We start from the raw sequence: 224551 nt of genomic DNA on the forward strand, positions 1-224551 counted from the left end.
CGATGGTCGCCGCGCCGCGGATCCGCATCTCCGCGATGTCGTCTGCAGTTTCGGCGACGGCCGGGGCGACGGTGACGTCGGTGTCGGGCTGATCCGAGTCCATACCCTCGAGTTGCGCCTGCCGAACCAAAAGGGAACGGGCGGGTTTTTGACGATCCAGCGAGTCGGTCCGCTATGGAACGGAGCGAACTCGCCCCGCTGATCGATCACACCGTCCTCGGCCCGGAGACGACGACCGCCGACGTCCGGACGGTGCTCGACGAGGCCGACGAGTACGGGATGAACGCCTGCATCCCGCCCTACGCCGTCGAGGAGGCAGCCGACTACGCGCCCGACGTCACGCTCGCGACGGTGATCGGCTTTCCCCAGGGCCAGAACGAACCCGAACTCAAGCGCCGCGAGGGCGTCCGCGCCTGGCAGGCCGGCGCGGACGAACTCGACGTCGTCATCAACGTCGGACGGCTCAAGGCCGGCGAAGACGACGTCGTCCGCGCCGAACTCGCCGAGATCGTCGCCGCGGTACCGATCCCCGTCAAGGTCATCATCGAGACGGCGCTGCTCTCCGACGCGGAGAAACGCCGGGCCTGCGAGGCCGCCGTCGCGGCCGACGCGGCGATGGTCAAGACGTCGACCGGCTTCGCCGACGGCGGCGCCGAACTCGAGGACGTCGAACTCATGAGCGAGTACCTCCCCGTCAAGGCCAGCGGCGGCGTCGGCAGCTACGAGGAGGCGATGGCCATGCTCGAGGCCAGCGCCGAACGGATCGGGGCCTCGAGCGGCGTGGAAATTCTCGAGGGCGCACCGGAATCGGCGACCGAGAATCGGTAGGGCGGTCGATTCCCGGCCGACTCGATTCGGTTGTCACTCGGTTCATCAAAACAACTCCGCCGAGTGAAAATGGTGGAGGATTAACCGACTATACGTACGAGAGGGTAGCATGGCCGGGGAGAAGACGACGGACGAGGTATTCGACGCACTGGCTGCCGCACAACGACGCCGACTGTTGTTCGCGTTACTGGACGATGCGCCGCAACACGTCACGGAACTGTCCGGCGTTCCGTGGTCGATTCCCAAATCCGAAGCGGACACGATCGCCGAGCACCACCGTCATCTTCCGAAACTGGACGAGTCCGGATTCATCGACTGGGACCGGGAGGAACAGGTCATCACGAAGGGACCGCGGTTCGACGAGATCGAACCGGTCCTCGAGTGTCTCAACGATCGACGCGACGAACTCCCGATCGAACTGTTGTAACCGGGTCTCGCGGGCCGCTATCGTGTGAAAATCGATCGACGAGCGTTACCGCGGGTTCGGAGAGACTCAGTTACTTGCGCCAAAACAGGCGGACGGCGGCTCCTCGCGTTCGAAACTGCCACTGAAGAGTGGCAGTCGGCGCGTCCGCGTGGTTGGGCAGTACGGACGCACCACCATCACGTAGCGAATGTAGCACCAAGAAGTTTGTGTGATTATCTGAGTGAATTAGCTCCCGGACGCGGCGATCGGTGCTGCTGGCGCCGCAGCGATCGAACGCCGCGGGAGTCACCGAAAGCCACACGCCGTGAGCGGAAGCAGGGGTTCGAAAGACACGAATCCTTTTCCACCCCGACTTCGTATTCCGCCTGTTCGGTTATCCGGACGCGTGGTTGGGCCATGACAAAGGACGATACAATAGCAGAAGCGGTTAGTTTACTCCAGGATCTCGGTCTGCAAGAGTACGAAGCACGCTGTTTTATGGCGTTAACGCAGCTCTCTTCGGGAACGGCAAAGGAGATTCACGAGATTTCCGAGGTGCCGCGGACGCGCGTCTACGACGCCGTCCGCGTGCTCGAGTCGCAGGGGCTGGTCGAAGTACAACACACCAATCCCCAGCAGTATCGCTCCGTCGGGATCGACGAGGCGACCCGAACCCTCCGGCAGAAGTACGAGGATCGGATCGATACGCTCGAGTCGTACCTCGAGCGCGTCGAGTACCGGGAGGCGGAATCGAACGAGGACGAGGTGCAGGAGGTGTGGTCGCTAACCGGGCACGAAGCGATCGAGTCGCGGATGCTCGATCTCATCGAGGACGCCGATTCCGAAATCGCGCTGCTGGTCGTCGACGAGGACCTCCTCTCGGAGCAGCTCTTTTCCGAACTCGCGGCGGCCGAGGATCGGGACGTCTCGATCCTGCTCGGCGGGCATACGGCGGCGATCACCGAGCGAATGGGCGATCAGTTCCCCAACACGCAGGTGTTCGAGACGAATCTCAACTGGCTGTACGGCGAGTCGGCAACCGACGAGATCGCGATCAGTCGAATCCTGCTCGTCGATCAGACCCGACTGCTGATCGGATCCTACTATCCGGACGCGGGCAGCGAGGACGTCGCGGAACAGGCGATCTTCGCCACCGGACTGGGCAACGGAATCGTCGTCCTGCTTCGGCGGTTGGTATCGTCGGGGCTGGCTTCCATCGACGACCCCGACAAGTGATCAATCACGGCGTTGCCGTCAGTACGGACGCGTCGGACTCGCGCTCATTCACGGCGGACCGTTAGCTCGTTGCCGTCGATCCTGATGTTGTACCGTTCGATCCGAAACGAAAGCGCGACTGCAGCGTCGTTGCTCACCAGCGAATCGAGCGCCCCGGGATCGACGTAGTTGTAGAGGACGAACTCGAGATCCATCGGATCGACGTTTTCGATGATCGCGATGACGGCGACGATGGCGGCGCTCGGCGTGGTCTGCGCCCAATCGAATCGATGGTGAATACGAACAGGGCTCACAGGACGTCCCGATGAGTGGTGCTAGCATAAGGAGTCGTTTATACTTGTTGTGAGTATTTTCGTTACAGTTCTCGTCAGAAACAAGACGGCGCAGTTCTGACCGTCATCGCCGCACCCGCCGAAGCATCAACAGTTTTCGTCGCGCACCGTGAGGCCGGAAACGAGACCGATGCTCGAGCAGTTGCGAGCACGCCTTGACGCGCTCGGACGGCGGCTGCGCCGCCTCGAGCGGCGCGAACTCGACGCCGTGTTGCGCTGGATCGAACGGACGGGGAACCTGTTGCACCTCTCGGTGCTCGTCTTCGTGCCGCTGCTCATCGGGGCCGTCACGTGGCTCTCGAACGCGACGGCGATCGTCTCCTTCCTGCTCTTTCCACCGCTAGCGTCGGGCACGTACACCCTCTTTGCCGATCCGGAAGGTCGGTACTCGGACCCGTGGACGTTCGTCGGCGGGATGACCGTCGGCGCGTGCTGTGGCTGGGTCGCGATCGCGGTCGTCAGCGGGTTAGGGCTCCACAGCGGCACCGTCAGCGCCGCCGGCGCGGCCCTGGGAATCTTCTTTACCGGTGCACTCACCTGGGCGCTGGACTTAGAGGAGCCGACGGCGTTCTCGACCGCCCTGCTCGTGCTCGTGACCGGGAACGCGCAACCGATCTACGTGCTCGGGATCGTCGTCTCGAGTTCGTTCGTCGCGGCGGCCTTCGTCGTCTGGCGCGATCGGTTCTACGAGCAGCGGGCCCGCTACCTCTACCAGACGACCAGCGGCGACGATCACGTGCTCGTGCCGATGAGCGAGCGGTGTGGGGCCGCGGGCGTGGATCCGGCGACCGTCGCCCGGTTCGCCGCCGAACTGGCGGGCGCCCACGAGGCGGGAAAGGTCGTGCTCTTCGAGACGGTCTACGAGGAGCGTGACGGCGGGGAAGCGACCGAATCCGCCGCCGACAACGACGACCTGGACGACTCCGACGAGCGCGCAGCCGATACCGTCGACGCGATCGAACGGCTCGCGGCCGACCTCGAGTCGCAGTACGACGTCCCTTGCGAGGTCATCGTCGCCAGCGACGACCGCCCCGACCCGTCGGCGCGGCTCGTCCTCCAGACCGCCAGAGCCCAGAACTGCGATCTCATCGTCACGCCCTACGCGGAAGACGACAGAGGCGGCCTCTCGTCGTTCATCCGCGGGCTGTTCGACAGCGAGATCGACGTCATCGCCTTCCGCACGAGCGACGGTCGCACCGAGTGGCGACAGGTGCTGGTGCCGGTCCGCGGGGCCGGCGACACCGCCCGCGCGATGACCGATTTCGCGCTGCGACTGGCCGGCCGCTACCGCCCAGTCAGCGTCTGTACGTGCATCAAACGCGAATCCCGACGCCGAAAAGCCGAAAACACGCTGGCGAACCTCATCGACGCCTTCGACGGCCGCTTCGAGACGCACGTGGTCACCGAACCCGTCGCGCAGTACCTCTCGCGGGTCGACTCGCAGTACGACGTGGTCTTCCTCGGCTCGAGCACCGACCGGTCGGCCGCCTCGCGGTTCGTCTCGCCGCCGACGTTCGAGAAGGTCAGCGACCTCGACGCCGACGTGGCGATCGTCCACCGGGGTCGCCACCGCTGACTACTCGTCCTCGAGAATGCGGTCGATCAACTCGGTGTCGTCGCCGCCGAGCGCCGAGCGCACCAGCAGGTGCCCGCCCAGCAGCGACGGACTGATCACCGTATCCGCGCCGGCGTGCTCGAGTTTCTTCGTGTTCTCCCGGTCCGTCGCCGCGGCGACGATGCGGGTCTCCGGCGCGAGTTGCCGCGCGGTGAGGATCGCCAGCGCGTCCTGGGCGTCCTCGTTGGTGGCGACGAGGATGCCCGCTGCGCGCTCGATCTTCGCGCGTTCGAGGGGCGCCTCGTCGCTGGGATCGCCGGCGATGACCGGCACGTCCCGCTCCGAGAGTTCGTCCGCCGCGGTGCGGTCGGTCGTTACGACGACGAACTCCCGATTGTTAGCCGCGAGTTCGTCGACGATCGGTTCCGTCAGTTCGCCGTAGCCGAGCACGAGGAGGTGGTCCTCGAGCAGCTCGAGTTGTGAGTCGGTCATGCGTCCGAGCGTCTTCGTGATGCGGGTCTGGATCGCCGGGCCGACCAGCGCCCCGATAGCGATACCGAAGCTGGCCACGCCGAGCACCAGCACGGACATCGTAAACAGCATCGCCTCGGTCGAGCCCTGGTCGGGCGTGATGTCGCCGTAGCCGACCGTGCTCGAGGTGATCAGCGTAAAGTAGAAGGCGTCGAGGATGGTCGCGACGCCCTCGAAGTCCTCCCGGAGCGCGTAGGCGCCGATGGTGCCGTAGGCCTGAACGCCCAGCAGCGCGAAGCCGGCGGCGATCTGGGTCGTCGTCAGCGACAGGGAGCCGGTAAAGCGCCTGCGGCTGAGCAGCAACACGGGGATCGCCACCAGCGAGAGCACGACCAGCGGGAACGAGTACCGGCTCGATTGGAGCAGTCCCTGCGCGGCGGTCAGCGGCAACAACAGCAGCGTCGCCCACCAGCCCGTACGCAGCCCGCGCCGGAGCGCGAGCGCGCTCCCGAGCATCAAAAAACCGGTCAGCGCACCGGTGAAGGCGGCGGCGCTTTGAATCGCCTCGGGAACGTACTCCGCGAGCGGTCCGCCGACGGCGTTCGTCTGAATGTTGACGAGGGCCGTCGCGACCGAGAGCACGGCGACGGACAGCGCGAGGACGATCGCCGCGCGAATCGAGAGGAGCCGCCGCCAGTCCTCGGGCAGACGATCACGTACCGACCCGTCGTCGACCATACCAAGCGATGAGCGTCCGCGTTAGTTAAACGTCTCCGTTCGCCGTCTCGAGCGGACGGGATTCGCGAGCGGCGCCGGTCCGAACCGACGTCGGTACTGGTTTAACCGATCCGGTTCAGATGCCACCAATGGCGCTTCCGGTCGAAATCTTACTCGGCATCTATCTCGGCCTCCTGACCGGTATCGTTCCCGCACTCGCCGCCGGTTCGCTGGGCTTTCTCGTCCGGTATTTCACCGGCGTGACGCTGCCCGGGTTCGGTGTCGTCGTGCTCTCGCTGTCGATCGCCAGCGTGCAGGGCGGGCTCATGGGACTGATCGAACCGACGATCGCCCAGTCACCCCGGTTGCTGGTCGCCGTCCTCGTCGTCCTCATGCTCTCGCTGTACGCCCACAGCCAGGGCGACAAGCTCGGCGCGAACCTCCCGCATCACCTCTCCTTTCGGTCGCTTCGCCAGCGGACGCTGTCGGCCGACGTCGTCGAACTGGTCGGCACCATGGGCCAGGTCACGATCCGGCCGACCGGCGAGATCCGCGACATGGAGGGCTACCCGCCGCTGTCGCCCGACCTCCGGGCGGCGATCAAGGACGGCTCGTGGAAACTTCCCGCCGACCTCCCGCTGTCGGAACTCGAGACCCGCCTCGAGGAGCGGCTCCGGACGGATCACGAACTCGGTGACGTCGACGTGACCCTCGACGAAAAGGCGCGAGCGACGATCGCGGCGGCGCCGCCCTCCGGCGGGCTCTCGCGGCGCGTGCCGGCGGGCCAGCGCGCGATCTCGCTGACGACGCTGGTGCCGACGGGGCTGGCGCGCGGCGACGAGGTAACCATCCGCGCGGCCGATCGGTCGACGACCGGCACGGTACTCAGCGTTCGCAGCGAGATCGACGACGAGCGAGCCGCGGCCGCTGCGGCCGCCGAGGCGGCGGACGCGGACGACCCAGCCCTCCCCGACGGCGGCGAACCGAAAAACGAGACGGTCGCGCCCGCGGCACCGAAACCGAACCGATCGACCGCCGGCGGTCCGGGCCGGGTTACCGTCGCCGTGCCGCGTCGGGACGTGAAACCGCTGCTCGAGGGCGACCGGTCGCGACTGATCGTCCGCTCGCGCGGCACGAGCCACGAGTTCGAGGCGTTCGCGCTGGTCAAGCGGGCCGGCTACGCGATTCAGCGGCTTACCGTCGACGCGGCGGAACTCGCCGAGGAGATCCACGCCAACCCCGAAGTGACGATCCTCGCAGCCCGGCGACGGGAGAGCGACACCGACGGCCGGCGCCGCGGCTGGGTGTTCGCGCCCGGCCTCGAGCGCCGCCTCGAGGTCGGCGACGAGGCGTTCGTCGTTAGCCCGGAGGGAACTATCGATGCGGTGCTCGAAAGCGGAGGTGGCGCGCGATGATCGGCTTCGCAGTCGACCTGCTCGGGGTGCAACTGCAACTGCAGTTGGTGGTGGAGTTGCAGTCCCAACTCGAGTCGCTGCTCTCCGAAGCGGTACTTGACGTTCTCGTCCGGATCCTCAGATTTAGCCTGTTAGCAGCCGGAACGGCCGCAGTGGCGGCGATCGTCTTTCGCTGGTACAGCGCCGAGGAGATCCCCGACGGGGTTGCGATCCTGCTCGCCGTCTCCCCCGTTGCGCTCCTGTTGAATACGCAATCGGCGCTGCAGGACGAGATCCTCGGTCGATCGGTGCTCGAGATCGAAACGGCGGCCGTCACGATCGGCGCCTTCGTCGCCAGCGCGATCGCCGCAGACGCCGGCCGGCGGACGGGCGATTACCTGGCCCGCGAGGTCTTTTCGACCACTGCGCCGCAGACGATCGACGACGTCGGCCAACTCCTCCGGTCGGCCGGCCGAGTCGTCAGCATCGAACTCCCCGAGGAAATCGAGGACGTCGACGGCTACGATCCGGTCGACGAGACGACGAAGGCCGAACTGGCCGGCGAAACCTTCCGCTTCCCGCGACGGCTTCCCGCCGACCAACTCCGCGATCGGCTGATCGACCGCCTCGAGCGCGATCACGGGATCGGCTACGCGGAGGTCGAACTGGGGCCTGACAAGACGGTCGAGTACCTCGCGGTCGGTAGCCGGCCGGCGGGGATCGGGCCGACGCTCGCGCCGGGAACCGTCGCCGTCGCCATCCGCAGTGATCCCGCACCGGACGCCAGTCCGGGCGATACCGTCCGCATTTGGGGCCGCGACGGCAGGACTGATGGAGACGACGGTGACGATGCCACCACCGGCGGCCCGATGAAACGGCTCGCCGAGGGCGAACTCCGCGCGACCGCCGGCGACGTGGCGACCGTCGCCGTCGACGCCGATGACGCCGCCGCCCTCGAGCCCGACGCCGACTACCGGCTCGTCACCCGGCCGGACACCCCCGGGACGGAGCGGGAACTCGTCTCCCTGCTCCGGGCGGCCAACGACACCGTGACGACGCTCGCCGTCGACGCCGACAGCGGACTCGCGGGGCGGACGGTCGGCTCGCTGCCGGTGCTGGTGGTCGCGCTCGAGCGCGTCGACGGCAACCCGGTTGCGTTGCCGGCTGCGGACGTTCGACTCGAGGCCGGCGACACCGCCTACGTACTGGGTCGGCCGGACGCGCTGCGACGCATCGCGGAGACCGAGCGGACCGACGGCGGCGATAGCGAGGGCGACGGTGACGACGACCGCGACGGGCAGGGCCGCGCTCGAGACCGATATCGCGATCAAACGACCGAGCGGCCCCGAGATTCGACCCAGTCGGACTAGCTACTCTCGCCTCGCGCGGAGCGGTAGCTACTTGCCGCCGGCACCGATACCGCCACGTATGGCCACCGAGTGGAAACTCTTCGCCGACCTCGCCGAACGGGCGGGCGACAAACACGTAACCGTCGACGCGGCGCCCGGCGACACCGTCAGGGACGCGCTCGACGCCCTCCTCACTGACCGGCCCGAACTCGAGGGCCGCGTGCTCGACGAGGAAGGGGACGGGCTCCGATCCCAGATCAACGTCCTGCGCAACGGCACGAACGTCCGCGAGGAAGAAGGCCTCGAGACGGAGCTCGAGGAGGGCGACGAACTGGCGCTGTTCCCGCCGGTCAGCGGCGGATAGCTGACCTCGTTCGTCAGGGAGTAAGATCGATGCCGAGCACGAAGTCCGGCTCTTCGGAGATGCCGACGCCGGCGTAGGGCGCGTCGGTGACGTACCGGGGCGTTTCGGGGATCAGCACGCGCGTCTTGTCCGCGCCGCAGTCGGCCGCGTCGCGAGCGATCGCGGCGAACAGCGCCCGCGCGGCGTCGACGCTGTCCCACGCGCCGACGCCGTACTCGGCCCAGGTCTCCGTTTCGGGGTCGGTGTCGGCGTCAGCGCTCGAGTCACCGTTATTCTCATCGTCGGCAGCCGAGTGGACCTCGCGGTCGTACGTTCTGGACCGGTACGCGGCGCCCGCCAGTCCGTCCTCATCCTCGACCGCGAAGACGACGCTCTCGTCTGCAAGTCGGTCGAAATCCTCGCGCGTCAGTTCGCGGACGGCCCACGATTCCTCGGGGGCGAGTCCGAGGCCGTCGAGGTGCTCGCGCGCGTCGCTGTGGGTCCAGTAGCGCCACGCGGCCGTCGGATCGCTCGAGACGCGATAGCCGTCGAGCGCCGCATCGAGGTCCGCGTCGGTTGCGGGGTCGGGCTGTGCGAACCGGAACTCGGTGAGCGGCTCGTACCCGTTGGCCCGCGTCGCGCCGAAGGAAGCCGCGTTCCACGAGAAGATCATCACCCGCGCGACGGTCGCGCCGTGTTCGCGGGCCCATTCGAAACACGCCTCGTTGAGCCGGGTGCTCACGCCCTCGCGGCGGTGCTCGGCGGCGACGCGCATCCCCTGGAACCAGGCCTCGTCCTCGGAGAGCATCACCGCCTGTACGATCCCGGCGGCCTCGCCGTCGATTTCCGCGAGGAAGGTCTTCTTGCCCTGACCGGGTTCGTCCTCGAGCCAGTCGTGGTAGATCCGCGGGATGTAGTCGCCGCCGCGGTCGGTCCAGATGTCGCCGGTGAAGTCGACGACGGCCTCGTAATCGTCGTGTGTCGCTCTGCGGATGTTCATGATTCGTCTTCGATTACGTTCGTCGGTCGCGGGAGAGCACCCACCCGAGTCGGCTGGCCGGGCGGGAACGAAAGGGGCTGGCGCGCTCGTTGTGTGAGACGACGCGAGCACCGAACGGAGCGAGGTGCGTGGTTCGAAAGGCGCTTTGCGCCTTTCGTCATCACGAGAGAGCAAAGCTCTCTCGAACGACAGCGAGTCGCAACCAGCGAGCGCGTCAGGGGCTTTCGCCGTGTTTGCTGTCGATCCGTGATTCGTCATTCGTCACTCGAGCGAGAGCGTCTCCTCGAGAGAACGATCTGGACGACGAGGCGTTACTCCCAGGGAACGGAGCGCTCCTGCAGTTCGCCGGCCAGCGACGTGCTCATCGCCTCCTCGACGTTCTCGCTGTTCGCGAGCGCCCACATCAGTTTGACCTTCGCGGTGCCCGGCAGCGTGTCGCCGGCCTCGATGACGCCGGCGTCCAGCAGGTCGCGTCCGGTGTCGTAGACGCGGTCGCAGACCCGGCCCTCGAGACACTGGCTGGTCATGACGACGGTCGTCCCGTCGTCGATCAGTTCCTCGATGCGCGGGATGAGGTCCGTGTGGACGTGCCCGAGACCGGTTCCCTCGATGATCAGGCCCGCCGATCCCTCGACGACGTCTAAGAACTGGGGATCCATGCCGGGGGTGAATTTGAGGAGTTCGACGCCTTCCTCGAGTTCGGGCTCGATCTCGAGGTCGGTTGCGCCGCGCTGCTGGTAGTCGCGGTGGAACTCGATCTCCTCGGTTTCGTAGTCGACGGTGCCCAGCGGCTCCGCGCCGACCGTCTCGAAAGCGTCGCGCCGGGAGGTGTGGTTCTTCCGGACGCGGGTTCCCCGGTGGAGCGCGCAGACGTCGTCGCTCTCGGAGCCGTGCATGCAGACCAGCACCTCGGCGCAGTCGCTCTTGGCTGCTTCGACGGCCGAAACGGCGTTCATCACGTTATCGGAGGACGGGCGGTCCGCCGAGCGCTGGGAGCCCGTGAAGACGATCGGGACCGGCGTCTCGAGCATGAAGGCGAGCGCGGCGGCGGAGTACTGCATCGTGTCGGTGCCGTGCATGACGACGACGCCGTCGGCGCCGGCCTCGATCTCCTCGTGAACCGCCTCGGCGAGTTCCTGCCAGATCGGCGGCTCCATGTTCTCCGAGAGGATGTTCGCGACGACGCGGCCGCGGTAGTTCGCGCGGCCCGCCAGATCGGGGACCGCACGCAGCACGTCCTCGGCGTCGAACTGCGCGGTGACGGCGCCGGTGCGGTAGTCGACCGTCGAGGCGATCGTCCCGCCGGTCGAGATCAGCGAGATCGTCGGTAGCTCCTCGTCGAACTCGATCTCGGAGGTTGCTTCGTCGTCCTCGTCGGCGCCCATGGAGTCGGTGCCGTCGATCTCGTAGACGTCCTCGGCGAGCACCTCGACTGCGGCCTCGTCGCGGTCGACCCCGACGTTGTAGCCGCCCTCGAGTTTCACCACGAGGTGGTCGTCCGTACTCGAGGGGAGCACGACGCCTTCGTACGTGCGATCTTCGCGGTCGACCCGAACGCGATCGCCTGGATTCATGCGCCAGTGTTGCGCGCCGTCGGACTTGAAGGCACGCTTTCCGTTCCGTTCTGTTCCGTTTCCGTCGCGGCTGGCCCGCCGAAACCGTCAGCGCGGTCGGAGCGACGCCGACGCGTGCGCCGCTGCCGACGGTACGACGATCCCGACCGCGATCAGTCCGAGGCCGGTCAGGACGAGGAGACCGACGATCAGGGCCGTCAGGAGCCGGATCGTCTCCATCGTCTCCGTCCCGAACTCGAGTCGCGGATAGAACCGCCGCGCGAGCGAGAGCACCCCCACCCCGAGCGCGATCACGAGGACGCCCAACGCGATCAGTTCGACGTTCACCCGTTTCGCTACCAGCGCAGTCGTGATAAAGTGTCATCACGTCAGCTGGGTCCGCTACTGTCGGACTGTACCGCTTTAATCGCCGGCTTCGGGGCAGTTACGCGATCGGACACGCGGGGAAAGGTCCATGACCTCGGCGGCCGTGGACTGTCGTATGAGCGACCGTTCGGACGAGGTCACCGAGAGCCGGCGGGACGAGGACGCCCGCTCGCCCGAAGACGTCCTCGCGGAGACGGAGCGACTGCTCGAGGAGACCGGAAGCGGCAGCGAGGGCGAGAGTGGAACCGGCGCGGCCGCAGACACCGGTTCCCCCTCGTCCGGACGGTCACCGTCCGAGTCACTCGAGGACTCGTTGGACGGAGGGCTCGAGTCCGATCCGCTTGCGAGCGAGTCAGCAGATGCGAGCGCAGCTGCAGGGACGGACACCGGGGCACCGACCGCCGACGCGGACTCGGGGTCGAGGCTGCCGTCGTGGATGCCGTTCGGCGGGTCGTCGAGTGCAACTGCACCCGCCGGCCGGCGCTCGTCGCTTCGCGACCGCCTCACGCCCTCCCTCTCGCCGAGTCAGTACTTCTCGCCGAAGGGGTTCCTGGCGATGCTGGCGCTCGTCGGCGCCGGTCTGCTGGTCGGCTGGACGGTGCTCCCCGTCGCCGGCCGGATGATCGGCATGTTCGCGACGGCCTTCCTCGTCGGCCTGCTGGCGTCGAAACGGCGCTACCTCGAGATGACCGCCGCCGGCGTCTCGGTCGGCGCAGTCTCGTCGCTGGTAACCCACGCCTTTTTCGCGGTTGCGGGGTCGGCCCAGGCCGTCCTCGCGGTCGGCGCGACGGTCGGGCTGGTCGCCTCGCTCGTCGGGTACTACTTCGGCCGCGACCTGCGCGACGGGCTGGCTCGCGATATCGAGTGAAAGCGTCCACCCCGTCCGGTTCTATCTGCGATTTCGCACTGCCCGCCGTCGTGAGATCCGGACCGTAGCATCGCTCCGCTACCACCGAAACCAACCCCAGACCTCACGCGTCCGTCTCGGTCGTCAACTCCCAGCCGCGTTCGGTCCGCCGGACGATCCCCTCGTCGGCCATCGACTCGAGGAGTTCCGCGACGACCTCGCGGGGAGCGTCGATCTCCTCGCTCAGGTCCCCGACCGACTTCGGTTCCGATCGAATACTCGCCAGCAGATCCGCGTAGATGCGACTCTCGGGGCCGGCGCCGACGTTTTCGGAAATCTGATCGAGCACGTCGCAGAGCCGCCCCTGCACCCACCGCTGGGCGAGCGAGAGTTCGTTCTCCAGTTGCTCGAGGTCCTCGAGCGCGCGCAGTAACTCGTCTAAGTCGTCGGTGTCGCTCCAGGAAACGTCCAGCGTGAGGTGTCGACAGGTCGTGATGTCGAAGCTACTGTTCGCGGGATAGGCGCTCTTGCTCGCGAACCCGTAGGGTGAGACGTTCACCTCGAGCCGGACGTTCCGGGCGATGTGGAAGTACTTGCGGCGCTGCTCGTCGACGTGGCTCTCGATCAGGCCCGCGTCCTCGAGCTTGCGCAGGTGTTCGATGACCGCTTTCGGACTCACTCCCAGATATTCGGATATCTCGGTTACGTAGCACGGTTTGCGAGCGAGTAACCGGAGAATTCGCCGCCGGTTTTCGTTCCCCAGTAAATCCAACAGCGCGGCGGAGTCCATCGCCGGAGCGTATGATGTCGGCGCTGAAAAGGGTGTCTGCTCGTTCCGGGGGTTACTTCAAACCGTTCGTCCGCGAGAGCCGATATCGCCGGAGAGAGTACAGCGAACGGTGCTACTAGTTCCCGCGGTTGCCGGTGGGATCTTAGCTGTCGTTGTTTCCGTTGTCGGCGCTGTTCCCGCCGTTTGCATTGTTCCCGCCATTTGCACTGTTCCCACCGTTCCCGTTGGGACTGCTCTCACCGCCGGTACCGTTGTCGCTACCGTTTCCGTTCTCCCCGCTCGTGGAGTCCGGGGTTCCAGTCCCGCCATCCGACGGTCCCGAGGAGTCGGCCGGTCCGTCGTTGTCGCTATTTTCCACCCCATTGCCGGCGTTCGACCGATCGCGCTCGTGATCGGGACCGCTCCCGTTCGCGGAGTCAGCGCCGGAGCCGTTTCCCTCGTCGTCGCTCGAGTCGCTGTTGGCCGGATCGCCACTGTTCGCATTGCCGTTGCCGGTGTTCGAGTTACCGGTGTTGGACGGCCCCCGGTCTGCATCGGGTGCCGCTCCGTTGTCAGCATCTGGCGGCCCCTGACTCCCGGCGGACGGATTACCAGCCTGTCCTGGCGTCTGATCCCCGAGTTGACCGGGCGGCGTCTGATTGCCAGCCTGCCCCGGCGGCTGGTTTCCTGTCGCCTGCTCCGACGGGCCACCGGTTCCCCCGCCCGGAGTAGCCGCGTTCGGGCCGCGGTCGGCAGGCGGTCCGCCGGGCTGGCGCTCCAGTCCGGGGATCCCCTGTGCCGTCGCCGTAACGTCATCGTCGGCGAGTGCAGACGCGTTCGACCGGAGCGTTTCGAGACGCTCGTCGTCGACGCCAGCCTCGGCAGCCCGCGACTCGGTTTGCTCGATCGATCGCTCGAGCGCCGAAATCTCGACCGCGAGCTTCGTCATCTGCGCCTGATACGCGCCGGTTCGGTTGTCGGCGGACCGGAGCCGTTCGCGTTCGGCCTCGAGCGTTTCGAGTCGCTCCTCGAGGTCGTCGACGCGGTCGGCGACGATCTCGTCGCGTTGCTCGGCGGCCGCGTTCTCGTACGTGGCTTCGAACATGCCGGACTCGATCGAATGCTCGGCGTCCGCGGCGGTCGATTGCATGAACGTCGTAACGGTCGCGTTCGGTTCGCCACCCCCTGAATCGGCGTCACCGTCGGCGACGTTCGCGAGCGCGCCGCTGGCGGCCGGCGCAACCGCGAGACCGAGGACGACGGTGACGGCGAGAAGACCGACTACCCGAGTGGAGGTCATCGACCGATCCTTACGCCGAATCCACTAAAAAGTCGAAGCTTTGTTCGGACAGTTTACGAATCGAATTGGCGGACCGAGAACCGTTTTGAGTGTTTAATCGGCGCGCAGACGCGCTCGATTGCGCTCCAGATCGATCGGTGAGTACAATCGAGAGCGGAGAAAGTCGAGGCGATTAGTCGGCCACCACGGCGCAGGTAACGCTCAGTTTTCGTTCGTCCGTAGCCAGTCAAACCGACCATTCGGTCACCGTTCTGACGGATCAGAGAGTCGGAAAGACCGTTGATAGCGATACGGTTTAAATCTGTTCGCAAATAGTTATATCTCGCCAGTCCGTGTGCCTAGTTAGCATGTTCGAAGTGTTCTCACGGAGCTACTATCTCGGTCGTCTCTACGTGACCCCGACCGATCGGGATCGCGCACTCATGCAGCGTGAGCAACACGAGCGGATCAACGAGGAGGTCTACACGAGCGGCGAGGGCCTCGAGCCGCTGGATTCGCCGCTGGTGATGAAACTCGAGTCCCAGCACTTCCCGGTCCACGGCGACGAGGGCGTGCCGGCGAACACGCTCGCGCTCCCGGAATCGCTGCTCGAGGGCACGGAGATCCGAAACCCGCCCACCCTACGGGAGGTGTTCCTGGCGCGGCGCGAGCGAGCGCGACAGTTGCTCGAGTACGCCGGCGGCTGGGAGCCGGGACCGTCGGCGGTGCCGGATACTGACGATTATCCGAGTGCTGGGACCTGAGTACCCGACCGAAGTCGGAGCTGAGCGCGGAACCGGGACCTAGAAGTACGCTCGCCTCACGCTTTCGGTCGGATGTTCGACCTCGACGCGTTGCTCGGCCGCGCCGAACTCAAGGAGCGCATCGACGAACTCGAGGACGAGACCGAACGACTGCGCGAGCGCTACGAAGCCGAGTCCGAACGCCGAGCCGATGCCGCACGAGCAAGACAGGAAGCCGAGGAGGAACTCAACCGACTCGAAGATCGGATCGCCCAACTCGAGGGCGAACTTGAACAGGTCGACGACGACGGTCCCAGCGGCGTCACGGTCCGGCGACGCGAGCGCCTCCGCGGACGGCGACTCGAGGACGTGCTGGATCGGCTCGAGACGCTCCGCACTGACGCCGAGGGCGCGCTGACGACCGTCATCGACGAGGACGCCGACCGGGACGATCTCGACGGCGACCTCACCGACCTGCTGGGCGAGCGAACCACCCTGCTCGCGGACGCCGCCCCCTGCGTCTGCTGCGTCGACGACGCCGGCCTCGTCTCGGTCGCACTCGAGCCGCCGGTCCTTCCCGACGACCGCGAACTGGGCTGGAACGACCGGTTCAGCCTCGAGCGCGAGTGGTTCCTGCCGACCGGCCGCTACGCGCTCGCGCTGGTTCGGACCGACCTCTTCGCGCTCGGGATCTACGAGGACGGCGAGCGAGTCGACTACCGCGGCTTCGAGAGCGACGTGAAGGGCAGCCACTCGAAGGGCGGCTTCTCGCAGGCCCGCTTCGAACGACTCCGCAACGAGCAGATCGACGAGCACTTAGACGAGTGTCGGGAGACGCTCGAGGCGTCCGTCGGCGCGCAAGCAGGCGACGCAGCCGTCGACCGACTCTTCCTCGTCGGCCAGCGCGGCGTCGTGGACACGCTGGTCGAGGAATCCGGGCCCGCCCTCGAGCCCGACGCCACCGCCGCAGTCGACGCGACCGGCGATCCGAAGCCAGCGCTCGAGGACGCCCATCACTCGTTCTGGACGACGGACCTGCACGTACTGTGAGCGGCCGGAAACTCCGCCGGCGGTCGTCACGCCTCGGCGCCATTGAGTCGCTTTAAGTGCCGGCTCGTCCATCTCGTCGATATGGCAATCGCGATTCTCGCCCACGAGAAGTTTCCCCACCGGGCAAAGACCGCACTCGGCGTGCTCCGATACGGCGACTACGACGTCGCCGCCGTGTTAGACCGCGACAACGCCGGCAAGCGCGTCGCCGACTTCGTTCCCGACGTGCAGGACGCGCCGATCGTGGCGGGCACCGACGACCTCGAGCGCGACGAGATCGATACCCTGCTGATCGGCATCTCCCCGATCGGCGGCGAGTTCGACGAAAGCTGGCGCGAGGACGTGGAGACGGCTCTCGAGTACGGCTGCGACATCGTTTCGGGGCTGCACTACTTCCTCGCCGAGGACGAGGAGTTCGCCCGCCTGGCCGAGGAACACGGCTGCGAACTGCGAGACGTGCGCAAGCCGCCCGAGGACCTGACGGTCAGCGAGGGCGTCGCCGGCGAGGTCGACGCCGAGGTGATCCTCACCGTCGGCACCGACTGCTCGACCGGCAAGATGACGACGACGATGGAACTGGCCCGCAACGCCCGCGACGCGGGCTACGACGCCGCCGTGATTCCGACGGGGCAGACCGGCATCATGATCGAAGGCTGGGGGAACCCGATCGACCGTGTCGTCTCGGACTTTACGGCCGGCGCCGTCGAGGAGATGATCCTCGAGAAGGGCGACGAGCACGACTACCTCTTCGTCGAGGGGCAGGGCAGCATCGTCCACCCCGCCTACTCGGCGGTCACCTGCGGCATCCTCCACGGCGCGATGCCCGACAAACTCGTCCTCTGCCATAACGCCGGCCAGGAAGCCATCCACGGCTACGAGTCGTTCGAACTGCCCGCGGTCTCGACCTACGTCGATCTCTACGAGAGCCTCTCGGCCCCCGTCAGCGACGCTGAAATCGCCGCGGGCGCGATCAACACCTCGAGTCTCGAGGACGACGACGCGGCCGCGGACGCGGTCGCCGAATACGCCGACGAACTCGACGCACCGGCGACGGACGTCATCCGCTTCGACACCGACGACGTGCTCGAGGCGCTGCTCGAGGGCTGATCCGCGATGGCAGACTCGGACCCCGCCCTCGAGACGAGCTTCGAACGGCACGCGCTCCCCCTCGAGCACCCGTTCGGCATCTCGCGCGGGACGCGATCCGAAACCGAGGCCGTGACGGTCCGCGTCGAAGACGGGGACGGGAACGTGGGAATCGGCGCCGCCGGCCCCTCCGCGCACTACGGGGAGACCGCGGCGACCGTCGAGGCGGTGCTGCCCGACCTGCTGGCGGTCGTCGAGGAGGTCGGCGACCCCCACCAGCTCGCGCGGATCGAACGCCGGATGCGCGAGACGGTCGAGCGCAATCCGGCCGCGCGGACCGCCGTGAGCATCGCCTGCCACGACCTCGTCGCGAAGCGACTCGAGGTACCGCTCTACCGGTACTGGGGCCTCGACCCCGCCGAGACGCTCGAGACTTCCTACACGATCGGCCTCGACGACCTCGAGACGATGCGCGAGAAGACCGAAACGGCGCTCGAACGCGGCTACGGCCGGCTCAAGGTCAAGCTCGGCACCGACCGCGATATCGAGATCGTCGAGACGATCCGCTCGGTCGCGCCCGAGGTCGACCTGTTCGTCGACGCCAACGAGGCCTGGACGCCCCGCGAGGCGGTCTCGCGGATCGAACGGCTCGCCGAGTACGACCTCGAGTTCGTCGAACAGCCCGTCCCCGCGGAGAACCCCGAAGGGCTGCGGTTCGTCTCCGAGCGCTCGCCGCTCCCGATCGCGGCCGACGAGTCCTGCGTCACGCTCGAGGACGTGCCGCGGATTGCGGACCGCTGTGACATCGCGAACCTGAAGCTGATGAAGTGCGGCGGGCTGCGGGAGGCCCGGCGGATGATTCACACTGCACGCGCGCACGGCCTCGAGGTCATGTTGGGCTGTATGACCGAATCGAACGCCTCGATCGCGGCGGCCTGCCACCTCGCGCCGTGTTTGGACTACGCCGACCTCGACGGCGCGCTGTTGCTCGCCGAAGACCCCTACGACGGCGTGCCGATGCCCGACGGCCGGATCGATCTCGAGGGGCTCGATCGGTCGGGAACCGGCGCGCGGCTCGAGTAGCTGCGAGTTCGACTCTACCCGCGCTTTCGGTCAACTGACCGTACTGTCGCTCCGACCGGCAACACGGTTTTACGGCGATCGGAGGTGTGCGACACGCTGCTATGGCAGACGAGAGCGACAGGTCGGCGGACGCGGACGAATCGGACGGGTCGGTACCCACGCGACGTGCCGTACTGAAAGCCTCGAGCGGTGCGCTCGCGCTTCCGGTAGTGGGGGCCGGGAACGTACAGGCTGACGACGGCGACGGCAGCGGTGGGCTGCTCGACGCCCTGCCGATCGACGGCGCCTGTCCCGACGCCACCATCGAGCCGAGCATGGGCCACTGCGAGGGCGCGACGACGGCGGGCTGCGCCGACGACCACCCGGCGACGGTCGAGCTTCGGGAGGCCGTTCGCGAGTCGCTCGAGACGCGGTATCCGACCGCGGGGACGCTCATCGACGCGGGGTACAAACCCTACTTCGACACGCTCGAGCGCGGCGACGATAGCTGGTCCCACTGGATCAATCCGGCGTTCATCGGCGACGCGACGGTACTGGATCCCGACCGGCCGGAGTCGGTGCTCGTCGACAACCAGTCCTGGCGCTCGATCGGCGTCATGTTCATCGCGACCGGAAGCGGCGAGGCGATCGAGCCCCCGCCGCCGGTCTACGACGGCGACGAGGCCGTCTGGCAGGAGCAACAGGTCGACGAATACGTCGTCGACGAACAGCAATCGGCGGGAGACACCGGGACGAGTGACGGTAGCGACGACAGCCACGACCAGCAGCCCGACCGCTGTTCTCCCTGGCACTACCACGCCGGCCTCCCCGGCCGCGCCGCGTGGTGGTACTACCAGCAGGTCTACGGGCAGGAGTACGAAGACGGGACCCTCTCGGTCCCGTGTCGAACTCCCTGCATGCTGCACGTCTGGTCGGTCGACCACCCCGAGAGCGTCTACGCCCACGACGCGCCGCCCGAGGAGTATCGAACGCAGGAGCCGGCCGACGAACCGGGGTTCGAGACCGACGCCGAACCCGGCACCGACGAACTCGGCTGGGACGTGGTTCCCGACAGTCTCGTTCCCGAACGCCCCGAAGAGCGCTCGTTCCTCGAGTTCCGTCGATAAGCGCCGTCCATTCCTTACCTCGAGACGTCGGGTTTGCTCTCGAGCCAGCCCCATTCCTCGAGTGCGATCAGAATCCGATCGACAGCTTCGGGGACGGACTGCCGGTCGGTGTCGATCGTCACCTCGGCGTCCGGCTCGTCGAACTCCCGGTAGACGACGTGGACGCCCTGCTCCGCGATCGGATCCGCCCGGGTTCGGTTGCGCTCGAGGCAGGTCTCGAGGCTCGCGGTGACGTGGACGACTCGGACCTCGGGAAGCGTTCGAAACTGCGTCTGCCACTCGCGGCGGTAGAAGGTGCCGTCGACGAGCGTGATCTCGGCGGTTGCGTCTCGGGCCCGTTCGTACAACTGGTCGTAGGTTCGACTCGAGAAGTCGTCGGAGTGGAGGGTTTCGACGGCAACGGGGACGTCGCGGGTCTCGAGTCGCTCCCGGACGCGGTTCGTCAGCGTCGTTTTACCCGCGCCCGGCGGCCCGCAGATGACGACGATCACGGTAGGCCGGTCGTAGCGCTCGCACGCACTAACAGTATGTGATCCGCGACTCGAGTTCGATCGCGACGCAGTTGCCGGCCGCGTTAGCGCCAGGTCGGCTCGCCAGCCCCCGGCGCGTCGCCCTCGCCGTCAGCGCCGGAATCCGGCCACGAATGCGTCGGCTCCCAGCCGAGCACCGCGGCCGCCTTCGCGTTCGAGAGCGCCGCCTCCTTCCCCTCGAGGGTGCAGTCGGCCGGCAAGTCGCCGCAGATCGCCTCGACGAGTTCGGCGGTCGGCCGGCCCAGGTAGTTCTCGTCCGCGACGCAGTGGAAGGCCTCGTGGCCGTCGCGGTCGGCCGCCAGCGCCGCTTCGACCAGCCGGGCCATATCGCGAACGTCGACGTAGGATCCGAAGTCGCCGCCCGACTCGACGGTCGTCAGATCGGAGTCGTCCTCCGCCGGCCGCGCCCGCGCCTTCTCGGGCGTGAAGATCGTCGCCGGTCGGATCGTCGTGATCGAGACGTCGTACCGGCGGGCCGTCGCTCGAGCGATCGCCTCCCCGCAGCGTTTCGACAGCCCGTAGGAGTCTCCGGGTCGCTGCTCGTGGGCCTCGTCGATCGGCAGGGCGTCGGGTTGCCACTCGCCGCTCGCGAACAGCGCGCCGTAGGCCGCCTGCGAGGAGCTCCAGACGACGTCGATCCCCTCGCGGCCGGCCGCCTGCAGGACGTTGTACGTGCTCGTCACGTTGTTCTCGAAAACCCGCGTCGCGGGGTTGTCCAGTGGATCCGAGATCGCAGCCAGGTGGACGACCGCGTCGGGCTCGACCTCGCAGATCGTCTCCCACGTCGGCGCCTGTTCGGTCAGGTCCACGGCCCGAAAGTCGGCGTTGGCCCGGACGCCGTCGGGCTGCTCGAGGTCGACGCCGACGACGTGCGTGCCGCGGTCGGCGAGCCGGTCGATCACCCAGGATCCCACGTCCCCCGTTGCACCCGTTACGAGGGCCGTTTCGACGTCGTGGTCGAACTCCGGCTCGAGGTCCGGTGTCGATGCCGAAACCGATGATTCGTCGGCCATACCGCCCGTCCAACGCTCGGCCACTAAACCGTGTGTCTACCTCTCGCTGGCCGTGAACGAATTCTACCGACGATAGTTCGATGAGAAAAGCCTAGGCCGGGATTTGAACCCGGGCTCTCGTCCTTACCAAGGACGCGCTTTACCGCTAAGCTACCCAGGCGCGCATTCCTTCGTTGTCCGGAGTCGACTTTATGGGTTTCGATTGCCACCGGGCGTGGGGCTCAGTACCGGGGCACGGATCACCACTCGAGAGCGAGCGCTACCGAAGCACGTACCACCAGAAAATCAAAGCACGCTCAACCGGGCGACTACGGATCCGTCGCCGACGTCGCACGGTCCGTCGGCCCGTCCTCGAGCGACCGATCGTCGAACTCGAGCGGCCGGTCGTCGAACGGCTCCTCGCTGACTGCCGGCTCGAGCGCAGTCAGACACTCCGCGGCCGGCGGGAAGGCGGTGCCGGCGCTGGCGGCGAGATCGTCCGCGAGCGCGAGCAGTCGAGTGGGGGGCGAGCGGCCGGCGGCGGCCGCGCCGGTCTCGACGGCGAGTTCGAGGATGTCCCGCTCGAGGTTGGCGTCGATCGCCGCGGGGTCGCCGCTGCCGTCCGCGGCGACCTCGTCGCGGCTGGTCTGGTCGCGGCCGAACGCCTGGACCGTTCGGACCGCCTTGTCCGCGGCGTCGGTTCGCGCGAGCAGGTAGAACCCCCGCGAGACGAGGATGTCCGCGGCCAGAATCTCGAGGTCGCTCTCGATGGCGTCCTGGTCAGGGTGAGACTGCGCGTCGTCCTCGTCGCCCTCGATCCTTCGCCAGGGCTCTTCGTGGGCCAGCGTGCGCGTGAGCCGCAGGCCTTCGTAGATGAGTTGGACGCCGGCCGCGTGCGTGACGAGGGCGTCCGCTGCGGTTTCGGCGGGGTCGCTCTCGAGGGCGGCGGCGTAGCGCTCGGCTGCGGACGAGCGGGGGCCGTCGGCGTCGGCTCCAGTTCCCGTCCCGGCTCCGGAGGCGCCGGCGGCCCCGGCACTGCTGGACGCTGCGATGGCGGCGCTCGCGACGGTGAGTGCGCCTGGAACCATCGATGCACCGTCGAGAACGGATTCGACGAGATCGTGCAACTGCGGTGGTTCGACGTCCGCAACGGCTTCGCGGGCGGCACGCCGACAGTTGTCGGCCGTTTCCATTAGCGGGGGGTTACGACGGAGGAGGCAAAGACCTTTGGAAACGCCCGGTCGTTATTCGCCCGACCGGACCGCCGTCATTTGCGGACCGACCGCACACTTGCCACCCAAATCGACGATACCACCCCTGAGTAACAGCATGTTGTGAGATACCAACCCTCGAGCACTCTCTTGTGGGGACCGAGAGAACACGAGAGTATGCCCGAGACTGTGTTTCTACCGGGAGAGCGCGTCGATCTGCGACCGATCGAGGAGGACGACCTCGAGTTCTTGCAGACGACGATCAACGATCCGCGGGTCTGGCGCGGGATCGGCCGCGCGAGACCCGTCAACGGCGCACAGGAACGCGACTTCTTCGAGAACGTCGTCTGCGACGACGACAGCATCAACCTGTTAATCGTCGCCGACGCCGAGCCGGTCGGCACGATCGGCTTCCACACGATCGAGTGGGAGGCCCGCCGGGCCGAGATCGGCTACTGGGTCGCCCCCGAGCACCACGAACAGGGGTACGGCTCGGAAGCGACGGCGTTGCTCGTCGAGTACGGGTTCGACCAGCTCGGCCTCCATCGCATCGCCGCCCGCGTCTTCGAGTTCAACGAGGCTTCGCAGGCGCTGCTCGAGTCGGTCGGGTTCACGCCGGAAGGTGTGCACCGCGACGCCGAGTTCATCGACGGGGAGTTCCAGGATACCCACTGGTACGGCCTGCTGGCGGACGAGTGGCGGGCGCAAAAACACGAGTAACGACAGCGAGAACGGGGACGGCAAGTTCTCGAGTGGCTGTCCGACTGCCGGCGACTCAGTCGAGCGGCTCCGGCGCCGGCGGTACATCGCGTTTGTGCTCGCTGCGCTCGTACATCGTCCGGACTCGCTCGACGGTCGCTTCGTCGACCTCGAGCAGGCGGGCGGTCGCGGCGACCGATAGCGGTCCGTCGACGTGGGTCGCGAGGATCGAATCGAGCGTCTCGTAGCTGATTCCCAGTTCGTCCTCGTCGGTCTGGTCGGCCCACAGCTCCGCCGTGGCCGTCTTAGCGGCCAGTTCCTCGGGGACGCCGACGTGGCGCGCGAGTTGGCGGACCTGTCCCTTGTAAAGGTTGCCGATCGGGTGGCAGTCGACGGCGCCGTCGCCGTACTTGGTGAAGTAGCCGACGGCGGCCTCGCTTCGGTTCCCGGTGCCGACGACGAGTCGGCTCTCGTGGTTGGCGACGAGGTAGTTCAGTACCGCCCGGACGCGCGCTCGCGCGTTGCCGACGGCCTCGCGATCGCCCTCGGCCTCGGGGTAAGCCGAGAGGAGTTGGTCGACGATCGGCTCGATTTCGATGACGTCGTAGGCGATATCCAGCTCCTGTGCGACCCGCTCGGCGTCGCTCATATTGCCCTCGCTGCTGACGTGGGCCGGGAGGACGAGCCCGTGGACGGTTTCGGGACCGAGCGCTTCGACGGTGAGATAGCCCGTGAGCGTGCTGTCGATGCCGCCGGAAAGTCCCAGTACTGCGCCGTCGGCCCCCGCTGCGTCGACCTGTTCGCTGATGAACTCCGTAATGTGCTCGCGCCGCTGTGCTAGTTCTGCATCCGAGAACCGAAGGTCCAGCATTTGTCAGCAATAGGGGCGGCAGCGCCAAATAGCCTCCCCTCGAGCCGAAAAAGTGGACGGGCGGTCGGTTCGGCTCGGTAGTTGATCGAGAACGCTACGTTGAAGTGGAATCGGCAGTTAGACTGGAGTAAGCGCCGGTGGTGAGCAGTTCCGTCGGAACTGCGAACTACGGCGCACAAGCGAACGAAGTGAGTGCCGTGCGCCGGTGGTCTAGTGGTAGGACATGAGCTTCCCAAGCTCATAGCCCGGGTTCAATTCCCGGTCGGCGCACTTTTCAGCTACCGAGGATCGATTCGGTGAGCGGTACGTTCGTCGATCGCTACCAGTTGACTCGAGTGACGGAGGCCTCGAGCGACAGGTATCCTGTTCCCGAACGGAAATCCGCAGACGTGGGGCGATTCACCGTACCATACGGCGATCGATTGGAAAGTCATAAGACGCCCACCGGCCAAGAAAGCAGTGTAAGCCCGGGTGGTGTAGTGGCCCATCATACGACCCTGTCACGGTCGTGACGCGGGTTCAAATCCCGCCTCGGGCGTCTTCTTCCGAATTCACATCCGCCAGCGGGGCGTCTCGTCGCCGAGCGACGCGTGAATTCGGAGACCGGTGACAAAGGGATGTGAAGGCGGGAACAGCGTCGCTGCGACCGAGGTTCACATCCCGCCTCGAGCGTTTTCTGCTCCGATCTACGTCGGATAGTCGCTCGTAACGCCCGGGTGAGAGGTCTTGGTGACGACAACGTCGACGTCACCGGCGCACAGCTTCCGCGACGAGAATGGAACGCGCTCCTCGAGTCGATCGGGTTGCTGATCGACGCCAACACCACCAATCGGTCGATCAGCCGATGTCGATGCCGCAACCGTTCGGGGCGGATTCTACGTCCGTCGGTGCGGAACAGAACCCTTAAGTCTCTCACCGGGGAACGACGTATTGCAAGCCCGGGTGGTGTAGTGGCCCATCATACGACCCTGTCACGGTCGTGACGCGGGTTCAAATCCCGCCTCGGGCGTCTTCTTCCGAATTCGTATCCGCCAGCGAGGCGTCTCGTCGCCGAGCGACGCGTGAATTCGGAGACCGGTGACGGGGGATTTGAAGGAGGGAACAGCGTTGCTGTGACTGCGGTTCAAATCCCGCCTCGGGCGCTTTTTCGAATCGATCTCACGGTGAGTCCCCACAGTGGTAGCAGCGAGATTGTACCGGCGAGTTGGGTCACGGACTGAAAGTCATCGGTACCACACCGCAGGTATTCGTCGGTTGGCGATTTCGCAGGCGAACGGCCTCGAGACGGAATTCACTGCCGAGAGCGAACCCCAGCATCGAGTCCGAGGCATCGGGCGCGACGGCGAGAGTCCGCGTCGGACCGTCTCCGTTCGGCCCGAAATATCGCCGGAAACGGGCCATCAAGCTTAATTATCGTATATGACATGGGTACGTATGCAAACTCCAGGAGACGGCTCGTCGGACGAGTCGTTACACCGACGGATATACGATCGGCTGCGGAGCCGCTACTTCTTCAAGGTCGGCGCGGCGATTCTCGTGTTGACCGTCGTCCTGCTCGGTGCGGGCTATTTCTCGTTTACGCAAGCCCAGGCGAGCGTCGAGGGGGACGCGGAAGAAACCCTCCTCAACGCCGCGGAACGCGAAGCCGATGGGATCGACAAGTTCGTTCAGGATCGGAACGACAACACCGTGGAGATCTCCAATAGTGTCAATCTCGCTAACGCGGACAAAAGCCAACTTCGGGCGTCGTTACGGACGTACCGCGAGGCGCTCCCGGACAGCGTCCACGCGATCCACTACTACAGCATGGAAAACGACGAGATCGTGGTGAGCACGCAGTTCAACGAGGAAGGCGACACGGTCGATGAAGCGACGCGTCCCTGGGCGGTCGATATAGACGCGTTCGACTCGAGCGGCGACGTGCGCTCGTTCGAGCCGTACGACGTCGACGGCGAGAAGCGGATCGGGTTCATCAGCCCGGTCGCCGGACAGGACGACCACGCGATCGTCCTCGTGATCAATCTCGGGGAGCGCAGCGAACTCCTGACGTCGCCCATCGACGGCGGCGAAATCGAGGTCGTCGCGACGGACGGTCAGATTACGCTCGCCGAAACCACAGGGACGATCCTCAACGAATCGTTCCTGATGGGAGAACTGCCACACCTGGAGGAAGGCGCGCTGCACCCCCGCGTCGATCAGGTGACGGCCGAAAACGACGTCGTCGGGGACGATCAGGTCGTCGTGGCGACGGTGCCACTCCAGGAGAAAGACTGGGCCGTGACCGTCATCGCACCCCACAACGAGGTGTTCGATACCGCCAGCGCGGTCAACCGGAACATCCTGTTGCTGATCGGGATCTCGATCGTCGGCTTCGTCGGCGTCGGCGCGGTGATCTCCCGGGACGTCAACAACTCCCTCGAGGAGATGACCGGCTACGCGGAAGCGATCGAGGATGGGGACCTCGAGGTCGACATCGAACAGTCCCGGACCGACGAGTTCGGCCAACTCGCCGGCCTGTTCGCGCGGATTCGGGACACGCTGCAGGAGCGGCTGACCGAAGTCGAACAGCAGGCCCAGGAAGCAGAACAGGCCCGCGAAGCGGCCGAGGAATCGAAGGCGGAAGCCGAGCAAGCCAAGGCCGAGGCCCAGGAAGCCAAAGCGGAAGCCGAAGCCCTGAGCCAGCACTTAGAGGAGAAGGCCGACGAGTACCGGGAGTCGATCGAAGCCGCCGCGGACGGGGACCTCACGCGCCGACTCGAGACGGCCAGCGAGAGTCAGGCGATGGCCGAGATCGGCCAGGCGTTCAACGAGATGCTCACGGACATCGAGGCGATGGTCGTGCGCATTCAAACGGTCGCCGCCCAGGTCGACGAGAAGAGCTCCGAGGTCACCGCCTCCACCGAAGAGATTCGCGCCTCGAGCGGCGAAGTCGCCGAGAGCATCGAGGAGATTTCGGCCGGCGCGGAAACCCAAAACGAGAAGCTGACCACTGCGGCGGCGGAGATGAGCGACCTCTCGGCGACCGTCGAGGAGATCGCGTCCTCCTCGAACACCGTCGCCGAACAGGCCGATCAGGCCGCCGAACGCGGCGAAGAGGGGAAGACGGCCGCGAGCGACGCCGTCGAGCAGATGGACCAGATCGAATCCAAGGCTGTCGACACCGCCGAGGAGATGGCCACCCTACAGGAGGAGGTCGAACGCATCGGCGAGGTCGTGGAACTCATCGACCAGATCGCCGAGGAGACCAACATGCTCGCGCTGAACGCCTCGATCGAGGCCGCGACCGCCGGCGAGGCCGGCGACGGATTCGCGGTCGTCGCCAACGAGGTCAAATCCCTCGCCGAGGAGACCGCCGAAGCCACGGAGGAAGTCGAAGACCTCGTCGAAACCGTCGAAGCGTCGACCGAGTCCGTCGCCGACGACATGTTCGAGATGCGCGACGGCATCGAGGACGGCCGGGAGACGATCGATCGGACCGTCGACACCCTCGAGTCGATCGTCGACTCGATCGACGACGCCAACGCGGGTATCCAGTCGATCAACGACGCGACCGACGATCAGGCCGACTCCGCACAGGAAGTCTCCTCGATGGTCGACGATATCGCGGCCGTCAGCGAACAGACCGCCGACGAGGCACAGAACGTCTCCGCGGCCGCCGAGGAGCAAACCAGCGCCATCAGCCAGATCTCCGACAGCGCCGAGTCCCTCTCGGAGCGCGCCCAGGAACTGCAGTCCCTGACCGCGCACTTCGAAACGGAGGCGGACGACGACTCGACCGAGTCGGCCGACTCGGAGACGCTCGTTGCGGTCGACGACTGACGGGCGCGGTCCGTTTCACGCGGGGCCGGTACATACCGTCGCGCACTCGAGAATGACGCGCCGGCGGCGGGATGAAACACAACCCTTAAGTCTTTCACCGGGAAACGACGTATTGCAAGCCCGGGTGGTGTAGTGGCCCATCATACGACCCTGTCACGGTCGTGACGCGGGTTCAAATCCCGCCTCGGGCGTCTTCTTCCGAATTCACATCCGCCAGCGGGGCGTCTCGCGCTGAACGATGCGTGAATTCCGAGACTGGTGACGAAGGTATTTGAATAGTGGGCGGCGTCGCTGCATCCGGCGTTCAACGCCCGTCTCGACGGTTTTCGAGGATCCGGTATCGGTCGTGAGCGGCGCTGCTCGTACTTCTACTGCCGGTTGCAGCGTTCGATCACGCACCGCCAAGATCGACGCACGGCGTCCGATCAACTTACGTACCGGTCGCGTCATCATTCGAGCGCGAATCACACGTCGCCCCCGACCGATCCTATGACGAACTCGATTACCGTCCTCGTCGTCGACAACGAGCCCGGCTTCGCGACACTCGCCAAGGAGATGCTCGAGCACGAGCGCGAGTCGATCGACGCCGTCCCGGCGACCAGCGCCGACGAGGCCCTCGAGTTGCTCGACCAGCGCGCGATCGACTGCATCGTGAGCGACTACGAGATGCCGGCGATGAGCGGTCTCGAGCTGTTAGAGCGGGTTCGCGAGGACGACCCGGATCTCCCCTTCATCCTCTTTACCGGGCGCGGTTCGGAGGAGGTCGCCAGCGAGGCGATCGCCGCGGGCGTGACCCAGTACCTCCAGAAGGGAACCGGCGACGAGCAGTACACCCTGCTGGCCAACCAGATCACGAACGCCGTGTCCCAGTACCGGGCCGAGACGGAACTCCGGGAGAGCGAACGCCGCTACGAGCGGACGCTGACGACGCTCCACGAGACGACGCGGGACCTGATGCGAGCCGAGAGCAAGACCGAAATCTACCGGTCGGCGGTCGACACCGCCGGCGACATCCTCGACGTGCCGCTGGCCGTCGCCTACGCGTTCGATCCGACCGACGGCTGCCTCGAGCGCGCGGCCGCGACCGACTCGCAGACGCTGGCCGAACCCGTGACGACGATGCAACGCGGCGAAAGCCGAGTCTGGAACGCGTTCTCGGAGGGCGACAGCGCCTACTACGAGGACCTCGAGTGCGACGACGTCCCGGAGGCTGCTCGGGACGTGGAACCGTCGCCACAGACCGACCGCGGCCGGAGCGAACTGATCGTCCCGCTCGGCACCCACGGCGTGCTGATCGCGCGGACGGAGGACGCCGACGGGTTCGACGAGATGATGACCGAACTCCTGCACATTCTGGCGGCCAACACCGAGGCCGCGCTCGACCGGGCCGAGCGGGAGCAACTGCTCCGGGATCGCGACCGGACGCTCACCCGGAAGAACGAGGAGTTGACGCGGCTCAACCACATCAACGAGATCGTTCGCGAGATCAACCACGGCGTCGCGCAGGCCGCGACGCGCGAGGAGATCGAATCGATCGTCTGCGAACGCCTCGCCGACACCGACCGCTATCGCTTCGCCTGGCTCGCGACGACCGACGACGAGCCGCCCGAACCGACCGCGTGGGCCGGCGTCGACGCCACCTACGTCGATCGAATCCGGGACGGCGGGGCGTGCGCACCCGAAATCGAACTCGTGGAGGAGACGCTCGAGGCGAACGGCGTTCGGGTCGTCGAGAACGTCCTCGAGGCCGACGCCTGGAGCCAGCGTCGAAAGGAGGCGCTGACGTACGGCTTCCAGACGGTGCTGGCGGTCCCCCTCGTCGACGACGAGCGACAGCACGGCGTGCTGGTCGTCCACGTCGGCGGCGTCGACGCGATCGGCGACGGCGAACGCGACGTGTTAGGCGAACTCGGCGAGACGATCGGCCACGCGATCCGGTCGGTCGAACGGACGCGCGCGCTGTTGACCGACAGCCGGCTCGAGCTCGAACTCCGCTGTACGGATCCGCGGCTGTTACTTAACCGACTCACCGAGCGCGTCGACGCCCCGATCGCGCTCGAGGGAGTCATCGACCGCGGCGACGAGATCGTCGCGTTCGTCAGCGCGCCGACGACGGCGGCGATCCCCGAACTCGTCGCCGACAAAGCATCGGTCACGAGCGTCTCGGCGGTCAGCGACGGCGACGACGAGTCCCTCTTCGAGGTGACGGTCGAACCGACGCCGTTCTTCGAGATCCTGCGGGGGTACGACGTCGCGTTGCGAACCGCGGTCGGCGAGAGTGGTGCGACGACGCTGACGCTCGAGGTGCCCCAGCGCGTCGAACCCCGGTCGCTCGTCGAATCGATCGCCGAGGCCTATCCGGAGACCGAACTCGAGGCGCGCCGCGAGACGACGACGCTCTCGGCCCGCCAGCTCGATACCCACCTCGAGGAGCAACTGACCGAGAAACAACTCGAGGCGCTGCAGGCGGCCCACTACAGCGGCTTCTTCGAGTGGCCCCGCGAGAGCACCGGTGAGGATCTGGCCGCGACGCTGTCGGTCTCGGCGCCGACTTACCACTACCACCTGCGAGCGGCCCAGCGGAAGCTGGTGTCGCTGGCGTTCGACGGCGACTCTAGTTAATTAGTACTCCAATCGAGAAGGTGCTAAATAGATAGAAAGTATATTTAACCCCGATCAACCCGTACGAAGAAATGGCGATCTGCGATAGGCTATCGCCACCCCCAATCCCCCACCCCCACTTGCTTCGGACGACTCGTTCTCGAGCGTAGCGGCTGCGTCGCGAGCGTGCGCGCGAACTCGTTTTGAGAGGGTACTACCGCGGCCGTGACTGCGAGTCGATCGCGTCGTCCCACTCGATCCAGTCCTGCTCCCAGCCGCGTCGCGACTCCGCGCGACGCTGGGCGTGTTCGACGTCCTCGCGGGCCGTTCGATTGCGTTCGACGGCGCCGGACTGTTCGCCGTCCACGAGCAGCGGATCGAAGGCGACGGGACCGCGCTGCTCGCGCTCCCCGTCGGCCGTCACGACCTCGAGGCGCTGGGACTGCGAGCCCCGCGGGAACACGAGGCGGCCGTCGTCCGCCAGTTGCCTGCGCAGCGCCCGCGGCGGATCGACGGCCGCGGCCTCGAGCAGGATGCGGTCGAACGGGGCGTACTCGGGGAGGCCGTCGGCGCCGTCGCGGCAGTCGACGAGGACGCCCTCGTAGCCGGCCGACGCGAGGTTGCCGCGGGCCTCGTAGACGAGCGGGCGGGCGATGTCGACGGCGTGGACGTTCGCGTCGCCGACGAGTTCGGCCGCGACGGCGGCCGTGTAGCCGACGCCGGCGCCGACGATCAGCACGGAGTGGCCGTCCTCGAGGTCGAGCGCCTGGAGCATTCGGGCGGCCGTGCTCGGCGCGAGCACGCGGGTGCCGAAGGCCTCGTGTTCGCGATCGGCGTAGGCGGCCCGCTCGTCGTCGATAAATTCGTGGCGGGGGACGTCTCGCATGGCGACGGCGACGGCCTCGTCCTGGAGGACGTCCTTGGCGGCGGACTCGAGGCCGTCGACCATGTCTTCCCGGAGTACCGCGGGGTCCATACTCGCGGTATTCGATCGGCGGTTATGAATGGCGCGCTTGCGCTACCCACCCTGGTTCGTGCAGTCGTGCGGTTTCGAGGTCGCGACCGTAGCGTTAGCCGCGCATCTGTACGAACCGAACGCCGCCGTGTTCGGTCCGCTCGAGCGACCCGTCTTCGCGCTTGTCGGCCTGCACGAGCGTCTGGTGACCGGCGCCGACGGGAGCGAGGATGCGGCCGCCGGGCCGGACCTGTTCGACGACCGGCTCCGGCAGCTCCCGCGTCGCGCAGGTGACGTAAGCTGCGTCGTATGGTGCGTGGGTCGGCCAGCCGTCGCGCCCGTCGCCGACGCGGACGGCGACCGCGTCGTAGCCCGTCTCCGCGAGTCGCTCGCGGGCCTGCTCGGCGAGGTCCTCGCCGTACTCGACGCTGTAGACGTGCTCCGCGCCGACGATCTCGGCGGTGACCGCGGCGTGGTAACCGCAGCCGGTCCCGATCTCGAGCACCTCGTCGCCGGGCTCTAGGTCGAGTCGGTCGGCCATGACCGCGACCATGTGGGGTGCGCTGATCGTCTGTCCGTCGGCGATCGGTAGCGGCCGGTCCGCGTAGGCGTTGCGCCGCCGATCCGGCGGGACAAACTCGTGGCGCGGAACCGCCTCGAGGGCCTCGAGGACCCGGTCGTCCGCGACTCTGTGAGCGACGGTTCGGGCCATTCGCTCGCGGGCGGCTTCGTACTCGCCGTCGTCGGCATCGGCGTCGCCGTCGGGACTCGAGCGGAATCGATCGAACATGCCCGAGACTAGCACGGCGCCGGCAATAGGATGTTGGGCGCGAATGCCGGCAGCGATCGAATTCCCGGCGAGACCCGTTCGGACCGTCGATACGCGAGGGGCCGATCGCCGTCGAGTGCACTCGTGCTCGCGCTCGCACTCGCCGACGCGACGCCGAGAGATGACAGCGGCCGAACGCGATCGAGCGCGGGTAAAAAGGCCTATGTGCGCCCTTTCGAATACTCGCTGCTATCGCTCGAGATATGGATTCTCTCCGGACGCTCCTTCGCTCGCAACGGTCGCTGCTCGTCGTCCTCGCCGCGACGGTCGCCGGCGTGGCGGTCCCCCACTTCGCCGCCCCGCTGCAACCGATCATCCCGCTGCTCGTCGCGGGACTGATCTTCACCTCGTTTTACGGGTTCAGCCTCGGCGAGATGACGGGCCGAAACGCCTCGCTGCCGGTCCTCGTCTCGCTGGCCGGGCTCTACCTGCTCACGCCGCTCGCGCTGTATCCGATCGCCGCCGCGGTGCTGTCCGGGGAGGCGCTGCTCGGCGTGTTGATCGTCCTCGCCGCGCCGCTGACCGCCGGTAGTTCGATCATCTGGACGCGCCTGAGCGGCGGGAACACGTTCCTGGCGACGGTGATCGCCCTCCTGTCGCTGTGTCTGTCGCCGCTCGTGATGCCCTCGATCGTCGCCGCGTTCGCCGGCTCGACGGTCGATATCGACGCGGCCGGGATCGTCGTCGAACTCGCCGCCATCGTCGCCGGCGGCGGCGTCCTCGCCCGCCTGGTCCCGAACGGCGCCGTCTCCGACGACCGGCTGGACGCGTTCTCCCTCGCGACGATGGGTGTCCTAATCTACGCGGGTGTCGGCGCCTCGAGCAGCTCCATCGACATCGTGCAGCTGGCATTCGTGAGCGGGCTCGCGGTGGCCGCACTGGGTCTCAGCGCGGGACTGGCATACGCGCTGTACGCACGCGGAGCACGCAGTGACGACTGCATCACCGTGCTCTTCTCGAGTTCGATGAAGAACCTGAGCGTGTCGGTGATGGTCGGCGCGACCGTCGGCAGCGGCGCGGTGATCGCCAGCATCACCGCGTTCCACGTGGCCCAGCAGCTCGTGAGCAGTTCGCTCGTCACCCGGCTCGCCTCGAGCGGCACAGCCCGGTCGTCGGCGACCGTGACCGCTGCTCGCGCCGACGATTAGCCGTGGAGAATCGCGGAGAAAACGAGGTTACCAGGCCGACCAGGCGCTGGTCGTCTGATCGTAGGCGTAGACGCGCTTTGCGTCCTTCGCGAGGACCGTGTCGCCCTCCATCTCGTAGCGGTCGCGGTCGTAACCGGTCGCGTCGTCGCGGACGACGAAGGCGTCGATCTCGATCTCGTCGTCGCCGAACTCCTCAACCGCGCCGACCTCGAACTCGTAGTCGCCCGGCACGTGGACCGTAATCGAGCGGCTGTCGTCGCGCCGGCCGTCCTGCGGGTGAACCGTGACGTTGACCGCGACGTTGTCGACCTCGCGGGTCCAGACCGTCGCGACCTCGTCGACCGGCGCCTCCTCGACGCGGCGGTGGCCCTCGAGTTCGACGCTGGTCACGCGGACGGTCGAGAGGACCTCCTCGGTCTCTAAGATGAACTCGTCGCCGACCTCGACGGTCTCGTCCTCGGGGGTCGTGACGTTCGCGGTGAAGGACTCGCCCTCCTGCGAGACGACGACGTCGAGAGTGACCTCGCTCTCCTGTTCGGGCTGTACCTTGTGGACGTGTCCGCACTCGCTGCAGCGAACGGTGACGGTCCCGCCGCCCTCGCTGGCGGTCAGGACCTCGTGGACCGTCTCGAGCTCCGGCGAGCACGAGGGGCAGGGCGTGGGGACCCGGTCGGGGATCTCCGATGTATCGCTCATAGCACGCTCTAGACGCCACGCATTGAAAAGGCGATTGGACCGGCCTCGCCACCGCTGGTTTCGAACCGTCTCGAGTCCGAGCGGTGCGACGCGGTCTCACTCGCCGACGTGTGCCACCCGCTGGCCCGCGTGGACGTACGTCTCCTCGCGGGTTTCGGCCGCGGTCCGCGGATGGTCGGTGCGAACGTCGCTGAACCGGATCGGGAGCCCCATCCCGAGGAAAAAGGACGACCGATCCTGCAGGTGGAAGTGAAGGTGCGGTTCGGTCGTGTTTCCGGAGTTACCACAGCGCGCAACCTGCTGCCCCCGTTCCACGCGCTCGCCGGGTTCGACGGCGACGCTGCCGCGCTGGAGGTGCGCCAGCACGCTGTACTCGCCGTTCTCGTGGTCGATCACGACGTGGTTCCCGAGAATGGAGCGCTGGAGCGGATCCATCCAGCCGTTCGTCCGGTGGTAGTCGCGGTGATTGTCCCGGGTGCTCACGACGACGCCGTCGGCCGGCGCGAGGATCGGCTCGCCGAAGCAGTAGTACTCCTCGGGCGGCCCGCGCTCGCCCGCCGTCGTGCGGCCGGCCTCGTCGGTGATCACGAAGTCGTAGGCGTACCGCTGGGTGAGCAGCCCCCACGAGTGGGAATACTCCCGATCCGGGCTGCCGTTGACGACGGTCCAGGTCCCCTCGAGCGGCAGCCGGTAGTCGACGTCGCTCTCGTAGGTCTCCGCCGACGGCAGATCGCCCCGGTAGCGGGCGACGATCGGGATGTGACCGGCCAGTTGGAGCAGTCCCGTCACGAGGAGGATCGGCTGGAACTGCAGGACGAGCATCGAAACGAGGGCGCGAGCGTTGACGGCTCGATCGCCCGAATCGATCCAGTCGGTCGGTTCCACTTCGTCGGCGGCAGCCTCGGCTTCGGCGCCGGGTTCGGTCTCGGTACCGGTCGCGTTCCTCACCGCACCGTAGACGAGCCCGCCGATTCCGGCGACCAGCGGCCACAGTCCGGCGAGGAAAAAGAGTGCGAACACCTGCAGCCCCTCGAGCGGTTCGTACAGGAACCCGGGCACCGAGAGGAAGCCGAGGGTCGCGATCAGCGTCGGGCTCGGAAAGAGCCGGCGGATACCCGACAGTCGCTCCGAGTCGTCGGCGGGTTCGGGTTCGGGATCGGGTGCGAGCGGGTGGCGCGTCTCCATGCGCTGACACTTGCACCGGCGAGCGAATCAAGCTTTGGCGAAAGGAATTTCTATAGACTGTCTGTCACTCGTCCGTTGCAGGCTGGTCGATCTCGAGGGCGACGACCTGCGCCGTCCCGTCGATCGTCGCACGCACCTGCGCCTCGCCGACGTCGACGCTCAGTCGGACGCGTTCCGGTTCGTCGTCGGCTACGAGGATCGTAATCTCCCCGTCGCCGCTGACGACCTCGAGGTCCCACCAGTACTGGCTGCGGATCGGCCGACCCTGCCGGTGATAGAGCGCATCGACTCGCGGATGGGTGAACAGGACGAAGCCGACCGGAGCGTCCCACTGGGCGCCGCAGGCGTCACAGCGTGCGGTAAATCGAACGGACCGGCCGTCGACGGCGGCAGTAGTACTGTCACCGTTGTCCGTCTCAATCCCCTCGAGGAGCCGAATCCCGGGCTCGACCGGCGAATAACACTCCGAACACGTTCCGTCCGCGACCAGTTCGTACGACTGCACGGCGAGCGTCGTCGCCAGGTCGACGATGTCCTCGAGCGAGGCGTCGGCGGCGGCGGCGTTCGGCGGAAGCGCCCAGAGAAACAACGGGTGGTCGTTCTCGCAGGTTACCTCGAGGATACCGTCCCGGTAGCTCGCGCGGGCCGTCGTCCCGCAGCGGCCGCAGGTGCTGTCGAGGGTGGCGGGGCCGCGCTGTTCCCGGTCGGTGTAGGTGCCGGCGATGATCGCGTTGATCACCTCCGAACCGGCGTACGTGAGGCGGTAGCCGCGGTCGCCGTCCGCACCCGAGGCGGTCTCGTCCGCGTCGCCCCCGTCGTCCCCGTCGCACTTCTCGATGAACTGCCCCCGAAGCTGCTCGAGATGGTATCGGAACTGCCCGGAATCCCTGATCCCGACGGTCTTTCGCAGCGTCGAGAACCGGACGACGGGCTCGGCGGTTCCCGTTTCCGCGCCCGCCTGCGCGTGCTCGAGAAACGCCCGCAGGATCTCGACGCGGATCGGATTCCCGAGCGCGGCGAAGGCGTCTGCGGGCTCGAGGTCGAGCCGCGATTCCTGGTCGTCCTCGTTCCGCGTGTCGGGCATTGAACAGGACGACGCGCTCGAGCGACTTTAACGTTCGACGGAGAATCGAAGACAGGACGTCGACGCTACCGCTCGCTCGGCGTCGGCAGGTCGATCTGTTCGCCGTCGACGAAGACCGTCGGGTCGCGGACGATGCCGTCGAGGTGCAGCGGCGCTTCCGTCTCGCCGCCGATACCGGCGTTGTCGCCGATGGCGATGTGGATCGTCCCGGCGGCCTTCTCGTCCAGCAGGACCGAGCCGACGAGGTCCGTGACGCCGACGTTCGTCCCGATCCCCAGTTCCGCGAGGTTGTATGCCGCGTCGCCGACTTCTTCGGCCGCCTCCTCGACCTGCCGGCGGATTTCGTCGTCCGAAATCTCGGTGACGAGACCGTCCTCGACGACGAACTCGAGTTCCTGGCCCTCCTCGAGCAGCCCGTGGGGGCGCATCGTCCCGTCGACGACGTAGGTGCCGTCGGCGGACTCGGGGCTGATGAACACCTCGCCGGCGGGGAGATTGGAGAAGGAACCGGGTTCGCTCACGTCGCCGGTGTCGTCGAACCAGTCGCGATCGCCCAGCGTGAACGTGATGTCGGTTCCGCGGTCGGTCGTGACCCGCACCTCGTCGGCGCCGGCGACGCGCTCGAGCATGCGCTCGCACTCCTCGCGGATGCGGTCGTAGTCGGCGTCGAGGCCGGTGAGGAACACCTCCTCGGTGATCCCCGGCAGGGTCGCGCCGCGGGCGCCGGCCTCGGTCGCCTCGGACCGGGCGCGGGTGTGGCTCAGGCTCTTCGTCGTCGGCGCGAGGAAGGCGTCGGCGCCGCGCATGGCAGCCGCGACGGGTGCCGGCGGTTCGGCGCCGTGCTGCTCGCCCGGCGGATACCGGACGATCGTCGCGTCGTCGGTGATCTCGCTTGCAACTTCGTAGAGGACGTCGCCGATAGGTTCGCGCTTGTCGTCGGTGACGACGACGCAGGACTCGTCGGCCTCGAGTTCGAGACACTGCTCGACGGCCGTCCGGGCCGCCGTTCGACGGTCGGCATCTGAGTCAGCAGAATCGGACATGCCTCAATGTGGGGCAAGCGCCGGGTTATGTCTTCCCTTCGCGGGAATTCCGTTTCCGTTTCCGTTCGCGCTCGGCGGGCTCGGTCGTTCCCTCGTCGCGCGCCTGGACGGTCCGCCGAAGCGCGTCGTGGCTCTGTCCGCGCGTCGCGCCCTTCGAGAGGCGAACCCCGTCGAACGTCGCCGTCGTCGGATCCTCGCTCGAGCCGACGGAGCCGACGTGATCCATCTGATAGGCGACGTGCGTCAGGTAGCCGAGCGCGAGCGTCAGCCCGGCGAACGACGCCCAGACGCCGATCGGCGAAAGGTCGGCTGCGCCGACGCCGATCCCGACGACGACGAAGACGAACGAATCGACGATCAGCAACACCGTGATCGTGACGAGCACGTCGTTGACCGCCGTCACCGCGGCGTTGTACTCGATCCACTCGCCGTAGCTGCGCACGAGTCGCTCGGCGAACGCGGCGTCGGAAAGCGCCGCCTCGAGTGCGTCCCGGCCGACGCCGCCGCGCAGGTTCGAGGTGGTGTAGGTGACGCCGGCGATCGCCGTCGAGACGAGCATGAGGACGGCGCCGAACGCGGTGTGGGGATTGACGAACGCGCGCACGTCGATGTCGGTCTGGCCGACGACCGACAGCCCCGTGACGAAGACCCCGATGATCAGCAGGTTCGCCTTCAGAATCTCGATCGCCTTGGCGTCGATCTCTCGCAAGCGCTCGACCTGGTAGTCGAAGGTCGTCCGCGCTTCCTCGAGGGCGAGCGCGCGGGTGTCCGGATCGACGCCGCCGGGGCCGTCGTCGCGGACGCCGTCGCCGCCGATACTGCCGCTCGAGTCCCCCGCGTCTACTGCCCGGTCGTCGGAACCGGAATTGGAATCCGAATCGCTGTCGATCTCGCTCTCGGTCGCCACTGCGAACGGATGGACGCGCTGCGACCAAGAATGTAGTGGACGATGAAATTCGAAATCGGAACGACCGCGGCCGCCTACGCCTCGCGTTGCAGCACGTCGACGCCGACGAGTCCCTCGCCGGTCAGCGCGCGGACGTAGGCACCGCCGGCGACCGAGACGTGGCCGAAGTCGTCTTCCTCGAGGCCGTACAGTTCGATCGAGCGGGAGGTGTCGCCGCCGCCGATCACGGAGAAGCAGTCGGTCTCGGCGATCGCGGAGAGCACGTCGACGGTGCCGTCGGCGAACCGTTCGTCCTCGAAGACGCCCAGTGCGCCCTTGACGAAGACGGCGTCCGACTCGCGGACGAGGTCGGCGTACTCGTCGGCGGTGTCGGAGCCGACGTCCAGGTAGGAGGTCTCCTTCTCGATGTCCGCGACCGCTTCCTCGGCGCGCTCGCCGTCGTCGTCTTCGTAGGCGAGGTCGCTCGCGAGGTGCAGGCGGTCGCCGTACTCCTCGAGAACGCGCTCGATGGTCTCCCGGTGGTCCGCCCACTGGTGGTCGAAGAACTCGGTTCCCTCGACGTCGTAGCCGAGGTCGTAGCCGTCGGCCCGGAGGAACAGTTCGCCGACGATGCCGCCCAGACAGAACCGGTCGACGGTGTCGTCGACCCGCTCGATGACGGGGATGAGGTCCTCGGCCTTCGTGCCGCCCAGCACCATCGTGACGGGGCCGTCGAACTCTCGCTCCTGGATCGCGGAGTTTGCGGTGTACTCGGCCTCCATCACGCGGCCCGCGTAGGCGTCCATCACGAGCGGGAAGCCGACCAGCGAGGCGTGCGAGCGGTGGGCCGCCGAGTAGGCGTCGTTGACGTAGGCGTCGAACTCGGGTGCGAGGGTCTGGACGAAGTCGGTTTCGGCCTTGACCTCCGGGTCCTCCTCGGGGAGTTCCTCGTCGCACATCCGTGCGTTCTCGAGCACGAGCACGTCGCCGCTTTCGAGGTCGTCGATGGCCGCGAGCGCGTCGTCGCCGAAGGTGTCGGCGACGAAGTCGACGTCCCGATCGAGGTGGTCCGCGAGGATGTCGGCGTGTTGCTCCAGCGAGACGAAGGTGTCCCGACCGGGTCGGCCCTGGTGGGCGAGGACGGCGATCGCGTGGTCGTCCTCGAGCAGTTCCGCGAGCGTCTCCGCGTGGCGGGCGAACCGGCGGTTATCCTGGACGACCCCGTCCTCGACGGGGGCGTTGATGTCGATGCGTACCAGTAGCTGCTGTCCTGCCTCGAGGTCGTCGAGCGTCTTGAACGTCGTCATGGTGTTGATCGTAGCGAAAAGAGGGCTGCGAACGGGCTTAAAAGTTCGATAGACGGGGACGGGATGGGGCGGGGTGTCGACTTACTGCGCGACCGCTTCCTCGGCGTCGACGTCGTCCGCTTCGGCGGCGACGTACGTCGCGAGGTCGAGCATGCGGTTCGAGAAGCCGAACTCGTTGTCGTACCAGGTCAGGACCTTCACGAGGCCGTCCTCGAGCACCATCGAGGCCTCCAGGTCGACGTACGAGGAGAACGGCAGGCCGATGATGTCCCGCGAGACGATCTCCTCGTCGGTGTAGCCCAGAATGCCGGCGAGTTCGTTGTCCGCGGCGTCGCGGAAGGCCTCTTCGAGTTCCTCCTTCGTGACGTCTTCCTCGAGGTCGACGGTGAAGTCCGTGATCGAGCCGTTCGGGACGGGGACGCGGATCGCCATGCCGTCGAGTTTGCCCTCGAGTTCGGGCAGGACTTCGGTGGCGGCGATCGCGGCGCCGGTCGTGGTCGGGATGATGTTCTCGGCGGCGGCGCGGCCGCGGCGGCGCTTGCTCGAGGGACCGTCGACGATGCTCTGGGTGCCGGTGTAGGCGTGGACGGTCGTCAGCAGACCGGACTCGATGCCGAACTCCTCGTCGAGCACCTTCGCGACGGGCGCGACGGAGTTGGTCGTACAGGAGGCGTTCGAGACGATATCCTCGCCGTCGTACTCGTCGTGGTTGACGCCGTAGACGAACATCGGGACCTCCTTCTCGCCCTTCGGCGGCGCGGAAATGACGACCTTGTCGGCACCGGCTTCAAGGTGCTGGGATGCGTCGTCGTAGGTACGGAACAGGCCGGTCGCCTCGAAGGCGACGTCGATGTCGAGTTCGTCCCAGGGCAGCTGGGACGGGTCGCGCTCGGAGAGCAGTTCGATCTCGCGGTCGCCGATGTGGAGCGTGTCGCCGTCGCGGGAAACCTCGTCGAGTCGCCCGTGAACCGAGTCGTACTGGAGCAGATACTCCATGTCGTCCGCGTCCATCACGTCGTTGATGGCGACGATCTCGACGTTGTCGTAGGACAGCGACGCGCGCAGGACGTTACGCCCGATTCGGCCGAAGCCGTTCAGGCCGATCCGAAGCGCACCGTCCGACCCCGCGCCACCGCTGTACGAATGTTCACTCATATCCGAGTAGTACGCGCCCCGTCGTTAAAGTTGTTGCCCCTTTCGAAACGTTGGTGAACGATCGGTATAGATCTGTCAGCATCCCGGCGGCTACCGGAAGTTTTCATACTACCACATTCCTTATATGTGGGTATCCCTTGGTGTGTACTAGTTCACACACTCCCCTATTGCGATTTGACTCGAGTAACTCAATTTCGAGTTAAGATCTATCAATTTCCTGCAAAACAGTTATGAGCGTTCGCGGTGGAGAACGATCCGTATGATACGGGTCGGAATCAACGGGTACGGAACAATCGGCAAACGCGTTGCGGACGCGGTCCGCGCACAACCAGACATGACGGTCCACGGGGTTGCGAAACGGAGTCCGGACTACGTCGCAGTCGGAGCCGCGGAGGCGGACTACGCCGTCTACGCCGCCGACGCGGACCGCGCCGACGGGTTCCGTGAAATCGGCATCGACCTGGCCGGCACGGTCGACGACCTCGTCGCGGAAAGCGACGTGATCGTCGACGCCACGCCCTCCGGCATCGGCGCCGAGAATCGCCCGCTGTACGAACGCCACGACACCCCCGCGATCTTTCAGGGCGGCGAGGACGCGACCGTCGCCGAAGTGAGCTTCAACGCTCGAGCGAACTTTGCAGAAGCCGAGGACGCCGACTACGCCCGCGTCGTCTCCTGCAATACGACTGGACTCTCCCGGTTCCTCGCACCGCTGCACGAAACCTACGGCATCGACAAGGCCCGCGTCACGCTGGTCCGGCGGGGCGGCGACCCCGACCAGACCGGCCGCGGTCCGATCAACGACACGGTTCCGGACCCGGTCTCGATCCCCTCCCACCACGGCCCCGACGTCCAGACCGTTTTCCCCGAACTCGACATCGACACCATCGGCCTGAAGGTCCCCACGACGATGATGCACGTCCACGCCGTCAACGTCAGCCTCGCGGAGGAGCCCGACGGCGTCGACGACGTTCGCGACCAGTTCCGCGCGGAGGATCGACTCCTCACGATCCCGGAGTACGCCGGCATCGACGGCGCCGGGACGCTCAAGGACTTCGCGATGGACGCCGGCCGTCCCCGCGGCGATATCTGGGAGAACTGCATCTGGGGCGAGTCGATCACGCTGCAGGGACGGGACCTGTACTGCATGCAGGCGATCCACCAGGAAGCCGACGTGGTGCCGGAAAACGTCGACGCGATCCGGGCGCTCACCGGACTGCTCGACGGTCCCGAGAGCCGATCGTTGACGAACGAGACGCTCGGCATCGATCTCGGTCGGCTCCGCGGCCGCGAGAATCCGACGACCGAGCAGCAAGCCGCAGAGCGAGTGTCGTCGGACGACTGAAACGCACACTCGCAGCCGCACCGAAGCGCGCCCGCCTCGGCAGGCACAGCGACGACCCCTCGAGCACCGGCCGCCGCTCATCGATCGAAGCGCGGGGAAAGTTTTTGCACCTTCCCTTCTTATGCACACCCATGCGCCGAGACGACCGCGACGAACCCTTCGACGACCTGTTTCGCGAAATCGAACGGATGATGAACGAGATGATGAACGGTGCCGACGGGAACGTCGACTTCAACACCTCGAGCAACGCTGACAGCGGCTTCGGCGCGGACACCCACGTCGACATCCACGAGACCGACGAGGAGATCCGCGTCGTCGCGGACCTCCCCGGCGTGGAAAAGGACAATATCGAACTCGAGTGTGACGGCAAGACCCTGACCATCTCCGCCGGCAGCGACCACCGCCAGTACGACGAGCGCGTCTCGCTGCCGACCCGCGTCAACGAACACACCGCCTCCGCAACGTACAACAACGGCGTGCTCGAGGTCGTCTTCGACCCCGCCGAGGAATCGTCCGACATCAGTCTCGAGTAAGCGGGACGTCGCGGTCACCGTCGCGGCTGTGTGCTGCTTCGTCGGCCGGACCGCGATCGCATCGTTGCGTCACGAATTCAGTTTCGGCTCCGGCGCCGACCCGCCTTCTTCGACCGGCACCCGACAGCCGCCAGCGGACCGCACGGTGCCGAGGCGCCGGGGGCCGAGTGCCTACACGTCCTCTGCAGTCGACCGAATCGCAGCCGCGAGTCGATCGTAAAAGTCCGGCTCGTACTTCGTCGCCTCGTCGATCGTCGGCCGGGCGTTCGTCTCGTTGACCACCAGCCGATCCTCGGTCTCGAGCAGATCGACGCCCAAAAACGGTATCTCGAGCTCCGCGGCGACCCGCTCGGCCAGCTCGCGGTGCTCGTCCGGTAGTTCAACTCCTGTCGCTTCCGCTCCGCGGTGAACGTTGTGCTTCCACTGTCCCTCGGACACAGCTTCGTCAGGCAGCCGTCGCTCGACCGCACCGACGTACTCGCCCTCGAGGACCATCACCCGGTAGTCGACGGCGTCGGGCAGGTACTCCTGCACCAGAAACGAGCGGTCCCCCGTCGCCTTGTAGTCGTGAACCAGCGAGAGGTAGTCGCAGATGCCCAAAAACGAGTCGAGGTCGTGGGCCTTCGCGACCCCGACGCCCCGCGTGGTCGAGTTCGGCTTGACCACCACCGGCGGCTCGAACCGCTCGAAGACGTCGGTTAGCTCGCCCTCCGAGACGTCGTTCGAGACGTACACCGACCGCGGCACCGGCAGGTCGGCCCGCTCGAGGCGCGCGAGCACCTCGGCCTTGTTCCGCGAGGTGAGCACCGTCTCGTGGTCGTTGAGCCACGGGATCTCGAGGAAGGCGTCGGCGACGCCGCCCTCCATGAGCCGCCCGGGGTAGACGAAGCCGACGTCGTACTCGTCGGGCCCCCACGGCGGCTCGGTTAGGTCCACTACGCGCTCGCTCGCGGGCACGTGATGGACCCGAATGCCGCGCTCGGCCAGCGGCTCCCCCATCCGCTGAAACGTTTCCTGATCGTTGGCGACGGCGAGATCGATCATACTCGACCCTCGGGAACAGAGGAGCAAAAAGGTGCTCGAGACGGGTCACGCAAGCGAGGGATACTGACTGGCACAAGTCACGACGTCGGCCGGGAGCGCGCCTCGAGCACCGTGAGAGCCGCGCGACTCGGGGGAGGGTAGGCTACCGCACTACTATCGACCGCGAGTGAGCGAAGCGAACGAGCGGGCCGACGCCTGATGTGAACGAGCGACTGCGGCGCTTGCGCCGCTACAGAGCGAGTGAACGGAAGGAGGAGTGCTTTTAATCGAAATTTTACCGAGCGTCGGTACGACGGACGCCAGCTATGCTGGCGTCGTCGAACCAGAGCGCAGCGTAAAATTTCGTTCTGTTTTACGCGATCAGCTTCTCTTCGCCCTTCTCGACGACGATACGGCACGGCGGCGAGATCTTGTTGTAGGCGCGGCGGAACGCGTCCTTGGCGAACTCGGCGTCGTCGACGTCACACCAGACGGTGAAGATGCGCTCGCCCTCGTCGATGCGGGCGGCGGTACCGACGATCTTCCCGAACGCCTGGCGCATCCCGTCGGAAACACGGTCTGCACCCGCACCGGTCGCCTGCTTGTTCTCCCGGATGACGTGGTGGGGGAACTTGCGCAGGATCATCTTGTAGTTGTTCTCGCCGGCGTTTTTCAGCATGTGGCGGTTCGCCGACAGGCGCGAGGCCTCGAGCGATCCGTGACGGATCTGGACCTCTTCCTCGGTAACGAGGCTGATCTGGATCGGGTAATCCTCGGGATCGGCGCTGATGTCGCCCATCTTGTGCTGTGCGATCTTCGAGCCCGGGATGCCAGTAATGTACTCGCGGCGGGTGTATGCCGGCTTACTGATCTCCCGGTACATGGAGGCAGGTTTGTCGGACATGGTGGTTACTTACGAAAACGGAGGCCTACCGTGCGGATAAAGGCTTCGAACCGTCGCGTCCAGCAGGGCGGCTACCGAGGCAAGAACGGGGATGAAGCGTGAGAAACGGTCGCATTCTGGCGGGCGCCCGAGGTCGAACCGCAGAGAGGGGGCAGATAGGTAGATCACATGCGCGCGGTCGGGCGCGGTTACGTGTCAAAGCTCAGTTCGCCGCCGCAACCGGCACGTACTCCGTCTCCGTCCGCTCGACGAGATTCTGCGCCGAGAGCGCCTCGAGCACGCTCAGGATCGCCATCTTCTGCATCCCCAGCGATCGGTGCAGGTCGGTCAGCGTCGCGCCGCCGGTCGCCTCGAGGAAGAGGTAGACGAGTTTCCCCTGCGAGGACTCGAGTTCGGCGGGTAAGGGGTCGATGTCGGCCGGTGAACGCTGTTGCGTTTCTGATAGCATACATCCACCGTCCACGAACTCCTGTATAACTCTATGGTGCAAGGTGGTTATACGGACTATTGGATAAGTATGTGATAATATATCTTGGATCGGAGATGACCGTCCACTATTCGAGAACGAATTCCGGTGAGAGACGCCGGAACAATCAGCGAAACCGTGGGTCAACGGCGTGTTTAAGGAGCAGCCGCGGCAATCATACAGCATGATGCGGAGCTTTCGGATCGGATCTCTGTTCGGGATCCCCATCAAGTTGGATTTCACGTTCCTGCTGGTGCTCCCGCTGTTCGCCTACCTCATCGGCGCCCAGATCGAGGAGGTCTCGGAGGTGCTCAACGTCGTGCTCGGCGCCGGGATTAACGTCGAGGCCGTAGCCGCGGGCGCGAACCCCTGGATCTTCGGCCTCGCTGCAGCGCTCGGCCTGTTCGTCGGCGTGATCCTCCACGAACTCGGCCACTCGCTGACCGCCCAACGGTACGGGTTTCCGATCGACTCGATCACCCTCTGGCTGTTCGGGGGCGTCGCCCAGTTCACCGAGATGCCCGAAGACTGGCGCCAGGAGTTCACCATCGCCATCGCTGGTCCGATCGTCTCCGTGCTTGTCGGAATCGTCTCCTACGGGCTCTTCGCCGTGACGCCCGCGGAGCTAAACGGCGTCCGATTCGTCCTGGGCTACCTCGCGATCCTGAACGTCGCGCTGGCAGGGTTCAACATGCTCCCCGCGTTCCCGATGGACGGCGGTCGCGTCCTCCGGGCGTTTCTCGCCCGCTCGAAGCCCTACGCCAAAGCGACCCAGCAGGCCGCGGGCATCGGGCGGTTCTTCGCGATCATCATGGGGCTGTTCGGGCTGTTCAACCTGAACATCATCCTCATCGGCGTCGCCTTCTTCGTCTACATCGCCGCCTCGAGCGAGGCCCAGCAGGTGACGATGAAAGCGGCCTTCCAGGACGTCACGGTCTCCGATATCATGACGCCGGCCGGCGACCTCCACACTGTCGAGCCGGACACCTCGATCGCGGACCTGATCCAGCGGATGTTCAGCGAGCGCCACACCGGCTATCCGGTCGTCGAGCGCGACGCGTACGACGGCGACCGGCTGATCGGGCTCGTGACGCTATCCGACGCGCGCGAGATCGAGCCGGTCGAGCGCGACGCATACACGGTCGAGGACGTGATGACGACCGATCTGCAGACGATCGCGCCGGATTCGGACGCGATGGAGGCGATCGATCGCATGCGCGCGAACGATATCGGTCGCCTGCTCGTCGTGGACGACGGCGACCTCGTCGGGCTGATCTCGCGGACGGACGTGATGACCGCCTTCGACATCGTTCAGAAGAGCGGCGCCCTGAATCCGTCGCGACCGCCACAGACCGCGGACTGATCGTGGACTGATCGATCCCCGGATCGGTTCAGGACTAACGAGAAAATCCGGCAAAACCGGCCGAAACCACCGTCTCGACGGCCGAGACCAATATTCTTAACCGCGGCCGGGGCCGACGATTCGGCGATGCCACCGGCCATCGAGACCGTCGATCTCGTGAAGGAGTACGGGGACTTGCGCGCCCTACAGGAGCTGTCGCTGACCGTCGAGGAGGGCGAGTTCTTCGGCCTGCTCGGGCCCAACGGCGCGGGCAAGACGACGTTCATCAATACGCTGGTCGGGCTGGTCCGCAAGACCGGCGGCGAGGCGCGAGTCTTCGGCTACGACGTCGAGGACGACTACCGCGAGGCCCGGGACGCGATCGGGCTCGCGCCCCAGGAGTTCAACGTCGACCGCTTCTTTCCGATCAAGGAGGTGCTGATGCACAAGGCCGGTTACCACGGAATCCCCGAGGACGAGGCCGCCGAACGTGCCGACGAGGTCCTCAAGCGCGTCGGCATCTACGACAAGCGCAACGAGCGCTTCGACTGGCTCTCCGGCGGGATGAAGCGCCGACTGCTGCTCGCCCGCGCGCTCGTCACCGACCCCGATCTGCTCATTCTGGACGAGCCCACGGCGGGCGTCGACGTTCAACTGCGTCACGACCTCTGGGAACTCGTCACCGAACTCAACGAGGAGGGGACGACGGTGCTGCTGACGACCCACTACATCGAGGAGGCCGAGCGCCTCTGCGATCGGGTTGCGATCATGAACGAGGGCCGGAAGGTGACCGTCGCGACGCCGGATGAACTCAAGGAACGCGGGACCGACACCATCTCGGTGCGCCTCGAGTCGGCTCCGTCGATGACGCCCGACGTGAGCGCCGAGTACGCCCACGAGACGACGCTCGACGGCGACCGGCTCGAGGTCCGCGTCGACGACGGCGGCTCGACCGCGCCGCGGCTGCTCAACGACCTCGAGGCGAAGGGCTACGAGATCGCCGACCTCGAGATCACGCGTACGTCGCTCGAGGAGATTTTCGTCGACCTTACCCGCAGCGAGGATCGGACGGTGACGCGGTCGTCGGCGTCGTCGGCCTCGAGCGGCGGTGACGGTGACAACGAGGACGGCGAGCGCGGTGACACGGCCGAACGCGAACAGGAGGGGGTCGCCTAATGCTGTCAGTCGGCTTCCGCGCCCTCTTCCGGCGCGAGGTCCTGCGGTTCGTCCGCCGCCCGAAGAACACGTTCATGCCGCCGGCGATCACGAACGTGCTCTACTTCGCCGTCTTCGGGCTCATCCTCGGCGGCCGGATCGACGAGATCGCGGGCTTCCCGTACATCCTCTTCATCGTCCCCGGGCTCATCGTCCTGGGAGCCATCTCGAACGCCTTCGAGAACGCCTCGTTCTCGATCTTCCACGGGCGGTGGAACGAGTACATCCACGAGACGCTGACCTCGCCGCTGTCCTACGCCGAGATGGTCGTCGCCTACGTCGCTGCCAGCGCGGTCCGGGGACTGATCGTCGGCGTCATCATCGCCGTCGTCGGCCGCCTGTTCGTCCCGATCAGCATCGAGCACGGCCTGTTCCTCGTCGCGACGATGGTCGTCATTACGGCGCTCTTTGCCGGCCTCGGAATCATCGGCGGCCTCGTCGCACGGGACTTCGACGACCTGACCGTCATGAACCAGTTCATCCTCCGGCCGCTGGTCTTCTTTGGCGCCGTGTTCTACTCGCTCGAGACGTTCGAGCAGGCCTGGCAGGTCCAAATTTCGCTGGTGAATCCGATGGTCTACATGGTCGACAGCGTCCGGTACGGGCTGCTGGGCTACTCGGATCTGATCGCGGTCGGCATCCTTCCGGCTCCCTACGGCAACCTCGCCCCGCTGTTCTCGCTGGGCGTGTTGACGACGGTCACGGCTGTCGTCCTCGCGATCGACATCTACCTGTTCAAGACCGGCTACGGATTGACAGACTGACCGAGAACCCGTCCTGCTGACTGGTTTCTACATTGTTCTCGACGAGGACTATCTCGAGACCGTGCGTCACTGCCGAACTATCAGGTCGCGATGGTAACTAGCTCCTCGCGAACCGACAACAACGTCCCAAGATGGTCGTTCTCGACGGTTCGAAACGTAACGTCCGAGCGGTCCGCGTAGACGCGCTCGACGGGCTCGAGCGGGACGTTCGAATCCGCAGTCCCGTGCCAGGCCGTCGTCTCGATAGCGGGTTCGGGGTCGGGGAGCGACCAGTCGCCGGCCAGGAATCGGGTCTCGCGGACCGCACCCGACGGCCGGCCCGCCAGTCCGGTCCGGAAATCGTGGCCGACGAGTTGTGCGGTGACGTCGTCGAGATCTCGCTCGGTAAGCTGATCGACGACGAACGGATCGCCGCGACGCTGGGCGAGCAGTCGCGAACAGCGCAACGCGATATCGAGCAGCCGGGGAAACCGGGCGAGCGACGCGAGCGGCCCCTCGCTCTCCGGCACCGGCGCGCTGACGATTCCCGCGGCGGTGACCCGGTCCGGGAACCGGTCGGCGACGGCCAGCGCCGGAGGTCCGCCGCCGGAGAAGCCGGCGACGGCGAACGACTCGAGACCCAGTTCGTCGGCGAGGTACTGGCAGTCGGCCGCCCACGTCTCGAGCGTGCCGTCGGGATGGGGATCGGAGCGGCCGTAGCCGGGGCGACTCGGTGCGATCACGCGAACGCCGCGCTGCCGAGCAGTATAGGAGAGGACCGCGCCGAGGACGCACGATCCCGGGACGCCGTGGTGAAAGACCAGCGACGTCCCGTCCTCGCGGCCGTAGGTCGCGTACGCGAGCGTGCGGCCGTCGGGGAGGTCGAGCGTCTCGACGTTCAGATCGCGATCCAGATCGAGATCGACGTCCGGCATTGAGTTCGACTGGAGTGGAAGCATCGGTAGTGGGATCGACGAACGCAGAGTGCGTCGGCGACGATGTGCGAACGTGGAAGCGGCCGGGCGAAAATAGCACCGGTTTACGAGACGGATTCGAGGCGAGACCGCGCCTCGAGCGGTCGATTACTCGCCGCGCTCTGCGACTTTGACGAGTTGCTTCCCGATGTTCTCGCCCTCGAAGAGGCCGAAGAAGGCCTCAGGCGCGTTCTCGAAGCCCTCGACGACGTTTTCACGGTAGTGCAGGTCGCCCTGCTGGATGAACTCCGAGAGGGACTCGAGGGCCTCGTTCCACCGGTGCTGGTAGTCGCCGACGAGGAAGCCTTCGACCGTCGCGCGGGACTCGATGAGCTTGCTCAGCTTGCGCGGCCCCGTTGGGACCTCGGTCGCGTTGTACAGCGAGATCTGGCCGCAGACGGCGACGCGGGCGTCGACGTTCAGCAATGGCCAGACGGCGTCCGTGATCGGACCGCCGACGTTGTCGAAGTAGGCGTCGACGCCGTCGGGGCAGGCTTCTTCCATCGCGGCCTCGAGGTCGTCGGTTTCCTTGTAGTTGATCGCGGCGTCGAACCCGAGGTCGTCGGTCAGCCACTCGATCTTCTCCTCGCTGCCGGCGGTGCCGACGACGCGGGCGCCCGAGAGCCGGGCGATCTGGCCGGCGACGGAGCCGACCGCGCCCGCCGCGGCGGAGACGACGACCGTCTCGCCGGGCGAGGGGTCGGCGACGTCGAGCATGCCGAAGTAGCCCGTGATACCGGGCATGCCCAGCACCCCGAGCGCGGTCGAGACGGGACCGAGTTCCGGATTCACGGGCCGGAGTTCGTCGGCGTCCGCGACCGCGTGCTCGGCCCACAGGAGGTTGCCGGTGACGACGTCGCCCTCGCCGAACGCGTCGGCCTCGGACGCGACGACCTCGCCGACGATGCCGGCCTGCATCGGGTCGCCGACGTCCCACGGTTCGGCGTAGGATTCCTCGTCGCGCATACGACCGCGCATGTAGGGGTCGACGGACTGGTAGAGGGTCTTCACGAGGACCTCGCCGGGGCCGGGTTCCGGACGGTCGACGGTCACGAGATCGAAGTTCTCGCGGGTCGGTTCGCCGGTCGGGCGGCTGGCGAGTCGCCACTGTCTGGTTTCTGCCATGTCGAGTCGTAGCGGTCGGCGACGGATGAAACGCGGGCTCGCGGAAGACAGTGCCGGTGCTGCGATCGACCGGCGAGCGAGCGCGCCTCGAGCGCACTCGCGGTCCACCGCCGGCCCCTCCAGCGTGGGAGCTTTTTCACTGCCGTTCGCATACGGTACCGTATGGCAACCGACAACGACGGCGACGATTCCGACGGAAGTGGCGCCGACACGAGCGCGCCGGCCGGCGATCCCGCCGCCGGGCCGGAGCACGATCACGAGGTCCTCGAGACCCTGCTCGCGGGCAACCGGCGCCACGTCGACTCGCTGCCAGAGGACTACTTCAGGGACGTCCAGACGGGCCAGCACCCGGGCGTCGTCGCGATCTGTTGCTCGGACTCGCGGGTCCCGCAGGAATACATGTGGGGGGTCGACCACCCCGGCGCGGTCTTTACGCCGAGCAACATCGGCAATCAGGTCTGGGACGAGGACGACGGCGAGCGCATCGTCGACGGCGGGATCCTCTACCCGATCCACCACACCGAGACCGCCGTCGTCGCCGTCGTCGGTCACACCGGTTGCGGCGCCGTCACCGCGGCCTACCGGGTCGCGACGGGCGGGGACACGCCCGGACCCCAGGGGGTCGACAAGTGGGTCGAGATGCTCGTCCCCGTCGTCGAGGAGGCCATAGAGAGCGGCGCCGTCGACGCCGACGCGGACGAGGAAACGGTCGTCAATCAACTCGTCGAGTACAACGTCAACCGGCAAGTAGCGTTCCTCCAAAACGCGGCGGACGTCCCGGACGATATCGCCGTCTACGGCTTCGTCTACGACTTCCAGCGGGTCTACGGTGATACGGATGGCCGCGCGTACCTGATCAACGTCGACGGCGAGACAGATCCGGCGGCGATCCGCGAGCGCGTACCGGACGGCTACGAGACGGCGGCCGCCAGCTTGCTGGCCTGACGACCACGCGAGCGCGGCCGGCCGTCGACACCGTTTTACCACTCCCGGAAAACGTATCGAGCATGCGTTCGCTCCTCGAGTCCGACGTCGGCTTCTACTACGCCGTCGGCGCGTTCGTCGCCGCGATCTTCGTCATCGGATTGACGACGCTTGCGGTGCTCTCGCCCGCCGGGATCGGCGCTCGAGAGCTCGGCGGCCTCGTCGTCGGCTTCCTGCTGTTCATGGTCGTCTACTTCATCTCGATTACGATCCACCAGCTCGAGAAGCGAGAGGAACTGTAACCGCGAGGCGACGGTGGCGGAACTGGAAGGGGAACGGAAAACCTAGTCCTGCGCCGGAGCCGAAAGCTGCCCCTGACTCTGGTCCTGCTCGCGGGCCTGAACCGCTGTCTGTGACTCGGAGGCCCACTCGAGATCGCCCTGGTAGTGGAACGCCTCGTTGTCGCGCTCCGGATCGACGACCGTCAGATCGCCGATCCAGCCGTTGTCGAGCAGTTCGGCGACGTCCTCGTGGCGGCGGAGGATCTCGGTCACGCGTTCGACGGGCGCGTGGATGACCGCCGTCAGGCGGAGCGGCTGGTGGTACGACTCCTCGTCGGAGAGTTGCAGCGACTGGAGCGGCAGGCCGGTCATCAGGTCGCCGCCGTTACCCTGGACGACGCCGACGTTGCCGAGCGCGTTCTGCGTGACCTTCGAGCCGCTGCCGTAGACGCCGTTGTCCACCGTCGCGAAGTAGTACTGGTTGTTGATCCACTGGGTGACCACCAGCGGGCCGGTCACGATCGCCTCGAGCGCCTCGCCCTCGGGGTCGGTCGTCCAGTCGTAGGAGTGGAGGAACGCGCGGCCGTCCAAGTTCTCGTCGTCGGTCAACGCGCGCGGGCCGATGACGAACGAGGCGTTACCGGCCAGCCCCCATTCGGGGCGGGTTTCCGCCCAGTCGGCGGCCTTGCGCTCGACTTCGGCGACCGCTTCTTCGGGGTCGACGTCGGTCTCGTCGGTCATCGACTCGAGGCGCTCGGCCGCCGCGCCGGCCTGGGCGCGCTCCAAGTCGGCGCGTAGCTGCTCGAGGTCCTCGCGGTGGCTCTCGGGAACCGCGCCGTCGAACAGGGTGATTTCGTCGGTCGTCGTGTTGTGCTCGCCGGCGAGGAAGACCGTGTCCTCGGGGATGTGGAAGCCGCGATCGCGGAGTTCGGCCTGCACGTCCGGATCGTTGCAGATCGTCGCGAGGACGCGGGCGTTCGGGCCGCCGGGGTTGCCGGCGCAGGCCCCGCAATCGAGACTCGAGTCGAACGGGTTGTTCGTCGTCTCGCTCGCGTGGCCGGTGAAGACTACGAGGCGGGCGAACTCCGTCCAGCCCATGAGCGCGAAGGCGTTCTCGGCGTACTCGACTTTCTCCTCGAGGCGCATGCCCTGCGGGAGGTCGTGGTCGGCGTGGCTGTGATCGCCGTGGTCGTCGTAGTCGATCGCGGGCGAACAGAACTCGTGTCGGCTCGGGACGCGCTCATCGACGGCGTTCTCGAGCGAGGCGATCGCCGAGGGGGCGAGCGTCCGCGCGGCCATCGCCGAGCCGTACGCGGCGCCGCCGCCCTCGACGAACGGGAAGGCGGCGACGACGTTGGCCTTGAGGCGCTTGAAGTGTTTGCGGGTCGCCGTCGCGAGGCCGGTCCAGCGGTCGCGTTTCGCCGTCGTCTCCGGTTCGTCGGGCTGGTCGACGACGCGGTGTTCGGGGTCGACGATCGGCGGACAGGCGTCGACGGGGGCGGCCGCGTCGTACCCCTGATACCGCATCGGGACGCCGAAGAAACCGGCGTAGCCGTGGGTCTCGTAGTTGCCCTGTCCCTCGATGTGGCGGCGGATGATCTCCGAGCGCGTGTCGATGCAGAACACCAGTTGGACGTCGGGCCGGGACGGTTCGCCCGCGTCGGCGGGGTCGGTCACCGAGCCGTCGATTTGGGCGAGCAGGCGCTCGCGGTAGCTCTTCTCCCAGGCGGTGAGCCAGATTTCGGGGAGCGGCGGGTCCTCGGCCTCGCTGTCGTCGCCGGCGTTGCTCTCGTCGTTCGCAGGCTCGAGCGGCGCGTCCAGCCGGTCCGCGAGCGTCAGCCGCACCGCGAGGTACTCGCGCAGCGTGATCGGGTACTCGGCCTGCCAGGGATCGGTCTCGTCCTCGACGCGCTGCTTGATGAAGCCGGTCCAGCCCGGCAGCGCGGCGAAGTGGTGCTCGGCGATGTCAGTCCATCGGTCGTCGGGATAGTCCTCGAGGACCGCCTCGAGCGCCTCGGTCGCCGTCTCGGGCAGGTCCGAGGGGGCGTCGCAGCCGGGCACGTCGCCGTCGTATGGCGCGACCGAGCGCCAGGCGGCGTAGAACCCCTCCTCGCGGTTCGGCATCGGCCACTTGGCCTGCCCCTCGTCGAGGAAGGCGCCGAGCCACTTCGAGAGCACGCGGTCGACGGTCTCGGTCGCGTCGTCGGCCTCGGTATCGCGCTCGGCTTCGGCCGCGGCCAGCTCCTCGAGGAGCGTCTCCGGATCGCGGTCGATGCCGTGGGCCTCGAGTTCGGCGGCGAGGACATCGGGATCGATCTGGCCGCGCTCCCAGGCCGTGCGGAAGACGTCGGGGTGCGGATACCCGCGACCGCCGAACAGGCGCTCGGCGTCGTCGACGGCCCGGTGGAACGGCTGGTCCTCGAATCCCGAGAGAGGGTTGGCCGTGACGAACGAGTACAGCGGCCAGACGGCGCCGACCCGCTCGGCCGCGCGCTCGATCGTCGCGGCGAGGGGGTCCCGATCGGCGTCAGTACCGGTCGCAGAGTGGTCCGCCTGGTCGCGTTGTTGGGGCGTCTGTTCGGCTTCCGGGTCGTTGTCGAGTTCGGATTTGGCCGTCGGCTTAGACATCTTTGTACTCCTCCTTGTTCGTGAGGACGGTCGCGGAATCCGGCTCCGAGAGGTTCAACAGCGAGACGTAGAGGCGCTCGCTCGAGCGGTGCCACCCGAATTCGGTCGCGACGTAGGCCCCGACGAACAGTGCGGCGACGAGGCCGTGGGCGATCGTCACGTCGGTGGAGGCGTGAGTCATCGCCGAGGGGACCACCGCCGAGATCGCGTTGTACAGCAGGGCGTAGCCGCCGATCGCCGTGAGGACGACCAGCGGGACGCTGACGAATCGAACCGCCCGCGGCAGGGTCGTCCGGTTGAGGATGTCCCGCGCCGCGGTCAGCGTCGTCAGGACCACGACGAGCGTCAGGATCGTCCCGCTGTCGAAGGCCAGCCCCGTCGCCTTCCCGGTGAGGGCGCCGAAGAGCACGCCGCCGCCGACCGCCGTGAGCAGGCTGACGACGGCGCTCGAGAAGCCGAACTCCGTGTGGCCGGCGTGTTTGGCCGTCGATTTCGGCGCCGCCTCCTCGACGACGGCCCCCGACGAGAGGAAGAGGTAGGCCTTGTAGAACCCGTGCAGGATGAGGTGGGCGATCGCGGCCGCGAAGAATCCGAGGCCGCACTGGAGGATCATGAATCCCATCTGGGCCATCGTCGAACTGCCGAGCTTGCGCTTGACGTTAGTCTGGACGAGCAACATCGCCTGACCCAGCAGGGCGCTGACCGCGCCGAGGACGACGACGGCCGACATAATCGCGAGGTGGTCGGCGACGAGCGGCGAGAAGCGGGTCAGCAGAACGCCGCCCGCGTTGACGAAGCCGGCGTGCATCAGCGCCGAGGCCGGCGTCGGCGCCGTCATCGAGGACAGCAGCCAGCCGTGGAACGGGAACAGCGCCGACTGGATCAGCGCCGCGAGGACGAGCCCGCCGGCGGCGACGAGGCCGATCGTCGGGGAGACCGCCTCGAGGCCGCCGAGGATGCCGGCGATCGACGTCGTTCCGCTCTCCCACGCGAGTAGGGCCAGACTGCCGGCCAGCACCGCACTGCTGGCGACGAAGTACCGACGCGCCAGCGCGCCGGCGGCCTGTGCTTGCTCCCAGTCGCGAACGTGGCCGATGAGGGCGGCCATCAGCAGGCCCATCGCGAGCCACGCCGCCGCGAACAGCGCGATATGGTCGGCCGCGGTGAGGACCATCACGACGAGCGTGAACGCAAACACGCGAGCGAAGAAGCGCTCGAGGTCGCGGTCGCCCGCCATGTAACGCCTGGAGTAGCTGTGGACGATGCCGCTGAAGAAGGTGACCACGACCCACAGCACCGCGGTTAGCCCGTCGACGACCGCGTAGTCGACGCCGGTCCACGGCTCGCCGCGCCGGATCGTCAGCGCGAGGATGCCGACGCTACAGAGGAACAGCATCCATACCAGCCGCGTCGACGCCCGGGGGACGACCGAATCGTCCGTCGTCGTCAGTTCCGAGAGTTGTGCGGCGTCGATCGAGCGTTCGTCGGTCATGCGTCGAGTGTCACCTCCGACCGGCGCGGACGGTCCCGCTTCGGGGCCGGTCCGCCCAGTCGTCGTTACCACCGCTTTGAACATCCTGGTTATTATAACCTGCTGTTCGAACAAATCGTTCGCCGAAACCCGTGTGAAAGAACATCATGGTCTCTCGCAAGAAGTGCCGTAACCCAATCTGCCGATCCGACGGCGATCGGGAGGGTCCACCGCGTTGGAATGACGGAGACGCCGCTAACGCTGCGTTATCGGCGAAATAGGGACAGTGAGAAGAGGTATAAAAAGCGAACCGAAACCGGGTGACGGCGCGATCACTCCGCGGAGAACTCGTCGAACGAGGTCGACTCGTGACTACGTACGAGCACCTCGTCGGTGATCGTCAGCCCCATGTCCGAGAGTTCCTGGGCGATCGGCGTGATACCCCGATCGTTCTTGACGACGGCCGTCACGAGGAGGTTCTCCTCGCCCGTCACCAACTCCTGCACCGAGACGACGCCGGGAATGTCCAGAATCTCCTCTATGTAGTCGCCCCGTTCGGGAATCGGCGCCGTACAGAAGAGCAGCATCCGGATCGGATAACCGGACTTCGTGTAATCGATGTTGGCGCTGTATCCCTTGATGACTCCCTCAGATTCGAGCCGCTGGATGCGCTTGCGGACCGTACTCGAGGACGCGTCGGTCCGTTCGGCGATCTCGCCGGAGGAAAGGTTCCGGGCCTCCTCCTGGAGCGCGTAGAGGATCTCCCGGTCGACCGCGTCGAGCTCGTACTCGGTCATACCGCGTCGTTTCGACCGGCGAATATAAGGGACTTCGCCTGCCTCCCGCGGGCTGGGTCCCGCGGACGGGTGCTCGCCGGTCTCGCCGAACCGGAGAAGCGCCGCGACTCGAGGGCGAACGGACGACCGCAACGAAAGGCGGAGACGGCAGCACGACGGGCGTGACACCCGGTGCGTCGGTGGTTCATGAGTCGCAGCGTTTATACGTATCCGTCCGTTCTCTTTAGAAGCAATGGCGAAAGGAACCGTTGATTTCTTCAACGACACTGGCGGCTACGGATTCATCGAGACTGAGGATGCGGATGAGGACGTCTTCTTCCACATGGAAGACATCGGCGGCCCGGATCTCGAAGAAGGGCAGGAACTCGAGTTCGACATCGAGCAGGCCCCCAAGGGCCCGCGCGCGACGAACGTCGAGCGCCTGTAAGGCGGATTCGTAACGGTATCGGCTCTTGACTGCAGTATTTTACACCGGCTAGCTGCGGCTGTCGCGTCCCGGTCGGGACGACAAGTAGTAGACTTTAGTAGCGTCGCGTCCGAGGGCTGGGTATGGCCGACTCCTCGTCGGAGCCCGAGTCCGAGCCGGACGCCGACGACGCCGCTCCTAACTCGGTGTCCCCAGACGCCGCTCCGGAGCCGCTGGTTCGGCACAGCGACGACATTTCGTACGAGTCCGTCGACGCAGCCGACGGCCTCGAGAAGGGCGTCCTGATCAGCGACGAGCACGGCGCGCCCCACTTCGCGATCCGCCGATTCGTCCTCGAGCCCGGCGCCGAAGTGCCGAAACACACCAACGACGTCGAACACGAGCAGTACGTCCTCGAGGGCGAGTACGTCGTCGGCATCGGGGACGAGGAGTACGAAGTCGCAGCCGGCGACTCCCTGCTGATCCCCGCCGGCGCGGTCCACTGGTACCGCAACGAGGGCGACGAGCCCGGCGCATTCCTCTGTGCCGTCCCGAACGGCGACGACGAGATCGAACTGCTCGAGTAGCTCCCGGCGCCGCTCGAAGGACTGGTCACGTCCAGTGAACTGATCGTCTTCCCGCCTGCTGGGTGGAATCGCAACTACTAAACACTCTTTAGGCACACCTAAATACAGATGGCAGGATCGCACTCGGCAGGGGCTCACTCGCCGGCCCGCGAGCAGGAGGGATGGTTCACCGGGACGCTCGTCCTGTTCTGTCTCGCGAGCGCGGTTATCACCGTCGTCGCGGGACTGATACAGGTGAGCTTCGGGTCCTACTCGATGACGATTGGGGAGGCGTGGCGAGCAGTCGTCGATCCGGCGGTCGTGTTCAACCGGCAGGCGTGGAACGCGTTCCTGTTCGGCGGCGAACTGCCCGAAATGACCCGGAACAACATCGTCGTCTGGAACATCCGGCTGCCGCGGGTGTTCGTCGCGATTATCGCCGGGACGACCCTCGCAGTATCGGGTGCGATCTTCCAGGCAGTGACGCGCAACGAACTGGCCAGTCCCTTCGTGCTGGGCGTGAGCTCCGGCGCCGGTTTCGCCGTGCTCGCGACGCTGGTCGTCTTCAGCGGCCTCGCGCCGTTTCTGCCGCTTATCGCCGCGCTCGGTGGGACGATCGCGTTTCTGGTCGTCTACCTGATCGCCTGGAAGGACGGGACGAGCCCCGTCCGACTCGTGCTGGCCGGCGTCATCGTCAACATGGTCTTCCAGTCGCTCCAGCAGGGGCTGTTCTTCTTCGCCGACGACATCGGCGTCGTCCAGACGGCGATCGCGTGGCTGACCGGCTCGCTGACCGGTACCGGCTGGGACGAGGTCCGCATCGCCACGATCCCGGCGATTATCGCGATCGTACTCGCGATGGCCGGCGCCCGCCAACTCAACGTCTTGCTGCTCGGCGAGCAGACCGCCCGCTCGCTCGGAATGCGCGTCGAGATGGTTCGGTTCCTCCTCTCGGGCGTGGCCATCCTGGCCGCCAGCGTCGCGATCTCCGTCGCCGGGATCGTCAGCTTCTTCGGGCTCGTCGTTCCCCACATCGTCCGCAATACCGTCGGGGGCGACTACCGGCAGCTGATGGTCGGCTGTCTTTTCGCCGGGCCGGCGCTGATGGTCGCCGCCGACGTCGGAGCGCGCCTCGCGCTCGGCGGGGTCCAGATGCCGGTCGGCGTCGTCACCGGGCTGCTCGGCGGGCCGTACTTCCTCTATCTGATGCGCAAACAGCGATCGATGGGTGAACTCTAATGACGCAACACACCGCGAACGACACGGACGTCGACGGTGAAGTCGAGGTGACGAGGGAACGCAGGGGTACGGACACGAGTACGGAGACGGACGTCGAGACCGACCAAAACGCGGCCGACGCTGCGGAGAGCCGTAACGGCGTCAGCGTCCGGAGCGCACTCGTCGGCGACGACCTCGAGTTGAGTTACCCCGGCAGCGACGAGACCATCGTCGACTGTACGCGCCTGGACGTGCCGGAAGGGGAGATCACCGCCCTCGTCGGCCCCAACGGCAGCGGGAAGAGTACGATGCTGAAGGCCCTGTCGAAGCACCTCGAGCCCGATACCGGCGTCGTTCGGCTGCGCGGCGAGGACCTCCGGTCGTTCGATCGCCCGGAACTCGCGCGCGAACTCGGCCTCCTCTCCCAGGAGAACGACTCGGTCAGCGGGATCACCGTCGAGGACCTGGTCTATCACGGTCGCTATCCACACCGCGGTTTCTTCGACGGGATCTCGCCGGAGGACCGCGAGGCGGTCGAACGCGCCCTCGAGTTGGCAGGCGTCGAGCACCTCCGGGAGGCCGAACTCGGTCAGCTCAGCGGCGGCCAGAAGCAACTCGCCTGGATCGCGATGGTGCTTGCCCAGGACACCGACATCCTCCTGCTGGACGAGCCGACGACCTTCCTCGATCTCCACCACCAGTTCCGCGTCCTCGAGACGATCCGCCAACTGAACGAGGAGAAGGGGGTCACCGTCGCAGTCGTCCTCCACGATATCTCACAGGCCGCGCGGTTCGCGGATTATCTCATCGCGATGCGGGACGGCGAACTGTACGACTGGGGGCCGCCCGAGGAGATCGTCACCGAGCAGTTGCTCGCGGACGTGTTCGAGGTCGAGGCGACCGTCGCCTACGATCCCGAACTGCAGGTGCTCCCCAAGCGAGCGCTGCAAACTGACACCGAGTAGGGGAAATACCGGAACCCTTTTCTACTTTTAGGCGAGCCTAAAGGACAATGACTGACGACAGCCACCGATCGAGACGAACGATCCTTCGAACGGGTGCGACAGTTGCCGCGGCGGGCCTCATCGCCGGGTGTACGAGCGACGGGAACGGCAGCGGGAACGGCAACGGCGACACTGAAGGCGGAAACGGCAACGGGAACGGAAACGGCAGCGGTGACAGCAGCGGTAACGGCGACAGCGACGACGGCAACGGCTCGAGCGAGAGCTACTCCGTGACGATGGAGCCGGTCGGCACCCTCGAGTTCGATTCCGTTCCGGAAACCTGGGCCGCTAACAACGGCAGCTGGGCCGACATGGGTATCGCGCTCGGCCAGCAGCCCCCCGAGGCCGTCTACCTCACGGACCGCTATCACACGCAGTATTACGACGAGATCCCCGACGTCAGCGTCGACAAGAGCGATATGACGGCGCTCTGGGCGGACGAACTCGATCCCGAGGAGTTCATCGAACTCAGCGGCGACGTCGACATGTTCGTCATGGACCCGAACTTCCTCATCAACCGCGGGGGCTGGGACCAGGGAGATATCGACCAGATCGAGTCGACGGGGACGCCCTTCTTCGGCAACAGTATCTTCTCGCAGGACTACACCTGGCACGACTACGAGTTCCTCTCGCTGTACGAGGCCTTCGAGAAGCTGGCGGAAGTCTTTCAGGAGCAGGAACGGTACGAGGCCTTCGCGTCGCTCCACGATGAGTTCCAGGACGAAGTCGACGCTATCGTCCCGCCGGAAGACGAGCGGCCGGACGTCGCGATCGTCTGGCCGGCCGGCGACGACACGTTCTACCCCTACACCATCGGCGACGGGACGGGCTACAAGCAGTGGCGCGACCTCGGCGTCGGCGACGCGCTGGGCAAGGCGGGCGTCTCGGACTTCACCAGCGACCGCGGGACGATCGACTACGAGAACCTGCTCGAGATCGATCCCGACGTGCTCCTGCTTCGCGGCCCGAGCAACGAGTCCCTGACCGCCGAGGAGTTCCAGAACCAGGTCGTCGCGGAGATGGAAAACCACGACATCGCCAGCGAACTGACGGCCGTCCAGAACGGCGACGTCTACCGCGGCGGGCCGCTCTACCAGGGACCGATCGCGAACCTCGTGCTGACCGAGCGCGCAGCCCAGGACCTCTACGGCGTCGAGGAAGAACTGTTCGACCGACAGGAAGTCAGCGACATCGTCAACGGCGACTTCTAAGCCGACGGTCCGCGACCGTCGCACGGCTCCGGTGGGCCGTCTCTTTCGCGGTTTCTCGCTTCGGTTCTCACGTCCCTACTGTAGGCACATCGCCCAGCCGAAACGACGTCACCAGCCGACGGTGACGCTCGAGAACTCGTTATTCAGACCACGTAAACGTGTTCGAGCCGTCGGGGTCCGCGTCCGAGTCCGTGTTCGAGCCCGAGTCAGAATCCGAATCCGAGTCCGAATATGAGTCGGGTTCGGCAGCCGATGTCGGCTCCTCAGAGGGACCGTCACCGTCGTCCGCGTTGGATTCGTCGGGGGCGTCGTGCTCGTCAACGGCCACCGCCGCGGACGGTGGCTGTGCCTCTACATCGATCACCGCCGCATCCGCGTCCGGTGTCGCCGCATCGTCGGCCGCGTCAGCAGCCGGCAACGGCGAGTCCGGATCCGCGATCGTATCGGGTTCGGCCGATACCTCGAACTTCCCGACCGCGTCGGCGAGTTCTCGAGCCTGCTCCGAGAGTGCGGTTGCGGTGTGTGAGACGTCGGTCAGCGACGACGTCTGTTCTTCGGCGGCCGCGGCGGCCGTCTGCGCTTCGGCGCTGGTCTCCTCGCTGATCGCCGTCACGTCGTCGGCCATCGAGACGATCTCCTGAGTTGCGGCAGCCTGTTGCTGGGTTGCCGAGGAGATCTGCTGGATACCGTCGTTGGTCTCGGCCGCGTACTCCGAGATTTCCTCGATCGACCCGATCGCGTCCTCGACCGCGCCGCGGTGGTCCCCGATCCGCGCGTCCGTCTGCCGGACCACGGTGGCGACCTGCTCGGCCTGCCGGCGTACCCGCTCGAGGCGCTCCTCGACGTCGTCGGCCGCTCCCTGGGTGTCCTCGGCGAGGGACTTGACCTCGTCGGCGACGACCGTGAATCCGGCGTCCCCGGCGTCCGCGCGTGCGGCCTCGATGTTGGCGTTCAGCGCGAGCATGTTCGTCTCCTGGGCGACCTCCCGGATGAACTCGAGCAACTCGTCGATGGCGTCGATCTCCGCCTCGAGTTGCTCGACCTCGTCGACGGCGGCCGCGGCCTCGTCCTCGATGGCGTTCATGCCGTCGATGGCGCTCGTCGCCGCCTCCCGGGCGGCCGAACCGGTCTCGGCGGTGCGCTCGGCGAGCGTGGCGACGTCGGACGCGGTCGCGGCGATCTCCTCGGTCGTCGTCGAGAGGTCGTCGATCTCGCCGCCCATCGTCGTCAGTTGGCCGCTCTGGCGGTCCGCGCCGTCGGCGATCTGCTGGACCGAGGTGGCCACCTGTTCGGAGGCCGACCGCACCTCGACGACGCCCTCGGCCGTCGAGTCGGCCGCCTCGTCGACCGCGTCGGCGAACGCCCGCGTCGCCGCGATCGTCGCCTCGATGTCGTCCATCATCGCGTTGAACTCGGCGGCGATGGTCGCCATCGCTTCGCTCTCGTCATCGGGCTCGAGCCGGCGGGTGAGGTCGCCGGCGGCGCAGGCCCGCATCGCCTCGCCGTAGTCGTCGGCGGTTTCCTCGAGGCGTCGGGAGAACGCCTCTGATTCGGAGCGTGCGCGTTCGGCTTCTTCGCGAGCCTGCTCGGCGTCTGCCAGTGCCGACTCGGCTCGCTCCCGCTCCCGTTCGGCCTCCTCGAGGCGGTCGCGCAGCGAGCGGCGCATCCGGTCGATCGAGCGGTGGAGCTCGCCGAGTTCGTCGCTGCGGTCGGATTCGACCGGCTCCGCGAGGTCGCCGTCCTCGATGGCTGCTGCCCGCTCGGAGAGGTGCCGGAGCGAGCCGGCGGTGTTTCGTCCGACGGTCGCGCCGAGCAACAGCATGCTCCCGAAGACGACGCCGATCATCAGGAGGATCTGATTCGAGATGTCCGACTGCAGCGAGTAGGCCTCGCTGGCGGGCACCCGAGTCGTCAGCGTCCAGTCCCGCTGGTCGGTCTCGAGGGTCGCGTAGCCGGCGACGGTCTCGGTGTCGCCCGCGTCGAACGACGTCGTGCCGGCGTCGCCTTCGATCGCCGTCGGATCGAGCGCGTCGTCCTGTAACAGTAACGAACGGTCTCCGGCGAGGACGACCGTCCCCGACTGGTCGACGACGACCACGTCGTCGGTCGCGTCCGTCCCGATCATGTACCGCGAGAGCGACTCGAGACCGATGACGCCGACGACCGCGTGGCCGGAGCCGCCGGGCACCTTGCTGACGACGAGCATCGCCGAGCGTCCGTCCTCGGCCTCGAACGGCTCGGAGAAGGCGACCTGCGACGACCCCTCGAGCGCGGTGGCGATCCGCTCGTCGACCGGGTCGCGTACGTTTCCGTCCTCGAGAAGCGCGTCCGTCCCGGACTGGGCGTCGACCGCGCCCGTCTCGGTATCGACGTAGTAGGCGCCGTCGAACGCCGTCCGGTCCGTCATGCGGTGGAGCGAATCGGCGACGACGATCCGGTCGTCGTTCCGAAACGCCGTCGACCGCGCGAGTGATTCGACGTATCGTTCGGTCGAGCCAAACCAGGTGTCGAGCCGCGTCGCGTCCTTCTGTGCGTCGGAAACGAGTTGGGACTCGACGTCGTCCTCGAGTTCTGCCCCCGTGTGGGCGTAGATGATGCCGCCGAAGACTCCAACGACGAGTACAACGACGACCAGTGCGGCGACGAAGCGAAGCGCGTAGCGGCGGCGAACACCCGGAACGAACTCCCACGGATTCAACGTCATCTGTCTGAGGATTCGACAGTCCCTACATGTACGTTGGTAAGAGTGTTCCGTAGTGCTATATATCGGACCGGAGACGTACCTATTCGTCCGAACGACCGTAAGACGGTCCCCAATCGGACCAGTCCGAACCGCTGAAATACCGCGCGCCCATATTCGGCTACTGTGTCGAAGCAGGTTCAGCAGGTCGAAACGATCTTCTGCCACGAGACGGGTGACGATTACCTGATCGTCGTCCAGCGCGACGGCGAGCGGCTGTTCCGGGCGAAGCTCGTCCTCTCCGAGACGTCGGCCGGTCCCCGGCCCGCCAAGTTCCGCCTCAAGCAGGGCTCGAGCGAGGAGCCCCGCCAGCCCGACGAGTTCATCGAACTCGCCCGCCGCGCCAAGCGAATCCGTATTTCCGAACAGACCTCCCCCGAGAAACGCCGCGAGTTCACCGAGATGCTCGCGGGCTACCAGCTCGAGGATAAGGCCAAGGCCGTCCGGACCTGCCGGTACTGCGCCTCCGCGGGCCGGTACTCGCCGATCACGACCGAGACCGCCGTCAAGGACGACAACGACTGGATCTGTCAGGACTGTGCGCGTCAGGAACTCGAGCGCCAGCTGTCGTTCTCGGGCGGCGGCGCGGTCACCGGCGCCGCCAAGGAGCGCCTGGAGGACCTCATGCTCGAGGTCCAGGACTTAGAGCGGATCGTCAACCTGCTCAAGGGCCAACTCGATCCCGACTTAACGAAGTTCGATACGATCTCGGCGACGACCGACGAGATCGACCCCGTGCCGGTCGACTCGCTGAACCTCCATCCGGGCCTGCAGAACCTGCTCGAGGACCGGTTCGAAACCCTGCTGCCCGTCCAGAGCCTTTCGGTCGAGAACGGCCTCTTCGACGGCGACGACCAGATGGTCGTCTCCGCGACGGCGACCGGGAAGACGCTGGTCGGCGAGATGGCCGGCATCAACCGCGTCCTGAACGGGAAGGGGAAGATGCTCTTCCTCGTCCCGCTCGTGGCGCTGGCCAACCAGAAGTACGAGGACTTCCAGGACGAGTACGGCCACCTCGTCGACGTCTCCATCCGCGTCGGCGCGAGCCGGATCGCCGACAACGGCAACCAGTTCGACCCCAACGCCGACGTCATCGTCGGCACCTACGAGGGGATCGACCACGCCCTGCGGACGGGCAAGGACATGGGCGACATCGGGACCGTCGTCATCGACGAGGTTCACACCTTAAAGGAAGAAGACCGGGGCCACCGACTCGACGGCCTCATTTCGCGGCTCAAGTACACCTGCGAGCAGCGCGCCAAGCGCCGCGACGACTACGGCGGCGCCCAGTGGATCTACCTCTCGGCGACCGTCGGCAACCCCGAACAACTCGCGGACGCCCTCGAGTCGAAACTCATCGAGTTCGAGGAGCGCCCGGTGCCGATCGAGCGCCACGTCACCTTCGCCGACGGACAGGAGAAGGTCCGTATCGAGAACAAACTCGTCAAACGCGAGTTCGACACCAAATCCTCGAAGGGGTATCGCGGCCAGACGATCATCTTCACCAACTCCCGGCGGCGGTGTCACGAGATTTCGCGCAAGTTGGAGTACTCCTCCGCGCCGTACCACGCCGGTCTGGACTACAAGCGCCGGAAGAAAGTCGAACGCCAGTTCGGCGAGCAGGAGCTGTCGGCTGTCGTCACGACCGCCGCGCTCGCGGCCGGCGTGGACTTCCCCGCCTCGCAGGTCGTCTTCGACTCGCTGGCGATGGGCATCGAGTGGCTCTCCGTCCAGGAGTTCCACCAGATGCTCGGCCGCGCGGGTCGCCCCGACTACCACGACAAGGGGAAGGTGTACGTCCTCGTCGAGCCCGACTGCGCCTACCACAACTCGATGGAGGGGACCGAGGACGAGATCGCGTTCAAGCTCCTGAAGGGGGAGATGGAGTCGGTGATGACCCACTACGACGAGGCCGCCGCCGTCGAGGAGACGCTGGCGAACATCGCCGTCGGCGGCAAGACCGCGAAGGCGTTAAACGACCGCATGCTCGGCGAGGTGCCGACGAAACACGCCATCGGCAAGCTCCTGCAGTACGACTTCATCGACGGCTTCGAGCCGACCCCGCTGGGCCAGGTCGTCACTCAACACTTCCTCGAGCCCGGCGAGGCCTTCACCCTCGTCGACGGCATCCGGAAGGACGCCCACCCCTACGACCTCGTCGCCGACATCGAGCTTCGGGACGACGATCTCTGAGCGGCGTCAGTCCTCTTCGCTCTCGTGGTTGCTCTTGCTCTCGAGTCGGTTCAATTCGGGTGACTCTTCGGGGCTCGAGGCGGCCAGCAAGTTCTGGAGGTACCGCATTCCGGTGGCGATGGCCATCACGCTGTCCATCAGCGCCTGCTGGGACGCGCCGTCGGGGTAGATCCGGTGTTCCATCTGGAGCGTCTCGGCCTCGCGCAGTTCGCAGCCCCGGCTCTCCTCGTCGAGGAACGTGTAGAAACCGGGTGTCGTCGCGAGCACCGGGCCGATCTGACTCAACAGTTCCGCGCGCTGTTCGTCGTCGCGCACGAGCCGTCTGGCCCGCTCGCTGTCGAGGCCGCTGCGGCCGACGACCCGGATCGGCCCCTTCGGCTCCTCCTTGATGAGATGGATCGGCAGGCTCGAGAGAGTCACTTGCAGGTTGAACTCCGTTTCCTCCTGCGTGTGGGCCGTTACGTCGTGGATGGCGTTTCGGTCGAGCCACCAGCGGACCTGTCGTTCGCTCACGTGGGTCGGCATGGCACGGGTACGACGCCGGAAAAATAAAGGGTTGAGCCGGCAGCAGCCGTCGTTTTGATTGTGAGCGGCTGTCTACCGGCGGAGACCACTCGCAAATCGCCCGCCGTGTGAGCGAATCAGCGCGGGCCCGCTCAGGGGACGAACGCAACCCCGAACAGCGACAGCAGGATCACCAGCAGCGAGCCGGGGAAGCCCCCGATGGCGACGATAACGAGTGCGATCGGTGTGACGGCGACGTTGAGGCCGAACACCGCCTGTGCGAGGAACAGGACGAGGAGACCGACCACCGCGTTGACGATGAAGGGCCGAGCCGTCTGGATCAAGGTGGAGGCACCCAAGACGGCCGCGAGGACGAGGACCAACAGGAGGATCTCGAGACCAGTAACCATACGCGATACTAGCGCAGGACGATACAAAACGGTTCGGAACGGAACGAAACCCTTTATGATGTCCGCCCGAAAGAGTGAGTGCGGGATCGTGGGTTAGCCTGGTATACTTCGGGCCTTGGGTGCCCGTGACCCCGGTTCAAATCCGGGCGATCCCATATTACTGCCGCGAACAAATTCGTGAGCGGCGGCTATAGAATGAGTCCGGATTTGAATCAGGAAGTGAGGCGAGAGCGGAACGACCGTGGTTCTAATCCGAGCAAAAAGGGTATTCTCGAGCTATTTCAGTCCGAATCTTCGAGCCGGGAGGGTGGCTCGCAGGTGTGCTCTGGTGGGTGCTCGCGTGGCGGGCTGACCTGCCGTTTGGGCGGCAGGCCAATTGAGTGTGAGGGTGTAACACGGGTAAGTGCTGTCCCATCTTTGTTCGGGTTACCGGGGGCAGCGACAGGAGCGGATCGAATGGACCGGCGCTGAGACGTCCTCCGCGGCGGAAATCCGCTCGAGGCGTGAGTTGCAGCCGCCACCCGTCGGCAGATGACTCTCCCGCACTTCATTCAGGAATAGTGACGAGTACTCACGCCAGAGTCTCTCTAGACCGCTTTCCGGAATTCGTTTCTGCGAGCGCAGGCCCTTTTCACGTCACGTTCCAACCGTCGCGTATGCAGGAACCAGCCGATCCGGAGACGTGTCCGACCGCGAACGGCATGCCGATGCTCGGTCTCGGCACCTGGCAGAACGAAGACCCCGACGAGTGCGCCGACAGCGTCCGTACGGCCCTCGAGACGGGCTACCGCCACATCGACACCGCCCAGGCCTACGACAACGAAGAGGCCGTCGGCGATGGCATCGCCGCGGCCGACGTCGACCGCGAGGACATCTTCCTCGCCACCAAGGTCTGGATCGACAACCTCGAACACGACGACGTCCTCGAGACGACTCGCGAGAGTCTCGACCGACTCGGCGTCGACTACGTCGACTTGCTGTACGTCCACTGGCCGTCCCGCGAGTACGACGCCGAGGAAACCCTGTCGGCCTTCGACGAACTCTACGACGAGGGCCTGATCGAACGCGTCGGCGTCAGCAACTTCCTGCCCGAGCAGGTCGAGGAGGCCGTCGAGATCTGCGACGCCCCGATCTTCGCGAACCAGGTCGAACTCCATCCGATGCTGCCCCAGGAGGAGATCCGCGACGTCTGTGAGGCCCACGACATCGAGGTCGTCGGCTACTCGCCGCTGGCCCGCGGACAGGTGTTCGACCAGCCCGAAATCCAGGAGGTCGCCGCAAAACACGACGTCAGCGAAGCGCAGGTCAGCCTGGCCTGGGCCCGCGAGAAGGGCGTCACCGTGATTCCGAAGGCGACCGGCGAGGAACACATTCAGGACAACTTCGAATCGCTGACCCTCGAGCTGGACGCGGACGACATCGAGACGATCGACGCGATCGACAAAACCGATCGGCAGATCGATCCCGATTTCGCCCCCTGGAACTGATCGCGCCCGACGCAGTCGCCGTCACCAGCACCACTTCGCCACCGCAGTTCTCACGACGGCGGCGAGACCGCCGTCGGCTCACGGCGGATTCACGTCGCCGCTCGAGAACGGCCGGACAGTTCGTTTTTCCAGGCTACGGCTACAGATACCGAACAGCGGAGACACAGGGGAACGGCCACTCAGTCCTCGGAATCGAACTCGTCTTCCGTCTCGGTAGCGGCCGGCCCACCGCCGGTCGCGTCCTCGAGTAGTTCTTCGTTGACCTTGGTGAACGTCGTACTGCCACAGCGACAGCCGTCACGTCGGCCGATCGGCAGGATCGAGCCGTCCGACAGTTCGGTCGCTGCGTAGAGTGCACCACAGTGCGTACAGGCGGCGATCATCCGATCAGGATCGTCGCGTTCGTCCATCGCTGCGACGTGAGAACAGCGATTGCAAATAGCTGCTGTAACGACGGGAGGAGTAGCAGCCGTGTTGTGAGTAGCGTAACAACGTTCTGCAATCTGGAATTTCAAGCGCGGGACGACAGTTTCCTGCAAGCCGAACGATTTCCGGGGAGAACTGACAATTAGACGATCCATGTCGGTCCCCCGGATCGGAGTGAAACGGTGGCTGCTCAACGGGATCGTAATCACGATTCCGCTGGTCGTGACGCTCGTCGTATTGCTCGTCGTCTTCGATTTCGTCCTCGGCGTGCTCTCCCCGGTTATCGAAGGCGTGCTCTACGCCTGGCCGGACGAACCGCCGCGAGCGGTCGTGCAACTGATAACGCTTGCGTCGCTGTTCGGACTCTTTCTCGTGATCGGGTTCGTCGCGGAGTATACGCCCGGGAAGTACCTCTCTCAGCGCGTTCACCAGACGATGGAGACGATTCCCGGCGTGAGTACGGTCTACGAGAGCGTCCGCCGGGCCTCGAACATTCTCGTCGACGACGATACGGACCAGTTCAAGGAGGTAAAACTCGTCGAGTTTCCCCACCAGGGCGCGTACATGCTCGGCTTCCTCACGGCGGATACGCCGGACGACATCGAACACTCCGTCGACAGCGATGACATGATAACGATCATGGTCCCGCTCGGACCGAACCCGACGACGAACGGCTTCGTGATGCACATGCCCCGCGAGAACGTCCACGACGTCGACGTCACCGTGGAAGAAGCCGTCCGCTCGATCGCGACGCTCGGCGTCGCCTCGAACGGGTTCACGGAAGACGAGTGACACAGCCTAATTATTTCAGAAAGAGATACCAAAATGAATTGGCCGTACATACATAACTGAACGAACCGTATCGACATTCGTGGCCACGTGAACGACAGGGAACCGGACAGGACACGGCGTGTGTTCCCGACAGCGGTCGGGGACGACTTGTTCGACGTGGCCCGCCCTTTCGCGGCGCCGTCGCTAGCTACCCACCAGCGGCTCGGCCCCTCCTCGACAGAACTCGAGTCCGTACGTTAACCGGACCGCACCGAACGACGGCTGCGGCGTACTCCGCGACCAGTTTCGCCCTGCTTTGCGACCATTTATACCTATTGGCGCCCGTACCACAGTGCAATGGCGCAGGCGCAAGCGGGTAACTCCGAACTCGTCGATTCCTTCGAGCAGTTCTTCCGCAACTACTACGACAACGAGATCAAGCAGCTTGCGCAGCAGTACCCCAACGAGCAGCGATCGCTCCACGTCGACTGGCAGGATCTCTACCGGTACGATCCCGACCTTGCCGACGACTTCCTAAACCAGCCCGAGCAACTCCAGCGCTACGCCGAGGAGGCGCTGCGACTCTACGACCTCCCGATCGACGTCAGCCTCGGGCAGGCTCACGTCCGGGTCCGGAACCTACCCGAGACGGAGTCGCCCGAGATTCGGGAGATCCGGTCCCCCGACATGAACACGCTGGTCGAGGTTCGGGGAATCGTCCGCAAGGCCACCGACGTCCGGCCGAAAATCGAGGACGCCGCCTTCGAGTGCCAACTCTGTGGCACCCTGACGCGCGTTCCGCAATCCAGCGGCGACTTCCAGGAACCCCACGAGTGTCAGGGCTGTGAACGCCAGGGCCCGTTTCAGGTGAACTTCGACCAGTCCGAGTTCGTCGACTCCCAAAAGCTCCGCATTCAGGAGAGCCCCGAGGGCCTCCGCGGCGGGGAGACGCCCCAGTCGCTCGACGTCCACGTCGAGGACGACATCACCGGCGAGGTCACCCCCGGCGACCACGTCTCCGCGACCGGCGTCCTCCGCCTCGAGCAGCAGGGCGACGGGCAGGACAAGTCCCCCGTCTTCGACTTCTACATGGAGGGGATGTCCGTCGAGATCGAGGAGGAGCAGTTCGAGGACATGAACATCACGGACGAGGACAAAAAGGAGATCTACAACATCTCCAACCGGGACGACGTCTACGAGCAGATGATCGGCTCGATCGCGCCCTCGATCTACGGCTACGAGCAGGAGAAGCTCGCGATGATCCTCCAGCTGTTCTCGGGGGTCACGAAGCAGTTGCCCGACGGCTCGCGGATTCGCGGCGACCTGCACATGCTCCTGATCGGGGATCCGGGTACTGGTAAGTCCCAGATGCTGGGCTACATCCAGAACATCGCGCCCCGCTCCGTCTACACCTCGGGCAAAGGTAGCAGTTCGGCCGGTCTCACCGCCGCCGCCGTCCGCGACGACTTCGGCGACGGCCAGCAGTGGACCCTCGAGGCCGGCGCGCTCGTGCTCGCCGATCAGGGGATCGCGGCGGTCGACGAACTGGACAAGATGCGTCCGGAGGACCGCTCGGCGATGCACGAGGCCCTCGAGCAGCAGAAGATTTCGGTTTCGAAGGCGGGGATCAACGCCACCCTCAAGTCCCGCTGCTCGCTGTTGGGCGCGGCGAACCCCAAGTACGGCCGGTTCGACCAGTACGAACCAATCGGCGAACAGATCGACCTCGAGCCGGCCCTTATCTCGCGATTCGACCTCATCTTCACGGTGACGGACCAGCCCGACGAGGAGAAGGACAAGAACCTCGCCGAGCACATCCTCACCACCAACTACGCCGGCGAACTGACGACCCAACGCGAGCAGATGACCTCGCTCGAGGTCAGCAACGACGAGATCGACGAGATGACCGAGCAGGTCGACCCCGAGATCGATGCCGAACTCCTCCGGAAGTACATCGCCTTCGCGAAGCAGAACTGTCACCCGCGGATGACCGAGGCAGCCCGCGAAGCGATCCGGGACTTCTACGTCGATCTGCGCTCGAAGGGAACCGACGAGGACGCACCCGTCCCCGTGACGGCCCGAAAACTCGAGGCGCTCGTCCGACTCTCAGAGGCCAGCGCCCGCGTGCGACTCTCGGATACGGTCGAAGAGTCCGACGCGAACCGGGTCATCGAGATCGTTCGCTCCTGTCTGCAGGACATCGGCGTCGACCCCGAGACGGGAGAGTTCGACGCCGACATCGTCGAGGCCGGCACCTCGAAGTCCCAGCGCGACCGGATCAAGAACCTCAAACAGCTCATCAGCGACATCGAGGAGGAGTACGACGACGGCGCGCCGGTCGATATCGTCCTCGAGCGAGCCGAAGAGGTCGGCATGGACCAGTCCAAGGCCGAACACGAGATCGACAAGCTCAAACAGAAAGGCGAGGTCTACGAGCCGAGTACGGATACGCTGCGGACGACGTAAATCGACGCGAGCGTCGGTGCTTCTCCGTCCGTTGCTCTTTTCGCTTCGACTGAACTGGCGCCGTCGCGACCCGGCCCGGCTTTCGCGCGGAGAATCGAGTTCGTTTCGAACCGGCGAGTCGAATCGAAGACGAGATACTAGCGATCGCCGAGTTCCTCGAGCGCGGTGACCGTCGAGCGGATCGTCACGGGTGCGACGTCGGCGACGTCAGCTGCTGCTGCCTGCGTAACGGTTGGCCACTCCTCGCGTTCCTGTGTCGCCTTGTAGATGCAACCGCCGGCGACGCCGCTTGGATTCCGTCCGCCGATCCGTCCCGCCTCCGAGAGTGTGCTGGCGTGCTCGTGGGCGCGGCGTTCGACCGCGGAGCCGACCTCGAGTTGCGCGGCGTATCGGGGCAGGTACTGCGTCGGGTCGATCGGCCCGGTCGGCAGCCCCAGTTCGCGGTTCAACGCGTCGTAGGCCGCCTGGAGTTCGTCAGCGTCAGCGCGAGCAACGGCGGTGATCTCGTCGATCGTGCGTGCGACCGACCGCGTTCGACACGTCGCGTAGATCGCAGCGGCGGCGAACCCCTCGAGCGAGCGGCCCTGAAAGAGACCATCGGATTGGGCCGACTCGAACAGGGCACAGGCCTGTTCGCGTACAGAATCGGGCAGGGAAAGCTGTGCGTTGACGCGTCTGATTTCGGCGAATCCGTACACTTGGTTCCGTTCCGCTTTCGAGGAGATGCGTGCACGATTGTGTTCGCGTCGGAGTCGCGCGATCTGTCGTCGCTTGCGGCCGGTCAGCCTGGTCTCGTAGCTCGAGTCGGAGCCGGATCCGTAGCCGATTTCGGTCGACAGCCCCCGATCGTGGCGCGACCGAGTGAGCGGGGCGCCGGTTCGTCGACGGTCAGTATCGTCGTCGTCGAACGACCGCCATTCGGGCCCGCGATCGACCGCGTCTTCGGTCGTGACGAGTCCGCACTCCTCACAGACCGTTTCGGTATCGGTCTCGCGCAATCGACCGTTGCACTCGGGGCAGACCAACGTCGAGTTCGAATTGGAAGTCGCCATTGTGGCCTCTGGTAATTACTGATTGCTATGCAACCGTATTTAAAGTAACGGAATCGATGAAATAAATGCGTCCGGAATCGAATCGAGACTTTCTATCGGGTTCCCAGATAGTATCGAATGTCGATACTGATCGCGACATCAATCGGATCCAACAGGCAGCGCGCTGTTTTATGCCACGTACCGGTGTAGCAAGGCGGCAACAGCACGGTCAAGATGACGGCGAACTATATAGAACCGTTTCGACGGCACGACAGCGGGGCGGCGCTGCCGACACTCCCACATCTCACCTCGATGACGTGGCGACACGGTCTGTTCGTCCACTGGCCGATCAGTCCCGACGCGCTCCGGCCGCGGATTCCGGACCCGCTCACGCTCGAGACGTGGGAGGGGGACGCCTGGATCAGCGTGCTCCCGTTCGTGCTGGTCAACGTCGGGGTGCGGGGCTCGCCGTCGACGACCAGAATCGCCGTTCCCGAGCTGAACGTGCGGACATACGTTCGGTACCGAGACGACCCCGGGCTCTTCTTCTTCAGTATCGACGTCGGCAATCCGCTCGTTGCGGCCGCAGTCGGGCAAACACGCCTTCCCGTCTACTACGCGCAGATGCACGTTAGCGGCAGCGAATCCGGGATTTCGTTCTCGAGCCGTCGGACTAACGTCAACCCCGCGACCGCGGGGGAACCGGCCCGTGAGTCGGGCTGGTTTTCCGCAACGTACCGGCCCGACGGCGACGTATTCAGGCCCGAACCGGACACGCTCGAGTACTGGCTGACGGAACGGCGACGGTTTTACGCACCGGCGAACGGCAACACCCTGACGGCCGAAGTGTCCCACGAGCCGTGGCCGCTACAGCCGGCCGAGGTGACGATTCACGAGAACACGATGTTCGAGGCCGACGGGCTTCCGGTGCCGACGGAGTCGGCGATCGCGTACTACTGCGACGAACTTCCGATGACAGGATCGATACCGCGCCGGCTATAAACCGACCGCCAGGTTTCGGATCGAGCCATCGATCGGGAACGATCGTCAAATTTACTTCGGACCGTAGTTAACTTTTACCACAGTCTACACATGCCATCACTACTGACTGGCGACGCCGCCGACGAGCGCAACTCGTTCGTCTACGTCGTGGCGGCGTTGGCCGCACTCAACGGGCTTCTGTTCGGATTCGACACCGGGGTTATCTCCGGTGCGATGTTGTACATCCGGGAGACGTTCGAACTGGCGACGGTCCTCGGGATTTCGCTGAACCCGTCGCTCATCGAGGGAGTGATCGTCAGCGGCGCGATGATCGGCGCGATCCTCGGCGCCGCGTTCGGGGGACGACTAGCCGACCGACTCGGGCGCCGCCGACTCATTCTCGTCGGCGCCGTGGTCTTCTTCGTCGGCTCGCTCATCATGGCGATCGCCCCGACCGTCGAGATCCTTATCCTCGGGCGCATCATCGACGGGATCGGCGTCGGCTTCGCTTCCGTCGTCGGGCCGCTGTATATCTCCGAGATTTCCCCGCCGAAGATCCGCGGCTCGCTGGTCTCGCTGAACCAACTCACCGTGACGACCGGCATCCTCATCGCCTACGTCGTCAACTACGCGTTCTCGGCGGGCGGCGACTGGCGCTGGATGCTCGGCCTCGGCATGCTCCCCGCAGCAGTTCTGTTCATCGGGATGCTCTTCATGCCCGCAAGCCCCCGCTGGCTCTACGAACAGGGCCGCGAGGCCGACGCCCGTGAGGTGCTGGCTCGCACCCGCGTCGACCACCAGATCGAAGACGAACTCCGCGAGATCAAAGAGACCATCCGCACCGAGTCGGGTACGCTTCGCGACCTGCTGCAGCCGTGGGTTCGGCCGATGCTGATCGTCGGCGTCGGCCTGGCCGTGTTCCAGCAGGTAACCGGCATCAACACGGTCATGTACTACGCGCCGACCATCCTCGAGTCGACCGGCTTCGAGGACACCGCGTCGATCCTCGCGACGGTCGGCATCGGCGTCGTCAACGTCGCACTGACCGTCGTCGCGGTCCTGCTGATCGACCGCACCGGCCGGCGGCCGCTCCTGTTGACGGGGCTGGGCGGCATGACCGTGATGCTCGGCGTCCTCGGCGCCGCCTTCTACCTCCCCGGCCTCTCGGGGGCTATCGGCTGGATCGCGACCGGGAGCCTGATGCTGTACGTCGCCTTCTTCGCGATCGGGCTCGGGCCGGTGTTCTGGCTGATGATCTCCGAGATCTACCCGATGGAGTTCCGCGGGACCGCGATGGGCGTCGTCACGGTCTTAAACTGGGCCGCGAACCTGCTCGTCTCGCTGACCTTCCTGCGGCTGATCGACGTCTTCGGCCAGTCCGGAACCTTCTGGCTGTACGGTGCGCTGTCGCTAGCTGCGCTGGTGTTCTGTTACCGGCTGGTCCCCGAGACGAAGGGTCGCTCGCTCGAGGAGATCGAGGCCGACCTGCGCGAGACGGCGCTGGGTACCGACGCCGGGCGTGATTCCACGGCAGCGGTCGAGGGCGACGATTAACGGCGAAAACTGAGTCCCTATTTTTCGGTGTCGCTCGAGATGTTCACTGCGAGTAGCGATTCCGAGAGCGGCCCTACCGCTGGCTCGTGTCGATCATGCCGAACGCGTAGCCGTCGTCGGCGTCGCTCGCGTTCTCGTAGACGACGCGGGCCGCCGCAACGTCCTGGATCGCGAGCCCGGTCGAGTCGAAGACGGTGACGCCCGTTTCGTCCGTACGACCGTCCTTGGCGCCGACGACGAGTTCGCCGATCTCCGCGTAGATGTCCTCGTCGGTCAGCACGCCCTCGCTGTAGGGGACGTTGATTTCGCCGGAGTGGGTACACTGCTCGTGATCGTCGATGACGATCCGGGCAGCCTGCAGCAGGTCGTCCGCGAGTTCGTGTTTGCCCGCGGCGTCGGCGCCGATCGCATTGATGTGCGTGTGCTCGCCGACGTCGTCCGGTCCCACGATCGGGTCTCGTACGGGAGTGACCGTCGAGAGGACGTCGCAGTGACCGGCCTCCGAAATCGAACCGCCGCGGACATCGAACCGGTCCTCGTAGGTTTCGACGAACCGCTGAACCCGTTCTTCGTCCTGATCGGCGACGACGACCTCCTCGATCTGCCGGACCTCGCTGATCGCCTCGAGTTGCGTGTACGACTGGACGCCGGCCCCGACGAGACCGAGGCTCGAGGCGTCCTCGACCGCGAGGTAGTCGGTGGCGACGGCCGCGGCGGCGCCGGTGCGTTTCATCGTCAGCGCGGTGCCGTCCATGATCGACAGCGGGGCGGCGGTCTCGGGATCGGAGTAGATCATCGTTCCCAGCACGGTCGGCAGGTCGTGCTCGGCGGGATTGTCGGGGTGGACGTTGACCCACTTGACGCCGGCGGCGTCCCAGTCGCCGGTGTCGAGGTAAGCGGGCATCGAGCGGAAGTCGCCGTTGTACTGGGGCAGTTCGATGTAGGACTTGGCGGGCATCTGCGTGTCGCCGCGTTCGAAGGCGCCGAAGGCCTCCTCGACGGCGTCGATGACGGCGGCCAGTTGCGCGTGCTCGTCGACGGCGTCGCTGTCTAAGAGAAGCGTATTCATACTGGCAAATATCGCGGGAAGCTACTTAGGCGTCGTGAATCGACGGCGACGGACAGCAGATACGCGGCTCGAACGGGGATCGATCCGATCGGACTCGAGAACGGGACGAGATGGGTACGAGGAGGACGGATCGGGAGCTACGACGAGTGTCGGAACGAACGGCGAAACGGCAAGAGATGGGCCGACTCGATGGCGATGCGAGCGGTAGCGTGGACGGCCTCCCGCTCCGTATCACTCGGTGAATCGTTCCTCGAGTCGATCGTCGGCGAGTGAGCGGTTCGGAGAACCCGAACGGCGCCGTTCACTGCGAGCGCCGAGGGCGCTCGCAGGCCGACGAGCGACCGGAGCGCGGCGCCATGCGCCGCGCGGCGGGAGCGAGGAGTGCTTTTGGTCCAGGTTTTACCGAGCGAACGAGCGAGCGGCGTGAGCGAGTGAGCGCAGCGTAAAAGCTGGGCTTACATCATGCCGCCCATGCCGCCGCCCATACCGCCCATGCCGCCCATGCCGCCGCCGGGGCCGCCGGGCATCTCCTCGTCGTCGTCGTTGTCCTCGACGGCGAGGTCGCCAGCGGCGATGACGTCGTCGATGCGCAGCAGCATGACGGCGGCTTCGGTGGCGGACTCGATGGCCTGGGTCTTCACGCGCAGCGGTTCGTAGACGCCTTCCTCGGCCATGTCGATGGTGTCGCCGGTGTAGGCGTCCAGGCCGGCGGACTCGTTGCCGCCGTCGTGGTCCGCGCGAAGCTCCACGAGGGAGTCGATGGGGTCCAGCCCCGCGTTCTCGGCCAGCGTGCGCGGGATGACCTCGAGCGCGTCCGCGAAGGCCTCGACGGCCAGCTGTTCGCGGCCGCCGACGGAGTCGGCGTAGTCACGCAGCGCGAGCGAGAGGTTGACTTCGGGTGCGCCGCCGCCCGCGAGGACCTTGCCGTCCTCGAGGGTGGTGCGGACGACGCCCAGCGAGTCCTCGATGGCGCGGTCGATCTCGTCGATGACGTGCTCGGTGCCGCCGCGGAGGATGAGGGTGACGGACTTGGCCTCGTCGACGTCCTCGACGAAGATGCGCTGGTCGCCGGCGATCTCCTTCTGGGCGACGGAGCCGGCGAAGCCGAGGTCGTCCTCGCTCAGGTCGTCGACGCTGGTGACGGGCGTGGCGCCGGTCGCGCGAGCCAGCTGGGTCTGGTCGCTGGACTTGACGCGGCGGACGGCGATGATGCCCTCCTGGGCGAGGTAGTGCTGGGCCATGTCGTCGATGCCGCCGTCGACGAAGACGACGTCGGCGCCGACTGCGGCGATGCCCTCGGCCATCTCCTTGAGCTGCTGTTCCTCCTGCTCGAGGAACTGCTCGAGCTGGTCGGGGTCGGTGACGTTGACCTCGGCGTCGATCTCGGTCTCCTTGATCTCGAGGTCGCCGTCGATGATCGCGACGTTGGCGTCCTCGGCGAAGTAGGGCATGCTGTCGGAGACGCGCTCCTTGTCGACGATGACGCCCTCGACGAGCTCGGAGTTCTCGACGGAGCCGCCGACGACCTTCTCGACTTTGATGTTGTCGGTGTCGACGCCGTCCTCGTCGGCGACGGACTGGACGGCCTCGACGACGAGGTCGGCCAGCAGGTCGCGGGCGTTTTCGGCGCCCTTGCCGGTCATCGCCGTGGCGGCGATCTGGTGGAGGATCTCGTCGTCGTCCTCGTCGACGTCGATGGCGATCTCCTCGAGGGCCTCGGTGGCTTCCTCGGCGGCCTGGCGGTACCCCTGCGCGAGGGTGGTCGCGTGGATGTCCTGCTCGAGGAGTTCCTCGGCCTGGCTGAGGAGTTCACCGGCGACGACGACGGCGCTGGTGGTGCCGTCGCCGACCTCGTCCTCCTGGGTCTCCGCGACTTCGACGATCATGTCGGCCGCGGGGTGGTCGATGTCCATCTCCGAGAGGAGGGTGACGCCGTCGTTCGTGACGACGACGTTGCCCGTCGAGTCGACGAGCATCTTGTCCATCCCCTTCGGACCCAGCGTGGTCCGGACGGACTCGGCTACGGCCTTCCCGGCCTGGATGTTCATCGACTGAGCGTCTTTCCCGGAGGTCCGCTGGCTGTCCTCCGAGAGGACGATAAGGGGCTGGTTGCCCATCTGCTGTTGTGCCATAGTCGTCCGAAGGATTGATTGTGATTCTATATAAACCTTTTGCACCAGCCGGCTTCGAATCGCCAGACGTGGCGCGATCGGTGTGTGACAGCGGACCAGCCCATCATTTATGATGGCTGCCGTTGTGCGAGGTCGGCAGGCTGCCGACCGTCGTTCGCAACCGGCCGTCGAGTACCGTCCACGCAGGATACGAACCGCTATACGGACGGGGTGTGCCAGGTGAGTCGGTAGTAGTCACCGTCGTCCCAGAGGTACAGTCCGTAGCCGAACATCCACTGGTCGGCCGCCTCGTCCTCCGCTGTCTCTCGGAGCAGATTGAGATACCGACTGAGTTCGTCGTACCGTTCCTCATCGTCGGCTCTGGCGGCGAACAGTCTGCCGTCGTTCGCATGGAGTTTCTCGAGTAGTTGCGGAAGAACGCGGGGCAACTCGTCTGCAGTGAGCGCGTTGCGGTCGAGCGCGTACTCGGTGAACGACTCGGGGTCGTCCGCGATCCGCTCGGCGGTAAGTCGCACGTGTTCGACCCGTGCCGTCCGTTCGTCGCCCGCCGTCAGTTCGACGTAGTCCCCCTCGACCTCGAGGTACCGCTGCGTGACGCCGTCGAGGAGCATCGAGTTCGCCTCGTGCTCGGGATCGTGATAGCCGACGACGACCGAATCGCTGAAGAAAATCAACCCCTCCGTCTCCTCGGAGAAACTGAACGCCTCGTGGAGCCGCCACTGGTCGGCCGGTGGGAGGTCCGCGAACGACAGCACCGCGTCCTCGTCGTCGGGAGAAACATCGTCGGGGAGGTTGTTGATCCGCGATACCTCGTACTCGGGCCCAGTGATCCGGCCGGCGGCTAGCACTGTCTCGTCGATTCGGTAGATCTCGCCGCCGGCTCGGTGATACACCGGGTCGTGCCGGCGGGAATCGACCACCTCGAGGTCGATCGGCTCGAGTTCGGCCTGTTCGCCGTCACGGAGGCGATAGATCAGCTCGGAAAGGTACGGGGAGGGAACGAGATCGTCATCGGTCACCGTCGCCCGATCGGTGACGTCCTCGGCGATCGCGTCGACCTCGACGGGTTCGAGCGCGATTTCGATTTCGTCGGGGTCGGGGTCGAGTCTGTCTGCACAGCCGGCGAGCGATGCGAGGACGCCAGCGGGGACGCCGGTCAGTAGTGCGCGGCGGCGCATATCCCCGATTCATGTAAGTAGTATAAACTCTTTGTGTACGACGACCGTTCGGACGCGAGAATAGTGATCGACAGCGGTTCGACACTGACCCGGTCAGGACCGAAGCAGCTCCGACAAGCGGCGATAGCAGCAAAACCGGGTCGGCGATCAGGACTGCCCGCCGGGGAACCGGTGGTACTCCATCCCCTGGTGTTTCATCTCGTTGTGTCGCTCCTCGAGGAACGAGTAGACGGCCCCGTGTGGTGCGCCGTCGAGCAGCATCTCGGCGGCGCTGCGGACGGCGTCGACCTGTTCGGGCGTGCCGATGATGCCCAGCGTCGAGCCGTAGATGACGACGTCGGCGCCGGTGAGTTCCTCCATCAGTTCGCGGGTGCGGCCCTCCTCGCCGATGAGCCGGCCCTTCTGGCGCTTCATGTCGTTTTTGTTGCGCGACGCGGCGTCGATGTCGACGACGTCGAACAGCATCATCTCGTCCTCGAGGAGCCGCATCGCGTCCTCGGGGGCGAAGCCGCGACCGATCGCGCGGACGATCTCGGGGCCCTTGAGCCCGAGCACGGGATCGCCGACGGTTTCGACGGCGACGGAGCCGTTCTCCGAGTCGATGTCGAGTCGCACCTCGGCCTCGGCCTCGATTTCGCGCATCGTCTCGCCACCCTCGCCGATGAGAACGCCGATTCGGTCCTGCGGAATCTTCACGTGTTGCATACGGTACGGTACTGGCTGGTCGAGGTTAAGACCTTGGTCCGGACGCTACGGGATGCTCCGGCGGTGACGCGGTGTGACGACACGCGACACACGGCCGGCGGTTACGCCTCGTCTTCGCCGCCGACCTCGTCCTCGAGGACCGACCGGAACCGCACCGATTCCGAGAGCGTGTCGACGATCGCGACGGTGCGGTGCTCGTCGGGGATCGTCGGGAAGTGGCCGCCGGGGTTGAGTACGGTCGTCCGGCCGTTCTCGGTCAGGTCGCGCTCGTGGTGGTGGCCGTAGCAGACGAAGTCGTACGCCTCGGCCACCGCGAGCGCCTCGACTTCCTCCTTGGACTCGCCGTGGAGCACGGCGAAGGAGAGCCCGTCGAACTCGAGGCTCGCGAACCGGCCGTGGAGTTCGCTCTCCGAGCCGAGGTCGTCGAACGCCGCGTGGAGGCCCGCGATCTCGCCGTCGTTGTTCCCGAGGACGCCGTGGACCTCGAACGCCTCGAGGGCTGGCAGCAGCGGCGGGGCGACGAAATCGCCGCAGTGGACGACGATTTCGACGCCTTCCTCCGCGAAGATCGCTGCCGCTCGTTCGGCCGCCGCGACGTTGTCGTGGGTGTCGGAGATGATGCCGACGTTCATACGCGACAGCGCGCGGGCGAACCACTAATTCGTTCGGGAGTCGCGGCTCGAGGACGAGCGCGGTCGCGGACGGACCTGAGCGGTCGTCCGCCGACCGCTCAGTACTGCGGCGACGGCACCCCGGCCCGCTCGAGCGCCTGCCGACGTTCCGTATCGGTGAGTCGGTAGGGCTCGAGTACCGATTCCAGGTCGCCCAGTTCCGACCGGCGCTGGTGGTGGTCCTCGAGGAAGTCGGTGATGCGCTCGATCGCGAGTTCCTTCAGGTCGCCGCTGAGCAACGCTCCCGAGCGATACCGCTCGGCGATATCGGCGAGCGCGTCGTCGTCCGGTTCGAAGAAGAACCGGAGGTACTGGAAGGGGACGTCGACGGTCGGATCGCCGCCCTGCTCGCGGTGCTCCTCGAGCGTCGATCGGCCGCCGGTGTAGGCGTGGTTCCGGATCGTCTCGGCGACCGTCTCGGGATCGTCGGTGAGTTCGATCGACGGGGCGTCGCCGGAGGAACTCAGCTTCCCCGGCCCCTCGAGGCTCGGGAGGAATCGCCCGAGCAGGGCGCCCGGCTTCGCTACGGGCAGGGCCTCCTTGGCCGCTACGTCGCGACAGATCCGGACGTGAGGATCCTGATCGACGGCGATGGGAACCAGCGTCGGCTGGCGGCCGTCGACGAGTTGCGGCAGCAGGAGGTGGGTCGCCTGCACGGCGGGGTAGAACTGCAGGCCGACGGTGTCCTGCTCGCCGTAGACGGCCTCGACGGTCGCGGGCGTGAGGTGCTTCGCGAGGCGAACCGCGATCGGGTATATCACGTCCGCGTCGGCGGTGTCGACCACGATCCGCGTCCGCTCGGGATCGAAACCGACTGCGAGGATATCCCGGAGGTTGTCGCGGGTATGCGTCCCGATCGATTCGAACGACTGCTCCTTCGCGAGGAACTTCTCGTCGTCCGAGAGCGGAACGTAGACCGTCGCACCCGTCGCTTGCTGGAAGCGCTTCGCGAGGTACAGCGGGAAGACGTGCCCGAGGTGCATCGGTCCCGACGGGCCGCGGCCAGTGACGATCGCGTGCGGCTCGCCGGATTCGGCGGCCTCGAGGTAGCGATCGACGTCCCGGCCAGCGTAGAACGTTCGGCGACGGAGCATCGGCTGATCGGGGAAGCGGGCGATCTGGTCGTCCGTGAGGGGGTCGGCGCCGAAGCGCTCGAGGAGTTTGTCGTAGCCGATCTCGCCCTCGACGGCGTAGGGGGTGACGGTGAACTCACCGTCGGCCCGTTCGGCTCCGTCGGCGCGTGCGGCGGACTGGTTCGAAGTCGGTTCGGCGTCGTTCGGTGTGTCGTCGGCGTCGTCGGACATTCGTCTCGAGAGAGGGGACTGCAGCGGCTGGCGAACGGTACGGACCGAAACGAACGGAGGGAGCGGTCGCCGCCGCAGTCGACGGGTTAGGCCGCGTCGCCCGCCGCGCCGATACTGTCCGCTCTCGAGGGGGCCAGCCAGCGCCACCGCCACTCGAGAGCGGCCGTCATCACTCGTCAGTTCGAACGGGATCTAATTGAACGTTGCGCCGGTAGCGGACGGGTACGGCGTCGTCCGGACCAGTCCGATCGGGAGGACCAGTCCGATCGGGAAAATAGGACAACGTAAAAACATTTCAGCAGATACATTACTCCGCTCCGGAAGAGGCCGCGTATGGCCGAGGGAGAGACTCCGGAACTCGAGCGGCGTCGACTATTGACAGCGTTGAGCGCCGTCGGGACGGCGGCGCTGGCCGGTTGCTCGAGCGAGGAGACCGAAGCGGACGAACCGAACGAGAACGAAACGGACGAGCAGGACGGCACCGAGTCGGAACAGGACGAAACCGGCGACGGTGCCGAGGAGACGACGAGTCTCCGACTCCTCCACGACACGCACTTCCACGGGAAGTTAGGCGATTCCGAAGAAGCCCTGAACGTCGCGAACTACTTCGGCCTGATCGAGAGTCTGCACGACGACGCGGACAACGCCGTCGCGGTCGGCAACGGCGACGATCTGCACATGTCCGTCGAGTCCTCCGTCTTCGACGGCGAGCACATCGCGTCGGTTCTCAACGAGAGCCCGATTTCGTACAACACGATCGGCAACCACGAGTTCGACGCCGGGCCCGAGAGCCTGCGCGAGAACATCGCCGCCAGCGAATTTACCTGGGTCACCGCGAACGTCCTCGAGGCCGGCACCGACGACGCCTTCGCCAGCGAGGCGGGCGCGACCCGATATGCGATCGAGGAAATCGGCGGCGTGCAGGTCGGCTTTACCGGCTTCGCACCCGCGGATACGCCCGACGTAACCTCGGTCGGCGACGACGTGGACGTCCTCGAGCCGACCGCTGCCGCCGAGGAGGTCGTCGCCGACCTGCGGGACGAGGGCGCCGACGTGATCGTCGTGCTCTCCCACATCGCCAGCCCCGCAGCCAGAGAACTCGCCGCCGCGGTCGACGGCATCGACGTCATCGTCGGCGACCACGCCGCGTACGTCGCGGACGAGGCCGAGGAGGTCGACGACACGATCCTCTCGTTCGTGGGCGACGAGTTCGACTACGTCGGTCAACTCGACCTCGAGGTCGCGGACGGCGACGTCACCGACTACGCGTTCGAGCGCCACGACCTCGCGGCGCTCGTGGAGGACGGCGAGGTCGAACCTCACGGGGAGATCGAATCGCTGCTAACCGACTACGAGTCGCAACTCGAGGCGGAACTCGACGAAGTGATCGGCGAGACGGCGGTCGATCTGGACACACGACGGGAAACGGTCCGACAGGGGGAATCGAATTTCGGCAACTGGCTGACCGACCTGATTCGCGAGGACGTCGACGCCGACGTCGCGATCCAAAACGGTGGCGGCATCCGGAGCGACCAGCTGTACGAGGCCGGCGAGATCACCCGCGGAATGATCGTCGACATCCTGCCGTTCCCGAACTACACGACGAAGCTCGAGGTCTCCGGCGAGGAACTGAAAGCGGCGATCGAGCACGGCGTCGGTGCGGTCGAGGAGGGGCACGGCCGCTTCCCGCAGGTCAGCGGCCTGTCGTTCGCCTACGATCCCGACGCCGAGCCGGGCGAGCGCGTGCAGGAACTGACGGTCGGCGGCGAGCCCGTCGACCTCGAGGCGACCTACGAACTCGGGACCAACGACTTCGTCGCGGGCGGCGGCGACGGCTACGAGATGTTCGCGGAAGCAGACGTACTCGTGCCGTCGGACGAAGGGACGCTGCTATCGGCGCTCGCGACTCAGACGATCGAGGACGAAGGAACGATCGCACCGGAAACAGCGGGGCGGATCGAGACGGTCTGAGGCGGTCGGTTCTGCCGGTAGTGACTGCCGTCGTCAGTCTCGAGACGGATCCGGTTCCGGACTCGTGACGAACTCCAGCAGGTCGTCGGGATCGGTCTCGAGTCCCTGCCGGGAGAAGAAGCTCGCGACGTTCTTGCAGTCCCGTTCCAGGAAGTCGCGGCTGTTGGGGTGGTGGACCGTAACGGCCTGCCCGAGGTCGATCACCACGAGTTGGCCCTCGTCGAAGACGACGTTGTACTCGCTCAGGTCGCCGTGGATCAGGCCGGCCGAGTAGAGCCGGCGCATGTACTCGCGCATGACCTCGTAGGCGGTCTCGGGGTTCTCGATATGGACCTCGCCGAGTCGCTTCGCGCGGCCCTCGGCGTTGCCGATGTACTCCATGACGAGGACGTTGCGCTCGGACGCGATCGGTTCGGGGACGCGGACGCCGGCCTTCTTCGCGCGGCGGAGGTTCGCCAGTTCCTTCTTGGTCCACGCGAGGACGACGTCTTTCTTCTTGCCGCCCAGGCCCTCGAACCGGGGGTCGCCCTCGAGGTAGTCGCGCATCTGCCGGAAGTTCGAGGCGTTGATCCGGTAGATCTTCACCGCGACCTCGCGGTCGTCGCCCAGCGCGTGGTAGACGTTCGCCTCCTTGCCGGTCGAGAGCGGGCCGCCGAAGGCCTCGACGTAGCCGTCCTGGACGAGCTTGTACAGCGCCGCGAAGGTGGCGTCGTCGAACACCGACTGCTCGACCTTGAACTGGTCGGCGTCCTTGATGCGCTCCTGAAACTGGTTGAACTCGCGGTCGCGCTTGCGGGCGATCCTGTCGGCCTCCGTATCGGAGACGTCGATCTCCTCCCACTCGTCGCCCGGCGTCTCCGCTTCCTCGAGGTCGACCAGTCCGTACTCCGTGTCCGATCCCTGTCCCATCTACCGGGGTGTAGGAGTCGCGACGGGTAAAGTGCTGGGTCCCGACGCCGACGCGCCGTTACCGGACCGATTGTGGTTCACGTGAACACGTCGAATACCGAGACGAGAATGGCGCTACTTTTGTAATCGCTGTCGCAAGCACGGGTACAGAGTAGCATGGGATTAGATTTCACACCGAAGACATACGACGAAATTCCAGCGGACAAGCGGCCGTCTCTGGGAGAAGCGCTCGTTCCGATCGCCGCGATGTTGCTGTTCCTCTCGGTCGGAATGATCTACCTCGAGATGGACCCCCAGATGCCGCTGCTGTGGGGGATCGCCTTCGCGGGGCTGTTCGGCCGGTACTACTTCGGCTACGACTGGGAGCAACTCTACGACGGGATCGGCCGGAGCATCCTGATGGGGCTGCAGGCCATCCTCATCCTGTTCGTCATCTACATGCTGATCGCGTCCTGGATCGACTCCGGGACGATCCCGTCGCTGATGTACTACGGGCTCGAGTTCCTCTCGCCGCAGATTTTCCTCCCCTTCACGATCATCATCTCGGCGGTCGTCGCCTTCGCGATCGGCTCCTCGTGGACGACGGCCGGGACGCTCGGCGTCGCGATGATCGGCATCGGGAGCGGCCTGGGGATTCCGGAGCCGATGACGGCCGGTGCCGTCCTTTCCGGTGCGTACACCGGTGACAAGAACTCGCCGCTCTCCGACACCACGAACCTCGCCGCCGCAGTGACGAACACGGACCTGATGGACCACATTCGGGCGATGCGCCCCGGTACCGCGATCGCCTTTGGGATCTCGCTGGTCCTATTCGTCCTGCTGGGGCTGAACGCGAGCGGGACGATTCCCGCCGACCGCATCGCCGAGATTCAGGGCGGGCTCTCGAGTAGCTACGCCGTCTCGCCGTTTACGTTCCTCCCGCTCGTGTTGACGTTCGCGCTCGCGTTTTACGGCCTCCCCGCGCTGCCGTCGCTCGGCGCCGGAATCTTCGCCGGCGTCGCGGTCAGCACCGTCGTCCAGGGGACGGGCTTCGCCGCCGCCTGGAGTGCCGTCCACTACGGGACCGAACCCGAGACGGGCGTCGACCTCACGAACGAACTGCTCGCGAGCGGCGGGCTCGAGGGCTCGATATGGGTCGTCTCCATCGTCGTCGCGGCGCTGGCGCTGGGCGGCATTTTGCAGGAAACCGGCGTGCTGGCGTCCATCGCGTACCACATCGGGCGGGCCATCAGCAGCGTCGCCGGTCTGACCGCCGGGACGGCCGTCGGGACCATCGCGATGAACTTCTTCTCGGCGGAACAGTACATGGCGATCGTCGTTCCCGGAATGACCCTCCAGAATCTGTACGACGAGTACGACCTCGAGAGTCGGAACCTCTCGCGGGCGGTCGAGGCCGCCGGGACGACGACCTCGGCGTTCGTGCCGTGGGGCTCCGGCGGAGTCTTCATGGCCTCGGCGCTCGGCGTGCCGGTGATCGAGTACGCACCCTACTACTTCTTCGGCATCCTCTCGCCGCTGGTGCTGATCGCGATGGGCGCGACGGGCTGGGGAATCTTCTACAAGGACAGCCCCGAACGGGACGCCCCGGTGGGAGCCGCATCGACGCCTGCCGAAGACTGACCGACGGGACGACACGCGTCTCACGTCGGCGCGGACTTTTCCCCGCTCGCGACGTACTGCGTGCATGATCGACCAGCGCGAACGCGAACGACGACTGCCGGAGGAGCGCCGATGACGGAGTACGACGTCATCCTCGAGTGGCCGGACGGCCGAACCGAAACGATCGACGCACCGGAAAACGAGTCGGTCCTCGACGCAGCCCAGCGGGCCGGCGTCCGGTTGCCGTACGACTGCCGGAAAGGGACCTGTATCACCTGCGTCGGTCGGTTGCTCGAGGTCGACGGCGACGACGCCGGAGACAACGAGGCGACGGACGAGGATTCCGACGCGGACGGCGCGGTCGGCTCCCCCAATCCCGCCGACGCGTTCGCGTACCGACGGTCGCCCGCGGCGCTTACCGAGCGCGAGCAAACCGACGGCTACGTCCTGCTGTGTATCGCCCAGCCGCGGGCCGATTGCCGCCTCGAGGTCGGTCCCCAGATCCGCGCACAGGTCGGCGACAGTCCCTGGGCGTAGTTCTCGCGGCGGCCCTCGGTCCTTCTCGGTCCCGACGGACCACCCCGGACAGACTTATCTACTGCTTCGTGGTCGGTACTAGTATGAGTGACGCTAGCACACCCGGCGACGCGGAACCGGAGCCGGAACACGACCACGAGCACCACCACGACCACGAGGGGCCCGGCTACGCGACGCCCCAGGCCGCCATCGAGGAGGGAGAGCGGGAGAAACTCGCCTACGTGATGAGCCTCTACGTCGGCACGGACGTCGACGCTTCGGACTTCGTCGCGGTCGTCGACCTCGATCCCGAGTCCGAGACGTACTGCGAGATCGTCGACCGGATCGAACTGCCCAACCGCGGCGACGAACTCCACCACTTCGGGTGGAACGCCTGCTCGTCGTCGTGTCACATGGAGGGCCTCGAGCGCCGGCACCTGATCGTGCCCGGCCAGCGCTCCTCGCGGATCCACGTGATCGACGCGGCGGACCGACGAAACCCGGAACTCGAGACGGTCATCGAACCCGAGGAGGTCTTCGAGTACGACCTCTCGGCGCCCCACACCGTCCACTGCATCCCGGACGGCGAGATCCTCATCAGCATGCTCGGGGACGCCGACGGCGACCTGCCGGGCGGGTTCCTCGAGCTGAACGACGACTTCGAGATCGAGGGACGGTGGGAGCCGCCGGGCGAGATCGAGATGAACTACGACTACTGGTACCAGCCCCGCCAGAACGTGATGGTCTCGAGCGAGTGGGCCGCGCCCAAAACCTACTACCCGGGCTTCGACCTCGAGGACGTCGAGGAGGGCAACTACGGCCACCAGCTTCACTTCTGGGACTGGGAGGACGGCACCGTCGAGCAGACGATCGACCTCGGCGAAGAAGGACTGATCCCGCTCGAAGTCCGGTTCCTCCACACGCCGGAATCGACCCACGGGTTCGTCGGGGCCGCGCTGTCGTCGAACATCTTCCACTTCTGGCGCGATCAAACGGGCGAGTACCGCGCCGAAAAGGTCATCGACTTCGAGGATCGCGAGCACCCCGACTGGGACATGCCCGTGCCCGCACTGCCGACGGACATCCTGATCTCGATGGACGACCGCTACCTGTTCGGCTCGAACTGGCTCCACGGCGACGTCTGGATGTACGACATCTCGGACCCGGCGAACCCGCGGCGGGCTGACTCGCTGTCGGTCGGCGGCACCTTCGGCGACGTGCAGGAGGTCCAGGGCCGGGAACTGTCCGCCGGACCGCAGATGATCCAGCTTTCGCTGGACGGCGAACGGCTCTACTGGACGACCTCGCTGTTCTCCTCGTGGGACGAGCAGTTCTACCCCGAGGAGGGCGAGCGGGGTTCGGTGATGCTGAAAGCCGACGTCGACCCCCGAAAGGGGACGATGGAACTCGACGAGGACTTCCTCGTCGACTGGGGCGAGTGTCCCGACGGGCCGGCTCGCGCCCACGAGATCCGGTGGCCGGACGGCGACTGCACGAGCGACGTCTGGCAGTGAGCGGATGGGCGACGAGACGCGGCGCCACGACGTCACCCTCGAGTGGCCCGACGCCGACCGCGAGCGGCGGACGATCCGGATCGGCGAGGACGAGACGGTCCTCGAGGCCGCCGAGCGCGCCGACATCGCCCTGCCGTTCGGCTGTCGGACCGGCGCCTGCGGCACCTGTACGGGGCGGTTGCTCTCGAGCAACGGTAACGGAGACGCCGACGAGGGGACGCCCGACGTCGCCGACGCCTTCGCGTACCGGCGGCCGCCGCGGGCGCTGAAGGAGCGCCACCGCGACACCGGCTACGTGCTGCTGTGTATCGCCGCGCCGCGGACCGACTGTCGAGTCGCCGTCGGCTCGAGCGTCCACGCCGAACTGGTGGAGAATCCCTGGAAGTAGCGAAACGACGGACCGACGGCGGCGTCGGCCGCTCGGTCTCGAGTCGTCACGCGACGGGCAGCGTGAACGAGAACGTCGAGCCCTCGCCGGGTTCGGAGTCGACCCAGATCTCGCCGCCGTGGCGCTCGACGATCCGCTCGCACAGCGCCAGGCCGATTCCCGTCCCGTCGTACTCCTCGCGGCTGTGCAGTCGATCGAAGACGGTGAAGACGCGATCCTGGTTCTCCGGTGCGATGCCGATCCCGTTATCCTCGACCGAGAGCACCCACTCGTCGCCGCGCCGGTCGGCGCTGACGTGTACTCGGGGTGGCTCGTCGCCGCTGTAGGTGAGCGCGTTCGAGAGCAGGTTCTGGAACACCTGCCGGAGCTGGCTCGCGTCGCCCTCGACGCGGGGCAACTGCTCCGTCACGATTTCGGCGTCGGTCTCCTCGATCCGGAACTGGAGGTCCTCGAGGGCGTCCTCGAGGACCGCGTTCAGATCGATCGGTTCGAAGGGATCGCCCTGCGTTTCGATCCGCGAGTACTCGAGCAGGGCGTCGATCATCTCGCGCATGCGCTCGGCGCCGTCGACCGCGAACTCGAGGAACTCCCGGCCGTCCGCGTCGAGTTCGTCGTCGTACCGCTTCTCGAGCAGTTGGAGGTAACTCGTGACCATCCGCAGGGGCTCTTGCAGGTCGTGGGAGGCGGCGTAGGCGAACTGTTCGAGGCGTTCGTTCGACTCCTCGAGTTTGCGCTGGTTCTCCCGCCGATCGGTGACGTCGGTGATGGTGACGACGCCGCGGACGACGTCGCCGGCGGCGTCTCGAATCGGCATCCCTTCGGCGCTGATGATCCGGCGTTCGCCGTCGGCCGCTTCGATCTCGAACACGTCCGGGTCCCGTACCTCTTCGCCCTCGAGCACGCGGGCCAGCGTCCACTCGTCGGGTTCGACCGGCTCGCCCGAGTCCGCCCACACCGCCGGGTATCGCTCGTATTCCGCGACGGACTCGGCCTCGAACAGCCGTCCGCCCCAGATCTCTTTCGCCGTCTCGTTGACCTCGACGATGCGACCGTCCGATTCGGCAACGATGACGCCGACAGGGAGCACTTCGAACAGCGTCTCGAGTTGGTCCGTGTACCGCTCGAGTCGGAGTTGCGCACGTTTGCGCTCCGTGATGTCGGTGACTGCGCCGGGGAAGCTGACCGGCCTACCCGCCTCATCGCACTCGGCGCGACCGCGAGCGACGACCCAGCGAATCTCGCCGTCGGCGTTCGTCACGCGGAACTCGGCCTCGGCCTCGCCGCCGGTTTCGACGGCCCGCTCGATTTCGGCCTCGACCCGGTCGCGATCGGCCTCGTGGATGGCGTCGAGGTACCGGTCGAGCGAGACGCCCTCCCGCGCCGCCGCCGGATCGATCCCGAACGTGCGGGCGAACGTGGCGTCGGTGGCGACCGTATCGGTCTCGATATCCCACTCCCAGGTGCCGACCGCACCGGCCTCGGTGGCGGCCTCGAGTTGCGACTTGGCGTCCGCGAGGTAGCGCTCGCGCTCCTTGCGCTCGGTGATGTCCTGGGCCATCGTCATGCCGGCGAAAACGTCGCCGCGTTCGTCGGTGATGGGGACCGCCCAGAGGCTCCACTCCCGACCCGCGTACTCGAGTTCGATCGAGCGCTCCTCGCCGTTCAGCGCGGCCTCGAACGCCGGTCGGAGCGCGTCGGCGGTCTCGTCGTCCCAGACGTCTCTGAAGTGGTTCCCCTCGAGGTCGTCGGGATCGACGGGAATGTCGTCGAACGCCCGGCCGGCCGCCAGTTCGTACCGCAGATCGTGATCGAACAGCGCGACGATCCCGTTCGGGAAGTACTCCGTGAGCGTCCGGTAGCGCTGCTCGGACCGCTCGAGCGCTCGTTGAGTTTCGACCCGCTCGGTGATGTTCTGGGACATGCCCAGCGCGGCGAAGATCTCTCCCTCGTCGTCTCGAACCGGAACGAAGTGGAATCTGTAGATTTCGTCGTCGACCGCGCTCTCGAACGCCGAGATTTCGCCGTCGAGGGCGGCCTCGTACCCGGGGATGACGACGTCACCTATCTCCTGCGGCAGCGCGTCTCGAAGCGGCGCTCCCTCGAGGTCCGCGCGGGTGACGTCCGCGTCCCCCTCCGGCGTCCCGCCGAAGGTGACGTACCGGAGATCCTCGTCGACGAGGGCGACGGCGCCGTTCGGGAAGTGCTCGACCAGCGTCCGGTAGCGCCGCTGGAACTCCTCGAGCGCCCGTTCGCGCTCCTTGCGATCGGAGATGTCGCGGAAGTAGACCGACAGGCCGGTCTCCGAGGGGTACGCGCGCACTTCGAACCAGGCGTCGAGGGGTTCGGGGTAGTACTCCTCGAACGAGACCGGCTCTTGCTCGTACATCGCGCGCTCGTACTCGGGTTTGAACCGTCGCTCGGCCGCGTCGGGAAACTCGTCCCAGATATTCGCACCGATCAGCGCCCGTCCGTCGGGGGCGATCAGTTCGCGAGCGTGCTCGTTGAGATACGTGAATCGCCACTCCTCGTCGAGCGCGAAAACGGCGTCCGAGATGCGGCCGTAGATCTCGTCGAGGTCGACCCCGTCCATCGACGACGCAGGCTCCATTCTACCGTAATCAGACGAGCGACGGATAAAACGTCACCGGGACCGTGGGACATCCAGTCACGGGCGACTCGAGCGGCGAAAGTGGCGGGAGTGGAGAGGGTGAAGAGAACTCGAATCGGCGCTAAAGGCGTTCGATCGGACCATCTCCACCCCCATTCAGTAACGTTAACCGAAACGAGCGGCTACCCACCGACGATCAATGTCCCTCGCCGACGAGGACTCCGACAACCCGTACCTCCGGGATCCGCCGACCGACTTCGCGCCGCTCGAGGACCTCTCGGCGGACGAGGCCCGCGAGCGGGTCGAGCTACTCCGGGAGGCGATCCGCGAGCACGACCGCCGGTACTACGTCGAGAACGACCCGATCATCGCCGACCGCGCCTACGACGCGCTCTTTACGCGGCTGCAGGCCCTCGAGGATGAGTTCGACCTCTCCCACCCCGACAGTCCCACCCGCAGCGTCGGCGGCGAGCCGATCGAGGAGTTCGACACCGTCGAGCACGTCGCGCCGATGCTCTCGATCGACAACAGCGGCGAGGCCGACGACGTCCGGGAGTTCGACGACCGGGTGCGCCGCGAGGTCGGGGACGTCGACTACGTCTGCGAACCGAAGTTCGACGGCGTCTCGATGGAGTTCGTCTACGAGGACGGCCGCCTCGAGCGCGCGGTCACCCGCGGGGACGGCCGCGAGGGCGACGACGTCACCCGAAACGCCCGCACCATCGGCTCCGTGCCGCAGAAGCTCCACGGCGACTACCCCGACCGGCTCGCGGTCCGAGGCGAGGTCTACATGCCCAAGGACGCCTTCCAGGCGTACAACCGCGAGCGCATCGAGCGCGGCGAGGAGCCGTTCGCCAACCCCCGGAACGCCACCGCGGGGACGATCCGCCAACTCGATCCCTCGATCGTCGCGGAGCGGCCCCTCGACGTCTTCTTCTTCGACGTGCTCGAGGCCTCTGACCTCGAGGACAGCCACCGCGACGAACTCGAGCGGTTCCCCGACTGGGGCCTGCGGGTCAACGACCGCGTCGAAGTAGTGGCCGACATCGACGAGGCCATCGACTACCGCGACCGCATGCTCGAGGTGCGGGACGACCTGAACTACGAGATCGACGGCGTCGTCATCAAGGTCGACGACCGCGACGCCCGCGAAGAGTTGGGCCGCACGGCCCGGCACGACCGCTACGCCTACGCCTACAAGTTCCCCGCCCGCGCGGAGGTGACGCCGATCGCCGACGTCGCGGTCCAGATCGGCCGCACCGGCCGCGTGACCCCCGTCGCCCTGCTCGAGCCGGTCGACGTCGGCGGCGTCACGGTCTCGCGGGCGAGCCTGCACAACCCCGAGGAGATCGAGGAGAAGAACGTCAACGTCGGCGACACGGTCCGCGTCCAGCGCGCGGGGGACGTCATCCCCTACGTCGCGGAGGTCGTCGAGAAGGAAACGGAGGGCCACTACGAACTGCCCGATCACTGTCCCGTCTGCGGCAGCGCCATCGAGCGCGACGGGCCGATCGCCTTCTGTACCGGCGGGCTGGCCTGCGACGCCCAACTCCGGCGGTCGATCCAGTACTACGCCAGCGACGACGGCCTCGACATCGAGGGGCTGGGCGAGAAGAGCGTCCGGCAACTGGTCGCGGCCGAGTTGTTGGAATCCGTCGCGGACCTCTACGAACTCGAGCGCGACGAACTGACGGAGCTCGAGGGCTGGGGCGAAACCAGCGCCGAGAACCTCATCGAAGAGATCGAGGCCAGCCGCGAGCCGCCGCTACCCGACTTCCTCTCGGCGCTCGGCATCCCCCACGTCGGGCCGACCACGGCCCGGGAACTCGCCCGCGAGTTCGGGACGTTCGAGGCGGTCCGCGAGGCCGCCGTCGACGACCCCGACCGCCTCGAGACGGTCGACGACGTGGGCGAGACCGTCGCCGCGCAGATCCACGAGTTCTTCACCAGCGAGGCCAACGCCGACGCCGTCAACGCCATCCTCGAGCACGTCTCGCCCCAAGAAACGGACGTCGAGACCGGCGACGAACTCGAGGGACTCACCTTCGTCTTCACGGGCTCGCTCGAGGGCGTCACGCGCGGCGAAGCTCAGGAGACGGTCGAGGCCCACGGCGCGAACGCCACGAGCAGCGTCTCCGGCAACACGGACTACCTCGTCGTCGGCGAGAATCCCGGACAGACGAAGCGCGACGACGCCGAGGCCAACGACGTCCCGATCGTCGACGAGAACGAGTTCCGCGAGTTGCTCGCAGAGAGGGGCGTCGACCCGGACCGCGAGTAGGATCGCCGGCCCGCGTTCGCGTGCCGATCGGTACGCCGCGGCCCGACCATCCCGAGTGAACTCGATCGTCAGCGAACGACGAACGACGGGCGCCGACCGCCCTTCTGCCACCGGTGCGGCTCGAGCGAGGGCCCACACGAATCGAAACCGATCAGAGTCGTTCCAAACAGCACCGACAGTAGCTGAACTCGGAATCGTTCGTCGCCCCGCAGTGATCGCACGTCAGGCGAGCCGTCGTCTCCGTCCGCTGTCGGGCGGACGCGCTCGAGTCGGCGTCATCCGCTTCGGTGCCGCGGTTTCGCTCCCCGGACGTCCGCTTGCGCTGGCGCTCGAGGCCGTCTCGAAAAATCTGCAGGAGAACCGGAATACAGGCCCCTAACGCAGCGAGCAAGAGGATACCGACGACAGTTACGTAGAGCTCCTCGAGCGGGACCACACGCGATCTACGTTCGACGGTCGGTTAGCTTCTGTGGTACTGGTTGTCACAACCGATTGTTCCGCCGGACCCTCGCCAGTCCACTCGCCATCACGCCCGCGATCGAAACGCTGCTGCAACCGACCGCACCGCCTCGAGCCCCTGCACCTCGCCCTCCTGTTCGGGCAGCGTGACGACCTCGAGGTCGGGGAAGGTCTCCCGAATCTCGCGGACCCGCTCTCGGTGGCGCTCGTATCGCGACCGACAGCGCGAACAATTCTCCTCGGGATCCTCGAAGACGCGATTCACGACCAGCCGGTCGACCGCCACGTCGGCTTCGCGGAGTCGCTCGACCAGCCGCTCGGATTCGGCGATGGCCATCCCCTCGGGGAGGCAGACGACCCGAAACTCGGTCCGCTCGGGATCGGTCAGGATATCGCGAGCCCGCTCGAGACGAGCGCGAAACGCCTCGAGGTCGTCCTCGCTCTCGTCGTCGCGACCGGCGAACATCGACATCGGGCCGAACATCGCCGTCCGGGCCGCGGTCCCGATCCGTCGGGCCTGTCCGCGGAGCGACTGGGTCGTCTCGAGGGCCAGTCCCATCACCTCGGGCATGTCGAACAGCCGCAGCGTGTGGCCCGTGGGCGCGGTGTCGAAGACGACGACGTCCCACTCGCCCGACTCGACGTAGTCGACGAGCAGGTCCAGTGCCGCGATCTCGTCGCTCCCCGCGGGCGCGCCGCCGGCGAAGAGCCGCTCGATCTCCGCGTCGGAGAGCCGGATGCCGGCGCTGCGGAGGTCGGCGGCGAGCGCCCGCGCCAGGGCCTCGTAGCGGTCTTTTTGAGCGTCCGGATCGATCTCGACGGCCCACAACTCTCCCTCACCGCCCTGAAGGTCGAGTTCGGTGGGGTCGGCCTCGAGGGGGACGCCCAGCGAATCCGACAGCGAGTGTGCCGGATCCGTCGACACGACGAGCGTCCGCTTCCCCGCCGTTGCCAGTCTGATCGCCGTAGCGGCCGCGCAGGTCGTCTTGCCGACGCCGCCCTTGCCGCCGTAGAGAATGCACTCCGTCATCGGATCAGCCCGTGCTCGAGTACCGGAGATCGGCACCTAAACGTCGTGTGTGACTGTGGAGAACGTGTTCGGCGACGAAACGTGTTGCAGCGTCAGGTACAGCGGACGAAGACGAACAAGCCGACCGTCCCTCAGAGGTCGACGCGATCGAACCGGAACAGTGCGATCGCGATCGGAACGACGATCCAGAGCAGCAGGATGACAAAGGAGAACCAGTTCTCGAGGTAGAACGGGAGCCCGTCCGGGAAGTAGTACTCGGGGTAGGACGTTCCCAGGTTGCTCCCGCCGGCCGAACTGAGGACGGTGATCGCGTTCTGGAAGGCGTTGCCCGGATCGATCATGTCGACGAACAGCGCCCAGTCGGGCAGCCGCTCGGCCGATATCTGCTGCGTAGAGCCGTCGGGGAGGGTGGCCTCACGCGTATAGGTGACGCCCGAGATCGTTCCCCGGTTCATCAGCAACTGCAGCGCGCTCTGAATCGCGTTCCAGACGAGGTAAAACAGCAGGAAGATGCCGGCCATGGCGGCACCAGCCAGGGTCGTCGAGCGCGTCATCGACGACAGGGACACGGCGATGCTCGTGTACGCGAGCCCGTAGATGATCGCCATCGCGAGCAGGCTCACGTAGTCGACGACGTCGAACCCGCCCAGTATCACCGCGACGACGACTGCAGCGAGCGCGAACCCGATCGCCAGCGAGATCGAGAGCACGGCCGAGCGACCCAGCAGTTTGCCGAGCAGCACGTCCTTGCGCGAGTGAGGCAGCGAGAGCAGGATCTTGATACTCCCCGTCTCGCGCTCGCCGGCGATCGACTTCCAGCCCAGCACGATCGCGATCAACGGGATGACCAGCCGCGTGATCTGACTGACGAACAAGATGAGCGCCTCCGTCGTCGCGCCGGCCTGTGCGATTTCGTCACCGAAGTACGAAATTGCGCCCGTGACCGCGACCAGCAGGGTGAAAAAGAAGATGCTGAGCCCCCAGAACATCCACGAGCGGATCGAGTCCTGGAAGTCTTTCTTCGCGATTGCGCGGACGCTCTCGAGGTTGATCGAACTCGAGGCGGTGCCGGGCGACGGTGTCCCGGCGCGCGTGTCGGTCCCCGTCCCGGCTCCGGAGCCAGTATCGGCGCTCATCGCGCTTCCACCTCCGAGCCCGTCGTGTACGAGCGGAAGACGTCCTCGAGCGAGGCTTCTCGCGTCGAGAAGTCCTGGACGTCGATGCCGCGGTCCTCGAGTTCGCCGAGAACGGCCGTTTTCGAGCCGTCGCCCTGGACCTGAACGGTGATCGTCGGCGGGTCCTCACCTTCCACCACGACGTTCGAAACGTCGGGCAGCGAGCGCACTGCCTGCAGGGCCTCGTCGTCGAGCTGGTCGACGGTAACCCGCAGCGAGGTGCCGCCGCCGACCGAGTCGCGCAGCCCCTCGACGGAGTCGACGGCGACCATCTCGCCGTCCCGGAGGATGCCGACGCGGTCGCAGACGGCTTCGACCTGCTCCATGATGTGACTCGAGAAGAAGACCGTCGCGCCGCGGGCGTTCTCCTCGCGGACGATATCGCGCATTTCGCGGGCCCCGTTCGGGTCGAGACCGGTGGAGGGTTCGTCTAAGATCAGGAGGTCCGGCTCGCCGACCAGCGCCATGGCGAGCATGAGCCGCTGGGACATCCCCTTGGAGTAGCCGCCGGCCTTCTTGTCGATCGCGTCGAGGAGGCCGACCCGCTCGAGGAGGGCTTCGGGGTCGTCGTCGGCCCCTTTGGACTCGATGGCGAACTCGAGGTGCTGGCGGGCCGTCAGGCGGTCGTAGGTCTCGACGCCCTCGGGGAGGACGCCGGTCCGCGCGCGGATCTCGCGGCTGTTGGCCTGGGCGTTCATGCCCAGCACCTCGACCCGCCCGGCGGTCGGCCGGATGAAATCGAGGATGACGTTGATCGTCGTCGACTTGCCGGCGCCGTTGGGACCGAGGAAGCCGAACACCTCGCCCTCGCGGACCTCGAAGGAGAGATCCTCGAGCGCAAGGGTTGCTCCCTCTCCCTGACCGTAGGATTTGGTCAGGGAATCGACTGTAATAGCGGGCATGGCTGAGTAGTCAGCCCGTTTGCCGAAAAGGGTTGCCACTTGCAGCGACTAATATACCGGTCGATCGGGCGCGGAAAAACCGCCAGCACGCGCCCAAACTGACGATCAGCTACTTACGTCGGTTAGATCGGATCGTCGGGATCGTACTGTTCGGCGGTCCGCTCGGCCTCCCGGGCGTAGCGCTCGCGGGTCGCCTCGTCGGTCACCGACTCGAGTTCCGATTCGGGAATCTCGGTGGCAGCGGTGATCTGCGAGCCGGTCCGCAGCGAGGTCGTCGACCGTTCCCACTGCTGGTAGCGAGCGCCGTCGCGGGTCGCGTAGACGATCGTGACGAAGTTGCGGTCGCCGAACTCGCGCTCGACGAGCCAGCACCGGACCGCGTCGTCCGCCTCGTCGCCGTTATCCGTCGACGCCGTATCGTCGCCGTCCGTCGCGTCCGTCGAATCGGTCATGCACGCCCGTTCGCCCCCCATCCTCGAGAATGTACCGCGTCCGGACGGCATTTCGCATACGGCGAATCGGCCCGGACGTACTTGGGCCTCGACCGCGCAGACGAAACCGAGACGAACACACGATGGCCTGGAGCGACCACGTCGATCAGTTGCTGTACGACGGCGAACGAAAGCAGCGCCGACTCGAGTTCGCGGACGCGACGGTCGTCGTCACGACCCACCGAGTGCTCGTGTTCGCCGAGGACGACGGCGGCGTCGCCTCGCCGTCGGCGGAGTCCGAGATGGGCGCCGCGTACCGCGCCATCGACCGGCCGAACGTCCGCGGCGTGACCGTCGAAACCGGCGGATCGACGAGCTACCTGCTTCGGGCCCTCGGGCCGGGACTGCTCGGCGGCGGCCTGGTCGCGGTCGGAACCTTCCTCGAGGCGACCGAACTCGTCCCCGGCCTCAACGGGGCCGACAGCGCGGACGGGCCGGGCGCCGCGACCGATGTCACGAACGGGGTGTTCGACGCCGTCGAAACCGTGCTCTCGGCCGTCGAACTCGCGACGGTGCTGCTCGGCGCGCTCGCGCTCGCCGCCGCCGTCTGCTACCTCGCGCTGTACCTCCGCTCGCGGTCGCGCCGGATCGCGCTCCGGATCAGCGGCGGCGAGGACGTCCAACTGCCGATCACCGACGCGGACATCGAGGCCGGCATCGTCAGCGAACTCGAGGCGGCGATTCAACCGGGGACGGACGCGGAAGACGCTGATCCCATCACCGTCCCGTCGGCCGACTCTCTCGAGGAACGGGACGCCGGCGGCCGCGGCGTCGACGGACCGGCCGATCTCGAGCCCGGCGCGCGCGAGGACGGGTTCGGACCGGGCGGCGACCCCGATGAGTCAGGCTGAAACGCGCTGACGCCCTAGGGCCGCCGATGAACGCCGAGGGGGTTCGCGACCGCGCGCGATCGCTGCCGCGAGAGCCCGGAGTCTACCAGTTTCGGGAGGACGAGACGACGCTGTACGTCGGGAAGGCCGTCGACCTCCGGAGCCGGGTCGGCTCCTACGCCGACCCGCGCAGCGCCCGCATTCGGCGGATGGTCGAGCGCGCCGACGGCATCGAGATCGCCGTCACCGACACCGAGACCCAGGCCCTGTTGCTCGAGGCGAACCTGATCAAGCGCCACCAGCCACGCTACAACGTCCGGCTGAAGGACGACAAATCGTACCCGATGGTCCAGTTGACGGACCACGAGGCCCCGCAGATCGAAATTACGCGGGACCCCGACGAGTCCGCGACCGTCTTCGGCCCCTACACGAACAAGGGGCAGGTCGAGACCGTCGTGAAGGCGCTGCGCGAGACCTACGGCGTCCGCGGCTGTTCCGACCACAAGTACAGCAACCGCGACCGACCCTGTCTCGACTACGAGATGGGGCTCTGTACCGCGCCCTGCACCCGCGAGATCGACCTCGAGAGCTACGGCGAAGACGTCACCGCCGTCGAGCGGTTCCTCGAGGGCGAGACGGGCATCCTCGCGGACCCGCTGCGCCGCGAGATGGAGGCCGCCGCCGCAGACCAGAACTTCGAGCGCGCCGCTAACCTGCGGGACCGCCTCGAGACGGTGCGGGCGTTCCACGGCGAGGGCGGCGAGGCCGTCCAGTCGGTCGGCGACGAGCGCGCGGTCGACGTGCTCGGCGTCGCCATCGAGGGCGAGGACGCGACCGTCGCCCGCCTGCGCGCCGAGGACGGGAAGCTGGTCGATCGGGAACGCCACACGCTCGAGGCGCCCGGTTCGACGGATATCGACGGGCCCGCGGATGACGGCGAGGGCGGCGTCCCCGCCGTCCTCGCGGCCTTCATCGTCCAGTACTACGCCGAGCGCCGCCTGCCCGACGCGATCTTGCTCCCCGAGCGCCACGGCGACGAGGAGGTCGCCGCCTGGCTCGAGGCCGAGGGCGTCTCGGTGCGCGTCCCCGGCGCCGGCCGCGAGGCGAAACTGGTCGACCTCGCGCTGAAGAACGCCCGCCGGAACGTCGGCCGCCGCGACGAGTGCGGGATGCTCGCGGACGCCCTCGAGATCGACTCGGCCCGCCGCATCGAGGGGTTCGACGTGAGCCACGCCCAGGGGAAATCGGCGGTCGGCAGCGACGTCACCTTCGTCGACGGCAGCGCCGAGAAGGCGGATTACAGGCGGAAGAAGCTCACCGACCAGAACGACGACTACGACAACATGCGCGCGCTGCTCGAGTGGCGCGCCAGCCGGGCCGTCGAGGACCGCGACGACCGGCCCGACCCCGACCTCCTGCTGATCGACGGCGGCCAGGGGCAACTCGAGGCCGCCCGGGACGCGCTCGCGGCGGTCGGCTGGGACGTGCCGGCGGTCGCGCTCGCGAAGGCCGAGGAGCGCGTGATTACGCCCGACCGGGAGTTCTCGTGGCCCGACGACGCACCCCACCTTCACCTCCTCCAGCGGGTCCGCGACGAGGCCCACCGCTTCGCGGTGCAGTACCACCAGACCGTCCGCGACGAGGTCAAGACCGTGCTGGACGACGTCGAAGGCGTCGGCCCCGAAACCAGAAAGCGCCTGCTGGGTCGGTTCGGCAGCGTCGAGAACGTCCGCGAGGCGAGCCTCGAGGACCTCCGGAGCGTCCCCGGCGTCGGGGAGAAGACGGCGGAGACGATCAAGTCGCGACTCGAAGGGTAGGCGACGCGACGGGTCCGAAGAGTGTCACGGTCGCGTGACGGAAATCACTTAATCCGGCTCGTTGGAAGGACGGGTATGACAGACGTGTGGAGCCGACGACACCTTCTCGCGGTCGCCGGAACGGTCGCGGCCGCCGGTTGCCTCGACGCGATCGGTTCGGGTGCATCGAGCGACGAAACGGAGAATTCGACCGACGGAACCGATGGAACTGACGGGACTGGCGGCGAGGAATCCGAGTCGACGAGCGGCGACGGCGATAGCGGCGGAAACGAATCGTCCGACGAAAACGGGACCGAAACCGACGGCGACGGCGAATCGTCCATCCACGGAGACTACGACTACGAAACGACCGAGGTGGCGGTCGTCACGCCCGAGGGCGACGAACTCGGGTCGGTGACGGCAGCGATCGCCGACACGAGCGAACTCCGCTACCTCGGGCTGAGCGACACCGAGGAGCTCCCCGAGGACCGCGGCATGCTGTTCGTCTACGAGTCCGTCGAGGAGCGCACCTTCGTCATGCGGGAGATGGACTTCGGCATCGATATCATCTACGCCGACGCCGGTGGCGAGATTACCAGCATCCACCACGCGCCCGCACCAGAACCGGGCGAAGACGGCGAGTCCGAAGCGCACCAGTATCCCGGCGAGGGACAGTACGTCCTCGAAGTCGCCTACGAGTGGACGACCGAGCGCGACGTCAGCGAGGGCGACGTGCTCGAGTTCGACCTGGACCAGTAATCGCGGCCGCCGCCCGACAGTCGGACAGTTGCGAGCGCAAGGACAGGGCTATCCGCGCGTCCGTCCCAATGTCACCGTATGTCAAACGACGACGACCTCGAGGATCTGCTCGACGAACTCGACACCCAGGGCGACCTCGAGACGTCACAACAGCAACTGCGACTCCGCACCGAGAGCCGACGCTACGACAAGCCGGTGACGATCGTCGAAGGGTTCGACCTGCCGAAGTCCGAAATCGAGGACGTCGCCTCCGACCTGAAGAGTTCGCTCGGGACGGGCGGGACGGTCACCGAAGGCCACATCGAGTTGCAGGGCGATCACCGCGACCGCGTGCCCGACCTGCTTCGCGATCGCGGATTCGACGTTCGCGAGTAGCGACCCGCGGAGTGATTCGGCGGAAGGGGAACGTATCGGCCATCCGACGGGGTGTTAGCACTTTATCGGCCGCCGGTGTAGCCCGCCGTATGACACCATCCGAGATCGAGATCCGTCCCGCGACGCTCGAAGACCGCGAGCAGATCAGGGCCGTCGCCCGCGACACCTGGCACGACACCTACGACGAACTCGACGCCGACACCGTCGACGAAACGATCGACGAGTGGTACGGCGACGACGCCCTCGAGATGGCACTCTCGAAGGCCGGGACCGCGTTCCTCGTCGCTGAAACGGACGGCGAGGTCGTGGGCTTCACCCACGGCGTCGTCACCGAAGACGAAGGTGACGTCCTCCGCATGGCCGTCCATCCAGACTACCAGAACGAAGGGATCGGGACCGCGCTGCACGAGCGACTCTGCGAAGACCTGCAGGACTTCAACATGGAGCGGATGCGCGCGATCGACCTCGCCTCGAACGAGGGCGGCCGCGAGTTCTACGAACGGCAAGGGTTCGAACGAACTGGCGAAGGGACCGTCGAGATCGGCGACGAGCAGCGACGTGAAGTCGTGTACACGCTCGAGTTGTAGGGTACGACACCGACTACGACAGGAGCGGATATATTGACCGCGATAGATGTCGGTCAAAAACAATATTATGGACCAGTTCGAACGGGGTAGACATGACAGCAGGGCAGTTATTACGCTGGCCGGTCGACGTCCTCGTCCGCCCCTCCGATTTCGTTCGGGTCGATCCGGATCAAGAACCCGCGAATAGGGTCGATGCAATCATCGACGCCGTTCGACTCGTGGCCGTGTACTTCGCGAATCTCCTCCTGTACACGGCTCCACTCGCGCTCGCCGGTTACGGTGTCCGGAACAGCACGACCGCTCCGCCGGCCGTCAGCACCGTCCTCGAACCGATCGTCGGTAACCCCGATACGGTCTGGCAGTTCGGGACGGCGCTGCTCGCGAACGGTATCTTCCTCCTGCTCGCAACGGTGCTCACGCTCGTCACGTTCCATATTGGGACGGTTCTCGCCGGGAGTTCGAACGGCATCGTTCAATCGCTGCGTGCGGTGAGCTATTCCACGGGGATCTATCTGGCAGTGATGTTCTCGATCGTCGTCTCCGTGTCGACGGAGTCAGGGTTCAAAACCGCTGAAGGACTGCTGCTCTGGCTGCAGGCGTCGTTCATCCAGTTTTTCATCGATTTCGTCGGCGCCGATCTGGTCCCACCGGTCGAGGCGAGCCGACCCGAACTGTCCGCGATCGCGACCGTCGAGCAGGCACTGCTGACGGTTCTGTTACTCTCGGGGATGTACTTCCTGTACGTGCTATACGCAGGAGCACGAACCTCGCACGACGCAACGCGAATCCAGGCCTTATGTGCGACGGCGTTCGTACTCGCTTCGCCCGCGCTGTACGTTCTCGGGGCGATCTACCTCACGATCGGCGTATGACGAACTGTAATCGCAAAGACAATTCTGAGGGAGATACCGACGATCGCGGTGGTGATGCGGTGGACGAGACCGGCGTCACCGACGGGAGCGACATCGACACTACCGAGGCCACTACCGGTGCAGAGACGGCCACCGAGGTGCAGAGAGGACTGTCAGGCGAAGCGTCGACCGACTCGAGTGCGACCCCGGACGACGAGCCGCCGACTCGAGACCGAACGGTCACGATGTCGTACGACGAAGGGACGACGACCACGCAATCGGACGCGGCTGCGGGATCAACCGGGACGATCCGCTACGAGACGACGCCGATGCTCCGGCCCGTGTTGCTGTTGCTGAGTTCGGTGTTACTGTGCGGGACGGTCGCCCTGGCGATCCCTATGTTCCGGCCGGACCTCTTCGGAGATCCAGTCATCGCCGAAATCGTCCAGTATGCGATCGCCGTGCTCGTGACGGTGACGGTCGTTCGGTTTTCGGTCCAGCTCGTCGTGCTGTGGCGAACGCGGTACGAGATCCGGGATGATGCGCTGATCCGACGGTATAACCTCGCGTACAAACGAACGGTTCGAAAGATTCCGGTTAGTAAGCTTCGCGGACACGAGTTCACGCAGAGCCGCTATCAGGCATCCCTAGGCGTTGGCACGATTCGACTGCTGACGGCAGGCACTAATCGCAGTCTCGGCTTTCTCGCCTTCGAACACCTCAGAGAACCCGAAGTCGTACAAGCGCACATTCAACGGCTTCTCGCCGAGCAAGCACAGAACCGGGACCGACTCTCGAGCGACAGCTAAACCGACACCTCAGCCGTCGTCGTCGGTGACGTCGATCTCGAGCACGGCCTCACCGTCGTCGCGGGTCGGAACGGGAGCCGTATCGATGGTGCCCCGTTCGTCGATGGAAACAGTGACGGTCGTTGTCGTCTCGAGGAGCGAGTAGCCGTGCAGTTCGAGCGTCTCGGCTTCGGCGAGTACTTCCGAATCGGGGACAGCGACGACTGTTTGCTCCTCCTCAGTGCCGAGCCATCGTCCCTGCGTGCCGTCGAACGTTTCTAATCGCGCATCAGTGATGGGCTCCGGCGGATAGGCACCGCTGATGAACGCGAGCGACGAGCCATTTCCGACTTCGTACTCCGCAATCACGGTGTCGCCGCGGCGACACTGAACGAGGAAGCAGGCATAAGCGAGGTGCCGAGTATCGGATGCACTGGCGGCGTGTGTCGCCGGGACGAACGTGGTGTCCCAATCAAGCGTCAGCGTGCGACCGAGAACAGTGAGAGTACCGGTCCAACGAGCAAGGCGCTCACCGTCCTCGTTCTCAACGACCACGGCAAGGTTGTGTTCGCCCGGCTCCGTTGGCGTGATCGTAGTCTCGATGGTCGCATTCGATTCGGCCTCGAGAGCGAGAGATTTCTGTGTAACGGGTTGGTTGTCGACAGTGACGACGGCCGAAACCTCGCGAGTGCTGGACTGCTCGTTCGCGTTGTTAATCCGCCACCGGAGGCCGACGTCATCGTGGATGGACGCTGTTGGCGGAACGTCGACCGCGTCGATTTTTGGGTCGATCGACGAGGACGTTTCGGATGCGAATCGCATACACCCGGCTGTTCCGGCCAGCAGGAGCGGTGTTCCGATCACGACCCGACGTCTGTTCCAGTCACCGCGGCCGCCCATAGATACTACTAACATTCCTAACACGATCTCTTATAACCGTTGACTCGTCCCGTCTACGTCAGTGACGATAAGGGAACGTGCCTGACCATTGAGACCGCCCGAGGTTGACCACACTCCCGATGACTACCCATAGAACATTCTTTATTTCTATAATGATTGGAGTACTAGATACACACCGAAATCGATGCCAATCCCTGAACGGTTCCCCATCCTTGCTCTCCTTCTTGTCACCGTCGTCGGTGCGGGAGTAGCGGGTCCCATCCCGGTCGATAGTGTCGCGACCGATAGCGAACCAACACTCGGCGACACCCAGAGCACAGTTGCGTCGACACAGGATATGAGAATACGATCAGCGGTTCAGGAACCAGCGATGGCGCGGGTCGAACCACAGGTGCGGTCGCCAGTGCCCGCGACCGACAAACGAATCCGGTCAACTGCTGCGTTCGGCCCTGTTAAGAACGAATCGGATGGTGAGAACGGATCGACGACCGACAGCGGAAACGAATCGTCGTTCGATAGCGAAAACGAAACGGCCACCGGTTCTGCTGAGAACGAGACGAAAACGGCTCCGACTGCGACGTTCGAGGCGCCGAAAACTGCCAGTACCGGAGAAACAGTATCGTTCAACGCTTCCGAATCCGATCCGGGCGTCGACGACGAAATCGGCGCCTACGTCTGGGAGATCAACGGCCCTGACACGCAAGACGAGGTTATCACCTGGGAGCCGACGCTCGAGTACACTTTCGACGAACCCGGGACGACAGATGTCGTCCTCGAGGTCTTGACGGAAGCGAATCACCGTGCAGAGACGACGGCGACGATCGAGATCGTCGATCGGTCCCCGACGGTTATCGGTCGACTCGCCGGTACCGACGACGAGGGACTCTCACAGACGGTACAGCTTCGCGAGGACGGGGAGGTAGTCGCAGAAAACGTAACGCGCGATGATGGCTCATTTACTCTCTCAACCGACGAGTCTGGAACGTACGAAATCGTCGCCGTGAACCCGACCCTCGTCGGGAACAGCTCCGAACCTGATAGCGGCCCCGCCGATTATGTCGATCTCTACGCTATCGATACTGTCCGATTCCACGAGAACGACGAGACCATCGACGTCGGAACGCATATCCTTCCCGACCCACACGTACTCGAGACCGTCGTCGTCGGAAATCAGTCCGAAACCGCGGCCGAAGACGCTACGGTGACGTATACGCACAGCAGCAACGGTGCGATAGTCACGTTCGAAACGACGACCGACGCGGACGGGCGTCCGATTCCGGAATCGGATCGGCCACTTACTGTCGCCGGTGACGTCGTCATCGAAGTCGAACCGCCTGACGACGGATTCGTTCCGCGGACGCAGATCGAAACGATAACCGTCGACAAGACGACGAACCACACGGTACGACTCCCCGAAGTGATCAACGTCTCGCTCGAGGCGGCGCCGGATCCCGTACCGGTCGGCGAGAACGTGACGGTAACCGTCGCTAACTCGAATCGCCCGGTCGAGTCGGTATCGTGGACAATCGGCGAACAGGAGCGAAACCACACCGCTGGCCGGCGAGAGTCTCCCTCGCTTGAGATTCCAATTACCGACCTGAAGAATCTCACTGCAAGCGCACTAGTGCGCGGGACGGCCGGCACTGAAACGAACGTCTCCACGACGATCGACGTCATCGAGCCGGATCGTACGCTCGATATCAAGCGACCGGATCGGATCCGAACTCACGAGTCGTTCGTCGTTACCGCGGTTCAGACCGCCGATAGCGACGCGAATTTACCCCGCCTTGAGACGTACGCGTGGGAACTTCGCGATAGTGATGAGACGATCGCAACAAAACGGACGAACGAGTCGACAGCCGAGTTCACGGTCGAAGCGTTAGGCGAGTACACGCTCGCGGTCGAGGCTCGAGATGAGTTTGGACTAACGGAAACAACCACAGTAGCGGTCGATGCCGACGTAACGCCCTCGTGGGCGACGAACCGATCCTCGTACTTCGAACTCGACGACGTCGAGGCCCCCGCCGACGTTGCGCCGGGCGGGACGGTGCCAGTCACTGTAACGACGACGAACACCGGCGAGGTTCCCGACCTCGTCGACGTCACCGTCGACACGGAATCCGGTGACGTCGAGCGAACGCGTCTCGAACTCGGCACCGGGGAAACCGAGTCGGTTACGCTCGAGCACGCCGCTCCGAACGCAACGGGCGAGTACAGACTCGTCGTGGCCACGGAGGACAATCGTGCGACGGTGCCCTATACCGTAAGTCGCAACGCGAGCGAGACAGCGACATCCGCACGGTCGGCGTCCGCCGCCTCGGACGAGCCGCGGGAACTCGAGCTGTTGCCGGTGCCGTCGGTGGGGACAGACGTTCACATCGGTTCAAAATCGGCAGGCTGGACGATACTCCACGACGCTGTTCTCACGAGCAGCGTTCTGGCGATTCTGCTCGGATTCGGGCTCGTTGGCTATGCGATCTATACGCAACCCGACCGGAATCGAAACGACCGCTCCGCTTCACCATTATCGGTCGATACCGCAGACAACGAGTCCAAGCCGGGCGAAGAGCGCCCGTAACGCGACCGGAATTCGGCGCACAATTCACCAGTATTACAGATAGCGATAGCTATTTACTGTGTGACGCTCAACACATTTTTAGAGATGTCTAATCCTCGGTTTAGGAGTGTAGTAATTAGAGGTGCGTCGATATGAACGATCTACTGACGGTCCTCCTCGAGTCGCTGCGGGACGGCTACGTCCAGGTGAGCGCGTTCGTCGCGGTGACGGTGCTTGCGTTCGGCCTGATTCAGTACCGGACCGACGGCGCGTTACTCGCGGCGATCGAGGACAACGAGCGGCTGCAAGTGCTGTTCGGCGGGCTGCTCGGGCTGACGCCGGGCTGTGGCGGCGCGATCATCGTCATGCCGCTGTACGTCCGCGGGACGGTCAGCTTCGGGACCGTCGTCGCGACCCTTGGGGCGACCGCGGGCGACTCCGCGTTCGTGATCCTCGCACTCGCGCCCGAAGCCGCGCTGTACGCCTACGCCATCGCCTTCGCGGCCTCGGTCGCGACCGGCTACCTCGTGGACTCGGTCGGGCTGGGCGTCTCGCGGGTCGACGCCGCCGTGGCTCGCCTCTCGCCCAATGCGACGCCCGACGGCGGCACAGTCGTCAACGGCGGCGTCGGGCCGAACCCCGCCCACGACTACTGCGGGCCGGCGCCGACCCACGCCCACGAGACCGGGCCCGATCGGCACTCTCGAGTGCTGACGCCGCTGTCTCACCTCGCACACGTCCTGTGGTGGGTCGCCGCCGTCGCGGGACTCGTCCTCGGATCGGTGTACCTGTTCCGGGGCGGTCCCGAAGTCCCGCTTACGGCCGGCCTCGGCTTCGACGGCCTGTTCACTGTCGTCGGGATCGTCGGTGCCCTGCTATCGCTCTACCTCTACGTCGTCGGCCGCCACTACGTCGGCGAAGGCGAGATCGCGCGGGCTCGAGACTCCTTCAAATCGGTCTACGACACGCTCACCCACGCGGCGATGGAGACGAGTTTCGTCACTGTCTGGGTGCTCGTGGCCTTCCTCGTCTACGAGTACGCCGTCCTCCTCACCGGGCTGAACGTCGCCGCGCTGGCCTCGACCGCTGGCGTCCTCGCGCCGATGGGCGCCGCGGTCGTCGGCCTCATTCCGGGCTGCGGCCCGCAGATTCTGCTGGCGAGCGTCTACGCCGAAGGCGGGCTCCCGTTCTCCGCGCTGACCGCCAACGCGATCGCCCAGGACGGCGACGCGCTGTTCCCGCTGCTGGCCGTCGACGCGAAGGCGGCCGTCGTCGCCTCGATCTACAACTTCCTGCCCGCGGTCGTCGTCGGCGTCGCGCTGCATCTGCTGTGGGCGCCCGTCTTCGGCATGGCTGAGTTCGGCTTCGGCGTACTCTGAATCGGCCGTTCTGCTCGGATTGTGTCGTTCTACCTTCGACGATTCGACGGCGCCGCCGATTCAACAGAAAAAGCGTCTATCGACTCCTGTCGGCGCTGGTCCTCTCGAGAGTGTCAGGGATCCTCGTCATCCGCGATCGTGATCGTTCCCTCGACAGTCTGCGCTTCGTTGAGGGCCACCTCGACTACGTACTCGCCCGGTTCGGACGGATTGTCGACGGCTGGATACTCGGCAACGATCACGTCGCCAGCCTCGAGCGCGTACTCGGCGTCGAGTTCGACGGTGAACGAGTAGTCGTTGTTGTTGACGCCGCTGACGTGGGTCTCGTTGAACTCGCGGTCGATCGACCCGTCGCCGTTCGTATCGACGCCGAGCGCGATTTCGTCGTGCTGGGCGCTTTCGACGGTGAAGTGCTCGCGCGGGTACGTCACCGACAGCGACTCCCACTCGCTTCCGGCGACCGATTCGTTCGCCTCGATTTGCACCGTCTGATTGGTGGCCGTGGCGTCGGTCGTCCGGTTCTGGGTGTCGACGGTGCCGTTACCGGCAACCTCGAGCGTTCCGTCGGCGTCGGACGACGGTGCGGCAGTCTCACCGCCGAATCCCGAACAGCCGGCGACCGATACGAGTGCCGCAAGCGCCACGACGAGTAGTAGTCGGCGCATCCGTCACCCGCTCGTGGCACCGGCGGTGAAAGTCTTCTGATCGAGTACGTTCCCGCGGTCCGCTCAGAACTCCTCGGTCGGCGGCGCGATCCCCTCGTCCTCGTCGCCGCCCTCGAGGTCGAACTCCTCGCGCACCTCGCGGATCCGGTCGCGGATGTCGGCCGCCAGTTCGAACTCGAGGTTGCTCGCGGCTTCCTGCATTTGCTGCTCGAGTTCGTCGATGTAGCGGGCGGCGTCGTCCTCGTCCTCGAGCGACTTGCCGGAGACCTCGGAGGTGTCGGTCTTGCTGCCGGGCAGGTTGGTCTCGCCGACCTCCTTCTCGATCGTGGTGGGTTCGAAGCCGTGTTCCTCGTTGAACTCCTGCTGGATCCGCCGGCGGCGGCGGGTCTCCTCGATGGCCGACTCCATGGCGTTCGAGGGGTCGTCGGCGTAGAGGACGACCTTCCCGTTGACGTTCCGCGCTGCACGACCCATCGTCTGGATCAGCGTCGTCTCGGAGCGCAGAAAGCCCTCCTGGTCGGCGTCCAATATTCCGACGAGCGAGACCTCTGGGATGTCCAGCCCCTCGCGCAGCAGGTTGATCCCCACGAGCACGTCGATCTCGCCCAGTCGCAGCGAGCGGATGATCTCGTGGCGCTCGAGGGTGTCGGTCTCGTCGTGCATGTAGGCGACGTCGACACCGGCCTCCTCGAGATACTCCGTGAGGTCCTCGGCCATGCGCTTGGTGAGGGTGGTGACCAGCGTCCGCTCGTCGCGCTCGATGCGCTCGTCGATGCGGTCCATCAGATCGTCGATCTGGCCCGTCGCGTCCGTGACCTCGATTTCGGGGTCGACGAGGTGGGTCGGTCGAACGATCTGCTCGGCGATCTGATCGCTGTGCTCGTACTCGTAGTCGCCCGGCGTCGCCGAGACGTAGAGGGTCTGATCGGTCTTCTCCTCGAACTCCTCGAAGGTGAGCGGTCGGTTGTCGTACGCGGTGGGGAGGCGGAAGCCGTTCTCCACCAGCGAGTCCTTGCGGGACTTGTCGCCGGCGTACTGGCCGCGGATCTGGGGCAGCGTCTGGTGGGACTCGTCGACCACCGTCAGGAAGTCGTCGGGGAAGTAGTCCAGCAGGGTGTAGGGTGCGTCGCCAGACTCGCGGTCCGAGAGGTAGACCGAGTAGTTCTCGATCCCCGAACAGTAGCCCGTCTCCTGCATCATCTCGAGGTCGAAGGTAGTGCGCTCCTCGATGCGCTGGGCGGCGATCATGTCGCCCTTGCGCTCGAAGTAGGAGATGCGCTTATCCAGGTCCTCGCGGATCTCGTCCATCGCCCGCTCGAGTTTCGTCTCCGGAATCGAGTAGTGCTCGGCCGGGTGGACGAGCACGGCCTGCTGGTCGCCCTTGGTTTCGCCCTCGAGAGGGTCGACCTTGACCATGCGGTCGATCTCGTCCCCCCAGAGTTCCACGCGGACGGCGTAGCGGCCGTACATCGGGTAGATCTCGACGGTGTCGCCCCGGACGCGGAAGGTGCCTTGGGTGAAGTCGACGTCGTTGCGCTCGTAGTTCAGGTCCACGAGCTGTTTCAGGAGTTCGTCGCGGCCGATCTCCTGGCCGACCTCGAGACGCAGGGACATGTCGACGTAGTTGCGCGGGTCGCCGAGGCCGTAGATGGCGGAGACGGAGGCGACGACGATGACGTCCTCGCGGGTGAGCAGCGAGCGCGTCGCGGAGTGGCGCAGGCGGTCGATCTCGTCGTTGATCGACGCGTCCTTGTCGATGTAGGTGTCGGTCTGCTCGACGTAGGCCTCGGGCTGGTAGTAGTCGTAGTAGGAGACGAAGTACTCGACGGCGTTGTTCGGAAACAGGTTCCGAAACTCCTCGTAGAGCTGGGCCGCGAGAGTTTTGTTATGTGCAATTACGAGCGTCGGCTTCTGAATCTCCTCGATCACCCACGAGACGGTGTTGGTCTTTCCCGAGCCCGTCACGCCGAGCAGGGTCTGCTTGTCCATTCCCTGCCGGAACCCGTCGGCGAGCTGTTCGATCGCTTCGGGCTGGTCGCCCGCAGGTTCGAACGGCGCGTCGACCTCGAACGGCCGGTCGACGTCGGGACGGTCCGGCTGGAGCGGGCCTCGAGACTCGGAGTCGCTCATTATCGGTGACAGGGGTTCGAGGTACTTTACGCGCTCGCATGTGGCGAACCCGGCCGTACAGCCGTCCCGTGTCGCGGCCGAGACCGTCCGCGCCGGAGCCGAAACCGTCGAAAAATCGATCGGGTCGCGAGACGTCGTCAGTCGTCGCTCGCACTCATCGCGCCGTCGACCGAAATCGCCGCCTCCAGACCGCGATCCGCGGCGTCAGCCGGCGGCTGAAGGTAGCCGATCGCGCTCGCGGTGTAGGCGGTGCCGGCCTCGACCGTCGCGTCGAACTCGGCGACGACCGTCTCCGCGTCGCCCGCCGGCCGGAGCGACAGCGAGTAGCTGCCGGCCGGCACGGCGAGGTAGTTCGTCGACTCGCCGAAGGAGAGGTTCGTAAACAGCGGTTCGCCGTCGGCGTAGACGTCCACCGCGGGTGCGTCCGGCGAGGCGTGGAATGCCCGCACCAGCGCCGAACCGGCGTCGGTGAGGACTTCGGGCCGGAACGTGCCCGCGCCGAGTTCGCCGATCGCCGCGACGGTGTAAAAGCCCGATCCGACGGTGACCTCGCCCTCGAACGCTTTCGTCTCCGGATCGCCGGCCGGCGTGATCGTCACCGTGTACGTGCCCGGCTCGACCTCGAGGTACGGCGAGATCTCGCCGTAGGGAACGTCCTCGAGGACGCGGGTCCAGTCGACGTAGACGTCGACGTTCGGCGCGTCCGGCGAGAAGTGCGCGACGCGAACCGCGGCGGCGGGGACGTCGGTCGCCTGCTCGTGCTCGTCACCGGCGGTCCCGCCTTTCTTCTGTTTCGATCGTTCGTCCGATTCGTGTTCGCCGGTCGCGAAGACTGTGCCGCTCGCTGCAGTCAATCCACCTGCGACGCCCAGCGATTTCAGGGCCGTCCGCCGTGATACTGGCATGGTGCGACCGAGTCGGAGGACCGGAGGCGAAAAGTTGTGTGTGTTAGTATCGGTGGTTGTTCCGTCGTTTCCCGCCGCCGAGCGCGGTGTAGCCTGCCGGTGACGAGCGAAGGCGAGCCGTAACTCGAGCGGTGAGACGAGAGCCCCGTTCGGTCTATCGGCGACACTGGGCGCTCCGAGCCGGTAGCGTCGTCGTATTCCGCCGTACGATACCCCTTCCGGCGGACGGCGTTCGTCACGTGGCGACTGCTCGCTCAATCGTTATGGGTCGCCTCGTAATGGGTTCAGCTATGACGGAACAACTGCAAGAAGCCCGAGACGACCTCGAGGAAGCGGCCAAATCGGCGGACGACGACGTGCGAGACGACATCCGCGAGACGACCGATGCGTTCGCCGACTACGTGATGGGCGACACCCAACCGGATCACGCGATCCTCGACGAGCGGCTCAACACGCTCCGGCAGGTCCGCGAGCGGGCCGACGGCAACACCAAGGACAAGGTCGAGTCGGCCATCGAGACCGTCGAGGACTACCGCGAACAGGTCGATCAGGCGTAGGCTTCTTTTTCTCGAGCGACGCGCTGCTCGAGTCGACTATCGACGGCTGAGACGACTGGTACGGCAAAAACGAGAGCAGACACTGAAAAGCGATCGGGAAGTCAGTACTCGCCCGGCGTCCGCTCGTTGACGTCGGCGTCCGCATCTGTCTCCGCGAGCAGTTCGCCGAACCCGTAGTGTTCGAGTTGATCGACGACCGCGGCGCGCTCGCTCTCGTCGACCGCCTCGAGGACCGTTCCGAGGACGGTCGTCGCCGCTTCTTCGCCGTGCAGTTCGGTGGTGTCCATGCGCTGGTCGATCCGGGAGACGAACTCCTCCTCGGAGAAGCGCTGGCCCGACTCGCCCTCCGTGAGGTGCTGGCTCAGATCACCTGGCAACTGCGCGGCCAAGTCCTCAGCTTCGTCCTCGCTCAGTCGCTCCCCGAGCGTCTGGAGAACCGCCCGGGTCGCGTCGTCGGCCGATTCCTCGTCCGCGTCGGCGGCGGCGCGGTCGCTCACCGTCTGGAGTAGCTCTGTTTGTTCCATGTGCGTAGCAAGGGCGACTCGGGCCCTCACGGTTCGGGCGGCAACTGCCGGGTGGCGGCCGACGAGCCTCGGCTAACTCCTGGCGCCCGGCCCGGTCTCCGGAATCGCCGCGCCGAACTCGAGTTCCTCGAGTCGCTCGCGCAGTCCCTCGGCCTCCTCGTCGCTGATGTGCTCGAGCATGGTTCCCACGACCGCCTGCGCGAGTACCTCCGGTTCGCTCGTATCGGCCCGGTCGGCGCGCTCGGTGATCCGCTCGAGGAACCCGTCGTAGTCGAGCCGCCGACCGGAGGCGCCCTCGACGAGGTGATCGCCGATCTCGGCGGGCAGTTCGCCGTCGATGCGCTGCAGGCGCGTCTCGTCTAACCGTTCGCCCAGCGCGGAGAGCACCGCCTGCGTGGCGTCGCGGGCGTCGGCTTCGTCGGCGAGGTTCGCCTCGTACTGGACGGAGCCGTAGAAGTCGTGGCGTTCCATGTCCCGGGCTTGGACGGAATCGTCCGTGGCGGTTGGGCCGGCGACTGCTGGCACGGACGAGCGGCGCCGTGCGGACCGGGTACGATTCCTCTCGAGCGATAGGGATCGCGCTCGAAATTGCGGTGGAAACGCGGGACGAAGGAGACGAGCGCGACGACCGGTCACTCGAGCCGGTTCAACACCGCGTCCTTCTCGTAGGACAGCGACAGCGACCGCGAGCGCCCGCGGCCGTCGACGTCCGTGTACTCGGCGTCGATCAGCCCCAATTGGTCGAGTTTGTTGACGATCTCCGAGTACCGCGTGTAGCCCAGATCGGTCCGCTCGTGGAACGCCTCGTAGATGTCCCCGGCCTGCTCGCCGTCGCGGTGGGCGATCACCTCGAGCAGCGCCCGCTCGGTGTCGGTCAGCCCCGAGAGGCTGCGCGCGAGGTTGATGTACTTGGACTTCTCGTAGGCTTCCTCGACGTCCTGGCGCTCGACGGTGCGGCTCGCGCGCATCTCGGCGTTCAGCCCGGCCCGACGCAGGAGGTCGATCCCGACGCGCAGGTCGCCGCTGTCGGCCGTGAGTTCGGCGACGTACTCGAGGGTGTCGCGGCCGATGACGCCGTCGTGGAACCCCCGTTTCACCCGCTCCTCGAGGATGTCGACAATTTCGGGCTGGTCGTAGACCGGGAAGTAGACGTCCTCGGGGCGGAAGACGCTCTGGACCCGCGAGTCGAGTTCGTCGATGACGTCCAAGGCGGGATCGGAGGAGACGACGACGACGCCGATCTTCGCGCCCGGGTACTCCTCGTGGGCCCGAAGCAGCGAGTACAGCGTGTCGGAGGCCTCGTTCTCGTAGAAGAGGTAGTTGACGTCGTCCAAGGCGACGACCAGCACCTTGTCCTCCTCGACGAGTTTCTCGGCGATCTGGCCGAACAGCTTCTTGAACGAGATCCCCGAGGAGGGCGGCTCGTAATCGAAGGTCCCCTCGAACAGTCTCGAGAACACCGAGTAGCGGGTCGCGTTGACCTGACAGTTGACGCGGATGGTGCGGACGTCGCTGGTCTGAGCGCCGACCTCGTCGAACAGCTTCTGGATGGCCGTCGTCTTGCCGGTGCCGGGCGGCCCGCGGACCATCACGTTCAGCGGTCGCGACCCGCGCACCGCCGGCCGGAGCGCGTACGTCAGGCTCTCGGTCTGGGCCTCGCGGTGCTTGAACGTCTCGGGGACGTAGTCGATTTCGAAGACGTGCTCGTCCCTGAACACGGATTCGTCCCACGACAACATCCCCTCCTCGGGGTCGTCTGCCATCACTTTCACCACGCTGTCGAAGCTACTTAGTTGTTCGTAGCGAAGACGCCATTACTCGCGCAGTTGCGGACGATTATCGAGTTCTGCTTCGTTCGACCGAGTCGGCTCGTTCACACAACGATGGCTTTCGAAAATCCATCAGAATAGCCAACATCTGCAAACGGATAATATTCCCTAGGTGAGTCGCACCTGTTCACGGGAAAACATTTTATTGCGTATTGTGGTTGGGAATCACTGGCACAATGCCAGAAGTAGCATTCGAGGTTGACGTCGACGCACCGCCAGACGACCAACCCGGCGCGAACCCGTTTAATCGATGGCATCCGGATATTCCCGCCGTCGTCGAGGCTGATCCCGGCGACACGATGCGACTCGAGGCGCTCGACTGGACGGGTGGCCAGATTCGGGACAACGATGACGCAAACGAGGTCCGGGATGTCGATCTATCGCAGGTCCACTACCTCGCCGGCCCGGTGGAAGTAAACGGCGCCGAGCCCGGCGATCTGCTGAAAGTCGAGTTCCTCGACATGGGGCCGCTCAACGACCGCGCGGAGTTCGGCTTCACCGGGACGTTCTCCCAGCAGAACGGCGGCGGCTTTCTGACGGATCACTTTCCGAACGCCGCCAAATCGATCTGGGACCTTGACGGCTACACCGTCTCGTCCCGGCACGTTCCCGACGTCCGCTACGAGGGCAAAATCCATCCGGGACTGGCCGGTTGCGCCCCGAGTCAGGAACTGCTCGAGGAGTGGAACGAGCGCGAACGGGAACTGATGGAGCGCCACGCGGAGGATCCCGACTCGATCCAGAACCACCCGACCGGTGAGGCGGAGCCGCCCGTAGCGAATCCGCCGACGACGGAGGGTGCACTGATGGGGGAGATGGACCCCGACGAAGCCGAGGAAGCCGCCGAAGAAGCCGCACGGACCGTCCCGCCGCGCGAACACGGCGGCAACCACGACATCAAGGATCTCTCGATCGGGTCGACGGTGTACTTCCCGGTCTACGTCGACGGCGCCAAGTTCGCCGTCGGCGACTTCCACGCCTCGCAGGGCGACGGCGAGATCACCTTCTGCGGGGCGATCGAGATGGCCGCCTACGTCGACGTGAAGTTCGACCTCGTCAAGGACGGGATGGACAAACTGGGCGTCGATCACCCGATCTTCGAGCCGGGCCACCGCGGCCCGACCTTCGAGGATTACGTCACGTTCTGCGGCTACTCGGTGACCGAGGACGGCGAGCAGCGCTACCTCGACTCCCACACGGCCTACCGGCGCGCCTCGCTGCAGGCGATCGACTACCTCAAACAGTTCGGCTACACCGGTCAGCAGGCGCTGCACATCCTCGGGACGGTCCCCGTCGAGGGACGCCAGAGCGGCGTCGTCGACGTGCCGAACGCGTGTTCGACGCTCGCGCTCCCGAAGGGCGTGTTCGACTTCGACGTCTCCCCGGAGACGCTCGGCAGCGACGAAGACCGCGGCGACGTCGTCGTCACGGACGATCCGCTCGGATGATCCGCGGAACCCGTCACTACCGACGCCACCAATGACGCGATCACCACCGAACCGGTCGACTCGAGGACCGGACTCCGTTCACGTTCCGACCGACGCGACCAGCGACCTCGAGCGCGAGACCTTCCGCGAGCAAACCGGGTCGGAAACCGACCCCGCGAGCGTTCGGCGATCGAACGTCGCCGCGGCGACGGCCGTCGCCGAGACGCTGCGGACGACGCTGGGACCGAACGGGCGACACAAGATGCTCGTCGGGCGCAACGGGCGGGTCGTCGTCACGAACGACGGCGCGAACGTCCTGAAGAGCCTGGAGATCGCCGATCCCGTCGCTCGAGCGGTCGTCGACGTCGCCGAGGCGCAGGCGGCGGCCGTCGGCGACGGGACGACGACGGCCGTGCTGCTGACCGGCGCGTTGCTCGACGCGGCCGCCTCGCTGCTCGAGGACGGACTCCATCCGACGACCGTCGTCGCCGGCTACGGAACGGCGGCCCGGGACGCTCGAGAGCGACTCGCGGAGTACGAGACTGCAGTCGACCGCGGCGACGACGAAACCCTGCGAGCCGTCGCGCGCACCGCCGCCACGAACGACTGGGACGACGCGTCGATCGATCGGTTCGCCGACCTCGCCGTGTCGGCGGCTCGAGCGGTCGATTTCGAGACGGAATCGATCGCGCGAAAATCCTACGCCGGTGCGCCGCTCGAGGCGTCGGAACTGATCGACGGCCTGGTGATCGATCTGGACGCGTCGTCGACGACGATCGAACGCGACCGCGACGGGCGGACTCGCACCGCCGATCGCTCGGTGACGGACGCCCGCATCGCACTCGTCAGTCACGAAATCGGCGTTCAGGAGGCTGACGCGGTAACGACGCCGACGATAACTACACCCGACGAGCTCGAGACACTCCGCGAGTCGGAACGCGAGGAGCGCTCGCGGGTCGTCGACCGCCTCCGGGACCGTAGCGTCGACGTCCTCGTCTGCCAGCAGTCCGTCGACGAGCGAATCCGCGAAGCCCTCGAGCGCGAGGGAATCGTCGTCGCGGAGCGGACGCGGCAGGACGAGTTCGACGCCCTCGCGGCGGCGACGGGAGCGCGAGCGGCGTACTCGATCGCGGATCTGGATCGGCAGGCGACCGGCCGCGCAGAAACGGTCGAGCGGCGCACGATCGGTTCGAATCCGGTCCTCGTCATCGCGGGCTGTCCGAGCAACGAGCATGCGTCCCTGCTGCTCCGGGGCGGCACGCCGCAGGTCGCCGATGAGACCCGACGGATCATCGACGACTGTCTCGCCGTCACCGCGTCGGTCGCTCGAGACGGGGGTGTCGTTCCCGGCGGCGGCGCAACCCCGATGGCACTGGCGCAGGACCTCTCACAGCGGGCGCGCCGGTTCGACGAGCGGGAACAACTCGCCGTCGACGCGTTCGCGACGGCGCTCGAGTCGATTCCGCGGACGCTAGCGAGAAACGCCGGCCGCGATCCGATCGACGTCGTGACCGAACTCCGAGCTGAGCACGCTTCGGGCCGGTCTGCGGCCGGGGTTGACACGAACGGCGGGGTTGCAGATATGGTGGAAACCGGCGTCCTCGAGCCGCGGGCCGTTCTGGATCGAACGCTCGCGACGGCGTTCGAAGCGACGGCCGCGATACTCCGGATCGATGCCGTCCTCGCGGAGTCGGCGCAGTCGGTAGCGGACTCCGGCCCGTCGGAAGACGGACACGACCGGGGTCACGAGCACGCGGATTCAGGCGCACGGGCGAGCACCGACGGCTATCCCTGGGCGATCGGACACTGACCACCTCGATATCGAGATCGGGTGACTTTACCACGCAGGCGGGAAACGCGGGTACATGACACTCACCGCCGGCATCGTCGGCTGCGGCACCATCGCCGACGCGTACTGCGAGGCGAACGGCCGCTTCGATAGCTACCGCATCACCGCCTGCGCCGACCTCGAGCGCGAGCGCGCCGAGGCGACGGCCGCCGAGTACGGCCTCGAGGTCCGCTCGGTCGAGGACCTGCTGGCCGATCCGGCCGTCGACATCGCGATCAACCTGACCCCGCCGACGGCCCACGCCGAGGTCATCACGCAGGCGCTGGCGGCCGACACCCACGTCTACACCGAGAAGCCGCTCGCGACCAACCTCGAGGACGCGAAGGCGATTCTCGAGACGGCCGACGAACGCGGCCTCCGCGTCGGTTCGGCGCCCGATACGGTGCTGGGCGCCGGACTTCAGACCGCCCGGGCGGTGCTCGAGGCAGGGCGCATCGGACGGCCGATCGGCGCGACGGCGCACTTGGTGTTCGGCGGCCACGAGTCGTGGCACCCGAATCCGGACCTGTACTATCAGGAAGGCGGCGGCCCGCTGTTCGACATGGGGCCGTACTACGTCGGCGCGCTGATCGCGCTGCTCGGACCGGCCACGAGCGTGACAGGGGCAACTGGACGGGCCTTCGAGGAGCGAACGATCGGGAGCGGCCCCCGAACCGGCGAGACCATCGACGTCGAGGTGCCGACCCACGAGGCCGGCGTCGTCACCTTCGAGAACGGTGCGATCGCGAACCTCCAGCTCAGCTTCGACGCGGTCGGCGGCACGTCGGGTCCGTCGCCGCTGTTCGAACTCTACGGGACCGAAGGGACGCTGCAGCTCCCCGATCCGAACGATTTCGACGGAGACGTTCGCGTCCGCGAGCGCGGCGCCGACGAATTCGAGAGCGTCCAGCACACCCACAGCTACACCGCCGGCCGGGGCGTCGGCGTCGCCGACCTCGCCCGATCGCTGCAGCACGACGACTGGACGCACCGCACCAGCGGCCGGCGTGCGTACCACGCCCTCGAGATCATGGCCGGCGTTCGGCGGGCCGCCGAACGGGAGGAACACGTCGGGCTCGAGAGCGACTGCGAGCGACCGGCGCCGCTGCCGGAGACGTTCCCGGAGTGAGCAGGCGAGATGGAGACACCCCTAGCGGATACCGTCAGGCAAGTTCGACCTGGTCGATACCGCGCTCGAGGTCGGCGCGATCGATCCGGCCGTTGTGAACCATGCGAACGTGGGCGCGAACGAGCCGTTCTACCTCGTCGGAACTGCTCGAGCGGATGCGAAACTGGCAGTTCCCCTCGGAGCACTCGAATTGGTACGGCATACCACGAAAGTGGCTACGTCGGGAGGTAGGGCTACTACTTGCATAGTACAGGGGATAGACTTCCCCGTCTCTCGTCGGCGGGTGGTCGGTCACTCGAACTTCTCGAGCAATCGATCGTAGAAGCCGGGCTCGGCGGCGTCGGCCGTCGCGCGGCCGCCGTTGGTCGCGACCGCCCCGGAATCGCCGTCGCCGGTCCCGTTCTCGGTCGCCAGCTTCTCGACGATCAGCTCCGGCGTCGACCGCGCGAGGTGGTCCTTGACCGGCGAGCGGTTCACCTCGAGTTCGCCGTCGACCAGCCCGACGGCCTCGATGCCGTCGACCGTGACGTCGAAGTCGGCCATCTCGCGGATCTCGCCCGCCAGGTGGGAGACGAAGACGGCCGTCGCGCCGTTCTCCGCTAAGGCCTCGAGGATGCCGGCGATGATCTTCGCGGAGGCGCCGGGCTCGGTGATGCTCTCGAGTTCGTCGACCAGCACGAGCGAGCCCTCGCCACCCTGTGCGAGGTCGGCGAACTCCCGCACCGTCGACTCGAAAGCGCCGGCGTCGAGCGTCCCCTGGGTCTTGGCGTGGTAGTGCAGATCGTCGAACCGGCGCAGTTCGGTGTCCTCGGCGGGGACCGGCAGGCCCATGTGGGCCAGGACGACGACGCTCGCGACCAGATCCAGCGTCGAGGTCTTCCCGCCGCTGTTGACCCCCGAGAGCAGGGCGACGCCCGAGACGTCGTAATCGACGGGGTCGATCGCCTCGAGCGGCTCGTCGAGCAGGGGCGAGCGGCCGCCTTCGATGTCGAAACCGATCTCGTCGTCGGATACGGAAGCGTCCCAGACGAACTCCGGCATCGTGCACTCGAAATCGGCCGCGAACCGGGCGACCGCGAGTTCCACGTCCAACTCGAGGGCCGTCCGGACGAGCCCGCGGGCGCCCTCGCGCTGGTCGGCCAGGTCGGCCGCGAGTTCGCGCTTGAGCCGCCCCGCACGGCGTTCCTTCGCGGCGGTGAGTTCCTCTCGCAGGCGGCTGACGGCGTCTTCGTCGCGCTCCACGGGGAACGTCGGTTCGTCGCCGAAGACGCGGCGCGCGATCTCGGCCTCGCCGGTATCGAGGTCGAGTGCATCGATCAGGTGCTCGCGAGCGGCCTCGACGGCCGCGGCGTACTCGTCGGCCAACTCCCGGGAGAGCAAGGAGTCGACGCCGGCCCCGCGCTCGACTAAGGAGAGGAGGTCCGAGCCTTCGATCGTCACGTCCTCCTCGCGGATCGCGTCCCGGAGCTGGTCGTTCGCGACGCTTTCCGCCGCGCTCGCAGCCGCGTCGAGGTCGTCGACGGCCGTCGTCAGCCGGTCGAGTTCGTCGTCGCCCGCGACGGTGCCGTCGTCCTCGAGTCGCGAGAGGCCGTCCTCGAGCGCTTCGAGGTCGCACTCGGCCTCGAGGTCGGCGGCTCGGTGAACGTCGATCGCCGCGCGCAGCCGGTCGCGGTTCCGCGCGAAGAACGACAGCGGCCGTTCGGGGACGATCTCGGCCGGGTTCTCGAGGGCGTCGGGCCGGACCTGCACGTCGCCCTCGACGGTGACGCCGGCGAACGATTCGTCCAGGGCGATGACCGTCGAGTAGCCCCGCGCGAGTTCGGCCAGTCCCTGCGCGTCCTCGACAACCTCGACGGAGAGTTCGGGAATCGCCGCTTTCGCTTCCGAATAGCGTTCGGCGTCGGTCGTCGCCAGACAGCGCTCGCGCACCCGCACGTCGCCCGGCTGTCGGAGGGGTTCGACCCCCTCGAGCGCCGCGAGCACGTCGGGGTCGGGCTCGCGCTCGAGGGCCTCGCGGGCGAACTCCCGGACCTCCTCGATGCGCGATCGGCAGGGGCTCGGATAGATCGTCTCGAGGCGCTGGGCAGCGTAGTCGGTGACCGTCCGTTGCTTGAGGAGGCCGAGGACCTCGCGGTAGATCTCTCTGGCGCGGTCGGTCGCGAGGAAGCCGCCGGGATCGTCGTGTTCGTGGCGGATCGCGCCGCGCGCGATGCGGGCGGCCCGGCCCTGGCTGATCCCGGGTGCGGTCGCGATCGTCGCGACGTCGCCCGCGCGCAACGCTCGCTCGGGATCGTCGAGTTCCGACAGCGCCCGAGCGGTCTTTTCGCCCACGCCCGGGATCGACTCGAGGTCCATTGCTTCTCGACGGTCGTATCCAACCGAAGCGAGAAAAAGTTCCCGCCCGGGTTTTACGGCGGCGGCGTGGTACCGTTCCGCATGCCGACCGACGCGCTCGAGTACCACGAGCGGACGAAACACTCGCCGCGAAGCGTCCGCGAGGGCGCGAGCGGGCTGAACTTCGACAACAAGCCGCGGCCGTACAAGGCGTATATCGACCTGCCGACGAAACCCCTCGCGGATCGCATCCGGCCGCCCCAGCAGCCGGCGCTGTCGGCGATCGCCGAGTCAACGCCGGACGGCGACCCGGTGCGCGAGAAGCCGACGCTCGAGACCGTCACCGCCCTCTGTTATTACGCGGCTGGCATCACGAAGGCCATCGAGCGCCGCGGCCGTACCCACCTGTTCCGCGCCGCGGCGACGACCGGCGCGCTCTACCACGTCGATCTGTACGTCGTCTGCGGCGACCTCGAGGATCGAGGAGACGATGCGACTCGAGTGGAATCCGGCCTCGCGGCCGGCGTCTACCACTTCGATCCGCGAACCCTGTCGCTGGACGTGCTCCGCGAGGGCGACTACCGCGGCGTGCTGGCCGCCGCGACCGAGCACGACGCCGTCGCCGACGCGCCGCTGTCCATCGTCGCCACGTCGACGTGGTGGCGCAACGCCTGGAAGTACGAGGAGCGGACCTTCCGCCACGCCTTCTGGGATTCGGGGACGACGCTCGCGAACCTGCTGGCGGTCGCCCACGCGCTGGACTACCGCGCCGAGGTCGTGACCGGGTTCGCCGACGAGCCCGTCGCCGACCTGCTCGGCGTCGATCCCGAGCGCGAGGCGCCCCTCGAGATCGTGCCGATCGGCTCGGGGTCCAGCGCCGGCGATCCGTCCGACGAGACGCCCGACCTCGAGCCGATCGATCCCGACACGGAACCACTCTCGCCGACCGAGCGGGAGTTCGCGCTGATCCACGAGGCCTGGCGCGCCGGGACGCTCGAGGACGGCGCCAGCGCCGAGCGGTGGCGCAGCGTCCGTTCGGACGGCCCGATCGGCCGCCGCGATCCGGGCAACGGCGAGCGCATTGCCCTCGAGCCGGTCGACTCTGAGACGGCCTCGAGTCGGCCGCTCCACCGGACGATCCGCCGGCGCGGCTCCTGTCGCGAGTACGCCCGCGAGTCGATCAGCTTCCGCAAGTTGTCGACCGTCCTCGATCGCGCCGTGCGGGGCGTTCCGATGGACGTTCGCCCCGCCGACGCGCCGCCGCTGTCGTTCGTCGACCCCTACCTGCTCGTCACCGCCGTCGACGGCCTCGAGCCCGGTACCTACCACTACCACCCGGCCGCGGGAGAACTCGAGCGGCTCCGGAGCGGCGAGTTCCGACGGGAAGCGAGCCACCTCGCGTTAGACCAGCGGCTGGGCGGCGACGCCGCGGTCTGTCTGTACTTTCTGACCGATCTCGAGGCGATCACCGACGCGATAGGCGATCGCGGCTACCGCGTTGCACAACTCGAGGCGTCGCTAACTGCGGGCCGGCTCTACCTCGCGACGTACGCACACCGTGATCTGGGCGGTACCGGACTCACTTTCTACGACGACGTCGTGACGGACTTCTTCGCGCCGCGGGCCGCCGGACAGACGCCGCTGTTTCTCTATACGATGGGGCACCCGGCCTGACGCCGCACCGTCGCGGGAACGTCGGTCGATTCGGCCTACGGCACCACGCTGGGCGCTGCTGGACGGAGCGAGCGAGCGGCCGGAACCGGAACCGCCGATATCTGATGCGGAATCGTACTTTTATACGTGTCGGCGTCTCCCTCTCAGACATGCAACCGACGCACGAGTCCGTGCGGGCGGACTCGAGACGACGGTGTCGACCGACGGCTGTCCGGACCGCGACCGACGCTCTCCAGGGGCGAACGCATGGGGTATGAACGACTCGACCTCGCGGTCGATCGGTTCGAACTGCTGCGCACGTACGCCTACGGGCTCTGCATGGGGACGGCGGACGCGCTCCCGGGCGTCTCCGGCGGCACCGTCGCGCTCCTGCTGGGCTTCTACGGGCGGCTGATCGCGGCCGTCACGGCGCTGACGCCGAGCCGAATCATCACCGTCCTTCGGGGGTACCACCCCGATCGGCGAACGAGCGCGCGCGAGGCGCTGCTCGAGCTCGACCTGCAGTTTCTGATCCCGCTGGGCGTCGGGATGGTCACCGCCGTCGTCCTCATCGCCGATATCGTCTCGTCGCTCGCCTCGTCGCATCCGCTCCCGATGTTCGGCTTCTTCACCGGACTGATCGCCGCCTCGGCGGTCACGCTCGGCCGCAGCCTCGAGTTCTCCTCCAGAACCCACGTCGCGGCGGCGATCGTCGGCGCCGGACTCGCGCTGCTGGTCGCCGCCGACCTGGTGTCGCTGCCCGGCAGCGGCCCGGTCGTCATCGCCATCGCCGGCGCGCTCGCCGTCAGCGCGATGATCCTGCCCGGCGTCTCCGGCTCGCTCATCCTGATCCTGCTCGGCCAGTACGTCTTCCTCTCCTCGGAGCTGAGCGCGTTCGTCCACGCCCTCGGCGACGTCGTTCTCGAGGACGGGTCGACGGCGGCCGTCGTCGAGCCCGGAACGACGGTCGTCCTGTTCGTCGTCGGCGGCGTCGTCGGCCTCGTCACGATCGCTCGCGTCGTCCGCGCCGCGCTAGCGCGGCGCCGGAACCTGACGCTCGTCTTTCTGGTGAGCCTCATCGCCGGTTCGGTTCCCGCGCCGCTGCACAACATCGGCGCGGCGCACGCGTGGACCGCCGAGACGATCGCCCTGACGATCGCGTGGGCCGCGTTTGGCGCACTCGCGCTGTTCGCACTCGAGTACCTCGTCGGCGGATTCGATCCGGAGTGATCGGGTCGAAGCGGGTAGCGTGTCGATGAGGGCGGCGAGGCCGTCACTCGAACGCTCAGTCGCCGAAGTCGGCGTCCTCGAAGTTTTCGTTCGCCAGTTCGTCGATCGTGTCCTCGATCTCGTCCCGCTTGTCGTCGTCCAGCTCGTCGACCGCGCCGACGCCGTGGCCGCCGCTTTTGGCCGTCTGCAGGGCGTTCTTGTTCAGGTTGCCGTCCGGATCGACCACGGGAAGTTTGAGGTCCGTGAAGTTCTCCGGCGGAAAGCCCGACGCCGAGAGGATGAAGTGATCAGCGACCTCGCTCAGGTCGTCGGTGTCGAAGTCCTCGAGTTGCGGCTCGTCCCACTCGTCGGTCGTCGTCCCCGAAAAGTCGGGGTCGTGCATCTCGTAGTCGGTCATACTCGACGGTTCGCCGATGCAGCGGATCGATTCCTCCCTTGCGTATTCAACGGCCTCGAGTAGGTGTCGCGGCGATCCAGACGGGGCCGGGCTCTCGACCGGTTCTCTCAGCCCGCGGTAGTAGTAAGTGAACTGACGGAGAAGGGGACCTATGCGCGAAGCGCTCTTGGGAACTGTCGTGGGGCTGTACGTGCTGTGGCTCCTGCTGGTGGTCGTCTTCGTTCTCGGCCGGTACACTCCGGTTCCCCGGTTCGCAGTCGTGCGCTCGAGCGTCGTGATCGGCGCAGCCGTGCTGACCGTCGTGGGCGCCGGAAGACTGGCTCGGACCGGCTATCGGCGACTCGCAGAGTGAAACGCGCCCGTCGCGTCCGTCGAACCGTCGATACCGTTTTTCGACTCGCGGTGCAACGACGAAGCGATGACAGAGCCGACGCTGGTCGTCGTCCGCAACGAGGTCGACTCCGCCTGCGAGTTCCACTGCGACGCCCTCGAGGGGCTCGTTCCGAACGCACAGGCGGTCGACTACCCGGCGGACGAGCGGCCCGACCTCGAGGACGCCGACGGCGTCGTGCTCACGGGCAGCACGGCAGGGGTCTACGAGACCGACGAGTACCCGTGGACCGAGGACCAGAAGCGACTCGTCCGGGAGCTGGTCGATCGCGAGATTCCGACGCTGGGCGTCTGCTTCGGCCACCAGATCGCAAACGCCGCGCTCGGCGGCACCGTCGAGGCCGCCGAGACGACCAGCCGACCGGTCGAAGTGACCTTCGAAGACGGCGACGAACCGCTGTTCGACGGCCTCTCGCCGGTCGTCCCCGCGACTCACGGCGACGTCGTCACCGAACCCGGCGACGAAATGACGGTCATCGCGTCGGCGGACTACTATCGCGCCTTCGCGACGCGCCACCGGACCGCGCCGCTGTGGACGGTTCAGTTCCACCCCGAGTACACCGCCGACCTGCGGGCGCGACTCGAGGCCGATTTCGACTGGACGGAGGACGAACGTAGCCTCGACGACGTGAACGCGACGCGGCTCGTCGAGAACTTTACAGCCATCGTCGCAGAGAGGGGTAACGGCGAGCGATCGGCACCTCTCTAGTCGACGACCTCGACCGTATCGCCCACCCGAATCGCCTCGCCGCGATCGGCCGGCGGCACGCTCGCGATGATCATCAGCGTGTAGTAGTGGTCGAAGGCGTCCGGGTCGGCCCACTCGGGGAACGTCTCCTCGCGCTTTTCGACGAACCGCCGCTGGAACTCCGCGATCGGCTCGCCGGTGTCGGGGTCGCGCTGGGGAACGACGCAGCGACCGCAGGGGGTGACGCCCTCGAGCCGAATCCCCTCGATCTCGAACGCCGGGGCTTCCTCGCCGACGAATCGATCCTCCCAGAACGCCGGGACACCGGAGATTTCGACGTTTGCACGGATACGACGGCGCGCGCCCTCGAGGGTCATCCCGTCGTCGTCGAACCAGGAGACGACTTCCCGAAGCGTGGCCGTGCTGACGACCGACGGCCCCATCTCGCGACGGTCCACGTAGCCGAGCGATCGGTCCCGCTCGAGGGTCACCTCCTCGTCGAAGAAGTCGCCGAACCACGCCTCGGCGCGCTCTCGGTCGCTCTCGGAGTCGAGGGCGAACCGCTGGCGCTCACCGTCGGGCGTCTCGAGGACGAGTTCGCGCGTCGCGGGATCGAAATCGGTCTCTACGTCGTGGACGCGGTCGGTTCGCTTGCCGTTGATGACCTCGCCCTCGTCGTCGAACAGGGCGAACTCGCGATCGTACTCGACGGTGCCGCCCTCGAGGATCGACGCCGACTCGAGATCGATGCCGTCCAGGCCCTTCACGGGGTACACCCTGAGCCGTTCGAGTTGTGCCATTATTGACGAATAGCGGAGCGATCCACGTATAGATGTTCGTTCGAGCAACGTTCAGCGGGCGACATACGACGGGTTTTCAGAAGCACCGTCGCGAATTACCGACCGCGGCCGGGGTCGGAACCAGCGATCGGACGAAGAGAACGAGCGAAATCGCCCGACGGAAGCCGGTCGTCGCTTGCAGGGTACACTACTATCCGGCCGATCCGGGTAGGACCCTTCGATGAGCCACACAGACGACGCCGACGAGGTCAGATCGCTCGAGATCGGCGCAGTTACCGAACTGTTCACCGATGCGACGTTCCCGATGACCACCGACGAGGTACTCGCGGAGTACGCTGACGTCGAGATCGCCTACCCGCGGGAGTCGGATTCGCTCCGGACGGTCCTCGAGACCTCGGGTCACGAGACCTACGAAACTCGGGACGAACTCGAGCTGGCGATCTTAAACGGCGTCAGGCGGGATGCCGTCGGCCGACCGCGGTACAGCGACCGCGGCGACAGTCCCCACGACACCGACGAGCACATGCGGATGCAGCAGTCGTTCTGAACGAGTTGCGTCTTCATCTTCCCACGATTTCACCGCTTCCACACGCATGAGTACCACACAGACCCCACGCGACGCACTGACGGCCGAACTCGAGCGGCTCTACTACATCGAGCAGGAACTCCGCGACGAACTCGAGACGCTGTCGAACGACGTCGCGATCGATACGCTGGACGACCTGCGCGAACTGGAGTGTCGCGAACAACTGCAGTATGCGATCGACAGCCACCGCGAACAGGGCGATCGCCATATCGAGCGGATCGAACAGGCTTTCGATGCGCTCGGCGAGGCTCCCGACACCCGTCGCGTCCCGGAACTCGACGGCCTGATCGCCGACAAAGAGAAGTTCAACAACGTCGTGCTGAACGACGAACTCCGGCCGCTGTTCTACATCGAGACGGTGCTGAAACTCGAGGCGATCGAGTGTACGGCCTACGAGCGGACGATGGGGCTGGCCAGCACGCTCGAGGACGACGCCGGCGACGCGGTCATCGACGCGCTCCGGAAGAATTACGACGACGAGCGGGACCTCCGGTCGGAGATCGACTCGCTGGCCGACGGCGAAGCCGTCGAAACGCTGCTCGCCGCCGGGACGGCCGCCGATCCCGCCGACCGGGCGTCGCTGGATCGCTCACTGTGATCGATGCGTCGCCCGCACTCCCGGCCGTACCGCCGTCACAGAGCCACACCACCACTGCCGCGCGACACCCACACCATCCATGAACGTCGAAACGCTCGAGGACCTGTTCGGATACCAGTTACAGCACGCCTACTACGTCGAACGCACGCACGCCGAACTGCTCGACGAGATGGCGACCGACGCGCCCAGCGACGAACTCGGCGATCGGTTCGCCGCTCACCGCGAGGAAACCGCCCGCCAGATCGAGCGCCTCGAGGACGTCTTCGCGGCGCTGGGTCGCCGGCCGCGGGCCAGCCGCGCGCGCTCGGTCGACGGGCTGGCCGACGCGAGACACCTGCGCGACGATGCCGAGGGCGAGCCGACCGTTCCCGACGACCTCGAACTCGGGCTGCTTGCCGAACGCCTCGAGATCAGGAGCTACGAGACGCTGGTGCGGCTGGCCGGCCGGCTGGCCTACGCCGACGACGTCGTCGAACCGCTCGAGACGACCCTCGCGGAGGAGCGGGCGACGCTGCAGGCGCTCGAGGAACTCGAAACGGAGCTCTCGATCGGCGAGACGATGGCGCTCGAGGAGGCGTAGCAGCCGATACCGTCACCGCCCCGAGTGCGACCCGGTGCGAGCGCGCTCCCCGCTGAACCGATCGTACTGCGCCCGGTACCCCGCACGCCGGCCGATCGGGGCGAGCGCCCCGACGAGCGCGCGCTGGACGGGCAGCGGAATCCGGCCGAAGGCGAAGGCCTCGCGGTACTCGTCGGCGAGCACCGCCAGTTGCAGCGGACCGGGCAGGCCCCAGTCGTTGGTCTTTCCCTCGCGCGCGAGCCCGAACAGCGTCTCGAAGAACGGCCGCATCTCGAGGGCGGGGCGGAGTTCGATCACCGCGTGCAGTTCGTCGGCGCCCTCGTTCCAGATCGTGTGATCCGTTCCGGGAAGCACCGAAAACCGCGTTCCCGGCGTCGCCGTCCACTCGTCGCCGTCGATGCGGACGCCGAGCCGGCCCGACTCGACCGCGATCCGTTCGGCCTGCTTCGGATGGACGTGATCGACCTTCCCGACGCCGAAGCCGCCGGGTTCCAGCCGGTAGTCGAACCGCAGCGCCGCCGGCGTCGCCTCGCGAAAGCGGATTCGTTCGCCCGTTACCGGGTTCGCGATCACGTCGGCGGGGTCGACGTCGGTGTCGCTCGAGGGAATCATGGGTGATCTGCGGGGGACTTCACCGAACCGGCGGAAAAGGGTTCGACCGGAACGTGCCGTATCGAGCCGCTCGCCCGTCTCGCGCGCACCTGCAGGCCCGGCCACTTCGGTCGGGCGGGGTGAAGCGGCAGTGAACTGCAACGACGGACCCGAGACGGCGGGTATCGCCGCCGGGTCCCGAATCGAACGACGGACGACCGCGACGCAGTCGAAATCTCGGACGCCGGATTTCGACTCGCAACCGAGATCGACACCGAGATTCCGATGATAAACACGCGCCTCGAGGCCGACTACTGGGTCGTCGATAGCGACGGCGATTTCGCGCCGGCGGGATCGATCGCCGACACAGAGGGAATCGCAGCCGAAAAACGCGCTCTCGCGTCGCTGGTCACAGTGACGACGCCATCCTGCGAGTCGAGCAGCGCGCTTCGGCAGGCGTTCGTCGCGCGACTCGAGGCGGCGTGCGAACGCGCCGCCGACGCGGAGCGGCGGCTCGTGCCGCTGGCGACGCCGATCAACGGGGATCCGGTCGTCGATCGGTCGGGCGGCGATCGCACTCGGCTGCAGCGAGTGATCGACGACGCCGCGAACGACGGTGCGGACGGCAGCGGAACGGGGCTCGGCGCCGAGCCGGGATCGAACGCCGATCGCGGCCCCTACTGCGCCGGCGCTCGAGTCTGCGTCGAACAGCGATCGGTGACCGACCAGCTCAACGCCCTGCTCGCGCTGACGCCCGCGCTTGCGCTGGTCAACACCTCGCCCTACGTCGGTGGCGACCGCGTCGCTGTCGGCGCGCGGACCCACTGTTACCGGACGCGACTCGGCGGGACTCGGACGCACAGCGACCAGCCCTGCCGGTACGTCGACTCCGCCGCTGACTGGACGCGCCGTCTCGAGGAACGATACGAGCGGGTTGCGGATCGGGCGGTGGACAACGGCGTCGATCCGGCGGCGGTGGCGGATCACCTCGAACCCGCGGCCGTCGGCTGGACGCCGGTCGCGCTCCGCGAGCGGGCCGAGCCGCCGATGCTCGAGTGGCGAGCGCCGGACACGGCCCTGCCGAGGCAACTCCTCGGACTAGCCGAGGACGTCGCGACGGTGATGGATCGGCTTCGCCGCGGCACCGTTCGCATCGGCGGCCGAGGAGAGCGCGGCGAGTCACGCGGCCGCCTCGGGCCCCGCGAAACCGAGCGCGACGGCGCGGCGCCGCCGGGTCGGGTCACGCGCAACGGCCTCGCGCTTCCGCGCTCGACGACCGTCGCCGACCTCGTCGACGCGGCGACCTACGAGGGTCTCGAGTCGACGCCGCTCGTCGCCTACCTCGAGCGGATGGGATTCGCCGTCGACGACTACCACCCGATCTCCGCGCGGATCGACGGCCGCCAGTTCGTCACCCGAGCCGACGCGCGGGAGCTCCGGCTCGAGTACGCGGGGCTGCTCGAGGCGGACGTCGCGGCGCTCGCGGAGTCGGCGGAGTCGACGGAGTCGTAACGCGATCCCGCGTCGCGGTTCCGACGAGATTCGACGGGCTACGAGCGTCCGACGGGCGGACGGACGTCGAGCGGCGGTCGGGGCGACAAAGATTACTTACCGGTTGCTGTCCTTCTCGGGAGCATGAATTCACAGTCCGATCCCAGCAACCCGCGGGACTCTCAGGCGGAGGTTGCTGACACCATCGATGCGCTGACCGTCGAGAGCGGGCTGGAAGCGCTGCAGTCGAGTCCGGCGTTCGACGGCACGGTCGAGCCGTTCGTCGGACTCGAGGATCTCGAGACCTGCGAGCACATCGCCCTCTTCTACAGCACGCACGAGGAGCGGTTCGCGACTGTCACCCCGTTCGTTCGCCAGGGGATCGAGACGGGCGAACGCGTGATGTACGTCATCGACGACTACACCGAATCCGAGATTCTCGCGGAACTCCGCGGCGGGAGCGTCGACATCGACGCCGCCCTCGAGTCGGGCCAACTGACCTTCCACTCGCTCGAGGAAACCTACCTCCGGTCCGGCCGCTTCGACGCCGACGACATGCTCGAGGTGTACGCCGAGGCCATCGAGGAAGCGAAAGCGGAGTACCCGGGCCTTCGCGTGACCGCGAGCACGAACTTCATCCTCGACGAGTACGCGACGATCGAGGAGTTCATGGCCTACGAGAGCCGCGTGAACGAACTCTTCCGGGGCGAGGACTGCATCGCGCTCTGTCACTACGACCGCGAGCGGATTCCGGCGGAGACGCTCGTCGACGTGATTCGAACGCATCCCCACCTCGTCTACGACGATACGGTCTGTCACAACTTCTACTACACGCCGCCGGAGGAGTTCTTCGAACCCGACGAGCCCGATCGGGACGTCGATCGAATGCTGCACACGCTGGTCGATCGCTCCAGGGCGCGGGCCGAACTCAACGAGACGGTCGCGGAACTGGAGGAGTCGAACGAGCGGCTCAAGCGGTTCGCCTACGTCGCCTCGCACGACCTCCAGGAGCCCCTGCGGATGATCTCGAGCTACCTGCAACTGCTCGAGTCCCGGTACGCCGACGACCTCGACGCGGACGCGGAGGAGTACATCGACTTCGCCGTCGACGGCGCCGATCGGATGCGGGAGATGGTCGACGGCCTGCTCACGTACTCGAAAATCGATCTGGACGAATCGGAGTTCGAACCGGTCGACACTGCCGACGTCGTCGAGGGCGTGCTGGACGGTTTGGAGGGCCGAATCGACGAAACCGACGCGACGGTCGCGGTCGGCGAGTTACCCGAGGTCGTCGGCGTCGGCCGGCAACTCGACCAACTCTTCTCGAATCTGCTCACGAACGCGATCAAGTACAGCGGGGACGAGCCGCCGGAAATCGAGATCGACGCCGATCGCCGGGGCGACCGCTGCGTGTTTTCGGTCGCCGATAACGGAATCGGGATCGAACCGGAGTACGTCGATCAGATCTTCGACGTTTTCAGTCGCCTCCACACGAACGACGAGTTCGAGGGGACCGGCATCGGCCTCTCGCTGTGTCGAAAGATCGTCGACCACCACGACGGCGATATCTGGGTCGACTCCGAGCCCGGGGAAGGGACGACGTTTTACTTTACGCTCCCGACGGCCACGTAAGCGTTCCGCTAGTTGCCGTCGTCGTACTCGTACTCCGTCTCGGGGTCCTCGACGCCCTCCGTGCGGGAGCCGACCCAGGCGCCCAGCGAGAGCCCGTAGACGAGATGCCCCGCGTGAAACAGCGTGAGTTCGTCGGCGTCGAGTTGGATGTCGAGCAGTTCCTTTAGCATGACCTGTGAGCCGAAGGCCGACAGCACCAGGCCGTAGATCGTGCCCCAGACGAGCCCGCGCTGCTCGGGTTCGATCGCCTGCTCGGCGTCCTGCAGTTCGAACAGGGCGCCGAACAGGGCGCCGCCCTGAATACCGTACGCGAGGTGCAAGACGAGGCCGGCGATCGGGTGCTCGTCGGGGTCGTGGTCGCGGGCGACGTACTGGGACCAGAAGTTCGCCGACGGCGGGAGCGACCGCAGGATCGGCAGCCGGAAGGCCGTCATGATCAGCGTCGCGACGAAGCCGGCCTGGACGCCGCGGGCGACCGCGCCGGCGACGTCTTTGTCTGCGGTGCGTGAGCGCTCGTCCGCGGCGGGGCGCCTTTCGGACGCGGACCCGGCGGACGGTCGCAACTGGCGGAGACGATCGGATACTGACATCGGGCGAGACGGTACCACGAGCAGCGTCTTAACGGTCCGGCGCGCTCGTGACGGCCCGGATCGACGGTTCGGGACGTCACGCGGTATCAAACTACTTGGTCGTCGACCGCGACGACCGAGATATGACGAACGCGCTACTGATCGGCGAGAATACGTTTCCGTTCCACAAGATCGACGAGAAGGGGCCGGAACTGGTCGACGCGGTCGGCGATACCGCCGACGTGACGACCACGACGGACCGCGACGAGCTCGCCGCGCTGCCCGATTCGGAGTACGACCTCCTGATCGACTACCTCACCGACAGCACGCTCACCGACGACCAGCAGGCGGGTCTGCTCGAGTTCGTCCGGGCGGGCGGGGGCTACCTCGGCGTCCACTGCGCCGCCGACCTGCAGAGTACGGAGCCGTCCGACCCCGACGCCGACGACGTTCTCGAGAAACGCGACGAACCGGTCCCCGGACTCCGCTCGCTGCTGGGCGGCCACTTCCTCGATCATCCCGAACAGGCCGAGTTCGGCGTCGATATCGTCGCCGACCATCCCGTAACCGAGGGCGTCGCGGACTTCAGCGTCCACGACGAACCGTATCAGGTGGACGCCGACGAGGGCGCGGAGAGCGATCTAACGGTTCTCGCCCGGATGGACCACCCGGATCCCGACTTCGAGGACTACCCGATCGCCTGGGTCCGAACGGAAGGGGACGGCCGAGTCTGCTACGTCTCGATCGGCCACACGGACGAGGCGCTGCAAAGCGCCGGCTTCCGCGGGCTCCTGCGGAACGCGATCGCCTGGACGACGGCCGAAGCGTGATCGAGGCTCGCGCTCGAGACTGAACCGCTCGGTCGCCGGCCCGCTACGAAGCGGATCGACCGCCCGCGACCGGATCGGGCGGTTATTTACGCCCCTTCGCGAAACGTCGTACCATGGATTTCGGCGTACTGAGTACGGCGGGCATCGCGCGGAAGGCCTTTCTCCCCGGCATCGAACCGACCGAGCACGAGGTCACGGCCGTCGCCTCTCGAGACCTCGAGCGAGCCGAGGCGTTCGCCGACGAGCACGGGATCGCAAACTGCTACGAGGGGTACGAGGCGCTCATCGAGGAGGCAGACGTCGACGCGGTCTACATCCCGCTGCCGAACGAGTTCCACGCCGAGTGGACGAAGAAGGCGGCCGACGCGGGCATCGACGTGCTCTGCGAGAAGCCCCTGACCGTCGACGCCGCGGAGGCCCGCGAGGTCGTCGCCCACTGCGAGGAGCAGGGCGTGACGCTGATGGAGGGCTTCATGTACCTTTACCATCCCCGCACCGAGCGCGCGCTCGAGCTCGCCAGCGAGGAACTCGAGGACGTCCGCTCCGTGACGGCGTCGTTCAAGTTCCCGCTGTTCGGTAACCCCGACGACATCCGCCTCTCGCCGGACTTACACGGCGGCAGCCTGATGGACGTGGGTTGCTACCCGGTCTCGCTGGTCCGACAGGTCCTCGGCGAGCCGAACAGCGTCTACACCTACACGAACGACTCCCGCGACAGCGGCGTCGACACCGAACTGGCCGGCATCTTCGAGTACGACGACGCCTCGGCCCGGATCGCCTCCGGGTTCGACACCCAGGACGTCCAGCGCTACCGCATCGAGGCCGCCAACGGCTGGATCGAGGTCGAGGGCGCCTTCAACCCCTCGAGCGACGCGTACGAACTCGAGTACTACATCGACGGCCGCCACGCCGTCGAAACCTTCGACCCGGTCGATCAGTACCGCCTCGAGATCGAGCACTTCGCCGACTGCGCCGAGACCGGTCGCCAGCCCCGCACCGACGGGAACGAAGCGATCGCCAACATGGCGGTCATCGACGCGCTCTACGAGAGCGCCGAGACGGATCGCGCCGTCGACGTCGACGAGGCCTGAGCCGGCCGCGTTCGCGACGCATCGAGGAGCGACGCCGACGACAACGCGCTTTTGCCCGTCCGGTACGAACGGGGGGCTATGACAACGGTCGAGGACGAGGTCGAGGCGAAACTCGAGGCCGCGCGCGAGGACCTCGCCGATCGCGACGGGGTGCTGATCGCCTTCTCCGGCGGGGTCGACTCGAGCGCGGTGGCCGCGATCGCCCACGACGCCCTCGGCGACGACGCGATCGCCTGCACCGCGAAAAGCGAGACGCTCCCCGAAGCCGAACTCGAGGACGCAAAGCGGGTCGCCGACGAGATCGGCATCCGCCACGAGATCGTCTCCTTCTCCGAACTCGCAAGCGACGACTTCGTCGAGAACGACGACGATCGCTGCTACCACTGTCGGACGATGCGACTCGGCGAGATGCTCGAGACGGCCCGCGAAAACGACGTCGAGACGGTCTGCGACGGGACGAACGCGGACGATCCCGGTGCGGGCCACCGCCCCGGCCTGCAGGCCGTCGAAGAACTGGACGTCCACTCGCCGCTTTTGGCTCACGACATCACGAAAGACGAGGTGCGGGCGATCGCCGAGCACTACGGCCTCTCGGTCGCCGACAAACCCTCGATGGCCTGCCTCTCCTCGCGGATCCCGACCGGCCTCGAGGTCACTGAGGAGCGTCTAACGCGGGTCGAGCAGGCCGAGGCCCTGCTGCGGCAGTGGGGCTTCGACCAGTTCCGCGTCCGCGACCACGACGGCCTCGCTCGCATCGAAGTCGCGCCCGACGAACTCGAGCGCGCGCTGACGACGGAGTTCGCCGAAACCGTCCGCGAGGAACTGTCGCGGATCGGCTTCGACCACGTCACGCTGGACCTGCACGGGTACCGGACCGGGAGCGTCAGCCCCGAGACGAACGCGGAGACCGACGAGCCGGTCGTCGAGGACGTCTTCGCGGCGGAGTCCGAAACCGACGATTGACGATCGCAGGCCGATCGTTTCAGTTCACTACAGATCGGAGACTCGATTCCAGAACTGGTATCGAAACCGATCCCAATTTCGATGTCGGTTGTTGTATTGTCCAGAACACCACCAACCTAATAGACGCTCGGTCAGAATATAATCGTATTATCGGCGGTAGATTCGTCGGTAGTGGAGTTTCTGAACTAACGTCCGGGAATATTGCGCAATGCGATACGAACGTAGCACTCGGCTTGGTATCACTAATCGATGGACGCCGACGTGCCGCCTGCGTGGAACACGGAAGAGAGTCGGTCGTACACGCCAGCCGACACCGATCGAGAGATGCAGTATCGAACCTACCGCCACGAATCCGGCGACCTCCGGCTGAAGGTCGCACCGGCGTCGCTGGACGGCGAAGACCACCCCGGCTACACGCTGACGGCGACCTCCTATCCCGGACTCGACTTCTCCGAGACCATCCGCGTCAGAACCGTACTGACCTTCGAACGGTGCAACCGGATCGCCCGCCAGTTCATGGACCTGTTCGCCGCCAACTACGACGGGCCCGGCTCGCTCGAGGACGCCGTCGACTACGCCTACGAGCGAACGCGAGAACATCGGTGACACGAAACCGATAGTCGCCGTCGTGAGCAGTGAAAATCACCGTCGACTGATAGTCAATATATCGTTCCGTTTACAATACCGACGAGCTTTTTACTCGCATTCGAGTAAGGAGTTTTGATGATGTGGCAAGACCTCGTCTTCCTCGCCGGCAGCGTCCTCTCGATCGTCTTCCTCGCCCCGACCGTCCGCGACGCAACCGCCAAGGTCCCGCTGGGCTCGAGCGTCCCGTCGATGACCATCGGCGCGGTCTACGCCTGCACCTACGCGACGATGGGGATGACCTTCTCCGCGGCCGGCTCGCTCGGCGTCGCGACGATGTGGTCGCTGATCGTCAGCTACCGCGCCCCCGTCGATCGGACCGGGCCGACCAACGCCCTGTACTTCGCTCGGAAGACGCTCGCGCGCGGCTACCGGACTGCGCTCTCGCTCGGCGGCAGCGAACAGCAGTCTCACGCGAATCACGAACCTTCCGGCGACTGAGCGCTCGAGTAGCTCCAATATCGCCGTCTTCTCCGCCGCCCCGCTTCGACAGGCGTAACAGTCGGTCGTAGGGCGTCACAAAAACAGAAACAGCAGTCGACACGACGTCTCGCGTTTCGCTCGCCATCGCTCGCCGCTCGAGAGCGCATTTGACACGATCGAACCGACAGCGACTCGAGCGGCGACGACGCGGAGAGCGATGTTTGGAGTTCGGAGCCGCGAGCGCGTCGCGGCCGCGTCGTCAGTCGTCCGACGGTGCAGCTTCCTCGGCTGCGGCGGCCGCCGACGGGCTGTCGGCGAAGGGGTACCACGACTGCTTGGCGTCGTCCATGTACGGCGCCTCGAAGTCCGTCTCCTCGGGTTCGCAGAACTCGATGAGCTGTTCCTGGGCCGTGGCCTCGACCCACTGGCGGAACGTCTGCCCCCGGACGGCTTCACCGCCCTCTCGAGACCCCTCCGGAGTCTCGCACTCCCGGTGGGCCGCGTAGGCCTCGAGCAGGTTGCGGATCGCGCCGGGGGCCTCGTCGGCCGGGACGCGCTGCTGGATCCAGTCGACGAAGGAGGGGTCCTCGCCGACGCCGCCGCCGACGCCGATGTCGAAGGCTTCGACCATCTCGCCGTCCTTGCGGGCGCGCATCCCCTGCAGGCCGATGTCGGCGGTCATCGCCTGCCCGCAGTCGGCCGTACAACCGGAGTAGTGCATCTTGATCTTCCCGACGTCGTCGGGGAGGTCGACGTTCGTGTTCAGCCAGCGCAGCATGCGGGCCATCCGCGCCTTCGTCTCGGTCAGCGCGATCGAGCAGAACTCCGTCCCCGTACAGGCCATCGCGCCGCGCTCGAACGTGCTGGGTTCGGGCGGGTACTCCTCGAGCAGCGGTTCCGCGAGCAGGGCGTCGACCTCCTCGTGGGGAACGTCGACGATGACGGGGTTCTGCCGGCGGGTCAGCCGAATCTCGCCGGAGCCGTACTCGTCGGCCAGATCGGCCAGCCCGATGGCGTCCTCGGCCGGCAGGCGGCCGACGGGGACGCTCAGGCCGACGTACTTCATGCCGTCCCCCTTCTGGTCGCCGACGCCGACGTGGTCGTGCGGGCCCTCGTCGTGGGGTCGGCCGGCGTTGTAGGTGTACTCGCCGCGGAAGTCCTCGCCGGCGGTGTGTAGCTCGAAGTCGACGTACTCCTCCTGCAGCGTCTCGCGGATTTTCTCCATGCCCCAGTCCTCGGCGAAGAACCGGGCCCGGTTCTTCGAGCGGTTCTGGCGGTTGCCGTAGTCGTGGTAGAGTTCGACGAACCCGCGGCCGACCTCGTAGGCGTTTTCGGGCCGGACGAAGACGTCCAGCGGCGTCGCGGCGCGGGGCTGGCGACCGCCGAGGCCGCCGCCGATGCAGACGTTGAAGCCACGAACTTCCTCGCCGTCGATCTCCTTCGTCGCCGGCTCGAACCCGATGTCGTTCAGCGAGTCCTGCGCGCAGCCGACCCGACAGCCCGAGACGCTGATGTTGAACTTCCGCGGCATGTTCGCCAGTTCGTCATCCCCGCGCAGTTCCTCCTCGAAGCGCTCGAGCAGCGACCCGGACTCGACGAACTCCTCGGCCTTGCCGTGGAGCGGACAGCCCGAAATGTTGCGCATCGTGTCGCCGCCCGCAGAGCGGGAGTGGACGCCGACTGCCTCGAGTTTTTCCCAGATTTCTGGGATGTCCTCGAGCTCGAGCCAGTGCAGTTGGATCGACTGGCGCGTCGTCAGATCGATCCAGCCGTTGCCGAACTCGGGGTTTTCGACGGGCCCCTTCGCGTAGTCGCGGGCGACCTCGCCGATGCGGCGCAGCTGACCCGGCTCTAAGATGCCGCTGGCGTTGGTCAGCCGCATCATGAAGTACTCCTCCTGACCGGAGCGCTGCTGGAAGACCCCCCAGAACTTGAACCGGGTGGTCCACTTGTCGACTTCGTCCTCCGGGATGGCTTCGAAGCCGCCGTTTTCCGCGAACTCCTCGATGTGCTCGCGCACCTCGTCGCCGTAGCAGTCTTCCTTCTGTTCCTCTTTCTTATGCACCATCGACGACCACCTCGTCGGACGGACGATTCGACGTAGATTCGCGGATTTCCACTCCAAACATTTCGGAATTCACGTTTCTATATCATGTACCTAAACCATATAACACTAATCGTTGACATATGCTGGAAATAGGGCGCGTTTCAGGATCAGACGTGAGATGTACAATCAGATATGATCTGTATAAGGACGTTTTCCAGCAGTCACCCCCGGGTCAATCGACAGAATTAGACTGCGGCTCGAGACATCCACGCTCTCGATAGAGAGGGATACCGACGATCGAACGGTGACCGAACGACCGCGACGCGAAGCGGAATTCTGCGATCGGTCGGAAAAAGCCAAAGCGAAAAGCGATGGCGAGTTCACTCAATCGTCGGCTGGAACCCCCGCTTCCGCCCTCGGAACGGGCTGCGTTCGATAGAGGTGGCTCGAGAGGCCGATCGCGACGAAGCCGAGGACGAGATAGACGACGAAGCCGGCCGCGTACCCGGAGACGCCACGGAGGTCGACGAACAGGCCGAGCAGCGGCGGAACGACAAAGCCGCCGAAGGCGCCGATCCCGCCGACGAGTCCGGAGGCACCGCCGACGGCGTCGGGGACGTACTTCGGGACGAGTTGGAAGACGGCCGCGCTAGCGACGCCCATCCCGGCACCGAGCAGCATCGTCGCGGCCAGTGCGAGGGCGAAATCCCGCGCGACGATCAGGATCGCTGCGGCGACGGCGATCGTGGCAAAGCTTGCAATCGCGGTTTTCTCGCCGCCGACGCGGTCGCTGAGCGCACCGCCGCCGATACGGACGGCCGCCGACAGCAGCGTAAATCCGAGCGCCGTCAGGAGGCCGGCGGTCCGCGACTCGAGCCCGTGGTACGACTGCCAGTAGGAGGGCAGCCAGGTGGTGAGCGCGAGGAAGCCGCCGAACGAGACGAAAAACAGCGCGACCAGCGACCACGTGCGCGGAATCCGCGCCGCTTCCTGAATCGACTCCAACGCGTCGCCGTTCGGGAACAACTCCTGGCCGCGTGCTTCAGCGCGGCGCTTGGCCTCGCGGTCCTCGAGGCCCTGCTTTCGGAACTGGAAGTACGGGGCATCGACGGCGTACCGGGCGTAGATGACGGTTCCGACGACGAGGAAGCAAAACCAGACGGCGTAGGTGGTCGTCAACCCGACGGCGGCGAGCGCGGCCGGAAGGACGATCGTGAAAATCGCCGGCGAGGTGTTGCCGAGACCGCCGAAGGCTGCGAGGACCGTTCCCTGTTTCGGCGACGGGTACCAGTACGACGTCTGGGCGGTGCCGACCGAGAACGTTGCGATGCCACAGCCCGACAGCGAACCGAGCAGGAAGACGAGCGGGTAGTGGGCCATCGTCAACCCGTCGGGAGCGGTCGTCACCAGCAGAACGAGCAGCCCGCCCATGCCGACGATCGACAGTCCCAACAGGGCGAGAAAGGGCATCTTCGCACCCGTTTTCTCGACCCACGCGCCGAAGGGAATTCGGAGCAACGACCCCGTGAGTTGCGGCGCGGCGACGAGCAGGCCGAGCAACAGGCCGGACAGTCCCATCGCACCCTCGAACTCGGCGGCGACGGGCCCGAAGAGGACGACGCCGGCGAAACCGACGAAGAAGCCGAAGGTTGCGGACGCGACGCCCTGGAACGGGCCGCCGCGGACCTCGAGCTCGGCGTGCGCGTCACCCGCCGCGACGTGCTCGCCTTCGGACTCGCTCATCGTGTCCCCGTCACGCGCTCACTTCCGCGACTGCGCTTACGTCCCGCTCGCGGGGCGGCTCGAGACGCACTGCGCACTGCTTGAAGTTGGGCTCCTTCGAGCGCGGATCGACGTCGGGCAGCGTGAGGTCGTTGACCGCGGGATGGTGGATCGGCAGCCAGACCACGCCGTCCGGGATCGACTCGTCGGTTTCGACGCGGACTGTGACTGAGCCGCGGCGGGAGACGACGCGGCCGTATCGGGCGTCGTCATCGCTCTGCACCGCAGCGTCGACGCGCTCGCTGCCCTCGAGTTCGTCCACGAGTGCGACGGCCGTCGCAGGGCTGACGCGAGCGGCCGGCGGTTCGCTCTCTCGAGTACGGACGCCGGTGTTGTACGCGTCGGGCCGACGGCCGGTCGTCAGCGTCAGCGGGTAGGATTCGTCGGTCTCCTCGGGCAGCGGACGAGCCTGCCCGCTCGAGAACTGCGCGCGGCCCGAGTCGGTGGGGAACGACCACGACTCACTGTCCGTGTCCGCAGCGTCGTCATCGCCCGGCCCCTCGTAGTACCGGTACCCCGCCGAGACATCGGGTCCGGGCGCGGGCCAGCGCACCGCCGCCTCCTCCGCGAGGCGCTCGTAACTGATCCCCGAGAGGTCCGCGAGCGTGCCCGCGGTCAGCGTCGCCAGTTCGTCGAAAACCGACGCGGACTCGAGCGGCGTCTCGAACAGGTCGGGCACGACGCGGTCGCCGATCGCGCCGATGAGCTCGAGGTCGGTCTTAATTCCGGAGGGCGTCTCCGTCGCGGCGCGGACGCGGGAAACGGTCCGTTCCATGTTGGTCGTCGTCCCCTCGGACTCGCCCCACGTTGCGGCGGGCAGCACGACGTCGGCGCACTCGACCGTCTCCGAGCGGAACGAATCCTGCACGACGAGGAAGGCGTCCTCGAGTTGCTCGCGAACGCGGGTTGCATTCGGCATGCCGGCGGCGGGATTGGTCGCGACGGCGTAGACGGCCTCGACGTCGTCGCCGACCGCGTCGACGATGCCGACCGGACCGGGGCCGGGATCGTCGGGCAGTCGGGACTCGGGGACGTCCCAGTGGTCGGCGACCGTGCGGCGGTGGTCGTGGTCGTCGAACGGCCGGTGGCCGGGCCAGGTCCCCTTCGAGGAGCAAACGCGGGTCCCCATCGAGTTGGCCTGCCCGGTCAGCGAGAACGGACCCGAGCCGGGGCGGAGATTGCCCGTCGCCAGACAGCAGTCGATCAGCGCGCCCGACGCCGCGGTACCGTTGACGCTCTGGTTGATGCCCATTCCCCAGTAGATGAGGGAGGGGGCCTCGAGCGCCGCGGCGATGCGGTCGACGTCGGCCATCGAGACGCCGGCGCGCTCGGCGGCCGTTTCGGCGTCGGGGAGGTCGGCGCGCAGGTCGTCGAATCCCTCGGTCGCTTCGGCGATGAACTCCTCGTCGGCGCGGCCGGTCTCGACGATCCGGGCGAGTACCGCGCGGGCCAGCGCGAGGTCGCCGCCCGGCTCGAGGGGGACGTGGAGGTCTGCGACCGCAGCGGTCTCGCTCTCGATCGGATCGACGACGATCAGTTCGGAGTCGTCCGCGTCGGCCGACTGATTGATCCACCGGAACATGACCGGGTGGGCCGCGGCGGGGTTCGCGCCCCAGACGATGTGGGTCTTCGCTTTGGGAATGTCGTCGTAGGTCGGCGGCGGCGCGTCGCTGCCGAAGGCGTCGTAGTAGGCCGTGACGGCCGAGGCCATACACAGCGTCGTGTTGGCGTCGTAGTACGGCGTGCCGAAGCCGCCGCGGGCGAGCTTCCCCAGCGCGTAGGCGGCCTCGTTGGTCTGCTGCCCGCTGCCCAGCACCGCGACACCCTCGGGACCGCTCTCGAGAGCCCCCTCGAGCCCCTCCGCGGCTCGTTCCAGGGCCGTCTCGAGGGTCGTCGGCACGAGTTCGCCGTCGCGACGAACGAGCGGGCGGGTCAGCCACTCCCCGTCGGGGTCGGCGGTTTCGCTGATTCCGCGTTGACAGGCGAGGCCGTTGTTAACCGGGTGAGAGGCATCGCCGCGGACGACGTCGAGGCCGTAACCCTGCTCGACGGGCCGCTGGACGTGGCCGCAGCCGACGGCACACCGCATGCACGTCGTCGGCACGAGATCGGTCATGCGTTGCACCTCCCGGTACGTCCGGGCCCAGTGGATCCCGATTGACAAACCGACGCCGGCCGAGTAGATTGTTCCACTAACACACAGTTATTCACGGATAGGGAGGAACGTGTGCAAGCACTAAACGATAATCGTTTACAATATCGAACTAACAGCCGATAAAATGGGCGCTTCCGCTAATATACGAACACCTCGGAACAATATAAGGCCGTAAAATCACGGGTCGGCGTACCCGGATCTGACGTCCGTCCACGAGATGCCGTGTTCAATGCTACCAGTTACCTCGGCTCAAAATCGACGATCGAACTTGACCGGTCCGAGAGGGAACGCGACGGTCATCCCAGTGCTGGCTGAGAGACAGGGCTGCTGCTCGAGGTTGACGACGCGCGGAAAAGCAGCAGGGTAGAACGGGAACGGAAGGAACTCAGACTCGAATCCGGCCCGCGGTCACTCAGTGCCGACCCATTTCAGGATCAACAGCGTCCCCTCGAACAGCGCGACCATGACGATCGCGACGAGGATCGGCGCCATCCCCGAGGGGTCGAACGTGAACATGAACGAGAGTCCGAGGAACGCGGCCCAGAAGTACAGCCGCTTCTGGGCGAGCCACCGGCGGGTCGTCACGCCCATCATGATCGCCAGCATGATGAACAGCGGAATCTGGAAGACGATCGCGAGGAAGCCGGTGAGCGTGATGATCAGGTCGAACGTATCGCCGAGCGCGTACGCGATGGCCGCGCTCCCCTCGGCGTAGTACGTGAAGTACTGGAAGAGGACGGGCAACACCAGTACGTAGGAAAAGACCATCCCGATACCCGCGAGGACGACGCTCGTCGGAACCGCCGCGAGGTAGTACTTGCGCTCGTGGGGGTACAGCCCCGGGCGCATGAACAGGTAACACTCGTAGACGAACGTCGGTAAGGCGACCATGATCCCAAGCAGCGCCGAGAGCTTGATCCGAGTCAGCCACAGCTCCAACGGATGGTAGACGTGCGGCGGCGGCACTTCCTCGGCCGCAGCGGGGAAGACGTCCGTCCAAATGTAACTGATCGCGTCGGACGCGAACAGCAGCCCGATCGCCGTCCCGGCCGTCCCGAACAGCAAGACGACCGCCAGCCGGAGGATCATCTCCTCGATGTGGTCGGCCAGCGGCATCTCCTCGTCGTCCGGCGGCGTCTCGAGCCCGCCCAGGTCCTCGTCGTCGGGATCGGGATACTCGGGGTCGGGGTAGGACTCGCCGGTACCGGCGCCGGATTCGGGGTTGACGACGCCCTCGCCGTCGGTTTCGACCGGCGGCGTCTCGTTCTCGTCGTCGTTCGTGGTCGCGGCGCTCGAGTTTGAGTCCGTGTCCGAATCCGAATCTGCGTCCGAATTCGCACTCGACTCCGAATCCGTGCCCTCGGACGGGGTCGACCCGCCGTCAGGGAGCAATCGCTCGTCGCGGCGTCTGCGAGTCCGAGCGCGGAAACCGGATGCGACGGAATCCGCGCTTCCGTCGGCTGCCGACTCGTCCGACATCTATCGGGATATAGATAGGCCGGCGGTTATAGGCCTTTTTCTTACGGCCACTTCCAGCGACCGCCGCAGACCGATCAGACCGACCCCGGTCAGCCGGCGAATTCCCGTCAATCGGCGATTTCGACTCGAGGACTCGAAAGGTTGATAACCGGATGTCAGTTACCCACGGACAATGAGTTCTGCCGTCGACGAGGACACCGCCCGAGCGATCAATAGCGGGCGCGAAACCCTCGGCGCACTGCTCTCGAGCGCCCAAACGCACCTCCAGAAGGTGTTTATCGTCTTCGTTATCGGCTTCATCGGCTCCTTCTACGCCCTGCGGGTCTTCATCTGGGATTTCCTCAAGGCGACGGCGAAGGCGGAGATGAGCCAGGAAATCGGCGAAGCGACCGATATCATCACCCGGACGCCGTTCGAGGTCATCCTCTTGCAGGCGAAGATCGGGATGCTCATCGGGGTCATCCTCGCCATTCCGGCGCTGCTGTACTTCTCTCGAGACGCGCTTCGTGAACGCGGCGTCCAGTCGGTCGTCCCCGTCTCGAAGTGGTACGTCGCCGGCCTCGGCGCCATCTCGGTGACTCTGTTCTGCGTCGGTGTCAGCTACGCTTACGGCGTCTTCTTCCCCTTCGCCTTCGATTTCCTCGCGACGATTTCCTACGAAGCCGGCGTCAATCCCCACTGGGGAATCACCGAGTTCACGCAGTTTACCGTCCTGCTGACCCTCTCCTTTGGCCTCGCGGCGCAACTGCCGCTGGCGATGAGCGCCCTCGCGTACACCGAGATCGTCTCCTACGAAACCTTCCGCGACAAGTGGCGCCACGCGATCGTCGCGATCACGGTCTTCGGCGCGATGTTCTCGCCGCCGGACCCGTTCACGCTGGTCATGTGGGCGCTGCCGCTGTTTGCCCTCTACGTCTTCAGCCTCGGCCTCTCGAAGGTCGTCACCAACATCCGCCGTCGCGGCGCGGCCGAACTCGACACCGGCGTCGGCCTCGTCAAGCGGCGCGTACTCCAGTTCGTCGGCGCGTTGGCAGTCGTCACCGTCGGCACGACTATCTTCCTCAACCAGGACGGACTCGACCGAACCGAAGCGGCGCTGTTCCCCCTGCTGCCGTCTAGATTCCGCCCCGACGGCTCGCTCACGCTCGGCTCCGGCCTCGAGTCGCTCTCGGCTGAGTACGGCCTGCTCGGCGACGCCGTCGCCGGACTGGTCATCGCGGCCGTCGTCGGACTCATCGTCCTCATCGGCTACACGATAAAGGTCCTGCAGTCGCCGGTCTACCCCCGAGAGGACGACATCCGAACCGCGGACGACCCGGACGAAGTCGACTTCGAGACGCTCGCGGCCGAGGACATCGCGGAGGTTCCGGCGCAGGTGTTCCTCTCGATGGAGGAAGAGGAAGCCCTCGAGTACTCCCGGCAGGCGATGTACGACGACAACCGGGACAAAGCCGAGGCGATTCTCAACCGGTTCGATACGCTGCAGGCACAGGCAGACGAGGAGGGCGGCAGCGACTCGAGCGACGGCGCGGCGGCCAACAGACCCGCTGCCGCCGGCGGCGGCGCCGGCGAGGACGAAGAGGAAAGCGTCGTCGCGAGCACCGCCGCGGGGATGCTCGATCCCTTCACCGAGGACGAAACGACCGAGGACGACATCGGCGGCTACGCCTACGACCTCGCCTTTATCGTCGACAGCCTCACCTCGAAGACGATCTACATCGTCGGCGTCTTCATGGCCGTCCTCGGCGGGACCTTCCTCGCGCTGTACCAGGGCGGCTTCGGCATCATCCTCGCGCAGTTCGTCGATCGGGTGCCCGACGAGGTGCTCGCGGAAGTCGCCGACGGGGAAGAAGCCTATCTGGGCGGCGAGATGACGACCCAGGCGACGATACAACTGCTCCAGGACCTCGGCTTAGTCGTCGCGCTCGAGCCCGTCGAGGTGCTGATCTTCATGGTGAAGGTGAGTACGATCCTCGGATTCGTCTCCGTGTTGCCGCTGATCTGCTACTGGGGCTGGCCGGCGGCCAAGGAACGCGGGCTCGTCACCGGCGACTCCCGGATCTTCCTCGTCTGGGGCCTCGCGCTGTTTGCCGGCTTCGGACTCGGGGTCTTCCTCGGGTTCTACTGGATCGCGCCGGCCGTGATCTCCTACCTGATCACCGACGCGCTGGCCAACGGGATGGAGGTCTCCTACCGGATCAACAGCTTCTCCTGGCTCGTGATCTACACGACGCTGGGCGTCGGCTTCCTCTTTAACGTCATCGTCACGATGGCGCTGTTCCACATCGGCGGCATCGTCAGCTACCGGACGATGCTCGAGCGCTGGCGGCCGGCCGTCGTCGGGGTCTTCGCGGTGGCTGCCTTCGCCAGCCCGAAGGGCATTCTGACGATGCTGCTGCTGGCGATCCCGATCGCACTGACTTACCTGCTCGGGCTGGCCGTCCTCTACGTGCTCACCGCGGGCGGTCGGCTCTTCGGGGGCGGTCGCGGCGGCACGCCGGCCGAGCCGGACGCCGACGCAGAGGGCGCCGTCGCCGAATAACGTCGGTCGATCAGTTCCGCTCGTCGGTAGAATCCGTCCGGTGGCTTTTCCTGTCAACATGTTGTATCGACGCTGGTGGAATCCCTATCTGATCCCGAACGTCTGCGCGACCGCGACGACGTGAGGGCTCTTGAAGAGACCCGGGTCGTCCCACAATCAGAGTTCGAGAGTGTCGTCGGAACCGTCGACAGTCACGTCGCGGTCGGCATCACCGACGACGACGGTGCGGTGCTCCTCGAGAACGACGGCACCCACGGCTGGACTCTCCCGGCCTTCGTCGTCGACGCCGACGAAGACTGGGCCGAAACTGCCCGTCGCGGAATCGACCGGCTGACCGACGGTCCCGTCGAACTCGCGGCGCCGGAACTCGTCCGTCGCGTCGAGTTCCGTCCGGGCGGGCAGGACCGAGGGGGCGCGGAACCGGAACTTCGCCTCCGCATGTACAACGTCGTCGTTCGCGCGGCGGCAGCCGATCAGGACCCCGTGACGATCGATCGCAGCCCAGAACGGGGCCTCGAGTGGTTCGGCAAAATACCAGACGAGCAAGACGGGGCGGTCGCGGACGACATTCGACTGTTTCTCGAGTGACCCCGACACGGGCAGCGGGTCTCACATCCCGCTGTCGAAGCGCGTCTCCCACGGCTTAAGGGGACCCCCTGCAAACCGTACGCATACTGATGCCAAAGATCAGCGTCGAAATTCCCCAAGAACTGCTCGACGATCTGGACGACCACGTCGGCGACGACGGGAAATTCGTTAACCGCAGCGACGCGATCCGCGCCTCGATCCGGAAGACGCTCGATATTATGGACGAGATCGACGAGCGCCACGACCGGCTCGAGACGGAGGAATAGAAACGAACCGCGTTCCGTTAATCCCGATCGATCCGCTGGGCGAACCCGAAGTTCGGTTTGACGTCGTCGACCCGCACCTCGACCGTCTCCCCTTCCTCCGTCGCGGGGACGAACAGCCGGTAGCCCTCGACGGAAGCGATGCCGTCGCCCTCGTTGCCGACGTCTTCGATCTCGACCTCGAGTTCGTCGCCCGGTCGGACGGGCGCGGTGAGCCGGCCTTTCGCGATGAAGTACACCTCCGAGGATTCGTCCCGGGAGGCCTTCGGACTGGTCGCGCGGACGTACTGGAACTCCTCCTCGACGTCGGCCCGGAAATCGTCGACGTCGGGGCCCTCGAACACCTTCACGACGAAGTCGCCGCCGGTGTCGAGCAACTCGAGGGCGGTCTCGAAGGCCTGCCGGGCGAGGTGCAGCGAGCGGGCCTGATCGAGCGAGTACTCGCCGGACATGTTGGGCGCCATGTCCGAGACGACGGCGTCGACCTTCCCGTCCGCGGCGTCGATGACGCGGTCTCGCGTGCGCTCCTCGGTCATGTCGCCGCGGATCGTCTCGATGCGGTCGTCGATATCGTCGTCGAACGACTTGATCCGCTGGAGGTCGACGCCGACGACCCGGCCTTCGGGGCCGACTTTCTCGGCGGCGACCTGCAGCCAGCCGCCGGGGGCCGCACCGAGGTCGACGACCGCGTCGCCGCGGTCGATGACGTTCTCGAGGTCGTCGAGTTGTTTGAGCTTGTAGGCCGCCCGGCTCCGGTAGCCTTCCTGTTTCGACTTGTTGTAGTAGTGGTCGCGTCCTGTCATAGTCGGGTTCGGATCCGCGCCCCTCGAGGCGGTCGAGCCGGAGTCGGCCGACGGATCGAGGGGGCGATCGTATTCGTCGATCGGTACGGGCTAGACGCGGAAAGACTTGCTGAAACGGCCTCGCGGATCGAACCGGCGGGTACGACGGCTACGAAGCCGGACGCGGCAGCTTCGTGCACACCGCTTACGGGCGGCGACCGCGACCGGTCGACCATGGAAACGCCACCCGAACTGGAAGCCGCGGCGGGACGGAAGGAGGGCGCGAAGATCACCAAGCGCGAGTACGAGGACGAGCAGGTCGTCGCCGTCGATTTCGGACCCAGCAGCGGGAAGCCGACGCTCGACGTGACCGGAACCACGGCGATCGTCGTCGTTGGAGACGACCAGTTCGAGTTCGATATTCCGTCCGACGCGACGGACGTGACGGTTAACGACGGGATTCTGACGATCCGCGGCTGACGCGAGCGAATCGCCTGCTTACGCCTTCTCGAGCGCCGCCTCGAGATCCGACTCGATCGCGTCGACTTTACTCCGATCGTACAGCGCTGCGGCGGGGTGAAACGACGGGATGACGAGCCGCCCGTCCCGCTCTCGCGGCTCGTCACCGTCGTCTCGCGGCTTCGCCGCTCGACTGTCCGCGGAACTCTGTTCCGCGCTACTCGAGGAGTCCGAGGTGCGTGGTACCTCGCGCTCGAACTCCCGTCCGTGCAGATCCGTGATCGTCTCGTCGGTATCTAGAATCTCGGCGGTCGCGAAACTTCCCATCGGGACGAGCACCGTCGGATCGACGCGCTCGATTTCCGCCTCGAGAACCGGCCACCAGGCCTCGATCTCGTCGACGTGGGGGTCGCGGTTCTCCGGCGGCCGGACCTTGACCAGGTTCGTGATGTAGCAGTCGCGGCGATCGTAGCCGATCGACTCGAGGGCGCGATCGAGCTGTTTGCCGGCCTGGCCGACGAACGGCTCGCCCTGCGTGACCTCCTGCCCGCCGGGGGCTTCGCCGACGAGCATGACGTCCGCCGAGAGCGGGCCGACGCCGGGGACGAACTGGTCGGGATCGTAGTGTTCGTCCGGGACGGCCTCGAGGACGTCGGCGAACTCCGTTTCGAACGCCCAGTCGGTCGCCTCGTCGGCGGTAGCGTCGCCGTCGCTCATGCACTGCGCTACAGCAGCCGCGGCAAACACCGTTTCCTTGCGTACGCACCGGGGACGGCGATTCACACCAGTCCCTGTGGCAATTCGGACGACGCGTGCCGCAATCGCGAGCGGACCCTTTTGTCGCCAGCCGTCGAACGGCGGGTATGGCCACGCACGTCCTCGTTCCGGTCGACGATTCGGATCCGTCCGACGCCGCCCTCGAGTTCGCGCTCGAGGACCAGCCCGACGCGACGATCACGGCGCTGCACGTCGTCGATCCGGCCGACCTACCGGGCTCGCCCACGCTCGAGGCGGAAACCGACGAGGAGTACGACGAGTTCCGACTCCAGCAACGGGAATTTTCGGAGGAGATCTTCGACGACGCACGGAAGGTGGCCGCCGAACACGGCGCGTCGATCGAGACGGATCAGGTCGTCGGCTCCGTCGCCGACGCAGTCATCGAGTACGCCGACGAGCACGCCGTCGATCGAATCGTGATCGGCAGCCACGGCCGGACGGGTGCGAGTAGAGTTCTGTTGGGGAGCGTCGCGGAAACCGTCGCGCGGCGCGCGCCGGTGCCGGTGACGATCGTCCGCTGACGCCGAGTTCTGCCCGCGAGACGGAACCTCGCGCTCGAGCCGACCGAGAGCGTGCGCATTCAGGGGCGATCGTTAGGCTCGCGGCGGCCGCAGTACCGGTATGGCCGACACACCATCCGTAAACAAGGTCGAGACCGAGGACGACTACATCCACGTCCGGTTTCGCGATCCGGACGAGTACGACGAGATCCGGACGCCCGACTGGGCGGAGGACCCTGCGGAGTCGGTCTCGGAGGGGAGCGAGGTCCGCACCGGAAAGGTCGAGGGCGAGGACGATTGGGAGGTAACCAGCGTCCTCATCGAGAAGCACGTCGGCGAGGACAAAGCCGAGGAGCAGGCCGAGCAGATCGTCGAGAAGATCGAATCCTAACGCGAACTCGCCGCTCGAGTGCGTGATTCGCGGTCGACGACTCGAGCGACGACGGCTTCCGGGCGACCCGCCGTTTCGAAACCCGGGCCAGCAGTTTTCCCGTCGAACGGCGGACGCCGAACCCTGACCGACATCACCGCGGACGAGACCGGCAAGCGCGTGGTAAACGGCAACGGCGAGGAGATCGGCGTCGTCCTCGAGGTCGACGCAGACGAGAGTACCGCCGACGTCGAACCCGACGAGCCGATCCGGCTGCGCGACGAGTACTGACTCGTTACGGCCCGAATCGTCACCGAACACCACACGCCCGCGCGTAAAGGGTGGCTTTTTATGGCAACCGTCCGTAGCCCGTCCTATATGTTCAAGGCCATCGTGAGCGCGGCAACGCTCACCAGCGCGCTCGATTCGGTGAGCGTGCTGGTCGACGAGTGCAAGATCCACCTCGAGGAAGACGGGCTCGAAATCCGGGCCGTCGATCCCGCCAACGTCGGGATGGTCGACCTCTCGCTCGACGCGGCTGCGTTCGAATCGTACGAAGCCGACGGCGGGCTGATCGGCGTCGACCTCTCGCGGCTCGAGGACATCGCGGGAATGGCTGAATCCGGCCAGCTCATCCAGCTCGAACTCGACGAAGAGACCCGCAAGCTCCACATCCAGATCGACGGGCTCGAGTACACCCTGGCGCTGATCGACCCTGACTCGATCCGCCAGGAACCCGACATTCCGGACCTCGATCTGCCCGCCGAGGTCATCCTCGAGGGCAAGGACGTCAACCGCTCGGTCACCGCAGCCGATATGGTCTCCGACCACATCGCGCTCGGCGTCGACGAGGGCGAGGAGTTCTTCTACGTCGACGCGGAGGGCGACACCGACGACGTCCACCTCGAGCTCACCCGTGAGGACCTGATCGACCTGCAGGCCGGCCCGGCCCACTCGCTGTTCTCGCTGGACTACCTGAAGGACATGAACAAGGCGATCCCCTCGGACGCCGAGGTAACGCTGCATCTGGGCGAGGAGTTCCCCGTCAAGATGTTCTTCGGCTTCGCGGAAGGGCAGGGTCAGGTCACCTACATGCTCGCGCCGCGCATCCAGAGCGACTGAATCGACGCGGTCACGGTTTCGTTCCTGTTCGCCTTCTCGTTCGCGTTCGTTCTCGAGTACTACCCGACTGCTCGGCTGCTCGGCTATTCGTTCGTTCGCCGTCCCGGACCGACTCGAGCCTGTGTTATTCGGATCGTCGGGAAATAGCGTCACAGTCGCCGCTGCGGTCCGCAGGTTCGGTTGCACGCTAACTAGCGCCCAGCGTCCAGTTCGTGAGGCGCCCTTCGGTTTTATCAATGGCATCGTCGTTGCGGTGGGTAATGGCAACGCTCGTCGAGTTCACCGTCGACGGCGACGAGTTCCCGTTGGGCGCGCTGTTCGCGTCGCTGCCGGACGTTACGATCGAACTCGAGCGGATCGTTCCGACGACGGAGTCGCTGTTTCCCTACGTCTGGATCCGCGGCGCGAGCCCGGCCGAGGTCGAGGCGGCGATCAGCGCCTCGGCGGCGGAGACGCTCACGGTGGTCGACGACCTCGGCTCGCGGGGTGTGCTCTACCGTGCGGTCTGGCGACCCGATGTCGACGGGATCGTCGACGCGATCGTCTCGTCGAACGTCACGCTGCTGTCGGCGACCGGAACGGCGAATCAGTGGACGTTCCGGCTGCGAGCCGACGACCACGAGACAGTCAGCGCGTTTCGGGAACGCTGTCGGCGCAAGGGGATTCACATCGACGTGACCCGGCTCCAGCCGCTGGCGCTGGTCGACGCCCGCGACGAGGATGGACTCACTGCAGCCCAGCTCGAGGCGCTCGAACTCGCGTACGAGCGAGGCTACTTCGACGAGCCGCGGCGGGCGACGCTCGAGGATCTCGCGGCCGAGGTCGGCATCACGCGCCAGTCGCTCGCCGGCCGACTCCGCCGCGGCCACCGGAACCTGTTGGCCGGACTGTTCGGCTTCGACCGCCCCGACGAGCGGCTCTCGGCGGGACGACACTGACGGCTCTCGAGCGGCCGCCGATCCGCGGCCGATCGCCGATACTACTTAAAAATACTACATAGTAAGGAGCACACCTACCGGGCCGGTTGGAATAGGAGGGGGTATGCCCTCCGTTGACGATTCCGACGACGCGCTACGGTGCGTTGCGACGTTCGATCCCGACGCCGGCGAACGCGCGAGCGAGACGATCGTGACCGCGGTTGCGGCCCTCGTCGACGACGATCCCGGCGCTCTCTCCCCGCTGTACGACGCCGTCGATCCGGAGGCGCTCGACTCGCTCGTCGCACACGCCCGGCGAGCCGACGACGCCGGGACGCACGAACTCCGATTCACCTACGAGGGGTTCGACATCGGCGTCCGAACGGACGGCCGGATCCAGATCGAAGACGCGAACGCGCCGGCACCCTCGAGCGCCTGAATCGCGACTCGTCTACCTGCGGGTCGACCCTACCCGGCCTTCCCGTCCCTGTTCCTCCAGAAACGCCAGCAGCGACTCGTTTACGCGGTCGTCCCGTTCGATGAAGAAACAGTGCGAGCCGCCCTCGACGTACTCGAGTTCGGCGTCGGGAATCCGCTCGGCGAGGAGCCGCGCGTTCGCGGGCGGCACGACGCGGTCGTCGTTCCCGTGCAGGATCAGCGTCGGGACGCGGATGGACCCCAGTCGATCGGCGACATCGAAACTCGAGACGGCGGCAGCCTGCGCGATCTGGGCCGGACCGCCGGCGTCCTGCTCCCGTCGCCACTCGACGATCCGGTCCATGAGGTGCGGGTTTCGGTTGGTGAACCGCTCGGAGAAGGCCGGTCGCATCGAGTCGCGAAGCCGTTTGCGGTCGCCGTCGCCGCTCGACGCGAGCAACTGCTGGCGGATCTCCTCCGGAATCGGCGCGGCGTCCGGTCCGCCGTGACTCGTAGACAGCAGCGTCAGCGACGACGCTCGCGAGTACTCGACGGCGTACTGCTGGGCGACCATCCCGCCCAAACTCGCGCCGACGATGTGGGCGCTGCGCACCCCCGCGTCCTCGAGCACGGCCTCGAGATCGGCAGCCAACCCCTCGACCGAGTAGCCGAATCGAGACAGCAGCGGCGTCCGGAGTCGACCGGGCAGCCGCGGCACCAGTGGTGGCAGGCCGGCGTCCGAACGGCCGGTGCCGCGGGTATCCGGCGCGATCACCTGATGCGTGTCGCGGAGCGCCTCGCGCTGCCAGCGCCACATCCAGCGGCCGAAGCCCAGTCCCTGCAGCAGGACGACCGGGTCGGCAGCCCCGTCGCCCCCACCTTTTTCGTGCTCGTAGTAGATCGACACATCGTCGCGCGTCGCCCGTGGCATACCCGACTCGACGTGTCGGATCCCCTTGAAATCGACCCTCGACGGCGGGGGTTCTCGAGGGTGCCCCGGCCGGACCGCACAGGGTAAGCAGCGCCTACCGGCCACCGTGTCCGATCGATCCCAGCCGTCGCGCTCGCGGCGACCGCAGCCAACGCAGCCACCCCGGCCGACCACTGCGAGGAAAACAATCAGCGGGCTTATCCCGCCCCAGTAAAATCACATTACCGATGCAGCGACTGCACGCCCGGTACCCGTTCCTCGAAGCCGCCCGCGAGACCGTGGCGACCGAAACGGTCGATTTGGCCACCGTCGTCGAACAGGACGGTGCCGTCGTCGATCGCGCCCGCCAACGCGTGATTACCGCCATCGAGGACGGAACGGTCGGCGAACCACACCGCGACGCCCGCGTCGAACTGCTCTCCTACCCCGTCGCGCGCGTCCTCGTCTCGATGGTCGACGAGCGCGTTCTCGTGCGCAAGTACGCCCGCGCCGAAGCCGCGACCGCCTACGACCGCTTTACGGCCGATCTCGAGGACACGACCGAACTCAAGAGCGTCGACTCGACCGGACTGGATCTCGAGGACCTGCTCGCGGAGTTCGACTTACAGAGCGCGGTCCGGGAGACCGCCGAGGGAAGGAACGAGTACCGGATCGACGTCGGCACGTACGTGCCGCTGGCCGAAGACCTCTGGGAGGACGGCTGGCGGCTCGTAAACCAGCCGCTCGACCGGGGCGCGGTCCCGGTCGACGAAAGCGATCTCCTGACGCTGTTGCGCGAGGCGATCCGCACCCGGATCGACGACGGTCTCCCCTTCGAGGTTCCCGATGCGATCGCCACGACGTTGGAAGAGGAGGCCGCAGCGATTCGAGACGTGCTCGCGGACCTCGATCTGACCCGCGAGATCGACACCGTCGTTCCCGACCTGTTCCCGCCCTGCATGAAGGCGCTGCTCGATCAGATCCAGAAGGGCGAACACCTGCCCCATCACTCCCGCTTCGCGATCACCGCCTTCCTGACGAGCATCGGGATGACCACCGACGAGATCGTCGAACTCTACCGCGTCAACTCGTCGTTCGGCGAGGAGATGACCCGCTACCAGACCGACCACATCCGGGGCGACACCTCGCCGACGGAGTACTCGCCGCCCTCCTGTGCGACGATGCAGTCCTACGGCGACTGCGTCAACAAGGACGACCTCTGCGAGCAGATCCCCCATCCGATGGCCTACTACGAGGAACGCATCGACGACGCGGACGACGACGACCTCGAGGACTGGCGCGAGGGCGCCGAGGAGAGCGAAGCCGCGAGCGGCGACTAGCTGTTTCTGTCCGCCGAATCCCCGCGCGTACCGTTAGGAGTTGCGCGACGGATCATCCGACCCGGCCAGTTCGTCGGCTTCGTCCTGAATCTCCTGCAGAGCTCGCGTTTGTTCGTCGCGAGCGAGCCCGCCGGATTCGACGTGTCGACCGTCGTACTGCCAGGACGGGATCGCGTTCCAGATGTTCCCGTCGTCAGCGGCGGTCTCGTCGGCGTCAGGATTGGCAGCGGCGTCAGCCTCGCCTTGCCCCGACGCTCGAGCGTCGCCCGCGGATCGACTCGACAGGCCCACGAGTGCGAGGCCGACGATCGCGAGGACGACCGACCCGATCACCGCCGTCGTCGCGTCGACGACAGCCGAGGCCCGCACGAGGACCGACGAACAGAGTAACGCGAGGACGGCGACAACCGCGAGGGTACGACCCGGCGACCGGGCTGACACGGCGTCACCGTCGGCGTCGGAGCCGCCGTCGCCGTCAGTACCGGTATCGGAACTGGCCATACCTACTGTCAGCCGGCTATAAGGAAAAGCGTGGCGTCGGATTCACCCGACGGAAATCGCTCAGATCGTGTTTTGTGGGTCGGCGTCGACCTCGTCGTCCTCGTTCTCGAGGCCGTCCTCGGGGTCGTTCAGTACGTAGGCGAGACCGATACCGACCGCCGTCATCAGGAGAATGAAACCGACGATGACGCCGACGAGGAGTTGGGCGCCGTCGGGGTTGAGCGTCCCGTTGGTACCGCCGTACGCGGTGCCGATGAAGAGCATGGCACCGAGCATCAGAAGGACAGAGGTGACGGCGGCAGCGATTTCGATCAGTTGCTCGCGCTCGGGCATTACAGGGTCGGTTTCGCCGGCCGGGCCAAAAGCGCTTCGAAGGGCGCGTCGCCGCCCCGTCTACATCGTCGCCATTTCCTGCTCGAGGGAGCGCAGTTGTTCGATGCGCTTCTCGGTCGGCGGGTGGGTGCTAAAGAGGCGGCCGACGACGCCGGACTTGATGGGGATGATGAAGAAGGCGTTCATCTCGGCCTCCTCGCGCATGTCCTCCTTGGGCACCTTGTCCATCCGCCCGGAGATCTTCATCAGCGCCGAGGCCAGCGCCGACGGGTTGCCGGTGATTGCGGCCGCGCCGCGGTCGGCCGCGTACTCGCGGTACCGCGAGAGCGCCCGGATCAGCAGGTAGCTGATGATCCAGACGAGCAGCGAGACCAGAATGGCGACGACGATGCCGCCCCCGCCCTGCCGGCCGCGGCCGTGCCCGCCGCCGAAGAACGCGCCCCAGCGGACGATCATGAACGCGATCGTCGAGAGGAACGAGGCGATCGTCATCACCATCATGTCCCGATTTTTGACGTGGGCGAGTTCGTGGGCGAGCACGCCCTCGAGTTCCTCCTCGTCCAACGTGGTCATGATGCCGGTCGTCACGCAGACGGCGGCGTTTTTCTGGTTGCGGCCGGTCGCGAAGGCGTTCGGCACCTGCGAGTCGACGACCGCGACCTTCGGCTTCGGGAGATCGGCCTGCTGCGAGAGGCGCTCGATCGTGGCGTGCAGTTGCGGGTATTCGTCCGCCGATACCGTTCGTGCCCCCATGCTGCGGAGGGTGAGCGTGTCGCTGAAGTAGTACTGGACGAGGGACATGCCGCCGAACATGAGGGCGAACACCAGTAGTCCGCCACCCATGTATGCGGCAATCGCGCCCGCGAAGACGATGTACAGCGCGAACAGCAGAAACATCGTCAGGAACATCCGGGCTCGAAGGCCCCAGTCCGCCTGCCATTGCATACTGTCAATTTCGGTCCGCAGCGGAATAAGTGTCACCGATGGGACTGTCCGAACGTATTGGATTTCGTACTACTTCGAGCGAGTGACTCACAACCCCTTCGTTTCGCATGGAGACCCCGCGACGGGACACCGTCTGACGCAGCCGAGTCGCCGAACGTCTGACGGGTGGCTGACACCGATACGCACGGCGTCAATCCGGACCCCTTCGTTTCGCGTGGACGAAACGACTAGTTAGCAGATCGACGGCTCACGTGCTCGAGCACGATCCTCGACGGCTCACAAAAGGAAACGAGAGTCGACGCGAGGACGAGCGGGACCGAGAGCGCGCCGTTTAACTCCGTGAGGGGCAAAACGGGGACAATGAGTGAATCGCGTGCGTTCTGCCCTCGCTGCGGGGATCCGGTGCCCGAGCGATCGGCGAGCGACGCAACGGACCCGCTTCGACCCGGCGCGGAGGTCGAGCTCTGTGACGCGTGTTACTTCGAGGACTTCGACTTCGTGGACGCGCCGGATCGGATCGACGTTCGCGTCTGTTCGCAGTGCGGTGCGGTCTACCAGGGGAACCGCTGGGTCGACATCGGGGCCCGCGACTACACCGACATCGCCATCGAGGAGGTCAGCGAGGCGCTGGGCGTCCACGTCGACGTCGCCGACGTCGCCTGGCAGGTCGAACCCGAGCAGGTCGACGAGAACACGATCCGAATGCATTGTTTCTTCACCGGCGTGGTCCGCGGGACGCCGGTCGAGGAGGAGGTGACCGTTCCGGTCAAAATTTCGCGCCAGACCTGCCAGCGCTGCGGCCGGATCGCCGGCGACTACTACGCCAGCACCGTCCAGATCCGGGCCGAGGACCGCACCCCGACCAGCGAGGAGACCGACCGCGCCGAGGAGATCGCCCACCAGGTCGTCGCCGACATGGAGGCGACGGGCGACCGCAACGCCTTCGTCACCGAGATCGGCGAGGTCGACGACGGCCTCAACATCAAGGTCTCGACCAACAAGATCGGCAAGAAGATCGCGAACAAGATGGTCGAGGAGTTCGGCGGCACCGTCAACGACGCCGAGACCCTCGTCACCGAAGACGAGGACGGCAACGAGGTCTACCGGGTCACCTTCGCCGTCCGCCTGCCGCCGTACACCCCCGGCGATATCATCGACCTCGCGAACGACGACGAGGGCCCCGTGCTCGTCCGCAGCGCCCACGGCAACCTCAAGGGGACTCGCGTGACCACCGGCGAGCGCTACGAGGCCAGCTACGAGGAGGGGAACTCGCCCGAGGCGCGCAAACTGGGCGAACTCGAGGACGGCGTGGAGACGACGGTCGTCACGGTCGAAGACGAGAACGCGGTGCAGGTGCTCGATCCGGAGACCTACCAGGCGAAGACCGTCTCGCGGCCGACGTACTTCGATCCCGACGCTGAGACGGTCCCCGTTCTGAAGAGCCGGGCGGGACTGCACATCCTCCCGGATCCGGACCCGGATACGGGCGACGACGGCGACGACGAGCCCTACGATCCGTACTCGCACACCGACAGTGATCCCGATACCGATGCCTGAGGACGGTCACAGCGACGGATCCGACGGCGTAGAGGAAAGCACCGTCGACACCCTCGAGCGCGCGGACGCGCCGCTGGCCGCAATCGTCGAGAAGCGGCGGGCGGAGACCGCCATCGAGTCGCTGCGCGCGGAGGGCGTCTACGACGACGACCGACGGGTGCGCGAGGCTCGAGGGCGGAGCGAAGCGAAGCCCTCGGCCGTGCGAACGGGGAGCGAAGCGACCCGTGAGCGCGACGGGCGCGAGGACGAATCCGAACCCGACAAGGTCGCACTCCCGGTCACCGAGCCGCCGACCGAGACGCGCGTGCTCGAGGTCGTTCGCCAGCTCGAGCCCGACTACCGCACGACGGATCTCGCGGACCTGCTGGCCGAGCGGGGCTGGAGCGAGAGCGAGATCGAGGCGGCGCCGAGTTCCTGGGCCGTGATCGGCTCGGTCGTGCTGGTGACGGTCCCCGAGGACTGTCCCGACGAGACGGAACTGGCGGAAGCGCTGCTCGAGCTGCACGGCGAGGCCGACAGCGTGCTCGCGGACGAGGGCGTCGCCAACGACGGGCAGGCAGGCACCTACCGCGAACCCCGGACCCGGCTGCTTGCGGGCGAGAGAGACACCGAGACGATTCACGCGGAACACGGCACGCGGTACGGACTCGACCCCGCCAAAGTGATGTTCTCGCCGGGGAATCAGGCCGAGCGCGCCCGGATGGGCGATATCAGCGGCGACGACGAGCACGTCTTCGACATGTTCGCCGGGATCGGCTACTTCACCCTCCCGATGGCTCGAGCAGGCGCGCGGGTGACCGCCACCGAGATCAACCCGACCGCCTTTCGCTACCTGCTCGAGAACGCCGTCCTCAACGAGGTCGACGACCGGGTCGAGGCCTACATGACCGACTGCCGCGACATCGCCGGCGAGATCGAGGCCGACCGCGTCGTCATGGGCTACTACGGCAGCGCGAACGGGACCGACGCGGACGGCCACGGCACCCGGGCCGACGAGGCCCACGACTTCCTCGAGCACGCGTTCGAGGCGCTGGTCCCCGGCGGCGTCGTCCACTACCACGAGGCCACGCCCGAAAATCGGCTGTGGGAACGGCCGCTCGAGCGACTCTCCGCGGCGGCCGCCGACGCGGGGCGGACGGTCGAGGTGCTCGACGAGCGTCGCGTGAAGAGCCACAGCGCGGGCGTCGTCCACGGAGTCGTCGATGCGCGGATCGACTAACGAACCGTCAACGCCGAGTACGGTTCGAGCAGCCGAACGGTCGTGAGATACATGCTACTGGAACCACAAGCGACGCGTATGAACAAACGAAACAAGATCATCGCCGTGCTGTTCGCCCTGCTGACGGCGACCTCGATGATCGCGATGCCCGCGATGGCGCTCTTCTAAGCGACTAGCAACTCTACGGACCATACCCGACGGGGCGCTACCCGTCGGTATCCCACACGTCAGCGACCGGACTCGAGGACGAGGAAGACGACGAGGACCGCCCCGAGCGTCGCGAGCGAGACCGACCGCGCCCGCCGCGGCTGTTGTTGTCGTTGGACGTCCCGGTGGAACTTCGAGTGCCCGTCGTCCCGTTGTTTCCGGATAGCGCCGCCCGCGGCTGGAACTCCGGCAGGTCCGGGGTCGACATCCGATCGACCTGTTCTTCGAACCAGTCGGGCATGTCCGTCCGCGCGCGCTCGAACAGATCCAGCAGGCTCGAGTCCGCGAGGTAGGTCGCGCCGTGGTCGTCCGGCGCGCGGACGACCCGTCCGCAGGCCTGGATGACCGTCCGGAGGGCGGTGCGGTAGTACCACGCCCACTGGCCCTCCTCCAAGCGGTGGGCGACCCTCGAGTCGCCGGTGTTGAGAAACGGCGCCTTGCACAGCACCTGCCAGCGACAGAGGTCCCCTTTGAGGTCCAGCGCCTCCTCCATCTTCACCGAGAGGAAGACGTCCGGATCGTTGCTCGCCTTCCACTCCTCTAAGGCGTCGTCCCGGCCGTCGCGGTCGTGAACGCGGATGCGCTCGCCGACGCCGAAATCCCGCAGGAGGTCGGCCAGTCGCTCCTGAATGTTGTAGGAGTGAGCGTGGATCAACCCCTTCTCGTCGGGGTGGCGTTGCATGAGCCGGACGATCGTACGGGCGATCTTCGGCGTGGTGTCGTCGCGGTGTTCGTAGGTCATCTTCCCCTGCGTCACGTCGTACAGCGGCCGGTTCTCGACGGGGAACGTGTGGCCGACGTCGACCAGGGCGACGTTCTCGGGGGTCAGACCCACCTGGCGGCAAAAGGCGTCCTTGTTGAGGATCGTCGCCGACAGCAGCGCGAACTTGTTGCCCCGATCCCAGACCGTGTGCTGGAGGTACTTTTCGGGGTTCATCGGCTTGATCGTCAGCGGACCGCCCTGCGGGTCGTCGCCGTCGTCATCCCCGCCGCTCGAGGACGAGTTCGAGGGTGATTGGTCGACCAGCCAGGTCGTCGGACTCTGGGGATCGCGGTAGTCCGAGACGAACCAGTCGAGTTCGCCGATCAGTTCCTGCAGGCGGTCGCGCTCGCGCACTTCGGCGGGCGAGAGCGAGTCCTGCGCGAGCAGGTCGTCCTTGCGCCGAGTGCAGGTCTGTTCCAAGTTCTCGGCGTAGCGGGCGGCTCGCTCGACGTTGTCGATCTCGGGGACGCGAAGGTCGTCCCAGAACGGAACGGTTCGGGGTCCGAGCTGGATCGTCGCGTACATCTCCGCCCACTCGGCGAGGCCGTGGGCTTCGTCGACCACGACCACGTCGCGCTTGCGGAAGACTTCGCTACCCGCTGTCTGCATGAAGTACGCCAGCGTCATCGCCGCGATCTCGCGGTTCGAGGCGATCGCGCGGTCCGAGAAGTACGGGCAGCGATGCTTGACCGAACAGTCGTAGCCCCGCTCGCGAACGCAGGGGGCCTGATTGACCGGCGTATTGCGCTCGTTCGGAAGAATGCAGGTGTAGTTTGACTTCCCGCGGATGACGTTGAGGTCCGCGAGCAGATCGTCGGCCGCGACGTCGTCTAACTGCGAGACCTGCGGCGTCGTGTAGTAGGCGCCGGAGGCCTCGCTGGGCTCGGCGTCCTCGACGGTGCGGGCGCAGCCGGCGACGGCCCGCGCGAGCAGGGACTTGCCGCTCCCGGTCGGCGCGCGGACGAGCACCACGTCGTTCCCGGCCGCGAAGGCGTCGCGAATGTCGCGGAGGGCCTGCTCCTGATTCCCGCGGTAACTCGGGGCGGGAAACGCGTCGAAGATCCGCTCGGGGTTCACCGTTCGACTCACTGCGCGGCCGAGCCCTAAAGGCTACGGACCGTTGCGCCGACTGAAGGCGCCGTCGTGTCGACCGACCGGAATAATCGTGACCGCTCGAGCCGCGGCAACCGGACCGATGGGTGGCGCGGAATCCGCTCGAGTCCCTCGCCTCCGGCCGGTAGGTGGCGTATACCAGGGGGTAGCGGCCTGATTACAAATACGAAATCCGCCATCGGACCGACGTGCGGAAGGGTCGCTCAGCGGTAGAGCACCGCGGTGCCCTTGGCCCGCGGCGGCGTCAAGCCTCGTGGCGTTCAAATCCCACCCCTTCCGCTTGCGGTGCGGTTGTGGTTGCAGTTGCGGTGTGGTGCGGTAATGCAGTGCGGTGCGGTTCGGTGCGGTTCGATGCGCTGCGGGCTCCCCCGCATCAGTACGGTTCCAGTGTGCCAGTGCTCACGTGTCCGTGGTCGTGGGTTCGACTGCCCCTGTCAGGTCAGTTCCCACGGTCGTCTCCACACTCTACGCTGTCCATTTTTCCCGACGCGCACGTCACGGCCTACAGCACGCGCAACTGCGACGTCTCACCGTCCTGCTCGAGGCGCTCGACGTCCGCGGCGGTCGGCTCGTCCGGCAGGGCCTCGATGCAGGGGTAACACAGCAGGTGCTCCGACCCGTCCTCGAGTTCCAGGGTCATCGCGGTCCCCTCGCTGCCGTCGCGGTCGCCGAACGTCCAGAGGTTGGGGACTCCGCCGGCGACCGAAATCCGTCGGCCGCAGCCGTCGCAGGTGTTCTTGCCCATATGTGGGGCTAGGAATCGAACGCTGAAAGCCGTTCTCCTCGGGTCGGCAAGGACGTGCTCGAACCGGCGGCTGCGGACGCGAGACCCCGTCGAACCGGCAAAACGATGCGCCGGGCGAGGCGTTATCCCGTCCGAAACGGTAGCTTCGCGTATGGAGGTGCACTGCGAAGGCTGTGCGGGCTGTTGTATGGACTGGCGACCGCTGACGGACGGCGACGCCGCGGGCGGCCGGCGCAGGGCCGCGCTCGACGACACGACGCGGGAGTCCCTCGACGGCGATCCCAACTTCGTGCCGCTCACCCGCGGCGAAGTCCGGACGTTCCTCGAGCGCGGCATGGCGGCCGCCCTGACCCCGCGGTTCTGGCACGCCGCCGACGAGGCAGAAGCGGTCGAGATCGACGGCTACGAGGTCGCGTCCGTCGCCGACCGCCCGGTCTTCTTCGTCGGCCTCCGGAAGCCGCCGAAGCCGGTCGCTCCCTTCGGCCGTGAAGGCGAATCGTGGCTTCCGACCTGCGTCTTCCTCGACCCGACGACGCTGCAGTGTCGCATCCACGACAGCGACCTCTACCCCGCCGAGTGCGGCGCCTACCCGAAACACAACCTCGCGCTCGAGCAGGAAACCGAGTGCGAGCGCGTCGAAGCGGCCTTCGGCGGCGACGGCGATCGGCTCGTCGACGATTCGGTGCCCGACGACCTCGAGGACCTCCTGCTGGGCTCGCAGGCGATCGGGGAGAAACTCTTCTGTCACCCGGTTCCCGAGCGCCTCGAGGGGATCGTCGACCGCGTCGCGACGGGCGAGCTGACTCGAGAGGACCGCGCCGAGTGTCTCGCGGTCGCCGCGGCCTCGAGTCCGGGCACCGTCGCGATTTCCGAGTACCACTACGAGTGGGGGAAAGAGCGGGCGCTCGAGGCGACGGCGGCTGACGACGCGGACGACGCCGAGTCGTGGCTCGGGCCGGCGATCCGCGAGTGGGAACGGCGCCGCGAGGGGGCCAGCGCTGCCGACGGCGGATCCGTCCCGCCGGCGAGCATCGCCGACGACATCGAAACGGAGCGCGGCGCACCGGAGACGCCCGGTTGGGACGCCCTCGAGTCGTAACGCAGTCGCTCTCGAGGGGAAACGGAACGCGGACGCCGACGAGCCGCACCGTCACTGGTACCGCGAGCTGTGAGAGTCGTACGGCTCGAGACAGCGATCGGTGCTACTTCGACTTCGTCTTGATCTGCTCGAACTGATCGAGAAGTTCCTCTGTAGACTCGCCGGAGTCGTATTCGACCTCGCCGTGGTAGATCGTCCGCTCGTCGTCGAAATCGGCATCCACCCTCGAGGATTGGTGTTCGCGTCGCTCGTGTTCATCCTCGTCATAGGCACCCATTGACATGGCAATCATGCACATGTAGTCGCGTCACACACATCAATGTAACGGTCGTTCATGTCGGGTCGGCGCGTAAAACGTATGGCCGCCCGCGGCGTAGGAATCCCGTGGCACAGCCGCTTCGCTTTCGCTACTCGCCCGAGACCTGGAGCGAGCAGCGGGTCCGACAGGACATTTTACAGCCGCTCCGGTCGAATATCGGCGCCCGCGCCGTGACGCCGCGGTTCGAGATCGGGGCCGACTGGACGACGCACCGATTCGAGATGCAAAACGGCGACCTCGCCCTATTCGCACACGGCGGCGACGGGGGCGGCGGCTACTGGATGGGGAACACGGAAACGCCGTCCTCGCTGTGGCGCACCGACAAGTTCGGCTGGACGGAGGTGCCCTACCACGTCGCCCGATGGACCCAGCGGGAACTGCTCGCGACGCTTCACGAGGAGGACCCCTGGCTCGCCGACTACCCGCACCTCTCGTGGTTCTTCTTGCCGGTCTTCATGTCCAAGGACGGCCGCGAATCGACGCGGGCGTTCTTCCGCGAGTACGCGGCCGGCTTCCCCGATGCCGACCGCCGCGAAACGACCCAATTTTTCGAAGACTTCCTTTCGACCGGCGCACTGGACGACTACCGACACGTCATGGCCGGCAAACTCGGCACCAGCAACCACGTCGACCGCGTCCGCATGAGCGCGACGATGGGGGAGTTCATCGCCGCGAAGATCCTCACCGAGGCGGGCTACGACGTCGTCCCCGAGATCGAGGTGACGACGGGTCACTCGCTGGATTTCCGCGCCGAAGACCCCGCGACGAACACGAACGTCCTCGTCGAAGTCACCCGACCGCAGCCCCCGACCAACCGCGCAGCCAGCGGCCCCGTCGCCGCCGTCCGGGATACCGCCGAAACGAAGACGAACGGCCAACTCTCCCGGCACGGCGGCGGCGCCGTCCTCTTCGTCGACTGCTCGAGTTTCCGCGACGACAGCTGGGCGGCCGTCCGCGGCGAACAGCCGGACGTGCGCCACCGGCCGGCGGTCGTCTACCGCGCCCGCCCCGACGGCCGCGTCGAAGGCTACCGGAAGGGGTCGGTGCCGCTCGAACTCGAGAACGTGATCGAGTTTCTAGACTGAGCGCTGCGGAGTAGTGCTGTTCCGTAACAGGAGGAAGTCGTGTACCGCTCGCGTAGCGAGCGGTTTCTCCGAGCGTGCCGTCGGCGCGCTCGGCACTTTTTCATCGAAGTTTTTGCGCGAGGGTTCGCCTTCGGCGAACCCGACGCGGAAAAAGTTCGCTAGAAGGACACGGCGTCGGGCGAGTAGGGGCTCCCGACCGGAGTCGGGTCCCGGTCGCTGTATCCGACGCGACCGACCGCCTTGTCGCTCACTCCAGTGTAGATGGCGAACCGCGCGTCTTCCGGCGTCTCGAAGGTTTCCGACTCGATCCGATCGAGTACGTCGCAGACCTGTTCGCTTCCGTTCGGGAGTTCGAGCGTGTGCTCGCCGCAGTCTGCGATCAGTTCCTCGGTCGTCGCGGGGTAGTCGTAGTCGTCGATGACGTCGCCGGTGCCGTTTAGCAGCATTACACCCAATCCTCAGTGAACAATGATTATAAACATTGTCCATAATTGTTTTCTAGCGAGCCAATGGAGATTATATTCCTAATATGCCACGGCGTCTCGCGGTGCGAGCGCGAAGAAACGCCTTTCCGGACGGGCCCGTTCGAGTGAGCTATGCCATACGCGGATCTGCACGTCCACACGACGCGGTCGGACGGCAGCCTCGAGCGCGCGGCGGTCCCCGAGGCCGCCCGCCGCGCCGGCGTCGAGGTCGTCGCGCTGACCGACCACGACCGCCTGCAGCCGGTCTCCGAGCCGATCGTCGAGCGCGAGGGCGTGACGATCGTCAACGGGATCGAACTCCGCGTGGAGGTCGACGCGGAAACTGCCGACCGCGGGGACGGCCGTCTCGACGGGCAGCGCGTCGACCTCCTCGGTTACGGCGTCGAGCCGACGCCGGCGCTCGAGGAACTGGTCGACGCGATCCAGACGAACCGGATCGAGCGCGGCCGGGCGATCGTCGAGCGCGTCGAGGATCGGCTGGGGATCGACCTCGACGTCCCGATCGACGAGGGATTCGGACGGCCCCACGTGGCTCGAGCGATCGACGTCCATCCCGACACCGACTACGACTACGAGGGCGCGTTCGACGACCTCATCGGCAACGGCGACCCCTGTTTCGTTCCCCGGGAGATTCCGTCCTTCGAGCGCGGGCAGCGGGTGCTCTCGGACGCGTGTTCGCTCGTCTCGCTCGCCCATCCGCTCCGGTATCCCGACCCCGAGTCCGCGCTCGCGCTGACGGCCGACCTCGACGCCGTCGAACTGTGGTACCCATACGACCGCGACGTCGACCGCGGGATCGTCGAGCGGGCGATCGACCGCCACGACCTACTCGCGACCGGCGGCAGCGACGCACACGAGGACGTACTGGGCGTCGCCGGCCTGACTCGCGACGCCTACGAGCGGCTCGGGCTGTCAGCAGAGTAACGGGAATTGCGGCCGATAGCGGAGGGTTCAATGCGGCGCAGGTCGTATACGTGTGTATGCATTGCCACTACTGCGACCGCGAAGCCGCCTTCGCAGCAGAATCCGACGGGCTGAAAGTTGGACTGTGCGAGGAGCACTTCCGGGAGCGGTTGCAGGAGCTAGCCGAAGCGGACGGGCTCGAGCAGCTCAAAGAGCAAGTCGACGTCGACCGAGCCGAGTAAGGTCGGACGCGGCGACGGGCTGCACTGCCTACTGAGACACGGCGAACGACCGATAGTTGCAGTCGCTTTTCGACCCGCGGGAGCAGGAAGGGCAGCAACGGGTGTAGAATAACGTAAGCAGCCGGAACTCGATATCTCGAGGCAGAGCGGAGAGGAGCGTCGACGCCAGACCGAACCGCGTGATCGACTCGATTAGGCCGACCGACCGGCGTCGACGTCGATCGCGTCGACCGGGCAGACGTCGACGCAGAGCATGCAGTCGATGCACTGGGCCTCGTTGGCCGGGTCGGCCTTTCGCTCGCTTTCGGGGTGGCCCGGCGTGTCGACCCACTCGAAGACGTCGACCGGGCAGTCCTCGAGACAGGCGCCGTCGGCGAGACAGATGTCGAAGTCGACCGCGACGTGCGTGCCGTGGATGCCGAGTTCCTCGGGCTCGTCGACCGGCCCCCAGACGGCGTGGCCCTCGTGCTCGTCGACCTGCTCGCGGTTTTCGTGAAACTGTGGATCGATAGCCATGTTATCCGGTGAAAACGGGCGACGCGCACTTAAACGTGCGGAATCGGGGGACGCTCGAGTGGCGAGATTTCGAGCCGAGGCATTCCTGCGGGGCGCTCTCGATGCACAAACGGATTTTACTCGCGAGCGCTCGAGCCGAGAGTATGGATCTGGACGTCCGCGAACTGACGACGGAGGCCGAGCGTCGCGAGGCGGTACCGATCCTCCGGCAACTGTGGACCGAGCGATCGCCGGAGGAGGTGCTCGCGTGGACGGCTGAGGAGGAGTATCGGTTGTTCGGCGGCTACGTCGATGGTGTGAGCGATGGGACCAGCACGGGCGAAACGGACTCTGAACCCGAGTCGGAACTGGTCGCCGTCGCCGGCGTCGTCGTCACTCACGTCCTTCACCACGCCCGGAACGCGTGGCTCTACGATCTGGTCGTCGACGAGCCGCGACGGGGGCAGGGAGACGGCACCGCGATGCTCGAGCACGTCGAATCGTGGGCCGACGAGCAGGGGTGTGAGGGCGTCGCGCTGGTCTCGCCGCGGTCGAAGGCGGCGACGCACGAGTTCTACGAGGAGCGGGGCTACGAGCGATGGGGGTACGTCATCGAGAAGGGGTGCTGACCACGGAAGGCGAGCGACGGTTACTGTCCGCGCGGGTCCTCGCCTCGAGGCGTCCCCTCGAGGTGGCCGATCCGATTGTCGAGCAGTTCGCGGATCCAGACGGCGAAGCCGTGATCGCGGCCGTACGTCCAGACGGCCATCTCCTGAACTACGTCGGGAAGGTCGCCGTCCTTGACGCCGGCCGCGACGATCGCCTGCTGGTCGACCAGGAGGAGTTGACCCGGCCACTCGTCGTACACGTCGTTGGTCGACGCGAGATCCGGTGCGACGACGATCTCGGCGTCCGGAACCTCATCGGCGTACTCCGCCTGAACGCCCTCGGACGGTACCTCGACGTACACTGTGACGCCCCGCTCGGCGGCCGAGCGCAGCGCCTCGCGGATCTGTCGGTCGACGACCGACGTCGCGGCGACGAGGTAGTGGATCGTGTCCTCGGCCTCCTCGAGGAAGGTGACGACGCGGTCCGTGACGTGTTCCTTCTGCGTGATCGACCACATCCCCTCGTCGTCCGGGGCATTTGGCTCCTCGACCTGCTGGAGCGCGTTCTCGGCGGCGTTGATCCGGGAGTCGTAGTCCTCTCGAATGCGACGACACGCCGTGTCGACCGGGACCGCCCGGTACTCGCGGGGATCGGTCTGCTGGACCTCGACCAGCCCCTTCCGGTCGAGGCGCTCGACGGTGTCGTACACCCGCGATCGCGGCACGTCCGCGACCTGACTGACCTCGCGGGCCGTCCCCTTCGAGATGCGCGTTAGTGCGACGAAGCACCGCGCCTCGTACTCCGTGAGTCCGAGCTCCTCGAGTGCACCGACGGCCTCTTCGGCATCGCTACTTGACACAGTTTTACTGACGAGAAGCCCCGAATGCGGTAAAGTTCGCACCTTTCATCGGACGGGTCGGTCGGCGAACTCGCTCGAGTGCGGAGGTCAGTACTCCAACCCGAGCGCCCAGTTGCCCGCGAGCGCGACGACGACCAGCGCGAGCAGGGCGGCGAGGACGGCGAAGGCGACGCCCCAGCCGGCTAGATCCGCCACGAGCCCGGTTCCGGCCGATCCCGTCGCGCCGACGATTCCGTAGACCGTCCGAATCAGTCCGAAGCCGACGCCCCGTTCGACGCTCGAGAGGGCGTCGATAAAGCGCGGCAACAGCGCCGCGCCCCAGCCGAGGCCGATCCCGAGCAGGACGACCGCGGTCGCGATAGCGACGATACCGGGCACGGCGATCAGCAGTCCGAATCCGGTCGCGGCCAGCACCATACAGCCCGCGGTCGCGACGTCCCGGCCGAACCGGTCCGATATCGCGCCGACGCCGACCTGCGTGACCGTCTGGACGACGAAGTAGGCCGCGAAGACGGCGCCCGCGAAGGGCGTCGACTGGCCGCGATACTCGACGAGAAAGGTCGGCAAGAAGGAGGCCGTCGCCTGCCAGACGAACGCGCCAGCGACGGCGAGACAGATCGGAAAGGCGATCGTCGGCCGAGTGAGCAACTCGGCGGCCGGCTCGAGATCGAGCCGCTCGCGCATGGGTTGGTCCGGCCGGGCCGGCGGCGTCGGCCGCACCCGCCGGGCGAACAGGTAGAAGATCGGCAGGGCGATGACGGCGCCGACGGCGACGGCGGGCCGCCAGCCGTAGCGGACGCTGATCCAGGCCGCGACCGGCGGCGCGACGAGGCCGGCGGCGGGCCCGCCGCTGTTGTGGACGCCGATCGCGGTCCCGATCTCCGCGTAGGTCTTGATCAGCAGCGTCGTCGCGACGCTGTAGTGGAGCCCGGCGACGGCCCCGAGGACGACCGTCGCGCCGACGAAAACCGCGAAGCTCGGCGCCAGCGCGAGGAAGAGGCAGGCGATTGCCGTTCCGCCGAGCGAGACGAGGATGATCGGCCGCTCGCCGTAGCGGTCCGCGAGGACGCCGCTGGGGTACTGCGAGAGGAAGTAAGCCATCCACATCCCCGAGAGGGCGAGGCCGATCGTCGCGTTCGAGACGCCGAAGTTCGCAGTTAGCTGCGGGACGACCGGACTGATCGCCACGCGTCCGGCCATCGTCCCGAAGAAGGCCAGCGTCGACAGCGCGAGCACGGTCTCCCGGTAGCGCCACCGCGTCCTCGTCGTCGTTCGTGCGCCAGAATCGTACTCCATCCGGTCGAGTTGTCCCTCGTTCCGAACGGATGAGCGTGTTGCCGGCACGGCCCAGCGGGCGATTCCGGCGCTGTGGCCGCGTCGCGAGGTCGGCCGATCGAACCGGGACTCGAGGGCGACTTATTAGGCGGCATTCGCAAGCAACGCCGGAAGATAACGGTCGCTGGCTTGAGGTACCCGGTGTGGTATGAACTACCAACTGTTCTCGAGGGTTGCTCGAGGGTGGGAGCATGATCGGTGAACAGGTTACCGATCCGGTGGTACTGACGATGATCGGCTACTTCGCGCTGACGCTGGCGGTCGGGCTGTGGTACGGTCGCGGCGCCGGCGAGGGGTACGTGGAGTTCACCCTGGCCGGGCGGGACCTGAGCCTGCCGGTCTACCTGATGACCTACTTCGCGACGTTCACGGGCGGCGGGCTCACGATGGGGATCGCCCAGCAGGCGTTCGTCGAGGGGATCAGCGCGCAGTGGTACGCGATGACCCAGGGGTTAGCGTGGATGACGATGACGCTGTTCATCGGTTTCATCTACTCGTTCGAGGTCGTCAGCGTCCCCGAACTGCTCGGCCGCGTGTACGGCGACTACACGAAGTACTTCGCCGGGCTGTTCACCGTCCTCGGACAGGTGGCCCTGACGGCCGGCCAGACGATCGGCATGGCGTCGGTCCTGTCGGTCGTCACCGGGATCGACCTCAACACCGCGTTCTGGGTGAGCGTCGCCATCTTCGTCGGGCTCACCGCCTACGGCGGGATGAATACGGTCGCGTACACCGACACGCTGCACGGGGTCGTCATCATCATCGGGATGCTCGTCGCGATTCCGCTGGCGGTGACGAACGTCGGCGGCATTGGGACCATTACGGCCTCAGTGCCGCAGGGCCACACGAACTGGATCGGCGTCGGCGTCGTTCAGATCGGCACGTGGTACCTGATGTACATCACCGTCGCCGGCGCCCAGCAGCAGATGCTCCAGCGCACGTGGTCCGCCCGGAACCGGCGGGTCGCGATGTTCGGCACCTTCCTCGCGGGCACGATCATCGTCGGCTACGGCATCCTCACCGCCACGGCGGGCATGATCGCCAACGCGCAGGGAGCCGACATCGAGTCCTCGATGGCGTTCGCCTGGACGATCACGAACATCCTGCCGGACGCCTTCGCGGGCCTGCTGCTGGCCGCGGCCGTCTCGTCGGTCATCACCGGCGCTGACTCGTTCCTGCTGGCGGGCGCGACGAGTTTCGTCAACGACCTCTACATCCCGCTGCGGGGCGGCCAAGATCAGCTCGCGGACGCTCACCTCGTCGTCGTAACCCGGTTGACCATCGTCGGCTTCGGCGTCGGCGCCGCGCTGATCGCCTTCAGCGGCATCGAGATCATCGTCATCAACACGCTCGGCATGGGCATCATGTCCGTGCTGTTCGCGGGTCTGGTGATGATGCTCTGGGACGGTACCGTCCGCGAGGCGGGGCTGCCGGGCTTCATCGTCGGCGGCCTCGTCTTCGTCGTCTGGGAGTTCGGGCTCGGCTCGCCCGAGTTCTTCGGTCAAGGGCAGGTCGAACCGGCCGTCCCCGCGACGGCCGCGGCGATCCTCACGATCTGGCTCGTCAGCGTCGCCTACGACGGCGAGCAGTTCGACAACGAGGAGATCCAGGAGCACGCGAGCCGCGACATGGATCGGCTGACCGCCGGCGACGTGACGGAGGTGGCCGACGACTGAGGCGACTCTCGGCGACTCGAGCAGCCGGTCCCGCGTCCGTCTCGGATCGCTCGAGAGAGCCGCGCCGCTTTTGACCCGGCCGTTTCTAGGGTGGATATGGACCTTACACATCGCCCCAGACGGCTCCGCCAGGACGGCGTGCGCGGGCTCGTCAGCGAGACGAGCCTCGAGCCGACCGACTTCATCGCGCCGGTGTTCGTCGACGCGACGACCGACGAACGGGTGCCGATCGAATCGATGCCCGGCCACGAGCGCGTGCCGATCGACGAGGCGGTCGCCCGCGTCGAGGAAGTCCTCGAGACCGGCGTCGAAGCGGTCATGCTGTTCGGGATTCCCGAATCGAAAGATGCCGAGGGAACCCGCGCGTGGGCCGAAGATGGTGTCATCCAGGAAGCCACGCGTCGAGTCACCGCTGAAACCGAGGCCTACGTCATCACCGACGTCTGCCTCTGCGAGTACACGACCCACGGCCACTGCGGCCCGCTCGAGGAGGAACTGCGCGGCGAGGACCACGAGCACGGCCCCGCCTGCGACCACGATCCTGACCCGACCCTAACCGTCGACAACGACGCCGCCCTCGAGTCGCTCGCCCGGACCGCCGTCTCCCACGCCGAGGCGGGCGCGGACATGGTCGCACCGAGCAGCATGATGGACGGCATGGTCGGCGCCATCCGCGCAGGCCTCGACGACGAGGGGTACGAACACGTCCCGATCATGAGCTACGCGGCGAAGTACGAGAGCGCCTTCTACGGGCCGTTCCGCGATGCGGCGGATGGTGCCCCCTCGTTCGGCGACCGCCGCCACTACCAGATGGACCCCGCCAACTCGCGCGAAGCCCTGCGGGAAGTACGTCTCGACGCCCAGGAGGGCGCCGACGTGATGATGGTCAAACCCGCACTCCCCTACCTCGATATCGTCAGCGCCGTCCGCCGGGAGTTCGACCACCCCGTCGCCGCCTACAACGTCTCCGGCGAGTACGCGATGCTCCACGCCGCCGCCGAGAAAGGCTGGCTCGACCTAGAGGAGGTCGCCCGCGAGTCGCTGCTGTCGATCAAGCGGGCCGGCGCGGATCTGATTCTCACCTACTTCGCCGAGGACGTCGCATCTGAACTGTAGATCGGAACCCGATCACCGTTCTTTGGAGTTCAGACTGGGCGGAGGACCCAAGCTATTCGGACGAACGTCCATCGGTCCTCGATACTCAGCATACAACTGGCAACATCTGCCGCGCGCGAGCCGGCAATGGCGTTTTTGGCGCCGTTTCGGCGGCGATCCGGACGAACCCCGACCTAATTTCGATTGACGAACGTCGAATATATAACCACGTCTCGAAAAACACTCGATGTTCAACGCCCTTATACACATTAAATTACCTCTAGATTTGTTCGGTTGTCCCTATTACTAGCCCATTTTGAGACAGATGTCAACGCTAATCCTTATATGGAGATGGTCCATCGGAATCAGACGTGATTCAGAAGACAACCATGAGCCCGAACGATTCAGACGTGGACATTCGTCTACAACCCAACGGACGCGCTACGGAACTGACGGAGGTGCGTGAGTGATGGAACCGACCGTCCTCCAGACCGAGGTCGAGATGCTGACCGAGGCGATCAACTACACGTGGATCCTGGTCGCCACGTTCCTGATCTTCTTCATGCACGCCGGCTTCGCCATGCTCGAGGCGGGGCAGGTACGCTCGAAGAACGTCGCGAACCAGCTGACGAAGAACCTGCTGACGTGGTCGGTCGGCGTGACGGTGTTCTTCTTGATCGGCGCCACCGTGGAGGGCCTCGTCGCCGGAAACGGACTGTCGTTCCAGTTCGAGAGCGCTGCGTCGGGCTGGATCGACTGGCTGTACGGGGCCGTCTTCGCGATGACGGCGGCGACCATCGTGTCAGGGGCCGTCGCCGGCCGCGCGAAGCTCCGCGCGTACGTCACGTACACCTTCCTGCTGGCCGCGGTGATCTACCCGGTCGTCACCGGCCTCACGTGGGCCGGCGAGCACCTCGCGTACGGCGACGTCCTGTTCCACGACTTCGCGGGCGGGATGATCGTTCACGGCATGGGCGGCATCGCCGGGCTCACCGCCGCGTGGGTGCTCGGGCCGCGCATGGACCGATACAATAGCGACGGCACGGCGAACGTCATCCCCGGCCACTCGCTGACCTTCGCCGCGCTCGGCACGCTGATCCTCGCGTTCGGCTGGTACGGCTTCAACGTCGGTACCTCGGCGATCATCGGCGAGGGCGCGTTCCTCGGCGACCAGCTCGGTCGCGTCGCCCTGACGACGACGGTCGCGATGGCCTGCGGCGCGATGGGCGCCGGACTCGTCGCCTGGCTCAAGACCGGCAAAGTCGACACGCTGTACGTCGCGAACGGACTGCTGGCCGGCCTAGCCGCGATCACCGCGATCCCCGACACCACCGCGTGGTGGGGCGCGTTCGTCGTCGGCGGTCTCGCAGGCATCCAGCTGCCGCTCGTCTTCGAGTTCGTCGAGCAGTACCTGAAGATCGACGACGTCTGTGCGGTCTTCCCCGTCCACGGCTCCGCGGGGGTCCTCGGAACGTTGCTGTTCCCGTTCGTCGCCGCGCCGGGCGTCGTCGAGAGCGTCACGAACGCGTTCGTCGCTCAGGTCATCGGCGTCGTCGTCATCACCGCCTGGACGGTCGTCGCGACCGGCCTGATCTGGTTCGTGTTCAAGGCCGCCGGCCAGGCCCGCGTCTCCCCCGAACACGAGCGCGACGGGCTCGACGTCTCCGAACACGGCGTCGACACCTACCCCGAGTTCGGTCAGCACGACGTCGACGTCGCGACCGACGGCGGCGAACTCCGTACTGACGGCGGCACGGACGAGAAGATCATCCGCACGGACGGAGGCAAACCTAACGACGGCGAACTCAAGATGATCACCGCGATCATCCGTCCCGACAAGCTCGGCGACGTCAAGAAGGCCCTCGCCGAAGTCGGCGCGCCGTCGCTGACCGTCACCAACGTCTCCGGCCGCGGCTCACAGCCCGCGAAGAAGGGCCAGTGGCGCGGCGAGGAGTACACGGTCGACCTCCACCAGAAGGTCAAAATCGAGTGCGTCGTCGCCGACATCCCGGCCCAGGACGTCGTGGAAGCGATCGGCGAAGCTGCCAACACCGGCGAGCCGGGCGACGGCAAGATCTTCGTGATCCCCGTCGAGGGCGCCTACCAGGTCCGCACCGGCAAGACCGGACAGGACGCGGTCTAAGCGCTCGGCGACTCCACGTCCCTCGCTGTTATCGCTGTCAATCGAGACGCTGTATCCGTGGCGCTGTTCGGACAGCGGGCGCGGATTTCGGTTCGATCGGCTTCGGTTCGGTCTTCATTTTGGCCTCGAGTTCGAGCGCCGGGTATCATGTTCGGGAGCGGCTGCGAGCGGACCTCGGTACTACTTTGCCGTCGCGTTTCCTAGGGCCGGATATGAACGAAGACAACTCGCGCGAGCTGTACGATCGAGCGCTGTCGGTCATGCCCGGCGGCGTTAACTCCGCCGTGCGAGCGGCGATCGAACCGTACCCGTTCTTCGTCCAGAAAGGCGACGGCGGCCACGTGATCGACGCGGACGGGAACCGCTACGTCGACTGGGTGCTGGGACTCGGCCCGCTGCTTTTGGGCCACGACCTCCCCGAGCCCGTGCAGGCCCGTATCCAGCGGAAGGCCAGCGAGGGACCGATGTACGGGACGCCGACGGAGATCGAGGTCGACCTCGCGGAGTTCGTCGTCCGCCACGTTCCGAGCGTCGAGAAGATCCGGTTCGTCAACTCCGGGACGGAGGCGACGACCTCGGCGGTCCGGCTCGCACGCGGCTACACAGGTCGCAACAAGATCGTCGTCAACCAGGGCGGCTACCACGGCGCCCAGGAGTCGACGCTGGTCGAGGGCGACGCCGAGAATCCCCGGCCCTCCTCGGCGGGCGTCCCGCAGTCCTTTGCGGAACACACGCTGCCGGTACCGTTCAACGACGAGGAAGCGGTCCGCGAGGTCTTCGAGGAACACGGCGACGACATCGCCGCGGTGCTCACCGAACCCATCCTCGGCAACTACGGCATCGTCCAGCCCGAGGACGGCTACCACGAGTTCCTCCGCGACATTACGGCAGAGCACGGCTCCCTACTGATCTTCGACGAAGTGATTACGGGCTTCCGCGTCGGCGGCCTCGGCTGCGCCCAAAGCGAGTTCGGCGTCACGCCCGACCTGACTACCTTCGGCAAGATCATCGGCGGCGGCTTCCCCGTCGGCGCCATCGGCGGTCGCGCCGAGATCGTCGAGAACTTCACCCCCTCCGGCGACGTCTTCCAGGCCGGCACCTTCTCCGGCCACCCCGTCACGATGGCCGCCGGCCTCGAGACGCTCAAATTCGCCGCCGAGAACGACGTCTACGACCACGTCAATGGCATCGGCGAGCAGCTCCGGACCGGCCTCGAGGAGATCGTCGCCGAGCAGGCGCCGGAGTACACCGTCGCCGGGACGGACTCGATGTTCAAGGTGATCTTCACCCGTGACGGTGAGGCCCCAAAGAACGCCGCCGACGTCAAGAACGCCGAGACCGACCGCTGGCGTCGCATCTTCTGGGGGAAGATGAAAGAGCAGGGCGTGTTCCTCTCGCAGAACCAGTTCGAGTGCCAGTTCGTCAGCTACGGCCACACCGAGGAAGACGTCGAGCGGACCCTCGAGGCGTACAAGGAGGCGCTGTAGGCGCCTGAGTAGCACCCGGCCGGACCGATCAGCGTCGCCGCCTTAGTTCTCGACCGCAGGCGCCGGTTTCGACTCACTGGTAGACTGGGCGGGGGTCGCTGTTGGCAGTTCGACCGCGAACGTGCTTCCGTCAGCACCGGTCTCGACGAGTTCGACCGAGCCGTCGAACTGGGTTACCAGCCGCCGGACCAGATAGAGACCGAGCCCGTGGTTGCTCCCGCGACCTTCGACCCGTTCGAAGAGGACATCGACCTCCGCGTCCGGGATTCCGGGTCCGTTGTCCGCGATTTCGATCCGGACGGTATCCGGTCCGGGTTCGACCGTCACCGAAACGCGCGGCCGCTCGGCGTCGTTGTGTTCGACCGCGTTCACGAGGAGGTTCCCGAAGACGCGAGCGACCAGTTCGTTCGCTCGGACGTGTACCGGCGAAGGGATCGACGTCTCGAGTGCAACCGGCCCCCACTTGTGCTCGAGTTTCTCGAGTTCGTCGCGCAGGACGCGGGAGACGTCGATCGGCTCGCGGGTCCACTCGCCGTCGGTCGTCCGGAGGAGCACCCTGACGTCGTCGATCACGGTCGCCATCTCGTCGGCCTCGTCCATGACGACCGTCGCCCACTGCCGCTGCTGGTCGGTCGTCGCGGCCTCCTCGCGCAGCAGCGACGCGTAGCCGTTGATAACCGTCGCGGCGTTTAACACCTCGTGGCGGAGGACGGTGTTGAGGTAGTCCAGGTAGTCCCGCTGCTCCTCGAGGTGCGCGGCCCGAAGCGCGGCCCGCTCGGCGGCCAGCGAGCGTTGGATGGCCCGCGCTTCGATGCAGCCGATCAGTAGCCCGACGCCGGCGCCGAGGGCGACGGCCCATCGGATCCACCCGACGACAATCGCCCACCAATTCGGCGGCATAACGGCAATGATCGGGACGTTGATGAGTAGAAAGGTGAACACGCTGCCGAGGATCCATCCGGCTATCCGCGGGTACCGAGACGGCGAGAGATCGGCCCCGCGAAGCCAGTACCCGCCGAACGCGATACCGGCGAGGAAGGGAAGCGTCGTAACGACGCCGATCAGAAAGACGCCGTCTGTGACAACTGTCGAACCGACGGCGAGGAGCACGCCGATTTCGGTGAGTAAAACGAGCGTCAGTAGCGCGCCGAATCCGAGTACGTACTCGGGGAGCCGATCACCGACACCGATATCGATACCGGCGAGTCGGTGCATACGCCATACTTTCCGCCGAGTTTGTTAGCAGTTCTGGCCCGGTTTGTAGCGCCGTCGTCACGACTGCACCGAAAACGGCCCGCTGCTCGAGCCGTCAGTTGTCAGTTGTCTGCCGTCAGTCGTCGTCGCTAACCGGCTCGGCCGGATCGGTCGGATCGATCGCGTCGCTGTCGCCGAAGATCCGGTCGGCGATGACGTGACTGTGCGTCTCCTCGGCGGTCGGCTTCCGCTGGAACAGCAGTTTCGCGACCACGTCCCAGGCGAAGATTCCGGCACCGGCGATCAGCAGCGTGTCGCCGGGCATGCGCAGCCAGAACAGCGTCTGGATGATACCGCTGTTGTAGAACTCGAGGCTGCGCGAGGCGGCGTAGCCCTGCGTGAACGCGGTCTCGAGTTGCAGGAAGCCGACGGGCAGCAGCGACAGGAACAGCATCAGCGCGAGCCCGACGTTGCACAGCCAGAACGACCAGGTCAGGCGCCGCTCGGACCAGTGGGACTCGCGGGTGGTCACCCGGAGGATGTAGACGGCCATCCCCATCGCGAGGAAGCCGAAGGCGCCGAACATCGCGCCGTGGGCGTGGGCGACCGTGAGGTAGGTCCCGCTCTGGAAGTAGCTGATCACCGGCAGGTTGATGAAGAAGCCGATGACGCCCGCGCCGAAGAAGTTCCAGACGCTCGAGGCGACGATGAAGTAGAAGACCATCCGGTAGGGGAAGTCCTTCGACGCCCCGTCCATGGCGCGGTACTGGCCGAGCGCCTCGTAGAGGATAAAGAGCAGCGGGATGAACTCGATGGTCGAGAAGACGCTGCCGATGGGCAGCCAGACCTCGGGGAGGCCGGCCCACCAGTAGTGGTGGGAGACGCCGATAACGCCGCTGCCCATCACCAGCGCAGCCTGGAAGATGACCGCCTTTTCGGCGGACTTCTTGCGCAGGAGGTTCATCGAGACGAGCGTCAGGGCGATGACGACGAGGATGAAGAACTCGAAGACGCCCTCGACCCACATGTGGACGACCCACCAGCGCCAGAACTCCGTGACGACGATGTTCGTCCGGGGCGTGTAGAGGAAGCCGGCCATAAAGAGCAGGCCGATCGAACCGCCCGCGTAGACGATCATGTGGGCGAGCCCGTAGCGGGGTTCGCGGTCCAGCAGCGGTTTGAAGCCGCGGGCCACGAGGGCGGTCCAGCCGAGGAAGCCGACCAGCAGACCGGCCTGCCAGACGCGCCCGATCTCTAAGTACTCGAGGCCCTCGTTACCGAGCAGCCACCACAGTTGGCCGTCGAAGAAGTTGTTGATGCCCAGCCAGATGCCCGCGAGCGCGCCGACGGCGACGACGAGCAGGGCGCCGATCAGCCCCTTGACGTACAGGGCCTGCTTGCGCGGCTCGCGGCCGGTCAGCAGCGGCGCGAGGAAGAGGCCGGCGCCGAGCCAGATCGTCGCGATCCAGAGGATGCCGAGGTCGACGTGCCAGGTGCGGGCGATCGACCAGGGCAGGATCTGCATGATGTCGATGCCGAGGAACTCGTGGAGTCCGAAGAAGTCGTCGCGTTCGACGTAGTAGTGGGCGAGTAAGCCGCCCAGTAGCGTCTGGGCGAAGAACAGGAGCGCCCCGATGAGGACGAACCGGGAACTTAACAGCTGGCTCGGCGTGAGGTCGATCTCCTTCGGATGGGGGATCGAGACGCCCTCGGCTTCGGGTTCGGGGAGTTCGACGGCCTGGTAGAGCCAGATGGCGATCCCCGCGCCGCCGACCAGCAGCACCATCGCGATGACGCTCCAGGTCATCACCGGCCCGCCGGCGTCGTTACCCGCAGCGGGCGAGTAGGGGAAGTCGTTGGTGAACGAGGCCTCGGAGCCAGGACGGTCGGTGTGGGAGATCCAGGCCGTCCACAGCGCGAAGTCGGCGAAGTCCTCCGCGGCCTCGGCGCTCTGGACCTGTTCTTCGGGGATGCCGCGCTCGCGGTCACCCTCGTAGTAGCGCTCGACGTACTCCTGGCGGACCTGCTCGTGCGCGTAGCCTTCGGCGGCTGAGTACTCGACCTGCGTGTCGTCGTAGTTGCTCGACTGCAACTCTTGGCGGACCCGCTCGTCGATCGCCGCCTGCTGCGACGCGTCGAGATCCTCGTAGGCTACGTCGTGTTCGTTTTGCGCGTAGTAAGCGCGCATGTGCTCGGTCTTCAACTCGAGCGTGTCGGCGGTGTAGTCGGTGTCGTAGTAACTGCCGCGCCCGAGTATCGACCCCTGGTTCATCAAGCCGTTCTCTTGGAAGATTTCCTTGCCGTCGCGAACGTCGTCGCTGGTCGCGACTTGCTCGCCGTCGGGTCCGACGATCGTGTCGGGGATATCCGGCGAGTTCGCGTACGAGAGCCACGCCCCACCGCCCATGACGATGAGGTTCACGACGAAAATCGTCGCGAGGAACGTGGCGAGTTGTTTCCTGGTTACTTGCATGACGGACGATACTGAGTCGTCACACCCCGTCAAATAGGCCGAGAGTTCCTACGAACTGGAAAAACGCGCGAACAGGTTCGGGGCAGCGGTTAGGGGGACCGCGGGAATAGGTGTTCCACCGTCGCCTCGAGACTCGCCGGCGAATCGCGCCGAATCGATACGGATAACTACCGATCGAGGAAGAACTGGTTCTCGCCGTTCGAAAAGTGAGTGGAGTTCTGCGCCGTCAGTTCGGAACCGTAACGATGTCGTCTCGGTAGCTCTCGATCGCCTCGAGAACGGCCTGTCGATCGTCCCTGTCGATGTCGAACTCCGCGAGGGTGTCGTCGAGGTGGGTCGCGATCGCCTTGAAGTCCGCGGGAGTGATCCCCAGGTCGTCGTGGGCGGCTTCCATCTCCTCGCCGGTGTACTCGACGGGACCGCCGGCGACGGAGCTGATGAACTGGGTCTGGTGGGCGCGCTGTTTCTGCATGTCGACGTCGTCGAAGTAGTGTGCGACCTGCTCGTCGGCCATAACGCGATCGTAGAATCGATCGACGACCTGGGCGATACCGTCCTCGCCGCCGAGTCGATCGTACAGGGTGTCTGTCATCCACTCATATGTACCCCTTTGAAGAGAAATAATTGCCGCCCCGAACACGTTCCGCAAAAACTATGTGTGGTTGTCCCACACAAGGAGCGGATCGATCCGGAACGTCGTTCTCTCGATAGAATCGCCGAAATCGGGTACCGCGTTCGCGGACCGGTGTCACGGGAGACCGTGTCCGACCGTCGGACAAGCGTGCGCTTTTCATACCCGAGGCACCCACTGGCGCCTATGAGAACGCGCGGGACGCTGCGACTGGCGACGAGGGGGTCCACACTCGCCCGGCGACAGGCCACCCTGGTGAAGGAGGCACTGGAAGACCGCCGGTACGAGGTGGAACTCGTCACGGTCGAGACGACGGGGGACCAGATCAGGGACGAACTCATCCACCAACTCGGCAAGACGGGGGCGTTCGTCCGCGAACTCGACGAGCGCGTCCTCGAGGGCGAGCTCGACGGCGCCATCCACTCGATGAAGGACATGCCGACCGAGCAGCCCGACGAGCTCGTGACCGCCGCCGTCCCCGAGCGCGGTCGGCCGGGCGACGTGCTCGTCACCCCCGACGGCTCGACCCTCGAGGAACTCCCCGAGGGCGCCACTGTCGGTACCTCGAGCCTGCGACGTCGCGCGCAACTGCTGTCCGAGCGCGACGACCTCGAGGTCGAGCCCCTGCGCGGGAACGTCGACACGCGCCTCGAGAAGTTGCTCGCGCCCGCGCTGCAGGAGGAACACCAGCAGCGCTCCGAGGCCGATAAGGAACGCAAGGCCAACACCGGCGACGAAGACTTCGAACCGGAGTACGACCGGACCGTCGACGAGTGGTTCGACGACCTCTCGGAACTCGAGCGCCAGGCCCTCGGCCGCGAGGTCGAGACCGAGTACGACGCGATCGTCCTCGCCCAGGCGGGCCTCGAGCGCAGCGGGCTGGCCCACTACGTCGACTACCGGGAGCTGCCGACGTCGACGTTCGTCCCCGCGCCGGGCCAGGGAGCGCTCGCCGTCACCGCGACCGACGGCGAGACGGCTCGGGACATCCAGTCGGCGATCGACCATCCGCGCAGCCGCGTCGAGACGACCGTCGAGCGGACGATCCTCGCGGAACTGGGCGGCGGCTGCATCGCGCCCGTGGGCATTTACGCGGTCGTGCAGGGCGAGTACGTCCACGCCGCCGTCACCGTCTTCGACCGCGACGGCGAGGAGTCGGTGACCGGCACGCGGGACCTGCCGATCGAACGCCACGCCGAGGCCGCCCGCGAGTTCGCGCGGGACCTCGCCGATCGAGGTGCCGCGGACCTGATCGAGCGGGCGCGGAAGGAAGCGGGCGCCGACGCTGACAACGACGGCGACGCGGCCGACGCCGATGACACCGATGGCGGCAGTACTGGCGGCGTTCCCTCGGAAGATAAGCCCGCGGGAAAATAGGTAGGATATACTGAGATGGACGCACGCGACATCGAGGCCGAACCCGGCACCGTCTACCTCGTCGGCAGCGGCCCCGGCGACCCCGGGCTGTTGACCGTCAGAGCGAAAGCCCTGCTCGAGGACGCCGACGTCATCCTCCACGACAGGCTGCCGGGACCGAAGATCATCGGGATGCTGCCCGACGAGCGCTGCGAATACGTCGGCAAGCACGCCCAAGGCGAGCGAACGACGCAGTCGGAGATCAACGATCGGCTGGTCGAGTACGCCCGCAACGGCAAGAAGGTGGTCCGACTCAAGGGCGGCGACTCGTTCGTCTTCGGCCGCGGCGGTGAGGAAGCGGAGTATCTGGCGAATCACGGGGTTCCCTTCGAGGTCGTCCCCGGCGTCACCTCGGCGATCGCCGCCCCCGCCGTCGTCGGGATCCCGGTTACCCACCGTGACTACGCCTCCTCGGTCTCCTTCGTCACCGGCCACGAGGACCCGTCGAAGACCGAGTCGGCGGTCGACTGGGAGGCCTTAGCCGAGGCCGGCGGCACCATCGTCGTCCTGATGGGCGTCAAGCGACTCCCCGACTACACCAGAGCGCTGCGCGAGGCCGGCATGGACCCCGAGACGCCGGTTGCGCTCGTCGAACGCGGTACCTGGCCCCAACAACAGGTCGCGACCGGCACCCTCGAGACAATCGTCGAGGCCCGCGACGAGGTCGGCATCAAGCCGCCGGCCGTGACGGTGATCGGCGACGTCGCCGCCACCCGCGAGTCGGTACTCGACGTGCTGGAAAACGAGTACGCGCCCCTCGTCGACCGCGCGGAAGCGCAGGAGGGAGGAGCGAAAGCGACGAGCGACGGCGACGCGCCGACGGTCGCGGTCTTCCGCCCCGACGACGACCGTATCACGGACGCCGTCACTCTGCTCGAGGAACTGGACGCCGAGCCCGTTCCGGACCCGATGCTGGCCGTCGAGGCAACCGGCGCGACACCCCGGAGCGACGCCGACTACGTCGTCTTCACGAGCAAGACCGGGGCGGAACTCGTCGCCGAGGCCGGCTGGGAACCCGAGGCGGAAACCGTCTGCGCGATCGGCCCCGCGACGGCCGACGCGCTGCGCGCCGAAGGGTACGCGGTCGATCTGGTCCCCGAGGAGTTCACCTCGAGCGGCCTCGTTACCGCGCTCGAAGACCGCGTCGCGGGCGCCCGCGTCGAGGTCGCCCGCAGCGACCACGGCAGTCCCGTCCTGCTCGAGGGGCTCGAGGACGCGGGCGCGTACGTCCACGAGACGGTGCTCTACCGACTCGTCCGACCCGAGAATAGCGGCCGCTCTGCCGAGTTAGCCGCCGACGGCGAGCTCGACGCCGCCTGCTTCACCTCGTCGCTGACGGTCGAGCACTTCCTCGAGGCTGCCGCCGAGCGTGAGATCCGAGAAGAGGCGCTCGCGGGCCTCGAGGCCGCCACCGTCGGCGTCATCGGCGAACCGACCCGCGAGACGGCCGCCGAGCACGACGTCACGGTCGATCTGGTCGCCAGCGAGGCCACGTTCGAGCGCCTCGCGCGCGAGACCGTCGACGCAACGCGCGAGGACTGACCGGCCGCGCGGGCGGCACCGGCGGTTCCGGCGGTGCCGAGCGCGGATCGACCGCCGCAGGGAGAGTCCGCGACTTTATCACGAAAGCCGCCCCAAGCACATCTCGATGGCTGGGCCGATTCCCGAACTCGAGGAGCGTGCGACCCGCTGTGCGCGACGGCTGTGCGAGGCCGATCGCGTCCTCCTGGCGTCGCACATCGACGCCGACGGACTGACCAGCGCCGCGATCGCCGCGCAGGCGCTCGAGCGGGCGGCGATCCCCTTCGAGACGGTCTTCGAGAAGCAACTCGACGCGGACGCCGTCGCGGATATCGCGGCGACCGACTACGATACCGTCCTCTTCACTGACTTCGGGAGCGGCCAGCTCGATATCATCGGCGACCACGAGGACGCCGGGGACTTTACGCCGGTCATCGCGGACCACCACCAGCCGGCCGACCGCGAGACCGAGTACCACCTGAACCCGCTGCTGTTCGGGATCGACGGTGCCTCGGAGCTGTCGGGTGCCGGGGCGAGCTACGTGCTCGCGCGGGCGCTCGCCGAGGAGGCCGATCAGTCAGTTGCGGCGGACGGCGGCGCCGTCGCAGTCGATTCGGGAACGCCCGCGCGCGCCGACAACCGCGACCTCGCGGCCCTCGCGGTCGTCGGCGCCGTCGGCGACATGCAGGCCTCCGGCGGCGAACTCCACGGGGCGAACGAGCGGATCGTCGCCGAGGGCGTCGAGGCCGGCGTCCTCGAGACGGGCAAGGACCTCGCGCTCTACGGGAAACAGACCCGGCCCCTCCCGAAACTGCTCGAGTACGCCACCGACGTCCGCATCCCCGGTATCTCGAACGACGAAGCGGGCGCGCTCCGGTTCCTCGAGGACCTCGATCTCGAGTTGCAACGCGAGGAGGACGGCGAGTGGCGTCGATGGGCCGACCTCGAAAACGAGGAGAAACGGACCGTCGCCAGCGCGCTCGTTAGGCGCGCCGTCTCGCGGGGCGTTCCCGCGACGAAGATCGAGAGCCTCGTCGGCACCGCCTACGTCCTGTGCGAGGAGCCCGTCGGCACCGAACTGCGCGACGCCAGCGAGTTCTCGACGCTGCTGAACGCGACCGCCCGCTACGAGCGGGCCGACGTCGGCCTCGGCGTCTGTCTCGGCGACCGCGAGGGCGCGCTCGAGCAGGCACGGACCCTACTGCGAAACCACCGGCGAAACCTCTCCGAGGGGATCGATCTGGTCACGCGGGAGGGCGTTACCCACGAGGACAACGTCCAGTGGTTCCACGCGGGCGATCGCATCCGCGAGACGATCGTCGGCATCGTCGCGGGGATGGCGATGGGTAACGAGGGGATCAGCCGCTCGAAGCCGATCATCGCCTTCGCACAGAAAAACGACGAGGAGGTCAAGGTCTCGGCGCGCGGGACTCACTCGCTCGTCCGAAAGGGGCTTGACCTCTCAGTTGTGATGGGCGAGGCCTCGCGCGCCGTCGACGGCGACGGCGGCGGCCACGACGTCGCGGCCGGCGCGACCGTCCCGATCGGTCGCGAGGAGGAGTTCATCGAGATGGCCGAGGAAATCGTCGGCGAGCAACTGTCCTGACCGACTGCGGGTACCGCGACGGTCGTTACGACGGCTGCGATTACGAACGGGACTGCGAGGACCGCTCCATCGACGCCGGCACCGTCGGCACCAGTGGCGCGTGGGAGGTTACGACGAAGGTCCCTTTTCGGACTGCCCCCTTGGCGTACTGGACGGCACTCTTGCGGATCGGCGTTCGCTTCCCGCGGATCTGGGTCCGTCCCTCGAGGATGGCCTCGACGAGTTCGTCGCCGTCGATGTCGGCGCGGGTGGGGTTCTCGGCGTCCGGCGTCACGAGGACCTCGGTGTAGGCCTTGCCGACGTTCGGCAGGTAGTGGGCGTCGCTGGCGCCGATCTCGGGATAGCCGCGCCGACGGGCGAAGGTTCGTGCGCGGCGGTTACGGTAGCCGGTAAAGAGCATCGAGTTGTAGGTCTCGATGGCGTCGACGTCGTCGACGTGGCGTTTTCGGATGCCGTGGCGACTGCGCTGGAACGGGTGGGGGACGATCGCGATCCCGCCGAGGTCGCGGACGGTCTGGACGGTCTTCCCGACGGGGCGGCCCGGCTCGGGGCGTTCCTCGACGCCGATCGCCAGCAGGTGGCCGTGTTTCGTCGAGACTTCGACCCCCGGAATACCGATCAACCCGTACTCGGGCGCCAGTTCGGCGGCCCGCAGCGACTCGCCGATCTCGTCGTGGTCCGTGATAACGACGCCGTCGAGACCGATATCCGACGCGTGCTCGAGAATGAGTTCGACGGGTTCGTGACCGTCGTAGGAGTCGTCGGAGTGGACGTGAAAATCGATGGTAAACGGGATCTGGGTCGTCATAGGGGGCGGGGAGATACGGCTAATAGCCTGTTGGACAGCATAAACGCTGTGTTGGCGATCGGATTTTAGCCCTGATTTGATATATCGATATCCGGTTTATCCTACTGCGAGTAACCTGATAGGGGACCGAGTGGCGGCCACGACTCGAAGAGAAGACCTCTACCGCGATAAGAGACCAGTATCCCGCGAAAGCGGAATTTAGAGGCCGTCAAACGGCCAGTAGTTGGATCGGCTGCGACCGACAACAGGTCTTAGGCCCACCTAAAATCCAGTAGACTTATTTACCTTTAGGTTGGCCTAAACCATGAGCAAGCCGTGATCCGCGAGCGAACCCGTCCTCGCAGGAGGCGATTTCCGCGCGGATCGCGACGAGCGGACCGAAATCCGGTTCGAACGCCGTAGGAACGAGCAACCATGGTCGGAACGACACTACGAGAAATCCGCGAGCGAATCGAACAGTTAGCGAGCGACGGCGGCGAGTACTACATCGTCTGTGGCCGATCCGGCGAGCGGCCAGTTCCCGTCGCCGGCAAGCGATTTCCGTCGCGCGAGGCTGCGGTCGACGCCGTAAAAGCAACCGAGCAGTACCGGGCTGCACTGCGCCGCTACGACCCACAGCTGCCGTTTTACGATCCCGTCGTCTGCCAGGAGGGACAGGGTTCGGCTGCCGATCCGGCGCCGCCCGCACCGAGCGCCGCCGAACCGGTCGCCGGCCGCTCGAGGTCGACGGACGCGACCGGCGGCGGACGACAGCCGCTGATCGGCTTCTGCCACGACGTCTCGGGCGCCGTCTTCGAGGCGCTCTCGGCGCGCGATCACGCTGCCGCCGAGAGCGCGATCATGGACACGTACCTCGCCGCCGCGGAGGCCGTGACCGACCCGGACGCCCTCTGTCTGGTGCTGCTCGAGAGCATGGCGACGGAGCTGGAACGCCATCTCACGCCGAGCGAACGCGTCGGGGTGCTCGAGGCGGCAGCACGGGCCCTGTCACCGGTGCAGGCGGCCGTGGCCGAGGACCCCGTCGAAGCGAGCCTCGAGCACCTGCACTCGCTTTCGCTGATCTCCGAGTACGGAGTCGTTCGCCGGCCGCTCGACGCCGACGGCGGCAACGCGTGGGTCGTCTACCTGCGCGGCTACGCGATGGAAAGCAGCGAGCGTCGGTTTCCGACGCTGCCGATCGGGATCGACCTGCTCCGTCGGACGGTCGACGAGGAAGGGAGTGTGAAAGCCGGAGCGGATGCCGGCCGCTGTGCCCCCCTCGGCGTCAGTGAGGCGAGTGCGCTCGGCGACGACGACTGGCGACTCGTGTTGACGACGGACGCGGCGGCGGACGGGCTAATCTGCGTCGAGGAGGGATCCGAATCGTGACCGGGGACGCGACCGAGACGGCATCTGCGACGGACGTCCACCGTGCGCTCGAGTGCGTCACCGAACAGCGAGCGTCGGTTGCGGATCGAATCGACGCGTTCGAATCGTTCGCCGCCTGCGTCCGTGATCTGCCGGCCGGCCCCTCCGCCACGACCGCCGGCCCGGTCGCACAGGCGACGCCGACGGTGATGACGTCCCGGGCCGCCGGTGCGGGGCCGGCGACGCCCGATCCCTGCGCCGTCGTCCGACGAACGTTCCTCGAGACGATCGTCCCGCATACCACCATCGAGATCGACGGCGAGGAATCGGTCGTACGAGCGCTCGCGGCGGAATTCTCGCGCGACATCGCCGTTGCGCTGACGACGAACTCGACCTGGACTGCGGAGTTGAAAACCGCCGTCGTCGAGGCGGCGACGACGCGACGCTTCGAGGCGGAACGGCTGCAGGCGGCGCTCGAGACCGAAGCCGAACGCCTCGAGACGCTCGTCGACGACCTCGATTCGATCGTCGCGTGGCTTCGGTCGACGGCCGCGGAATCGCTGCACCAGTGCGGATTCGACGAGTTGCGGGCGAAACACGACCGACTCGAGGAATTCTGCGATCGGCTAGGGACGGTGCTCGAGGAGCGACAGGAGCGGTTACAGGACCCGGTTCGGGACGCCGGCGACGTGCCGTATCGAACGCTCGTGGAATCGGTGTACGCGTCGTTCGATTCGCGGTATCCGGTGCTCGCGACGCTCACGCGCCTGTATCGGATCTGCCGGGAGTGCCAGCGAACGGTTCGCGACCACCTAGTCCGGCGGGCGTAACGCGGACGAGGAGACGAGCGACTCTCGATGTGGCTGTCGGCGAAAAACGGGCAGTATGGACTGTTCGGTTACGCTTCGTTGCCGCCGCGGGCACCGTCCGAGCGGCCGTCAGGAACGATCTCCGAGAGCGAGATGCGATCGAGGACCGTAGTCACGTCGAACGGATCGTCGATCGATTCGGCCCGCTCGTGGACCCGGCGCATGCTCTCGAGGAGGCCCTCGACGGCGGCGCGCCTGGTCGAGACGAGGCCGATGGCTTCCGAGATGGAACGGTCGCGAAGCGAGTACCGGTAGCGGAGCTCCCAGCAGTACCCGAGTCCGAGTCGGGGGTGAGAGTGATCGGTTGTCGTTCGATCCGCGACGAGTTCGATTGGCGGCTGCCTGTATCGGTAGGCGAACCGATCGTCGCAGAGTTCAGCGGCGCCCCATCCCGGCGGTAACGCTTCCGGCGGAATGGGTCGCTGGTCGATGGACATGTGATTCGTATTAACGGTTGAGTTCGGGGTGTTCGTTCCGCTTGCGTACGCAGCCATGTTTGTAGGCAGTCGATACCGTTTCAACCGAGCGGAGCGCTCCGGTAACAGAATCTTAACGATTGTTTTCTACAGTGTATCGCTCCGGCCGATCGTCCGACTTTTATCGTCGCTCCCGCTGCATTCCGGTATGGCCGACTTCGACCCCGAGAAATTCGAAGACAAGTACGCCAACTACTTCCCGGAGCTCCAGCAGGCGTACAAGAACGCGTTCAACCGGATGAACGACCAGTACGACTCCGAACTCGTCCACGCGATCGACCAACAGGTCCTCAACGAGAGCGAACCCTTCTACGAGGGCGACGGCGAGTTCCGCGTCGAGCTCCCCGAGGACCCGTACGGTCGGCTTTCCGGCGTTCTCGTCGAGGAGGAACGCTTCGAGACCGTCCTCGAGACGCACGTCGAGGAGATCGAGACGGAACTGCGGCGAGTGTTCGACTTCGAGTAGGTCCTCGAGACGGGACGACTCGAGTAAGGCCGGCCGCCGTGGAACTGGTCACACGCTCGTCACAGCCGTATTTTCGGCCACAGCGTGCGAAGAGCGAACAGGGAGGACGGAAGGTTTAGGGGGACTCACACCCAAGGCAGTTCTATGAGCACGGAAACCCAGAACGACGGGGACGACCTCGAAGAGCGCGTCGCGAACTTCCTGCGGCGGAACTTCCCGCAGATCCAGATGCACGGCGGCAGCGCGGCGATTCAGGACCTCGACCGCGAAACCGGCGAGGTCTCGATCGCGCTGGGCGGTGCCTGCAGCGGCTGTGGCATCTCGCCGATGACGATTCAGGCGATCAAGAGCCGCATGGTCAAGGAGATCCCGGAAATCGAGCAGGTCAACGCCCACACCGGCATGGACGGTGGCGACGACATGGGCGGCGGCATGGAGCCGTCGTTCCCCGGCGAAACCGTCGACGACGACGGCGAGTCCGACGAAGGCCCCGAAGCGCCGTTCTAAGTCGTCTCCAGCCGATATCCCGCTTTTATTGTTTCCTGCCGCGTAGCCGGCAGTTCGGCGGTCGCGTCGGCACCGAGCCGTCCCTACCGCAGTCCCCGCCCGCGCTCCCACGCTCGAACGAGCGCCGTCAACGTCCGATTCGTCGGCACCTCGAGCCCTCGTTCGTCGGCTCGGGCGGCGATATAGCCGTTGATCGCGTCGATCTCAGTTCGGCGGCCCGCGAGGACGTCCTGGCGCATCGACGACGTGTTCGCAGCCGTCTGCTCGGCGACCCGCTCCATCGCAGCGAGCGCCTCGCGATTCGATACTCGGACGTCGCAGTCTCGAGCGACGCGGGCCGTCTCCCGCGTCGCCGCTCGCGCCACGTCGTTCGCCGGCGTCTCGAGTACTGCTCCGTTTTCGGTCGCTGTCAGCGCCGTTACCGCGTTGATACCGGCGTTAACGGCGGCTTTTTCCCACAGCCGACGCGGCATGTCCGTCGCGACCGTCGCCTCGAGTCCGGCGGCGGCGAACGCCGCCCCGATTCGATCAGCGACGGGCGATTCGCCGCCCGCTCGAGCGCCGAGGGCGAGCTCGCCGAGGCCGGTGCAGGCGACGCAACCCGGCTCGCGGAGCAGTGCGCCGTAGGTCGCCGTCCCGGCGAGTACCGGCGCCTCGAGGCGATCCGCGAGCCGCTCCTCGTTTCCCAGCCCGTTCTGGAGCGAGAGCACGGCGTCGAACGAGCCCGTCGCGAGCGCGTCGGCAGCCGCCCCGGTGTCGAAGGCCTTGACCGCGACGATTGCGAGATCCGCTTCGCGGTTCCGGCCGTCGGTCGTCGCGGTCGGCCAAGTTGTCGTCGGCGTCTCGACCTCGAGGGCGCCGTCGTCGGTACTGTCCTCGAGTCGGAGTCCGGACTCGCGAATCGCTGCAACGTGGTCCTCGCGGCCGACGAGGGTAACGTCGTGCTCGCGAGCCAACAAGCCGCCGACGAGGCTCCCCAAGCTCCCGGCCCCGAAAACGAGCGTCTCCATGCCACGAGGTGGATCGAGCGCGGTAAAAACGGTTTTCGTCGGGAGTTCGGTCCGCCGACCTCGAGTTCGGTTGTAGTTCGACGAAACCTAGCCCCGAGGGTCAGTCCTCCGTCCAGTAGTACAGTTCCTCGCGTTCGGCACCGCAGTTCGGGCACGCATCCGGGACATCCTCCTCGAGACGCCCCATCTCGCCGCACTCCCAACAGCGCCACATGAGTTCGGCCTCGCCGAACTGCTGGCCCGATCGGACGTGTTCGACGCTCAGCCCCTGAATCCCGTCTCGAAGGGAGATGTAGAGGCCGTTCTCGTCGACGCCGCGAATCTGGCCGATTTCGGTGCCGTCCTCGGTGTAAACCGTCGTGCCAAGCGTGAGCTGCGGTTGTTCTGCGGCCATGTGACTCACCGCTAGAGAGCTACGTCTCGAGAGGCCATAAATCATAACCCGCTATATAGAATTCGGGCGTGCTCGGCTCGAGCGTAGAGATTGGCTCGGCGGAGACGGGCGTTCGGACCGGCCACCGCGATCGGCCTCGCGAGCGTCCTGTTCGCCGCCGTTCACGTCACGCACTGCGCGGGGGAGCAGCGGGAACGCTCGGAGCGGTGGGCGCGTTCGTCGCCCTCGCGATCGTCTTCGGGGTCACGGACGAGCGGACGCGAAACCTCGCCGTTCGGATGGTCGTCCACGGACTGTACGACGCGACGATCTTCCCGGTCGGCTACGCGGCGCTCGCGTGATGATCCGACTCGATCTCGAGACCGAAGCGTCACGACGGAGAACGGAAACGAAAACAGTCAGCGAGGTGGGCGGCACCGCGGCTCAATCTTCGGTCCAGTACATCAGGTTCTCCCGCTCGGTCCCGCAGTTCGGGCACTCGTCGGGCAGTCCGTCGTCGATATCGCCCATCTGTCCGCACTCCATGCAGCGCCACATCAGGTGTGCTTCGCCGAACTCGTGGCCCGAGCGAGCGTGTTCGACGCTCATCGCTTCGGCCCCTTCGCGGGTAGTGACGAAAAACCCGCTCTGCTCGAGCCCGCGGACGCGGCCGAGCTCGTTGCCGTCCTCGTCGTAAACCGTCTGACCCAGATTGACGTCGTGAACCTCCTCGATTGCCTCTGCCTCGCCTTCCCTCGCCGGTGTCTCGCCAGTTTCGACCATGTACGAACGTCCGCCGCCGACGCCGATAAAGACACAGCGCGCATTGTTCAGGGCCGCGAACGCGGCCGCGACTCACCCTCTACGACGCCCTGCCGCGATACCGAGTGCGGCGAGTGTAGCGACGATGCCGAACCCGGGAATCGAATCGTTCGTCGATTCAGTCGATTCCGTCGCCGACGCCGAAGTCGATGCGCTCTCGTTCGACTGCGCTTCTTCCGTTCCTTCGGTCGTATTTCCGGCATCGACGATAGCAACGGATCGCTCCTCGACGAGTTCGTCCGCCGAGTAGGCGCTGAGGGTCGCCCCGACCCCGGCGTCGACACCGTCGAGATCGAACGCGGCCTGTACGGTCCCATTTTGGTCGACCGTCGCTGTCGATTCGCGCACGAACTGCTCGGGCGAGACGAGCATCACGTCGAGTTCCGTGCCCGTTTCGGCATCAACGTCAAGCGCAACCGACGCCGACGACGCGTTCTCGAGTATCGTATCTGCATTAGTAGTCGACCGATCACCGTCTTGCCCGGCCGCAGTCACGTAGACGGGGTAGTCTTCGGAGACGTTCGCTTCGTCCCCTCGAACGGCGAACTCCGCTCGTTGCGGGGCCGAGTGATCCTCGAGGTCGAACGTCACGGTTGCGACGCCGCTTTCGTTGACCGTTGTCGACTCGGTCACGACGAAAACCCCAGGTGCCGACAGTCGGACCTCGAGTTGATCGCCTTCGGTCGCTCCGGCCGGTTCGAGTGCGATCGTTTCGGCCGAGTCATTCTCGAGGAGGATCCAGCCCCGGTCGGTCGGAGTCACGGGGTCGTCACTCGCCTCGACGGCGTTCTCGTTTCGGTCGTCCGCCGCAGCGACGACAACGTTCGTTTCGTCAATAACGGACTCACCGTCCGCATTCGACTCGAGCACTGCGAGCTCGTAACTCGCCGGATCCAGCGCCGACTCGAGTTCCGATTCACTGCTGATATCGAGCGACGCGTCGCCCGCGACCGAAATCGGCGATTCGGAGTCGGCCGTCGCATACGGATCGATCCGGATCGTTACCGTCTCCGCTTCGCCCGGATCGATCGTTCCGGTGAGTTCGTAGTTGAGCTGATCCTCGTCGCCGAATCGGACGGGAATTTCGTCCGCGTCGCCGACCGTTACGTTGACGGTCGCAGTTTCGTTCTCCTGCACTTCGACGGTATCCGAATCGAACGACGGATCATCGGCAGCGGCGGCTACACTCGCACTCGCAGAGAGGACACAGAGGGCGAGCAGTCCGATCGCGAGCAGTCGTTTCGATATCGCTACTCCTGCTATGGGGGACCAATTACCCATACGCGGGAGTAGTTACGTCGCTGTAATATATTCTTCGTTGACAATAAATGGAGCGAGTTTGGAAACTCGATACTCAGGTCAAATCCGATACCGACGAACGAAGCAGTGATATCGACCGGCCAAACACGTCACATGAAGTCCTCGATGCCTGATTGTTTGTTCTTGTCGTTCTCGAAGATGCTCTCGAGCGAGCGCTCTAAGACCTCCAACCGCTGTTTCGTGTAGTCGCGACAGTCGTACTCCTCGGCGACCTGAATCGCGGTCTGCATGTACTTGTTCACCGAACCCTGGTGGACGGTGAGGTTGACCTGGCCGCCACACTCCCGACACTCGCCGGTCAGGGGCATCCGGCGGAACTTCTCGCCGCAGTCGAGACACCGGGTTTCCTGCCGCGAGAAGGCCCGCAAGTTGCCGATCAGGTCCGGCAGGAAGTGGTACTCGATGACCCGCTCGGCGACGTCGGTCTCGTCGACGGCCTCGAGTTTCCGCGAGAGTTCCAGTTGGGCGTCCATCTTCTCCATCATCGAGCCCAGCGTCTTGTAGGCGGAGAGGTCGGGGCCCATCGCGATGTCGGTGGTGTCGTGGGTATGCTCGAAGCCGGTGTACTCGCGGTCGGTTCCGAGCGTCTCCTCGGCGATCTGGATGTCGACCTCCTCGGGGTCGGCCTGCTCGCGGGTGGCCTCGTAGAACTCGCGGGGATACTGCGAGACGATGTCCATGTTGTGGGCCTCGTCGTCGATCTCGGAGGGATCGATGCGGGAGGACATGACGAGGGGGGCGTCCATCTTGCCACCGCGCTTGTCCGGCAAGAAAGACTTACTGAAGTTGAGAAGTCCGTCGAGAAGCAGCATGACGCAGTCCTCGTCGCCGTCGCAATTGCGACGCTTCGCGGCGTGGAAGTACGGATGAGCGTACCCAACGGCTGCACTGGTGAAACCGATCACACGTCCGACAGTTGCGGCGCTCGTGTGGGGCGCCATGCCGAAGACGAGTTCGCCCACGAGGTCCTGGCGATCCTCGATCTCGTAGAACGGCTCGAGGCCGTAGTACTGCTCTAAGAGGTCGTCGATGAAATCCGCCGTTTTCATCATGTGCTCGGCGGCGCCGTCCGAGAGAACGATGTCCTGCACTTTCAGCTCGACCAGCTGGTCCTCGTGGGTCAGCGGCTCGCCGTGGATGTCCTCGTCGTAGCCGAGCGCCTGCAGTTGGCCGACGTCGACGTCGAGTTCGCTGGCCCGAACCGCCGTTACAGGGAGGTCGGTCATGTCGTAGCGGACGGTGCCGTCCTTGAACGCCGAGACGTCGTGTTTCGCCCGCAGAACGCCCTTCTCGATCGGTTCGGGGATCTTGTTCGTCGAGGAGAGCCCCTTGACGCCTTTCAGAATGTCGAAGGCGTTCTCGCGTTCACCGACCGACTCTAAGGCGCTGCGGAACTCGTCGTTGACGTCGATCTCGCGGGATTCGACGCAGGTCCCCTCGACCTCGCAGCGGTCGCACTCGACGCGACCGGCGTCGTCGGGCTCGAGCGATTGGTCGCAGTCCGGACAGCGGTAGTCGGGCTCGGTTCGGGCGTTGCAGTCCGGACAGCGGTTCTTGAACGTCTCCGCGTCGCAGTCCGGACAGCGCTGGCGGCCGACCTGCACTTCGACGACGCCCGGCGTATCGGACATCGTCTCGGCGTGTTTGGCCGCGTCGGCGACGTTGCGCTGCGTGCCGCCGGCCTCGCCGATCGGGAACAGGGTGTGGACGGCGGGACTTAGATCCCGGCTCTCGGACTTCTCCGGGCGGCCCATTCGGTTCCCGATTCGGGTGGGTGCGCGCTCGCGAACCTCGAACGGGGCGACCTCGTTGACCGCCTCGATGGCGTTGTCGCCTTCCTCGTCGTGGCCCCAGGTGCGGGCCCGCTCGGAGAGGTCGTCGTCGCTCCAGGTACGCTCGAGTTCGACGGTCGGCGCCTCGGGGTCGGGTTCGGGCTCCTCCCCGCGACCCTCCGGATCCGGCTCGAGCGCGGCCCCGTCGGCGACCGCCTGCCGGAGCTCGCAGCCGACCGTGCGAACGAACGGCCGCCAGTCGTCGATTTCGATGCGGTCCTCGCTTTCGCGCTGGCGGTGCTCGATGACGACGGTCTCGAGTGCGTCTGCGACCGCCTCGTCGTGCTCGAGGACGAGGATGCTGTCGTCCCCGTTACCGTTCACGCTGCCGTCGCCGTCCTCCTCGATTCGTCCCTCGGCGACCGCCGCCGCGAGGTCGCAGAAGGCGTCGACCGAGATGTCGTGCCAGAGGTAGGTGTACTCGGGATGGAGCGGGGCGTCGTACTCGAGGGCCCACTCGAGGGCCTCCTCGGGGTCGGGGAACTCGAGGTCGATTCGAGGGTCGTCTTTCAGGGCTTGGACGTCCACACCGGCTTCCTCGAGGTCCTGTACCCACCACTCGTAGGTGTAGGAGGCCGGCGCGAGCGGGTGGTTGTTCTCGACGAACTCGCCGTAGTTGACCAGGTACTCCCCGAGGTCCAGGATCTTCTCGACGCCGTTTCGGATTTCAAGGGCGTCCTCGGGGTCATCGATCCGGCGCACGTCGCCGTTGGCGAGTTTGACGGTCGGGCCCTCGATGGAGTCGACGGGGACGACCCCCGCCGCTTTGCCGGGCCGTTCGGTCTTGATCTGAGTCCCGGTCGCGAGGAAGTCGTCGACCAGGTGCATCGCGGCGGGGTGGACGCCGGCGGTCGCGAAGCCGTGATTGCGCGCGCGGCCGTAGCGCAGGCGGAACCCACCGTGAGCGCAGGGGTGGGAAAAGACCGGCCGGCCGGCGATCAGGTCCCGGAGGAACTTCTTCGATTTGTCGACGCGCGGGGGACCCTGCGGTTCGTCGGATTCGGAACCGTCGTCGGCGCCCTCGGCATCTGCATCGTCCCCGTCATCGGCGGATTCCTCGTCGGCGTCGTCGGCCTCGTCGTCGCTTTCCTCGTCGCCCGCATCGTCGTAGTAGGTGCCGTCGATCAGATCCTGCAGCCACGGCCAGTCGACCTCCTCGAGATTGCGGGTGTAGCGCTGGATCTTCGGGGCCTTCAGGGCGATCCCTTCGGCCATGACGAGACACATCCCGCCGCGGGCGCTGTTGGTGTCGACCCGCTCCAAGTCGCGAAAGCCCGACACCTCTTCGTCGCCCGTCGCTTCGCCGTCCAGCATGATCGGCATGTGCTTCGCGATGAACTTCGTCTCCTTGTCCTTGGGCGTGTACTGGAGACCGGTCTCCTTGTCGTAAAGGGCAATTTCCTCGGCGTAGCGCTCGATCTCGTCGTCGCGGGCCTTGTACTGGTCGATGCCCACGAGCGCGCGGGTGTAGTCCGCCACGAGCACGGAGAGGGCCTGCGCGGTACCACCCGCCGAGCGGATCGGTCCCGCGTAGTAGACGTTGACGAACTCGGTGCCGTCGTCGTTCTCGAGGATTTCGACCTTGTCGATCCCCTCGATGGGGGCGGCGACGACGCCCTCGGTCAGTAGGGCGACCGCAGTACGGACGGCGCCCTCGACCTTCCCGGCTTTGGTCTCGTAGTCGCCCACACGACCCTCGGCGAAGTCCTCGGCGAGTTCGAGCGCTGCTTCCTCGCGGGACATCTCGCCCTCGAGTTCGCGGACGCGTTCGGCGACGCCGTCGATCCCGAGGATGTTCTCGACGCGGTCGGCCATGTCCCGCGCGGTCGGAATCTCGACCTCGGGTTTCGGGTCGGCACCGCGCTGTTTGGCCGTCTCTGCCACGTCGAAGGCCTCGTCGAGGCGAGATTCGAGCGTCTGGAAGTACTGCTCGTCTTCCTCGCGCATGTCAGAGCCAGAGGTCCAGTTCGGTCGTCTCGTCGTACTCGCGCTCGAGGGGGTCCTCGAAGACGCGCATGTGAACCTCGCCGGCCCAGATCGTCGCCTCGTTCAGGTGGCCCGCGTAGGTCGTGCCCTCGTCGTCGGAGAGCACGGCGTGGGTGTGGGCGAACCGCTCGTCGTCCAGCCACGAGACGTTGCCCACGCAACTGGCCACCTCGAGCGGCTCGTCGAACTCGATCGGGTAGTACTCGCACTCGTCTTGATCGTAGAACCAGAGTTCCGCGTCCTGCACGGCGCCGAGCGCGGTAAACCACGCCGCGTCGGCCTCGACGTCGTCGGCGAGCGATTCGATCTCGGCCCGCCAGTCGGCCCCCGTCTCGAGACGGGCCACGTACTCGGCCGTCGTCTCGACCTCGCGATAATCCATACGTTCACGTCTGGTGGACGGCATCAAAAAGGTTGAGGAACCCCGTCGCGGGGGCCGCTCGACCGGCGCAGATCGACGCGGCAGCCGAGCGCGCTGAGAGGACTGTCGACAGTCTAAGTGCCTTTCTGACAACACGCAGGCGTACGAAGACGGCCTCGAGCGGACGACTACATCCGATCGAGACCGGAAACTGATACTTTGTCGCAGTCATGTTCTTCGAGTACCATTTTCGAACAGGGACGTACAGTCGAGACCGCGTAACAGGGAATTACACAACTCGGCGGCGAATATATCACCGAATACACAGTAGTTTGGTAGGAGATAACAAAGACCACTGGTACGTCTATCGTCGGGAGGATGGGATATCAGTCACCGACTTCGACTCGCCGTCGAGTACTGGCCGCCGGTGGGGCGGTCTCGGCGGCGGTCATCGCAGGGTGCATCGGTGAGGAGGACGGCGGTAACGGGAACGGTGATGGGAACAGCACCGCCGACATCAGCGACTACCAGTACGAGCGCGAGGAGCCCGACGACGAGGAGGCGGCCCGCAGCAGTTCCCTCGAGTTCCTCCAGCCCGCCGAGCGGGACGAGGACTTCGACCCCGTCGTCTCCTTCGACTCCTACAGCATGCAGGTCGCGAACCTCGTGTTCGACGGCCTCTACGAGTGGGACGACGAGATGACGCTCGAGCCGAAGATCGCCGACGGGATGCCCGAGGAGGAGGACGGCACGACCTACGTCTTCCAGATTCAGGAAGGAATCGAGTTCCACAACGGCGACGAGGTGACCGCCTCGGACGTGGCCCACTCCTTCACGGCGCCCGTCGAGGAGGAAACCCAGAACGCGGCGACGTACGCGATGATCGAGTCGGCCGAGCCGATCGACGATTACTCGCTCGAGGTGAGCCTCGAGCACGAGTACGGCCCCTTTACCATGATGACGATGGGCGTCAACGTCGTCCCGGAGGACGTCCGGACCGAGGACAGGGAGGCCTTCAACACCGATCCGATCGGCTCGGGTCCCTACCAGTTCGCGGACTTCCAGCCCGGCGAGTACGTCGAACTCGAGCGCTGGGACGACTACTGGGATGATCCCCAGCCCTACGTCCAGACGATCCGGTTCGAGGCGGCGCCGGACGACGCGAACCGCGTCGCGCAGGTGCTGGCAGGCGATACGGACGTCATCGACACGGTGCCGGCCACGGAGTGGGACGAGGTCGAGAGCGAGGACGGCGTCCGGATCCACGGGACCCGGAGTCCGTCGTACATGTACCTCGCCTTCAACTGCAACGAGGGCCAGACGACGGATCCGGACGTCAGACGGGCCGTCGCCCACTCGTTCTCGATGCAGCAGTTCGTCGAGGACCACCTCGGGGCCGCGGCCGACGCGCTCGTGAGCCCGATTCCGGAACTGACCAACGAAGCGGGCGGCTGGGAGTTCCCCACGGACGAGTGGGCGGACCAGATGCCCGAGTACGATCCCGACCAGGCCGAGCAACTGCTCAACGACGCGGGCGTCCCGGACGATTGGTCACCCCGGATCATCGCCCCCGAGGGCGGCCCGCGCGAGGCGCTTGCCGAACGGATCGGCTCCCGGCTCACCGAGGTCGGCTACGGGGCGGACGTCCAGGGCATGTCGTTCGCGACGCTCGTCGACACCTACGTGACCGGCAACGCCGACGACTACGAGATGTACCTGCTGGGCTGGACCGGCGGCCCGGACCCCGACGTCTACTACTACAACCTCTTCCACGAGAGCCAGGAGGGCGTCGGCCAGGGCCACTTCTACGAGGGGCAGGGCGAGTTCCACGACAACATCCTCGCGGCCCGCGAGAGCGCCGACAAGGAGGAGCGCCGAGACCTGTACGTTAGCGTCACCGAAGAAGTTCTCGAGTACCTGCCGGTGTTGCCGGCCTACTCGGAGCACAACACGATGGCCGCCCGCGAGCAAGTCAAGGACCTGCACGCGCACCCGGAGGTGAGCTACAACCCGCGCATTGTCTCGGACTACCAGAATACCTGGATCGACGGTTGACGCCGCCCGATCGGTGCCGTGAGCAGCCTCGTCGGCGCCGACGATCCAGTCGCAGCGAGGAGAGACGAACCGGACACCGAACACACGCCGAACCCCCCGCTTGAGAGCCACGCAATGGGACTACTCCGCTACACGACCTACCGATTCGCGCAGGCGATCCCCGTCCTGATCGGGATCTCGGTCATCACGTTCGTCCTCGCGAACATGACGCCGGGCGACCCGATCAGGCTGATGGTGCAGGGTCAGGAGGTCGACGCCGAAACGATCGCGCAACTCGAGGCCCGCTACGGCCTCGACAGGCCGCTCCACGAGCGGTACCTCGATTACATGGCCGGGCTCGTGCAGGGCGACATGGGTCACAGCTTCCACCGGAACCGCCCCGTCTCCGACCTGATCGCTCGGCGGATCGGCCCGACGCTGATGCTGGTGCTGTCGGCGTACGCGTTCGCGCTCGTCACGTCGATTCCGCTCGGCATCCTCGCGGCCAAGCGGCGAAACGAGCCGTTCGACCACGTCTCGCGGATCGTCGCGCTGATCGGCGTGAGCACGCCCTCGTTCTGGATCGGCATCATGCTGATCCTGCTGTTCGGCGTCCAACTGGGCTGGCTCCCGTCGTCGGACCTGGTCTACCCCTGGTGGCCGCCGGAGACGTACGGGCACGACGGCTACGTCGAGCACGCGGTCGAGACGCTCCGGCACCTGCTGTTGCCGATGATCGCGCTGGGGACCCTGCAGATGGCGACGCTGATGCGCGTCGAGCGCACGCAGATGATCGACTCGCTGCAGGGCGAATACGTCAAGCTCGCGCGGGCCTACGGCGTCCCCGAGGGCACGATCCTGCGCAAGCACGCGTTTCAGGTCGCCCAGTTGCCGATCATCACGATCGTCGGGCTCAACCTGTCGACGGCGCTGGGCGGCGCGGTACTGACCGAGTTCGTCTTCAACATCAACGGCCTCGGGCGACTGTTCTACGAGGCGATCGTCCAGTTAGATTACCAACTCATCATGGGTATCACGATGATCATCGCGACGATGTTCGTGATCGGCGTCATCATCACCGACATCGCCTACGCGTACATCGATCCGCGCGTCACGTACGGGGAGGCTGAATAGCATGGCGGTCGGCGAAACCCAGGTCGAGAGCGGCACCGAGCCGGCGACCAAGGAAACCGAAACCGGGTGGCGCAACACCCTCCGGAAGATCAAGCGAGACACCACCGCTCGCTGGGGTCTCTACGTCATCCTGACCGTCCTGTTGATCACGGCGTACACGCTCGTCGACGCGAACCTCTCGCGGCTCACGTTCGGCGCGCTCTCGGATTTCACGTTCGCGGAGACGCTGCCGATCTTCGAACACCCCGAGAACCTGCCGCCGCCGGGCGAAGCCCAGCCGAACGAACCGCCCGCGTTCCACGCCGGCGGGTCGCTCGAGCACCCCCTCGGGACGGATCCGAGCGGCCGGGACTACTTCACCCGGATCGTGTACGGCGCGCAGGTGTCGGTCAGCGTCGGCCTCGCCGCGACCTTCCTCGGGCTGGTCGGCGGGACGATCGTCGGCGCCGTCGCCGGCTACTACGGCGGCTGGGTCGACGACCTGCTGATGCGGATCATCGAGACGGTGTACGCGATCCCGCCGCTGATCCTGATCATCGTCTTCACGGTGTTCGTCAGCGGCGGCAGCCCGGACGTGATGTACGCCATCGTCGGCGTCGGCGTCGCCTTTATCCCGGTGTTCGCCCGGATCATCCGCAGCGAGGTGCTGTCGGTTCGCGAGATGGACTACATCGAAGCGGCCCGCGCCGCCGGTGTGAAAGACCGCAACATCATCCTGCACCACGTTATCCCGAACAGTTTCGCACCCGTGCTGGTGTACGCGACGTTGCAGATCGGCGTGACCATCCTGATCGTCGCCGGCATCTCGTTCCTCGGGTTCGGCGCGCAGCCGCCGACGCCCGACTGGGGCGAGATGCTCAACACGTCCCACAGCTACATGCACTCGAACGTCTGGCTCTCGATCTGGCCCGGCCTCGCGATCATGGTCACCATCATGGGCTTCAACCTGTTCGGCGACGGCCTGCAGGACGCCTTAGACCCCCGAATCAACGATTAATATGGCTCAGTCGGACCCACTCCTCCGCGTCGAAAACCTGAAGACACAGTTTTTCACCCAAGCAGGCACGGTACGCGCCGTCGACGGCATCTCCTTCGAGGTCCGCGAGGGCGAGATCGTCGGCCTCGTCGGCGAGAGCGGCGCCGGCAAGTCGGTCGCCTCGATGAGCCTGCTGCGACTCGTCGAGTCCCCCGGAGAGATCGTCGCCGGCGAGATCACCTACAAGGGCGAGACCATCTTCGGCCTCGAGGAGGGGCCGGACGGCGAGTTGCGGGAACGCGACGACGTGCTCTCCGACGAGGAGATCCGCACCCGCATCCGGGGTAACGAGATCGCCGTCATCTTCCAGGATCCGATGGAGTCGCTGAATCCGGTCTTCACCGTCGGCGGGCAGTTGCGGGAGTTCATCGAGTTGAACCGCGGCCTCGGTAAAGACGAGGCGCGGCAGGAGGCGGTCGACATGCTCCGCGAGGTCGGCATTCCCGATCCCGAAGAACGGTACGAGGAGTACCCTCACCAGTTCTCGGGCGGGATGCGCCAGCGCGTGCTGATCGCGATGGCCCTCGCGTGCGAACCGAGCCTCATCATCGCCGACGAGCCGACGACCGCACTGGACGTGACGGTGGAGGGCCAGATCATCGACCTCGTGGACGAACTGCAGGAGAAGTACGGAACCAGTTTCATCTGGGTGACCCACGATATGGGCGTCGTCGCCGAGATCTGCGACCGCGTGAACGTGATGTACCTCGGCGAGATCGTCGAGCAGGCGCCGGTGGACGAATTATTCCACGACACCAAGCACCCCTACACCGACGCCCTGCTGGACTCGATTCCCCGCCCCGATCGCACCGTCGAGCAACTCGAGCCGATCGAGGGCGTGATGCCCGAGGCGATCGAGCCGCCCTCGGGCTGTCGGTTCCACCCGCGCTGTCCCGACGCGCGGGAGGTCTGCCAGCGGGTGCATCCGGAGACGAAGGAAGTCGACCGCGCCGGCGACCACCCGCACCGGGCGGCCTGCGTCAAACACGACGCCTTCGACGTGGGCTACGACGAGAGCCCGCCGCTACAAACGGAACCGCAGGTGACGGCCGACACGCCGGAGAGCGCAGAGGGGCAGGGTGGCGGGAGCACCGAGACGACAGACGGCGAACGAAGCGATACCGACCGGACCGACTACAGCCGCGATGCCCGCGCCGACGGCACCGGAGGTGACGGCCGTGAGTGACGTCGGCCGCGTCACGGGTGAGACGGCGACCGACGTCGACGAGGGCGAGTCGCTGCTCGAGGTCGACGGGCTCAAGAAGTACTTCGCCCAGGAGTCGGGCCTGCTGAGCGGCGTTTCGATCGACACGAGCCAGTTCCCGCCGATCGACGTCGGCCAGGAACGGGTCAAGGCCGTCGACGACGTGAGCTTCGAGGTACGGCGGGGCGAGACGCTCGGCCTCGTCGGCGAATCGGGCTGCGGGAAGAGCACGCTCGGCCGGACGATCCTCCGGCTGCTCGAGCCGACCGACGGCACGATCGCGTTCAAGGGCGACGACCTCGCGACGTTAAGCGGCGAGGCGATCCGCGAGAAGCGCTCGGAGATGCAGATGATCTTCCAGGACCCGCAGGCGTCGCTCGATCCGCGGATGACGGTCGGCCGGATCATCGAGGAGCCGATGCGCGCCCACGGCATGTTAGACGACGAGGGGAGGGAGGCCCGCGCGAAGGAACTGCTCGAGAAGGTCGGGCTGGATCCGCACCACTACGAGCGCCATCCGCACGCGTTCTCGGGCGGCCAGCGCCAGCGGGTCAACCTCGCGCGAGCGTTGTCGGTCGATCCGGACTTCGTCGTCTGTGACGAGCCCGTGTCGGCGCTGGACGTCTCCATCCAGGCGCAGGTGCTGAACACGATGGACCAACTGCAGGACGAGTTCGGCCTGACCTACCTCTTTATCGCCCACGACCTCTCGGTCATCCGCCACATCTCCGACCGCGTGGCGGTGATGTACCTCGGCAACATCGTCGAGTTGGCCGACAAGGAGGAGTTGTTCGAAAATCCCCAGCACCCTTACACGGAGGCGCTGCTCGAGTCGATTCCCGTCCCCGATCCGCGCAAGCGAAACGCCCGCGGCGTGCTCGAGGGCGAGGTGCCGAGTCCGGTGAACCCGCCGTCGGGCTGTCGGTTCCGGACGCGGTGTCCGAAGCTGATCGCACCCGAGCGGTACGAGTTGACCGAGGAAGAGTGGGCGCACACGCGGGCGTTCATGCGCGCGGTCAAACGCCGCGGGTTCGAGCCGACGGCGGCCGCCGACCTCGAGCGGGAGTTCTTCGACGGCGAACTGCCGGGCGGCGAGGCGGGCGAGATCGTCGCGGAGGCGCTCGAGTTGATCGCGACCGATTCCGAGCGGAGTGCCGGCGGAAACGGGGCGAGCGCGGAGTCCTCGGCCGACGGCGAGGGTGCCGCCGTCGACTGGGAGACGGCCACCGAGCGCCTGCTCGAGGCCTTCGCCGAACAAAGTATCTGCGCCCGCGAGCGGCCGGCCTACGAGGTCGACCCGGCGTACGGCTCGGGGACCCATTACGCGGCCTGTCACCGCCACCGCTGAGACAAGGGCCTTACGGCGCGAGGCGACTCGAGCGCCGATCGGAACCGGCCGTGCGACCGACTGTTCTACGCATCACGGCAGTTCCGACCGACCGGACTGATCTGACCAGTTGTAATTCTTATCGGTTAGTTCGGCGACGAATACACACATCGTGCATGCTATCCACCAACGAATGAAGAACGATTAACCAACACGGTCTATCGCTGCAAAAATACTTATCCGTGTGCCCCGAGTATTTACTCGTGTATGAGTAAGATCCTCGCTCTGATGGCAACGTACACGCAGACCGGCGCAAAGATCCGACGAACGATCGAACACTCCCCCGACTTCGGCGACAACGAGTCGGCGGACGACGACAGCCCCTCGGGACGCATTCCACCGGGCGGCATGCTCACCGGATAACGGGGGCAACACGGTTGCACGGACCGCAATCCGACCGCTGCTTTTCATCCACCCGACTCGACCGCCTCGCCGGCCGGTCGACGCCGGGTTTCACTCGAGTTCGATAACAGTCGAATCGCTCGGCCGATAGCGATCCGCGTGCGTCGCGACGAACGCTTCGATTTCGTACTCGCCGGGGCCTGGAACGACTGATTCGTGCCGAGCACCCGTTCGCTCGAGTCGCCCGTTCCACGTGACGGTCGCGCGCTTTCGCTCGCCGCCGCGGAACGAGATCGAGGACGGCCGATCTCGGACGTAGCGTCGCTCGTCAGTAGCCTCGAGTTCGCCGTCGACGCGCCAGTCCCACGGTCGCTGGCGCGGCGTCGGCACCTCGACCGGGAGCGGGAGCCGATTCCGGAACGCGACGGTGATCTCGACGGGATCGCCGCGCGCGTAGACCGCGCGGTCGGTCTCGACCGCGACGTCGATCGCGCGCCGCGCGACGGCTGCGGGCACGAGCCGCTCGAGGCCGAGGCCGGCGGTGAGGGCGTACGTCGACGCAGCCTCGAGGCCGGCGTCGTGACGCGAGTGCGGGTCCGCGCCCGACTGCGCGTCTCGAGTCGTCCCGGACCGCGAGCGGAAGCGAGACTGCGAGTCCGAACGCGATCGGTCGCTTCGCGGTCGGGAATCGTCCATGAGCGGAGCCACGACGCCGAACCCAGTAAAGCTAGCCTCGAGGTGCACGTGGAGTGCGCTCACGCGTAGTGCGAGAGACGTCCGCATCCGTCGATAACGGCCGTGTTACCTGGGGAAACCGATGTCCAAGAACGGCTATTACGGTAGCGTTTCTACAGTTGGTTACACGATGTTACCAGCAATCGAATCGGTACCGTTGCAGTTCGACGGCCCGTTCGCGGCCGAACTGTTTCTCGTCGCGCGCATCCTGTTTGGCGGCACGCTCGCCTTTACGGGACTGAATCACTTCCTCGACCTCGAGAACATGGCGGGCTACGCCGAGATGAAGGGCATTCCGGCGCCGAAAGCGTCGGTCGCGCTGTCCGGTCTGGCACTCGTGTTCGGCGGCCTCGGCGTCGTCCTCGGCGTCTTCCCGGGACTTGCGGCCGCCGCGCTCGGGGTCTTCCTACTGGTCGCGACGCCGACGATGCACGACTTCTGGGCCGTCCCCGAGGAGCAGCGACAGTCGGAACTGACGAGTTTCCTGAAGAACGTCGGCCTGCTCGGCGCGTCGATCGCGCTGTTCGCGGTTGCCGCCCTCGAGTGGCCGTACGCGCTCGGATTCGGACTCGGTCCCTTCTAACGCTGCTACCGGCTATCGGTTACCGGCTAGTCCAACAGCGACTAGTAATTCGGAATCGAAAGAGTAGAGGATCCCCCAACCCCCGTTATCGCCAAGCAGTCAGCGTCGGTGCATCATCGGCCTGCATCGAAAGCCAGGCATCGTCGGCCGAAATATCGGCGATGACGTACGCGTCGCCGTCGCTCGCGTCGGTCGAATCGATCGACCCGACGATCGTCTCGTTCTCCGCCATGGCGTGGGGGTTCGTCGCCATGTATGTTACTGTCTCCCACCCACATATAAAGTCGTCGAATCGGACTGTCCGTCGGACGGACCGATCAGCCGTCGGGGTCGCCGGCGTGTGAAACACTGGGTTTATACTCATTTTCGCCGTACCGTGGTGATATGAACGTAGCCGACGCGATGACGCCCCGCGAGGACGTGGTAACCGTGGAGCTGCCGGGTACCCGGTCCGACGTCCTCGAGTACCTGCAAGAACAGCCGTTCTCGTCGGTCCCGGTCGTCAAACCGACCGACGACGGGCCGGAGTATCGGGGCCTGATCTCCCGGAACGCCCTGATCGAACAGCCCGACGAGGACCAGCTGGTTATGCTGATGGACGAGGACGTGCCGACCACCACGGCCGACACCGCGCTCGAGGACGTCGCGCGGACGATGGTCGAGCAGGGCGCGCGTCGCGTCCCGGTCGTCGACGGTGAGTTCGAGGGAATCGTCACCGTCACCGACGTCGTCCACGCGATCGCGACCGGCGACCAGCCGACCGACGACACCGTCGAGGCGTGGGCCAGCGAGAACGTGAACACGACCTACGAGGAGACGCCACTGCCGGTCGCCGAACGTGAGCTCTCCTACGCGAACGTTCCCTACGCCGTCGCGCTCGACGACGACGGCCGGATGAGCGGCATCCTCACGATCGTCGACGTGCTCGAGGTCGCTCGCATCGTCGAGGGAGAGGAGGAGACCGGCGACAACTTCGGCGACCAGGACGACGAGTGGTCCTGGGAGGGCATCAAGGCCGTCGGCAGCCGCTACCTGCCCACGCGGGACATCGAGATTCCCGCCGGCCCCGTCAGCGAGTTCATGAGCGACGACGTCGTCACGGTCTCGGCGAACACGTCGATCCAGGAGGCCGCACAGCGGATGATCAGCAACGACATCGAACAGATTCCGATGGTGACCGGCGAGCAGCTCGTCGGCATCGTCTGCGACGTCGACATCTTGGAGGCACTCTATGAGTGAACAACAACACCCCGAGGAGCGTACGGCGACGAGCGAGAAACTGGTTGAACTGGCCAAGCGACGCGGCTACTTCTTCCAGTCCTCCGGGGCGTACGGCGGCGTCGGCGGCTTCTACACCTTCGGCCCGCAGGGCGCGTCACTGAAGGGCAACGTCGAGGACGCCTGGCGCGACCGCTTCGCGGTCGCCGAGGGTAATATGGAGATCGACGCGCCGACGATCATGCCCGAACCCGTCTTCGAGGCCTCCGGACATCTGGACGGCTTCGACGACATGCTCGTCGAGTGTCCCGAGTGCGGCGAGAGCCACCGCGCGGACCACGTCGTCGAGGACAACACGGAGTACGAGGACGCCGAGAGCCTCCCGATCCCGGAGGTCGAAGAAGTCATCGCGGAGTACGAACTCGTCTGTCCCTCCTGCAGCGCCGGCCTCGCGGGCCAGGCCGTCGAGGCGTTCAACCTCATGTTCGCGACGAACATCGGTCCCGGCGACTCCGACCCGGGCTACATGCGCCCCGAAACGGCCCAGGGCATCTTCGTCGAGTTCCCGCGCCTGAAGGAGTACGCCCGGAACCAACTGCCCTTCGGCGTCACCCAGATCGGCCGCGCCTACCGCAACGAGATCAGCCCGCGGCGCTCCATCATTCGGACGCGGGAGTTCACGCAGGCCGAACTCGAGTACTTCATCGATCCCGAAACCGACAAGCCGGACCTCTCGACGGTCGAGGACGTCGAAGTGACGCTGTACCCGGCCAGCGAGCAGAACAAGGACGACGGCGAGGAGATCGAGACGACCATCGGCGCGGCCGTCGAGGAGGGCATCATCGGCGACGAGTGGGTCGCCTACTTCCTCGGCGTCGCGAAGCCGTGGTACGACGCGGTCGGCGTCGACATGGACCGATTCCGGTTCCGTCAGCACCTCTCGGGCGAGCGCGCTCACTACGCGGCGGACTGCTGGGACGCCGAGAGCGAGATCGACGGCAACTGGATCGAGATGGCCGGCTTCGCCTACCGCGGCGACTACGACCTCTCGAAGCACGGCGAGCACGCCGACGACCGCTTTACGATCTTCAAGCAGTACGACGAACCGAAGACCGTCGAGCGCGCGACGGTCGACCCCGACATGAGCTACCTCGGCCCCGAGTTCGGCGGGGACGCGCAGGCCGTCGTGCAAAAGCTCGAGGACCTCGCGGCCCGCGATCGATCCGCGTTCGAGGGCGACACCGTCGAGATCACGCTCGAGGGCGAGACCCACGAGATTCCGACCGAAAAGACCGGCTTCAGCGTCGAGGAACAGACCGAAGCGGGCGAACACATCACGCCCCACGTCGTCGAACCCTCCTTCGGCGTCGACCGACTGGTCTACACCGTCCTGCACCACGCCTACCGCGAGGACGAGGTCGACGGCGAGGAGCGGACGTACCTCGAACTCGAGCCCGAGGTCGCCCCGACTTTCGTCGGCGTCTTCCCGCTCCAGACCGACGACGAACTGGTCGAGCAAGCGCAGGATATCGTCGCCGACCTCCGCGAGGTCGGCCTCTCGGTGACCTACGACGACTCGGGCAACATCGGCCGGCGCTACCGCCGCCAGGACGAGGTCGGCACGCCGTTCTGCGTGACCGTCGACTTCGAGACCCTCGAGGAAGAGGAGACGACGGTTACGGTGCGCGAACGAGACACGACCGAGCAAAAGCGGCTGCCCGTCGACGAACTCCCCGAGACGCTGTCGGCGCTTCGCAGCGGCGACCTCGCGTTCGAGGAGCTGTAACGCTCGTACCCCACCTGCGCCCGCACCCGGACCACCGGTACGTTCGCGAACATTTCTCAACTGAATGTAACCGACGGACTGAAGGTCGTCTCCGTCGAGCGATGCAGTGATGGCCGACGAACTGAAGCGACGGCTGGTCCACGCGAGCGGCTCCGGGCTGGTCGCGCTCTACCTGCTCGCGGACGCCCTCGAGCTGGGGCTGACGTGGGCGCGCTTTCGCGTTCTGATGGTCGTCCTCGCAACCGGCGCGCTCGTCCTCGAGTTCGTTCGGCTTCGGATCGGTCTCAACTGGCGGCTCTACGACGTGCTCACCCGCGACTACGAGGAGGACAACCCCGCGGGATACGCCCTCTACCTGCTCAGCATGACCGCCGTCGTTCTCGCGTTCGAGCCGGCTATCGCCCTCCCCGCGATGTTGATGCTCGCGCTCGGCGACCCGATCAGCGGAGCCGTCTCGGACAACACGCTAAAGCGGGTCAAGGGGCCGAAGGTGCTCGCGACGATGTTCGTCGTCTCGGCGCTGCTCGCCGCGCCCTTCCTCGCCGACTCGCCGCTGGCCGTACTCGCGGCGGCACTCGGCGCGACCGTCGCCGACGGCGTTACGCTCGAGATTCGGACCTACATCATCGACGACAACCTGACGATCCCGATCTACGCCGCCGGGCTGGCGTGGCTGGCCCTCGAGTTCGGGCCCATGTAAGCGGAAGTGTGAGTTGCCGCTCTCAGTCCCCGAAGACGGACGATTCGAACGCCTCGTCGGACTCGCGCAGGAGTCGATCGGTCCCGTCGTGGGCCGCGAGTTCGCCGGGTTCCAGTTCGTCGTGGAACGTCTCGATCCTCTCCGGGACGACCTTCTCGGTGACGTCGAACGTCGTCGCAGGCTGAAAAATACCCCAGAGCGCGCCGATCGCGTGGGTCACGACGGCGACCGGCGTTAGCACGAGAACCGGCAGCCAGAGGAGCGGATGCTTCCGGTAGGCGACCAGGCCCCCGCTCATGTAGACGAAGAGGATACCCGCGAGAACGGCGGCGACCGAGCCGTACCACTCGAGGGTCGGAAGCTGTCCCGGCGCGAGGTACGCGGCGAGAGCGACGACCGGGACCAGCGGCGAGAGCCCCCAGACGATGACTCGAGTGTAGTACAGCGGCCGGTAGCGGCGCGGCAGGATGTGCCCGTCGGCGATCGTCCCGGAGATCCACCGCCGGCGCTGTCTGATCAACTGGCGCACCGACGGCGGCGCCTGGTTTCGAAATCGGGTGTCGAGCAGCCGGTAGGAGAGGTCGCCCGCGTCGGCGGCCCGCCAGATGAAGTTCGTATCCTCGGTGATGGTGCGCGCGTCCCAGGTGACCGCGTCCTCGAGCGACGCCCGGACGGCGATCCCGCCACCCCACGCGTAGAGGGGGTATCGCAGGCGGTGAAAACCGAGCTGCTCGAGTTGGTAGCCGACGCGGAACAGCTCACAGAGGTACGCGAGCCGGGAGCCGGTGTAGATCGGCTTCTCGGTGAACTGGACGACGTCGGCGTCCGGCAGGCCGTCGAAGCCGGTCATGATCGTATCCTCGTCGAGGTAGAGCACGTACTCCGACTCGCAGGGAACGTTTTGGCGAGCCCACTCGACGGCCCGTCCCTTTCTGACTGCCGTGCAGTCGAACTCGTCGGGGACGACGTGGACGGTCGCCCCGTCGATCGACAGCTCCGATTCGGCGATCACGCGAACGTCCGCGATCGCGTCGGGCACGGCGTTGACCGTCGCCTGGACGACGGGTTCGGCGTCGACGGTCAGGATCCGAACTTGTACGTCGTCCGGTCCCCACGGCCGGTCCTCGTCCGCAACGCGCCAGCCGCGGGCGAACACGAGCGTCTCGAGGAGCCACCAGCCCGCCGAGAAGCCGTACAGCCCCAATCCCACCCAGAGGACCGCGACGAGCGCGCCCGATAACGGATTCGCGAAAAAGAACTCGAGCATGTACTGTCTACTGCTACTGACTGTACCGTCAGATGACAATAAGATTGGCGACTCGGGCCGTAAGACGGTTACTGATGGCAATCGCGGCGCGTGAAATCGAAGTCGGTCCGTTCGTCAGGTGGAGTCAGCGAGGAACACAGCGCGTGCGACGATGCCACAAAGATCTATTGGAACGGCTCGAAATCGCCCGTATTGCACTCGAGCGAGAGACATTTCCACCGGCAATAGGAGTCGTGGTCGCCGAGCGGAAACGACGGTTTGAATCGACGTATAAATTCCCATTACACAGATCGACGAGGACAATCCGGCGATACGGACGGGGTCTCGGGGAGTCTGTTCGCCCGAGACATCTGCGTGTTACTCGTACGGACGGCACCGTTTCCGTACTCAAATAAGACACATATCAATGGAACTATATCTCGCGCTTAATACGCTCACCGGCGCTACTCCCTGTCGGGTCACGTACACGAGGACGGCGAGGCGTCCTGACAACGGGGCGTCCCACCGGGGCCTAGACCAGTGGCGACGCCGTCTCCCCGTACGTGCCCGGAGTGTAAAAGCATGAAGCGAACACTTGCAATCGTACTTACAATCGCAGTCGTCGGTGGCCTCCTGTTTATGGGCACAGCCGCTGCACAGGACAACCAAACCGACCAAGATGCGGATCTCGATCAAGCCGCTGCGAACGTCGCTGATCTCACGCAGGAACAGAATCAGGCGAACACGAACTCGCTCTCCGGCGAGACGGGCGACGCACCGTTGATCCAGGTCCAGCAATCGGATCAAACGAACTTCGGTGAACAAAGCGCGGATGTCGATCAAGACATCGAGCAAGACACCAGCCTCGAGCAGGAGATCCAACGAATCGTCGAGGAGGCCTTAAACGGCAATACAGGATAGACCGCCAAGCCACGGAGACGCCTCGAACGCTGGAGTGACGCTCCACACCCCGGAATAGAGAGCACGCGCGTTAGGAGTGTTCTCACGGAGGCGGCGAGCCGTCGATGCGTTGCCCACTGTTTCTCGTCCGCCGCCTCCGTTCGACGCGCGCTATCCTCACCGGCCTGAGCACGACCCGAGGCTGGCGACGTCGGCAAACCCACGCTCTGCCCCGATTCCGATCAGTGTCGCGTCGTTCGTTCCCAGGCGGCCTCCATGAACGTCGCGTGCACGTCGGTCGAGGGTTCGTCGACCCGTTTCCGACGCCGCTCGTACGACCCGTCCGGTTGCATCACCCACCGATTCCGGGTATCCTCGAGCAGCGTCTCCAGGATTTCATCGAGCCGGGACTGCAATCGCGGCTCCTCGATCGGCGTCACCGCTTCGACGCGGTTGTCGAGGTTGCGGGCCATCCAGTCCGCCGAGCCGGTGAAGTACCGCTCCTCGCCGCCCGCGCGGAAGTAGAAGATCCGCGAGTGCTCGAGGAATCGCCCGACGATACTGTGAACGGTGATGGTCTCGCTGACGTCCTCGAGTCCCGGTCGCAGCCGGCAGACGTCCCGAACGATGAGATCGATATCGACGCCGGCCATCGACGCGTTATACAGTTCCCGGACGAGCTGAGGGTCCTCGAGGCGGTTGACCTTCACGACGATTCGGGCGTCCTCGCCGTTGCGGGCGCGCTCGGCTTCCTCGCGGACGAGGTCGACGAACCGCTCGCGCATGTTCCCGGGGGCGACGAGCAGTTTCCGATACTCGCGGTGCATCGAGTGACCGGTGAAGTAGTTGAACACGCGCACGAGGTCTTGGCCGATATCGCGGTCGGCGGTGAGCAGGCCGAGGTCCTCGTACTGCTTAGCGGTCTCGGAGTGGTAGTTGCCGGTCCCGATGTGGGAGTACAGTCGGACGCCGTCGTCCTCCTCGCGGACCACCAGCGAGGTCTTCGTGTGGGTCTTGTAGCCGATCGTCCCGTAGGCGACGTGGATCCCCTCCTCCTCGAGTCGCTTGGCCCACTCGAGGTTGTTCTCCTCGTCGAAGCGGGCCTTCAGTTCGACCATGACCGCGACCTGCTTGCCGTTGCGCGCGGCCTCGATGAGCGTCTCGATAATCTGGGAGTCGCTGGCGGTCCGGTAGATCGCCGCCTTGATCGCCAGTACGTCGGGATCGTTGGCCGCCTCCTCCAAGAACCGCTGGACGGTGTCCTCGAAGGCGTGGTAGGGGTGGTGGACGAGCACGTCGCGGTCGCGAACGACGTCGAAGATCGAGCGGCCGTCCTCGCGCGACCCCAGCCGCGGATGGGGCTGTGGCGTCCAGTCGGGCAGTCGGAGTTCGGGCCGGTCCAGATCGGCCAGTTCGAAGAAGTCCCGGTAGTCGAGCGGCCCGTCCAGTTCGAACACCTCCCGGTCGTCGAGGTCGAGTTCCCGCGTGAGGATCTCGAGGATCTGTGCGGGCGGCTCCCGCTCGATCTCGAGGCGGACGACGGTCGCGAACCGGCGTTCCTCTAAGACCTCCTCGACCATCTCGATCAGGTCCTCGGCGACCTCCTCGTCGCGGCGCACCTCGGCGTTGCGCGTGACGCGGAACAGCGCCGTGTCGACGATCTCGACGTCCGGAAAGAGCAAATCGAGGTTCTCGCGGACGACCGTCTCGAGGAGGACGTACCGGTCGTCACCGTTGCCCTCGTCGTCGCCGAGTTGGATGAACCGAACCTGATTGCGCGGGATCTTCACCCGCGAGAACGTCAGGTCGTCCTCCGGGTGTTCGCGCGTGAGGACGGCCAGCGAGAGGCTCTGGTTCGAGATAAACGGGAACGGGTGGGCCGGATCGAAGGTCAGCGGGGTCAGCGTCGGCAACACCGAACTCTCGAAGTAGTCTCGGACCTCCCGGCGTTCGGCCGCCGAAAGTTCCTCGTAGTCGACGATGTCGATCCCCTCCTCGGCCAGCGCCGGTTTAATCTCGTCGCGGTAGCACGCGGCCTGACGCTCGAGGAGTTCGTGGGATTCGTCGAGGACCTCGCGCCACTGCTCGCCGGGCGTGCGCCCGTCGGGCGTTTCCTCGGTGATGCCCGCAGCGATCTGCTGTTTCAGCCCGCCGACGCGCTTGCGGATGAACTCGTCGACGTTCGTCGTAAAGATCGCGAGGAACTTCACGCGCTCGAGCAGCGGGTTCTTCTCGTCGATCGCTTCGTGAAGCACCCGCCGCTGGAAGGCGAGTTCGCTGAGTTCGCGGTTGAGGTAGTATTTGGGCGCCGAGAGGTCGACGTCGGGCGACGCCGATGGCGGTCGGCCCTCGAGGGGTGACTCTGTGTCGGTCGGCGTATCACCGGCGTCCACTTCCGCCGCGGATTCGGCTGTGGCGCTCTCGGCATCGTCGCCGGATCGTGCGTCAGTCCCGTCGGCAGCACGGTCGCCGCCGTCGTCCGTCCGGAACGCGAGGGTCGGTTCGTCGTCGGCCGACTCGTCGTCGTTCGGCGACCCCCCGTCGCTCATCGGCTGAACGGTCAGCCCGTCGCTGCGCTCCCGATTCGAGTTCGCCGTCGATTTCGAGTTCTGTCCCCCGCAGTCCGCTTCGGACGTGTCATCTCCGTTCATGCTGGGTCCCCCGTTACCGCTCCCCGACGGCGACGAACTTCTCGTCCGGCCGAGCCTCCTGTTCGGGTGTCGAGACGCTCACGAACCGCTCGCGGTGAACGTCGTACGCCGTGAGTTGCCCGCCGTAAACGCAGCCAGTGTCGAGGCCAACCGCCCACTTCCGCTCGAGGGGCTCCTCGAGCACCGTGTGGCCGAAAAACACCCGCGGGCCGTCGGCGTACTCGTCGAACCAGAACGGCCCGTCGTAGCCGTCGCCGTTCGGACTGCGCATCGTCAGCAGGTCGCCGTTCGAGTGCTCGAGAAGGGGGCGGCTCGGGTCGACACCGCCGTGGACGACGAGGTTGTCCGCCCACGAGATGGCGGTCGGGAGCGACTCGAGGTACTCGCGGTCGGCCGAATCGAGCGCCGGAAGTTCGGCGCGACCGTCGAGGAGTTTCTGTTCGTTATTTCCGCGGACGGACTGCAACTGCGGTGACGACTTGACGCGGTCGAGCACCGCCTTGCTGTCCGGTCCTTTCCGCACCAGGTCGCCGACGAAGATCGCGAGATCCTTCGCCCCGAACTCGAGCGTCGAAAGCAACCGCTCGAGGGCGTCGGGGCAGCCGTGGACGTCGCCGACGACGTAGACGTCGTCGTAGCGATCGATATCGATCCGCTGTTGAGTAAACGATGCGTCGTCGCCGGATGCGGATACAATCGTCACGAGTGCTGTGACGGAAAATTTCGGAAAATAGAAAATAAGCCGTTATATGTTACATACAGTACAGTTCATAGGGATACATAGATAACATATTAATTCAGTTTAGAGTACCAATCAGCACCGCGAAAGGTATACTGGTGTCCGTCGAGCGTCGATATATACGCTCGAATATTTCGACTATTCAAACTGTTTAATACGTATTAGTATGTACGAGTTCACATCACATGGGGAGGGAGTTGCGAATTCGAGTTAGTGACGCCCGAACACCGCCGCAAGTTGCCGATCTCGAGGGGTTCGAAGTCGGCGACGGAGAGTGGCGGCTCTCGCTCGACGCTCACCGCGACCTGCTAGTCGATCTCACCGGCGTCGAACCCGACGGCGACCTCGGGCTGCAGGACCTCGTGACGATTCGAGCGCGACTCGAGGGGTACATCGAGCGGACGAGTCGCCCGGCAAAGGGAGCAGCGGCGGAGACGGTCGACGAAGATCGGAATCGGTCGGCAGGGTGGATAGAACGCGTCCTCGAGTGGCTACGCGCCGCCATCGTGCGGACTGGCGGAGAACGAGCCGACGAGGGACGGAAAGACGACGGGGAAGTACACTACTCGGAGGAGCGAGTCCGGTGTCTCGCAGCCATCTTCCGAGCGGCGGCCGACGCTCGGCGACGCGAGATTACGGGTCCGAGCGCCGCACCGACGGGCCAAACCGCTGCGGACTGATCGACGACGGCGGCTGCGAACGATCCCGGGTACCGGTAGTATTACTTTCACCACGCTTTCTCAACCCTTAACCGCGACCGCGTCGAATCGCCGGCAATGGCAGCCCAGGACGAGGAACCGCCCGCCATCGACCACCCGCTGCTCGAGCCCGACTTCCTCGAACGCCGCCTCTACCAGCTGCGGCTCGCGGGCACGGCTGCGAACCACCACACGCTCGTCTGTCTCCCCACCGGCCTGGGGAAGACGACCGTGAGCCTGCTCGTGACGGCCCGCCGGCTCGAGGAGGTCGGCGGGAAATCGCTCATGCTCGCGCCGACGAAGCCGCTCGTCCAGCAACACGCCGATTTCTACCGCGAAGCCCTCCAGATCCCCGACGAGGAGATCGTCGTCTTCACCGGCGACGTCAGTCCGGACGACCGCGCCGAAACCTGGCAGGAGGCGACGGTCGTGATGGCGACCCCGCAGGTGATCGAGAACGACCTCGTCGGCTCGCGGATCTCGTTGGCCGACGTGACCCACATCACCTTCGACGAGTGCCACCGCGCGACCGGCGACTACGCCTACAACTACATCGCCGAGCGCTACCACGAGGACGCCCGCGAGCCGCTCGTGACCGGGATGAGCGCCTCGCCCGGCGGCGACGAGGAGGCCATCCTCGAGGTCTGCGAGAACCTCGGCTTGGAGGAGGTCGAGGTGATGACCGAGGAGGACGCCGACGTCGACGAGTTCACCCACGACACCGACGTCGAGTGGGAGCGCATCGACCTCCCCGACGAGGTGCTCGAGATCCGCGACACGTTAAACGAGGTCATCAAGGAGCGCCTCGAGAAGCTCAAAGAACTCGGCATCGCGAGTTCGACCCAGCCCGACCAGTCCCAGAAGGACCTGAACAAGATGCGCGCGGAGCTCCAACAGCTGATCAACAACGACCAGTCGGAGGGGTTCGAGGGGATGTCGATCCACGCCGAGGTGATGAAGCTCCGCCAGGCCGTGACGCTGGTCGAAACCCAGAGCGTCGAGGCCGTCCGGCGATACTTCGACCGCCAACGCAACCAGGCCCGCTCCTCGGGCGCCTCGAAGGCCAGCCAGCGGATGGTCTCGGATCCGCGAGTGCGGGAGGCCATGCGCAAGGCCGAGGACTTCGACGAGATCCACCCCAAATACCGGAAGACGCGGATGCTGCTCGCCGAAACGCTCGGCCTCGAGGGCGGCGAGCGCGTGATCGTCTTCACCGAATCGCGCGACACCGCGGAGGCGCTGACGGACTTCTTGAGCGATAGCTTCGACGCGAAGCGGTTCGTCGGGCAGGGCGACCGCGAAGGCAGCGACGGGATGACCCAGAAGGAGCAACAGGAAGTCCTCGACGAGTTCCGGGCGGGCGAGTTCGAGGTGCTCGTCTCGACCTCCGTCGCCGAGGAAGGACTGGACGTGCCCGAGGTCGACCTCGTGCTGTTCTACGAGCCCGTGCCGACGGCGATCCGCTCGATCCAGCGCAAGGGCCGAACCGGCCGCCAGTCGGAGGGGCGGGTCGTCGTCCTCATGGCCGAGGACACCCGCGACGAGGCCTACTTCTGGATCTCGCGGCGGCGCGAGCAGGAGATGGAGGACGAACTCCGCGAGCTGAAGGGGATGGCCGACGACCTCGAGGAAGAACTCGACGATTCCCAGCAGGCGCTGACCGATTTCGACGGGAGCAAGAAGCAACGCTCCTCGGACGGGGCGACCGGCGGAGCCGCGAGCCGAGGCGACGAGAGCGAAGTGAAAGTGGACGCTAGAGATGGCGACCCCGACGCCGTCCCGGATTCTTCCACTGGAAATGAGGGGGATGCGACACAGCCCGGACTGCGGGATTTCGCCGGCGAGATCGACTCGAGTTCGGCGGACGCCGGCGAAGCGGACGACGTCGAAACGCACGAACCGTCGGCCGAGGGCGACACCATCGAAATCGTCGCCGACCAGCGCGAGATGGACGCCAACATCGCGCGAGACCTCTCGAGACGCGACGAGATCGAGGTCAGCCTCGAGACGTTGGACGTCGGCGACTACGTCCTCTCGGACCGGGTCGTCGTCGAGCGCAAGTCCGTGGCTGACTTCGTCGATTCGCTGGTCGGGGGCGATCGGTCCGTCTTCGAGCAGATCGGCGCGATGGCTCGTCACTACTCCCGCCCGATCGTCGTCGTCGAGGGCGAGGGACTGTACGAACAGCGGGACATCCACCCCAACGCCATCCGCGGCGCGCTCTCGAGTCTCGCGGTCGATTTCGACGCGAGCGTCCTCCGAACGGAAAGCGAGGACGACACCACCGAACTGCTGGCGACGATCGCGGGCCGCGAGCAGGAGACGAGCGACCGCGAAGTCTCGGTCCACGGCGAGAAACAATCGAAGACGCTGGCCGAACAGCAGGAGTACGTCGTCGCTTCGATCGCCGAGATCGGGCCGGTTACCGCGCGGTCGCTGCTCGAGGAGTTCGGGACCGTCGAGGAAATGATGATCGCGACCGAGGACGAACTGCAGGAAGCTGACGGCGTCGGGCAGGTGACGGCCGAGCGGATCCGCGAAGTCGTCGGCAGCCGGTATCAGGGCCAGGGGTAACGCCGATCGTCGGTCTCGAGCAGATCAGTAGTCTCGAGGGCGAGACGTTAGAGTGCTCGAGGATATGGAATTCGGTTCTCGAGAACTCGGGTCCGATTCGAACGAAACCTGATTCGGATCGAATTACGGTTCAAACCGAATCGGGAGTCGTCAGCCCTCGTAGCCCGCGTACTCCATGACGTCCGCAAAGACGTCGGAGTCCATGGCGTCGCGATAGACGATGCCGTTGACCATTCCGCCGGGGTAGGAGTTTCCGTTCATCGCGTGATCGACCTTGTGACAGTGCATCAGGTAGATGCCGGGGTCGGCGTCGGCTTCGAACTCGATAGTGTGGCGTTCGGCGGGCGCGAGGTTCGTGATGTCCTCCTCGTGCCGGGCCGCTTCGGGGATCTGGCCGCCGTCCTTCTCGACGAGGCGGAAGCGGTGGTTGTGGGTGTGCATCGGGTGGGACATGTAACCCGCGTTGACCATGTGGAGCCGGACGGTGTCGCCGTGGTCGACGATGATCGGCGAGCCGTCTTCGGGGTGGAGCGTCCGCGGCAGGCTCTTCCCGTTGATGGTGAACACGTCCGGTTTGCGGTCGCGGGTGCTGTACTGGACGTCCTCGCCGGCGTACTGGCGGTTCAGTCGGGAGTCCCAGTCCTTCAGCGTGAAGAAGTACTCCTTGTCGGCAGGTTCGTACCCCTTCGGATCGACGCGGAAGATGCCGTACATCCCCATGTCGATGTGGCGGTGCGTCTGGTAGTGACAGTGATAGAGGTGCGTGCCGGGGACGTTCGCCGGGATCGAGTAGGTGTGCTTCTCGCCGGGGCCGACCGTGATGCCGGTCGTCGTGGGGACGCCGTCGTTCTCCCACGTCTTGCGGACGCCGTGGAAGTGGAGCGTGTGTGCGTGGTCGGCGTCCGTGTTGTCCAGCGTCACCTCGATGTCGTTGCCCTCGGTCGTTCGAATGATAGGGCCGGGAACGCTCGGCTCGCCGTCGTCGGCCTGGAACGCCCACACGCGGGGGAGTTCGACCGGACCGCCCATCGAGTCCATCGGGTGGACGGCGTGCTTGGCCGGCACCGAACGCAGCGTAACGCTGCCCCCCTGCTCGTCGACGTTGACGACTTCGGGCGGACTCGTCCAGGGAAGATCGGCACCCTCATCCTCGTCGGCCGAGGACGCATCCGCCGTCGCCGGCTGCGCCTGCGAGCCGTCCCCGCTCGAGGTACAGCCCGCGAGCGCCGTCGCCGCACCGATACCGGTCGCCGCAACGAAATCGCGTCGAGAGATACCCAATCCGGGTGCACCAATACGATCTTTCATACAGTGTTCCGTACGAAGACCCACCGTATAACGGGTTAACCCGGTTTCTGCTGATTGGGAAGTCCCGGAAACATGTTCGCCGCGAGTATATAAATGGGGACTCGACGGCGGCCGGAACGACGGCTCGAGGAGACCTCGTTCACCACGGAACCAGTCGGGCGATATCGGAACCGGACGCGGTCGGTTCGATGTCGACAGCGGGTGCAGCCGCTGCAATCGGGATCGAACCACAAACGAGCGTCTTCGAACGTACTTCTCGAGGGAGAACGGAAACCGATCGGATCGACGACGCGCTTACCGGAGCGTCGACAACGTCTCGCCGGCCTCGCGGGCGGCCTCGAGACACTCCGTCGCGTACCGGGGATCGTCCGTCGCGGCGGCCTCGCCGGCGAACTTCTCTAGGGCCTGCACGAGCGACTCGCGGGCGCGCTCGAGGTCGCCGTCGACCGGCGGCGACGCGGCTGCGCGGCGGGTCGCTCGGTCGCGACGACCGCCAGCTCGGGACTCTTCGGCAGCCGACTGCGAGTCGCGGTCGGCAGCACGGGACGGCGTCTCCGCGTCGTCGGCCTGCCGGACGCGACGGGACGGACCCGACTCGCGGCTGCGCTCGCCCGAGGCGCTCGCGCGTCGATCCCGCTCGTCCGCGCCGCTCGAGTCGGTTCGGTCCGGCTCGGCGCTGGTGTCGGTCGTCGACGCCGTCTCGGCAGCGCCAGCGTCCGGCGCTGCGTCGGCGTCGGACGGCGACGCCACGTCGATCGACTGCGCCGACGCGTCGGTCGCGGCGGACTCGTCAGTCCCGGCAGCGTCGGGGGCTTCCTCGGCCGGCTGGGCCTCGAGGTCCGTTCCCTCGACGGCGTCGGGGTTGCCGTGACAGCTCGGACAGAATGTGGTGCCGTCCTGCTTGAAGAGGGGATCGCCGCAGGTACCGCAGTGCATGTTGGTCATCGTCGCACCCTTGAGCAGCAGATCGCTCATCCGCTGGGTGGCCTCCCGTTCGGCCTTGTCGCGCTCGTACTTCTCCCGGAGTTTCTCGCGCTCGGCTTCCTTGTCGAAATCGCTCATACGCGACTAGAGGTGACGGGCCGTCGAAAAAGCTGCGACGGGACGACGGTATCGTTGCGGTGCCCGCGAGCGGTGCGGCCGACTCGGACTCACTCCGTTCGCCGGTACATCCCCTTCGAGGCGGGACGCGTCTCCTCGTACCCGAACCGCTCGTAGAAGCCGTCGACGTCCGCCAGCAGGTTCACGTACGCGTCCGACGGCGCCGTCTCCTCGAGGTAGCGCTCGAGGGCCTCCATGATCCGCGTCCCGAGCCCCTGGCCCTGATGGTCCGGATGGACGGCCATATCCGAGATCTGATAGACGGTCCCGCCGTCCCCGACGATCCGCCCCATGCCGACGACCTCGCCGGTCGGCTCGTGGACCGCGACGACGCCGAACAGCGAGTTCGGGAGGCCGCGTTCGATCCCCTCGAGCGAGCGGGGCGACATCCCGGCTGCCTCGCGCAGGTGAGCGAACGTTTCGGGCTCGGGGAGTTCCTCCCGGATCGCGTACGGATCCGACTCGTCGGTGTCAGCCATAAGGCAGTGGTCCCGCCGATCGTACAAAATTCTGCTTACAACGCCGCTCCCGGAACTCGAGACCGAGGACGGACACGCGGTGGCTCGGACCGATTCCGCTCAGACCGACTCCTCGTGCCAGAACGTCCGAATTTCGGCTGCAACCCGATCGGGCGCCGTCTGAATACCGACGTGACCGACGTCCTCGAGGTCTACGAGGCGACTCCGGGGGAGGCGCTCGTCGAGCGTCCGGACGGCGTCGCGTAGATGCGACGGCCCGCGTTCGCCCGTCAGGAGGAGCGTCGGCCGCTCGCGGTCGATCGTCGCGGGGAGGTCGTAGGTCTCGACGGCCGCGGTCTCCCGAATCACGGTCTCGAGGAGGTCGAACTGCACGTCGTCGGGCCAGATCGGTAACCGCTCGGGCGCGGGGATCCCGGCGCCTTCCCGATAGAACCGCTTCATCGCGGCTTCGCGGCCGTCGGTCGCGAAGCGTTCCTGCAGACGGTCGCTGAGACTATCCGCACGGTGGTCGCCGACGAGCAGCGACGGCTCGTAGAGGGCGAGCCGATCGATCGAACGCTCGTCGGTCGCGGCCGCGGCGAGCGCCACGAGTCCGCCGAAGGAGTGCCCGAACACCGAGACGTCGCCCTCGAGCGCGTCGACGATCGCGCGGAGGTCGTCGACTTCGCGGTCGAGCCCGTACGCCTCGGCGTCGCCGCTCTCGCCGCGACCGCGTCTGTCGGGGACGACGAGCGTGAAGTCGTCCGCGAGCTGCTGTCGGAGAGGGTACCAGGACCGGCGCGTCGCCGAACTCCCGTGGAGGAGCACCAGCGGCGGCCCGTCGCCGACCGTTTCGTAGCCGATACGCGTGCCGTCTGCCGACGTTACCGTCTGCATCGTTGGGAGTACTGCTTCGAGGCGGTTCCGGGTAGGGCTGACTCTCGATCGTCCGGCCGTTTAAAAGGAGACTCGCCGACGGACCGCCCTCACCGGTGCAGCGGCGGCCACATCGTGGCGACCGACTCCTCGAGGAGTTGCGTCTGGGCGCGGCGCAGGCGTTCGGAGGCCGACGACGTCGAAATATCGAGTTCGGCGGCGACGTCCTCGAGCGACGCGCCCCGCGGAACGTCGAAATACCCCAGTTCGTAGGCCGTCCGCAGCGCCTCGCGCTGGGGGTCGGTGAGGCCGTCGCCGGGCGGCTCGGGATCGCCGTCTCGAGTGAGCCGGCGGAGCCGGAAACAGTCGTTGCGCTGCCAGAACTCCCGAAACGCGTCGAACGCCGCGCGGTCGGCGAACCAGCCCGTCTGCGTCCATCCCTCGTCGGTCACGTCGATCCGTTCGATGATCGCGTCGGCCGTCGCGAGCGCCTTCAGCCCCTCGAGGTCGTCGAGGTGAGGGCCGAGCTGTTCCTCGAAGCTGAGCGCCGGGAGCGCCTGATAGCGTCGCGTGTCGCCCGCCCGACCCACCAGCGTCCACTCGGCGACGTCGACGGCGTCGTCGAAGGCCCGTTCGATCGCCGCCGGCGAGCCGCCGGTCACGGTGGCGAGAAACGGCGGCCGCTCGCCGTGATTGTACTGTAACTCGAGCGTCAGCGCCGCCTCCGGGACGGCCGCCGCGACGCCGACGAGCGGAAGGTGTTCGCAGGGGATGTCGAATTCGGCCACGAGACCCATGCCGGCCAGTAGCCGAATCCGGCCCTAAATCAGTTCCATTCGATCGCCGAAACCGCGGCGAGATGGACGGGATCGGTCGGCCGCCGCTCGAAACCGCCGGGCTCTCGGTCAGGAACGGCGCTCGAGTCCCGCCTCGACGGCCTCGACGGCCGCTGCGGGCGTCTCGACGGTCTCGATCTCGATCGCGAGGTCCTCGAGACTCGAAAGCTCGTGAGTCTCGAGACCGACGACGGGGCGGTCGTAGATGCCGGCGAAACCGATCTCGGTGAGAGTCCCGACGCCGCCGGACAGCGCGATGACGGCGTCGCCGTTCAGCGGGACCAGCGCGTTTCTGGCGTGACCGAGCCCGGTCGCGATCGGGACGTCGACGTAGTCGTTGGCCGCGCTCGTCGTCGCCTCGGGGAGGATGCCGATGGTCGTTCCGTCCTCGTCTTTCGCACCGCGACAGACCGCCTCCATCGTGCCGCCGCGGCCGCCGCAGACGACCGCGTGGCCCCGCGCGGCGAGTTCGCGGCCGACTGCCTCGGCGACCGCGGCTTCCTCGTCCGTGATCGTGCCGCCGCCGATGACGCTGACGCGCATACTCGAGTGGGCGGCGCCGGAGCCTATGGACGATTCGGTTGCTGCCGGCCGTCGTTCGCCGAAGGGGTTCGACAACTGTCGACCGGAAACCTCGTCGAACCGGCTGAAGCGCCCGTTTTCGACGGATTTAACGCAAGGGGTGGTAGAGTTTTACACGGTATGACGAAAGTTAGCGTGGTCGGCGCGGCCGGAACGGTCGGGGCCGCCGCTGCCTACAACATCGCGCTTCGGGACATCGCGGACGAACTGGTGCTGGTCGACATTCCGGACAAGGAAGACGACACGA

At 66.3% G+C, this 224551-nt stretch carries 210 protein-coding genes, 7 tRNA genes and 2 pseudogenes (2 of these 219 running past the window's edge); 119 read left to right on the forward strand and 100 right to left on the reverse strand.

Translation table 11 applies throughout. The features are described 5' to 3' along the window. Positions 1-103: the beginning of a ribose 1,5-bisphosphate isomerase gene (locus tag ATJ93_RS15055; RefSeq protein ID WP_120245475.1), read on the reverse strand. Its footprint begins 953 nt before the window's first position; 103 of the gene's 1056 nt are visible here — the first part of the coding sequence; the start codon lies at positions 101-103; the stop codon falls past the left edge of the window. A 71-nt stretch (positions 104-174) separates the two neighbouring features. Here ATJ93_RS15055 and deoC point away from each other — a divergent pair, with 71 nt between their 5' ends. The 3 genes from deoC (at position 175) to ATJ93_RS15070 (ending at position 2470) form a co-directional block, all read left to right on the forward strand. Continuing rightward, entirely contained in the window at positions 175-828 is a 654-nt protein-coding gene (gene deoC, locus ATJ93_RS15060) for a deoxyribose-phosphate aldolase (RefSeq protein WP_120245476.1), read from the forward strand. A 109-nt stretch (positions 829-937) separates the two neighbouring features. Next, positions 938-1255, forward strand: coding sequence for a DUF7344 domain-containing protein (locus ATJ93_RS15065; RefSeq protein ID WP_120245477.1), 318 nt, complete (start codon positions 938-940; stop codon positions 1253-1255). A gap of 396 nt (positions 1256-1651) precedes the next feature. After that, positions 1652-2470 carry a TrmB family transcriptional regulator gene (locus tag ATJ93_RS15070; protein WP_120245478.1) on the forward strand — a complete coding sequence of 273 codons (819 nt, stop codon included), beginning with the start codon at positions 1652-1654 and terminating at the stop codon, positions 2468-2470. A gap of 44 nt (positions 2471-2514) precedes the next feature. Here the strand turns inward: ATJ93_RS15070 and ATJ93_RS15075 are convergent, their stop codons facing one another. Next, the gene (locus ATJ93_RS15075; RefSeq protein WP_120245479.1) at positions 2515-2763 is read right to left on the reverse strand and encodes a HalOD1 output domain-containing protein; all 249 of its coding nucleotides are present in this window, start codon (positions 2761-2763) and stop codon (positions 2515-2517) included. A 169-nt stretch (positions 2764-2932) separates the two neighbouring features. On the opposite strand from ATJ93_RS15075, the gene ATJ93_RS15080 reads away from it, so the two are divergent. Then, positions 2933-4378: an HPP family protein gene (locus ATJ93_RS15080; protein WP_120245480.1), complete on the forward strand. Its 1446-nt coding sequence runs from the start codon at positions 2933-2935 to the stop codon at positions 4376-4378. Here ATJ93_RS15080 and ATJ93_RS15085 read toward each other — a convergent pair whose 3' ends face one another. After that, complete coding sequence (locus tag ATJ93_RS15085) at positions 4379-5566, reverse strand: NAD-binding protein (RefSeq protein ID WP_120245481.1); 1188 nt, start codon at positions 5564-5566, stop codon at positions 4379-4381. Between the two features lie 128 nt (positions 5567-5694). Between ATJ93_RS15085 and ATJ93_RS15090 the strand changes: the two genes are divergently transcribed. The 3 genes from ATJ93_RS15090 to ATJ93_RS15100 are packed head-to-tail and all read left to right on the forward strand — an operon-like array spanning position 5695 to position 8652. After that, the gene (locus tag ATJ93_RS15090; RefSeq protein WP_120245482.1) at positions 5695-6960 is read left to right on the forward strand and encodes a potassium transporter TrkA; all 1266 of its coding nucleotides are present in this window, start codon (positions 5695-5697) and stop codon (positions 6958-6960) included. Continuing rightward, complete coding sequence (locus ATJ93_RS15095) at positions 6957-8309, forward strand: cation:proton antiporter regulatory subunit (RefSeq protein ID WP_120245483.1); 1353 nt, start codon at positions 6957-6959, stop codon at positions 8307-8309. Before ATJ93_RS15090 ends, ATJ93_RS15095 begins: the two co-directional genes overlap by 4 nt. Positions 8310-8367: 58 nt before the next feature. Continuing rightward, positions 8368-8652 (forward strand): ubiquitin-like small modifier protein 1, encoded by a 285-nt coding sequence (locus tag ATJ93_RS15100; RefSeq protein ID WP_120245484.1) that lies wholly within the window; start codon positions 8368-8370, stop codon positions 8650-8652. A 13-nt stretch (positions 8653-8665) separates the two neighbouring features. Here ATJ93_RS15100 and ATJ93_RS15105 read toward each other — a convergent pair whose 3' ends face one another. The 3 genes from ATJ93_RS15105 to ATJ93_RS15115 form a co-directional block, all read right to left on the reverse strand. Continuing rightward, on the reverse strand, positions 8666-9631 hold the full coding sequence (locus ATJ93_RS15105; RefSeq protein WP_120245485.1) for a GNAT family N-acetyltransferase: 966 nt from the start codon (positions 9629-9631) through the stop codon (positions 8666-8668). A gap of 311 nt (positions 9632-9942) precedes the next feature. Beyond that, on the reverse strand, positions 9943-11205 hold the full coding sequence (gene gatD / locus ATJ93_RS15110; RefSeq protein ID WP_120245486.1) for a Glu-tRNA(Gln) amidotransferase subunit GatD: 1263 nt from the start codon (positions 11203-11205) through the stop codon (positions 9943-9945). An 87-nt stretch (positions 11206-11292) separates the two neighbouring features. Further along, positions 11293-11532 carry a hypothetical protein gene (locus ATJ93_RS15115; protein WP_120245487.1) on the reverse strand — a complete coding sequence of 80 codons (240 nt, stop codon included), beginning with the start codon at positions 11530-11532 and terminating at the stop codon, positions 11293-11295. 154 nt (positions 11533-11686) lie between these two features. Between ATJ93_RS15115 and ATJ93_RS15120 the strand changes: the two genes are divergently transcribed. Next, positions 11687-12439: a DUF456 domain-containing protein gene (locus ATJ93_RS15120; RefSeq protein ID WP_120246023.1), complete on the forward strand. Its 753-nt coding sequence runs from the start codon at positions 11687-11689 to the stop codon at positions 12437-12439. A gap of 103 nt (positions 12440-12542) precedes the next feature. Here ATJ93_RS15120 and ATJ93_RS15125 read toward each other — a convergent pair whose 3' ends face one another. Beyond that, positions 12543-13208 carry an ArsR family transcriptional regulator gene (locus ATJ93_RS15125; RefSeq protein WP_120245488.1) on the reverse strand — a complete coding sequence of 222 codons (666 nt, stop codon included), beginning with the start codon at positions 13206-13208 and terminating at the stop codon, positions 12543-12545. 142 nt (positions 13209-13350) lie between these two features. Beyond that, complete coding sequence (locus ATJ93_RS15130; RefSeq protein ID WP_120245489.1) at positions 13351-14487, reverse strand: hypothetical protein; 1137 nt, start codon at positions 14485-14487, stop codon at positions 13351-13353. A 347-nt stretch (positions 14488-14834) separates the two neighbouring features. On the opposite strand from ATJ93_RS15130, the gene ATJ93_RS15135 reads away from it, so the two are divergent. From ATJ93_RS15135 to ATJ93_RS15155, 5 genes are all read left to right on the forward strand, one after another. Then, positions 14835-15230: a DUF5802 family protein gene (locus tag ATJ93_RS15135; RefSeq protein WP_120245490.1), complete on the forward strand. Its 396-nt coding sequence runs from the start codon at positions 14835-14837 to the stop codon at positions 15228-15230. 72 nt (positions 15231-15302) lie between these two features. Beyond that, positions 15303-16259 (forward strand): Vms1/Ankzf1 family peptidyl-tRNA hydrolase, encoded by a 957-nt coding sequence (locus tag ATJ93_RS15140; protein ID WP_120245491.1) that lies wholly within the window; start codon positions 15303-15305, stop codon positions 16257-16259. Between the two features lie 81 nt (positions 16260-16340). Continuing rightward, on the forward strand, positions 16341-17366 hold the full coding sequence (locus ATJ93_RS15145) for a DUF1611 domain-containing protein (protein ID WP_120245492.1): 1026 nt from the start codon (positions 16341-16343) through the stop codon (positions 17364-17366). Between the two features lie 6 nt (positions 17367-17372). Then, complete coding sequence (locus ATJ93_RS15150) at positions 17373-18428, forward strand: dipeptide epimerase (protein WP_120245493.1); 1056 nt, start codon at positions 17373-17375, stop codon at positions 18426-18428. A gap of 101 nt (positions 18429-18529) precedes the next feature. After that, the gene (locus tag ATJ93_RS15155) at positions 18530-19534 is read left to right on the forward strand and encodes a hypothetical protein (protein ID WP_120245494.1); all 1005 of its coding nucleotides are present in this window, start codon (positions 18530-18532) and stop codon (positions 19532-19534) included. A 14-nt stretch (positions 19535-19548) separates the two neighbouring features. Here ATJ93_RS15155 and ATJ93_RS15160 read toward each other — a convergent pair whose 3' ends face one another. From ATJ93_RS15160 to ATJ93_RS15175, 4 genes are all read right to left on the reverse strand, one after another. After that, positions 19549-20025 (reverse strand): ATP-binding protein, encoded by a 477-nt coding sequence (locus ATJ93_RS15160; protein WP_120245495.1) that lies wholly within the window; start codon positions 20023-20025, stop codon positions 19549-19551. Between the two features lie 83 nt (positions 20026-20108). Further along, positions 20109-21077: an NAD-dependent epimerase/dehydratase family protein gene (locus ATJ93_RS15165; protein WP_120245496.1), complete on the reverse strand. Its 969-nt coding sequence runs from the start codon at positions 21075-21077 to the stop codon at positions 20109-20111. An 88-nt stretch (positions 21078-21165) separates the two neighbouring features. Beyond that, positions 21166-21237 (reverse strand) — tRNA-Thr (locus ATJ93_RS15170). Between the two features lie 148 nt (positions 21238-21385). Further along, positions 21386-22249 carry a DUF7114 family protein gene (locus ATJ93_RS15175; protein WP_120245497.1) on the reverse strand — a complete coding sequence of 288 codons (864 nt, stop codon included), beginning with the start codon at positions 22247-22249 and terminating at the stop codon, positions 21386-21388. A 195-nt stretch (positions 22250-22444) separates the two neighbouring features. On the opposite strand from ATJ93_RS15175, the gene ATJ93_RS15180 reads away from it, so the two are divergent. Beyond that, complete coding sequence (locus ATJ93_RS15180; protein ID WP_120245498.1) at positions 22445-22987, forward strand: GNAT family N-acetyltransferase; 543 nt, start codon at positions 22445-22447, stop codon at positions 22985-22987. Positions 22988-23042: 55 nt separating this feature from the next. Here the strand turns inward: ATJ93_RS15180 and ATJ93_RS15185 are convergent, their stop codons facing one another. Then, on the reverse strand, positions 23043-23837 hold the full coding sequence (locus tag ATJ93_RS15185; RefSeq protein ID WP_120245499.1) for an NAD+ synthase: 795 nt from the start codon (positions 23835-23837) through the stop codon (positions 23043-23045). Positions 23838-24036: 199 nt separating this feature from the next. Between ATJ93_RS15185 and ATJ93_RS15190 the strand changes: the two genes are divergently transcribed. From ATJ93_RS15190 to ATJ93_RS15215, 6 genes are all read left to right on the forward strand, one after another. Continuing rightward, positions 24037-24107, forward strand: a tRNA-Gly gene (locus tag ATJ93_RS15190). A 195-nt stretch (positions 24108-24302) separates the two neighbouring features. Then, positions 24303-24375, forward strand: a tRNA-Asp gene (locus ATJ93_RS15195). A gap of 398 nt (positions 24376-24773) precedes the next feature. Further along, a tRNA-Asp gene (locus tag ATJ93_RS15200) sits at positions 24774-24846 on the forward strand. Positions 24847-25271: 425 nt separating this feature from the next. Beyond that, positions 25272-27656 carry a methyl-accepting chemotaxis protein gene (locus tag ATJ93_RS15205; RefSeq protein WP_120245500.1) on the forward strand — a complete coding sequence of 795 codons (2385 nt, stop codon included), beginning with the start codon at positions 25272-25274 and terminating at the stop codon, positions 27654-27656. Positions 27657-27774: 118 nt separating this feature from the next. Further along, a tRNA-Asp gene (locus ATJ93_RS15210) sits at positions 27775-27847 on the forward strand. A gap of 298 nt (positions 27848-28145) precedes the next feature. Next, the gene (locus ATJ93_RS15215) at positions 28146-30278 is read left to right on the forward strand and encodes a bacterio-opsin activator domain-containing protein (protein ID WP_120245501.1); all 2133 of its coding nucleotides are present in this window, start codon (positions 28146-28148) and stop codon (positions 30276-30278) included. Between the two features lie 193 nt (positions 30279-30471). On the opposite strand, the gene ATJ93_RS15220 is transcribed toward ATJ93_RS15215, so the two are convergent. Continuing rightward, the gene (locus ATJ93_RS15220) at positions 30472-31233 is read right to left on the reverse strand and encodes a protein-L-isoaspartate O-methyltransferase family protein (protein WP_120245502.1); all 762 of its coding nucleotides are present in this window, start codon (positions 31231-31233) and stop codon (positions 30472-30474) included. Between the two features lie 94 nt (positions 31234-31327). Then, positions 31328-32002, reverse strand: a complete 675-nt coding sequence (locus tag ATJ93_RS15225) for a protein-L-isoaspartate(D-aspartate) O-methyltransferase (RefSeq protein ID WP_120245503.1) — start codon at positions 32000-32002, stop codon at positions 31328-31330. 242 nt (positions 32003-32244) lie between these two features. On the opposite strand from ATJ93_RS15225, the gene ATJ93_RS15230 reads away from it, so the two are divergent. Further along, the gene (locus ATJ93_RS15230) at positions 32245-33189 is read left to right on the forward strand and encodes a bile acid:sodium symporter family protein (protein WP_120245504.1); all 945 of its coding nucleotides are present in this window, start codon (positions 32245-32247) and stop codon (positions 33187-33189) included. A gap of 27 nt (positions 33190-33216) precedes the next feature. On the opposite strand, the gene ATJ93_RS15235 is transcribed toward ATJ93_RS15230, so the two are convergent. From ATJ93_RS15235 to gap, 7 genes are all read right to left on the reverse strand, one after another. Beyond that, positions 33217-33885 (reverse strand): HVO_0476 family zinc finger protein, encoded by a 669-nt coding sequence (locus ATJ93_RS15235; protein ID WP_120245505.1) that lies wholly within the window; start codon positions 33883-33885, stop codon positions 33217-33219. A 96-nt stretch (positions 33886-33981) separates the two neighbouring features. Beyond that, positions 33982-35070, reverse strand: coding sequence for a M23 family metallopeptidase (locus tag ATJ93_RS15240; protein ID WP_120245506.1), 1089 nt, complete (start codon positions 35068-35070; stop codon positions 33982-33984). A gap of 64 nt (positions 35071-35134) precedes the next feature. Then, positions 35135-36154: a DUF7351 domain-containing protein gene (locus ATJ93_RS15245; RefSeq protein ID WP_120245507.1), complete on the reverse strand. Its 1020-nt coding sequence runs from the start codon at positions 36152-36154 to the stop codon at positions 35135-35137. 65 nt (positions 36155-36219) lie between these two features. Next, on the reverse strand, positions 36220-37197 hold the full coding sequence (locus ATJ93_RS15250) for an aminopeptidase (protein WP_120245508.1): 978 nt from the start codon (positions 37195-37197) through the stop codon (positions 36220-36222). 25 nt (positions 37198-37222) lie between these two features. After that, complete coding sequence (locus tag ATJ93_RS15255; protein WP_245977594.1) at positions 37223-38104, reverse strand: hypothetical protein; 882 nt, start codon at positions 38102-38104, stop codon at positions 37223-37225. A gap of 74 nt (positions 38105-38178) precedes the next feature. Next, positions 38179-39390, reverse strand: coding sequence for a phosphoglycerate kinase (locus ATJ93_RS15260; protein ID WP_120245509.1), 1212 nt, complete (start codon positions 39388-39390; stop codon positions 38179-38181). A gap of 81 nt (positions 39391-39471) precedes the next feature. After that, the gene (gene gap, locus ATJ93_RS15265; RefSeq protein WP_120245510.1) at positions 39472-40545 is read right to left on the reverse strand and encodes a type I glyceraldehyde-3-phosphate dehydrogenase; all 1074 of its coding nucleotides are present in this window, start codon (positions 40543-40545) and stop codon (positions 39472-39474) included. Between the two features lie 259 nt (positions 40546-40804). Between gap and ATJ93_RS15270 the strand changes: the two genes are divergently transcribed. Beyond that, on the forward strand, positions 40805-41890 hold the full coding sequence (locus ATJ93_RS15270) for a type II glyceraldehyde-3-phosphate dehydrogenase (RefSeq protein WP_120245511.1): 1086 nt from the start codon (positions 40805-40807) through the stop codon (positions 41888-41890). 131 nt (positions 41891-42021) lie between these two features. Continuing rightward, the gene (locus tag ATJ93_RS15275) at positions 42022-42423 is read left to right on the forward strand and encodes an Hsp20/alpha crystallin family protein (protein ID WP_120245512.1); all 402 of its coding nucleotides are present in this window, start codon (positions 42022-42024) and stop codon (positions 42421-42423) included. Between the two features lie 171 nt (positions 42424-42594). Here the strand turns inward: ATJ93_RS15275 and ATJ93_RS15280 are convergent, their stop codons facing one another. The 3 genes from ATJ93_RS15280 to ATJ93_RS15290 form a co-directional block, all read right to left on the reverse strand. Then, the gene (locus ATJ93_RS15280) at positions 42595-43467 is read right to left on the reverse strand and encodes an ATP-grasp domain-containing protein (RefSeq protein WP_120245513.1); all 873 of its coding nucleotides are present in this window, start codon (positions 43465-43467) and stop codon (positions 42595-42597) included. Between the two features lie 352 nt (positions 43468-43819). Beyond that, entirely contained in the window at positions 43820-44350 is a 531-nt protein-coding gene (locus ATJ93_RS15285; protein ID WP_120245514.1) for a 50S ribosomal protein L16, read from the reverse strand. A 202-nt stretch (positions 44351-44552) separates the two neighbouring features. Continuing rightward, positions 44553-44798 (reverse strand): phenylalanine--tRNA ligase subunit alpha, encoded by a 246-nt coding sequence (locus tag ATJ93_RS15290; RefSeq protein ID WP_120245515.1) that lies wholly within the window; start codon positions 44796-44798, stop codon positions 44553-44555. Positions 44799-45000: 202 nt separating this feature from the next. Between ATJ93_RS15290 and ATJ93_RS15295 the strand changes: the two genes are divergently transcribed. The 3 genes from ATJ93_RS15295 (at position 45001) to ATJ93_RS15305 (ending at position 48137) form a co-directional block, all read left to right on the forward strand. Next, on the forward strand, positions 45001-46179 hold the full coding sequence (locus tag ATJ93_RS15295) for a CBS domain-containing protein (protein WP_120245516.1): 1179 nt from the start codon (positions 45001-45003) through the stop codon (positions 46177-46179). Between the two features lie 126 nt (positions 46180-46305). Beyond that, entirely contained in the window at positions 46306-47334 is a 1029-nt protein-coding gene (locus tag ATJ93_RS15300; RefSeq protein ID WP_120245517.1) for an ABC transporter ATP-binding protein, read from the forward strand. Beyond that, entirely contained in the window at positions 47334-48137 is an 804-nt protein-coding gene (locus ATJ93_RS15305) for an ABC transporter permease (protein WP_120245518.1), read from the forward strand. Before ATJ93_RS15300 ends, ATJ93_RS15305 begins: the two co-directional genes overlap by 1 nt. Positions 48138-48217: 80 nt before the next feature. On the opposite strand, the gene ATJ93_RS15310 is transcribed toward ATJ93_RS15305, so the two are convergent. Then, positions 48218-49051, reverse strand: a complete 834-nt coding sequence (locus ATJ93_RS15310) for an alpha/beta fold hydrolase (RefSeq protein ID WP_245977597.1) — start codon at positions 49049-49051, stop codon at positions 48218-48220. 147 nt (positions 49052-49198) lie between these two features. Beyond that, positions 49199-50215, reverse strand: a complete 1017-nt coding sequence (locus tag ATJ93_RS15315) for an NADP-dependent oxidoreductase (RefSeq protein ID WP_120245520.1) — start codon at positions 50213-50215, stop codon at positions 49199-49201. Positions 50216-50377: 162 nt separating this feature from the next. Between ATJ93_RS15315 and ATJ93_RS15320 the strand changes: the two genes are divergently transcribed. Together ATJ93_RS15320 and ATJ93_RS15325 are read left to right on the forward strand one after the other, a co-directional pair. Beyond that, on the forward strand, positions 50378-51160 hold the full coding sequence (locus ATJ93_RS15320; RefSeq protein ID WP_120245521.1) for a carbonic anhydrase: 783 nt from the start codon (positions 50378-50380) through the stop codon (positions 51158-51160). A 62-nt stretch (positions 51161-51222) separates the two neighbouring features. After that, positions 51223-51441, forward strand: a complete 219-nt coding sequence (locus ATJ93_RS15325; protein ID WP_120245522.1) for a hypothetical protein — start codon at positions 51223-51225, stop codon at positions 51439-51441. 42 nt (positions 51442-51483) lie between these two features. On the opposite strand, the gene ATJ93_RS15330 is transcribed toward ATJ93_RS15325, so the two are convergent. From ATJ93_RS15330 to ATJ93_RS15340, 3 genes are all read right to left on the reverse strand, one after another. Continuing rightward, on the reverse strand, positions 51484-54048 hold the full coding sequence (locus tag ATJ93_RS15330) for a DUF2309 domain-containing protein (protein WP_120245523.1): 2565 nt from the start codon (positions 54046-54048) through the stop codon (positions 51484-51486). Continuing rightward, positions 54041-55540: a proton-conducting transporter transmembrane domain-containing protein gene (locus tag ATJ93_RS15335; RefSeq protein ID WP_120245524.1), complete on the reverse strand. Its 1500-nt coding sequence runs from the start codon at positions 55538-55540 to the stop codon at positions 54041-54043. The genes ATJ93_RS15330 and ATJ93_RS15335 overlap by 8 nt, the downstream gene beginning before the upstream one ends. A 311-nt stretch (positions 55541-55851) precedes the next feature. Further along, positions 55852-56316: an Lrp/AsnC family transcriptional regulator gene (locus tag ATJ93_RS15340; RefSeq protein ID WP_120245525.1), complete on the reverse strand. Its 465-nt coding sequence runs from the start codon at positions 56314-56316 to the stop codon at positions 55852-55854. A 232-nt stretch (positions 56317-56548) separates the two neighbouring features. Here ATJ93_RS15340 and ATJ93_RS15345 point away from each other — a divergent pair, with 232 nt between their 5' ends. The 5 genes from ATJ93_RS15345 (at position 56549) to ATJ93_RS15365 (ending at position 60721) form a co-directional block, all read left to right on the forward strand. Beyond that, positions 56549-56743 (forward strand): cold-shock protein, encoded by a 195-nt coding sequence (locus tag ATJ93_RS15345; protein ID WP_007259363.1) that lies wholly within the window; start codon positions 56549-56551, stop codon positions 56741-56743. Between the two features lie 122 nt (positions 56744-56865). Then, on the forward strand, positions 56866-57309 hold the full coding sequence (locus tag ATJ93_RS15350) for a cupin domain-containing protein (protein WP_120245526.1): 444 nt from the start codon (positions 56866-56868) through the stop codon (positions 57307-57309). Between the two features lie 108 nt (positions 57310-57417). Further along, positions 57418-58527 (forward strand): FecCD family ABC transporter permease, encoded by a 1110-nt coding sequence (locus ATJ93_RS15355; protein ID WP_120245527.1) that lies wholly within the window; start codon positions 57418-57420, stop codon positions 58525-58527. Beyond that, positions 58527-59471, forward strand: coding sequence for an ABC transporter ATP-binding protein (locus ATJ93_RS15360; protein ID WP_120245528.1), 945 nt, complete (start codon positions 58527-58529; stop codon positions 59469-59471). Before ATJ93_RS15355 ends, ATJ93_RS15360 begins: the two co-directional genes overlap by 1 nt. Positions 59472-59518: 47 nt before the next feature. Next, positions 59519-60721: an ABC transporter substrate-binding protein gene (locus ATJ93_RS15365; protein ID WP_120245529.1), complete on the forward strand. Its 1203-nt coding sequence runs from the start codon at positions 59519-59521 to the stop codon at positions 60719-60721. A 139-nt stretch (positions 60722-60860) separates the two neighbouring features. Here ATJ93_RS15365 and ATJ93_RS15370 read toward each other — a convergent pair whose 3' ends face one another. Next, a complete protein-coding gene (locus ATJ93_RS15370) occupies positions 60861-63425 on the reverse strand; it encodes a methyl-accepting chemotaxis protein (RefSeq protein ID WP_120245530.1) in 2565 nt (854 codons plus the stop codon). Positions 63426-63587: 162 nt separating this feature from the next. On the opposite strand from ATJ93_RS15370, the gene ATJ93_RS15375 reads away from it, so the two are divergent. Next, positions 63588-65654: a DEAD/DEAH box helicase gene (locus tag ATJ93_RS15375; protein ID WP_120245531.1), complete on the forward strand. Its 2067-nt coding sequence runs from the start codon at positions 63588-63590 to the stop codon at positions 65652-65654. 6 nt (positions 65655-65660) lie between these two features. Here the strand turns inward: ATJ93_RS15375 and ATJ93_RS15380 are convergent, their stop codons facing one another. Together ATJ93_RS15380 and ATJ93_RS15385 are read right to left on the reverse strand one after the other, a co-directional pair. Next, a complete protein-coding gene (locus ATJ93_RS15380; protein ID WP_120245532.1) occupies positions 65661-66179 on the reverse strand; it encodes a hypothetical protein in 519 nt (172 codons plus the stop codon). A gap of 131 nt (positions 66180-66310) precedes the next feature. Further along, a complete protein-coding gene (locus ATJ93_RS15385; protein WP_120245533.1) occupies positions 66311-66568 on the reverse strand; it encodes a pro-sigmaK processing inhibitor BofA family protein in 258 nt (85 codons plus the stop codon). An 82-nt stretch (positions 66569-66650) separates the two neighbouring features. On the opposite strand from ATJ93_RS15385, the gene ATJ93_RS15390 reads away from it, so the two are divergent. Further along, a tRNA-Pro gene (locus ATJ93_RS15390) sits at positions 66651-66723 on the forward strand. A gap of 501 nt (positions 66724-67224) precedes the next feature. After that, complete coding sequence (locus ATJ93_RS15395; RefSeq protein ID WP_120245534.1) at positions 67225-68055, forward strand: aldo/keto reductase; 831 nt, start codon at positions 67225-67227, stop codon at positions 68053-68055. A gap of 179 nt (positions 68056-68234) precedes the next feature. Here the strand turns inward: ATJ93_RS15395 and ATJ93_RS15400 are convergent, their stop codons facing one another. Next, positions 68235-68465 (reverse strand): hypothetical protein, encoded by a 231-nt coding sequence (locus ATJ93_RS15400; RefSeq protein WP_120245535.1) that lies wholly within the window; start codon positions 68463-68465, stop codon positions 68235-68237. Positions 68466-68634: 169 nt separating this feature from the next. Here ATJ93_RS15400 and ATJ93_RS15405 point away from each other — a divergent pair, with 169 nt between their 5' ends. Next, on the forward strand, positions 68635-69273 hold the full coding sequence (locus ATJ93_RS15405) for a DUF502 domain-containing protein (RefSeq protein ID WP_120245536.1): 639 nt from the start codon (positions 68635-68637) through the stop codon (positions 69271-69273). A gap of 336 nt (positions 69274-69609) precedes the next feature. Beyond that, on the forward strand, positions 69610-71718 hold the full coding sequence (locus ATJ93_RS15410; protein WP_120245537.1) for a minichromosome maintenance protein MCM: 2109 nt from the start codon (positions 69610-69612) through the stop codon (positions 71716-71718). A gap of 137 nt (positions 71719-71855) precedes the next feature. Here the strand turns inward: ATJ93_RS15410 and ATJ93_RS15415 are convergent, their stop codons facing one another. Beyond that, positions 71856-72770, reverse strand: a complete 915-nt coding sequence (locus ATJ93_RS15415; protein WP_120245538.1) for a transcription initiation factor IIB — start codon at positions 72768-72770, stop codon at positions 71856-71858. 213 nt (positions 72771-72983) lie between these two features. Between ATJ93_RS15415 and ATJ93_RS15420 the strand changes: the two genes are divergently transcribed. Both ATJ93_RS15420 and ATJ93_RS15425 read left to right on the forward strand, forming a co-directional pair. Next, on the forward strand, positions 72984-73751 hold the full coding sequence (locus tag ATJ93_RS15420) for a YqjF family protein (RefSeq protein WP_120245539.1): 768 nt from the start codon (positions 72984-72986) through the stop codon (positions 73749-73751). A gap of 90 nt (positions 73752-73841) precedes the next feature. After that, positions 73842-75284, forward strand: coding sequence for a sugar porter family MFS transporter (locus tag ATJ93_RS15425; protein ID WP_120245540.1), 1443 nt, complete (start codon positions 73842-73844; stop codon positions 75282-75284). 73 nt (positions 75285-75357) lie between these two features. On the opposite strand, the gene ATJ93_RS15430 is transcribed toward ATJ93_RS15425, so the two are convergent. The 6 genes from ATJ93_RS15430 to ATJ93_RS15455 all read right to left on the reverse strand — a co-directional run bounded on the left by ATJ93_RS15430 (position 75358) and on the right by ATJ93_RS15455 (position 82343). Next, positions 75358-76353: an ornithine cyclodeaminase family protein gene (locus tag ATJ93_RS15430; protein ID WP_120245541.1), complete on the reverse strand. Its 996-nt coding sequence runs from the start codon at positions 76351-76353 to the stop codon at positions 75358-75360. A gap of 455 nt (positions 76354-76808) precedes the next feature. Then, positions 76809-78470 (reverse strand): thermosome subunit alpha, encoded by a 1662-nt coding sequence (gene thsA / locus ATJ93_RS15435; RefSeq protein ID WP_120245542.1) that lies wholly within the window; start codon positions 78468-78470, stop codon positions 76809-76811. 212 nt (positions 78471-78682) lie between these two features. After that, positions 78683-79663 carry a hypothetical protein gene (locus tag ATJ93_RS15440; protein ID WP_120245543.1) on the reverse strand — a complete coding sequence of 327 codons (981 nt, stop codon included), beginning with the start codon at positions 79661-79663 and terminating at the stop codon, positions 78683-78685. Between the two features lie 147 nt (positions 79664-79810). Further along, positions 79811-80368, reverse strand: coding sequence for a KH domain-containing protein (locus tag ATJ93_RS15445; RefSeq protein WP_120245544.1), 558 nt, complete (start codon positions 80366-80368; stop codon positions 79811-79813). 101 nt (positions 80369-80469) lie between these two features. After that, positions 80470-81000 (reverse strand): YfcE family phosphodiesterase, encoded by a 531-nt coding sequence (locus ATJ93_RS15450; protein WP_120245545.1) that lies wholly within the window; start codon positions 80998-81000, stop codon positions 80470-80472. 98 nt (positions 81001-81098) lie between these two features. Then, a complete protein-coding gene (locus tag ATJ93_RS15455) occupies positions 81099-82343 on the reverse strand; it encodes a tryptophan--tRNA ligase (protein ID WP_120245546.1) in 1245 nt (414 codons plus the stop codon). 333 nt (positions 82344-82676) lie between these two features. On the opposite strand from ATJ93_RS15455, the gene ATJ93_RS15460 reads away from it, so the two are divergent. Further along, the gene (locus tag ATJ93_RS15460) at positions 82677-84314 is read left to right on the forward strand and encodes a bifunctional metallophosphatase/5'-nucleotidase (protein WP_120245547.1); all 1638 of its coding nucleotides are present in this window, start codon (positions 82677-82679) and stop codon (positions 84312-84314) included. Positions 84315-84347: 33 nt separating this feature from the next. Here ATJ93_RS15460 and rio1 read toward each other — a convergent pair whose 3' ends face one another. Then, positions 84348-85223, reverse strand: coding sequence for a serine/threonine-protein kinase Rio1 (rio1, locus tag ATJ93_RS15465; RefSeq protein WP_120245548.1), 876 nt, complete (start codon positions 85221-85223; stop codon positions 84348-84350). 156 nt (positions 85224-85379) lie between these two features. Here rio1 and arcD point away from each other — a divergent pair, with 156 nt between their 5' ends. From arcD to ATJ93_RS15485, 4 genes are all read left to right on the forward strand, one after another. After that, entirely contained in the window at positions 85380-86843 is a 1464-nt protein-coding gene (arcD, locus tag ATJ93_RS15470; RefSeq protein WP_120245549.1) for an arginine/ornithine antiporter ArcD, read from the forward strand. A 111-nt stretch (positions 86844-86954) separates the two neighbouring features. After that, positions 86955-87359: a 2Fe-2S iron-sulfur cluster-binding protein gene (locus tag ATJ93_RS15475; protein WP_120245550.1), complete on the forward strand. Its 405-nt coding sequence runs from the start codon at positions 86955-86957 to the stop codon at positions 87357-87359. A gap of 83 nt (positions 87360-87442) precedes the next feature. Then, positions 87443-88852, forward strand: coding sequence for a selenium-binding protein SBP56-related protein (locus ATJ93_RS15480; RefSeq protein ID WP_120245551.1), 1410 nt, complete (start codon positions 87443-87445; stop codon positions 88850-88852). Between the two features lie 4 nt (positions 88853-88856). After that, on the forward strand, positions 88857-89240 hold the full coding sequence (locus ATJ93_RS15485) for a 2Fe-2S iron-sulfur cluster-binding protein (RefSeq protein ID WP_120245552.1): 384 nt from the start codon (positions 88857-88859) through the stop codon (positions 89238-89240). 46 nt (positions 89241-89286) lie between these two features. Here the strand turns inward: ATJ93_RS15485 and ATJ93_RS15490 are convergent, their stop codons facing one another. Next, complete coding sequence (locus ATJ93_RS15490) at positions 89287-91848, reverse strand: PAS domain-containing protein (RefSeq protein WP_120245553.1); 2562 nt, start codon at positions 91846-91848, stop codon at positions 89287-89289. A 199-nt stretch (positions 91849-92047) separates the two neighbouring features. Here ATJ93_RS15490 and ligA point away from each other — a divergent pair, with 199 nt between their 5' ends. Next, positions 92048-94129 carry an NAD-dependent DNA ligase LigA gene (ligA, locus tag ATJ93_RS15495; protein ID WP_120245554.1) on the forward strand — a complete coding sequence of 694 codons (2082 nt, stop codon included), beginning with the start codon at positions 92048-92050 and terminating at the stop codon, positions 94127-94129. A gap of 151 nt (positions 94130-94280) precedes the next feature. Here the strand turns inward: ligA and ATJ93_RS15500 are convergent, their stop codons facing one another. From ATJ93_RS15500 to ATJ93_RS15520, 5 genes are all read right to left on the reverse strand, one after another. Continuing rightward, positions 94281-94565, reverse strand: coding sequence for a DUF7577 domain-containing protein (locus ATJ93_RS15500; protein WP_120245555.1), 285 nt, complete (start codon positions 94563-94565; stop codon positions 94281-94283). Between the two features lie 90 nt (positions 94566-94655). After that, on the reverse strand, positions 94656-95618 hold the full coding sequence (locus tag ATJ93_RS15505) for an ArsA family ATPase (RefSeq protein WP_120245556.1): 963 nt from the start codon (positions 95616-95618) through the stop codon (positions 94656-94658). A gap of 131 nt (positions 95619-95749) precedes the next feature. Then, positions 95750-96754 (reverse strand): ABC transporter permease, encoded by a 1005-nt coding sequence (locus ATJ93_RS15510; protein WP_211334075.1) that lies wholly within the window; start codon positions 96752-96754, stop codon positions 95750-95752. Next, positions 96751-97695 (reverse strand): ABC transporter ATP-binding protein, encoded by a 945-nt coding sequence (locus ATJ93_RS15515; protein ID WP_120245557.1) that lies wholly within the window; start codon positions 97693-97695, stop codon positions 96751-96753. The genes ATJ93_RS15510 and ATJ93_RS15515 overlap by 4 nt, the downstream gene beginning before the upstream one ends. A 122-nt stretch (positions 97696-97817) precedes the next feature. Continuing rightward, positions 97818-98147: a hypothetical protein gene (locus ATJ93_RS15520; RefSeq protein WP_245977599.1), complete on the reverse strand. Its 330-nt coding sequence runs from the start codon at positions 98145-98147 to the stop codon at positions 97818-97820. A 122-nt stretch (positions 98148-98269) separates the two neighbouring features. Here ATJ93_RS15520 and ATJ93_RS15525 point away from each other — a divergent pair, with 122 nt between their 5' ends. The 7 genes from ATJ93_RS15525 to ATJ93_RS15555 all read left to right on the forward strand — a co-directional run bounded on the left by ATJ93_RS15525 (position 98270) and on the right by ATJ93_RS15555 (position 104193). Continuing rightward, positions 98270-99037, forward strand: coding sequence for a hypothetical protein (locus ATJ93_RS15525; RefSeq protein WP_120245559.1), 768 nt, complete (start codon positions 98270-98272; stop codon positions 99035-99037). Positions 99038-99063: 26 nt separating this feature from the next. Continuing rightward, positions 99064-100833: an excinuclease ABC subunit C gene (locus tag ATJ93_RS15530; protein WP_120245560.1), complete on the forward strand. Its 1770-nt coding sequence runs from the start codon at positions 99064-99066 to the stop codon at positions 100831-100833. 75 nt (positions 100834-100908) lie between these two features. Further along, positions 100909-101571, forward strand: coding sequence for a DUF192 domain-containing protein (locus ATJ93_RS15535; RefSeq protein WP_120245561.1), 663 nt, complete (start codon positions 100909-100911; stop codon positions 101569-101571). A 78-nt stretch (positions 101572-101649) separates the two neighbouring features. Beyond that, positions 101650-101946 (forward strand): SUI1 family translation initiation factor, encoded by a 297-nt coding sequence (locus ATJ93_RS15540; protein ID WP_120245562.1) that lies wholly within the window; start codon positions 101650-101652, stop codon positions 101944-101946. A 104-nt stretch (positions 101947-102050) separates the two neighbouring features. Then, a complete protein-coding gene (locus ATJ93_RS15545) occupies positions 102051-102533 on the forward strand; it encodes a GNAT family N-acetyltransferase (protein ID WP_120246026.1) in 483 nt (160 codons plus the stop codon). A 92-nt stretch (positions 102534-102625) separates the two neighbouring features. Continuing rightward, positions 102626-103405 carry a hypothetical protein gene (locus ATJ93_RS15550; RefSeq protein WP_120245563.1) on the forward strand — a complete coding sequence of 260 codons (780 nt, stop codon included), beginning with the start codon at positions 102626-102628 and terminating at the stop codon, positions 103403-103405. Further along, positions 103402-104193, forward strand: a complete 792-nt coding sequence (locus tag ATJ93_RS15555; RefSeq protein WP_170155590.1) for a PH domain-containing protein — start codon at positions 103402-103404, stop codon at positions 104191-104193. The genes ATJ93_RS15550 and ATJ93_RS15555 overlap by 4 nt, the downstream gene beginning before the upstream one ends. 9 nt (positions 104194-104202) lie before the next feature. Here ATJ93_RS15555 and ATJ93_RS15560 read toward each other — a convergent pair whose 3' ends face one another. After that, a complete protein-coding gene (locus ATJ93_RS15560; RefSeq protein ID WP_120245565.1) occupies positions 104203-104994 on the reverse strand; it encodes a hypothetical protein in 792 nt (263 codons plus the stop codon). Positions 104995-105409: 415 nt separating this feature from the next. On the opposite strand from ATJ93_RS15560, the gene ATJ93_RS15565 reads away from it, so the two are divergent. Further along, positions 105410-107650, forward strand: a complete 2241-nt coding sequence (locus ATJ93_RS15565) for a hypothetical protein (protein WP_147376657.1) — start codon at positions 105410-105412, stop codon at positions 107648-107650. Positions 107651-107781: 131 nt separating this feature from the next. Then, complete coding sequence (locus tag ATJ93_RS15570) at positions 107782-109008, forward strand: putative manganese transporter (protein ID WP_120245567.1); 1227 nt, start codon at positions 107782-107784, stop codon at positions 109006-109008. Between the two features lie 113 nt (positions 109009-109121). Here ATJ93_RS15570 and ATJ93_RS15575 read toward each other — a convergent pair whose 3' ends face one another. From ATJ93_RS15575 to ATJ93_RS15585, 3 genes are all read right to left on the reverse strand, one after another. After that, positions 109122-109673 carry a hypothetical protein gene (locus tag ATJ93_RS15575; RefSeq protein WP_120245568.1) on the reverse strand — a complete coding sequence of 184 codons (552 nt, stop codon included), beginning with the start codon at positions 109671-109673 and terminating at the stop codon, positions 109122-109124. 63 nt (positions 109674-109736) lie between these two features. Next, positions 109737-111803: an excinuclease ABC subunit UvrB gene (gene uvrB / locus ATJ93_RS15580; RefSeq protein WP_120245569.1), complete on the reverse strand. Its 2067-nt coding sequence runs from the start codon at positions 111801-111803 to the stop codon at positions 109737-109739. 137 nt (positions 111804-111940) lie between these two features. Beyond that, positions 111941-112708 carry a DUF4397 domain-containing protein gene (locus ATJ93_RS15585; RefSeq protein ID WP_170155591.1) on the reverse strand — a complete coding sequence of 256 codons (768 nt, stop codon included), beginning with the start codon at positions 112706-112708 and terminating at the stop codon, positions 111941-111943. Positions 112709-112998: 290 nt separating this feature from the next. On the opposite strand from ATJ93_RS15585, the gene ATJ93_RS15590 reads away from it, so the two are divergent. Further along, the gene (locus ATJ93_RS15590) at positions 112999-113265 is read left to right on the forward strand and encodes a DUF7553 family protein (protein WP_120245570.1); all 267 of its coding nucleotides are present in this window, start codon (positions 112999-113001) and stop codon (positions 113263-113265) included. 101 nt (positions 113266-113366) lie between these two features. Here ATJ93_RS15590 and ATJ93_RS15595 read toward each other — a convergent pair whose 3' ends face one another. From ATJ93_RS15595 to ATJ93_RS15605, 3 genes are all read right to left on the reverse strand, one after another. Beyond that, positions 113367-113789 carry a DUF2267 domain-containing protein gene (locus ATJ93_RS15595; protein ID WP_120245571.1) on the reverse strand — a complete coding sequence of 141 codons (423 nt, stop codon included), beginning with the start codon at positions 113787-113789 and terminating at the stop codon, positions 113367-113369. A gap of 72 nt (positions 113790-113861) precedes the next feature. After that, positions 113862-114260 carry a DUF2267 domain-containing protein gene (locus ATJ93_RS15600; RefSeq protein ID WP_120245572.1) on the reverse strand — a complete coding sequence of 133 codons (399 nt, stop codon included), beginning with the start codon at positions 114258-114260 and terminating at the stop codon, positions 113862-113864. Positions 114261-114421: 161 nt separating this feature from the next. After that, the gene (locus ATJ93_RS15605; RefSeq protein WP_120245573.1) at positions 114422-115552 is read right to left on the reverse strand and encodes an ORC1-type DNA replication protein; all 1131 of its coding nucleotides are present in this window, start codon (positions 115550-115552) and stop codon (positions 114422-114424) included. Positions 115553-115794: 242 nt separating this feature from the next. Here ATJ93_RS15605 and fmdA point away from each other — a divergent pair, with 242 nt between their 5' ends. Genes fmdA through ATJ93_RS15620 form a run of 3 tightly spaced genes read left to right on the forward strand, consistent with a single transcriptional unit; the run spans position 115795 to position 120002 of the window. Next, positions 115795-117066, forward strand: coding sequence for a formamidase (gene fmdA / locus ATJ93_RS15610; protein WP_120245574.1), 1272 nt, complete (start codon positions 115795-115797; stop codon positions 117064-117066). A 31-nt stretch (positions 117067-117097) separates the two neighbouring features. Further along, positions 117098-118855 (forward strand): thermosome subunit beta, encoded by a 1758-nt coding sequence (thsB, locus tag ATJ93_RS15615; RefSeq protein WP_120245575.1) that lies wholly within the window; start codon positions 117098-117100, stop codon positions 118853-118855. A 55-nt stretch (positions 118856-118910) separates the two neighbouring features. Continuing rightward, complete coding sequence (locus tag ATJ93_RS15620; RefSeq protein WP_120245576.1) at positions 118911-120002, forward strand: Gfo/Idh/MocA family protein; 1092 nt, start codon at positions 118911-118913, stop codon at positions 120000-120002. Between the two features lie 34 nt (positions 120003-120036). Here ATJ93_RS15620 and ATJ93_RS15625 read toward each other — a convergent pair whose 3' ends face one another. Continuing rightward, positions 120037-120204 carry a DUF1059 domain-containing protein gene (locus ATJ93_RS15625; protein ID WP_120245577.1) on the reverse strand — a complete coding sequence of 56 codons (168 nt, stop codon included), beginning with the start codon at positions 120202-120204 and terminating at the stop codon, positions 120037-120039. Between the two features lie 89 nt (positions 120205-120293). After that, positions 120294-122357, reverse strand: a complete 2064-nt coding sequence (locus tag ATJ93_RS15630) for a MutS-related protein (RefSeq protein ID WP_120245578.1) — start codon at positions 122355-122357, stop codon at positions 120294-120296. 81 nt (positions 122358-122438) lie between these two features. Here ATJ93_RS15630 and ATJ93_RS15635 point away from each other — a divergent pair, with 81 nt between their 5' ends. Continuing rightward, a complete protein-coding gene (locus tag ATJ93_RS15635; RefSeq protein WP_120246028.1) occupies positions 122439-124010 on the forward strand; it encodes a SagB/ThcOx family dehydrogenase in 1572 nt (523 codons plus the stop codon). 246 nt (positions 124011-124256) lie between these two features. Next, positions 124257-125219 carry a DUF368 domain-containing protein gene (locus ATJ93_RS15640; RefSeq protein WP_120245579.1) on the forward strand — a complete coding sequence of 321 codons (963 nt, stop codon included), beginning with the start codon at positions 124257-124259 and terminating at the stop codon, positions 125217-125219. Between the two features lie 55 nt (positions 125220-125274). On the opposite strand, the gene ATJ93_RS15645 is transcribed toward ATJ93_RS15640, so the two are convergent. After that, positions 125275-125616, reverse strand: a complete 342-nt coding sequence (locus tag ATJ93_RS15645) for a hypothetical protein (RefSeq protein WP_120245580.1) — start codon at positions 125614-125616, stop codon at positions 125275-125277. Between the two features lie 151 nt (positions 125617-125767). Here ATJ93_RS15645 and ATJ93_RS15650 point away from each other — a divergent pair, with 151 nt between their 5' ends. Together ATJ93_RS15650 and ATJ93_RS15655 are read left to right on the forward strand one after the other, a co-directional pair. Further along, positions 125768-125968, forward strand: coding sequence for a hypothetical protein (locus ATJ93_RS15650; protein WP_120245581.1), 201 nt, complete (start codon positions 125768-125770; stop codon positions 125966-125968). Positions 125969-126034: 66 nt separating this feature from the next. Then, a complete protein-coding gene (locus ATJ93_RS15655) occupies positions 126035-126715 on the forward strand; it encodes a type 1 glutamine amidotransferase (protein ID WP_120245582.1) in 681 nt (226 codons plus the stop codon). Here the strand turns inward: ATJ93_RS15655 and ATJ93_RS15660 are convergent. Beyond that, positions 126712-127494 (reverse strand): MOSC domain-containing protein, encoded by a 783-nt coding sequence (locus tag ATJ93_RS15660; protein WP_120245583.1) that lies wholly within the window; start codon positions 127492-127494, stop codon positions 126712-126714. The two genes, ATJ93_RS15655 and ATJ93_RS15660, sit on opposite strands and share 4 nt — an antisense overlap. A 220-nt stretch (positions 127495-127714) precedes the next feature. Between ATJ93_RS15660 and ATJ93_RS15665 the strand changes: the two genes are divergently transcribed. The 3 genes from ATJ93_RS15665 to ATJ93_RS15675 all read left to right on the forward strand — a co-directional run bounded on the left by ATJ93_RS15665 (position 127715) and on the right by ATJ93_RS15675 (position 129258). Continuing rightward, the gene (locus ATJ93_RS15665) at positions 127715-128041 is read left to right on the forward strand and encodes a DUF5789 family protein (RefSeq protein WP_120245584.1); all 327 of its coding nucleotides are present in this window, start codon (positions 127715-127717) and stop codon (positions 128039-128041) included. Between the two features lie 46 nt (positions 128042-128087). Then, positions 128088-128678, forward strand: coding sequence for a YciE/YciF ferroxidase family protein (locus ATJ93_RS15670; RefSeq protein ID WP_120245585.1), 591 nt, complete (start codon positions 128088-128090; stop codon positions 128676-128678). Positions 128679-128757: 79 nt separating this feature from the next. Next, positions 128758-129258 carry a YciE/YciF ferroxidase family protein gene (locus ATJ93_RS15675; protein ID WP_120245586.1) on the forward strand — a complete coding sequence of 167 codons (501 nt, stop codon included), beginning with the start codon at positions 128758-128760 and terminating at the stop codon, positions 129256-129258. A gap of 12 nt (positions 129259-129270) precedes the next feature. Here ATJ93_RS15675 and ATJ93_RS15680 read toward each other — a convergent pair whose 3' ends face one another. Then, entirely contained in the window at positions 129271-129870 is a 600-nt protein-coding gene (locus ATJ93_RS15680; RefSeq protein WP_120245587.1) for a cupin domain-containing protein, read from the reverse strand. Positions 129871-130134: 264 nt separating this feature from the next. Between ATJ93_RS15680 and ATJ93_RS15685 the strand changes: the two genes are divergently transcribed. Beyond that, a complete protein-coding gene (locus tag ATJ93_RS15685) occupies positions 130135-131361 on the forward strand; it encodes a glutamate--cysteine ligase (protein WP_245977601.1) in 1227 nt (408 codons plus the stop codon). Positions 131362-131484: 123 nt separating this feature from the next. Beyond that, positions 131485-132972: a sensor histidine kinase gene (locus ATJ93_RS15690; protein WP_120245588.1), complete on the forward strand. Its 1488-nt coding sequence runs from the start codon at positions 131485-131487 to the stop codon at positions 132970-132972. Positions 132973-132980: 8 nt separating this feature from the next. Here the strand turns inward: ATJ93_RS15690 and ATJ93_RS15695 are convergent, their stop codons facing one another. Further along, entirely contained in the window at positions 132981-133562 is a 582-nt protein-coding gene (locus ATJ93_RS15695; protein ID WP_120245589.1) for a hypothetical protein, read from the reverse strand. A 122-nt stretch (positions 133563-133684) separates the two neighbouring features. Here ATJ93_RS15695 and ATJ93_RS15700 point away from each other — a divergent pair, with 122 nt between their 5' ends. The 5 genes from ATJ93_RS15700 (at position 133685) to ATJ93_RS15720 (ending at position 137511) form a co-directional block, all read left to right on the forward strand. Beyond that, entirely contained in the window at positions 133685-134371 is a 687-nt protein-coding gene (locus ATJ93_RS15700) for a ThuA domain-containing protein (protein ID WP_120246030.1), read from the forward strand. 113 nt (positions 134372-134484) lie between these two features. Next, positions 134485-135462, forward strand: coding sequence for a Gfo/Idh/MocA family protein (locus ATJ93_RS15705; protein WP_120245590.1), 978 nt, complete (start codon positions 134485-134487; stop codon positions 135460-135462). A gap of 78 nt (positions 135463-135540) precedes the next feature. Continuing rightward, on the forward strand, positions 135541-136425 hold the full coding sequence (larE, locus tag ATJ93_RS15710) for an ATP-dependent sacrificial sulfur transferase LarE (RefSeq protein WP_120245591.1): 885 nt from the start codon (positions 135541-135543) through the stop codon (positions 136423-136425). 249 nt (positions 136426-136674) lie between these two features. After that, positions 136675-137031, forward strand: coding sequence for a hypothetical protein (locus ATJ93_RS15715; protein WP_120245592.1), 357 nt, complete (start codon positions 136675-136677; stop codon positions 137029-137031). Between the two features lie 117 nt (positions 137032-137148). Next, positions 137149-137511 (forward strand): hypothetical protein, encoded by a 363-nt coding sequence (locus ATJ93_RS15720; RefSeq protein ID WP_120245593.1) that lies wholly within the window; start codon positions 137149-137151, stop codon positions 137509-137511. A 241-nt stretch (positions 137512-137752) separates the two neighbouring features. On the opposite strand, the gene ATJ93_RS15725 is transcribed toward ATJ93_RS15720, so the two are convergent. The 4 genes from ATJ93_RS15725 to tatC all read right to left on the reverse strand — a co-directional run bounded on the left by ATJ93_RS15725 (position 137753) and on the right by tatC (position 144956). Then, complete coding sequence (locus ATJ93_RS15725; RefSeq protein WP_120245594.1) at positions 137753-139561, reverse strand: nitrite/sulfite reductase; 1809 nt, start codon at positions 139559-139561, stop codon at positions 137753-137755. Between the two features lie 363 nt (positions 139562-139924). Then, positions 139925-141283, reverse strand: a complete 1359-nt coding sequence (locus ATJ93_RS15730; RefSeq protein WP_120245595.1) for an MFS transporter — start codon at positions 141281-141283, stop codon at positions 139925-139927. A gap of 10 nt (positions 141284-141293) precedes the next feature. Beyond that, positions 141294-143438 carry an assimilatory nitrate reductase NasA gene (nasA, locus tag ATJ93_RS15735; RefSeq protein ID WP_120245596.1) on the reverse strand — a complete coding sequence of 715 codons (2145 nt, stop codon included), beginning with the start codon at positions 143436-143438 and terminating at the stop codon, positions 141294-141296. Positions 143439-143885: 447 nt separating this feature from the next. Further along, positions 143886-144956 carry a twin-arginine translocase subunit TatC gene (gene tatC, locus ATJ93_RS15740; protein ID WP_245977607.1) on the reverse strand — a complete coding sequence of 357 codons (1071 nt, stop codon included), beginning with the start codon at positions 144954-144956 and terminating at the stop codon, positions 143886-143888. Between the two features lie 172 nt (positions 144957-145128). Here tatC and ATJ93_RS15745 point away from each other — a divergent pair, with 172 nt between their 5' ends. The 3 genes from ATJ93_RS15745 to ATJ93_RS15755 all read left to right on the forward strand — a co-directional run bounded on the left by ATJ93_RS15745 (position 145129) and on the right by ATJ93_RS15755 (position 148352). Continuing rightward, on the forward strand, positions 145129-147498 hold the full coding sequence (locus tag ATJ93_RS15745; RefSeq protein ID WP_120245597.1) for a twin-arginine translocase subunit TatC: 2370 nt from the start codon (positions 145129-145131) through the stop codon (positions 147496-147498). A gap of 75 nt (positions 147499-147573) precedes the next feature. Beyond that, a complete protein-coding gene (locus tag ATJ93_RS15750) occupies positions 147574-148086 on the forward strand; it encodes an NUDIX hydrolase (RefSeq protein WP_120245598.1) in 513 nt (170 codons plus the stop codon). A gap of 89 nt (positions 148087-148175) precedes the next feature. Beyond that, on the forward strand, positions 148176-148352 hold the full coding sequence (locus ATJ93_RS15755; RefSeq protein ID WP_120245599.1) for a ribbon-helix-helix protein, CopG family: 177 nt from the start codon (positions 148176-148178) through the stop codon (positions 148350-148352). A 17-nt stretch (positions 148353-148369) separates the two neighbouring features. Here the strand turns inward: ATJ93_RS15755 and ATJ93_RS15760 are convergent, their stop codons facing one another. Next, positions 148370-149152, reverse strand: a complete 783-nt coding sequence (locus tag ATJ93_RS15760) for a 23S rRNA (uridine(2552)-2'-O)-methyltransferase (RefSeq protein WP_120245600.1) — start codon at positions 149150-149152, stop codon at positions 148370-148372. 213 nt (positions 149153-149365) lie between these two features. On the opposite strand from ATJ93_RS15760, the gene ATJ93_RS15765 reads away from it, so the two are divergent. Then, the gene (locus ATJ93_RS15765; protein ID WP_120246032.1) at positions 149366-149611 is read left to right on the forward strand and encodes a DUF7127 family protein; all 246 of its coding nucleotides are present in this window, start codon (positions 149366-149368) and stop codon (positions 149609-149611) included. Positions 149612-149629: 18 nt separating this feature from the next. On the opposite strand, the gene ATJ93_RS15770 is transcribed toward ATJ93_RS15765, so the two are convergent. After that, the gene (locus tag ATJ93_RS15770; protein ID WP_120245601.1) at positions 149630-150307 is read right to left on the reverse strand and encodes a uracil-DNA glycosylase; all 678 of its coding nucleotides are present in this window, start codon (positions 150305-150307) and stop codon (positions 149630-149632) included. Between the two features lie 146 nt (positions 150308-150453). On the opposite strand from ATJ93_RS15770, the gene ATJ93_RS15775 reads away from it, so the two are divergent. The 6 genes from ATJ93_RS15775 to ATJ93_RS15800 all read left to right on the forward strand — a co-directional run bounded on the left by ATJ93_RS15775 (position 150454) and on the right by ATJ93_RS15800 (position 153715). Further along, positions 150454-150888 (forward strand): universal stress protein, encoded by a 435-nt coding sequence (locus ATJ93_RS15775; protein WP_120245602.1) that lies wholly within the window; start codon positions 150454-150456, stop codon positions 150886-150888. A 100-nt stretch (positions 150889-150988) separates the two neighbouring features. After that, positions 150989-151258, forward strand: coding sequence for a hypothetical protein (locus tag ATJ93_RS15780; protein ID WP_120245603.1), 270 nt, complete (start codon positions 150989-150991; stop codon positions 151256-151258). 18 nt (positions 151259-151276) lie between these two features. Then, positions 151277-151528 carry a hypothetical protein gene (locus ATJ93_RS15785; protein WP_120245604.1) on the forward strand — a complete coding sequence of 84 codons (252 nt, stop codon included), beginning with the start codon at positions 151277-151279 and terminating at the stop codon, positions 151526-151528. 87 nt (positions 151529-151615) lie between these two features. Then, positions 151616-152359 carry a DNA polymerase sliding clamp gene (locus ATJ93_RS15790; RefSeq protein WP_120245605.1) on the forward strand — a complete coding sequence of 248 codons (744 nt, stop codon included), beginning with the start codon at positions 151616-151618 and terminating at the stop codon, positions 152357-152359. 260 nt (positions 152360-152619) lie between these two features. Next, the gene (locus ATJ93_RS15795; protein WP_170155592.1) at positions 152620-153297 is read left to right on the forward strand and encodes a helix-turn-helix domain-containing protein; all 678 of its coding nucleotides are present in this window, start codon (positions 152620-152622) and stop codon (positions 153295-153297) included. A gap of 103 nt (positions 153298-153400) precedes the next feature. Continuing rightward, a complete protein-coding gene (locus ATJ93_RS15800; RefSeq protein ID WP_120245607.1) occupies positions 153401-153715 on the forward strand; it encodes a HalOD1 output domain-containing protein in 315 nt (104 codons plus the stop codon). A 12-nt stretch (positions 153716-153727) separates the two neighbouring features. Here the strand turns inward: ATJ93_RS15800 and ATJ93_RS15805 are convergent, their stop codons facing one another. Continuing rightward, on the reverse strand, positions 153728-154624 hold the full coding sequence (locus ATJ93_RS15805) for an alpha/beta fold hydrolase (RefSeq protein WP_120245608.1): 897 nt from the start codon (positions 154622-154624) through the stop codon (positions 153728-153730). Positions 154625-154851: 227 nt separating this feature from the next. Between ATJ93_RS15805 and priL the strand changes: the two genes are divergently transcribed. Continuing rightward, positions 154852-155943, forward strand: a complete 1092-nt coding sequence (priL, locus tag ATJ93_RS15810; protein WP_120245609.1) for a DNA primase regulatory subunit PriL — start codon at positions 154852-154854, stop codon at positions 155941-155943. Positions 155944-155976: 33 nt separating this feature from the next. On the opposite strand, the gene ATJ93_RS15815 is transcribed toward priL, so the two are convergent. Genes ATJ93_RS15815 through htpX form a run of 3 tightly spaced genes read right to left on the reverse strand, consistent with a single transcriptional unit; the run spans position 155977 to position 157722 of the window. Then, positions 155977-156444, reverse strand: coding sequence for a hypothetical protein (locus ATJ93_RS15815; RefSeq protein WP_245977608.1), 468 nt, complete (start codon positions 156442-156444; stop codon positions 155977-155979). A gap of 60 nt (positions 156445-156504) precedes the next feature. Then, positions 156505-156777 (reverse strand): DUF7472 family protein, encoded by a 273-nt coding sequence (locus ATJ93_RS15820; RefSeq protein ID WP_120245610.1) that lies wholly within the window; start codon positions 156775-156777, stop codon positions 156505-156507. Between the two features lie 60 nt (positions 156778-156837). Then, entirely contained in the window at positions 156838-157722 is an 885-nt protein-coding gene (gene htpX, locus ATJ93_RS15825; RefSeq protein WP_120245611.1) for a zinc metalloprotease HtpX, read from the reverse strand. Positions 157723-158082: 360 nt separating this feature from the next. On the opposite strand from htpX, the gene ATJ93_RS15830 reads away from it, so the two are divergent. Both ATJ93_RS15830 and ATJ93_RS15835 read left to right on the forward strand, forming a co-directional pair. After that, positions 158083-159279: a 60S ribosomal export protein NMD3 gene (locus tag ATJ93_RS15830; protein ID WP_120245612.1), complete on the forward strand. Its 1197-nt coding sequence runs from the start codon at positions 158083-158085 to the stop codon at positions 159277-159279. Beyond that, positions 159272-160498: a class I SAM-dependent methyltransferase gene (locus tag ATJ93_RS15835; protein WP_120245613.1), complete on the forward strand. Its 1227-nt coding sequence runs from the start codon at positions 159272-159274 to the stop codon at positions 160496-160498. Before ATJ93_RS15830 ends, ATJ93_RS15835 begins: the two co-directional genes overlap by 8 nt. Before the next feature lie 205 nt (positions 160499-160703). On the opposite strand, the gene ATJ93_RS15840 is transcribed toward ATJ93_RS15835, so the two are convergent. Then, positions 160704-162545 carry a helicase C-terminal domain-containing protein gene (locus ATJ93_RS15840; protein WP_120245614.1) on the reverse strand — a complete coding sequence of 614 codons (1842 nt, stop codon included), beginning with the start codon at positions 162543-162545 and terminating at the stop codon, positions 160704-160706. Positions 162546-162773: 228 nt separating this feature from the next. Between ATJ93_RS15840 and ATJ93_RS15845 the strand changes: the two genes are divergently transcribed. Next, positions 162774-162860: transfer RNA gene (locus ATJ93_RS15845), tRNA-OTHER, on the forward strand. A 223-nt stretch (positions 162861-163083) separates the two neighbouring features. On the opposite strand, the gene ATJ93_RS15850 is transcribed toward ATJ93_RS15845, so the two are convergent. Beyond that, positions 163084-163326 (reverse strand): DUF7561 family protein, encoded by a 243-nt coding sequence (locus tag ATJ93_RS15850; RefSeq protein WP_120245615.1) that lies wholly within the window; start codon positions 163324-163326, stop codon positions 163084-163086. Between the two features lie 151 nt (positions 163327-163477). Between ATJ93_RS15850 and ATJ93_RS15855 the strand changes: the two genes are divergently transcribed. Next, positions 163478-164425 carry a YkgJ family cysteine cluster protein gene (locus ATJ93_RS15855; protein WP_120245616.1) on the forward strand — a complete coding sequence of 316 codons (948 nt, stop codon included), beginning with the start codon at positions 163478-163480 and terminating at the stop codon, positions 164423-164425. Between the two features lie 103 nt (positions 164426-164528). Here the strand turns inward: ATJ93_RS15855 and ATJ93_RS15860 are convergent, their stop codons facing one another. Next, positions 164529-164708, reverse strand: coding sequence for a DUF5786 family protein (locus ATJ93_RS15860; RefSeq protein ID WP_120246034.1), 180 nt, complete (start codon positions 164706-164708; stop codon positions 164529-164531). 101 nt (positions 164709-164809) lie between these two features. Here ATJ93_RS15860 and ATJ93_RS15865 point away from each other — a divergent pair, with 101 nt between their 5' ends. Next, entirely contained in the window at positions 164810-165829 is a 1020-nt protein-coding gene (locus tag ATJ93_RS15865; RefSeq protein WP_120245617.1) for a DUF5784 family protein, read from the forward strand. 158 nt (positions 165830-165987) lie between these two features. On the opposite strand, the gene ATJ93_RS15870 is transcribed toward ATJ93_RS15865, so the two are convergent. Continuing rightward, positions 165988-166275 carry a DUF2795 domain-containing protein gene (locus tag ATJ93_RS15870; protein WP_120245618.1) on the reverse strand — a complete coding sequence of 96 codons (288 nt, stop codon included), beginning with the start codon at positions 166273-166275 and terminating at the stop codon, positions 165988-165990. A 150-nt stretch (positions 166276-166425) separates the two neighbouring features. Here ATJ93_RS15870 and ATJ93_RS15875 point away from each other — a divergent pair, with 150 nt between their 5' ends. Then, positions 166426-167238, forward strand: a complete 813-nt coding sequence (locus ATJ93_RS15875; RefSeq protein WP_120245619.1) for a PHP domain-containing protein — start codon at positions 166426-166428, stop codon at positions 167236-167238. 56 nt (positions 167239-167294) lie between these two features. Further along, entirely contained in the window at positions 167295-167459 is a 165-nt protein-coding gene (locus tag ATJ93_RS23730; protein WP_013879052.1) for a DUF6757 family protein, read from the forward strand. A gap of 192 nt (positions 167460-167651) precedes the next feature. On the opposite strand, the gene ATJ93_RS15880 is transcribed toward ATJ93_RS23730, so the two are convergent. Then, the gene (locus ATJ93_RS15880; RefSeq protein ID WP_120245620.1) at positions 167652-167975 is read right to left on the reverse strand and encodes a 4Fe-4S dicluster domain-containing protein; all 324 of its coding nucleotides are present in this window, start codon (positions 167973-167975) and stop codon (positions 167652-167654) included. 143 nt (positions 167976-168118) lie between these two features. Here ATJ93_RS15880 and ATJ93_RS15885 point away from each other — a divergent pair, with 143 nt between their 5' ends. Beyond that, positions 168119-168583: a GNAT family N-acetyltransferase gene (locus tag ATJ93_RS15885; protein WP_211334076.1), complete on the forward strand. Its 465-nt coding sequence runs from the start codon at positions 168119-168121 to the stop codon at positions 168581-168583. Positions 168584-168603: 20 nt separating this feature from the next. Here ATJ93_RS15885 and ATJ93_RS15890 read toward each other — a convergent pair whose 3' ends face one another. Both ATJ93_RS15890 and ATJ93_RS15895 read right to left on the reverse strand, forming a co-directional pair. Then, positions 168604-169422 (reverse strand): TrmB family transcriptional regulator, encoded by an 819-nt coding sequence (locus tag ATJ93_RS15890; protein ID WP_120245621.1) that lies wholly within the window; start codon positions 169420-169422, stop codon positions 168604-168606. A gap of 87 nt (positions 169423-169509) precedes the next feature. Beyond that, positions 169510-170718: an MFS transporter gene (locus tag ATJ93_RS15895; protein ID WP_120245622.1), complete on the reverse strand. Its 1209-nt coding sequence runs from the start codon at positions 170716-170718 to the stop codon at positions 169510-169512. A 230-nt stretch (positions 170719-170948) separates the two neighbouring features. Here ATJ93_RS15895 and ATJ93_RS15900 point away from each other — a divergent pair, with 230 nt between their 5' ends. From ATJ93_RS15900 to hemL, 4 genes are all read left to right on the forward strand, one after another. After that, positions 170949-172433, forward strand: a complete 1485-nt coding sequence (locus ATJ93_RS15900; protein WP_120245623.1) for a sodium:solute symporter family protein — start codon at positions 170949-170951, stop codon at positions 172431-172433. Positions 172434-172529: 96 nt separating this feature from the next. After that, on the forward strand, positions 172530-173549 hold the full coding sequence (gene hemB, locus ATJ93_RS15905) for a porphobilinogen synthase (RefSeq protein ID WP_120245624.1): 1020 nt from the start codon (positions 172530-172532) through the stop codon (positions 173547-173549). A gap of 448 nt (positions 173550-173997) precedes the next feature. Continuing rightward, the gene (locus ATJ93_RS24370; RefSeq protein ID WP_120245625.1) at positions 173998-175671 is read left to right on the forward strand and encodes an ammonium transporter; all 1674 of its coding nucleotides are present in this window, start codon (positions 173998-174000) and stop codon (positions 175669-175671) included. A gap of 212 nt (positions 175672-175883) precedes the next feature. Further along, on the forward strand, positions 175884-177158 hold the full coding sequence (hemL, locus tag ATJ93_RS15915; RefSeq protein ID WP_120245626.1) for a glutamate-1-semialdehyde 2,1-aminomutase: 1275 nt from the start codon (positions 175884-175886) through the stop codon (positions 177156-177158). A gap of 42 nt (positions 177159-177200) precedes the next feature. Here hemL and ATJ93_RS15920 read toward each other — a convergent pair whose 3' ends face one another. The 3 genes from ATJ93_RS15920 to ATJ93_RS15930 all read right to left on the reverse strand — a co-directional run bounded on the left by ATJ93_RS15920 (position 177201) and on the right by ATJ93_RS15930 (position 181417). Then, positions 177201-178373 (reverse strand): sensor histidine kinase, encoded by a 1173-nt coding sequence (locus ATJ93_RS15920; RefSeq protein ID WP_120245627.1) that lies wholly within the window; start codon positions 178371-178373, stop codon positions 177201-177203. A gap of 115 nt (positions 178374-178488) precedes the next feature. Then, positions 178489-180825 carry a nitric-oxide reductase large subunit gene (locus ATJ93_RS15925; RefSeq protein ID WP_120245628.1) on the reverse strand — a complete coding sequence of 779 codons (2337 nt, stop codon included), beginning with the start codon at positions 180823-180825 and terminating at the stop codon, positions 178489-178491. Between the two features lie 226 nt (positions 180826-181051). Continuing rightward, on the reverse strand, positions 181052-181417 hold the full coding sequence (locus tag ATJ93_RS15930) for a group I truncated hemoglobin (RefSeq protein ID WP_120245629.1): 366 nt from the start codon (positions 181415-181417) through the stop codon (positions 181052-181054). A gap of 225 nt (positions 181418-181642) precedes the next feature. On the opposite strand from ATJ93_RS15930, the gene hemC reads away from it, so the two are divergent. The 4 genes and pseudogenes from hemC to ATJ93_RS15945 all read left to right on the forward strand — a co-directional run bounded on the left by hemC (position 181643) and on the right by ATJ93_RS15945 (position 185999). Next, positions 181643-182833: a hydroxymethylbilane synthase gene (gene hemC / locus ATJ93_RS15935; protein WP_120245630.1), complete on the forward strand. Its 1191-nt coding sequence runs from the start codon at positions 181643-181645 to the stop codon at positions 182831-182833. 15 nt (positions 182834-182848) lie between these two features. Then, a pseudogene (gene cobA, locus ATJ93_RS23930) lies at positions 182849-183658 on the forward strand (uroporphyrinogen-III C-methyltransferase); the annotation flags it as partial. 24 nt (positions 183659-183682) lie between these two features. Further along, positions 183683-184414, forward strand: a pseudogene (locus ATJ93_RS15940) (uroporphyrinogen-III synthase); the annotation flags it as partial. A 106-nt stretch (positions 184415-184520) separates the two neighbouring features. Continuing rightward, the gene (locus tag ATJ93_RS15945; protein WP_120245631.1) at positions 184521-185999 is read left to right on the forward strand and encodes a single-stranded-DNA-specific exonuclease RecJ; all 1479 of its coding nucleotides are present in this window, start codon (positions 184521-184523) and stop codon (positions 185997-185999) included. A gap of 40 nt (positions 186000-186039) precedes the next feature. Here ATJ93_RS15945 and ATJ93_RS15950 read toward each other — a convergent pair whose 3' ends face one another. Then, positions 186040-186807, reverse strand: coding sequence for a PHP-associated domain-containing protein (locus tag ATJ93_RS15950; protein WP_120245632.1), 768 nt, complete (start codon positions 186805-186807; stop codon positions 186040-186042). A gap of 414 nt (positions 186808-187221) precedes the next feature. Between ATJ93_RS15950 and ATJ93_RS15955 the strand changes: the two genes are divergently transcribed. Continuing rightward, positions 187222-188175 (forward strand): DUF7551 domain-containing protein, encoded by a 954-nt coding sequence (locus ATJ93_RS15955; RefSeq protein ID WP_120245633.1) that lies wholly within the window; start codon positions 187222-187224, stop codon positions 188173-188175. After that, positions 188172-188984 carry a DUF7260 family protein gene (locus ATJ93_RS15960; RefSeq protein ID WP_120245634.1) on the forward strand — a complete coding sequence of 271 codons (813 nt, stop codon included), beginning with the start codon at positions 188172-188174 and terminating at the stop codon, positions 188982-188984. The genes ATJ93_RS15955 and ATJ93_RS15960 overlap by 4 nt, the downstream gene beginning before the upstream one ends. A 68-nt stretch (positions 188985-189052) precedes the next feature. On the opposite strand, the gene ATJ93_RS15965 is transcribed toward ATJ93_RS15960, so the two are convergent. Continuing rightward, on the reverse strand, positions 189053-189460 hold the full coding sequence (locus ATJ93_RS15965; RefSeq protein ID WP_120245635.1) for a hypothetical protein: 408 nt from the start codon (positions 189458-189460) through the stop codon (positions 189053-189055). Positions 189461-189647: 187 nt separating this feature from the next. On the opposite strand from ATJ93_RS15965, the gene ATJ93_RS15970 reads away from it, so the two are divergent. Both ATJ93_RS15970 and ATJ93_RS15975 read left to right on the forward strand, forming a co-directional pair. Continuing rightward, positions 189648-189965 carry a DUF5783 family protein gene (locus ATJ93_RS15970; protein ID WP_120245636.1) on the forward strand — a complete coding sequence of 106 codons (318 nt, stop codon included), beginning with the start codon at positions 189648-189650 and terminating at the stop codon, positions 189963-189965. Positions 189966-190109: 144 nt separating this feature from the next. Beyond that, a complete protein-coding gene (locus tag ATJ93_RS15975) occupies positions 190110-190472 on the forward strand; it encodes a NifU family protein (protein ID WP_120245637.1) in 363 nt (120 codons plus the stop codon). 83 nt (positions 190473-190555) lie between these two features. Here ATJ93_RS15975 and ATJ93_RS15980 read toward each other — a convergent pair whose 3' ends face one another. Further along, positions 190556-191482 (reverse strand): ketopantoate reductase family protein, encoded by a 927-nt coding sequence (locus tag ATJ93_RS15980; RefSeq protein ID WP_120245638.1) that lies wholly within the window; start codon positions 191480-191482, stop codon positions 190556-190558. Positions 191483-191582: 100 nt separating this feature from the next. After that, entirely contained in the window at positions 191583-191876 is a 294-nt protein-coding gene (locus ATJ93_RS15985) for a DUF7130 family rubredoxin-like protein (RefSeq protein ID WP_120245639.1), read from the reverse strand. Positions 191877-192082: 206 nt separating this feature from the next. Between ATJ93_RS15985 and ATJ93_RS24375 the strand changes: the two genes are divergently transcribed. Then, positions 192083-192217, forward strand: coding sequence for a hypothetical protein (locus tag ATJ93_RS24375; protein WP_281271571.1), 135 nt, complete (start codon positions 192083-192085; stop codon positions 192215-192217). Between the two features lie 82 nt (positions 192218-192299). Here the strand turns inward: ATJ93_RS24375 and ATJ93_RS15990 are convergent, their stop codons facing one another. The 4 genes from ATJ93_RS15990 to ATJ93_RS16005 all read right to left on the reverse strand — a co-directional run bounded on the left by ATJ93_RS15990 (position 192300) and on the right by ATJ93_RS16005 (position 198197). Next, positions 192300-192638, reverse strand: coding sequence for a DUF7130 family rubredoxin-like protein (locus ATJ93_RS15990; protein ID WP_120245640.1), 339 nt, complete (start codon positions 192636-192638; stop codon positions 192300-192302). A gap of 72 nt (positions 192639-192710) precedes the next feature. Further along, positions 192711-193958, reverse strand: coding sequence for a BGTF surface domain-containing protein (locus tag ATJ93_RS15995; RefSeq protein WP_120245641.1), 1248 nt, complete (start codon positions 193956-193958; stop codon positions 192711-192713). 128 nt (positions 193959-194086) lie between these two features. Further along, a complete protein-coding gene (locus ATJ93_RS16000; RefSeq protein ID WP_120245642.1) occupies positions 194087-197776 on the reverse strand; it encodes a DNA polymerase II large subunit in 3690 nt (1229 codons plus the stop codon). A 1-nt stretch (position 197777) separates the two neighbouring features. Next, a complete protein-coding gene (locus ATJ93_RS16005) occupies positions 197778-198197 on the reverse strand; it encodes a PPC domain-containing DNA-binding protein (RefSeq protein WP_120245643.1) in 420 nt (139 codons plus the stop codon). A gap of 357 nt (positions 198198-198554) precedes the next feature. Between ATJ93_RS16005 and ATJ93_RS16010 the strand changes: the two genes are divergently transcribed. From ATJ93_RS16010 to ATJ93_RS23735, 6 genes are all read left to right on the forward strand, one after another. Beyond that, positions 198555-200231, forward strand: a complete 1677-nt coding sequence (locus ATJ93_RS16010) for an ABC transporter substrate-binding protein (RefSeq protein ID WP_120245644.1) — start codon at positions 198555-198557, stop codon at positions 200229-200231. A 114-nt stretch (positions 200232-200345) separates the two neighbouring features. Further along, the gene (locus ATJ93_RS16015; RefSeq protein WP_120245645.1) at positions 200346-201344 is read left to right on the forward strand and encodes an ABC transporter permease; all 999 of its coding nucleotides are present in this window, start codon (positions 200346-200348) and stop codon (positions 201342-201344) included. Position 201345: 1 nt separating this feature from the next. Continuing rightward, complete coding sequence (locus ATJ93_RS16020; RefSeq protein ID WP_120245646.1) at positions 201346-202341, forward strand: ABC transporter permease; 996 nt, start codon at positions 201346-201348, stop codon at positions 202339-202341. A gap of 1 nt (position 202342) precedes the next feature. After that, positions 202343-203566 carry an ABC transporter ATP-binding protein gene (locus ATJ93_RS16025; protein WP_120246037.1) on the forward strand — a complete coding sequence of 408 codons (1224 nt, stop codon included), beginning with the start codon at positions 202343-202345 and terminating at the stop codon, positions 203564-203566. Continuing rightward, a complete protein-coding gene (locus ATJ93_RS16030; protein ID WP_120245647.1) occupies positions 203526-204932 on the forward strand; it encodes an ABC transporter ATP-binding protein in 1407 nt (468 codons plus the stop codon). Before ATJ93_RS16025 ends, ATJ93_RS16030 begins: the two co-directional genes overlap by 41 nt. Before the next feature lie 246 nt (positions 204933-205178). Further along, complete coding sequence (locus tag ATJ93_RS23735; RefSeq protein ID WP_170155593.1) at positions 205179-205334, forward strand: hypothetical protein; 156 nt, start codon at positions 205179-205181, stop codon at positions 205332-205334. A 90-nt stretch (positions 205335-205424) separates the two neighbouring features. Here the strand turns inward: ATJ93_RS23735 and ATJ93_RS16035 are convergent, their stop codons facing one another. Beyond that, a complete protein-coding gene (locus ATJ93_RS16035) occupies positions 205425-206009 on the reverse strand; it encodes a hypothetical protein (RefSeq protein ID WP_120246038.1) in 585 nt (194 codons plus the stop codon). 169 nt (positions 206010-206178) lie between these two features. Here ATJ93_RS16035 and ATJ93_RS16040 point away from each other — a divergent pair, with 169 nt between their 5' ends. After that, on the forward strand, positions 206179-206631 hold the full coding sequence (locus tag ATJ93_RS16040; protein WP_120245648.1) for a DoxX family protein: 453 nt from the start codon (positions 206179-206181) through the stop codon (positions 206629-206631). Positions 206632-206716: 85 nt separating this feature from the next. Here ATJ93_RS16040 and ATJ93_RS23740 read toward each other — a convergent pair whose 3' ends face one another. Next, entirely contained in the window at positions 206717-206884 is a 168-nt protein-coding gene (locus ATJ93_RS23740) for a DUF7556 family protein (RefSeq protein ID WP_170155594.1), read from the reverse strand. A 131-nt stretch (positions 206885-207015) separates the two neighbouring features. On the opposite strand from ATJ93_RS23740, the gene ATJ93_RS16045 reads away from it, so the two are divergent. The 3 genes from ATJ93_RS16045 (at position 207016) to ATJ93_RS16055 (ending at position 210335) form a co-directional block, all read left to right on the forward strand. After that, positions 207016-207870, forward strand: coding sequence for a CBS domain-containing protein (locus tag ATJ93_RS16045; RefSeq protein WP_120245649.1), 855 nt, complete (start codon positions 207016-207018; stop codon positions 207868-207870). Further along, a complete protein-coding gene (glyS, locus tag ATJ93_RS16050) occupies positions 207863-209635 on the forward strand; it encodes a glycine--tRNA ligase (RefSeq protein ID WP_120245650.1) in 1773 nt (590 codons plus the stop codon). The genes ATJ93_RS16045 and glyS overlap by 8 nt, the downstream gene beginning before the upstream one ends. A gap of 109 nt (positions 209636-209744) precedes the next feature. Then, a complete protein-coding gene (locus ATJ93_RS16055) occupies positions 209745-210335 on the forward strand; it encodes a diacylglycerol/polyprenol kinase family protein (RefSeq protein WP_120245651.1) in 591 nt (196 codons plus the stop codon). 22 nt (positions 210336-210357) lie between these two features. On the opposite strand, the gene ATJ93_RS16060 is transcribed toward ATJ93_RS16055, so the two are convergent. Continuing rightward, positions 210358-211602, reverse strand: coding sequence for a glycosyltransferase family 2 protein (locus ATJ93_RS16060; protein WP_120245652.1), 1245 nt, complete (start codon positions 211600-211602; stop codon positions 210358-210360). A gap of 561 nt (positions 211603-212163) precedes the next feature. Between ATJ93_RS16060 and ATJ93_RS16065 the strand changes: the two genes are divergently transcribed. Next, positions 212164-212502: an acetylglutamate kinase gene (locus ATJ93_RS16065; RefSeq protein ID WP_147376658.1), complete on the forward strand. Its 339-nt coding sequence runs from the start codon at positions 212164-212166 to the stop codon at positions 212500-212502. Between the two features lie 221 nt (positions 212503-212723). On the opposite strand, the gene ppk1 is transcribed toward ATJ93_RS16065, so the two are convergent. Together ppk1 and ATJ93_RS16075 are read right to left on the reverse strand one after the other, a co-directional pair. After that, positions 212724-215132, reverse strand: coding sequence for a polyphosphate kinase 1 (ppk1, locus tag ATJ93_RS16070; RefSeq protein ID WP_245977612.1), 2409 nt, complete (start codon positions 215130-215132; stop codon positions 212724-212726). 13 nt (positions 215133-215145) lie between these two features. Continuing rightward, positions 215146-215835: a metallophosphoesterase family protein gene (locus ATJ93_RS16075; protein ID WP_120245654.1), complete on the reverse strand. Its 690-nt coding sequence runs from the start codon at positions 215833-215835 to the stop codon at positions 215146-215148. Between the two features lie 221 nt (positions 215836-216056). On the opposite strand from ATJ93_RS16075, the gene ATJ93_RS16080 reads away from it, so the two are divergent. After that, the gene (locus ATJ93_RS16080) at positions 216057-216551 is read left to right on the forward strand and encodes a hypothetical protein (protein ID WP_120245655.1); all 495 of its coding nucleotides are present in this window, start codon (positions 216057-216059) and stop codon (positions 216549-216551) included. A 96-nt stretch (positions 216552-216647) separates the two neighbouring features. Next, positions 216648-219143, forward strand: coding sequence for a DEAD/DEAH box helicase (locus tag ATJ93_RS16085; protein ID WP_120245656.1), 2496 nt, complete (start codon positions 216648-216650; stop codon positions 219141-219143). 150 nt (positions 219144-219293) lie between these two features. Here ATJ93_RS16085 and ATJ93_RS16090 read toward each other — a convergent pair whose 3' ends face one another. The 6 genes from ATJ93_RS16090 to ATJ93_RS16115 all read right to left on the reverse strand — a co-directional run bounded on the left by ATJ93_RS16090 (position 219294) and on the right by ATJ93_RS16115 (position 224265). Next, positions 219294-220451: a multicopper oxidase domain-containing protein gene (locus tag ATJ93_RS16090; protein WP_120245657.1), complete on the reverse strand. Its 1158-nt coding sequence runs from the start codon at positions 220449-220451 to the stop codon at positions 219294-219296. Positions 220452-220745: 294 nt separating this feature from the next. Continuing rightward, positions 220746-221513: an Sjogren's syndrome/scleroderma autoantigen 1 family protein gene (locus tag ATJ93_RS16095; protein WP_120245658.1), complete on the reverse strand. Its 768-nt coding sequence runs from the start codon at positions 221511-221513 to the stop codon at positions 220746-220748. Between the two features lie 89 nt (positions 221514-221602). Beyond that, positions 221603-222031: a GNAT family N-acetyltransferase gene (locus ATJ93_RS16100; protein ID WP_120245659.1), complete on the reverse strand. Its 429-nt coding sequence runs from the start codon at positions 222029-222031 to the stop codon at positions 221603-221605. Positions 222032-222130: 99 nt separating this feature from the next. Beyond that, a complete protein-coding gene (locus ATJ93_RS16105; protein WP_120245660.1) occupies positions 222131-222907 on the reverse strand; it encodes an alpha/beta fold hydrolase in 777 nt (258 codons plus the stop codon). 89 nt (positions 222908-222996) lie between these two features. Next, complete coding sequence (locus tag ATJ93_RS16110) at positions 222997-223683, reverse strand: helix-turn-helix domain-containing protein (protein WP_120245661.1); 687 nt, start codon at positions 223681-223683, stop codon at positions 222997-222999. A 108-nt stretch (positions 223684-223791) separates the two neighbouring features. After that, a complete protein-coding gene (locus ATJ93_RS16115) occupies positions 223792-224265 on the reverse strand; it encodes a TIGR00725 family protein (protein ID WP_120245662.1) in 474 nt (157 codons plus the stop codon). A gap of 159 nt (positions 224266-224424) precedes the next feature. On the opposite strand from ATJ93_RS16115, the gene mdh reads away from it, so the two are divergent. Continuing rightward, positions 224425-224551, forward strand: the 5' portion of a protein-coding gene (gene mdh, locus ATJ93_RS16120) for a malate dehydrogenase (RefSeq protein ID WP_120245663.1). 788 nt of this gene lie beyond the right edge of the window; only the first 127 of its 915 coding nucleotides appear in the window; it begins with the start codon at positions 224425-224427; the stop codon falls past the right edge of the window.

The organism is Halopiger aswanensis (assembly GCF_003610195.1).
Taxonomy (GTDB): Archaea; Halobacteriota; Halobacteria; order Halobacteriales; family Natrialbaceae; genus Halopiger; species Halopiger aswanensis.

Coding starts and splice junctions, on each gene's coding strand:
- deoC (WP_120245476.1), top strand. CDS start 175: ATGGAACGGAGCGAACTCGCCCCGCTGATCGATCACACCGTCCTCGGC.
- ATJ93_RS15065 (WP_120245477.1), top strand. CDS start 938: ATGGCCGGGGAGAAGACGACGGACGAGGTATTCGACGCACTGGCTGCC.
- ATJ93_RS15070 (WP_120245478.1), top strand. CDS start 1,652: ATGACAAAGGACGATACAATAGCAGAAGCGGTTAGTTTACTCCAGGAT.
- ATJ93_RS15080 (WP_120245480.1), top strand. CDS start 2,933: ATGCTCGAGCAGTTGCGAGCACGCCTTGACGCGCTCGGACGGCGGCTG.
- ATJ93_RS15085 (WP_120245481.1), bottom strand. CDS start 5,566: ATGGTCGACGACGGGTCGGTACGTGATCGTCTGCCCGAGGACTGGCGG.
- ATJ93_RS15090 (WP_120245482.1), top strand. CDS start 5,695: ATGGCGCTTCCGGTCGAAATCTTACTCGGCATCTATCTCGGCCTCCTG.
- ATJ93_RS15095 (WP_120245483.1), top strand. CDS start 6,957: ATGATCGGCTTCGCAGTCGACCTGCTCGGGGTGCAACTGCAACTGCAG.
- ATJ93_RS15100 (WP_120245484.1), top strand. CDS start 8,368: ATGGCCACCGAGTGGAAACTCTTCGCCGACCTCGCCGAACGGGCGGGC.
- ATJ93_RS15105 (WP_120245485.1), bottom strand. CDS start 9,631: ATGAACATCCGCAGAGCGACACACGACGATTACGAGGCCGTCGTCGAC.
- gatD (WP_120245486.1), bottom strand. CDS start 11,205: ATGAATCCAGGCGATCGCGTTCGGGTCGACCGCGAAGATCGCACGTAC.
- ATJ93_RS15120 (WP_120246023.1), top strand. CDS start 11,687: ATGAGCGACCGTTCGGACGAGGTCACCGAGAGCCGGCGGGACGAGGAC.
- ATJ93_RS15125 (WP_120245488.1), bottom strand. CDS start 13,208: ATGGACTCCGCCGCGCTGTTGGATTTACTGGGGAACGAAAACCGGCGG.
- ATJ93_RS15130 (WP_120245489.1), bottom strand. CDS start 14,487: ATGACCTCCACTCGGGTAGTCGGTCTTCTCGCCGTCACCGTCGTCCTC.
- ATJ93_RS15135 (WP_120245490.1), top strand. CDS start 14,835: ATGTTCGAAGTGTTCTCACGGAGCTACTATCTCGGTCGTCTCTACGTG.
- ATJ93_RS15140 (WP_120245491.1), top strand. CDS start 15,303: ATGTTCGACCTCGACGCGTTGCTCGGCCGCGCCGAACTCAAGGAGCGC.
- ATJ93_RS15145 (WP_120245492.1), top strand. CDS start 16,341: ATGGCAATCGCGATTCTCGCCCACGAGAAGTTTCCCCACCGGGCAAAG.
- ATJ93_RS15150 (WP_120245493.1), top strand. CDS start 17,373: ATGGCAGACTCGGACCCCGCCCTCGAGACGAGCTTCGAACGGCACGCG.
- ATJ93_RS15155 (WP_120245494.1), top strand. CDS start 18,530: ATGGCAGACGAGAGCGACAGGTCGGCGGACGCGGACGAATCGGACGGG.
- ATJ93_RS15165 (WP_120245496.1), bottom strand. CDS start 21,077: ATGGCCGACGAATCATCGGTTTCGGCATCGACACCGGACCTCGAGCCG.
- ATJ93_RS15175 (WP_120245497.1), bottom strand. CDS start 22,249: ATGGAAACGGCCGACAACTGTCGGCGTGCCGCCCGCGAAGCCGTTGCG.
- ATJ93_RS15180 (WP_120245498.1), top strand. CDS start 22,445: ATGCCCGAGACTGTGTTTCTACCGGGAGAGCGCGTCGATCTGCGACCG.
- ATJ93_RS15185 (WP_120245499.1), bottom strand. CDS start 23,837: ATGCTGGACCTTCGGTTCTCGGATGCAGAACTAGCACAGCGGCGCGAG.
- ATJ93_RS15205 (WP_120245500.1), top strand. CDS start 25,272: ATGCAAACTCCAGGAGACGGCTCGTCGGACGAGTCGTTACACCGACGG.
- ATJ93_RS15215 (WP_120245501.1), top strand. CDS start 28,146: ATGACGAACTCGATTACCGTCCTCGTCGTCGACAACGAGCCCGGCTTC.
- ATJ93_RS15220 (WP_120245502.1), bottom strand. CDS start 31,233: ATGGACCCCGCGGTACTCCGGGAAGACATGGTCGACGGCCTCGAGTCC.
- ATJ93_RS15225 (WP_120245503.1), bottom strand. CDS start 32,002: ATGTTCGATCGATTCCGCTCGAGTCCCGACGGCGACGCCGATGCCGAC.
- ATJ93_RS15230 (WP_120245504.1), top strand. CDS start 32,245: ATGGATTCTCTCCGGACGCTCCTTCGCTCGCAACGGTCGCTGCTCGTC.
- ATJ93_RS15235 (WP_120245505.1), bottom strand. CDS start 33,885: ATGAGCGATACATCGGAGATCCCCGACCGGGTCCCCACGCCCTGCCCC.
- ATJ93_RS15240 (WP_120245506.1), bottom strand. CDS start 35,070: ATGGAGACGCGCCACCCGCTCGCACCCGATCCCGAACCCGAACCCGCC.
- ATJ93_RS15245 (WP_120245507.1), bottom strand. CDS start 36,154: ATGCCCGACACGCGGAACGAGGACGACCAGGAATCGCGGCTCGACCTC.
- ATJ93_RS15250 (WP_120245508.1), bottom strand. CDS start 37,197: ATGTCCGATTCTGCTGACTCAGATGCCGACCGTCGAACGGCGGCCCGG.
- ATJ93_RS15260 (WP_120245509.1), bottom strand. CDS start 39,390: ATGACGACGTTCAAGACGCTCGACGACCTCGAGGCAGGACAGCAGCTA.
- gap (WP_120245510.1), bottom strand. CDS start 40,545: ATGAGTGAACATTCGTACAGCGGTGGCGCGGGGTCGGACGGTGCGCTT.
- ATJ93_RS15270 (WP_120245511.1), top strand. CDS start 40,805: ATGATACGGGTCGGAATCAACGGGTACGGAACAATCGGCAAACGCGTT.
- ATJ93_RS15275 (WP_120245512.1), top strand. CDS start 42,022: ATGCGCCGAGACGACCGCGACGAACCCTTCGACGACCTGTTTCGCGAA.
- ATJ93_RS15280 (WP_120245513.1), bottom strand. CDS start 43,467: ATGATCGATCTCGCCGTCGCCAACGATCAGGAAACGTTTCAGCGGATG.
- ATJ93_RS15285 (WP_120245514.1), bottom strand. CDS start 44,350: ATGTCCGACAAACCTGCCTCCATGTACCGGGAGATCAGTAAGCCGGCA.
- ATJ93_RS15290 (WP_120245515.1), bottom strand. CDS start 44,798: ATGCTATCAGAAACGCAACAGCGTTCACCGGCCGACATCGACCCCTTA.
- ATJ93_RS15295 (WP_120245516.1), top strand. CDS start 45,001: ATGATGCGGAGCTTTCGGATCGGATCTCTGTTCGGGATCCCCATCAAG.
- ATJ93_RS15300 (WP_120245517.1), top strand. CDS start 46,306: ATGCCACCGGCCATCGAGACCGTCGATCTCGTGAAGGAGTACGGGGAC.
- ATJ93_RS15305 (WP_120245518.1), top strand. CDS start 47,334: ATGCTGTCAGTCGGCTTCCGCGCCCTCTTCCGGCGCGAGGTCCTGCGG.
- ATJ93_RS15310 (WP_245977597.1), bottom strand. CDS start 49,051: ATGCCGGACGTCGATCTCGATCTGGATCGCGATCTGAACGTCGAGACG.
- ATJ93_RS15315 (WP_120245520.1), bottom strand. CDS start 50,215: ATGGCAGAAACCAGACAGTGGCGACTCGCCAGCCGCCCGACCGGCGAA.
- ATJ93_RS15320 (WP_120245521.1), top strand. CDS start 50,378: ATGGCAACCGACAACGACGGCGACGATTCCGACGGAAGTGGCGCCGAC.
- ATJ93_RS15325 (WP_120245522.1), top strand. CDS start 51,223: ATGCGTTCGCTCCTCGAGTCCGACGTCGGCTTCTACTACGCCGTCGGC.
- ATJ93_RS15330 (WP_120245523.1), bottom strand. CDS start 54,048: ATGTCTAAGCCGACGGCCAAATCCGAACTCGACAACGACCCGGAAGCC.
- ATJ93_RS15335 (WP_120245524.1), bottom strand. CDS start 55,540: ATGACCGACGAACGCTCGATCGACGCCGCACAACTCTCGGAACTGACG.
- ATJ93_RS15340 (WP_120245525.1), bottom strand. CDS start 56,316: ATGACCGAGTACGAGCTCGACGCGGTCGACCGGGAGATCCTCTACGCG.
- ATJ93_RS15345 (WP_007259363.1), top strand. CDS start 56,549: ATGGCGAAAGGAACCGTTGATTTCTTCAACGACACTGGCGGCTACGGA.
- ATJ93_RS15350 (WP_120245526.1), top strand. CDS start 56,866: ATGGCCGACTCCTCGTCGGAGCCCGAGTCCGAGCCGGACGCCGACGAC.
- ATJ93_RS15355 (WP_120245527.1), top strand. CDS start 57,418: ATGGCAGGATCGCACTCGGCAGGGGCTCACTCGCCGGCCCGCGAGCAG.
- ATJ93_RS15360 (WP_120245528.1), top strand. CDS start 58,527: ATGACGCAACACACCGCGAACGACACGGACGTCGACGGTGAAGTCGAG.
- ATJ93_RS15365 (WP_120245529.1), top strand. CDS start 59,519: ATGACTGACGACAGCCACCGATCGAGACGAACGATCCTTCGAACGGGT.
- ATJ93_RS15370 (WP_120245530.1), bottom strand. CDS start 63,425: ATGACGTTGAATCCGTGGGAGTTCGTTCCGGGTGTTCGCCGCCGCTAC.
- ATJ93_RS15380 (WP_120245532.1), bottom strand. CDS start 66,179: ATGCCGACCCACGTGAGCGAACGACAGGTCCGCTGGTGGCTCGACCGA.
- ATJ93_RS15385 (WP_120245533.1), bottom strand. CDS start 66,568: ATGGTTACTGGTCTCGAGATCCTCCTGTTGGTCCTCGTCCTCGCGGCC.
- ATJ93_RS15395 (WP_120245534.1), top strand. CDS start 67,225: ATGCAGGAACCAGCCGATCCGGAGACGTGTCCGACCGCGAACGGCATG.
- ATJ93_RS15400 (WP_120245535.1), bottom strand. CDS start 68,465: ATGGACGAACGCGACGATCCTGATCGGATGATCGCCGCCTGTACGCAC.
- ATJ93_RS15405 (WP_120245536.1), top strand. CDS start 68,635: ATGTCGGTCCCCCGGATCGGAGTGAAACGGTGGCTGCTCAACGGGATC.
- ATJ93_RS15410 (WP_120245537.1), top strand. CDS start 69,610: ATGGCGCAGGCGCAAGCGGGTAACTCCGAACTCGTCGATTCCTTCGAG.
- ATJ93_RS15415 (WP_120245538.1), bottom strand. CDS start 72,770: ATGGCGACTTCCAATTCGAACTCGACGTTGGTCTGCCCCGAGTGCAAC.
- ATJ93_RS15420 (WP_120245539.1), top strand. CDS start 72,984: ATGACGGCGAACTATATAGAACCGTTTCGACGGCACGACAGCGGGGCG.
- ATJ93_RS15425 (WP_120245540.1), top strand. CDS start 73,842: ATGCCATCACTACTGACTGGCGACGCCGCCGACGAGCGCAACTCGTTC.
- ATJ93_RS15430 (WP_120245541.1), bottom strand. CDS start 76,353: ATGAATACGCTTCTCTTAGACAGCGACGCCGTCGACGAGCACGCGCAA.
- thsA (WP_120245542.1), bottom strand. CDS start 78,470: ATGGGCAACCAGCCCCTTATCGTCCTCTCGGAGGACAGCCAGCGGACC.
- ATJ93_RS15440 (WP_120245543.1), bottom strand. CDS start 79,663: ATGCGCCGCCGCGCACTACTGACCGGCGTCCCCGCTGGCGTCCTCGCA.
- ATJ93_RS15445 (WP_120245544.1), bottom strand. CDS start 80,368: ATGCAACACGTGAAGATTCCGCAGGACCGAATCGGCGTTCTCATCGGC.
- ATJ93_RS15450 (WP_120245545.1), bottom strand. CDS start 81,000: ATGAACGTCGGCATCATCTCCGACACCCACGACAACGTCGCGGCGGCC.
- ATJ93_RS15455 (WP_120245546.1), bottom strand. CDS start 82,343: ATGTCCGACGACGCCGACGACACACCGAACGACGCCGAACCGACTTCG.
- ATJ93_RS15460 (WP_120245547.1), top strand. CDS start 82,677: ATGGCCGAGGGAGAGACTCCGGAACTCGAGCGGCGTCGACTATTGACA.
- rio1 (WP_120245548.1), bottom strand. CDS start 85,223: ATGGGACAGGGATCGGACACGGAGTACGGACTGGTCGACCTCGAGGAA.
- arcD (WP_120245549.1), top strand. CDS start 85,380: ATGGGATTAGATTTCACACCGAAGACATACGACGAAATTCCAGCGGAC.
- ATJ93_RS15475 (WP_120245550.1), top strand. CDS start 86,955: ATGACGGAGTACGACGTCATCCTCGAGTGGCCGGACGGCCGAACCGAA.
- ATJ93_RS15480 (WP_120245551.1), top strand. CDS start 87,443: ATGAGTGACGCTAGCACACCCGGCGACGCGGAACCGGAGCCGGAACAC.
- ATJ93_RS15485 (WP_120245552.1), top strand. CDS start 88,857: ATGGGCGACGAGACGCGGCGCCACGACGTCACCCTCGAGTGGCCCGAC.
- ATJ93_RS15490 (WP_120245553.1), bottom strand. CDS start 91,848: ATGGAGCCTGCGTCGTCGATGGACGGGGTCGACCTCGACGAGATCTAC.
- ligA (WP_120245554.1), top strand. CDS start 92,048: ATGTCCCTCGCCGACGAGGACTCCGACAACCCGTACCTCCGGGATCCG.
- ATJ93_RS15505 (WP_120245556.1), bottom strand. CDS start 95,618: ATGACGGAGTGCATTCTCTACGGCGGCAAGGGCGGCGTCGGCAAGACG.
- ATJ93_RS15510 (WP_211334075.1), bottom strand. CDS start 96,754: ATGAGCGCCGATACTGGCTCCGGAGCCGGGACGGGGACCGACACGCGC.
- ATJ93_RS15515 (WP_120245557.1), bottom strand. CDS start 97,695: ATGCCCGCTATTACAGTCGATTCCCTGACCAAATCCTACGGTCAGGGA.
- ATJ93_RS15520 (WP_245977599.1), bottom strand. CDS start 98,147: ATGACCGATTCGACGGACGCGACGGACGGCGACGATACGGCGTCGACG.
- ATJ93_RS15525 (WP_120245559.1), top strand. CDS start 98,270: ATGGCCTGGAGCGACCACGTCGATCAGTTGCTGTACGACGGCGAACGA.
- ATJ93_RS15530 (WP_120245560.1), top strand. CDS start 99,064: ATGAACGCCGAGGGGGTTCGCGACCGCGCGCGATCGCTGCCGCGAGAG.
- ATJ93_RS15535 (WP_120245561.1), top strand. CDS start 100,909: ATGACAGACGTGTGGAGCCGACGACACCTTCTCGCGGTCGCCGGAACG.
- ATJ93_RS15540 (WP_120245562.1), top strand. CDS start 101,650: ATGTCAAACGACGACGACCTCGAGGATCTGCTCGACGAACTCGACACC.
- ATJ93_RS15550 (WP_120245563.1), top strand. CDS start 102,626: ATGACAGCAGGGCAGTTATTACGCTGGCCGGTCGACGTCCTCGTCCGC.
- ATJ93_RS15555 (WP_170155590.1), top strand. CDS start 103,402: ATGACGAACTGTAATCGCAAAGACAATTCTGAGGGAGATACCGACGAT.
- ATJ93_RS15560 (WP_120245565.1), bottom strand. CDS start 104,994: ATGCGATTCGCATCCGAAACGTCCTCGTCGATCGACCCAAAAATCGAC.
- ATJ93_RS15565 (WP_147376657.1), top strand. CDS start 105,410: ATGAGAATACGATCAGCGGTTCAGGAACCAGCGATGGCGCGGGTCGAA.
- ATJ93_RS15570 (WP_120245567.1), top strand. CDS start 107,782: ATGAACGATCTACTGACGGTCCTCCTCGAGTCGCTGCGGGACGGCTAC.
- ATJ93_RS15575 (WP_120245568.1), bottom strand. CDS start 109,673: ATGCGCCGACTACTACTCGTCGTGGCGCTTGCGGCACTCGTATCGGTC.
- uvrB (WP_120245569.1), bottom strand. CDS start 111,803: ATGAGCGACTCCGAGTCTCGAGGCCCGCTCCAGCCGGACCGTCCCGAC.
- ATJ93_RS15585 (WP_170155591.1), bottom strand. CDS start 112,708: ATGCCAGTATCACGGCGGACGGCCCTGAAATCGCTGGGCGTCGCAGGT.
- ATJ93_RS15590 (WP_120245570.1), top strand. CDS start 112,999: ATGACGGAACAACTGCAAGAAGCCCGAGACGACCTCGAGGAAGCGGCC.
- ATJ93_RS15595 (WP_120245571.1), bottom strand. CDS start 113,789: ATGGAACAAACAGAGCTACTCCAGACGGTGAGCGACCGCGCCGCCGCC.
- ATJ93_RS15600 (WP_120245572.1), bottom strand. CDS start 114,260: ATGGAACGCCACGACTTCTACGGCTCCGTCCAGTACGAGGCGAACCTC.
- ATJ93_RS15605 (WP_120245573.1), bottom strand. CDS start 115,552: ATGGCAGACGACCCCGAGGAGGGGATGTTGTCGTGGGACGAATCCGTG.
- fmdA (WP_120245574.1), top strand. CDS start 115,795: ATGCCAGAAGTAGCATTCGAGGTTGACGTCGACGCACCGCCAGACGAC.
- thsB (WP_120245575.1), top strand. CDS start 117,098: ATGACGCGATCACCACCGAACCGGTCGACTCGAGGACCGGACTCCGTT.
- ATJ93_RS15620 (WP_120245576.1), top strand. CDS start 118,911: ATGACACTCACCGCCGGCATCGTCGGCTGCGGCACCATCGCCGACGCG.
- ATJ93_RS15625 (WP_120245577.1), bottom strand. CDS start 120,204: ATGCCGTACCAATTCGAGTGCTCCGAGGGGAACTGCCAGTTTCGCATC.
- ATJ93_RS15630 (WP_120245578.1), bottom strand. CDS start 122,357: ATGGACCTCGAGTCGATCCCGGGCGTGGGCGAAAAGACCGCTCGGGCG.
- ATJ93_RS15635 (WP_120246028.1), top strand. CDS start 122,439: ATGCCGACCGACGCGCTCGAGTACCACGAGCGGACGAAACACTCGCCG.
- ATJ93_RS15640 (WP_120245579.1), top strand. CDS start 124,257: ATGGGGTATGAACGACTCGACCTCGCGGTCGATCGGTTCGAACTGCTG.
- ATJ93_RS15645 (WP_120245580.1), bottom strand. CDS start 125,616: ATGACCGACTACGAGATGCACGACCCCGACTTTTCGGGGACGACGACC.
- ATJ93_RS15650 (WP_120245581.1), top strand. CDS start 125,768: ATGCGCGAAGCGCTCTTGGGAACTGTCGTGGGGCTGTACGTGCTGTGG.
- ATJ93_RS15655 (WP_120245582.1), top strand. CDS start 126,035: ATGACAGAGCCGACGCTGGTCGTCGTCCGCAACGAGGTCGACTCCGCC.
- ATJ93_RS15660 (WP_120245583.1), bottom strand. CDS start 127,494: ATGGCACAACTCGAACGGCTCAGGGTGTACCCCGTGAAGGGCCTGGAC.
- ATJ93_RS15665 (WP_120245584.1), top strand. CDS start 127,715: ATGAGCCACACAGACGACGCCGACGAGGTCAGATCGCTCGAGATCGGC.
- ATJ93_RS15670 (WP_120245585.1), top strand. CDS start 128,088: ATGAGTACCACACAGACCCCACGCGACGCACTGACGGCCGAACTCGAG.
- ATJ93_RS15675 (WP_120245586.1), top strand. CDS start 128,758: ATGAACGTCGAAACGCTCGAGGACCTGTTCGGATACCAGTTACAGCAC.
- ATJ93_RS15680 (WP_120245587.1), bottom strand. CDS start 129,870: ATGATTCCCTCGAGCGACACCGACGTCGACCCCGCCGACGTGATCGCG.
- ATJ93_RS15685 (WP_245977601.1), top strand. CDS start 130,135: ATGATAAACACGCGCCTCGAGGCCGACTACTGGGTCGTCGATAGCGAC.
- ATJ93_RS15690 (WP_120245588.1), top strand. CDS start 131,485: ATGAATTCACAGTCCGATCCCAGCAACCCGCGGGACTCTCAGGCGGAG.
- ATJ93_RS15695 (WP_120245589.1), bottom strand. CDS start 133,562: ATGTCAGTATCCGATCGTCTCCGCCAGTTGCGACCGTCCGCCGGGTCC.
- ATJ93_RS15700 (WP_120246030.1), top strand. CDS start 133,685: ATGACGAACGCGCTACTGATCGGCGAGAATACGTTTCCGTTCCACAAG.
- ATJ93_RS15705 (WP_120245590.1), top strand. CDS start 134,485: ATGGATTTCGGCGTACTGAGTACGGCGGGCATCGCGCGGAAGGCCTTT.
- larE (WP_120245591.1), top strand. CDS start 135,541: ATGACAACGGTCGAGGACGAGGTCGAGGCGAAACTCGAGGCCGCGCGC.
- ATJ93_RS15715 (WP_120245592.1), top strand. CDS start 136,675: ATGGACGCCGACGTGCCGCCTGCGTGGAACACGGAAGAGAGTCGGTCG.
- ATJ93_RS15720 (WP_120245593.1), top strand. CDS start 137,149: ATGATGTGGCAAGACCTCGTCTTCCTCGCCGGCAGCGTCCTCTCGATC.
- ATJ93_RS15725 (WP_120245594.1), bottom strand. CDS start 139,561: ATGGTGCATAAGAAAGAGGAACAGAAGGAAGACTGCTACGGCGACGAG.
- ATJ93_RS15730 (WP_120245595.1), bottom strand. CDS start 141,283: ATGAGCGAGTCCGAAGGCGAGCACGTCGCGGCGGGTGACGCGCACGCC.
- nasA (WP_120245596.1), bottom strand. CDS start 143,438: ATGACCGATCTCGTGCCGACGACGTGCATGCGGTGTGCCGTCGGCTGC.
- tatC (WP_245977607.1), bottom strand. CDS start 144,956: ATGTCGGACGAGTCGGCAGCCGACGGAAGCGCGGATTCCGTCGCATCC.
- ATJ93_RS15745 (WP_120245597.1), top strand. CDS start 145,129: ATGAGTTCTGCCGTCGACGAGGACACCGCCCGAGCGATCAATAGCGGG.
- ATJ93_RS15755 (WP_120245599.1), top strand. CDS start 148,176: ATGCCAAAGATCAGCGTCGAAATTCCCCAAGAACTGCTCGACGATCTG.
- ATJ93_RS15760 (WP_120245600.1), bottom strand. CDS start 149,152: ATGACAGGACGCGACCACTACTACAACAAGTCGAAACAGGAAGGCTAC.
- ATJ93_RS15765 (WP_120246032.1), top strand. CDS start 149,366: ATGGAAACGCCACCCGAACTGGAAGCCGCGGCGGGACGGAAGGAGGGC.
- ATJ93_RS15770 (WP_120245601.1), bottom strand. CDS start 150,307: ATGAGCGACGGCGACGCTACCGCCGACGAGGCGACCGACTGGGCGTTC.
- ATJ93_RS15775 (WP_120245602.1), top strand. CDS start 150,454: ATGGCCACGCACGTCCTCGTTCCGGTCGACGATTCGGATCCGTCCGAC.
- ATJ93_RS15780 (WP_120245603.1), top strand. CDS start 150,989: ATGGCCGACACACCATCCGTAAACAAGGTCGAGACCGAGGACGACTAC.
- ATJ93_RS15790 (WP_120245605.1), top strand. CDS start 151,616: ATGTTCAAGGCCATCGTGAGCGCGGCAACGCTCACCAGCGCGCTCGAT.
- ATJ93_RS15795 (WP_170155592.1), top strand. CDS start 152,620: ATGGCAACGCTCGTCGAGTTCACCGTCGACGGCGACGAGTTCCCGTTG.
- ATJ93_RS15800 (WP_120245607.1), top strand. CDS start 153,401: ATGCCCTCCGTTGACGATTCCGACGACGCGCTACGGTGCGTTGCGACG.
- ATJ93_RS15805 (WP_120245608.1), bottom strand. CDS start 154,624: ATGCCACGGGCGACGCGCGACGATGTGTCGATCTACTACGAGCACGAA.
- priL (WP_120245609.1), top strand. CDS start 154,852: ATGCAGCGACTGCACGCCCGGTACCCGTTCCTCGAAGCCGCCCGCGAG.
- ATJ93_RS15815 (WP_245977608.1), bottom strand. CDS start 156,444: ATGGCCAGTTCCGATACCGGTACTGACGGCGACGGCGGCTCCGACGCC.
- ATJ93_RS15820 (WP_120245610.1), bottom strand. CDS start 156,777: ATGCCCGAGCGCGAGCAACTGATCGAAATCGCTGCCGCCGTCACCTCT.
- htpX (WP_120245611.1), bottom strand. CDS start 157,722: ATGCAATGGCAGGCGGACTGGGGCCTTCGAGCCCGGATGTTCCTGACG.
- ATJ93_RS15830 (WP_120245612.1), top strand. CDS start 158,083: ATGAGTGAATCGCGTGCGTTCTGCCCTCGCTGCGGGGATCCGGTGCCC.
- ATJ93_RS15835 (WP_120245613.1), top strand. CDS start 159,272: ATGCCTGAGGACGGTCACAGCGACGGATCCGACGGCGTAGAGGAAAGC.
- ATJ93_RS15850 (WP_120245615.1), bottom strand. CDS start 163,326: ATGGGCAAGAACACCTGCGACGGCTGCGGCCGACGGATTTCGGTCGCC.
- ATJ93_RS15855 (WP_120245616.1), top strand. CDS start 163,478: ATGGAGGTGCACTGCGAAGGCTGTGCGGGCTGTTGTATGGACTGGCGA.
- ATJ93_RS15860 (WP_120246034.1), bottom strand. CDS start 164,708: ATGTCAATGGGTGCCTATGACGAGGATGAACACGAGCGACGCGAACAC.
- ATJ93_RS15870 (WP_120245618.1), bottom strand. CDS start 166,275: ATGCTGCTAAACGGCACCGGCGACGTCATCGACGACTACGACTACCCC.
- ATJ93_RS15875 (WP_120245619.1), top strand. CDS start 166,426: ATGCCATACGCGGATCTGCACGTCCACACGACGCGGTCGGACGGCAGC.
- ATJ93_RS23730 (WP_013879052.1), top strand. CDS start 167,295: ATGCATTGCCACTACTGCGACCGCGAAGCCGCCTTCGCAGCAGAATCC.
- ATJ93_RS15880 (WP_120245620.1), bottom strand. CDS start 167,975: ATGGCTATCGATCCACAGTTTCACGAAAACCGCGAGCAGGTCGACGAG.
- ATJ93_RS15885 (WP_211334076.1), top strand. CDS start 168,119: ATGGATCTGGACGTCCGCGAACTGACGACGGAGGCCGAGCGTCGCGAG.
- ATJ93_RS15895 (WP_120245622.1), bottom strand. CDS start 170,718: ATGGAGTACGATTCTGGCGCACGAACGACGACGAGGACGCGGTGGCGC.
- ATJ93_RS15900 (WP_120245623.1), top strand. CDS start 170,949: ATGATCGGTGAACAGGTTACCGATCCGGTGGTACTGACGATGATCGGC.
- hemB (WP_120245624.1), top strand. CDS start 172,530: ATGGACCTTACACATCGCCCCAGACGGCTCCGCCAGGACGGCGTGCGC.
- ATJ93_RS24370 (WP_120245625.1), top strand. CDS start 173,998: ATGGAACCGACCGTCCTCCAGACCGAGGTCGAGATGCTGACCGAGGCG.
- hemL (WP_120245626.1), top strand. CDS start 175,884: ATGAACGAAGACAACTCGCGCGAGCTGTACGATCGAGCGCTGTCGGTC.
- ATJ93_RS15920 (WP_120245627.1), bottom strand. CDS start 178,373: ATGCACCGACTCGCCGGTATCGATATCGGTGTCGGTGATCGGCTCCCC.
- ATJ93_RS15925 (WP_120245628.1), bottom strand. CDS start 180,825: ATGCAAGTAACCAGGAAACAACTCGCCACGTTCCTCGCGACGATTTTC.
- ATJ93_RS15930 (WP_120245629.1), bottom strand. CDS start 181,417: ATGACAGACACCCTGTACGATCGACTCGGCGGCGAGGACGGTATCGCC.
- hemC (WP_120245630.1), top strand. CDS start 181,643: ATGAGAACGCGCGGGACGCTGCGACTGGCGACGAGGGGGTCCACACTC.
- ATJ93_RS15945 (WP_120245631.1), top strand. CDS start 184,521: ATGGCTGGGCCGATTCCCGAACTCGAGGAGCGTGCGACCCGCTGTGCG.
- ATJ93_RS15950 (WP_120245632.1), bottom strand. CDS start 186,807: ATGACGACCCAGATCCCGTTTACCATCGATTTTCACGTCCACTCCGAC.
- ATJ93_RS15955 (WP_120245633.1), top strand. CDS start 187,222: ATGGTCGGAACGACACTACGAGAAATCCGCGAGCGAATCGAACAGTTA.
- ATJ93_RS15965 (WP_120245635.1), bottom strand. CDS start 189,460: ATGTCCATCGACCAGCGACCCATTCCGCCGGAAGCGTTACCGCCGGGA.
- ATJ93_RS15970 (WP_120245636.1), top strand. CDS start 189,648: ATGGCCGACTTCGACCCCGAGAAATTCGAAGACAAGTACGCCAACTAC.
- ATJ93_RS15975 (WP_120245637.1), top strand. CDS start 190,110: ATGAGCACGGAAACCCAGAACGACGGGGACGACCTCGAAGAGCGCGTC.
- ATJ93_RS15980 (WP_120245638.1), bottom strand. CDS start 191,482: ATGGAGACGCTCGTTTTCGGGGCCGGGAGCTTGGGGAGCCTCGTCGGC.
- ATJ93_RS15985 (WP_120245639.1), bottom strand. CDS start 191,876: ATGGCCGCAGAACAACCGCAGCTCACGCTTGGCACGACGGTTTACACC.
- ATJ93_RS15990 (WP_120245640.1), bottom strand. CDS start 192,638: ATGGTCGAAACTGGCGAGACACCGGCGAGGGAAGGCGAGGCAGAGGCA.
- ATJ93_RS15995 (WP_120245641.1), bottom strand. CDS start 193,958: ATGGGTAATTGGTCCCCCATAGCAGGAGTAGCGATATCGAAACGACTG.
- ATJ93_RS16000 (WP_120245642.1), bottom strand. CDS start 197,776: ATGCGCGAGGAAGACGAGCAGTACTTCCAGACGCTCGAATCTCGCCTC.
- ATJ93_RS16005 (WP_120245643.1), bottom strand. CDS start 198,197: ATGGATTATCGCGAGGTCGAGACGACGGCCGAGTACGTGGCCCGTCTC.
- ATJ93_RS16010 (WP_120245644.1), top strand. CDS start 198,555: ATGGGATATCAGTCACCGACTTCGACTCGCCGTCGAGTACTGGCCGCC.
- ATJ93_RS16015 (WP_120245645.1), top strand. CDS start 200,346: ATGGGACTACTCCGCTACACGACCTACCGATTCGCGCAGGCGATCCCC.
- ATJ93_RS16020 (WP_120245646.1), top strand. CDS start 201,346: ATGGCGGTCGGCGAAACCCAGGTCGAGAGCGGCACCGAGCCGGCGACC.
- ATJ93_RS16025 (WP_120246037.1), top strand. CDS start 202,343: ATGGCTCAGTCGGACCCACTCCTCCGCGTCGAAAACCTGAAGACACAG.
- ATJ93_RS16030 (WP_120245647.1), top strand. CDS start 203,526: ATGCCCGCGCCGACGGCACCGGAGGTGACGGCCGTGAGTGACGTCGGC.
- ATJ93_RS23735 (WP_170155593.1), top strand. CDS start 205,179: ATGAGTAAGATCCTCGCTCTGATGGCAACGTACACGCAGACCGGCGCA.
- ATJ93_RS16035 (WP_120246038.1), bottom strand. CDS start 206,009: ATGGACGATTCCCGACCGCGAAGCGACCGATCGCGTTCGGACTCGCAG.
- ATJ93_RS16040 (WP_120245648.1), top strand. CDS start 206,179: ATGTTACCAGCAATCGAATCGGTACCGTTGCAGTTCGACGGCCCGTTC.
- ATJ93_RS23740 (WP_170155594.1), bottom strand. CDS start 206,884: ATGGCGACGAACCCCCACGCCATGGCGGAGAACGAGACGATCGTCGGG.
- ATJ93_RS16045 (WP_120245649.1), top strand. CDS start 207,016: ATGAACGTAGCCGACGCGATGACGCCCCGCGAGGACGTGGTAACCGTG.
- glyS (WP_120245650.1), top strand. CDS start 207,863: ATGAGTGAACAACAACACCCCGAGGAGCGTACGGCGACGAGCGAGAAA.
- ATJ93_RS16055 (WP_120245651.1), top strand. CDS start 209,745: ATGGCCGACGAACTGAAGCGACGGCTGGTCCACGCGAGCGGCTCCGGG.
- ATJ93_RS16060 (WP_120245652.1), bottom strand. CDS start 211,602: ATGCTCGAGTTCTTTTTCGCGAATCCGTTATCGGGCGCGCTCGTCGCG.
- ATJ93_RS16065 (WP_147376658.1), top strand. CDS start 212,164: ATGAAGCGAACACTTGCAATCGTACTTACAATCGCAGTCGTCGGTGGC.
- ppk1 (WP_245977612.1), bottom strand. CDS start 215,132: ATGAACGGAGATGACACGTCCGAAGCGGACTGCGGGGGACAGAACTCG.
- ATJ93_RS16080 (WP_120245655.1), top strand. CDS start 216,057: ATGGGGAGGGAGTTGCGAATTCGAGTTAGTGACGCCCGAACACCGCCG.
- ATJ93_RS16085 (WP_120245656.1), top strand. CDS start 216,648: ATGGCAGCCCAGGACGAGGAACCGCCCGCCATCGACCACCCGCTGCTC.
- ATJ93_RS16090 (WP_120245657.1), bottom strand. CDS start 220,451: ATGAAAGATCGTATTGGTGCACCCGGATTGGGTATCTCTCGACGCGAT.
- ATJ93_RS16095 (WP_120245658.1), bottom strand. CDS start 221,513: ATGAGCGATTTCGACAAGGAAGCCGAGCGCGAGAAACTCCGGGAGAAG.
- ATJ93_RS16100 (WP_120245659.1), bottom strand. CDS start 222,031: ATGGCTGACACCGACGAGTCGGATCCGTACGCGATCCGGGAGGAACTC.
- ATJ93_RS16105 (WP_120245660.1), bottom strand. CDS start 222,907: ATGCAGACGGTAACGTCGGCAGACGGCACGCGTATCGGCTACGAAACG.
- ATJ93_RS16110 (WP_120245661.1), bottom strand. CDS start 223,683: ATGGGTCTCGTGGCCGAATTCGACATCCCCTGCGAACACCTTCCGCTC.
- ATJ93_RS16115 (WP_120245662.1), bottom strand. CDS start 224,265: ATGCGCGTCAGCGTCATCGGCGGCGGCACGATCACGGACGAGGAAGCC.